The 230,686-nt window shown below is 69.4% G+C and carries 187 protein-coding genes and 1 riboswitch (1 of these 188 cut by a window edge); of the genes, 90 read left to right on the top strand and 97 right to left on the bottom strand.

Translation table 11 applies throughout. The annotated features are described in order from the left end of the window. Positions 1-206: 206 nt before the first annotated feature. The 4 genes from QM708_RS08640 to QM708_RS08625 all read right to left on the bottom strand — a co-directional run bounded on the left by QM708_RS08640 (position 207) and on the right by QM708_RS08625 (position 4,258). The gene (locus QM708_RS08640) at positions 207-917 is read right to left on the bottom strand and encodes a peptidoglycan recognition family protein (RefSeq protein WP_415106826.1); all 711 of its coding nucleotides are present in this window, start codon (positions 915-917) and stop codon (positions 207-209) included. 123 nt (positions 918-1,040) lie between these two features. Beyond that, complete coding sequence (locus tag QM708_RS08635) at positions 1,041-1,655, bottom strand: hypothetical protein (protein WP_415106823.1); 615 nt, start codon at positions 1,653-1,655, stop codon at positions 1,041-1,043. A gap of 150 nt (positions 1,656-1,805) precedes the next feature. Continuing rightward, positions 1,806-3,776, bottom strand: coding sequence for a GAF domain-containing sensor histidine kinase (locus QM708_RS08630; protein WP_415106820.1), 1,971 nt, complete (start codon positions 3,774-3,776; stop codon positions 1,806-1,808). 11 nt (positions 3,777-3,787) lie between these two features. Further along, positions 3,788-4,258, bottom strand: a complete 471-nt coding sequence (locus QM708_RS08625) for a hypothetical protein (RefSeq protein ID WP_415106817.1) — start codon at positions 4,256-4,258, stop codon at positions 3,788-3,790. A 117-nt stretch (positions 4,259-4,375) separates the two neighbouring features. Between QM708_RS08625 and QM708_RS08620 the strand changes: the two genes are divergently transcribed. The 3 genes from QM708_RS08620 to QM708_RS08610 all read left to right on the top strand — a co-directional run bounded on the left by QM708_RS08620 (position 4,376) and on the right by QM708_RS08610 (position 8,537). Continuing rightward, positions 4,376-5,023, top strand: a complete 648-nt coding sequence (locus QM708_RS08620) for a response regulator (RefSeq protein ID WP_415106814.1) — start codon at positions 4,376-4,378, stop codon at positions 5,021-5,023. A gap of 19 nt (positions 5,024-5,042) precedes the next feature. Continuing rightward, on the top strand, positions 5,043-5,852 hold the full coding sequence (locus QM708_RS08615) for an HAD hydrolase family protein (RefSeq protein ID WP_415106811.1): 810 nt from the start codon (positions 5,043-5,045) through the stop codon (positions 5,850-5,852). A 114-nt stretch (positions 5,853-5,966) separates the two neighbouring features. Then, the gene (locus QM708_RS08610; protein ID WP_415106808.1) at positions 5,967-8,537 is read left to right on the top strand and encodes a PEP/pyruvate-binding domain-containing protein; all 2,571 of its coding nucleotides are present in this window, start codon (positions 5,967-5,969) and stop codon (positions 8,535-8,537) included. Positions 8,538-8,888: 351 nt separating this feature from the next. Here QM708_RS08610 and QM708_RS08605 read toward each other — a convergent pair whose 3' ends face one another. After that, on the bottom strand, positions 8,889-12,266 hold the full coding sequence (locus QM708_RS08605; RefSeq protein WP_415106805.1) for a pyruvate carboxylase: 3,378 nt from the start codon (positions 12,264-12,266) through the stop codon (positions 8,889-8,891). Between the two features lie 103 nt (positions 12,267-12,369). Then, a complete protein-coding gene (locus tag QM708_RS08600) occupies positions 12,370-13,602 on the bottom strand; it encodes a TIGR04053 family radical SAM/SPASM domain-containing protein (protein WP_415106802.1) in 1,233 nt (410 codons plus the stop codon). 124 nt (positions 13,603-13,726) lie between these two features. Between QM708_RS08600 and QM708_RS08595 the strand changes: the two genes are divergently transcribed. The 3 genes from QM708_RS08595 (at position 13,727) to QM708_RS08585 (ending at position 16,767) form a co-directional block, all read left to right on the top strand. Next, positions 13,727-14,449 carry a dienelactone hydrolase family protein gene (locus tag QM708_RS08595; protein WP_415106800.1) on the top strand — a complete coding sequence of 241 codons (723 nt, stop codon included), beginning with the start codon at positions 13,727-13,729 and terminating at the stop codon, positions 14,447-14,449. 26 nt (positions 14,450-14,475) lie between these two features. Continuing rightward, the gene (locus QM708_RS08590) at positions 14,476-15,336 is read left to right on the top strand and encodes a M15 family metallopeptidase (RefSeq protein WP_415106797.1); all 861 of its coding nucleotides are present in this window, start codon (positions 14,476-14,478) and stop codon (positions 15,334-15,336) included. A gap of 198 nt (positions 15,337-15,534) precedes the next feature. Beyond that, a complete protein-coding gene (locus tag QM708_RS08585; protein WP_415106794.1) occupies positions 15,535-16,767 on the top strand; it encodes a M20 family metallopeptidase in 1,233 nt (410 codons plus the stop codon). Between the two features lie 325 nt (positions 16,768-17,092). Here the strand turns inward: QM708_RS08585 and QM708_RS08580 are convergent, their stop codons facing one another. The 5 genes from QM708_RS08580 to QM708_RS08560 form a co-directional block, all read right to left on the bottom strand. Then, the gene (locus QM708_RS08580; protein ID WP_415106791.1) at positions 17,093-17,797 is read right to left on the bottom strand and encodes a response regulator; all 705 of its coding nucleotides are present in this window, start codon (positions 17,795-17,797) and stop codon (positions 17,093-17,095) included. Positions 17,798-17,854: 57 nt separating this feature from the next. Further along, positions 17,855-19,027, bottom strand: coding sequence for a sensor histidine kinase (locus QM708_RS08575; protein WP_415106788.1), 1,173 nt, complete (start codon positions 19,025-19,027; stop codon positions 17,855-17,857). Beyond that, complete coding sequence (locus tag QM708_RS08570; RefSeq protein ID WP_415106785.1) at positions 19,027-19,422, bottom strand: hypothetical protein; 396 nt, start codon at positions 19,420-19,422, stop codon at positions 19,027-19,029. Before QM708_RS08570 ends, QM708_RS08575 begins: the two co-directional genes overlap by 1 nt. 145 nt (positions 19,423-19,567) lie before the next feature. Continuing rightward, positions 19,568-20,770, bottom strand: a complete 1,203-nt coding sequence (locus QM708_RS08565; protein ID WP_415106782.1) for an amino acid aminotransferase — start codon at positions 20,768-20,770, stop codon at positions 19,568-19,570. Positions 20,771-20,837: 67 nt separating this feature from the next. Then, positions 20,838-21,287 (bottom strand): cupin domain-containing protein, encoded by a 450-nt coding sequence (locus QM708_RS08560; protein ID WP_415106780.1) that lies wholly within the window; start codon positions 21,285-21,287, stop codon positions 20,838-20,840. 174 nt (positions 21,288-21,461) lie between these two features. On the opposite strand from QM708_RS08560, the gene rocD reads away from it, so the two are divergent. Continuing rightward, complete coding sequence (rocD, locus tag QM708_RS08555; protein ID WP_415106777.1) at positions 21,462-22,703, top strand: ornithine--oxo-acid transaminase; 1,242 nt, start codon at positions 21,462-21,464, stop codon at positions 22,701-22,703. A gap of 89 nt (positions 22,704-22,792) precedes the next feature. On the opposite strand, the gene QM708_RS08550 is transcribed toward rocD, so the two are convergent. Then, positions 22,793-23,338, bottom strand: coding sequence for a YceI family protein (locus QM708_RS08550; protein ID WP_415106774.1), 546 nt, complete (start codon positions 23,336-23,338; stop codon positions 22,793-22,795). 146 nt (positions 23,339-23,484) lie between these two features. On the opposite strand from QM708_RS08550, the gene QM708_RS08545 reads away from it, so the two are divergent. Continuing rightward, positions 23,485-24,768, top strand: a complete 1,284-nt coding sequence (locus tag QM708_RS08545; protein ID WP_415106771.1) for a citrate synthase — start codon at positions 23,485-23,487, stop codon at positions 24,766-24,768. 242 nt (positions 24,769-25,010) lie between these two features. On the opposite strand, the gene QM708_RS08540 is transcribed toward QM708_RS08545, so the two are convergent. Both QM708_RS08540 and QM708_RS08535 read right to left on the bottom strand, forming a co-directional pair. Next, positions 25,011-25,700 (bottom strand): anaerobic ribonucleoside-triphosphate reductase activating protein, encoded by a 690-nt coding sequence (locus tag QM708_RS08540; RefSeq protein WP_415106768.1) that lies wholly within the window; start codon positions 25,698-25,700, stop codon positions 25,011-25,013. Further along, positions 25,697-27,811, bottom strand: coding sequence for a ribonucleoside triphosphate reductase (locus QM708_RS08535; RefSeq protein WP_415106765.1), 2,115 nt, complete (start codon positions 27,809-27,811; stop codon positions 25,697-25,699). Before QM708_RS08535 ends, QM708_RS08540 begins: the two co-directional genes overlap by 4 nt. Positions 27,812-28,010: 199 nt before the next feature. Between QM708_RS08535 and nrdH the strand changes: the two genes are divergently transcribed. Together nrdH and metE are read left to right on the top strand one after the other, a co-directional pair. Continuing rightward, a complete protein-coding gene (gene nrdH / locus QM708_RS08530) occupies positions 28,011-28,250 on the top strand; it encodes a glutaredoxin-like protein NrdH (protein WP_415106762.1) in 240 nt (79 codons plus the stop codon). Positions 28,251-28,338: 88 nt separating this feature from the next. Next, positions 28,339-28,512: riboswitch (cobalamin riboswitch) on the top strand. Positions 28,513-28,597: 85 nt separating this feature from the next. Next, positions 28,598-30,892 (top strand): 5-methyltetrahydropteroyltriglutamate--homocysteine S-methyltransferase, encoded by a 2,295-nt coding sequence (metE, locus tag QM708_RS08525; RefSeq protein WP_415106759.1) that lies wholly within the window; start codon positions 28,598-28,600, stop codon positions 30,890-30,892. 76 nt (positions 30,893-30,968) lie between these two features. Here the strand turns inward: metE and QM708_RS08520 are convergent, their stop codons facing one another. Beyond that, complete coding sequence (locus QM708_RS08520; protein WP_415106756.1) at positions 30,969-31,481, bottom strand: hypothetical protein; 513 nt, start codon at positions 31,479-31,481, stop codon at positions 30,969-30,971. A 46-nt stretch (positions 31,482-31,527) separates the two neighbouring features. Between QM708_RS08520 and QM708_RS08515 the strand changes: the two genes are divergently transcribed. The 7 genes from QM708_RS08515 (at position 31,528) to QM708_RS08485 (ending at position 38,273) form a co-directional block, all read left to right on the top strand. Beyond that, positions 31,528-32,838: a PLP-dependent aminotransferase family protein gene (locus tag QM708_RS08515; RefSeq protein ID WP_415106753.1), complete on the top strand. Its 1,311-nt coding sequence runs from the start codon at positions 31,528-31,530 to the stop codon at positions 32,836-32,838. A 26-nt stretch (positions 32,839-32,864) separates the two neighbouring features. Next, positions 32,865-33,821, top strand: a complete 957-nt coding sequence (locus QM708_RS08510; protein WP_415106750.1) for a D-alanine--D-alanine ligase family protein — start codon at positions 32,865-32,867, stop codon at positions 33,819-33,821. 2 nt (positions 33,822-33,823) lie between these two features. Continuing rightward, positions 33,824-34,609: an SURF1 family protein gene (locus tag QM708_RS08505; RefSeq protein ID WP_415106747.1), complete on the top strand. Its 786-nt coding sequence runs from the start codon at positions 33,824-33,826 to the stop codon at positions 34,607-34,609. Beyond that, on the top strand, positions 34,606-34,983 hold the full coding sequence (locus QM708_RS08500) for a DUF3817 domain-containing protein (RefSeq protein WP_415106744.1): 378 nt from the start codon (positions 34,606-34,608) through the stop codon (positions 34,981-34,983). Before QM708_RS08505 ends, QM708_RS08500 begins: the two co-directional genes overlap by 4 nt. Positions 34,984-35,526: 543 nt before the next feature. Continuing rightward, positions 35,527-35,961, top strand: a complete 435-nt coding sequence (locus tag QM708_RS08495) for a hypothetical protein (protein ID WP_415106741.1) — start codon at positions 35,527-35,529, stop codon at positions 35,959-35,961. Beyond that, positions 35,958-36,257: a transcriptional regulator gene (locus QM708_RS08490; protein ID WP_415106738.1), complete on the top strand. Its 300-nt coding sequence runs from the start codon at positions 35,958-35,960 to the stop codon at positions 36,255-36,257. Before QM708_RS08495 ends, QM708_RS08490 begins: the two co-directional genes overlap by 4 nt. Positions 36,258-36,530: 273 nt before the next feature. Next, complete coding sequence (locus QM708_RS08485) at positions 36,531-38,273, top strand: DUF222 domain-containing protein (RefSeq protein ID WP_415106735.1); 1,743 nt, start codon at positions 36,531-36,533, stop codon at positions 38,271-38,273. A gap of 652 nt (positions 38,274-38,925) precedes the next feature. Here the strand turns inward: QM708_RS08485 and QM708_RS08480 are convergent. The 4 genes from QM708_RS08480 to QM708_RS08465 form a co-directional block, all read right to left on the bottom strand. Continuing rightward, positions 38,926-39,216 carry a hypothetical protein gene (locus QM708_RS08480; protein WP_415106732.1) on the bottom strand — a complete coding sequence of 97 codons (291 nt, stop codon included), beginning with the start codon at positions 39,214-39,216 and terminating at the stop codon, positions 38,926-38,928. 49 nt (positions 39,217-39,265) lie between these two features. Further along, positions 39,266-40,207: a ParB/RepB/Spo0J family partition protein gene (locus QM708_RS08475; RefSeq protein WP_415106729.1), complete on the bottom strand. Its 942-nt coding sequence runs from the start codon at positions 40,205-40,207 to the stop codon at positions 39,266-39,268. 14 nt (positions 40,208-40,221) lie between these two features. Further along, positions 40,222-41,094, bottom strand: coding sequence for a ParA family protein (locus QM708_RS08470; RefSeq protein WP_415106726.1), 873 nt, complete (start codon positions 41,092-41,094; stop codon positions 40,222-40,224). A 1,526-nt stretch (positions 41,095-42,620) separates the two neighbouring features. Then, positions 42,621-43,610 (bottom strand): Lrp/AsnC family transcriptional regulator, encoded by a 990-nt coding sequence (locus QM708_RS08465; protein ID WP_415106723.1) that lies wholly within the window; start codon positions 43,608-43,610, stop codon positions 42,621-42,623. A 253-nt stretch (positions 43,611-43,863) separates the two neighbouring features. On the opposite strand from QM708_RS08465, the gene ord reads away from it, so the two are divergent. The 9 genes from ord to QM708_RS08420 all read left to right on the top strand — a co-directional run bounded on the left by ord (position 43,864) and on the right by QM708_RS08420 (position 54,585). After that, the gene (gene ord, locus QM708_RS08460; protein WP_415106720.1) at positions 43,864-44,910 is read left to right on the top strand and encodes a 2,4-diaminopentanoate dehydrogenase; all 1,047 of its coding nucleotides are present in this window, start codon (positions 43,864-43,866) and stop codon (positions 44,908-44,910) included. A gap of 28 nt (positions 44,911-44,938) precedes the next feature. Beyond that, positions 44,939-45,238 carry a 2-amino-4-oxopentanoate thiolase subunit OrtA gene (gene ortA, locus QM708_RS08455; protein WP_415106718.1) on the top strand — a complete coding sequence of 100 codons (300 nt, stop codon included), beginning with the start codon at positions 44,939-44,941 and terminating at the stop codon, positions 45,236-45,238. Continuing rightward, the gene (gene ortB, locus QM708_RS08450) at positions 45,235-46,656 is read left to right on the top strand and encodes a 2-amino-4-oxopentanoate thiolase subunit OrtB (protein ID WP_415106715.1); all 1,422 of its coding nucleotides are present in this window, start codon (positions 45,235-45,237) and stop codon (positions 46,654-46,656) included. The genes ortA and ortB overlap by 4 nt, the downstream gene beginning before the upstream one ends. A 2-nt stretch (positions 46,657-46,658) precedes the next feature. After that, a complete protein-coding gene (gene oraS / locus QM708_RS08445) occupies positions 46,659-47,015 on the top strand; it encodes a D-ornithine 4,5-aminomutase subunit OraS (RefSeq protein WP_415106712.1) in 357 nt (118 codons plus the stop codon). Positions 47,016-47,020: 5 nt separating this feature from the next. Next, positions 47,021-49,249, top strand: coding sequence for a D-ornithine 4,5-aminomutase subunit OraE (gene oraE / locus QM708_RS08440; RefSeq protein ID WP_415106709.1), 2,229 nt, complete (start codon positions 47,021-47,023; stop codon positions 49,247-49,249). A 7-nt stretch (positions 49,250-49,256) separates the two neighbouring features. Beyond that, positions 49,257-50,597 (top strand): glutamate mutase L, encoded by a 1,341-nt coding sequence (locus QM708_RS08435; RefSeq protein WP_415106706.1) that lies wholly within the window; start codon positions 49,257-49,259, stop codon positions 50,595-50,597. 3 nt (positions 50,598-50,600) lie between these two features. Then, positions 50,601-51,728, top strand: a complete 1,128-nt coding sequence (locus QM708_RS08430) for an alanine/ornithine racemase family PLP-dependent enzyme (protein ID WP_415106703.1) — start codon at positions 50,601-50,603, stop codon at positions 51,726-51,728. Positions 51,729-51,766: 38 nt separating this feature from the next. Continuing rightward, entirely contained in the window at positions 51,767-52,885 is a 1,119-nt protein-coding gene (gene ald, locus QM708_RS08425) for an alanine dehydrogenase (RefSeq protein ID WP_415106700.1), read from the top strand. 167 nt (positions 52,886-53,052) lie between these two features. Then, complete coding sequence (locus QM708_RS08420) at positions 53,053-54,585, top strand: amino acid permease (protein ID WP_415106697.1); 1,533 nt, start codon at positions 53,053-53,055, stop codon at positions 54,583-54,585. Positions 54,586-54,625: 40 nt separating this feature from the next. On the opposite strand, the gene rsmG is transcribed toward QM708_RS08420, so the two are convergent. From rsmG to rpmH, 6 genes are read right to left on the bottom strand one after another with little or no spacing between them, the layout of a single operon-like run. Beyond that, entirely contained in the window at positions 54,626-55,276 is a 651-nt protein-coding gene (rsmG, locus tag QM708_RS08415; RefSeq protein ID WP_415106694.1) for a 16S rRNA (guanine(527)-N(7))-methyltransferase RsmG, read from the bottom strand. Between the two features lie 20 nt (positions 55,277-55,296). After that, positions 55,297-55,890 carry a protein jag gene (locus QM708_RS08410; protein WP_415106691.1) on the bottom strand — a complete coding sequence of 198 codons (594 nt, stop codon included), beginning with the start codon at positions 55,888-55,890 and terminating at the stop codon, positions 55,297-55,299. Between the two features lie 5 nt (positions 55,891-55,895). Further along, a complete protein-coding gene (gene yidC / locus QM708_RS08405; RefSeq protein ID WP_415111356.1) occupies positions 55,896-56,975 on the bottom strand; it encodes a membrane protein insertase YidC in 1,080 nt (359 codons plus the stop codon). A 28-nt stretch (positions 56,976-57,003) separates the two neighbouring features. After that, the gene (gene yidD, locus QM708_RS08400; protein ID WP_415106689.1) at positions 57,004-57,246 is read right to left on the bottom strand and encodes a membrane protein insertion efficiency factor YidD; all 243 of its coding nucleotides are present in this window, start codon (positions 57,244-57,246) and stop codon (positions 57,004-57,006) included. Then, positions 57,243-57,584, bottom strand: coding sequence for a ribonuclease P protein component (rnpA, locus tag QM708_RS08395; RefSeq protein ID WP_415106686.1), 342 nt, complete (start codon positions 57,582-57,584; stop codon positions 57,243-57,245). The genes yidD and rnpA overlap by 4 nt, the downstream gene beginning before the upstream one ends. A gap of 16 nt (positions 57,585-57,600) precedes the next feature. Then, positions 57,601-57,738 (bottom strand): 50S ribosomal protein L34, encoded by a 138-nt coding sequence (gene rpmH / locus QM708_RS08390; protein WP_415106683.1) that lies wholly within the window; start codon positions 57,736-57,738, stop codon positions 57,601-57,603. Positions 57,739-58,068: 330 nt separating this feature from the next. On the opposite strand from rpmH, the gene dnaA reads away from it, so the two are divergent. The 13 genes from dnaA to QM708_RS08325 all read left to right on the top strand — a co-directional run bounded on the left by dnaA (position 58,069) and on the right by QM708_RS08325 (position 75,831). After that, positions 58,069-59,481, top strand: a complete 1,413-nt coding sequence (gene dnaA / locus QM708_RS08385; protein WP_415106680.1) for a chromosomal replication initiator protein DnaA — start codon at positions 58,069-58,071, stop codon at positions 59,479-59,481. Positions 59,482-59,999: 518 nt separating this feature from the next. Beyond that, positions 60,000-61,160 (top strand): DNA polymerase III subunit beta, encoded by a 1,161-nt coding sequence (dnaN, locus tag QM708_RS08380; RefSeq protein WP_415106677.1) that lies wholly within the window; start codon positions 60,000-60,002, stop codon positions 61,158-61,160. A 13-nt stretch (positions 61,161-61,173) separates the two neighbouring features. Then, positions 61,174-62,397 (top strand): DNA replication/repair protein RecF, encoded by a 1,224-nt coding sequence (recF, locus tag QM708_RS08375; RefSeq protein ID WP_415106674.1) that lies wholly within the window; start codon positions 61,174-61,176, stop codon positions 62,395-62,397. Between the two features lie 73 nt (positions 62,398-62,470). Then, positions 62,471-62,950: a DUF721 domain-containing protein gene (locus tag QM708_RS08370; RefSeq protein ID WP_415106671.1), complete on the top strand. Its 480-nt coding sequence runs from the start codon at positions 62,471-62,473 to the stop codon at positions 62,948-62,950. A 230-nt stretch (positions 62,951-63,180) separates the two neighbouring features. Beyond that, a complete protein-coding gene (gene gyrB / locus QM708_RS08365; protein WP_415106668.1) occupies positions 63,181-65,247 on the top strand; it encodes a DNA topoisomerase (ATP-hydrolyzing) subunit B in 2,067 nt (688 codons plus the stop codon). A 10-nt stretch (positions 65,248-65,257) separates the two neighbouring features. Then, positions 65,258-68,029 (top strand): DNA gyrase subunit A, encoded by a 2,772-nt coding sequence (gyrA, locus tag QM708_RS08360; protein WP_415106665.1) that lies wholly within the window; start codon positions 65,258-65,260, stop codon positions 68,027-68,029. Between the two features lie 2 nt (positions 68,030-68,031). Continuing rightward, complete coding sequence (locus QM708_RS08355) at positions 68,032-68,433, top strand: DUF3566 domain-containing protein (RefSeq protein ID WP_415106662.1); 402 nt, start codon at positions 68,032-68,034, stop codon at positions 68,431-68,433. 437 nt (positions 68,434-68,870) lie between these two features. Further along, complete coding sequence (locus QM708_RS08350; protein ID WP_415106660.1) at positions 68,871-70,424, top strand: SpaH/EbpB family LPXTG-anchored major pilin; 1,554 nt, start codon at positions 68,871-68,873, stop codon at positions 70,422-70,424. A 175-nt stretch (positions 70,425-70,599) separates the two neighbouring features. Next, complete coding sequence (locus QM708_RS08345; protein ID WP_415106657.1) at positions 70,600-71,475, top strand: class C sortase; 876 nt, start codon at positions 70,600-70,602, stop codon at positions 71,473-71,475. After that, the gene (locus QM708_RS08340) at positions 71,472-72,632 is read left to right on the top strand and encodes a SpaH/EbpB family LPXTG-anchored major pilin (RefSeq protein ID WP_415106654.1); all 1,161 of its coding nucleotides are present in this window, start codon (positions 71,472-71,474) and stop codon (positions 72,630-72,632) included. The genes QM708_RS08345 and QM708_RS08340 overlap by 4 nt, the downstream gene beginning before the upstream one ends. Then, positions 72,629-73,552: a class C sortase gene (locus tag QM708_RS08335; protein ID WP_415106651.1), complete on the top strand. Its 924-nt coding sequence runs from the start codon at positions 72,629-72,631 to the stop codon at positions 73,550-73,552. Before QM708_RS08340 ends, QM708_RS08335 begins: the two co-directional genes overlap by 4 nt. Before the next feature lie 101 nt (positions 73,553-73,653). After that, positions 73,654-75,177, top strand: coding sequence for an aldehyde dehydrogenase family protein (locus tag QM708_RS08330; protein ID WP_415106649.1), 1,524 nt, complete (start codon positions 73,654-73,656; stop codon positions 75,175-75,177). Positions 75,178-75,297: 120 nt separating this feature from the next. Next, positions 75,298-75,831, top strand: coding sequence for a DUF779 domain-containing protein (locus tag QM708_RS08325; RefSeq protein WP_415106646.1), 534 nt, complete (start codon positions 75,298-75,300; stop codon positions 75,829-75,831). Positions 75,832-75,997: 166 nt separating this feature from the next. Here QM708_RS08325 and pdxA read toward each other — a convergent pair whose 3' ends face one another. From pdxA to QM708_RS08265, 12 genes are all read right to left on the bottom strand, one after another. Further along, the gene (pdxA, locus tag QM708_RS08320; protein ID WP_415106643.1) at positions 75,998-77,029 is read right to left on the bottom strand and encodes a 4-hydroxythreonine-4-phosphate dehydrogenase PdxA; all 1,032 of its coding nucleotides are present in this window, start codon (positions 77,027-77,029) and stop codon (positions 75,998-76,000) included. Between the two features lie 75 nt (positions 77,030-77,104). After that, complete coding sequence (locus QM708_RS08315) at positions 77,105-78,646, bottom strand: tripartite tricarboxylate transporter permease (protein WP_415106640.1); 1,542 nt, start codon at positions 78,644-78,646, stop codon at positions 77,105-77,107. Positions 78,647-78,649: 3 nt separating this feature from the next. Then, positions 78,650-79,261, bottom strand: a complete 612-nt coding sequence (locus QM708_RS08310) for a tripartite tricarboxylate transporter TctB family protein (RefSeq protein ID WP_415106638.1) — start codon at positions 79,259-79,261, stop codon at positions 78,650-78,652. Next, positions 79,258-80,256 carry a Bug family tripartite tricarboxylate transporter substrate binding protein gene (locus QM708_RS08305; RefSeq protein ID WP_415106635.1) on the bottom strand — a complete coding sequence of 333 codons (999 nt, stop codon included), beginning with the start codon at positions 80,254-80,256 and terminating at the stop codon, positions 79,258-79,260. The genes QM708_RS08310 and QM708_RS08305 overlap by 4 nt, the downstream gene beginning before the upstream one ends. A 317-nt stretch (positions 80,257-80,573) precedes the next feature. Further along, positions 80,574-81,527 carry a transketolase family protein gene (locus tag QM708_RS08300; RefSeq protein ID WP_415106632.1) on the bottom strand — a complete coding sequence of 318 codons (954 nt, stop codon included), beginning with the start codon at positions 81,525-81,527 and terminating at the stop codon, positions 80,574-80,576. After that, on the bottom strand, positions 81,524-82,384 hold the full coding sequence (locus QM708_RS08295) for a transketolase (protein WP_415106630.1): 861 nt from the start codon (positions 82,382-82,384) through the stop codon (positions 81,524-81,526). The genes QM708_RS08300 and QM708_RS08295 overlap by 4 nt, the downstream gene beginning before the upstream one ends. Positions 82,385-82,432: 48 nt before the next feature. Further along, the gene (locus QM708_RS08290) at positions 82,433-83,053 is read right to left on the bottom strand and encodes a 4-carboxy-4-hydroxy-2-oxoadipate aldolase/oxaloacetate decarboxylase (protein ID WP_415106627.1); all 621 of its coding nucleotides are present in this window, start codon (positions 83,051-83,053) and stop codon (positions 82,433-82,435) included. A gap of 53 nt (positions 83,054-83,106) precedes the next feature. Further along, on the bottom strand, positions 83,107-84,252 hold the full coding sequence (locus QM708_RS08285; RefSeq protein WP_415106624.1) for a pyridoxal phosphate-dependent aminotransferase: 1,146 nt from the start codon (positions 84,250-84,252) through the stop codon (positions 83,107-83,109). An 82-nt stretch (positions 84,253-84,334) separates the two neighbouring features. After that, entirely contained in the window at positions 84,335-85,642 is a 1,308-nt protein-coding gene (locus QM708_RS08280; RefSeq protein ID WP_415106621.1) for an MFS transporter, read from the bottom strand. A 40-nt stretch (positions 85,643-85,682) separates the two neighbouring features. After that, complete coding sequence (locus QM708_RS08275; RefSeq protein ID WP_415106618.1) at positions 85,683-86,678, bottom strand: biotin-dependent carboxyltransferase family protein; 996 nt, start codon at positions 86,676-86,678, stop codon at positions 85,683-85,685. Then, positions 86,675-87,412 carry a 5-oxoprolinase subunit B family protein gene (locus QM708_RS08270; protein WP_415106616.1) on the bottom strand — a complete coding sequence of 246 codons (738 nt, stop codon included), beginning with the start codon at positions 87,410-87,412 and terminating at the stop codon, positions 86,675-86,677. Before QM708_RS08270 ends, QM708_RS08275 begins: the two co-directional genes overlap by 4 nt. Before the next feature lie 2 nt (positions 87,413-87,414). After that, positions 87,415-88,194, bottom strand: coding sequence for a LamB/YcsF family protein (locus QM708_RS08265; RefSeq protein WP_415106613.1), 780 nt, complete (start codon positions 88,192-88,194; stop codon positions 87,415-87,417). A gap of 349 nt (positions 88,195-88,543) precedes the next feature. Between QM708_RS08265 and QM708_RS08260 the strand changes: the two genes are divergently transcribed. After that, positions 88,544-89,143, top strand: a complete 600-nt coding sequence (locus QM708_RS08260) for a TetR/AcrR family transcriptional regulator (protein WP_415106610.1) — start codon at positions 88,544-88,546, stop codon at positions 89,141-89,143. Positions 89,144-89,318: 175 nt separating this feature from the next. Here the strand turns inward: QM708_RS08260 and QM708_RS08255 are convergent, their stop codons facing one another. The 3 genes from QM708_RS08255 to QM708_RS08245 all read right to left on the bottom strand — a co-directional run bounded on the left by QM708_RS08255 (position 89,319) and on the right by QM708_RS08245 (position 91,153). Further along, the gene (locus QM708_RS08255) at positions 89,319-89,558 is read right to left on the bottom strand and encodes a hypothetical protein (protein WP_415106607.1); all 240 of its coding nucleotides are present in this window, start codon (positions 89,556-89,558) and stop codon (positions 89,319-89,321) included. An 81-nt stretch (positions 89,559-89,639) separates the two neighbouring features. Then, the gene (locus QM708_RS08250; protein ID WP_415106605.1) at positions 89,640-90,452 is read right to left on the bottom strand and encodes a polyphosphate polymerase domain-containing protein; all 813 of its coding nucleotides are present in this window, start codon (positions 90,450-90,452) and stop codon (positions 89,640-89,642) included. After that, complete coding sequence (locus tag QM708_RS08245) at positions 90,449-91,153, bottom strand: DUF4956 domain-containing protein (protein WP_415106603.1); 705 nt, start codon at positions 91,151-91,153, stop codon at positions 90,449-90,451. Before QM708_RS08245 ends, QM708_RS08250 begins: the two co-directional genes overlap by 4 nt. 200 nt (positions 91,154-91,353) lie before the next feature. Between QM708_RS08245 and QM708_RS08240 the strand changes: the two genes are divergently transcribed. The 13 genes from QM708_RS08240 to QM708_RS08180 all read left to right on the top strand — a co-directional run bounded on the left by QM708_RS08240 (position 91,354) and on the right by QM708_RS08180 (position 103,746). Then, positions 91,354-92,118 carry a succinate dehydrogenase gene (locus QM708_RS08240; RefSeq protein WP_415106600.1) on the top strand — a complete coding sequence of 255 codons (765 nt, stop codon included), beginning with the start codon at positions 91,354-91,356 and terminating at the stop codon, positions 92,116-92,118. Beyond that, positions 92,115-94,148: a fumarate reductase/succinate dehydrogenase flavoprotein subunit gene (locus QM708_RS08235; RefSeq protein WP_415106597.1), complete on the top strand. Its 2,034-nt coding sequence runs from the start codon at positions 92,115-92,117 to the stop codon at positions 94,146-94,148. The genes QM708_RS08240 and QM708_RS08235 overlap by 4 nt, the downstream gene beginning before the upstream one ends. Then, complete coding sequence (locus QM708_RS08230; protein ID WP_415106594.1) at positions 94,145-94,891, top strand: succinate dehydrogenase/fumarate reductase iron-sulfur subunit; 747 nt, start codon at positions 94,145-94,147, stop codon at positions 94,889-94,891. The genes QM708_RS08235 and QM708_RS08230 overlap by 4 nt, the downstream gene beginning before the upstream one ends. Positions 94,892-95,264: 373 nt before the next feature. Next, positions 95,265-95,900 (top strand): SAF domain-containing protein, encoded by a 636-nt coding sequence (locus QM708_RS08225; RefSeq protein ID WP_415106591.1) that lies wholly within the window; start codon positions 95,265-95,267, stop codon positions 95,898-95,900. Beyond that, the gene (locus QM708_RS08220) at positions 95,897-96,676 is read left to right on the top strand and encodes a hypothetical protein (protein ID WP_415106588.1); all 780 of its coding nucleotides are present in this window, start codon (positions 95,897-95,899) and stop codon (positions 96,674-96,676) included. The genes QM708_RS08225 and QM708_RS08220 overlap by 4 nt, the downstream gene beginning before the upstream one ends. Continuing rightward, positions 96,673-98,103: a CpaF family protein gene (locus tag QM708_RS08215; protein ID WP_415106586.1), complete on the top strand. Its 1,431-nt coding sequence runs from the start codon at positions 96,673-96,675 to the stop codon at positions 98,101-98,103. Before QM708_RS08220 ends, QM708_RS08215 begins: the two co-directional genes overlap by 4 nt. Next, the gene (locus tag QM708_RS08210) at positions 98,100-98,963 is read left to right on the top strand and encodes a type II secretion system F family protein (RefSeq protein WP_415106583.1); all 864 of its coding nucleotides are present in this window, start codon (positions 98,100-98,102) and stop codon (positions 98,961-98,963) included. The genes QM708_RS08215 and QM708_RS08210 overlap by 4 nt, the downstream gene beginning before the upstream one ends. Before the next feature lie 8 nt (positions 98,964-98,971). After that, complete coding sequence (locus QM708_RS08205) at positions 98,972-99,844, top strand: hypothetical protein (RefSeq protein WP_415106580.1); 873 nt, start codon at positions 98,972-98,974, stop codon at positions 99,842-99,844. A gap of 26 nt (positions 99,845-99,870) precedes the next feature. Next, positions 99,871-100,077 (top strand): hypothetical protein, encoded by a 207-nt coding sequence (locus QM708_RS08200; RefSeq protein ID WP_415106577.1) that lies wholly within the window; start codon positions 99,871-99,873, stop codon positions 100,075-100,077. 3 nt (positions 100,078-100,080) lie between these two features. Further along, a complete protein-coding gene (locus tag QM708_RS08195; protein WP_415106576.1) occupies positions 100,081-100,449 on the top strand; it encodes a TadE/TadG family type IV pilus assembly protein in 369 nt (122 codons plus the stop codon). Further along, entirely contained in the window at positions 100,446-100,874 is a 429-nt protein-coding gene (locus tag QM708_RS08190; RefSeq protein WP_415106573.1) for a TadE/TadG family type IV pilus assembly protein, read from the top strand. The genes QM708_RS08195 and QM708_RS08190 overlap by 4 nt, the downstream gene beginning before the upstream one ends. After that, entirely contained in the window at positions 100,874-103,462 is a 2,589-nt protein-coding gene (locus QM708_RS08185) for a LysM peptidoglycan-binding domain-containing protein (RefSeq protein WP_415106571.1), read from the top strand. Before QM708_RS08190 ends, QM708_RS08185 begins: the two co-directional genes overlap by 1 nt. Positions 103,463-103,476: 14 nt before the next feature. Next, entirely contained in the window at positions 103,477-103,746 is a 270-nt protein-coding gene (locus QM708_RS08180) for a hypothetical protein (RefSeq protein ID WP_415106568.1), read from the top strand. Positions 103,747-103,749: 3 nt separating this feature from the next. Here the strand turns inward: QM708_RS08180 and QM708_RS08175 are convergent, their stop codons facing one another. The 4 genes from QM708_RS08175 to trxA form a co-directional block, all read right to left on the bottom strand. Further along, the gene (locus QM708_RS08175; protein ID WP_415106565.1) at positions 103,750-104,619 is read right to left on the bottom strand and encodes a glycerophosphodiester phosphodiesterase family protein; all 870 of its coding nucleotides are present in this window, start codon (positions 104,617-104,619) and stop codon (positions 103,750-103,752) included. Positions 104,620-104,795: 176 nt separating this feature from the next. Continuing rightward, positions 104,796-105,725, bottom strand: a complete 930-nt coding sequence (locus QM708_RS08170) for a hypothetical protein (protein WP_415106563.1) — start codon at positions 105,723-105,725, stop codon at positions 104,796-104,798. After that, on the bottom strand, positions 105,722-106,381 hold the full coding sequence (locus tag QM708_RS08165; RefSeq protein WP_415106560.1) for a hypothetical protein: 660 nt from the start codon (positions 106,379-106,381) through the stop codon (positions 105,722-105,724). The genes QM708_RS08170 and QM708_RS08165 overlap by 4 nt, the downstream gene beginning before the upstream one ends. An 18-nt stretch (positions 106,382-106,399) precedes the next feature. Next, complete coding sequence (gene trxA / locus QM708_RS08160) at positions 106,400-106,714, bottom strand: thioredoxin (protein ID WP_415106558.1); 315 nt, start codon at positions 106,712-106,714, stop codon at positions 106,400-106,402. Between the two features lie 361 nt (positions 106,715-107,075). Between trxA and QM708_RS08155 the strand changes: the two genes are divergently transcribed. Further along, complete coding sequence (locus QM708_RS08155) at positions 107,076-110,831, top strand: SCO7613 C-terminal domain-containing membrane protein (protein ID WP_415106555.1); 3,756 nt, start codon at positions 107,076-107,078, stop codon at positions 110,829-110,831. A 24-nt stretch (positions 110,832-110,855) separates the two neighbouring features. Here the strand turns inward: QM708_RS08155 and QM708_RS08150 are convergent, their stop codons facing one another. The 5 genes from QM708_RS08150 to QM708_RS08130 form a co-directional block, all read right to left on the bottom strand. Next, positions 110,856-116,522 (bottom strand): SpaA isopeptide-forming pilin-related protein, encoded by a 5,667-nt coding sequence (locus tag QM708_RS08150; RefSeq protein WP_415106552.1) that lies wholly within the window; start codon positions 116,520-116,522, stop codon positions 110,856-110,858. 551 nt (positions 116,523-117,073) lie between these two features. Next, the gene (locus QM708_RS08145; RefSeq protein ID WP_415106549.1) at positions 117,074-117,814 is read right to left on the bottom strand and encodes a HEAT repeat domain-containing protein; all 741 of its coding nucleotides are present in this window, start codon (positions 117,812-117,814) and stop codon (positions 117,074-117,076) included. Positions 117,815-117,880: 66 nt separating this feature from the next. Next, complete coding sequence (gene trxB / locus QM708_RS08140; protein ID WP_415106546.1) at positions 117,881-118,852, bottom strand: thioredoxin-disulfide reductase; 972 nt, start codon at positions 118,850-118,852, stop codon at positions 117,881-117,883. A gap of 132 nt (positions 118,853-118,984) precedes the next feature. Next, complete coding sequence (gene murJ / locus QM708_RS08135) at positions 118,985-122,473, bottom strand: murein biosynthesis integral membrane protein MurJ (protein WP_415106543.1); 3,489 nt, start codon at positions 122,471-122,473, stop codon at positions 118,985-118,987. A gap of 2 nt (positions 122,474-122,475) precedes the next feature. Beyond that, positions 122,476-124,440: a DUF6049 family protein gene (locus QM708_RS08130; protein ID WP_415106540.1), complete on the bottom strand. Its 1,965-nt coding sequence runs from the start codon at positions 124,438-124,440 to the stop codon at positions 122,476-122,478. A 77-nt stretch (positions 124,441-124,517) separates the two neighbouring features. On the opposite strand from QM708_RS08130, the gene QM708_RS08125 reads away from it, so the two are divergent. Next, the gene (locus tag QM708_RS08125; RefSeq protein ID WP_415111353.1) at positions 124,518-125,915 is read left to right on the top strand and encodes a CCA tRNA nucleotidyltransferase; all 1,398 of its coding nucleotides are present in this window, start codon (positions 124,518-124,520) and stop codon (positions 125,913-125,915) included. A 100-nt stretch (positions 125,916-126,015) separates the two neighbouring features. On the opposite strand, the gene QM708_RS08120 is transcribed toward QM708_RS08125, so the two are convergent. Beyond that, a complete protein-coding gene (locus QM708_RS08120) occupies positions 126,016-127,266 on the bottom strand; it encodes an ATP-binding protein (protein ID WP_415106537.1) in 1,251 nt (416 codons plus the stop codon). 216 nt (positions 127,267-127,482) lie between these two features. Here QM708_RS08120 and QM708_RS08115 point away from each other — a divergent pair, with 216 nt between their 5' ends. Then, positions 127,483-128,349, top strand: coding sequence for an EamA family transporter (locus tag QM708_RS08115; protein ID WP_415106535.1), 867 nt, complete (start codon positions 127,483-127,485; stop codon positions 128,347-128,349). Between the two features lie 328 nt (positions 128,350-128,677). Here the strand turns inward: QM708_RS08115 and QM708_RS08110 are convergent, their stop codons facing one another. Genes QM708_RS08110 through QM708_RS08090 form a run of 5 tightly spaced genes read right to left on the bottom strand, consistent with a single transcriptional unit; the run spans position 128,678 to position 136,161 of the window. After that, complete coding sequence (locus tag QM708_RS08110) at positions 128,678-129,856, bottom strand: VWA domain-containing protein (RefSeq protein ID WP_415106532.1); 1,179 nt, start codon at positions 129,854-129,856, stop codon at positions 128,678-128,680. After that, the gene (locus tag QM708_RS08105; RefSeq protein WP_415106529.1) at positions 129,853-132,090 is read right to left on the bottom strand and encodes a DUF5682 family protein; all 2,238 of its coding nucleotides are present in this window, start codon (positions 132,088-132,090) and stop codon (positions 129,853-129,855) included. The genes QM708_RS08110 and QM708_RS08105 overlap by 4 nt, the downstream gene beginning before the upstream one ends. A gap of 5 nt (positions 132,091-132,095) precedes the next feature. Next, the gene (locus tag QM708_RS08100) at positions 132,096-133,193 is read right to left on the bottom strand and encodes an ATP-binding protein (protein ID WP_415106527.1); all 1,098 of its coding nucleotides are present in this window, start codon (positions 133,191-133,193) and stop codon (positions 132,096-132,098) included. After that, entirely contained in the window at positions 133,190-134,851 is a 1,662-nt protein-coding gene (locus QM708_RS08095) for a DUF5691 domain-containing protein (RefSeq protein WP_415106524.1), read from the bottom strand. The genes QM708_RS08100 and QM708_RS08095 overlap by 4 nt, the downstream gene beginning before the upstream one ends. Beyond that, positions 134,848-136,161, bottom strand: coding sequence for an SWIM zinc finger family protein (locus QM708_RS08090; protein ID WP_415106521.1), 1,314 nt, complete (start codon positions 136,159-136,161; stop codon positions 134,848-134,850). Before QM708_RS08090 ends, QM708_RS08095 begins: the two co-directional genes overlap by 4 nt. A gap of 203 nt (positions 136,162-136,364) precedes the next feature. Here QM708_RS08090 and QM708_RS08085 point away from each other — a divergent pair, with 203 nt between their 5' ends. The 6 genes from QM708_RS08085 (at position 136,365) to QM708_RS08060 (ending at position 141,610) form a co-directional block, all read left to right on the top strand. Then, the gene (locus QM708_RS08085) at positions 136,365-137,537 is read left to right on the top strand and encodes an ABC transporter substrate-binding protein (RefSeq protein WP_415106518.1); all 1,173 of its coding nucleotides are present in this window, start codon (positions 136,365-136,367) and stop codon (positions 137,535-137,537) included. An 80-nt stretch (positions 137,538-137,617) separates the two neighbouring features. Next, positions 137,618-138,502, top strand: a complete 885-nt coding sequence (locus tag QM708_RS08080; RefSeq protein WP_415106515.1) for a branched-chain amino acid ABC transporter permease — start codon at positions 137,618-137,620, stop codon at positions 138,500-138,502. After that, on the top strand, positions 138,502-139,485 hold the full coding sequence (locus QM708_RS08075) for a branched-chain amino acid ABC transporter permease (RefSeq protein ID WP_415106512.1): 984 nt from the start codon (positions 138,502-138,504) through the stop codon (positions 139,483-139,485). The genes QM708_RS08080 and QM708_RS08075 overlap by 1 nt, the downstream gene beginning before the upstream one ends. After that, positions 139,478-140,257 (top strand): ABC transporter ATP-binding protein, encoded by a 780-nt coding sequence (locus tag QM708_RS08070; RefSeq protein WP_415106509.1) that lies wholly within the window; start codon positions 139,478-139,480, stop codon positions 140,255-140,257. Before QM708_RS08075 ends, QM708_RS08070 begins: the two co-directional genes overlap by 8 nt. 2 nt (positions 140,258-140,259) lie before the next feature. Then, the gene (locus QM708_RS08065; protein ID WP_415106507.1) at positions 140,260-140,964 is read left to right on the top strand and encodes an ABC transporter ATP-binding protein; all 705 of its coding nucleotides are present in this window, start codon (positions 140,260-140,262) and stop codon (positions 140,962-140,964) included. 4 nt (positions 140,965-140,968) lie between these two features. Beyond that, positions 140,969-141,610 (top strand): CBS and ACT domain-containing protein, encoded by a 642-nt coding sequence (locus QM708_RS08060; RefSeq protein WP_415106504.1) that lies wholly within the window; start codon positions 140,969-140,971, stop codon positions 141,608-141,610. Between the two features lie 328 nt (positions 141,611-141,938). Here the strand turns inward: QM708_RS08060 and QM708_RS08055 are convergent, their stop codons facing one another. Beyond that, a complete protein-coding gene (locus tag QM708_RS08055; protein WP_415106501.1) occupies positions 141,939-142,703 on the bottom strand; it encodes an ETEC_3214 domain-containing protein in 765 nt (254 codons plus the stop codon). Between the two features lie 168 nt (positions 142,704-142,871). On the opposite strand from QM708_RS08055, the gene QM708_RS08050 reads away from it, so the two are divergent. Continuing rightward, positions 142,872-144,899, top strand: a complete 2,028-nt coding sequence (locus QM708_RS08050; RefSeq protein ID WP_415106498.1) for a DEAD/DEAH box helicase — start codon at positions 142,872-142,874, stop codon at positions 144,897-144,899. Positions 144,900-145,580: 681 nt separating this feature from the next. Here the strand turns inward: QM708_RS08050 and QM708_RS08045 are convergent. The 3 genes from QM708_RS08045 to QM708_RS08035 all read right to left on the bottom strand — a co-directional run bounded on the left by QM708_RS08045 (position 145,581) and on the right by QM708_RS08035 (position 150,996). Then, on the bottom strand, positions 145,581-148,142 hold the full coding sequence (locus QM708_RS08045; RefSeq protein ID WP_415106495.1) for a glycogen/starch/alpha-glucan phosphorylase: 2,562 nt from the start codon (positions 148,140-148,142) through the stop codon (positions 145,581-145,583). Between the two features lie 26 nt (positions 148,143-148,168). Next, positions 148,169-150,025 carry a M48 family metallopeptidase gene (locus QM708_RS08040; protein ID WP_415106492.1) on the bottom strand — a complete coding sequence of 619 codons (1,857 nt, stop codon included), beginning with the start codon at positions 150,023-150,025 and terminating at the stop codon, positions 148,169-148,171. A gap of 62 nt (positions 150,026-150,087) precedes the next feature. Then, positions 150,088-150,996: a mechanosensitive ion channel family protein gene (locus QM708_RS08035; protein ID WP_415106489.1), complete on the bottom strand. Its 909-nt coding sequence runs from the start codon at positions 150,994-150,996 to the stop codon at positions 150,088-150,090. 202 nt (positions 150,997-151,198) lie between these two features. Here QM708_RS08035 and QM708_RS08030 point away from each other — a divergent pair, with 202 nt between their 5' ends. The 5 genes from QM708_RS08030 (at position 151,199) to QM708_RS08010 (ending at position 157,080) form a co-directional block, all read left to right on the top strand. Next, the gene (locus QM708_RS08030) at positions 151,199-152,875 is read left to right on the top strand and encodes an ABC transporter substrate-binding protein (RefSeq protein ID WP_415106486.1); all 1,677 of its coding nucleotides are present in this window, start codon (positions 151,199-151,201) and stop codon (positions 152,873-152,875) included. 72 nt (positions 152,876-152,947) lie between these two features. Continuing rightward, positions 152,948-153,970, top strand: a complete 1,023-nt coding sequence (locus tag QM708_RS08025; protein ID WP_415106483.1) for an ABC transporter permease — start codon at positions 152,948-152,950, stop codon at positions 153,968-153,970. After that, positions 153,967-154,935, top strand: a complete 969-nt coding sequence (locus QM708_RS08020) for an ABC transporter permease (RefSeq protein ID WP_415106480.1) — start codon at positions 153,967-153,969, stop codon at positions 154,933-154,935. The genes QM708_RS08025 and QM708_RS08020 overlap by 4 nt, the downstream gene beginning before the upstream one ends. A 1-nt stretch (position 154,936) precedes the next feature. Next, entirely contained in the window at positions 154,937-155,977 is a 1,041-nt protein-coding gene (locus QM708_RS08015) for an ABC transporter ATP-binding protein (protein ID WP_415106477.1), read from the top strand. Next, complete coding sequence (locus QM708_RS08010) at positions 155,974-157,080, top strand: ABC transporter ATP-binding protein (protein ID WP_415106474.1); 1,107 nt, start codon at positions 155,974-155,976, stop codon at positions 157,078-157,080. The genes QM708_RS08015 and QM708_RS08010 overlap by 4 nt, the downstream gene beginning before the upstream one ends. 224 nt (positions 157,081-157,304) lie before the next feature. Here QM708_RS08010 and citX read toward each other — a convergent pair whose 3' ends face one another. The 6 genes from citX to QM708_RS07980 are packed head-to-tail and all read right to left on the bottom strand — an operon-like array spanning position 157,305 to position 164,005. Next, a complete protein-coding gene (gene citX, locus QM708_RS08005; RefSeq protein WP_415106471.1) occupies positions 157,305-158,876 on the bottom strand; it encodes a citrate lyase holo-[acyl-carrier protein] synthase in 1,572 nt (523 codons plus the stop codon). Next, positions 158,858-160,378: a citrate lyase subunit alpha gene (gene citF, locus QM708_RS08000; protein WP_415106468.1), complete on the bottom strand. Its 1,521-nt coding sequence runs from the start codon at positions 160,376-160,378 to the stop codon at positions 158,858-158,860. The genes citX and citF overlap by 19 nt, the downstream gene beginning before the upstream one ends. A gap of 13 nt (positions 160,379-160,391) precedes the next feature. After that, entirely contained in the window at positions 160,392-161,294 is a 903-nt protein-coding gene (locus QM708_RS07995; RefSeq protein ID WP_415106465.1) for an aldolase/citrate lyase family protein, read from the bottom strand. Further along, positions 161,291-161,575 (bottom strand): citrate lyase acyl carrier protein, encoded by a 285-nt coding sequence (gene citD / locus QM708_RS07990; protein ID WP_415106462.1) that lies wholly within the window; start codon positions 161,573-161,575, stop codon positions 161,291-161,293. The genes QM708_RS07995 and citD overlap by 4 nt, the downstream gene beginning before the upstream one ends. Positions 161,576-161,593: 18 nt before the next feature. After that, entirely contained in the window at positions 161,594-162,652 is a 1,059-nt protein-coding gene (citC, locus tag QM708_RS07985) for a [citrate (pro-3S)-lyase] ligase (protein ID WP_415106459.1), read from the bottom strand. A gap of 21 nt (positions 162,653-162,673) precedes the next feature. Then, positions 162,674-164,005 carry a CitMHS family transporter gene (locus tag QM708_RS07980; protein WP_415106456.1) on the bottom strand — a complete coding sequence of 444 codons (1,332 nt, stop codon included), beginning with the start codon at positions 164,003-164,005 and terminating at the stop codon, positions 162,674-162,676. Between the two features lie 163 nt (positions 164,006-164,168). Here QM708_RS07980 and QM708_RS07975 point away from each other — a divergent pair, with 163 nt between their 5' ends. Genes QM708_RS07975 through QM708_RS07965 form a run of 3 tightly spaced genes read left to right on the top strand, consistent with a single transcriptional unit; the run spans position 164,169 to position 166,481 of the window. Next, the gene (locus QM708_RS07975) at positions 164,169-165,599 is read left to right on the top strand and encodes a histidine kinase (RefSeq protein ID WP_415106453.1); all 1,431 of its coding nucleotides are present in this window, start codon (positions 164,169-164,171) and stop codon (positions 165,597-165,599) included. Further along, positions 165,535-165,822: an ATP-binding protein gene (locus tag QM708_RS07970; RefSeq protein ID WP_415106450.1), complete on the top strand. Its 288-nt coding sequence runs from the start codon at positions 165,535-165,537 to the stop codon at positions 165,820-165,822. The genes QM708_RS07975 and QM708_RS07970 overlap by 65 nt, the downstream gene beginning before the upstream one ends. After that, entirely contained in the window at positions 165,819-166,481 is a 663-nt protein-coding gene (locus QM708_RS07965; RefSeq protein WP_415106447.1) for a response regulator, read from the top strand. Before QM708_RS07970 ends, QM708_RS07965 begins: the two co-directional genes overlap by 4 nt. A 13-nt stretch (positions 166,482-166,494) precedes the next feature. Here QM708_RS07965 and QM708_RS07960 read toward each other — a convergent pair whose 3' ends face one another. From QM708_RS07960 to QM708_RS07950, 3 genes are all read right to left on the bottom strand, one after another. Further along, on the bottom strand, positions 166,495-167,811 hold the full coding sequence (locus QM708_RS07960) for a M1 family metallopeptidase (protein ID WP_415106444.1): 1,317 nt from the start codon (positions 167,809-167,811) through the stop codon (positions 166,495-166,497). Further along, positions 167,808-171,719 (bottom strand): Pls/PosA family non-ribosomal peptide synthetase, encoded by a 3,912-nt coding sequence (locus QM708_RS07955; RefSeq protein WP_415106441.1) that lies wholly within the window; start codon positions 171,717-171,719, stop codon positions 167,808-167,810. The genes QM708_RS07960 and QM708_RS07955 overlap by 4 nt, the downstream gene beginning before the upstream one ends. Positions 171,720-172,003: 284 nt before the next feature. Continuing rightward, positions 172,004-172,621, bottom strand: coding sequence for a sugar O-acetyltransferase (locus QM708_RS07950; RefSeq protein ID WP_415106438.1), 618 nt, complete (start codon positions 172,619-172,621; stop codon positions 172,004-172,006). A gap of 299 nt (positions 172,622-172,920) precedes the next feature. Between QM708_RS07950 and QM708_RS07945 the strand changes: the two genes are divergently transcribed. Continuing rightward, on the top strand, positions 172,921-173,433 hold the full coding sequence (locus tag QM708_RS07945) for a hypothetical protein (RefSeq protein WP_415106435.1): 513 nt from the start codon (positions 172,921-172,923) through the stop codon (positions 173,431-173,433). Positions 173,434-173,441: 8 nt separating this feature from the next. On the opposite strand, the gene QM708_RS07940 is transcribed toward QM708_RS07945, so the two are convergent. Next, complete coding sequence (locus QM708_RS07940) at positions 173,442-177,770, bottom strand: acyl-CoA dehydratase activase-related protein (RefSeq protein ID WP_415106432.1); 4,329 nt, start codon at positions 177,768-177,770, stop codon at positions 173,442-173,444. A gap of 202 nt (positions 177,771-177,972) precedes the next feature. Between QM708_RS07940 and QM708_RS07935 the strand changes: the two genes are divergently transcribed. From QM708_RS07935 to QM708_RS07905, 7 genes are all read left to right on the top strand, one after another. After that, complete coding sequence (locus QM708_RS07935) at positions 177,973-178,533, top strand: TetR/AcrR family transcriptional regulator (protein WP_415106429.1); 561 nt, start codon at positions 177,973-177,975, stop codon at positions 178,531-178,533. Between the two features lie 454 nt (positions 178,534-178,987). Beyond that, complete coding sequence (locus QM708_RS07930) at positions 178,988-180,025, top strand: sulfate ABC transporter substrate-binding protein (protein ID WP_415106426.1); 1,038 nt, start codon at positions 178,988-178,990, stop codon at positions 180,023-180,025. Beyond that, positions 180,022-180,900: a sulfate ABC transporter permease subunit CysT gene (cysT, locus tag QM708_RS07925; protein WP_415106423.1), complete on the top strand. Its 879-nt coding sequence runs from the start codon at positions 180,022-180,024 to the stop codon at positions 180,898-180,900. Before QM708_RS07930 ends, cysT begins: the two co-directional genes overlap by 4 nt. Continuing rightward, complete coding sequence (gene cysW, locus QM708_RS07920) at positions 180,897-181,760, top strand: sulfate ABC transporter permease subunit CysW (RefSeq protein ID WP_415106420.1); 864 nt, start codon at positions 180,897-180,899, stop codon at positions 181,758-181,760. Before cysT ends, cysW begins: the two co-directional genes overlap by 4 nt. Continuing rightward, entirely contained in the window at positions 181,757-182,761 is a 1,005-nt protein-coding gene (locus tag QM708_RS07915; RefSeq protein WP_415106417.1) for a sulfate/molybdate ABC transporter ATP-binding protein, read from the top strand. The genes cysW and QM708_RS07915 overlap by 4 nt, the downstream gene beginning before the upstream one ends. A 253-nt stretch (positions 182,762-183,014) precedes the next feature. Next, positions 183,015-184,202: an ATP-binding protein gene (locus QM708_RS07910; RefSeq protein WP_415106415.1), complete on the top strand. Its 1,188-nt coding sequence runs from the start codon at positions 183,015-183,017 to the stop codon at positions 184,200-184,202. Beyond that, positions 184,199-184,753 carry an RrF2 family transcriptional regulator gene (locus tag QM708_RS07905; protein ID WP_415106412.1) on the top strand — a complete coding sequence of 185 codons (555 nt, stop codon included), beginning with the start codon at positions 184,199-184,201 and terminating at the stop codon, positions 184,751-184,753. Before QM708_RS07910 ends, QM708_RS07905 begins: the two co-directional genes overlap by 4 nt. Positions 184,754-185,317: 564 nt before the next feature. Here QM708_RS07905 and QM708_RS07900 read toward each other — a convergent pair. Continuing rightward, the gene (locus QM708_RS07900; protein ID WP_415106409.1) at positions 185,318-185,881 is read right to left on the bottom strand and encodes a hypothetical protein; all 564 of its coding nucleotides are present in this window, start codon (positions 185,879-185,881) and stop codon (positions 185,318-185,320) included. Between the two features lie 782 nt (positions 185,882-186,663). Here QM708_RS07900 and QM708_RS07895 point away from each other — a divergent pair. Further along, positions 186,664-187,209, top strand: a complete 546-nt coding sequence (locus tag QM708_RS07895) for a lysostaphin resistance A-like protein (RefSeq protein WP_415106406.1) — start codon at positions 186,664-186,666, stop codon at positions 187,207-187,209. A gap of 2 nt (positions 187,210-187,211) precedes the next feature. Here QM708_RS07895 and QM708_RS07890 read toward each other — a convergent pair whose 3' ends face one another. Together QM708_RS07890 and QM708_RS07885 are read right to left on the bottom strand one after the other, a co-directional pair. Then, positions 187,212-188,024 (bottom strand): DNA-formamidopyrimidine glycosylase family protein, encoded by an 813-nt coding sequence (locus QM708_RS07890; protein WP_415106403.1) that lies wholly within the window; start codon positions 188,022-188,024, stop codon positions 187,212-187,214. Beyond that, positions 188,025-188,801 (bottom strand): SIR2 family NAD-dependent protein deacylase, encoded by a 777-nt coding sequence (locus tag QM708_RS07885; RefSeq protein WP_415106400.1) that lies wholly within the window; start codon positions 188,799-188,801, stop codon positions 188,025-188,027. It lies immediately after the preceding gene. A gap of 659 nt (positions 188,802-189,460) precedes the next feature. On the opposite strand from QM708_RS07885, the gene QM708_RS07880 reads away from it, so the two are divergent. Next, on the top strand, positions 189,461-191,209 hold the full coding sequence (locus tag QM708_RS07880) for a protein kinase domain-containing protein (protein ID WP_415106397.1): 1,749 nt from the start codon (positions 189,461-189,463) through the stop codon (positions 191,207-191,209). A 115-nt stretch (positions 191,210-191,324) separates the two neighbouring features. Here QM708_RS07880 and QM708_RS07875 read toward each other — a convergent pair whose 3' ends face one another. Continuing rightward, on the bottom strand, positions 191,325-191,720 hold the full coding sequence (locus QM708_RS07875) for a type II toxin-antitoxin system VapC family toxin (protein WP_415106394.1): 396 nt from the start codon (positions 191,718-191,720) through the stop codon (positions 191,325-191,327). Next, positions 191,720-191,977 (bottom strand): type II toxin-antitoxin system Phd/YefM family antitoxin, encoded by a 258-nt coding sequence (locus QM708_RS07870; protein ID WP_415106391.1) that lies wholly within the window; start codon positions 191,975-191,977, stop codon positions 191,720-191,722. The genes QM708_RS07875 and QM708_RS07870 overlap by 1 nt, the downstream gene beginning before the upstream one ends. A gap of 95 nt (positions 191,978-192,072) precedes the next feature. On the opposite strand from QM708_RS07870, the gene QM708_RS07865 reads away from it, so the two are divergent. Then, positions 192,073-194,070 (top strand): M3 family metallopeptidase, encoded by a 1,998-nt coding sequence (locus QM708_RS07865; RefSeq protein WP_415106388.1) that lies wholly within the window; start codon positions 192,073-192,075, stop codon positions 194,068-194,070. 60 nt (positions 194,071-194,130) lie between these two features. Here QM708_RS07865 and QM708_RS07860 read toward each other — a convergent pair whose 3' ends face one another. Together QM708_RS07860 and QM708_RS07855 are read right to left on the bottom strand one after the other, a co-directional pair. Continuing rightward, positions 194,131-195,426: a formimidoylglutamate deiminase gene (locus QM708_RS07860; RefSeq protein WP_415106385.1), complete on the bottom strand. Its 1,296-nt coding sequence runs from the start codon at positions 195,424-195,426 to the stop codon at positions 194,131-194,133. Further along, complete coding sequence (locus QM708_RS07855) at positions 195,423-196,622, bottom strand: allantoate amidohydrolase (protein ID WP_415106382.1); 1,200 nt, start codon at positions 196,620-196,622, stop codon at positions 195,423-195,425. The genes QM708_RS07860 and QM708_RS07855 overlap by 4 nt, the downstream gene beginning before the upstream one ends. A 210-nt stretch (positions 196,623-196,832) precedes the next feature. Here QM708_RS07855 and hutU point away from each other — a divergent pair, with 210 nt between their 5' ends. Continuing rightward, positions 196,833-198,560, top strand: coding sequence for a urocanate hydratase (hutU, locus tag QM708_RS07850; protein ID WP_415106379.1), 1,728 nt, complete (start codon positions 196,833-196,835; stop codon positions 198,558-198,560). A 24-nt stretch (positions 198,561-198,584) separates the two neighbouring features. Then, positions 198,585-199,802, top strand: coding sequence for an imidazolonepropionase (locus QM708_RS07845; protein WP_415106376.1), 1,218 nt, complete (start codon positions 198,585-198,587; stop codon positions 199,800-199,802). Positions 199,803-199,811: 9 nt separating this feature from the next. Here the strand turns inward: QM708_RS07845 and QM708_RS07840 are convergent, their stop codons facing one another. The 6 genes from QM708_RS07840 to QM708_RS07815 form a co-directional block, all read right to left on the bottom strand. Then, entirely contained in the window at positions 199,812-200,588 is a 777-nt protein-coding gene (locus QM708_RS07840) for an IclR family transcriptional regulator (protein WP_415106373.1), read from the bottom strand. 38 nt (positions 200,589-200,626) lie between these two features. Then, positions 200,627-202,189 (bottom strand): histidine ammonia-lyase, encoded by a 1,563-nt coding sequence (hutH, locus tag QM708_RS07835; RefSeq protein ID WP_415106371.1) that lies wholly within the window; start codon positions 202,187-202,189, stop codon positions 200,627-200,629. A 98-nt stretch (positions 202,190-202,287) separates the two neighbouring features. Beyond that, positions 202,288-203,184, bottom strand: coding sequence for a universal stress protein (locus tag QM708_RS07830; RefSeq protein WP_415106368.1), 897 nt, complete (start codon positions 203,182-203,184; stop codon positions 202,288-202,290). Next, positions 203,181-204,659, bottom strand: coding sequence for an APC family permease (locus QM708_RS07825; protein WP_415106366.1), 1,479 nt, complete (start codon positions 204,657-204,659; stop codon positions 203,181-203,183). Before QM708_RS07825 ends, QM708_RS07830 begins: the two co-directional genes overlap by 4 nt. A gap of 144 nt (positions 204,660-204,803) precedes the next feature. Continuing rightward, the gene (locus tag QM708_RS07820; RefSeq protein ID WP_415106363.1) at positions 204,804-205,718 is read right to left on the bottom strand and encodes a hypothetical protein; all 915 of its coding nucleotides are present in this window, start codon (positions 205,716-205,718) and stop codon (positions 204,804-204,806) included. 103 nt (positions 205,719-205,821) lie between these two features. Next, positions 205,822-207,189, bottom strand: coding sequence for an L-serine ammonia-lyase (locus QM708_RS07815; protein ID WP_415106360.1), 1,368 nt, complete (start codon positions 207,187-207,189; stop codon positions 205,822-205,824). A 93-nt stretch (positions 207,190-207,282) separates the two neighbouring features. On the opposite strand from QM708_RS07815, the gene QM708_RS07810 reads away from it, so the two are divergent. The 4 genes from QM708_RS07810 to QM708_RS07795 all read left to right on the top strand — a co-directional run bounded on the left by QM708_RS07810 (position 207,283) and on the right by QM708_RS07795 (position 210,344). Next, the gene (locus tag QM708_RS07810; RefSeq protein WP_415106357.1) at positions 207,283-208,596 is read left to right on the top strand and encodes a CapA family protein; all 1,314 of its coding nucleotides are present in this window, start codon (positions 207,283-207,285) and stop codon (positions 208,594-208,596) included. A gap of 95 nt (positions 208,597-208,691) precedes the next feature. Next, positions 208,692-209,618, top strand: a complete 927-nt coding sequence (gene rarD, locus QM708_RS07805) for an EamA family transporter RarD (protein ID WP_415106354.1) — start codon at positions 208,692-208,694, stop codon at positions 209,616-209,618. 76 nt (positions 209,619-209,694) lie between these two features. Then, complete coding sequence (locus QM708_RS07800; RefSeq protein ID WP_415106351.1) at positions 209,695-209,943, top strand: type II toxin-antitoxin system Phd/YefM family antitoxin; 249 nt, start codon at positions 209,695-209,697, stop codon at positions 209,941-209,943. After that, positions 209,940-210,344 (top strand): type II toxin-antitoxin system VapC family toxin, encoded by a 405-nt coding sequence (locus QM708_RS07795; RefSeq protein ID WP_415106348.1) that lies wholly within the window; start codon positions 209,940-209,942, stop codon positions 210,342-210,344. The genes QM708_RS07800 and QM708_RS07795 overlap by 4 nt, the downstream gene beginning before the upstream one ends. Positions 210,345-210,459: 115 nt before the next feature. Here QM708_RS07795 and QM708_RS07790 read toward each other — a convergent pair whose 3' ends face one another. The 4 genes from QM708_RS07790 to QM708_RS07775 form a co-directional block, all read right to left on the bottom strand. Further along, positions 210,460-215,205 (bottom strand): DEAD/DEAH box helicase, encoded by a 4,746-nt coding sequence (locus tag QM708_RS07790; protein ID WP_415106345.1) that lies wholly within the window; start codon positions 215,203-215,205, stop codon positions 210,460-210,462. Between the two features lie 556 nt (positions 215,206-215,761). Further along, a complete protein-coding gene (locus tag QM708_RS07785; protein WP_415106342.1) occupies positions 215,762-216,556 on the bottom strand; it encodes a hypothetical protein in 795 nt (264 codons plus the stop codon). 185 nt (positions 216,557-216,741) lie between these two features. Next, positions 216,742-217,083: a DUF6204 family protein gene (locus tag QM708_RS07780; protein ID WP_415106339.1), complete on the bottom strand. Its 342-nt coding sequence runs from the start codon at positions 217,081-217,083 to the stop codon at positions 216,742-216,744. Then, positions 217,080-217,808: a TetR/AcrR family transcriptional regulator gene (locus QM708_RS07775; protein WP_415106336.1), complete on the bottom strand. Its 729-nt coding sequence runs from the start codon at positions 217,806-217,808 to the stop codon at positions 217,080-217,082. Before QM708_RS07775 ends, QM708_RS07780 begins: the two co-directional genes overlap by 4 nt. 28 nt (positions 217,809-217,836) lie before the next feature. Here QM708_RS07775 and QM708_RS07770 point away from each other — a divergent pair, with 28 nt between their 5' ends. Then, positions 217,837-219,087 carry an MFS transporter gene (locus tag QM708_RS07770; RefSeq protein WP_415106333.1) on the top strand — a complete coding sequence of 417 codons (1,251 nt, stop codon included), beginning with the start codon at positions 217,837-217,839 and terminating at the stop codon, positions 219,085-219,087. 99 nt (positions 219,088-219,186) lie between these two features. On the opposite strand, the gene QM708_RS07765 is transcribed toward QM708_RS07770, so the two are convergent. The 11 genes from QM708_RS07765 to QM708_RS07715 all read right to left on the bottom strand — a co-directional run bounded on the left by QM708_RS07765 (position 219,187) and on the right by QM708_RS07715 (position 229,808). Then, positions 219,187-219,534, bottom strand: a complete 348-nt coding sequence (locus QM708_RS07765) for a VOC family protein (protein ID WP_415106330.1) — start codon at positions 219,532-219,534, stop codon at positions 219,187-219,189. A gap of 129 nt (positions 219,535-219,663) precedes the next feature. Beyond that, a complete protein-coding gene (locus QM708_RS07760; RefSeq protein ID WP_415106327.1) occupies positions 219,664-220,497 on the bottom strand; it encodes a uracil-DNA glycosylase in 834 nt (277 codons plus the stop codon). A gap of 489 nt (positions 220,498-220,986) precedes the next feature. Beyond that, positions 220,987-222,348, bottom strand: a complete 1,362-nt coding sequence (locus QM708_RS07755; RefSeq protein ID WP_415106324.1) for an MFS transporter — start codon at positions 222,346-222,348, stop codon at positions 220,987-220,989. A gap of 19 nt (positions 222,349-222,367) precedes the next feature. Beyond that, complete coding sequence (locus QM708_RS07750) at positions 222,368-222,733, bottom strand: ArsR/SmtB family transcription factor (RefSeq protein WP_415106322.1); 366 nt, start codon at positions 222,731-222,733, stop codon at positions 222,368-222,370. Positions 222,734-222,982: 249 nt separating this feature from the next. Beyond that, positions 222,983-223,972: an ROK family protein gene (locus QM708_RS07745; protein WP_415106319.1), complete on the bottom strand. Its 990-nt coding sequence runs from the start codon at positions 223,970-223,972 to the stop codon at positions 222,983-222,985. Next, a complete protein-coding gene (locus QM708_RS07740) occupies positions 223,969-225,408 on the bottom strand; it encodes a glycoside hydrolase family 3 protein (protein WP_415106316.1) in 1,440 nt (479 codons plus the stop codon). Before QM708_RS07740 ends, QM708_RS07745 begins: the two co-directional genes overlap by 4 nt. Further along, positions 225,408-226,286, bottom strand: a complete 879-nt coding sequence (locus tag QM708_RS07735; protein WP_415106313.1) for a carbohydrate ABC transporter permease — start codon at positions 226,284-226,286, stop codon at positions 225,408-225,410. The genes QM708_RS07740 and QM708_RS07735 overlap by 1 nt, the downstream gene beginning before the upstream one ends. Then, the gene (locus QM708_RS07730) at positions 226,286-227,215 is read right to left on the bottom strand and encodes a carbohydrate ABC transporter permease (protein WP_415106310.1); all 930 of its coding nucleotides are present in this window, start codon (positions 227,213-227,215) and stop codon (positions 226,286-226,288) included. The genes QM708_RS07735 and QM708_RS07730 overlap by 1 nt, the downstream gene beginning before the upstream one ends. Before the next feature lie 83 nt (positions 227,216-227,298). Then, complete coding sequence (locus QM708_RS07725) at positions 227,299-227,553, bottom strand: hypothetical protein (protein WP_415106307.1); 255 nt, start codon at positions 227,551-227,553, stop codon at positions 227,299-227,301. Then, a complete protein-coding gene (locus QM708_RS07720; protein WP_415106304.1) occupies positions 227,550-228,650 on the bottom strand; it encodes an extracellular solute-binding protein in 1,101 nt (366 codons plus the stop codon). Before QM708_RS07720 ends, QM708_RS07725 begins: the two co-directional genes overlap by 4 nt. Positions 228,651-228,701: 51 nt before the next feature. After that, on the bottom strand, positions 228,702-229,808 hold the full coding sequence (locus QM708_RS07715; RefSeq protein WP_415106301.1) for an ROK family transcriptional regulator: 1,107 nt from the start codon (positions 229,806-229,808) through the stop codon (positions 228,702-228,704). 127 nt (positions 229,809-229,935) lie between these two features. Here QM708_RS07715 and QM708_RS07710 point away from each other — a divergent pair, with 127 nt between their 5' ends. Next, positions 229,936-230,686 carry the 5' portion of a hypothetical protein gene (locus QM708_RS07710; protein ID WP_415106298.1) on the top strand. 623 nt of this gene lie beyond the right edge of the window, so only the first 751 of its 1,374 coding nucleotides appear in the window; the start codon lies at positions 229,936-229,938; the stop codon falls past the right edge of the window.

Raw genomic sequence — 230,686 nt, 5'->3', positions numbered from 1 at the left:
GCGGACGCCCGCCCGGGTTAGTCACGTTCGCCCGGGTTAGTCACACTCGCCCGGCATGTCGCCCGGTGTAGTCACTGTCGCCCGGGTAGGAAACAGGGCGACAGTGCGGAAACCGGGCGACGTGCGGCGCTTCCGGCCAGAGCGTCGGCGTCGCCGCCGGCTCCGTGTGAAGTTGGCGCTCTAGAGTGCCAACTTCACACTCTGGGTCAGGCGACGGACCGTGCCGGGGTGGACTTGGCGCTGCGGACGAAGCCGAGGATCTCGGCCAGGGCGTCATCGGCGCGGAGCTCACTGCCGTCCGGCAACTTGATCACACCGGCCTCGGCGGTGATGCCGAGCGCCTGGCGCATCGTCGTCACCCAGCTACGGTCCGGGTCATCGCCACTGACGTGGATGTCGGGACGGTCGAGAAGCCGGTTGAGGGCCGCGTCGACCTCGTCGCGCACGATCTCGCGCAGGTCTTCCTTGGTTGCCATGATCTCCTCCTGAACAGGGTTGGGTGTCGGTGACGGAGACCCGTCTTGAATCCAGCGGTAGGCGCCATCACCTGGGCATTCGGTCGACTGACGGTCCCGGTGCCCGATCCGCTTGAGTGGACGGCCCGCGCGCTGCTCCGCCTCGGCGAAGAGCGCGCGGATCGTGGTCTTGGCGGCGTCGCTGACCTCGGCGCCGGTGCCGTCGAGGTAGAGCACGCTGTAGACCGTGCCGCCGCGATTCTTGATGCTGCCGTCCTGGCGGTCGAAGCCGCGCAACTCATAGGCATTGCCGCGCGTATCGACGGCATGGTTGTAGGCGATGTCGGTCCAGCGACGCTTGTCCTGGTGTAGGGCCTGGTACTGGCGAAGCCTCGCGCTGACCTCGGCGTCCGTGGTGGGAGCGGTCTTTTCAGCGCCGGGCCAATGCAGCGCGACGTCCACGACTTTTCCCCACGGCATCCGGGTGATCCCGGTGGCAGCTTTCGCGCCCCAGAACGATCGGGGCTTGATGTTCACGGACATGTGCGTCCCCTTTCAGTGTCGCGATGCACAGCGTGCGGTCGCTCATTCGAACAACGAGCCATCGAGGCGGTGCACCACGTTCACCCGGGTGACCAACGCGGCGGTGCGCGGGTCGAGACCGGCGCTGTAGGACACGCTCTGGAACGGACGATCGAGATCCCACAGATCCCCGACGCCGGCGTCCACCCGCCACCGGAGGGTCGGGGTGACCCCGATGATGTCGCCGCAGCTGTCGATCAACTGCATCTGGACGCTGCCGGAGCGGTCGCTCCAGCTGGTGTTCTGGAGACGGACGTCCGCGCTGATCTTTGCCTTGCCGCGGTCAAGGTGACCGGTGGTCTCCACGCTCACGATCCCGCTGACCATCGGCGGACGGCGGCGCGGCAGTTCTCCCTCCAGCTCCACGTCCAGAAGACGAATCGTGTACCTGCTGCTCTTGGTGAACTCAAGGCGATCGGCCTGAGCCTTCGGCACGCACAGGTCGGGCTGCTTCCTCGGCGGGGTTGGTTTGCGGGGCGAGCACTCCTGAAACACCGGGCATCGGTCGGCCCGGACGACCGGTTCCGCCAGGGCGGGCGCGGCGCTCAGGGCGAGGGTGGTCAGACCCAAAGCCGCCGCCGTGATGATCCGGGTGAAGGAACTCTTGAAGGTATTCATGATGGCCTCCTGACATCGTTCGCCCGGGGTTCCGGGTGATGACCTCAGACTCCCGGCCGAAGCGTCCCGCCGAACAGGGACATTGACCCGGACCGCGCGGGACACCATCACCGCGGCCGAGGCCGGCGCGGCACAGCTCAGCGAGGCAATTCAGCGGGGCAGCCGCAACCGGATCGTCGTGCCGGTGGCACCACTGTCGACGGCGAACTGGCCGCCGAGCTCTTCGGCTCGGTGCCGCATCGACTCCATACCGACACCACCATCGCGCGGGTTCGCCCCGCCGTGTCCGTCGTCGCGGATCTCCACCTCGACCCCCGCCCCCGAGCCGTCGAGGGTGACCCAGACCTGCTCGGCGCCCGCATGCCGCGCCGCATTCGACAGTGCCTCGGTGACGATGCGGAACACCGCCACCTCGACGGCCGCGCCCAGCTCGGTGAGGTCGCCGGAGGAGGCCACGGTCACCGACGGCACCGGCCCGATCGCCTCGGCGCGCTGCTCGATCGCCGCGAGCAGCCCCCGATCGAGCGCACCGGGACGCAGCCCGTCGACGATGCGCCGGATCTCCTGGCTGCATTCGGTCAGGGTGTCCTGCACCGAGATGAGCGGGTCGGCGGACGCGTTGAGGGGCTCCGCGTCCGCCGTCCGGGACGCGTTGCGGGCGGCCGCGACCTGCATGCGCGCCCCCGCGATCGCCGGGCCGAGCCCGTCGTGCAGGTCGCGGCGGATGCGGAGGCGTTCGTCCTCGCGGCTGCGCACCAGCGACTCGCGCGCCTGGCGCAGTTCGAGCGTGATCCGGTAGGAGCGGGCCGCGATGGCGGCTTGGCCCGCGACGTCCTGCAGCAGTTCAACCTCGCGCGGGGTGAACGCCTCGCCGATCCGGCGCGGCGCCACCATCAGCCGCCCTACCTCCTCGCCGTGCGCGCGCATCGGGAAGGCACTCAACTCGGCCTGGGGACGTCCGTCCTCGACGGCCGTGAGCGTCTGCCCGTCGCTGCCCCGGACCTCCATCCGCACATACGGCACCCGCAACGATCCACTGACCGCGGCCACCAGGTCGGCCAGCAGTTCACCGGGGTCGGACGCCGCCTGCATCCGGCGTCCGAGATCGCCGAGCACCTTCAGCGGATCGTCGCGCTCGCCGAAGAGCAGCCGGTCGACCGCGCGCTGCACGCGCCGCCGCACCGGGTCGAGGCCGACCGTGATCGCCGCCGTGCCGAGCGCCGCGGCGATCACCGCCTGGTCGGCCACAGCGGTGACGTCGAGCAGTGTGACCGCGGCGTTGATCAGCGCGACCGTACCGCCGAAGACCGCGAACAGGCATGCGGTGAGCACGAACCACACCAGTGATCGGTTCACCAGCAGGTCGAGATCGTCGAGGTGATGAGCGAGGATCGCCACGCCCATGCCCAGGGGCACCGCCAGCAGTCCGGGAACGGTGGCGTACGGCACACCCATCGCATCGAGGATGATGCCGCCCACGATCAACAGGCCCGCGGGCAGCAGCGCACGCAGCTGGCTGCGCTCGAGCGGAGTGGCCCGTTGGGCACGCCGGACGAGATCCACCACGGCACCCGCCGCGGCGAGGACCACGATCGTGATCGCCACCAGCGTGCTCACCCGCAGGACCAGCATCTCGCCCTGAGCCAAGTTCTCGTTGAGCAGGCCTCCTGGATCGAGGTAGGCGGCACACGCCAAAGTGAGGGTGGCGACGGCGCCCGCGATCAGCATGACCAGCAGGAGACCGCGTCGTCTGGTGCCGATCGCACGCCCTTCGGGGTAGAGCACCAGCGTCGCGACGACCAGCACCAACGGAACCCACCACGCCGACTCAGCCACCAACGCCCACACGTCGATGGCCGCCCATGCCATCGCGGCGACCGCGAGCAAAGCCGTGAGCCCGACCAGGCTGAGGAACAGTCCGACGGCGTTCGCAGGCCGGGCCAGCACCAGGAAGATTCCCACCGGAATGCACCCCAGTGCCAGCACCACCAAGGGCGCGGCCGTCGGTCCATTCATGTCACTGTGACCGAGCCAGACCCCCGCCCCTGCCAGTGCAATGAACACCCCGGCGATCACGACGAGGCCCCCGGCCATCATCATGATCGCCGGGGATCGCGGCACACCCGGACGATTCACCCGAAGATGGTGCGCCAGAGTTTGTAGAGCCACCCACCCTCATGTTTGCCTCTCGCAGTCTCGCCCGGCTCCGTCGAAGCGGCGCTGACCTCGCTCAACAATGCGGGCAACCGTCCTTGGTCGAGGAGCTCCGAGAGATGCCGGAGGCGGGCGCGGGCGTCGTCATCGTCGGCTCGGCTGGTAACCCATTCCAGAACACGGCCGATCCGGTCCGCCATCTCGTCGGGGACGGCCGGATCGCTGGCGATGAACCCCCTCAATCTGAGGTCCGAGCGCAGCAGGGGATGGAGACGGTGTCCGGTCTCGTCGTAGAAGTCGAGTTCTGCGTCGCTAGGGAAGCTCCAGCCAGACAGGGTGGGGCGGCCCTGACCACGAGCCACCAGTTCGGACGGGAAACCCGCCTGCATCCAGTGATCATCGGCTGATAGGGCAAGAATGCGGCCGGTGGGTGCTGAATCGTCGGGCATCTGCGCCTCCTCGGCGTGAGCTTCGTAGGATGCCCGCGAGTATGGCAGTGTCCGAGGCGCGGAAACAGCACAATGGCGTATCAGTTAACTCATCCGACGAGCCGCGAAGGGGTGGAGATGACCGACCGGGCAGCGATGCTGGTGATGGTGGTCGACGACCATCCGGTCGTCCGCCGCGGCCTGGTGGCCCTACTCGGCACCGAACCGTGGGTGGAACGGGTGCTCGAGGCGGATTCGGTGGCCGGCGCCGAACGGCTCGCGGCCGAGCACCCGGTGCGGCTGGCCGTCGTGGATGTCGGCCTGACCGACGGCGACGGCATCGAGTTGACCCGGCGGCTTCGGGCGTCTCATCCGCAGCTATCGGTGCTGGTGCTGACCATGACGGCCGACCCGGATCTGGCCCGCGCCGCCCTGGCGGCGGGCGGATCGGGCTTTCTGGTCAAGGAGACCGATCCCGACATCCTGCTGGCCGCCCTCCGCACCGTGCGCGACGGCGGGCTCGTCGTCGGCCCGCACCTGCCGGACGCCCGCCAGGTGATCGCCGAGCCCGTGCGCGAGATTCCGCGTCCGTTCGCACGGCTCACGCCCCGTGAACTGCAACTGGTGCGCCTGGTGGCCTCCGGCGCGGCCAACGCCCAGATCGCCCGTCGGCTGTCGATCACCGACAAGACCGTCCGCAACCAACTGTCCGGCATCCTGGTCAAGGTCGGGGCCTCTGACCGGGTTCATCTCGCCCTTCTGGCCCGCGACCACGGGCTGATCTGACGCACTAGAGTCGACGGCGATGAAAGACATCCGCCTGATCGCGTCCGACATGGACCACACCCTGCTCACCACCGAAGGCGAACTGCCGCCCGGGTTTCGCGACGACCTGCGTCGTCTCGCCGACGCGGGCATCACCTTCGCGGCCGCGAGCGGGCGTCCGCTGGCGAACCTGATCGAGTTGTTCCCGCCGCGCGGCGACGAGATCGCCTACATCGGCGACAACGGGGCGGTGCTGCGCCTGGGCGAGGCGACGCTGTTCCGCAGCCTGCTGCCCCGGGATGACTACCGTGCCGTGATGCGGTTCACGCTCGAGGCGACCCGCGGCGTGCCGGTGGTGTGCGGGGTCGACGCGGGCTATCTGCTCGCCAAACATGCCGAATACGAGGACTACCTGAGCACCTTCTTCCCCGAACTCGTCTTCGTCAATGGCGTCGACGACATCGACGTGGACGCGGTGAAGGTGTCGTCCTACTTCCCCGACGGCGACAGCCGCGCCGTGCACGATCAGGTATTCCAGCCCGAGTACGGCACCCGCTATTCGCTCACCACCGGAAGCCCGGTGTGGGTCGACATCATGAGCCCCGGCGTCCACAAGGGCAACGCGCTGCTCGCACTGGCCGCGCATCTCGGCCTGGGCCCGCACCAGATGATGGCGTTCGGCGATGCCGACAACGACCTTCAGATGCTGGACGCCGTGGCGCACAGTTACGCGGTGAGCAACGCGACCGAGACGGTCCGGAGGCGAGCCCGGTTCCTCGCCGACTCCAATGACGCCCACGGCGTCCAGCGGGTGATCCGCGAAGTGCTGGCGGCCCACGCCGCGGCCTGACCGGCACCGGAAAAGCCCGCCGCAGCGGCGGCACACCCCGCCGCGTCCTCGCGCGGGAGAACCTGACTCACCCCAGCGGGAAAACCGTCGGTCGCGGGTGGAATACTGGTGGCCATGACGGGGGGCACCGTGGACCTTTCCTTGCACGGCGGCAAGGGCCTGAATCTCACCAGGCTGCGCGACGCCGGCCTGCCCGTTCCCCCGTTCGTGATCGTCGACACCGGCGAGTACGACGCGTTCGTTGCCGCCCACGAGCTGTCCGGCGTCATCGCCGGCGCGCTGGCACGCCCCGGCGCCGAGGCGTCCGTCATCATCAGGGACGCGTTCGCCTCCGCCACGCTCAGTGCCGAGCAGCGCGCCCGCCTGCTGAACGCACTCGCACCGCTGTTGACCGACGGCGCCCTGGCCGGCCCCGTCGCGGTGCGGTCCTCAGCCACCGCCGAAGATCTGCCGGGGCTGTCGTTCGCCGGCCAGCAGGACAGCTTCCTCGACGTCGCCACCGTCGAGGACGTGCTCGCCCGCATCGTCGAATGCTGGTCCTCGCTGTGGACCGAACGCGCCCTCGCCTACCGCACCCGCAACGGCATCGACCACGCGCAGGTCTCGATCGCCGTCGTGGTGCAGGCGATGGTGGACGCCGACGCGGCCGGCGTCCTGTTCACGGCGAACCCCCGCACCGGAAAACGCTCCGAGTCGGTCGTGGACGCCGTCCTCGGCCTGGGCGAGGCCCTCGTCTCGGGCCAGGTCACCCCCGACAACTTCGTGTGCGACACCATGTCGGGCGAGGTGCTCAGCCACCGGATCGAGGGGGCGCAGCCCAGCCTGAGACCCAGTCACCTGCAGGCGCTCCTCGCGCTCGGCCGGCGCGTCGTCGAGCTCTACCGCGAACCCATGGACATCGAATGGGCCCGCCTGGGTGACGAACTGTTCGTGCTGCAGGCCCGGCCGATCACCTCGCTGTACCCGCTGCCCGCCCCCAATCCCGGCCCGTACGCGAACCCCGAGGTGTGGTTCAGCTTCGGCGCGTTCCAAGGGCTGCTGGAGCCGATCACCCCGCTGGGCCGCGACGCGATCCGCATCCTGCTGGCGGGCGCCCCGCGCATCGTCGGCCGCAGGATCGACTGGCGCACGAACCGGTCTATCCAGCCGGCCGGCGAACGGTTGTGGATGCGCCTCGACGGGCTGATGCGGATCAGGGCGATCCGCACGATCCTCGACGAGTTCTTTCCGTACGTGGAGCCGGCCTCGGCGGCGATCATGGCCGAGTTGGCGGCCGAGCCCGAGTTGCGCCCCACCCGCGCGATGCCGTCGGCCCGGCTGATGGCAGCGATGGCGACCGTGCTGCCCGGGGTGGTGACCCGGATGCGCTCGGCCGAAGCCAACCCGGTGGCCGCCCGGCGGGCGCTCGACCGTGCCTGCGAGGACCTCGTCCGCCAGATCGGTCGCGAGATCGAGGTGGCCGGCCGCAAGGCCACCCCGCAGGAGCGGCTCACCGCGCGCGTCGACGCCCTGGACTCGATGGGCCGGCGGGCCTTGCCCACCTTGCTGCCCGTGTTCGCGCCGATCATGTTGCCGTCGATCCTCAACCTGCGCCGCATCCGCGAACTGGCCGCACGCACCAAGCTGCCGGACGCCGAATCGCTCGCGCTGGCCGTGATGCGGGCCCTGCCCGGCAATGTCACCACCAGCATGGATCTTGCCCTCGCCGACGTGGCGTTCGCCATCCGCGGCGACGCGACCTCGTGGGGCTGGGTGGCGGAGACCGCGGCGTCCGACCTGGCCCGGCAGTTCCGCACCGGACGCCTGCCGCGCGTCGCCCAGCACGCCATCGCCGGATTCCTCGACGTCTACGGCATGCGCGGCGTCGCCGAGATCGACCTGGGCGCCCCGCGCTGGCGCGAGGACCCGACCCCGGTGATGCACACGATCAAGAGCTACCTGGCGCTGCCCGCCGACGCGCACCCCCGCGAGGTGCACCGGGCCGGCCAGCACGAGGCCGGGCGTTCGATCCGCCGCATGATGGACGCCTCCACGCCCGGCCGCGCGCAAAAGGTGAAGCGGGCCGCGCAGACGATCCGCTCGCTGGCCGGCGCACGCGAGACGCCCAAGTTCACCCTGGTCCGCTGCCTGGGCCTGATCCGCGAGGGCATCGAGGCGTCCGCCGCCGAGCTCGTCGAGCAGGGCCGGCTGGCATCCACAGCCGACATCGCGTTCCTGCGCACCGACGAGTTGCGCCGCGCCTTCACCGCCGAATGGCACGAGGTGGTGGCCCACCGCCGCGCGCTGCGCGAGACGGAATCGCGGCGCGCCCAGGTGCCGCGGGTGCTGGTCTCCGACGGCCGCACCTTCTACGAGGGTCTCGGCGGTGACGGCGACCTCCGTGGTGCCGGCGTCTCGCCAGGGGTCGCCGAGGGCGTCGTCCGCGTCGTGCACGACCCGCGCACCACCCAGCTGCGCCCCGGCGAGATCCTGGTCTGCCGTGGCACCGACCCGGCCTGGACGCCGCTGTTCCTCACCGCGTCCGCGCTGATCACCGAGGTGGGCGGCATGATGACCCACGGCTCGGTGGTCGCCCGCGAGTACGGCATTCCCGCGGTCGTCGGCGTCCACGATGCGACGACAGCCCTGACCGACGGTCAGCGCATCCGGATCGACGGAACCTCAGGCCAGATCGTCATCCTGTGATGCACCGAGCCCTTTGATGCATATTCGAATCAAGTGATGCGGTTCTGCATCACTCTCCGAGGAAAGCCCTCCTTTTTCGCAAGGATCTGCCACTCGGCGGGCGTGGAGCCGCCTCTGGACGCCGTTGAGTGGTTGATTCTTGCGAAGCGGACGCCGATGCCGACGCTCCGGGTCGGACGCGCCGCACGCCGCCCGGTTTCCGAACCGTCGCCCTGTTTCCTACCCGGGCAACGGTGACTACACCGGGCGACAATCCGGGCGAACGTGTCCAACCCGGGCGGCGTGGCCGGGCCACTTCCCCAGGAGTCTCCGATCACCCTCACGGTCGACGTACGGGAGGGCCTGATCGGCCTACCCGACCACCAGCAGCAGGTCGCCGCCTTCCACGGCCTGCGAGTGCTGCAGCGCGAGCCGCTGCACCGTGCCCGCCACCGGTGAGGTGATCGAGGCCTCCATCTTCATCGCCTCGATGGTCGCGACCTGGTCGCCCACGGCGACCTCGGCTCCCACATCGACGGTCAGGGTGACCACTCCCGAGAAGGGCGCGGGCACCTCGCCCGGGTTCGCCGGGTTGGCGCGTTCGGCGGCGACGATGTTGGTGCTGACCGCGTTGTCCCGGACGCTGACCCGGCGCATCTGGCCGTTGATGGTGGCCATCACTGGACGCATGCCGCGCTCGTCCGGATCGCCGATGGCCTGCAGGCTCATCAACAGCGTCTTGCCGCGCTCGATGGGCACCTCGTGCTCCAGTCCCGGCTCCAGGCCGTGCAGGAACTGCCGGGTGGTCAGCACCGACAGGTCGGAGTACCGCTCGGTGGCCTCCTCGAAATCCCTGGTCGGGCCGGGGAACAGCAGCCGGTTGAGCGTGCGCCGCGGGGAGGACGCCAGCGCCGCGGCGTCCTCATCGGACAGTTCGGTCTCGACCGGGCGGGTGCGGCGTCCGGCCAGCGCCTTGGTGCGGAACGGCTCGGGCCAGCCTCCGGGCGGGTCGCCGAGGTCGCCGTTGAGGAACCCGATCACCGAGTCGGGAATGTCGTAGCGCTGCGGGTCGGCCTCGAAGGCGTCCGGATCGATGCCCTGGGCGACGAGGGCGAGGGCGAGGTCGCCGACCACCTTGGACGACGGCGTCACCTTGACCAGGTTGCCGAGCATCTTGTTGGCGGCGGCGTACATGTCCTCGATGGCTTCGAAGCGGTCGGCCAGGCCGAGCGCGATGGCTTGCTGGCGCAGGTTGGAGAGCTGCCCGCCAGGAATCTCGTGGTGGTAGACCCGCCCGGTCGGCCCGGGCAGGCCCGATTCGAACTCGCCGTAGATGAGCCGGACGGCCTCGAAGTACGGCTCCAGCTCTTCGGCGGCCTGCAGCGACAGCCCGGTGGCGCGCTCGGTGTCGTCGGTGGCGGCGATCAGCGCCGACATGGACACCTGCGAGGTGGTGCCCGCCCACGCCGCCGAGGCGACGTCGACGGCGTCCACACCCGCGTCGATGGCCGCGATCAGGGTCGCGAGCTGGCCGCCGGCGGTGTCGTGGGTGTGCAGGTGCACCGGCAGGTCGAAGTTCTGCCGCAGCGCGCGCACCAGCTTCGCCGCCGCGGGGGCGCGGAGCAGGCCGGCCATGTCTTTGATGGCGAGCATGTGCGCGCCGGCCTCGACGAGTTGCTCGGCCAGCTTGAGGTAGTAGTCGAGCGTGTAGAGCGTCTCGCCGGGCGAGGTCATATTGCCCGTGTAGCACAGCGCCGCCTCGGCGACGGCGTGGTCGGTCTCGCGGACGGCCTCGATCGCCGGCCTGATCTGGTCGACGTTGTTGAGGGCGTCGAAGATGCGGAAGATGTCGACACCGGTGGACGCCGCCTCGGCGACGAACGCCTGCGTGACCGCGAGCGGGTAGGGCGTGTAGCCGACCGTGTTGCGGCCGCGCAGCAGCATCTGGATCGGCAGGTTCGGCATCAGTTCATGCAGCGCGGCCAGCCGGGCCCACGGATCCTCCTTCAGGAACCGCAATGCCACGTCGAAGGTCGCCCCGCCCCAGGCTTCGACCGAGAACAGCTCGGGCATCATCCGGGCCAGGTGCGGGGCCACGTTGATCAGGTCACGGGTGCGCACCCGGGTGGCCAGCAGCGACTGGTGGGCGTCCCGGAAGGTGGTGTCGGTGACGGCCACCGCGGTCTGCGCGCGCAGGGCCTGGGCGAATCCCTCGGGCCCGAGTTCGAGCAGTTTCTGCCGTGACCCGGCCGGCGGATCGGTCTTCAGGTCGATCTCGGGCAGCTTGGTGCGGGCGACGATCGGCGTCCGCGGTTCGCCGTGCGGACGGTTGACGGTCTGCTCGGCGAGGTAGCGCAGCAGCCGGGTGGCCCGGTCGGCGGAGACGTGCGGGCGCAGCAACTCGGGGCGCTCGTCGATGAACGAGGTGGTGACCCTTCCGGCCAGGAAGTCCGGGTCGGACAGGACGCCGCGCAGGAAGGCGATGTTGGTGCTCACCCCGCGAATGCGGAACTCGGCGAGCGCCCGCTGCGCGCGCCGGGCCGCGGTGGCGAAGTCACGGCCGCGGCAGGTGAGCTTCACCATCATCGAGTCGAAGTGGGCGCCGATCTGCGCGCCCGCGAACACGGTACCGCCGTCGAGCCGGACGCCCGCGCCGCCCGGCGTCCGGTACACGCTGACCGTGCCGGTGTCGGGACGGAACCCGTTGGCGGGATCCTCGGTGGTGACCCGGCATTGCAGCGCGGCCCCGCGGACGTGGATGCCGTCCTGGGACAGGCCGAGATCGGCGAGCGTCTCCCCGCCCGCGATGCGCAGCTGGGAGGAGACCAGGTCGACGTCGGTGACCTCTTCGGTGACGGTGTGCTCGACCTGGATGCGCGGGTTCATCTCGATGAACACGTAGCGGCCGTCCCCGCCGAGCAGGAACTCGACCGTGCCAGCATTCACGTAGCCGATGTGCCGGGCGAAACGGACGGCGTCCGCGCACATCGCCTCGCGGGTCTCGGCCGGCAGGTTGGGCGCGGGGGCGAGTTCGACGACCTTCTGGTGGCGGCGCTGCACCGAACAGTCCCGCTCGAAGAGGTGGATGACCTCGCCGGTGGCGTCGGCGAGCACCTGCACCTCGATGTGGCGCGGGTCGATGACGGCCTGCTCGAGGTAGACCCGGCCGTCGCCGAACGCGGCGTCCGCCTCGCGCATCGCCTCTTCGAGGGCGGCGGGCAGCTTGTCGGGGTCGTCGACGCGGCGCATGCCGCGCCCGCCGCCCCCGGAGACGGCCTTCACGAACACGGGATAGCCGATCTGCTCGGCGGCGGCAACCAGGGCGTCCACATCCTCGGACGGTTCTGCGCCCTGCAGCACCGGCAGGCCGGCCTCGCGGGCCGCGGCGATCGCGATCGCCTTGTTGCCGGTCAGCCGCAGCACCTCCGCGCTCGGGCCGACGAAGGTGATGCCCTCCTCGACACAGCGGCGCGCCAGGCCGGCATTCTCGCTGAGAAACCCGTAGCCGGGATAGATCGCGTCGGCGTGCGCCGCCTTGGCCGCGCTGATGATGCCCTCGACGTCGAGGTAGGCGCGGACGGGGTGACCCCGCTCGCCGATCTCATAGCTCTCGTCGGCTTTCAGCCGATACTCGGCGAGGCGATCCTCGTAGGGAAAGACGGCGACCGTCTTGACGCCGAGTTCGGTCGCGGCGCGGAACGCGCGAACCGCGATCTCTCCACGATTGGCGATGAGGACCTTCGAGAACATGCGCGAACCCTTCCGATGGGCGGTCGTTCGCACAATCTAGCCCCCGGACGCACTCCAGCGGGATGCCCTGACGTCACGATTTTTCTGCGACGCCGCGCCCGGGTCAGTGGGCGCGCGCGGGCTCGTGGGCGCAGAACGGTTCTTCGGCGAGGTAGTCGCCGGTCATCGCGTACGCCCGGGCGCGACTGCCGCCGCAGGCGTCCCGGAAGCCGCACACCCCGCACTTGCCCTTGAGCAGGGTGCGGTCGCGCAACTGCTTGAACACCGGGGAGTTGCGGTAGATCTCGATGATGTCGTCGTCGCGGATGTTGCCCGCCTTCACCGGCAGGAAGCCTGAGGGGTAGACGTCGCCGACGTGCGAGATGAACACGAAGCCGTCGCCATCGTTGACGTTGCGGGCACGCCCGATGCCGTCGGACTGCGAATAGTGCATGCCCCGGGTCATCACCTCGCGGACGTCCTCGTCGGCGCCCGCGCGCACCTCAGCCCGCTTGCGCTGCATCACCACACGCGAGTACTGCGGCGCGGCGGTAGCCTTGATGTCGAACGGTGCGGTCTTCGACAGGTCGTAGAGCTGGTGGAAGACCTGCTCGAACTCGGCGGCGGACGCCACGTCATCGGCCTTCGCGCGGCCCATCGGGACCAGGAAGAACACCTCCCAGAACACGACGCCGAGCGTGGTCATCAGTTCGGTCATCGCGTCCATGTCGTCGATGTTCGCCTTGCGGATCACCGTGTTGACCTGGGTGGACAGCCCCACCTCCTGCGCCTCACGCAAGATGCGCAGGCCGTGGTCGAAGCTGCCCTGGACCCGGCGGAACTCATCGTGGATGGATGCGTTCGAGCCGTCGAGGGAGATCGCCAGCCGGGTAAGGCCGACGTCCTTGAGCTGCTGCATCAGCTCCTTGGTGGCCAGCGAGGTGGTGGCCGGCGTGATGCCCATCCGCAGGCCGATCTCGGCGCCGTAGCCGACCAGCTCAACGATGTCGGGACGCTTGAAGCAGTCGCCCCCGGAGAACACGAACACGATCGGCCCGAACTCGCGGAACCGCTTCATCATCGCCTTCGCCTCGGCGGTGGTCAGCTCGCCGCAATCGCGCAGCGGCTGGGCCATCGCGCGGCAGTGCTTGCACGCCAGGTCGCAGGCCTGGGTCGTCTCCCAGATCGCGATGAAGGGCGCCGAGTCGAAGTTGAGGTTGCGCCGCGAGGCGCCGTGCCCACCCGGGTGACCCCCGGGATGCCCGCCCGGGTGCCCGCCGCGTCCAGGGTGACCGCCCGGATGTCCGGTGGGGTGACCGACGGGGTGCGCGGGGCGTCCGTGAGCGGGAGTGGTCATGAGGACCACCTTACTACGACACCAGGTAGTAGGGATGGGGTGGCCGGATGCCACCAGGTCCGGAGACCGGCCCCCGGTTGATCGGCGTCCTACGATGGCCGGACACACCCGAGGAAGGTGCCCGATGCTGCACACCACCGATGTCACCGTTCCCGTCGGCACGCCCGGCCCTGGCGGGGACGGCATGCCGGCCGCCGTCTACCACCCCGCCACCGAAGGCGGAGCCGGCATCGTGCTGGTGCAAGAGATCTTCGGCCGCAGCGAGTACCTGCGCGGGCGGGCGTCCGATCTAGCCGACCTCGGCTACACCGTCGTCGTGCCGCAGATCTATTGGCGCCTGGGGCTCGACGTGATCCCCGAGGCGTCCGAGGATTCGCTGATGACCGGCATGGGCGCGGTGACCGCGCTCGACTGGCCGCTCGCCGTCGCGGACGTCCGCGACACCGTGGCCTGGCTGCGCGGCGAACTCGCCGGCGAGGAGGGCGTGGCGCTGGTCGGCTTCTGCTTCGGCGGCGGGCTCGCCTTCGCCGCGGTGCAGGACGCCTCCGGTCCCGGCCGCGCGGACGCCCTGGTCAGCTACTACGGCTCGGCGCTGCCCGGGCTGGTGGACGGGCCCGCGGTCGACGTGCCGAGCCTGCACCACTTCGGCGACGCCGACGCGTTCATTCCCGCCGACGACCGCGCACGCATTCAGGAAGTCGTCGAGGCCGATGGCGCCGAGTTCCATCTGTGGGAGGGCGCCAACCACGCCTTCGACAACCACCTCGCCTCATGGCATCACCCCCAGGCTGCGCGCGAGGCCTGGGAGGTCACCGTGGAGTGGCTGGCCGAGCACCACCCGTACTGACCGGCGCCCGGCCTATCCTGGACGTCGTGACCTCCCGCCCACCCGCCGTATTCGCCTGCGCCCTGATCGGCGCGCTGCTGCTGAGCGCGTGCAGCGGACCCGCCTCCGCCGAGCCTGCCGTCTCCCCCGCCGCGTCTGGTTCGATCGCGGTTCCGGCACCGACCTCCGAGCCGGCCCCCACTGCGTCAGCACAGGCCGAACCGTCCACCGAGCCCGCCCCGCCGTCGGTGCCGGCATCGGCGTCCGCATCGGCTTCGAGGCCGGCCACCCCGGAGGCGATCGCACCCGCCGATCCGCCCACCCGCCGCGGCACGGCGTCCGTCTCCGACGACCGCACCGGCAAGGCCCTCGACACCCCGTTCACGGTCGACGGCGTTGTGGTGGTCAGCAAGAAGCACCGGGTATCGGCGGGCTATGTTCCGCCCTGGGCGTCCCAGCCGCACGGACTGCACCCGGACGCCTACGCCGCGTTCCAGACCATGGCGGCCGCAGCGAAGAAAGACGGCGCGCCGATCTCGATCCGTAGCGGCTATCGCTCCTTCGCCGATCAGAAGGCCAGCTTCGCCAAGGCGATGAAGCAGTACGACGAGGCCACCGCCCGCCGCTACTACGCCGAGGCGGGGGCGTCCGAACACCAGACCGGCCTCGCCCTGGACGCCTGGGACGGCCGCAACCGCGGCACCGCGTTCGCCCGCACCAAGCAGGCGACCTGGCTGGCCGCGCACGCGCACGAGTACGGATTCATCGTCCGTTACCCCCAGGGCAAGACCGACATCACCGGCTACGCCTGGGAGTCCTGGCACCTGCGCTGGGTCGGCAAGGAAATCTCGTCGACGTTCGGCCCGAACTCAAGCCTCACCCTTGAGGAATACCTCGGCCTCGCCTGAGTCCCCCATCCCCGGCCACTCGCGCGTACGACTTGCACGGATACGCACGAAATTTCGTGCGCAACGGTGCAGATCGTGCGCAACGGCGCGCGGCGCCGCAGGGCAGGCCGCGGAAATGGCCCCCGGCGCGCCCAGGCGGGGCTAAGTTCGTTCTCGGGCGCCACTCGGCGCACCCCGCCGTCCCAGTGAGGTTCTCCCATGTTCGACCTGACCCAGATCACCGCGTCCGAGCAAGGACGCCGCGCCGCCATCGCCGGTAGCCTCGCGGCGGACGCCGACGCGCTGCTCGCCCTCAACCGCGCCATCCACGGCTACGCCGAGATCTCCTTCCAGGAGCATCGCTCGGCGCAGGAGATCACCGATTATCTGGCCGCGCGCGGTTTCACCGTCGAGCACGGTGCCGGCGGCCTGGAGACCGCCTTCGTGGCGACGGCCGGGTCGGGCGAATTCACCGTCGGATTCTGCATCGAGTACGACGCGCTGCCTGAGATCGGGCACGGCTGCGGCCACAACGTGATCACGGGCGCGAGCGTGGGCGCGGCGGTCGCGCTGGCCTCGGTCGCCGACGAGCTCGGCATCACCGTGCAGGCCATCGGCACCCCCGCCGAGGAGCATGGCGGCGGCAAGCAGCTGATGCTGGACGCCGGCGTCTTCGACGGCGTCGACATGGCGCTGATGACGCACGCCGGGCCCGAGATCCCGACGATGAATGTGATCGGTGCCGACTCCAATTCGGTGGTGCGGGTGCGGGCCACCTTCACCGGACGCGGCGCGCATGCGGCCGCCGCCCCCGACCGTGGCATCAACGCGCTGGATGCGGTGGTGGTCTCCCAGGTGGCGGTCGGCCTGCTGCGCCAGCAGATCCCCTCGACCAACCGGGTCGCGGTGATCGTGCGCGAGGGCGGCTACGAGACGAACATCATTCCCGAGCGCGCCGTCGCCGACTTCGAGGTGCGCGCCACCACGCTCGCCGAGCATCACGCCCTGTTCGCGCGCGTGAAGGCGTGTTTTGAGGCGGGCGCGCTCGCCACGGGCTGCACGGTCGAGTTCGCCGACATCGAGCCGCTGTACGAGCCGCTCACCCAGAACGAGGTGATCGGCCGGCACTGGAACGAGGCGATGGGTTCGTTCGGTTACGACGTCGCGCTCAACCCCCCGCGACTGGCCGGGTCGACCGACATGGGCAATGTCAGCAACCGCATCCCGTCCATTCACCCGCTGGCCGGGATCACGGGCGTCACCTGCGCGCTGCACACGGCCGACTTCGCTGCCGCCGCCATTACTGACGCGGCGGACCAGGTGATGTTCCAGTCGGCGCTCGCGATGGCCTGGGCGGCCGAAGCGGTCGCCTCGAACGACGAGGAGCGGACGCAGATCCGTGCCGACAAGGAGGCGCTCCGGATGGCGCTGGCGCAGGCGTCCGCCGACTGACCATCGCGACAAACGCCGACCCGTTTACTCGTATGGATCGGCGCATGTCGTCATACCAGGACGGTAGATGACCGCCCGCAGTTGAGGTATGCCTGGGCTGCCGAGTACCCCCACGGGTGGGACGGCACGACAGTTGCCGACCGACGAGAATGGGCCTGGTTTCGTCGGGGAGACGCAGTCTGTAGGGGAAACGGGCACCCAGAAGGGGGCGGCGTTCCGTGGCGCGACCGAAGCTCGACGCTTCGCTCACCGAGCAGGACGCCGCCCTTGCCGCCGCACGGACGCCGCCCGATCCGACGATCGGGCACGCACCAAAACCGCGGACTCAGTTCAGCGGAGGAACCTGGGACAGGCCGCCCACGAATCCCGTCCTCCAGGCCAGGGCGACCGCGGCCGCCCGGTCGCGCGATCCGGTCTTCATCAGGATGCGCGCCACGTGAGTCTTGACGGTCGCCTCCGACAACACGAGTTCATCGCGGATCTCCTGGTTGGACAGGCCTTGGGCGACGAGCCTGAGCACCTCCTGCTCACGGGGCGTCAGCGAGTCGGTGATCATGGTCGGATCCCCGTCGGTCACCATATGCTCGCGTAGCTTCCCGATCACCCGGCCGGCCATGTCCGGGTCGATCCACGACGCACCGGCGTGGACGCGGCGTAGCGCGTCCGCCAACTGCGCCGGAGCGGCCTGCTTCAGCAGATACCCGCTGGCCCCGGCACGAAGCGCCTCATACATCAGCGACTCATCGTCGAGTGTGGTCAGCGCCAGCACCCGCGTGTGCGTGTAGTGGCGGGCGATCTCGGCGGTGGCCCGGACGCCGTCGAGCACCGGCATCCGCAGGTCCATCAGCACCACGTCCGGACGCTCGGCCTCCACCAGCTTGAGCGCCTCCCGCCCGTCGGCGGCCTTCCCCACTACCTGGATCCCCGGCGTCGCCTCCAGCAGCATCTCCAACCCGGCTCGGATGATCGCCTCGTCGTCGACGATGAGCACCCTCACCATCCCCGCGTCCCCGTCGTCGGTCATACTCATTCCCCCTCATGGATATCCCTCGCCCCCCGGCGTGGATGTGGGGACACACCTGCCCCCTCAGGACTTGGCCAGCGGGATTCTGGCGCGTAGCCGGAACCCCTCGACCTCCTGCGTGGCCTCGAAGGTACCGCCCACGGACGCCAGCCGCTCAGTGAGGCCTGCGAGGCCGTGACCTCCGGATACGCGCAGACGCGCGGCCGGTGCCGCACCTGAGTTCCCCCCGGAGCTCAGGACATCGACCGCGAGTTCGGACCCCCAGTCGATGGAGATCCGCACCTGCGCGCCAGGCCCCGCATGCTTCATGACATTGGCCAGGCCTTCCTGGATGCAACGATAGACCGCCAGATCGACACTTCGGTCAAGCGGCCGGGGCTGTCCGGTCTCACGGACCTGCACGTCGATGCCGTTGGCCCGGGTCGGATCGATCAGGTCGTCGAGGTGCGCGAGCCCACCGAGGCGCTCGCCCGCATCATGAAGATCGGTCGCCTCGGCCGCCTGCAGGGCATCGAGGAGCCGGTGCAGTTCTCGGAGCGCCTGGTGGGCGGCCGACTCGATGTGTCCCAGCGCGGTCGATACCCGTTCCTGCGTGCTGCCCGCGGGCGGTCCGGCCGCGACGGTGAGCGCCCGCGCCCCGCTGGCCTGCAGCAGGATGCCGGCCAGCGAGTGCGCGACGATGTCGTGCAGGTCACGGGCGACGATCCGCCGTTCGGCGAGGCGGGCGGCGCGCTCGGCCTCCTCGAGAGAACGCTCCAGCGACACCATCCGGGCCGATGCCCGGTTGATCATCCGCCCCACCGCCCACGGGCCGACCAGGACGCCCAACCACAGCACATAGCCGAGGCCTCCGAAGAACGGATCGAACTCCTTCATCCGCACCAGCGTGCTCCACTGGGTGGTCATGATCGCGACGATGGACACCCCTAGTCCGACAAGGGCCTGGCGGGGCGATCCGAGCCGTCCCATCACGAAACAGGAGATCACCGTGGCCGTGAACGGCTGCCATTCCGGCATCGACACGGCCAGCGCCAACGAAAGGGACACCGCGATCGCCTGACCCAGGCGTGGCCGCCGCCACGCCATCACCGCGGCAGCGATGGCGAGCAGATCGGCACCGACGAACACCGCGACCGGCACGTGAGCACCCCAGCGAGTGGTGGTGCCACCGTCCCAGCTCACCCACTCGACCATGAAGCCGGTCACCGCCGCCACGACGGTGATCGCCCACCTCATCACCGTGCGGTACGGCAAGCCGGTAAGAAGGGGAAGAGCACACACCACGGCGAGATCTCCGGAGGCTGGGATTCAGCCACCCCCAGGCTCGTCTCCGGGACCGGAATCGGCAGCGGGTGGGTCAGCTCGAGAGCCACCCACGGCCCGGCAGACTCCTCACCACCCGGCGAGGACTCCGGCAGATGGACGGCGACGACATCGATCTCCGCGACGGGAGCATGCTGGCTGGTCTGCGCCGAGACCACGAGCGGCAGCCGGAGAACTCCGACGCCCCGCACGACGACGGTGTCGGGGGCGATGACCTGGGCGGAACCGACCGGTTCGCTCAGCGATCCATCGCCGGTGCGGGTACGGACGGTGACGGTGGGGGAACCGGGGGGAGGTTCGAGATTCATGACCACAGTGTCCTCCGTTGCCACGCCCTTCACCAGTCGTTCTCTCGAACAGACGTCCGGCCCGGTGACGGCGTCGAGGCACAACGAATCGCCGCGCCCCTAGGCAGGAGGAATGCACCCCTCCCGCCCGGGGAATCGCCGCGACTCAGCCCTTGAGGACGGCGGCGATCGACTCGCTCACGTAGCCGACATTGTTGTCGTTCAGCGCCGCCACGCAGATCCGGCCGGTGTCGGTGCCGTACACGCCGAACTCACCGCGCAGCCGGACCATCTGATCCTTGGTCAGGCCCGAGAACGAGAACATGCCGACCTGGTCGGTGATGTAGCTCACATCCGCGGTGACGCCGGCGGCCTGGAGACCCTCGACGAGCGCAGACCGCATCGCCTTGATCCGGTCGCGCATCTCGCCCAGCTCGGCCACCCACTGCGCACGCAGCTCGGGATCGCCGAGCACCGTCTCCACCAGCGCCGCGCCGTGCGTGGGCGGATTGGAGTAGTTGGTGCGGATCACGATCTTCACCTGCGACAGGACCCGCGTGGCCTCCTCGGCGTCCGCGCACACCAGCGACAGCGCACCCACCCGCTCGCCGTACAGCGAGAACGACTTCGAGAACGAGGTGGACACCAGGAAGCTCTCCACCTCGCCGGCGAAGCGGCGCACGACCGCGCCGTCTTCCTCGATGCTCTGCGCGAAGCCCTGGTAGGCCATGTCGAGGAACGGAGTGAGGCCGCCGGCCTTCACCGCGGCGATCACCCGGTCCCAGTCGGCCGGGGCCAGGTCATAGCCGGTCGGGTTGTGGCAGCAGGCGTGCAGGACGACGATCGTGCCCGCGGGAGCCGCCTCGAGGTCGGCGATCATGCCGTCGACGTCGACCGCCTTGGCAGCTGCGTCGTAGTAGCGGTACTTCTCGACGGTGAAACCGGCCCGGGTGAACAACGCCTGGTGGTTCTCCCAACTCGGGTTCGAGATGAGCACCGTCGCGTCGGGTTTTACCTGGCGCAGGAAGTCGGCGCCCACCTTGAGCGCGCCGGTACCACCGAGTGCCTGGACGGTGATGACGCGGCCGTCCGCGAGCACGGGCGAGCCCGCCCCGAAGACCAGCTCCTTGACGTCGTCGTTGTAGCTCGGCATGCCGTCGATGGCCTGGTAGCCCTTGGCAGACGGGGCCTCGGCGAGCTTGCGCTCGGCTGCCTCCACGCAGCGCAGCAGCGGCAGCTTGCCCGTCGCATCTTGATAGACGCCCACGCCGAGGTTCACCTTGCGCGGATTCGTATCTGCCTTGAACTGTTCGGTCAGGCCGAGGATGGCGTCCGGCGGAGCCTGCTGGACGCGGGAGAACAGGGACATCAATGACCACCTTTCGTCAACAGCGCCAGCCTAGTGCGGCCGGCACTCTCAAGGCTGGACGCCACGGTCAGGGCTGGACGGTCCAGGCCGGCGGCTCGTCGTTGCCGGACTCCTCGTCGGCCTCAGAGTCGGCGAACGTCGCGTGCACCTTGCCCTGGGCGTGGTGGGACGGCGCATAGACCGCGTACAGCTTCAGCGGCTCGTCGCCGGTGTTCACCACATCGTGCCAGGTGCCGGCCGGAACCTGGATCGACCAGCCGTCGGCGACCTCCTGGGCGAAGTTCAGGTCGTCCTCGGCCGGGCCCATCACGCAGGTGCCGCGGCCTGCGTCCACCCGCAGGAACTGATCGGTGTCAGGATGCACCTCCAGCCCGATCGAGGTGCCCACCGGAATGGACATCAACGTCACCTGCAGGTACTTCCCCGTCCACGCGACCGTGCGGTAGTTTTCGTTGCTCCGCGTCGCGGACTCGATGTCGAAGGACTTCGGGTCGGGCCCGTTGTCGATGATGTCCATAGCAAGCCTCCTGAGTAGGTGTCGTCGACCACCCCCACGCTAACGCGCGGCTCAGACAATGTGCGCGCCCCCAACATTTTGTCGAGGTTGGCGCACATCGGCGGTAAGACACCTGTCGGGCGTCGCCTCAGCACCAGATATCCTTGCGTATTCATCTATCTCCGAAAGGACCCCATGGACATCGTTGCCCCCACCACGCACCAGCAGGCTGCGATCGAGGTCGTCGAGACGTTCGGCGCGCACAACTATTCGCCGCTGCCGGTCGTCATCTCCTCCGCCGTGGGGGTCCACGTCACCGACATCGACGGCCTGCACTACCTCGACTGCCTGTCGGCCTACTCTGCGCTGAACTTCGGCCACCGCCATCCCGCGCTCGTCGCGGCCGCGATCGAGCAGCTCGGCAAGGTCACGCTGACCTCGCGCGCGTTCTACGCCGAACCCTTCGGGCCGTTCGTCGAGGGACTGGCGAAGCTGTGCGGCAAGTCGATGGTGCTGCCGATGAACACCGGCGTCGAGGCGGTCGAGACCGCGATCAAGACCGCGCGCAAGTGGGGTTATGAGGTCAAGGGCGTCGCCGAGGACCGCGCCACCATCATCGTGATGGAGGGCAACTTCCACGGCCGCAGCACCACCGTCATCTCCTTCAGCGACGATCCCGAGGCCCGCACGCACTTCGGCCCGTTCACCCCGGGCTTCGTGCACGTGCCCTACGGCGATGCGGACGCCCTCGAGGCGGCGATCACCGACGACGTGGTCGCGGTGCTGCTGGAGCCGATCCAGGGCGAGGGCGGCGTGATCATCCCGCCGGAGGGCTACCTGCGCCGCGTCCGCGAGATCACCGCCGCGCACGGCGTCCTGATGATCGCCGACGAGATCCAATCCGGGCTGGGCCGCTCCGGCGAGACCTTCGCCTGCGACCGCGAGGGCGTGGTGCCCGATGTGTACATCCTGGGCAAGGCGCTGGGCGGCGGCATCCTGCCGCTGTCGGCGGTGGTGGCGGACGCCGACATCCTGGGCGTATTCCACCCGGGCCAGCACGGCTCGACCTTCGGCGGCAACCCGCTCGCCTGCGCGGTCGGCTCGGCGGTGCTCGATCTGCTGTCCACCGGCGAGCTCCAGGCGCGTTCGCGCGAGGTGGGTGCGCGCTTCCGCGCCGGCCTGCAGCCGCTGCTCGACCGCGGCTGGGCGACCGAGATCCGCCAGGCGGGGCTGTGGCTGGGCATCGACGTCGATCCGGCGCTGGGCACCGCCCGCGAGCTCTGCTACCGGTTGATGGCCAAGCAGGTGCTGGCCAAGGACACCCACGGCCACACCATCCGCTTCGCTCCCCCGCTGGTGATCAGCGACGCCGAGATCGACGAGGTGCTGGAGCACACCCTGGCCGCCTTCACCGAAGCGGACGCCGACCGGCGCTGACCCGGTCCCCGTCCGGCGGGCGCGATCGGCGTCCGGAAATGACGACGCGCGGCGTCCTCTTTTATGGAGGACGCCGCGCGTGCGTGTGCTCAGGCCTGCCGGACGGCGGAGATCTCCAGTTCGAGGGTGATCTTGTCGGAGACGAGGAATCCGCCGGTCTCCAGCGCGGCGTTCCAGGTCAGGCCGAAGTCGGAGCGGTTGATCACCGCCGAGCCCTCGAAGCCGATGCGCTGGTTGCCGAACGGGTCGGTGGCCGCGCCCTGGTACTCGAAGGGAATGGTCAGCGAGCGGGTGACGCCGCGGATGGTGAGATCGCCGGTCACCTCGGCCACGTCGCCGTCGATCGCGAACCCGGTGCCGCGGAAGGTGATGTCGGGGTAGGCCTCGGTCTCGAAGAAGTCGCCCGAGCGCAGGTGCGCGTCGCGGTCGGCGTTGCGGGTGTTGATCGAGGCGGCCTTGATCTCGACGGCCAGCGTGGACGCCGACGGGTCGGCGCCGTCGATGGTGGCGGTGCCGCTGTACTCGTCGAAGGAGCCGCGGACCTTGGTGACCATCGCGTGGCGGGTCACGAAGCCGAGGGTGCTGTGGGTCGGGTCGAGGACGTAGGTCCCCGCGAGTTCGGTGAGCTGAGACATGCTCGGGTCCTCTCGTGGATGGGCGTGCCTCCACAGTACTCCTCATAGTTTAAAACTCAACTACACGGTCTCGGGATTTTGCTTGCCTCTCCCGGCGTGCCTGTAGGGTGGCGCCCGAGCGACGACGAGCCTCGAGGAGGAGTGCAATGACGACACCCGCAACCTTTAGCCACGGTGATACGTCCCTGGATCTGCCGTTCGTCCCGGCAACCCAGGGGAACAACGGTTACGACATCAGCAAGTTGCTGGGTTCCACCGGCGACACCACCTTCGACATCGGCTTCGCGAACACCGCGGTGTGCAAGTCGGCGATCACCTACATCGACGGCGACGCCGGCGTCCTGCAGTACCGGGGCTACCCGATCGAGCAGCTGGCCGAGAAGTCCACCTTCCTGGAGACCTCCTACCTGGTGCTCTACGGCGAACTGCCCACCCAGGCGCAGCTGGAGGACTTCACCGACAAGATCTCCCACCACATGGTGATCGACGAGCGGCTGCGCGACCTGTTCCGCATCTTCCCGCGCAGGTCACACCCGATGCCGGTGCTGTCGGCGGCGATCACCGCCCTGTCGACCTTCTCCACCGAGACCATCGGCTTCGAGCCCGACAAGATCGACGCCGCCACGCACCGCCTGTTGGCGAAGGTGCCCACCCTGGCGGCCTACTCGTTCAAGAACTCCCTCGGCAGCCCGACGCTGTGGCCGGACTACTCGTTGTCCTACATCGAGAACTTCCTGCGCATGTCGTTCGGTTCCGTGACCACCCCCTACCAGTTCGACGACGAGATCACCCGTGCGCTCGACGTGCTGCTCATCCTGCACGCCGACCACGAGCAGAACTGCTCCACCTCGACCGTCCGCCTGGTCGGCTCGTCGCAGGCCAACCTGTACGCCTCGGTGTCGGCGGGCGTGCACGCGCTGTCCGGCCCGCTGCACGGCGGCGCCAACCAGGCGGTGCTGGAGATGCTGCGCGACATCCGCGACCGCGGCGTCTCGGTGCAGGAGTACGTCAACAAGGTCAAGGACCGCAGCGACACCACCCGCCTGATGGGCTTCGGTCACCGCATCTACAAGAACTACGATCCGCGCGCGGCGATCATCAAGAAGCACGCGGACGCCATCCTGAAGTCCCGCGGCGGCTCCGACCAGCTGCTCGACATCGCCCTGGAGCTCGAAGAGGCGGCGCTGTCCGATCCGTACTTCGTGGAGCGCAAGCTGTACCCGAACGTCGACTTCTACACCGGCCTGATCTACCAGGCGATGGGCTTCCCGGTCGACATGTTCACGGTGCTGTTCGCCCTCGGCCGCCTTCCCGGCTGGATCGCGCAGTGGCGCGAGATGGTCAACGACCCGACCAACAAGATCGGCCGCCCGCGCCAGATCTACGTCGGCGAGACCCAGCGCGACTACGTGCCCATGGCGCAGCGCTGATTTCACCACAAACGTCCCCCGTCGGCTCCGGCCGGCGGGGGACGTTGCCGTGTGGTGCGGTGGATCGGGACAAAACGTACTGCTCAATTCCCGCCGAGCGTCGGCAACATCAGTCCGACTGATGTTTTTCCGGTCACGCCCGGATTGAGCAGTACGTTTTGCCCCGCGCGCGGCCGCGACGACCCGCGAGTGAGTTCACGCCTTGCACATGTCGCGACGAGGCGACTTCCCCGCGATCGGCGTCAACGGCGCACCAGGACGCCGTCGGGCACCTTGGGCACCACGTCGGCCAGCACCCGGCCGCCCAGGCGGGCGGCGAACGCGGCGGACGCTCCGTCGGCCCGGGCTTGCTGCAGCACGATCCGCCGGGCGCCTGCGGCGCGGACCCAAGCGACGAGGTCGGTGACGTGAGCGAGGTCGTGGATGTCCGGGTCGACGGTGATGCGCACCTCGTGGTCGACGCCGCTGGCCACGACGAGCGCCAGCGACTCGGCGGCCTTGGCGCCGCTCGCCTCCACACCGGTGATGGCGCCGTAGCGGGCGGGCAGCGCCTTGATGTCGAGTCCGATCCAGTCCAGGAGCGGCAGCAGGCGGGCGAGCTTGCGCGGGTAGGCGCCGGCCGTGTGCAGGCCGACGCCGAAGCCCTGGTCGCGCACCTGCGAGGCCGCGGCGACGAGCGCGTCTTGGCGGGTGGGTTCGCCGCCGGAGAAGACCACGCCGTCCAGCAGGCCGCGCCGGCGGGCGAGCAGGGAGCGCACCTCGCCCCAGGTCACGACACCCGGCGTCGCCGGATCCAGCAGGTCGCGGTTGTGGCAGTAGCCGCACCGCCACGGGCAGCCCTGCAGGAACAGCGTCGCGACGAGCTTGCCCGGCCAGTCGCAACTCGACATCCGGGTGAGCCCCGCGATCGCCAAGGCGTCCGGGGAGGTCACGACGCCGGCACCAGCTCCGCACGCTCCTCCAGGAAGGGCGTCCGCTCCTGGTACTCGCCGACCTTGCCGACGTTGAACGACGTGACCGGGCGGTGGTAGCCCATTACCCGCGTCCACACCTCGCAGGCCTGCTCGACGCCGGCGGCCGCACAGTCCGGGCAAGCGTGGTGCTCGCCGGCCAGGTAGCCGTGAGAGGGGCAGATCGAGAAGGTGGGCGTCACGGTGATGTAGGGCAGCCGGAAGTTCGACAGCGACCGGCGCACCAGTTCACGGCAGGCGGCGGCGTCCGAGATGCGTTCGGCCATGTACAGGTGCAACACGGTGCCGCCGGTGTACTTGCGCTGCAACTCCTCTTGGCGCTCCAGCGCCTCGAACGGGTCGTCGGTGAAGCCGACCGGCAACTGCGAGGAGTTGGTGTAGTACGGGTGGGCGTCGGTGCCCGCCTGCAGGATGGCGGGGAACCGCTTGCGGTCCTCCTTGGCGAACCGGTAGGTGGTGCCTTCGGCCGGGGTCGCCTCGAGGTTGTACAGGTGGCCGGTGGCCTCCTGGAACTCGACCATGCGGGAGCGGACGTGGTCGAGCAGCCGGACGGCGAGCGCGTGGCCGCGTGGGTCGGTGATGTCATAGGCGTCACCGGTGAAGTTGCGGATCAGTTCGTTCATCCCGTTGACGCCGATGGTGGAGAAGTGGTTGCGCAGCGTGCCCAGGTAGCGCTTGGTGTAGGGGAACAGTCCCTCGTCGATGTAGCGCTGGATCACCTTGCGCTTCACCTCCAAGGAGTCCTTGGCCAGGCCGAGCAGCCGGTCGAGCGCGAGCACCAGGCCCGCCTCGTCGCCGGCATGGGTGTGCCCGAGCCGGGCCAGGTTGATGGTGACGACGCCCAGCGATCCGGTCTGCTCGGCCGACCCGAACAGGCCGTTGCCGCGCTTGAGCAGTTCGCGCAGGTCGAGCTGCAACCGGCAGCACATCGAGCGGACCATATTGGGGCTGAGTTCGGAGTTCAGGAAGTTCTGGAAGTAGGGCAGCCCGTACTTGGCGGTCATCTCGAACAACGCCTCGGCGTTGGGCGAATCCCAGTCGAAGTCGGGGGTGATGTTGTAGGTCGGGATCGGGAAGGTGAACACCCGCCCCGAGGCGTCCCCGGCGGTCATCACCTCGATGTAGGCGCGGTTGATCAGGTCCATCTCGGCCTGCAGGTCACCGTAGGTGAAGTCGACCTCCTCACCGCCGACGATGGGCACCTCGTCGCGCAGGTCCTCGGGGCAGACCCAGTCGAAGGTCAGGTTGGTGAACGGCGTCTGGGTGCCCCAGCGCGAGGGCACGTTCAGGTTGTAGATCAGCTCCTGGATGGATTGCCGCACCTGCTCGTAGGTCAGGTTGTCGAGGCGGACGTAGGGCGCCACGTAGGTGTCGAACGAGCTGAACGCCTGCGCGCCGGCCCATTCGTTCTGCAGGCAGCCGAGGAAGTTGACGATCTGACCGACCACCGAGCTGAGGTGCTTGGGCGGCAAAGCATCGATCTTGCCCGGGACGCCGTTGAGGCCCTCGCGCAGCAGCGTCTTCAGCGACCAGCCCGCGCAGTAGCCGCTGAGCATGTCGAGGTCGTGGATGTGCAGGTCACCGTCACGGTGCGCCTGCCCGATCTCGGGGGAGTACACGTGCGAGAGCCAGTAGTTGGCGGTGATCTTGCCCGAGGTGTTCAGGATCAGCCCGCCCAGGGAGTAGCCCTGGTTGGCGTTGGCGTTGATCCGCCAGTCGGAGCGGTCCAGGTACTCGTTGATCGAGTTGGCCACGTCGACGACCGCGCGCCGGTCCGCGCGCAGCTTGCGGTGCTGGTCGCGATAGACGATGTAGGCCCGCGCCGTCGCGGTGTAGCCGGATTCGATCAGCAGGTGCTCCACGGCGTCCTGGATCTCCTCCACATGCGGAACGCCGTCGCGCCGCGAAAGCCGGACGCCGACCTGGCGGGCCAGCAGGTGCGCCTCCGCGCCACCGAACTCACCCGTCGCGGCCCCGGCGCGGGCGATCGCCGAGCGGATCCGCTCGGCATCGAACGGCGCGCGGGCGCCGTCACGCTTGACGATGGTGGCCGGGACGGGTGGCGGGGTCATGGCGATGTTCTCCTTCGATGGGGTGCCTGCCCGCAGAACTCTGGCACGAATGTCAACCGCGTAGGCCGTTTTCGAGAAAGTCGCGACCACAAGATCTGGGGGCACTTGCACGCCGCGGACACAACGGGTAGTTTTTCCTCCGCAACACGCTCAGAACTACACCGGTGTGATTCCGGTCCACCTCCAGGAGGGTCAAGCTATGACGATCAGGGTCTTCTCGAAGCCGTCGTGTGTGCAGTGCACCGCGACCTACCGGGCCCTCGACAAGCACGGACTCGACTACGAGGTCGTCGACCTCTCCGCCGACGAGCAGGCCCTGGCCGAGGTGCTCGCCCTGGGCTACCAGCAGGCCCCGGTCGTCATCGACGGCGACGAGCACTGGGCCGGTTTCCGCCCCGACAAGATCAAGGCGTCCGCCACCCGCGCCCAGGCCGCCTGAGCCGCACGCGCGCCGGTGGGTCGAGCCAGACCCACCCCCGAAACCCCGCACCCGCATCGCCCGCATTTGCTTGCCGGCGGTGCGGGTGTTTGGATTCAACTGCCGCAGTGTTCGGGAATCCGGTGAAAATCCGGAGCTGTCCTCGCAACTGTGAGTGGGAAAGTCGCTCCCCCAGCACGCCACTGAAGCCTCGCTTCGGGAAGGCGGGGGCGCGGCGCTCGACCCACGAGTCAGGAGACCGGCTGCGGCGTGGACACGACGACCTCCACGATGGATGGAGCGAAAGGAATCACCATGCCTTCAGCGCGCTCTCACGCAGCCGCCCGCACGATCACCGGGGGTGCGCGATGACCCTCGCCGCCAACCTCGGCTTCCCCCGGATGGGCCGCGACCGCGAGCTCAAATGGACCCTGGAGAAGTACTGGCGTGGTGAGGTGGACGCCGCCCAGCTCACCACGCTCGCCGCCGGACTGCGCCGCACGCACTGGGACGCCCAGACCTCGCGCGGTCTGGACCGGGTGCCGGCCGGCGACTTCACCTTCTACGATCACGTGCTCGACACCGCGGTCACTCTCGGCGCGGTGCCCGAGCGCTTCGGCGCACCGTTCGACCTGGCCGGCTGGACCGCCGAGGCGCTGAGCACCTATTTCGCGATGGCCCGCGGCGCCCAGGGCGTCCCGGCTTTGGAGCTGACCAAGTGGTTCGACACCAACTACCACTACCTGGTGCCCGAATTGGCCCCTGACCAGGTCTTCGGCTACGCCTCGCGGCACACCTCGGCCATGGTCGCCGAGGCGCTGGAGGCGGGCGTGCCGGCCCGCGCGGTCGTCCTCGGCCCGGTCACCTTCCTGACCCTGGCCAAGCGCACCGACGGCGGCTCGACCCTGGAGTTGCTGGACGCCGTGCTGCCCGCCTACGAGGCCTGGCTGGCCGACCTGGTCCTCACCGGCGCCCGCGCGATCCAGATCGACGAGCCGTGCCTGGTGCTCGACCTGGACGCCACCACCCACGACGCCTACCGCCGCGCCTTCGACCGCCTGCGCGCGGCCGCTGGCCAGGCCGAGCTCACCCTGGCCACCTACTTCGGCGGCCTGGGCGACAACCTCGACCTGGCGGTGAGCCTGCCCGTCGACGTGCTGCACGTCGACCTGGTCCGCGCCCCCGAGCAGCTGGACGCCGTCGTGGCCGCGCTGCCCGCCGGCACGGGCGTGTCGCTCGGCGTGGTCGACGGCCGCAACATCTGGCGGGCCGACCTGTCCGCGCTGGTGGCGCGTCTCGCCCCGGTGGTCGAGGCCCTCGGCAGCGACCGGGTGCAGATCGCGCCGTCCTGCTCGCTGCTGCACGTGCCCTTCGACGCCGCCCGCGAGGCGGACGGGGACGCCGAACTGGCCGGCTGGCTGTCGTTCGCGCTGCAGCGCCTCGACGAGGTGAGCATCATCGCCCGCGCCCTGAACGGCGACCCGAGCGCCCGCGAGGGCTTGGACGCCTCCGACGCAGCCGTGGCGTCCCGTGCGGCGTCCGCCCGGGTGCACCGCGCCGAGGTGCAGGCACGCCTGGCCGAGGTCACCCCGGACTGGGCGCGGCGGGCGTCCGGCTACCCGGAGCGGGCCGGCCAGCAGCACACCCGGCTGGGCCTGCCGCTGCTGCCGACCACCACGATCGGGTCGTTCCCGCAGACCGCCGAGGTGCGCCGGCTGCGCGCCGCCTTCCGCAAGGGCACCCTGGATGCGGACGCCTACCGCGCCGGCCTGGAGGACGCCACCCGCGCCTGCGTCCGGATCCAGGAAGACCTCGGCCTCGACGTGCTGGTGCACGGCGAGTTCGAGCGCACCGACATGGTGGAGTATTTCGGCGAGAAGCTGGACGGCTTCGCCACCACCGGCTACGGCTGGGTGCAGAGCTACGGTTCCCGCTGCGTGAAGCCGCCGGTGCTGTTCGGCGACGTGGCGCGGCCCGAACCGATGACGGTCGACTGGGCGAGGTTCGCGGCCGGGCTCACCGACCGTCCGATGAAGGGCATGCTGACCGGCCCGGTCACCATCCTGCAGTGGTCGTTCGTCCGCGACGACCAGCCCGAATCGGTCACCGCCGCCCAGGTGGCGCTCGCGCTGCGCGACGAGGTGCTCGACCTGGAGGCGGCCGGCCTGCCGGTGATCCAGGTCGACGAGCCGGCGCTCCGGGAGGGCCTGCCGCTGCGCCGCGGCGACTGGGACGCCTACCTGGCCTGGGCGACCGAGGCGTTCCGGCTCGCCGTGGCGGGCGTCCGCGACGACACCCAGGTGCACACGCACATGTGCTACGCCGAGTTCGGTGACGTGATGGACGCCATCATCGCCCTGGACGCCGACGTCATCTCGATGGAGGCGTCCCGTTCGGGGATGACCCTGCTGGACGAGCTGACCGCCGCGTCCTACCCGAACGAGGTCGGCCCGGGCGTGTGGGACATCCATTCCCCGCGGGTGCCGGACGCCGCCGAGGTGGACGCGCTGCTGACCGCGGCCGTGGACGCCCTGGGTGCCGACCGGCTGTGGGTCAACCCAGACTGCGGCCTGAAGACCCGCGGCTGGCCCGAGGTCGAGGCGTCCCTCACCGAACTGGTCGCCGCCGCCGAGCGCGCCCGCGCCCGGACGACCAGCCTGTAGCGCTCATCCGCACCAGATGAGGGGGTTCCGCACCGCGCGGGACCCCCTTGTCCGGTACCGGCTGATCCGCCGGGGCTCACCCGTTGTTCCAGCGCGACCGGTTCGCCGCCGCCGGACGCCCCGGGCGCAGGATCCGCGACACGGCGTCCGCGACCGCCTGGACGGCGTCCGGAACCCGGATCGTCGACCGCAGATCCATTCGCCATTGCGCGCCCGGCACCGTCTCCAGGAAGCCGAGACCGTCGAGGAAGGCCGCGGGCAGGTGCTGGCAGTTGGGGACGCCGTAGGTGCCGGGCGCGATCAGCGCGCGGACGCCGCGGTGCGTCTGGGTGGCCGCCAGCCGGTGCATCAGCTGGGTGCCGATCTGCTCGCCCACCTCGGGCCGGCGCACCCAGGCCTGCACGATCACGGTGCTGCCCTCCAAGTAGGGGCCGTTCAACGCGGACGCCGGAGCCGCCGCGATCATGCCGACCACCTCACCCTCCCGGACGGTCTTGAGACCGAACACCGCCGGCGGCGGCGTCCGCCCGCACCAGGGGCAGGCGAGCGCCGTGAGGTCCTGGCTGTCGAGCGACATGATGGAACGCACCGCTGCCTCCTTTGGGCAACCCGGCCTCAAGTGGGACAATGGCCGGGTGAGCTCCTTGGAACCGTCCCGCCGCGACACGCGGCTGGACTCCCACATCGATCAGTATGCAGACCGGACCGGGTCCATGACGGTTTCCGCCGTCCGAGCTCTCTTTTCCGTCGCCAATCGCCCCGAGGTCGTCTCGCTGGCCGGCGGCATGCCCAACATCGCCGACCTGCCGCTGGCGCGGCTGGGTGATTCGTTCGACCGTCTGGTGCAGACGCACGGCATCCAGGCGATGCAGTACGGCTCTGGTCAGGGCGAACTGTTCATGCGCGAGAAGATCTGCGAAGTGATGGCCGAAGAGGCCGTCGTCGCGAACCCGGACGATGTGGTGATCACCTGCGGTTCGCAGCAGGCGCTCGACCTGGTCACCCGGATCTTCATCAACCCCGGCGATGTGATCCTGTGCGAGGCGCCCTCCTATGTGGGCGCGATGGGCACCTTCAACGCCTACCAGGCGCGCATCCACCACGTCGCGATGGACGAGCACGGTCTCATTCCGCAGGCGCTGGAGCAGGCGATCGTCTCGCTGCGCGCCGCCGGCCAAGCGGTGAAGTTCCTCTACACCATCCCGAACTTCAACAATCCCACCGGCATCACCCAGCCGATCGAACGCCGCCGCGAGATCCTCGACGTCACCCGCAAGCACGGCCTGCTGGTGGTGGAGGACAACCCCTACGGCCTGCTCACCATCGAGGGCGAGCCGGTCGACGCGATGCGCTCGATGGACGACGACATCGTCTACCTGGGCTCATTCTCCAAGACCTTCGCGCCCGGCTTCCGGATCGGCTGGGTGCTGGCGCCGCACGCCGTCCGGGAACGCCTGGTGATCGCGCAGGAGGCGGCCGTGCTCTCGCCGCCGGTGTTCAGCCAGTTCGCGATCGCCGACTACCTGGACAACTTCGACTGGCGCGGCCAGATCGAGTCCTTCCGCTCGATGTACGCCGCGCGCCGCGACGCGATGCTGCACGGGTTGGAGGCGTTCATGCCGCCGGGCACCACCTGGACCGTGCCCAACGGCGGCTTCTTCGTCTGGGTCACCCTGCCCGAGGGTCTCGACTCCCAGGCGCTGCTGCCGCGCGCGGTCACCGAACGGGTCGCGTTCGTGCCGGGCACCGCGTTCTACGCCGACGGGTTCGGCAGCCGCAATATGCGCCTGTCGTTCTGCTTCCCGACACCCGAGCGGATCATCGAGGGCTGCCGCCGGCTCGGCAAGGCCATCGCCGACGAGCTCGAGATGCACAACACCTTCGGCCTGGGCACCGACGAGCACCGGCATCGTCCCGTCTCCGGCCCGGCCCCCAACGTCAGCTAACTCTCAACCGAACGAGGAGCACCAACGTGTCCGACAACGTGATCGTCCTGGCCGGCGGGCTCTCGCACGAGCGCGACGTGTCGCTGCGCTCCGGGCGGCGGGTCAGCCAGGCGTTGCGCGACGCGGGTCATCAGGTGGTCGAGGCGGACGTCACGGCGTCCCTGCTCGACACCTTGGCCGCCGCCGAGGACGCCGTGGTCTTCCCGGTGCTGCACGGCGGCGCGGGTGAGGACGGCGCCCTGCGCGGGGTGCTGGACCTGCTCGGGGTGCCCTATGTCGGCTCGGACGGCCCGTCGTCGCGGATCGCCTTCGACAAGGCGGTCAGCACCCCGCTGATCGCCCACGCCGGCATCGCGACGCCCCGGCAGGCGGCGATGCCGCAGAGCGTGTTCCGCGAGCTGGGCGCTGGCGCGCTGGTGAGCGCGCTCGCCGAGACGATCGGCTTCCCGATGATGGTCAAGCCGGCCCGCAGCGGTTCGGCGCTGGGCTGCACCAAGGTGACCGAGGCCGCCGAACTGCCCGCAGCCGTGGTGACCGCGTTCAGCTACGGCGAGGTCGCCATCGTCGAGGAGTTCATCGAGGGCGACGAGGTCGCGGTGACCGTGATCGACCTCGGCGAAGGCCCGGTGGCGCTGCCCGCGGTGCAGATCCAGCCGCGCTCGGGCGTCTACGACTACACCGCGCGCTACACCGCCGGCGAGACCCGGTTCGTCGCGCCGGCCGAGTTGCCCGACGAGGTGACGGACGCCTGCGCCGCGATGGCGCTGGCCGCCCACCGCGCGCTCGGGCTGCGCGACCTGTCCCGCACCGACCTGATCGTGCGCGACGGCGTCCCGGTGTTCCTCGAAGTCAACGTGGCCCCGGGCATGACCGAGACCTCGCTGACGCCGCTGGCGATCGAGGCGTCCGAGGCCGGCTTCGCCGACGTGTGCACCGCACTGGTCGCCCGGGCCCGCTCACGACGCCGCGAGGACGCCGAGTAGCCATGACCACCCGCCTGAAGCAGATCCTGCTCGTCAGCGTCGGCATCGTCGGCGCGGCCATCATGGTGATGCTCGGGTTGTGGCAGATGCAGGTGTTCGTCGACCAGGGCAACCGTGGGGTGGCCGACCGGGCCGCCCAGCCCCCGGTACCGCTGACCGACCATCTGGGCGACGCCGGCGCGGTCGGCGACATCTACGGCAAACAGGTCACCATCGTGGGCCGCTACCTCGACGGGCAGCAGGAGCTGATCCCCACCGAGGGTGGCTGGCGGGTGCTGGCCGCCTTCGAGATCGCCGACGGGCGCATCCTTCCGGTCGTGCGGGGACTCGCCTCCGCGCCGTCCCCGTTGCCCGCGCTCCCCGCCGGGGAGCGGACCGAGGTGGGACTGTTCCTGCCCGGTGAAGGCGACCCAGAACCAGGCACCGTGGGGGCGTCCGCCGCGCCCGGTGAACTGGGCTCGGTGCGGATGCCGCTGCTCGCCCAGCGCTGGCCCCAGCAGCTGGTGCCCGGCTTCGTCACGCTCAGCGAGCCGGACGCCGCCCAGCACGGCCTGGCGAAGGCGCCGGTCGCGTTGCCCGCCGGCGAGGGAGCGGCCCGAAACAGCGGCTACGCGCTGCAATGGTGGGTGTTCGCCGCCTTCGGTCTCGGCATGGCCATCAAGCTCGCCCACGGCCTCGGCGTCCGCGAACGCCGCGCCCAGGAGGCCGCCGCGCTGGCTTCGCTGCACACCGACACGACCCAGGGTGCCGGACCGGCGTCCGCCGACAGGAAGGAATCCATGTCATGAGCATGTCCCTCGACGACAGCCCGATCGAGGTCGGAGAACTGCCGGGGATCCGCGGAGCGCTGCTGCGCTATCGCATCATGGCGTGGATCGTCGGCATCCTGCTGATGGTGCTGGTCGTGATCGGTATGCCGCTGAAGTACGTGTGGGACAACGACGCGGTCGTCACCGCCGTCGGCGTTCCGCACGGCTGGCTGTACATGGTGCTGCTGATCACCGCCTACGATCTGGGACGCCGGGTGAAGTGGCCCTGGCTACGGCTGATCCTGATCGCGCTGGCCGGCACCGTGCCGTTCCTGTCGTTCGTGGCCGAGCATTACGCCACCAAGGACGTCCGCGCCCGGATGGCCGCGATCGCCCAGCACCCCGAGAACTGACCCTTCGATCGCCCGCGTGGTAGGCGTCCGGATCGCCGATTCGCCGTATCAATGTAGAGACGTGGTGCGTCTATTCACCACGTCTCTACATTGACGCCCAGTTCTGAGCTATTCGATCCTCTCTGCGGGGAAGCTCGCGAAGCAGATCAACGAGTCCGACAACTCGAGAACGTAGACAGCCCGCCCATCCGCCGCCCTCGTATGGATCTCCGGGTCAACAATGTACTGGCTGGAAGCGTCCGGACATCGTGCAACCTCGCTGAATCGATCGGCCTGCATTCCGGCCCGTACTGCCCCTGATAGACGTCGAGGTCGGCCCCCGCCCACCTCGCTCGGCGCACGGCTGGGACCGCGGCAGTGTAGGGATGGCCGCGACCGTCGGCCCTCAGTCAATGTGCCTCGCAATCACGACAACAAGGACGGAACCTCACTAGGTCCAACTTTCCAACCCGGCTTGCCATGGAGGCAAGCCGTGAGTAGTCTTGACTTGCCGACTTGGAAAGCCAAGACATTGGTGATCCTGCTCAACCAAAGGAGTCCGTCATGACCCCTGAAGAAGCCCGCAAGTCACTCGATGACATATCAGAAACGAAGCGCTTTGTGGCGCAGCGAGCGCGCCCTCCGAGGGGCTACTACGCCGTGGTGGGAATTGGCCCGGCAGCTGCGATCTTGTCGTTCGCATTCCACGGCTCATTGCAATACTGGCTTTTGATAGCTGGATTTATCCCCGCCTTCTTCGCAAACCTGTGGCTCAAGTCAGCAACCGGCACCTGGACAGCGACGGTTCTATCGACTGCGCTTCTCAAGGAGTGGCCGGTATGGATCTTGGCAGCAGTTTTCGGCGCGGGGTTGATCTCGGCGGTCATTGAGAAAACCCTTCTAGTTGCCCTGATCGGCGCTGCGGCTACGCTCTTGGCCTTTGCCGTGGTGGGGCTGATCTGTGGCCGAGGGCGTCAAGAGCAGGTGGTGGTCCTATGAAGGTCCGGGGCAAGGCGCAGTTCGATCCCGTCATCCACTCCCCGCATCGTCTTCGTATCTGTGCCGCTCTGGATTCTGTCGACGAGGCAGAATTCGAGCTCCTACGCGAGGTCACCGGAGTGAGCGAATCAGTCCTCAGCAAACAAGTGAAGACCTTGGAAGAAGCCGGTTACGTCACGACGACGAAGGCAACGCGCGCCAGCCGCGTGCGAACCTGGGCGTCGATCACAAACCGGGGCAAGGCTGCCTACCAGGGACACGTCATGGCACTCCAAGAGATCGTTTCAGGCCTCTAGTCGTTCAGCCAGCCCGACGACTCGTCCGCCAGAGTGCTGACAGGAATACCGAAGTCAAGTTCTTGCACAGTCCCCGTTTCTCCACCTCGCACGCCGCGCTGCGGGTCGTCGAGAAGTCCGGTAGGGCGTTGAACCCGCCGCCGCACTCCGCACCACACCGACACAAGCTCGCGGAACCGGAAATACTCCGGAGGAATCAATTGATGCTTTGACTAGGCAATACCTTAGCCCCAACTGCTTGGATTCGAAAGGGTGTTCGGGTAGAATTTGGTCATGGAAACCCCGCCACGCACCGCACGCCAGGTCGCCGATGACCTGGTCGATGCGCTCGCGCGGCAACGGGAGTTAGCGGTTCGTCAGGCCGACCTGGTCGCCGAATTGGTTGACCTGTACGACACGGTGACCGACGTCGGCCCGATGACCCGGGGGTTGCCGGGTGTGGAGCGGTTGCGGCCTTCTGGTCATGATGGGACGCCGTTGGTGGCGGAGTTCCTGCCGGTCGAGTTGGCGCCGCTGTTGCGGACGTCGGTTCCTGCGGCGTCGGCGTTGGTGCGGGACGTGATGGATCTGCGCGAACGCCTCCCTTACACGTGGGCGGCGTTGCATGAGGGCAGGGTCGAGTGGCGGCAGGCGCGCCAGATCGCCCGTGAGACCGGGACCGCGGAGCTTTGTGTGGACGCGGCCCGGTGGGTGGATGAGCGGCTGGCATCGTGTTTGGGCCGGTTGCCGTGGGCGCGGGTGAAGCGGAAGCTGTCCGGTTTGATCGTGTCCGCCGAGCCGGAGTTCGCTGCCCGGCGCGCCGAACGAGCCAGGTCGGAGCGGTTCGTGCGGATCCGGCATGAGCGGGACGGAATGAGTAGCCTGTTCGCCCGGCTCGACACCCCCGGCGCGGTACTCCTGGAATCCGCCATTGATGCGCTGGCGCGTAGTGCTGTTCCGGTGACACGAGTGACGGTGACCGGGCCTTCCACCGAGCCCATGCTGGATGATGGTGCCGGCGGAGCGACCGTGGCAGGCGCCGGGCTGATACCGGCAGTTGCCGATGAAGAGACATCGGCCACCGGGACCGTCGTTGATTCGATCGTGCACGGCACCATGGGAGCGGTTCCGAAGGCAACCGTTGGTGACCCGAGGATCCCCGGTGGGCAGGGGTGGGCGCCCTCGAAATCATGGGGTGCGCCTGGTCCGATCATGAGCCTCGACGATGTGCCCGGTGTTGATCTTGAGACCCGTCGGGTTGATGCTCTGATCGTGCTCGCCACACCCAGCGACACGGGCGGGGTATTGCCGCGCCCGGCCTGCACCATGGTGGTGCACCTGGCGCCGGGCAGTGCGGTAGCGCGTGGCGAGGGTGAGATCGGGCCGCTGCTGATGAGACAGGTCAAGGAACTCCTTCGGCATCACCGGGTCACGGTGCTGCCTGTGATCGACCTCGCCGATGACCCCCAGGTCGACGCCTACGAGATCCCCGCCAGGATCCGCCGGCAGGTGCTGGTGCGGGATCCGTTCGAGGTGTTCCCGTACTCGACCACGCGCTCGGCCGGTTGCGACCTCGACCACACCGATCCCTACGATCAAGGGAAACCAGCAGGCCAGACACGGCCTTCGAATCTGGGACCGTTGAGCCGGCTGGTGCACCGAGCGAAAACTCATGGCGGGTGGAAGGTCACCCAGCCAGCACCCGGAGTGTTCCAATGGACCTCACCGTTGGGATACCGGTACACGGTCGCCCGCAACGGAACCACCAACCACACCGACACCCCACACCCTGACACCTCGCACGATGGCAGGGACAGCACGACGCATGGTGTCCGTCACACTCCGGCACCGCCAACACGTGGGCTGGCGTTCCGCCACAACCCGAACGAGCACCTCCTGTCCCTCACACGCCCACACGGCGAGACCAGCGGCCAGCGTAAAGATGGCGCCGACAAGACCGAACGCGCTGTAGTGAAGACGGGCATTGACATCACTCACCCCACCGATCGACGCTGGGTCATCGACCTTGCCGCTTGACCCACCACCGGGCAGCAAGACCGAGCGCCATGAAAACCAGGCGCGGACATCACTCGTCCCCGCCGATCGACGCTGGACCGTCGACATCGTCCCCTTGACCTACCGGCGGGGGGGACGGTCAACCGTCCCCCAGCACCACCCCAGCCCGGCCCCACCCCAAGCCGGTCACGCTGGCTCAGCAACCCCGGAACACCGGCCTCTGCGAGCGCAGTATCAACTTGCCGCTTGGCAGGGCACAACAGCCCAAAGACGTTTAACTATTTATCGATATAGCTCTTGGCTCCCGCGCGTCACAATCAAGGTGATCGATCCTGAACGATCCTACGGAGCTTCACGGCATATGAACGGGACACACGCTCGGACAACGCTTTCGCCTAGGCCAACTCGGCGAGATCGGGACGGTCTGCCAACCACCAGAGCGCTCCCAGCTCCGCAAACCATGAGGGGGTTCCAGTAGTCGTCCTGGCTCAAGTCGCGGTCGAGAGCTTCCGCCACAGCGGTCAGTGATGTCATTCCCGACAACCAGGGCAGGCCGTGCTCACCGAGGAGTGCCGACAGATCCTCGCGCGCTCGTTCACGTACTTCGGCAGGATCAAGCCGTCGGCGCCACCATCCCGCGCGCTCGTACTTGCGAAGATCGAGAACCGGGTCATCATCGAGTCGTGGTTCGGCCGGCGAGCACCAGGACGTTCTTGCAATAGAAGCCCGGACGGCGGCTGATCGAGAACACGTGCTCGAAGAACGGCTCCAGTTCCACGAGAAACACACCGACCTCCAGATAGGCCTGCTGCGGTTCAAGTGCCCGGTCTGTGATGACCACCGCCCGCCACGACAGCCCCTCGCGCACCGTCTTCTCGAACACACCCGCTCGGCGACGGACGAATCCTTCCGGCACCAGGCCGGCGGGATGCTCGTCCATCAGCGCCACCAGTTCGTTCTTCACCATCGAGCGAACCCTCCCCTCGGGACGCCGACCGCCTCACTCGACGCGGTCAGGCTTGGGTGGAGACCCCTTCGCGGAGCACAACCAGGATGCGGTCCAGGTCCTCCTCACCGGCGAACTCGATGGTGATGCGTCCCTTGGTCTTGCCGATCTGCACGTTGACCCGGGTGTCGAAACTGTCGGTGAGCACCTCGGCGAGGTGACTCGCGCGGGGGGACGGCGTCCGGGGGACCGTCCGGCGACGAGCACGCTGTTCGTGCTGCCCCATCGACACGATCTCCTCGACGGTGCGCACACTGAGGCCTTCAGCGACGATCCGCTGCGCCAGCCGTTCCTGGTCGACAGGATCGGTCAGGCCCAGCAGCGCACGGGCATGACCGGCAGAAAGGACGCCGGCGGCCACCCGTCGCTGCACCGGCCCCGGCAGCCGGAGCAGTCGGATCGTGTTGGAGATCTGCGGGCGCGAACGCTTGATCCGAGTCGCCAACTCATCTTGGGTGCAATCGAAGTCATCGAGCATCTGCTGGTAGGCAGCGGCCTCTTCGAGGGGATTGAGCTGGACGCGGTGCAGGTTCTCCAGCAGGGCATCGCGCAACAGGTCGTGATCTGCGGTGTCCCGGACGATGGCGGGGATCGTCGCCAGGCCCGCGCGCCGGGTCGCCCGCAGACGACGCTCGCCCATGACGAGTTCGTATCCGTCGCCGACCCGTCGCACCACGACGGGCTGCAGCAGGCCCACCTCGCGAATCGACTCGACCAACTCGCCCAGGTCGTCCTCATCGAAGACCTGCCGGGGCTGCTTGGGATTGGCGGCGATCGCATCGACGTCGAGTTCGACGAACGCCGCGCCGGCGGGTGCCGGCACGAGGGCCGCGTCGTCCTGCGGGTCATCCTCGGCGACCCGGGCCGGGGGCGATACGTCGACCGTCGTCGGCCTGATCAGGTCCCCGAGACCGCGACCCAGGCCGGAGCGCTGACGTGGTGCAGACATGACATTCCTCCTAGTCAGAAGCTCTTGGCGCCGCGTTCGGCGATCTCTTGGGCCGCCTCGACGTAAGCCTGCGCGCCCACCGAGTTGTACTGGTAGCTGAGCACCGTCTGCCCGTAGGACGGCGCTTCCGCGACCCGGACCGAGCGTGGGATCACCGTATCCAGCGTCTCCCGCTCAAAGTGCCGGCGCACCTCCGCGGCGACCTGCGAGGAGAGGTTCGTGCGCCCGTCGTACATGGTGAGCAGGACGGTGGAGAGCACCAACTCCTCATTGAGGCGTCCCTTGACCAAGTTGATGGTCCGAAGCAACTGCGTAACCCCCTCGAGGGCGTAGTACTCGCACTGGATCGGAATGAGAATCTCCTGCGCCGCCACCAACGCGTTGAGGGTCAGCAGACCCAGCGACGGCGGGCAGTCGATGATCACATAGTCGACGTAGTACTTCTCGAAGAAAGTCGCCAGCGCGTCCTTCATTCGTGTTTCACGTGAAACCGACGCCACCAGCCCCACCTCGGCACCGGCGAGATCCACGGTCGCGGGAAGCACCCACAGACCTGGGATGTCGGGGCAGCGGCGGAGCGCGTCGATGATCGGGTACTGGTCGACCAGGCATTCGTAGGTGCTGGTCGTACCCTCGTCATGTTCAATACCGAGCGCGGTGGACGCGTTGCCTTGAGGATCAATGTCGATCACCATGACTTTGAGGCCGCCCTGCGCCAGGCCGGCCGCGATGTTCACCGCGGTGGTCGTCTTGCCGACGCCACCCTTCTGGTTGGCAACGACCATGATCCGCGGGCTGAGCGGCTGCGGAAGAGTCGGCGTTTCACGTGAAACATCGATCGCGAGGTCATCCGGAGCCTCCGGCTCTATGATCGCGAACTCGTCCACGTCGTGGGCGATCCGGCGAGGCTGTGCGGGGGAAGTCGACACAAGCAATCCATCCTTCGAGAGGCCAATCGGCGACTACCAAAAAATACCTCACCATCTCGCGCCGATCCGTTCGAACCGCCGTCATCAGCACAGGTTCGCGAGGAACGGCCGTCTCAGAGATGCCATCTTCGGCCCTCACTCCTTCATCTCGACAGCGTGTTCAACATCGAAAACACCCTCGACGATCACCCTCTAAACCCAACACGATGCCTACACATCTGCGCTCGGAGAGTCACACGACGAGCAGAAACCTCGACTAGCCGTGGTGCCCTGGGTCGGGCGACTGTTCGGAGCGGAGGATAATTCATTCTCGGATTTAGCGATCTCGGAGTCCCCGTTTCGTCCGTCACGGTGTTTTGATCGGGACCGGCGTTGCCAGACGTGTGCCGATGAGACAGAACACCTACGCGAGCCACCCGTCATTGGAAACCCTCTCTGGGCGAGATGGTCGGACCACGCCGCCCGGGTTAATCACGTTCGCCCGGCACGTCGCCCGGCATAGTCCCTGTCGCCCGGTTTCCTACCCGGGCGACGGTGAGTACACCGGGCGGCGTGCGAAACATCCAACCAGAGCGTCATCGTCGGGGATGCCGCCTTGCTGCCATCGTGGCCGCGGCCGCCCGATTGACGGGTGACGCACGACGGGTGACGCACGACGAGTGACGGTAGGTAGGCTCGGTCACCGCGCGTGAGATAGGGATATCGGGCGCACGCTCCGTCACCATCGCTGAGGCCGACCTGCGCGAACACCGCCACAGCGGACCACGCCTGGCGCGGATTCGCGTGAACACTGCTCGGGGCAATTGCCGCCGCCGGCCATGCGTCAGTACCGGCGGCTCGGCGAAGACGTGAGAACAATCGGGCTGGTAGTCCAACCCGGTCCTTCTCACATCCCCAGATTGTGGGCGCCATGTGACTTCACGTTCGGCCCGGCGTCCAGCGTTGCCCTGACCCAGAAACCGGACGACCGGGCGTCCGACACCGCTTGATGAAGCAGTGCATCATCACCAGCACACTGTTCCATTGAAATCCGTTGTGGCAGGGTCATTGACCCTCACCGTGTCGATCGTTCGGACCTCCAACCTCGACCATGCAGCCGAACCCATGATCGTCGAGCATGACGACGACACAAAGTTCGAGCGCGTCGACGGCGTCCGCCCGCGAGACCAGGTTCCGACGGCCGGGTTGCCGCACGGCGACTTCGCGAAGACGGGTTGGCGGAATCGGGCGAGCACGCGGTCCCCATCCTCAATCACACGACAACCCCGCTTTATCGATAAAGCATTACAGCTACTCTCGGTTTATCGACAAACCGACACCTCATGGAGCGTACGCTCCACGCTCACGCTGAAGAACTCGCGGTCGCGCCTATGTTGCAGCACAGGCACGACGACAACGAGGTACGCCACGAGACGGAGCGTACGCTCCGTCAACGCCCCCCTCACCGGCGTCCGTGGGATCGAGCCATCACCAGGTGTCCGCGATCAGGGCGCGAACACCGGCACCACCAGGTTGCCGGTGGTCCGTCCGGCGGAGTCGAGCAGCCAGCCCATGGATTTGTGGGCCCTCATCTGGACGACGAGATCACCGGGCGCCAAGCCGGGCAGCGTCTTGGCGAGGGTCTGTTCGAAGCCGCGGAGGGTGGACATGGTGTTCGCCCGGAAGGTGAGCCGCAGATTGTGCGCTCCGGTGGTCCATTCGCCGGCCCGTAGCGAGGGCTGGTCCCGGAGCAGTTCGGCGATCCGCGGCTTGTGGTTGAGTGCGGCGGTGGCCAGCCAGGTGCATTCCAGCGCCCACCCGGCGAACTGGGGTGCCACATCGCACCTCATGGTGATCTTCCCGCCGACCAACAGCCGTTGCAGCCGGCGCTGCACACTGCTCACCGGGGCGTCCAGCAGGTGGGCCAGGGCGGTCGCGCTGACGCGGCCGTCCCGGGCCAGCGCCTCGGCCAGAACCACGTCGACCCGCGACGGCGTGCTCTCCGGCGCCTGCTGGGGGCGGGTGGCGGTGGCCTGCGAGGTCCGGGCCGGGCCGAGCGCGTTGACCCGCCAGGACTCACCGCCGACGATCACCTCGGTGATCAGGGAACTGCGGGTGCCGTGCACCCCGTCCAGGCGGCCGATCCATTCGATGATCAGGGTGGTCAGTGAATTCATGTCGGGCGCGATGATCCACACCAGCAGGTCGCCGTCGCCGGTGCACTCCTCCACGCTCACCACCAGCGGGTGCTGGCACAACTGCTGGATGACGACCGGCAGCGTATCGGTGCGGCAGTCGACCTCGACGATCGCGGTGAACTGGGTCTCCAGGTTGGGGTAGGTGGTGATCCAGGCCAGCCCTTCGCCGTTCAGCCGGTGCCAGCGGTTGGCGGCGGTGGTGGCGGAGATCCCGAGGATCCGGCCGGCGTTCGCCCACGACATCCGGGGATAGATCTGCAGCAGGTTGACCAGTTGCAGATCGGTCTCATCGATCATGGCGACAGTCTCGTCCTTCCGAGCCGGATTGGGAAAATCTCGTGCCGATCCCGGTCGGCGCTGACCAATCCTCCAGCCAACTACCCAGTGGGCGCATAAATCGAGCGGGGACGCGCACCGGCCGGGTCCGGCTGTTGAACTGTGCCCACGGCGTCAGCGATGACGCCGCGGCAAGGCCCGGCGGGCCCGGCAGGCAGCAACGACGTCGCCTGGCGGACGGCCGGATCAGCAGTCAATGACGACGAGGGAAGACGTGAACACACAGCAGCAGCGTATTCGAGTGGTGCAGTGGGGATTGGGCGCGATGGGTCGCGGCATCGCCCAGCTCATCCTGGCCAAGGACGGTCTCGAGCTGGTCGGGGCGGTCGACGCCAACCCCGCCTACGACGGCCAGGACATCGGCGAGGTGTTGGGCCAAGACCCGGTCGGCGTGAACGTCACCAACGATCCGTCGATGCTGCTGGCCACCACCAGGATCGATGTGGTGACGATCGCGACCACCTCGTGGGTCGGCCGTCAGCTGCCGGATCTCAAGCGCATCCTCAGCAGCGGGATCAACGTGGTGAGCATCGCCGAGGAGATGGCAGCTCCCGAAGCGCAGCACCCCGAGATCGCCGCCGAACTGGACGCGGTCGCCCGCGAGCACGGCGTCTCGATCGTGGGCGTCGGCGTCAACCCCGGCTTCGTGCTCGATCTGCTGGTGGTCACGCTGACCGCCGGTAGCCAGGAAGTCACCCGGATCGAGGCCAGCCGGGTCAACGATCTCAGCCCCTACGGCCCGACCGTCTTCCGCACCCAGGGCGTCGGCACCTCGCTGGCCGAGTTCGAGGCCGGGGTGGCGGACGGCTCCATCGTCGGGCATGTCGGCTTCCCGGAGTCGATCGCGCTGATCAACGACGCGCTCGGGCTGGGCATCGACCGGGTGGAGCAGCAGATCACTCCGATCGTCAGTTCGGTGCGCCGTGAGGCCGGCGACCTGGTGATCGAGCCCGGCCAGGTGGCCGGCTGCAACCACATCGCCAGCGGCTACCGCGGCGATGCCGAGGTGATCCGGCTCACCCATCCGCAGCAAGTCTGTCCCGAGGCCGATGGCCGGTCCACCGGCGACTACATCACGATCTACGGCACCCCGGAGATCCACCTCTCGACCGGCCCGGAGATCGCCGGCGGCATCGCCACCGCGGGCATCGCGGTGAACACCATCCCGCGGATCCTGGCCGCCTCGCCCGGGCTCAAGCGGGTCATCGACCTGCCGGCGCCGACCGCCCTGATGGGCGCCTCGGCCTATCTGCGCCGCTGACCCCGTCCACCACCAAGGAGCCCGACCGATGACGAACCCAGAGCACGATCTCGCCGCCGAAGGAGATTGGGTCGAGATCGAACAGACCGTTCTCACTCCGCCCGAGCGGGCCCACGGTATCCCGGCCGACACCGCGGCCACCCCGCTGATGCTGTGGCTGAACGGCTTCGCCACCCACCCGGCCAGGGTGGGCGAGCAGGTCACCGTCCGTTCCCTGATCGGCCGGACGCACACCGGCACGCTGCGGACGGTCAATCCCGGCTACACCCACAGCTTCGGCGACACCGTCGCTGAACTGCTGACCATCGGAACGGAGTACGAGTCGTGACCGACCTGTCCTACCAGGGCGTGCTGGCCCGCAAGAACGAGATCATGAAGGCCTCGCTCGGGCTGGACTACGACACCTTCGCCACCAGCCCGATCGCCTTCGACTACGAGGGGATGATGGCGGCCACCGGCTTCTCGCTGGACGACATCACCGAGATCCAGCGCGAGACCAAGGTGGGCAACACCCCGCTGTACGAGTTGCGCCGGCTCACCGAGGCGGTCCGGGCGACCGCCGAGCCGGGCAAGGGTGCCACCATCCTGCTGAAGGACGAGGCAGCGAACGCGTCCGGCAGCTTCAAGGCCCGCCGGGCCTCGGTCAGCGCCTACGTCGCCCAGACCAAGGGCTATGCCGGCATGGTCACCGCCACCAGCGGTAACTACGGTGCTGCGGTAGCCTCCCAGGCCGCGCAACGCGGCCTGAAGTGCATCGTCGTCCAGGAGGTCTACGACAGCCACCGGGTCGGCCAGCCGGAGATCGTGGAGAAGAGCCGCGCCTGCGAGGCCTACGGTGCCGAGGTGCTGCGGCTGAGCGTCGGCCCCGAGCTGTTCTACGTGCTGCTGCGCACCCTGGAGGAGACCGGCTACTTCAACGCCAGCCTCTACACCCCGTTCGGCATCCGCGGGGTGGAGACCCTCGGCGCCGAGGTGGGACGCGAGGTGCGGCAGCGGTACGGCAAGGACCCGTCCGCGGTGATCGTCACCCACGCCGGCGGTGGCAACCTGACCGGCACCGCCCGCGGGCTGCGCGAGGTCGGCTGCTCCGGCACCCAGCTGATCGCCTGCTCGGTCGACCTCTCCGGCCTGCACATGGCCTCCGATACCGACTTCAACAACAAGTCCTTCACCACCGGCCACACCGGTTTCGGCGTCCCCTTCGCCACCTGGCCCGACCGGGTCGACGTGCCGCGCAACGCGGCCCGTCCGCTGCGCTATCTGGACGCCTACCAGTTGGTCACCCAGGGCGAGGTGTTCTACATCACCGAGCTGCTCACCAAGCTGGAGGGCATCGAGCGGGGCCCGGCCGGCAACACCAGCCTGACCGCCGCGGTGGCGGTTGCCCGGGACCTGGGCCGCGACGAGATCGTCGTCGTCCAGGAGACCGAGTACACCGGGGCGGGCAAGCACCACAACAGCCAGCTCTCCTTCGCCCGGCAGCGTGGCATCGAGGTCCGCCGCGGCGACCCGGCCGGCAACGTGCCCGGCCAGGCGATCGTGATCCCCGACCGGCTCGACCAGGTGAAGGGCAAGCCGCTGGACGTCGACCGGCTACGGACCAGCTACGTCAAACACGCCGCCCAGACCCACCCGGCGGCGCAGTGGACCGACACCGACCTGTCCTTCGTGGCCGCCGACGTCAACGGCTCACACGACCAGGTACGCAGCCTGCTCGCCGCGCTGGCGGGCACCGAAAAGGAGTGACCATGACCGACCGGATCGCGCGTTTCGAGGAGCGTCGCGCCCGCCTCGCCACCCTCTCCGACGAGCAGTTGAAGGAGAGGTTCTGGGAGCTCAACGAGGCGCTGATGACGCCCGTCGTCGAGCTGGCCCGCACCCACACCAGCCCCTCGATCGAGCGCTCGGTGCTGATGCGGATGGGGATCGACTCGGTCACCTGCCACCCGGTGGTGGACGCCCTGGTCGCCCGCCACCTGCTGGGCAAGGGTGCCGGGCACGCGGTGCTGAAGCTGGCCACCCGCCGCGGCTGCTCGCTGACCGAGGCCGCCGCCGCGATCGCCGAGGATCCGTCGGTGCTCGACGGCCTGTTCGAAGGGAAGTGACCACGATGACCTGGGGACCGCTGCAGCCCAACACCAAGCTCGACGTCGACGCCCTGATGCAGGACCTCGAGCACTACCGGCCACGCCGCAAGGGCTGGACCTGGCGCGAGGTGCCGCCCGAGGGCGTGGACGCCGGCCCGTTCCATTACGTCGACGCCAGCGTTCCGCTGAAGAACTCGATGCCGCTGCCCGCGGCGAAGTACTTCGACGGCATCGACCCGCAGCCCAGCTGCGTGGTCACCACCGAGATCGCCTCGGGCCAGTTCGAGGACGACGTCCGCCGGATGCGGATGGCGGCCTGGCATGGTGCCGACCACCTGATGGTGATCCGCACCGCGGGCCAGAGCCACATCGAGGGCCTGCTGGAGGGCACCACCAAGGGGGTGGGCGGCACCCCGATCACCCGCAAGATGATCCGCGCCACCCGCAAGGCGATCGACGTCATCGAGGACGAGGTCGGCCGGCCGATCAACTTCCACTCCTACGTGTCCGGCGTGGCCGGCCCCGAGGTGGCGGTGCTGTTCGCCGAGGAGGGCATCAACGGCGCCCACCAGGATCCGCAGTACAACGTGCTGTACCGCAATATCAACATGTACCGCTCGTTCGTCGATGCCGCCGAGGCCAAGCACGTGATGGCGGACGCCCGGATCATGCAGATCGACGGCGCGCACAACGCCAACGCCACCGCCAAGGCCGGCTGGCTGGTGCTGCCGGAGCTGATGGTGCAGCACGGGATCAACTCTATCTACTCCCGGATGGCCGGCATGGTGCCCGACTTGATCGGCCTGTCCACCGTGCCGCCGAACTCGCCGCCGGCCCGCAAGCTGTGGTTCGACCTGCCCTACGCGGTCGCGCTGCGCGACTTCTTCGCCGAGTACCGGATGCGCGCCCAGCAGAACACCCGCTACATCGAGGCGGACATCGAAGAGGCGGTCCGCACCCACTCGATCGACACGCTGATCTCCATGCTGACCAGGGCTGACATCCAGTCCACCATCACCCCGGACGAGGGTCGCAACGTTCCCTGGCACTACAACAACATCCGTGGCCTGCAGACCGTGAAGCAGATCTGGTCGGGCCTGGACGGGATCAACGAACTGGTCCAGCTGCGGCACGACGGACCCCTGGGTGAGATGTCCCGCGACATCCGGGAACGCGCGGTCGCCTTCATCGAGGAGATCATCGAGGCCGGCGGCTACTTCGCCGCCGTCGAGCAGGGCTTCTTCGTCGACTCCGCCCGCTACCCCGAACGCAACGGCGACGGCATCGCCCGCGACTCGGCCGGCGGCGTGGGCGCCGACACCATCGTCGAGCGCGACCCCGACTACTACGCCCCGGTCTGCTCGCACTTCGGCAACAGCACCGTGCCGGCCTGGGTGACCGCGGGGGAGAAGGCCTGCGACCCGATCGGCGGCTGCACGCTGTGCGACCCGTCCCGGATCGTGTTCATCGACGAGCTCGACCCCTCCGACACCGCCGAGCGGCGGCTGGCCAGCACCCGGGCCTACCGCATCGGCGGCACGATCAAGCCGGAGGTCGAGTTCGCCGGCGACGGCACCATCCTGATCCAGCTGTTCGTCCCGGAATCGGCCGACATCGCCGCCGCCTACGCCGTGGAGATGGCCACCAAGCTCGGCCTGGAGGATCCGCAGGTGATCAACGTCCAGGTGATGCAACCGGCCGAGGGCTGCTTCCTCGAGGTCAAGGGCGTCGTCACGTTCGACATCGAACGCTCCAGCCTGAAGATCCCGGAGAAGATCACCCTGCTGCCCGAGGACGAGGTGCGCGACTTCATCAAGGAGCGCGGGCTCACCGTGGTGGCCGGCACGGTCGGCGAGGACGAGCACTCGGTCGGGCTGCGCGAGATCCTCGACATCAAGCACGGCGGGATCGAGAAGTACGGCGTCAAGTACACCTACCTCGGCACCTCGGTACCGATCGACAAGATCGTGGACGCCGCGGTGGAGACCGGCAGCGACGCCATCCTGATCTCGACGATCATCAGCCACAACGACATCCACCGCACCATGATGCGCAAACTGCACGACCTGTGCGTGGAGCGGGGAATCCGGGACCAGCTGGTGCTGATCGCCGGCGGCACCCAGGTCAGCCGCGAGATGGCCGCCGAGACCGGGATGGACGCCACCTTCGGTCGCGGCACCAAGGGCATCGACGTGGTGGATGCGATGGTCAAGGCAATGCGGGCCCGCGGGCTCGACAGCAGGGACGAGTGATCTCGCCATGACCACCGTCGTCACCCTCGAGATCGGCTCGACCATCACCAAGGCCAACGCCTTCGAGCTGGCCGGCGGCCGCTTCCACCACGCCGGGCAGGGTTTCGCCGCCACCTCCGTCGCCCAGGGCGACGTGGGCGTCGGGGTGGACGCCGCCTTGGCCGAACTGCGGGCGAGTTCGGCGGCCGAGGTGGACGGCGGCGAGGTGTTCGTCAACAGCTCGGCGGCCGGCGGGCTGCGGATGAGCGTCCACGGCCTCACCCAGGGGATGACCGCCCGCGCCGCCCGCGAGGCCGCGCTGGGCGCCGGGGCGATCGTGGCGCTGACCACCGTCGGGCCGATCGACTCCTACGACATCGAAGAACTGCGCGAGGTGCGGCCGAACATCATCCTGCTGGCCGGCGGTGTTGACCACGGTGAGAAGCGGACCGTGCTGCGCAATGCCCGCGCGCTGGCCCAAGCCCGGCTACGGGCGCCGGTGGTGTACGCCGGCAACACCGCCGTCCGCCGGCAGGTGCAGGAGATCTTCGCCGCGGTGGACGAGAAGGTCATGCTGACCGACAACGTCTTCCCCGACGTGGACGTGCTCCGGATCGAGCCGGTGCGCGAACTGATCCACGAGGTGTTCAACGAGCACATCGTGCAGGCGCCGGGGATGTCCCGGCTGGCCGCGCTCTCCCGCCACGGCATCCTGCCGACACCGGGTGCGGTGCTGCTGGCCACCGAGATCTTCGCCAATACCGTCGGCGACGCGCTGGTGATGGACGTCGGCGGCGCCACCACCGACGTGCACAGCGTCACCGACGGCAGCCCGGAGTGGGTATCCCACAGCATCGACCCCGAGCCGCGCGCCAAACGCACCGTCGAGGGCGACCTCGGCGTCTACGTGAACGCCCACAATGTGGCGGACATGTCGGCCGACCCACAGGCCGGGGTGAGCATGGAGTTCCTCGCCGCCATGCCCAGCAACGAGCGGGAGGCCAGCGTCACCCGCTGGCTGACCGCACGAGCGGTCGAGGCCGGGATCCGGCGGCACGCCGGCGGCGTGGTCGACCTGTTCACCCCCACCGGCAAGACCCAGATCGTCCGCGGCAAGGACCTCACCGCCGTCCGCTGGATCGTGGGCACCGGCGGCGCCCTGACCAAGATCGACGGCGGCGCCGGCATCCTGGCCCGGATCCGGCTGGGCGCCGGCACCCGGCTGCTGCCGCCACCGGAGGCCCGGATCCTGATCGACCGGCACTACCGCTTCTCCGCACTCGGCACGATCGCGCAGTCCTACCCCGATGAGGTGGCGGCCACCTTCGCCGAGTGGGTGGAATCCTACGACGACGCCGAGGGGGCGTGACCCATGCATCCCACCACGCCCAGACTGGAGATTCACCCCGAGCGGATGGCGCACAACCTTCGTGTGGTGACCGGGCAATGCGCCGAACACGGCGTCAGCGTTGCTGCGGTGACCAAGGTGATGGGTGCCCATCCTGCCGTGCTGTCGGCGATCGCCGGGTCGGCGGCGGCCATGGTCGCCGACTCCAGGATCAGCAATCTGCAGCGAATCGCGTCCGCCGGCCTCGGCCTGCCCACCATGCTGCTGCGTCCGGTCGGCCCGGGCAGCGCCGCCGATGTGGTGCGGTGGGCCGACTACTCGCTGAACTCCTCGGTGACCACCATCCGCGCGCTGTCCGAAGCGGCCGTGGCGGGTGAGACGACCCATCGGATCGTCCTGATGGTCGACGTCGGCGATCTGCGGGAGGGGATCTGGCCCGACCGGGTGGCCGGCGTGATCAAACAGGTCGCCCGGCTTCCGCACATCGAGGTGGCCGGACTGGGAACGAACCTGGCCTGCTACGGCGGCGTCGCGCCCACCCCGGAGAACCTGGCGGTGCTGGTCGAGGTGCGGAACCAATGCCGGACGGCGACCGGCCTGCCGCTGGATCTGCTCTCGGGCGGCAACAGCTCCAACCTGCCGCTGATGGCCGCCGGCCAGATGCCGCCACAGATCAACCAGTTGCGGATCGGCGAGGCGATCTGGCTGGGCCGCAATGTGCTCGACCGGACGCCGTGGCCCGGGGCCCGGCAGGACACCGTCCGGGTGGTGGCCGAGGTGGTCGAGTTGGAGCGCAAGCCGTCGGTGCCGTTGGGCCCGATCGGCCAGGACGCCTTCGGCGGGCATCCGGTGTGCGTCGACCGCGGCGTCCGGAGGCGGGCGATCTGCAATATCGGCCGCCAAGACATCGCCGCGGACGCGCTCACCCCGCAGGATCCCGGGATCATCGTGCTGGGCGCGAGCAGCGACCACCTGATCCTCGACGTCGAGGACGCCGTCGGCCCGGTGCAGGTCGGCTGCGAACTGGGCTTTTGGCCCAGCTACGGCGGACTGCTGTCCGCTAGCACTTCCCCCTACGTGTGGAAGGTCGCGGTCGCCGACCACGGCGCCACCGCACCCGCCACCCGGCAGTGGCACCGCGCCACCGCCTAAGAACCACCGATAGCCCCATCAACCAAGGAGATACGGCGATGAAGATTGGAATCCCGACCGAGATCAAGAACCAGGAGCACCGGGTCGCGATCACCCCTGCCGGGGTGCATCACCTGACCGCGCGGGGCCACCAGGTGCTGGTTCAGCAAGGGGCCGGGGTCGGTTCGGCGATCAGCGACGAACAGTACCGCCAGGCCGGCGCCACCCTGGTGCCGGACGCCGCCGGAGTGTGGGGTGACGCCGAACTGCTGGTGAAGGTGAAGGAGCCGATCGCCGCCGAGTACGGCTACCTGCGCGACGACCTGGTGCTGTTCACCTACCTGCACCTGGCCGCAGACCGGCCGCAGACCGAGGCGCTGCTCTCCGGTGGCACCACCTCGATCGCCTACGAGACCGTGCAGACCGACCGAGGCGCGCTGCCCCTGCTGCTGCCGATGAGCGAGGTCGCCGGCCGGCTGGCCACCATCGCCGGCACCAACGCGCTGCTCAAGCACACCGGCGGCAGCGGCACCCTGCTGTCGGGCGTCCCCGGGGTCAACCCGGCCAAGGTGGTCGTGATCGGTGGCGGCACCGCCGGCCGGAACGCCGCCCAGATGGCCTACGGAATGCGGGCCGACGTGACCATCCTGGACGTCGTCGCCGACACCTTGATCCAGCTCGACGCCGAGTTCAACGGCCACGTCAAGACCGTGGTGTCCACCGCCTACGCGATCGAGGAGGCCGTCCGCGAGGCCGACCTGGTGATCGGCACCGTGCTGGTGCCCGGCGCCCGCGCCCCCAAGCTGGTCAGCAACGAGCTGGTCGCCGCCGCCAAGCCGGGCTCGGTCTTCGTCGACGTGGCGGTCGACCAGGGCGGCTGCTTCGCCGACACGCATCCGACCACCCACGCCGATCCGACCTACCCGGTGCACAACAGCGTGTTCTACGCCGTGGCGAATATGCCGGGCTCGGTGCCGGTGACCTCCACCCGCGCCCTGACCAACGCGACCCTGCCCTACATCAGCCAGCTCGCCGACAAGGGCTGGCGCCGCGCGCTCGGTGAGAACCAGGCGTTGGCGAAGGGACTGTCCACCGTGGGCGGCGTGCTCACCAACGAGCCTGTCGCCGCCGCCTGGCAGCTCGACTACACCGCTGTGGAGCAGGTTCTGATCAGCTGATCCGCGGCACCCGTGCCGCCGGCGGGCTGGTCTTTGACCAGCCCGCCAACAAGACCCACACGCCTCAATGCCGAGGCAAGGAAACAGCAGGAGGAGATTCATGTATACCTACGTGATACGCAGCAACCTGATCGAACCGTCTCCCAGTGCAGGTGAGGGGAACTGAGATGACGTCGATTCACAAGAGCCTCGCGCCGGGTCATCCGGACGCACAGCCGCCCCAGGGCCTGCAGCGCTCGATCAAGCCCCGCCACATGGTGATGATCGCCGTCGGCGGCACCATCGGCACCGGCATCTTCTTCGTCAGCGGCAACGCCATCTCAGGCATCGGCCCGCTGGGCGCGGTGATGGCCTTCGGGCTGATGAGCGTGATCGTCTACTTCATGATGCAGGGCCTGGGCGAGATGACCACCGAGCTGCCGATCTCGGGCTCCTTCCAGGAATACTCCACCCGGTTCATCGATCCGGCGCTGGGTTTCACCTTCGGCTGGAACTACTGGTTCTGCTGGGCGATCACCGTGGCCACGGAATTCGTGGCCGGCGCGATGATCGTCAAATACTGGCTACCGGACACTCCGGCATCACTGTGGGCAGTGCTGTTCTACTTCCTGCTGCTCGGGCTCAACCTGATCTCCGCCCGCGGTTTCGCCGAGAGCGAGTACTGGTTCGCCGGCGTCAAGATCGTGGTCATCGTGCTGTTCCTGATCACCGGCGTGGCGATGATCTTCGGCATGATCGGCAGCGGTTCCCCGGGTTTGGCCAACTGGACCCTGCACGATCCCACCAGCGGCAACACCGCTCCACTGTTCGGCGGCCTCGGCGGCTTCATGGCGATCTTCCTGATGGTGGCCTACACCTTCTCCGGCACCGAGCTGACCGGCGTCGCCGCGGCCGAGACCGAGGATCCGCGACGGACCGTCCCGAAGGCGATCCGGTCGGTGTTCTGGCGGCTGCTGTTCTTCTACATCGGCACCGTCGTGGTGCTGGGCTTCCTGGTGCCGTTCAACGATCCGCACCTGCTCTCCAGCGACGTCACCGAAGTGGCCACCTCACCGTTCACCATCGTGTTCCAGAACGCCGGCTTCATCGTGGCGGCCTCGTTCATGAACGCCGTGGTGCTGACCTCGGTGCTGTCCTGCGGCAACTCCGGCCTGTTCTGCGCCTCCCGCATCCTGTACGCGATGTCGGTCAGCGGGCAGGCGCCGAAGTCGCTGAGCAAGCTGAACAAGCGCGGCGTCCCGGTGCGGGCCGTCTTCGTCACCAGCCTGGTGGCGGCGGTCAGCTTCGCCACCTCACTGGTCGGCGACGCCAAGTTCTACATCGCGATCGTCAACCTGTGCGCCACCTCCGGCGTGGTGGTCTGGTTCGGTATCGCCTGGTGCCAGCTGCGGTTCCGCAAAGCCTGGCTGGCTCAGGGCCACACCGTCGAGGAGCTGAAGTTCCGGTCGAAGTTCTACCCCTGGGGCCCGTGGATCGCGATGGCGGTCTTCGTCTTCATCATCTTCGGCTCGGGCTACTGGATCTTCACCACCGAGCAGACGCCGTTCGACTTCTGGTTCAACCTGATCACCAACTACGTGCTGACCCCGGTTCTGGTGGCGATGTACCTGATCTACAAGAAGCGGCACAACACCAAGATGGTCAAGCCGGAAGACGCCGATCTCACCATCCCCGCGCACGAGGCGAACTTCGCCGAGTGACCCCGACCCACCCGGTGCCCCCACCCAGGCCAGGCAGGAATCAGCGGGTGCAGACCACCAACCAGGTCGGATCGGCACCTGGGTAGGGGGACACCGATTCCGCGGACGCCCGCAGCCGGTAGCGCTTCAGCTCGGCGCGGGCGTCCGTCACCTCGTCGGCGGCACTGGCACCTTTCAGCGCCACGATCACGCCGGAGGACGCCAACAGCGGGGCGCACCAGTCCAGCAGGCGGGGGAGCGGGGCGACCGCCCGCGAGGTCACCGCGTCGTAGCTGTCGTGGTGGGCCATCGCGTCGCGGGCGTCCGGACCCATGGCGCGGCCGCGCACCACCCGGACGCGATCACCGAGCCCGAGTTCGTCGACCGCCTCGGTCAGGAAGGTGGCTCGGCGCAGCAGCGGCTCGAGCAGGGTCACCGACAGATCCGGGCGGGCCAGCGCCAGCGGGATGCCGGGCAGGCCGGCCCCGGACCCCACATCCACCACGCGCACCCCGGCCGGAATCGCCGAGGCGACCGCGACCGAGTTGAGCAGATGCCGGTCCCAGAGACGTCCGACCTCACGCGGACCGATCAGACCCCACTCGACGCCGCGCGTCGCCAGAATCCCGGCATACCGTTCAGCCAGGCCGAGTCGATCGCCGAAGACGGACGCCGCCACCGCGGGGGTCGCGGGTGCCACCGGGGCGGTCACGGCGTCCGGGTCGTTCCCGCTCAGGACTTCGCCTTGGGCAGCACGACGACGCGGCGCTGCGGCTCCTCGCCCTCGGACTCGCTGACGTGACCGCCGGCGGCGACCGCGTCGTGCACGATCTTGCGCTGGTAGGGGTTCATCGGCGACAGCCGCACCGGCTCGCCGGTGCTCTGCACCTCGGCCAGCGCATCGGCGGCCAGGTCCTGCAGCATGGCGCGCTGCTTGTCGCGGAAGCCCGCGACATCCAGCATCAGCCGACTGCGGTGACCGGTCTCGGTCATCACGGCCAGGCGAGCCAGCTCCTGCAGCGCCTCGAGCACCTCGCCGTCCTTGCCGACGAGCACGTCGGAGTCGGTGAGGATCGACACGTGCGCGCGCCCGCCCTCGTTGAAGGTGTCAATGTCGCCGTCCAGGTCGGCGATGTCGAGCAGCTCTTCGAGGTAGTCGGCGGCCACTTCACCTTCGTTGGTGAGCGCCTCCTCGCGCTTGCTCATCCGCGGCGCCGCGTCGGCGTCCGTTTCGGTACCGGCGTCGGCGTCGTCAGCCGGCGTTTCGACGACGTCGGATTCGACCGCGTCGGCGTCGGCGACGATCACGTCCTGCTCCTGGCTCATCTGCTTCATCCCTTCGAATCGCCACCGGACTTGGGGCGTGCTTGCTTACGTTGTGCGCGCGTGCCCTTGGTCGGCTGCTGCCGCGTCACGCGCTGCTTGCCCTCGGACGCCGCATCGGCCGGGCCGGCGACAGGCGAGGAAGAACCCTGCTGGGGCGCCGGGGCGGAGGTGGAGCCCGCCCGGCCCTGGCGCGCGACCGTGGTCGACGAGCCGCCGGCGACGCGTCCGGTGCGCTTCTTGCGCAGCTTCTCCGAACGCTCCCGGATGATCGCGTCCGGGTCCTTGCCCTTGGCCTTCATCCGCTCCTGCCAGTCGATGAAGGCCGGCGTGTTCGGGCTGGGGTTGTTGCGGATCAGGATGTACTGCTGCGCGAGCGTCCACAGGTTGGAGCTCAGCCAGTAGATCATCACGCCGATCGGGAAGCTGACGCCGGTGAACAGGTAGATCGCCGGGAACAGGTACAGCATCATCTTCTGCTGCTGCGCGAACGGGCCCTCCAGCGCCTCGGGCGGCATGTTCTTGCGCATCAGCTGCAGCTGGGTGACGAACAGCGAGGCGGTCATCGTGATGATCAAGAACACCGCGACGAACAGCGTCGGGCCCATCACGAACCCGTTCTGGGACAGGGTGGCCGAGATCTCGGCGCCGAAGATCGTCGAATGCTGCAGCGAGGAGACCAGTCCGGGGTTGCTCTCGAACCAGTAGCCCACCGGGGTGCCGCGCGCCGCGCCGTTGAGCACGTAGAACAAGCCCAGGAAGATCGGCATCTGTAGCAGCAGCGGCAGGCAGGAGGCCGCCGGGTTGACGCCTTCCTCCCGGTAGAGCTTCATCACCTCTTGGCCGTAACGCTCACGGTCGTGGCCGTACTTCTCCTGCAGGGCGCGCGTCTTCGGCTGGATCAGCTGCATCGCGCGCGAGCTGTTGATCTGCCGCACGAACAGCGGGATCATCAGCGTCCGGACCACCACGGTCAGCGACACGATCGCCAGCACCCAGGTCCAGCCCGAATTCGGGTCGAGCAGATGGCTCCACAGCCAGTGCGCGCCGGCGAGAATGCCGGACATGGCCCAGTAGATGGGCTGCATGATCAGGTTGAAGAAGCCAGCAATACCGTCAAACACGATGCACCTTCTGTGCTCGGCCGGCCGGCGGCACGGGGTCGTACCCGCCCAGCGACCAGGGGTGGCAGCGCACGAGGCGCTTCACAAAGAGATACGTGCCCCGGATCGACCCGTGGATGCGCACCGCATCCAACGCGTACGCCGAGCACGTGGGGTGGAATTTGCAGACGTCGCCGTACAGCGGACTGATGACGGCGCGGTAGGCCTTGAGCAGGCCGATCAGGATGTACTTCACGCGGCGGCCCCCAAGCGGGTCAGCGCCGTCTGCCAGGCCGAGGCGAAGTCGTCGGCGAGCGGACCGTGCGCGGCGTCCGGGAGTGCGCGGACGACCACATCGACCGGAATGGGCGACGTGGTCAGCACGCCGGCGACCATATGCCGCAACCGGCGCTTGACCCGGTTGCGGGTCACCGCGTTGCCGACCGCCTTGGACACGACAAAGCCCGCCCGAGACGGCGGGCTTTGCTTACCGATCGCGTGCACGACCAGCGTGCGCCTGCCCACCCGGACGCCGCCGCGCACCACGGAACGGAACTCGTCCGAGGCGCGCAATCGGTGAGGGGCGGGCAGCACCGCGTTCGTGACCGGGTCAGCCGGCGAGGCGGGCGCGGCCCTTGCGGCGGCGATCCGCCAGGATGGCGCGTCCGGCGCGGGTGCGCATACGAAGGCGGAAGCCATGGGTGCGGCTGCGACGCCGGTTGCTCGGCTGGAAAGTGCGCTTGCTCACGCCAATCTCCCTAACTCAAATGACCACTGGTTCGCGGATCGACTGTGCCCACGCGGACACAGGCATCGCCTGGGCGGCGACTGTCCAACGATACGCGGCCGACACGGTTGCGGGCAAACCGAGGGTGAACCGGGTCCAGGTCGAGCCGACACGCCGGTCATCATCACAATCGCGTACCGGAATCATTTGCCCGGCCCGGATCGAGCCACTAGCGTGAACTCCCACGAACGTCGGCATGAATGCTCCACCGCAGCGAACCGAACGCTCGTTCGCCGGTCCACACCCTGTGGATGAGGGTGTGGAAGAAGAATCGAATCGAGGGGGAGGACGATGGCCACCGACGCCGACGCTGCCCTCTCCAGCGGCTGGAACCACATCTGCGAACAGGCCCCCGCGCCGGTCAAGCCATGGTTCACCTCGGCGAAACCCCTGGCCCTGCACGGTTCGACGCTGGTAGTCGCCGTCCCCAACGACTTCTCCCGCGAGCGGGTCGCCGTCCGGCACCGCGAGTGGATAGAAACCACGCTGGCCGCACACTACGGACGCCCGATCCAGCTCGCGGTCAGCGTCGATCCGTCGCTGGAAGACGAGCTCGACACCGAGGACGCCTCCGCACCCGCGCTGCCGCTCGAGGTGGCCTCGCACGGGCTCGGCGTGAGCGCGGCCGCCGGCTTCGGCCCTGGCTCGGCCCCGGCGCCGGGCAACGGCGTCCGGCTCAACCCCAAGTACACCTTCGAGAACTTCGTGATCGGCTCCTCGAACCGGTTCGCGCACGCCGCGGCGGTCGCGGTCGCCGAAGCGCCCGGCAAGTCGTACAACCCGCTGATGATCTACGGGCCGTCGGGGCTGGGCAAGACGCACCTGCTGCACGGCATCGGGCACTACGTCCGCCAGTATCTGCCCCAGGTGCGGGTGAAGTACGTCTCCACCGAAGAGCTCACCAACGACTTCATCAACGCGATCTCGGAGAACCGCACGGCCGAGTTCCGCCGCGCCTACCGCGATATCGACGTGCTGCTGATCGACGACATCCAGTTCCTGGAGAGCAAGATCCAGACCCAGGAAGAGTTCTTCCACACCTTCAACACGCTGCACAACGCGCAGAAGCAGATCGTGATGACCTCCGACCGGCCGCCGCGGCTGCTGGAGGCGCTCGAACCGCGGCTGCGCAGCCGCTTCGAGTGGGGTCTGCTCACCGACATCCAGCCGCCCGACCTGGAGACGCGCATCGCGATCCTGCGCAAGAAGGCGACCGCTGAGCATCTGTCGGCGCCGCCGGAGGTGTTGGAGTTCATCGCCGACAAGATCGCGACCAATATCCGCGAATTGGAGGGCGCGCTGATCCGCGTCACCGCCTTCGCGAGCCTCAACCAGCAGCCGGTCGAGTTGCGGCTGGCCGAGGACGTGCTGCGCGACCTGATTCCCGAGGGCGTCGAGGCGCAGATCACGCCGCAGCTGATCATGAGCCAGACCGCGACCTACTTCAACATCAGCGTCGACGACCTGTGCGGGCCGGCGCGCACGCACGTGCTGGTCACCGCGCGCCAGATCGCGATGTACCTGTGCCGTGAGCTGACCGACTCGTCGTTGCCCGCGATCGGACGCCTCTTCGGCGGCCGCGACCACACCACGGTGATGCACGCCAACAAGAAGATCCGCACCCTGATGGCGGAGCGGCGCACCATCTACAACCAGGTCACCGAATTGACCAACCGGATCAAGCAGGCGGCGTCCGCGCACTGATCCTCAGTGGACCTCAGCTCCGCAGTGGACCTCACCACCGTCGTGGGCATCGTCACGGCGGCTTCTCACCGTCCTTCCTCGCGTGTCGCGAGCGCCGCACGGGGGGGCTCGCGCGTACTTCCGGTGTTCTCAGCGGTGTGGACGCGCCGTTACCTGGACGTCACCGTTGGGGACGTTCTCCCCAACAACCCTGTGGATAACTGGGGCTACCTGGGGAGAACTCACCGGCGCCCAGACGATCTCCACAGCCGCCCACCGTCCGGACCGGAATTTTCCACAGGTTGCGCAGGGGCGAAACACCGGCACGACAGCGCCGAACGCCCTTCATCCACGACATCCACAACCGTGACGATGACCAGGAAAGGAGAAACATCTCCTGAAGTTGAACTCACCTCAGCGCACACCTGTGGGGAACTCGGCCTCGCCACTGCAAGGCTCGTTCGCACGGTAGGATCGGGCAGACGCCTGCGCCCCCGCGCGGGCACGCCGAAGCTCAAACTCGTGACTTGGGAGCATCAGTGAAGATTCATGTCGAGCGTGACGTCCTGGCCGATGCCGTCCAGTGGGTCGCCCGCAGCCTGCCGAACCGTCCCAGCGTGCCGATTCTCGCGGGACTGAAGCTGGAGGCGTCCGGCAACCAGGTGGTGCTGTCGAGCTTCGACTACGAAACCTCCGCGAAGGTGGTCGTCGCCGCCGACGTGACCGAAGAGGGCACCGCACTCGTCTCGGGCAAGCTGCTGGCCGAGATCGCGCGCAGCCTGCCGGCCAAGCCGGTCAGCCTGAGCAGCGACGACTCGCGCCTGGAGATCACCTGCGGTTCGGCGCGCTTCACGCTGCAACTGCTGCCGGTGGGCGAATACCCCGACCTGCCCGAGATGCCGTCCGCCACCGGAACCCTGGAGCCGGAACTGTTCGCCCAGGCCGTCGCGCAGGTGGTCGTGGCCGCCGGACGCGATGAGCTGCTGCCCGTCTTCACCGGCGTCCGCCTCGAGATCGAGGGCGACACCGTGTCGCTGCTGGCCACCGACCGGTACCGGATGGCGCTCAAAGAACTGCCCTGGACGCCGACCGGTTCGGTCACCGACGGGGCGGCCCTGGTGCCGGCCCGGGTGCTGTCGGAGTCGTCGAAGTCGATGACGGCCGGCGAGCGCATCTCGCTGTCGCTGGCGGCCGGCGACGGCGGCGAGGGCCTGATCGGCTTCGCCGGCGAGGGCAGCAACGGCGTCCGCGAGATCACCACCCGCCTGCTCGACGGCGAGTTCCCGAAGGTGCGCCACCTGATGAGCATCCAGCCGAACCTGACCGTGCGCGCCAACACCTCCGAGATCGTGTCCGCGGTCAAGCGTGTCGCCCTGGTCGCCGAACGCAACACCTCGCTGCGGATGGTGATCGGCGAGGACCACATCACCCTGGAGGCCGCCACCGGCGACCAGGCCCAGGCCGTCGAGGCGCTCGAAGCGACCGTGGTCGACGAGACCGGCCAGGGGCTCAGCATGAACGCCGCCGGCTTCAACCCGCACTACCTGCTCGATGCGCTCAACGCGCTTGACACCCCGTATGTGAACTTCGCGTTCACCGCGCCCGGCAAGCCGTGCCTGCTGACGCCGCTGGTCGAACTCGACGGCGAGCCGTCGGCCGACTACAAGCACGTCATCATGCTGATGCGCCTGCCCCAGTGAGCGCGGGGGTGCCGTGTTCGTCACGCACCTGAGCCTGGCCGACTTCCGGTCCTGGCCGTTCGCCGAACTCGAATTCGAGCCCGGGGTCACCACGCTGACCGGGCGCAACGGCCAGGGCAAGACGAATCTCATCGAGGCGGTCGAATACCTGGGCACGCTCGGCTCGCACCGGGTCGGCTCGGAGGCTCCGCTGATCCGGCACGGCTCGCCGCGCGCGATCGTGCGGGCGCGGGTGCAGGCCGGGCTGGACGATCCGCGTTGCCTGACGTTGGAGGTGGAGCTTCGCTCGGGGCAGGCCAACCGGGCGTTGTTGAACCGTGGCCCGCTCAAGCGCCCGCGCGATCTGCTCGGCGCGTTGCGGGTGGTGCTGTTCTCGCCGGAAGATCTGCGGTTGGTGAAAGGCGATCCCGCCGACCGGCGTCGTTTTGTCGATGAATTGATCACGCAGCGGTGGCCGCGGCTGGCCGGGGTCCGCGCCGACTACGACCGGGTGCTGCGGCAACGCTCGATGCTGCTGAAGTCGTGGTCCGGACGCCGGAGCCTCGACGAGGCGTCCGAGGCCACCTTGGCGGTATGGGACGACTCGCTCGCCCAGTTGGGGGCCGAACTGGTCCAAGCGCGGCTGCTGACGTTGGAGGCGATGGCCCCGTTCGTGGCGGACGCCTACCGCGCCATCGCGCCCACCAACAACGAGGCGTCGGTCGCCTACAAATCGAGTTCGCTGGGGATGAACCCGGACGCCGCGGCGTCCGGTGAGGCGGAGGCGTCCGGAACCGCCCCTCTGCTCGCTGACGATTCGCGCGTGAGCGTGGATGAACTCGCCGGACGGCTGCGCGCGCGGATGGCGGAGCGGCGGCGCGAGGAGTTGGCGCGCGGCGTGACCCTGGTCGGCCCGCATCGTGACGACCTGGTGCTCACGCTGGGGGAGTTGCCGGCCAAGGGCTACGCCTCGCACGGCGAATCCTGGTCGTTCGCGCTGGCGCTCAAGCTGGGCGCCTACGAACTGCTGCGTTCCGACGGTGTCGAGCCGGTGCTGATCCTCGACGACGTCTTCGCCGAACTGGACGAGGTGCGTCGCGCCCGGCTGGCCGGCCGGATCGCGGACGCCGAACAGGTGCTGATCACCGCCGCGGTCGCCTCCGACGTGCCGGCCTCGCTGGCTGGACGCCGCTATGTCATCGCCGACGGCACGGTGACGCGGGATGATCCGGTCGAGGGGGATCTCGGTCGTGACTGAGCTCCCGGGTGTTCCTGAACCTCGTCCCGTGTCGGAAGCGTCCGGGGCTGCCGAACCAGAACCAGAGGAGACCGTGCCCTTCGAGCCGACCGGGCTCGATCTGGCCCGCCAGATCGCCGCGGCCGCGGGTCGGGCGGTTCCGTCGCCGGCGCCGAAGAAGGCCAAGAAACGGACGCGGCGGGCGTCCGGCCGGGAGCGGGCCGAACCGGTGGCGCTCGGTGAGGCCCTCGAGGGCGTCATCCAGGAGCGCGGCTGGACCACCGAGGTCAACGTGCACCTGCTGCTCGGCCGCTGGCCGGAGCTGGTCGGCCCGGCGGTGGCGGAGCATGCGACGCCGGAGGCCTACCGTGATCGGGTGCTGGTGGTGCGCACCACCTCGACCAACTGGGCCTCCCAGTTGCGCCTGATGGCGCCGCAGCTGGTGGCCCGGATGAACGCCTCGCTCGGCCAGGGCACTGTCACGCGGGTGCAGATCCTCGGTCCTGAGGCGCCGAGTTGGCGCCACGGCCCGCGCACGGTGAAAGGACGCGGCCCGCGCGACACCTATGGGTGACTCCTTCCGCCGCCGTTCGCGACATGGACCCGGGCATGTACCCCCGCACGGAATCGGGGGTCCAAGCGTCCAGAAGGCCGCACAAGGCCGTACAGCGGCAAGAAGGTCGTCCACTGCGCTCACAGAATGACCGGATCTGAGGCTTTCCCTAGTAAGATGGGGGAGTTCCGAAGGCGCCGCCCCGCAACGAAAGCTGTGGGCGGCGTCGGTGTGCAAGGAGAAGAGAGCCTGTGACGGCAACCAACAACGGCGCCCGCACTGCCGGTGCCGCCGCGACCGCGGTCGAAGAGGGCAAGTACGACGCCAGCGCGATCACGGTCCTGGAAGGTCTGGAGGCCGTCCGCAAGCGGCCCGGCATGTACATCGGCTCGACCGGTGAGCGCGGCCTGCACCACCTGGTCTACGAGATCGTCGACAACTCCGTCGACGAGGCGCTGGCCGGCTACTGCGACACGATCACGGTCGAGTTGCTGCCGGGCGACGGCGTCCGGGTCACCGACAACGGGCGCGGCTTCCCGGTCGATCTGCACCCCAAGGAGAAGATCCCGGCGGTCACTCTCGCGCTGACCGTGCTGCACGCCGGCGGCAAGTTCGGCACCGGCGGCTACAAGGTGTCCGGTGGTCTGCACGGTGTTGGCGCCTCGGTGGTGAATGCACTGTCGGACAAGTTGCAGGTGGACGTCCGCCGCGACGGCTACCACTGGCGCCAGGAGTTCTGCCTCGGCGTACCCGAGTATGACCTCAAACAGCTCGAGCCGCTGGCCGAGGGCGACGAGATCGGCACCACGATCACCTTCTTCGCCTCGCCGACGATCTTCGAAACCACGCACTACAACTGGAACACGCTGTCGACGCGCTTCCGCGAGATGTGCTTCCTGAACAAGGGCCTGACCATCAGGCTGATCGACCGGCGCCCGGTCAACGGCGACGCCGAGGCTGACCCGGACGCCGACCACGACGACTTCCTCGATGAGAACGGCGACGCGGCTGCGGGCGAGCGTGAGGTCACCTACCGCTATGACGACGGCCTGATCGATTTCGTGAAGTACCTCACCGGCAAGAAGGAGACGATCCACCCCAGCGTGATCGCCATCGATGCCGAGTCGCCCGATGACCGGCTGTCGCTCGAGGTCGCCATGCAGTGGAACAGCTCGTTCAACGAGTCGGTGCACACCTTCGCCAATGCGATCAACACCCACGAGGGCGGCACCCACGAAGAGGGTTTCCGCGCGGCGCTCACCAACACCGTCAACCGGTGGGGTGAAAGCTGGGGAATGATCAAGAAGAAGGAAGACCGGCCCTCCGGCGACGACATCCGAGAAGGCCTGACCGCGATCATCTCGGTCAAGCTCGCCGAGCCGCAGTTCGAGGGCCAGACCAAGACCAAGCTGGGCAATACCGAGGCCAAGAGCTTCGTGCAGAAGGTCGTCAACGACCTGCTCGGCGACTGGTTCGAGAAGAACCCGGCCGAGGGCAAGGACATCATCCGCAAGTCCCAGGCCGCGGCGTCCGCACGCATCGCGGCCCGCAAGGCGCGCGACATGGCCCGCAGCCGCAAGGGCCTGCTCGGCTCCACCAGCCTGCCCGGCAAGCTGGCCGACTGCTCCAGCCGCAACCCGGTCGAGTGCGAGGTGTTCATCGTCGAGGGCGATTCGGCCGGCGGTTCGGCCAAGGGCGGACGCGATCCGCGCACCCAGGCGATCCTGCCGATCCGCGGCAAGATCCTGAACGTCGAGAAGGCGCGGCTGGACAAGATCCTCGCCAACAAGGAGGTCGAGGCGATCTTCAACGCGCTCGGCACCGGCTTCTCCGACGACTTCAACATGGACCGGCTGCGCTATCACAAGATCGTGCTGATGGCGGACGCCGACGTCGACGGCGCGCATATCCGCACCCTGCTGCTGACGCTGCTGTTCCGGTTCCTGCGCCCGCTGATCTCGGCCGGGCACGTATATCTGGCCCAGCCGCCGCTGTTCCGGTTGCGCTGGACGAACGCGCCGCATGAGCTCGCCTATTCCGACGACGAGCGCGACCGGCTGCGCGATCAAGGCCTGGCCGAGGGCAAGAAGCTGCCGAACGTGAACCCGATCCAGCGCTACAAGGGCCTGGGCGAGATGGACGCCGAAGACCTGTGGAACACCACCATGGATCCCGATCAGCGCACCCTGGCCCAAGTGACCCTCGACGACGCCGCGTCGGCGTCCGATCTGTTCAGCATCCTGATGGGCGAAGACGTCGAGCAGCGCCGGAGCTTCATCCAGCGCAATGCCAAGGACGTCCGGTTCCTCGATATCTGAGAAAGAAGCCATGAGCGACGAGATCAACGGCCCCGGTAACGACGAGGCAGCCGAGAACCAGGCCCCCACGCCCGAGACTCCACAGGCCGAGGACGCCCCGGCGGTCGAGGCGTCCGGCACCGATACGAGCGAGGATGCTGCGCCCGGCGAGAGCGCCGAGGAGGCCGGCGATTCCGGCGGCCCGAAGGGGACGATCGCCGAGATCGACCTGAACGAGGAGATCCAGAACAGCTACCTCGACTACGCGATGAGCGTGATCGTGGGCCGGGCGCTGCCGGATGTGCGCGACGGGCTCAAGCCGGTGCACCGGCGGGTGTTGTACACCATGTACGACGGCGGCTACCGTCCCGATCGTGGCTGGAACAAGTGCTCGCGCATCGTCGGCGACGTGATGGGCAAGTACCACCCGCATGGTGACTCGGCGATCTACGACACCCTGGTCCGGCTGGCGCAGCCGTGGGTGATGCGGCACAAGCTGGTGGATGGCCAGGGCAACTTCGGCTCGCCCGGCAACGACGGCGCCGCCGCAATGCGGTATACCGAGTCGAAGATGAACCCGCTGGCCATGGAGATGGTCCGCGATATCGACGAGAACACCGTCGACTTCCAGCCCAACTACGACAACAAGGACACCGAACCGGTCGTCCTGCCCGCCCGCTTCCCGAACCTGCTGGTCAACGGGTCCACCGGCATCGCGGTCGGCATGGCCACCAACATCCCGCCGCACAATCTGCGCGAGATCAACGACGCCGTGCAATGGATGCTCGCCCGCCCCGAGGCCACCCGCGAGGAGAAGCTGGAGGCCTGCATCGAGCGAATCAAGGGCCCCGACTTCCCCAACGGCGCGCTGATCGTGGGCCGCAAGGGCATCGAGGACGCCTACCGCACCGGCCGCGGCCTGGTCACCATGCGCGCGGTGATCGATGTCGAAGAGGACGCCCGCGGGCGCACCCAGCTCGTCGTCACCCAACTGCCCCACATGTGCAACCCGGACAACCTGGCGTTGAAGATCGCCGAACTGGTCAATTCGGGGCGCCTCACCGGCATCTCCGACATCCGCGACGATTCCTCGGCGCGCACCGGCCAGCGCCTGGTCATCGTGCTCAAGCGCGACGCTCAGCCGCGCGTGGTGATGAACAACCTGTACAAGCACACCCCGCTGCAGGACACGTTCGGCTGCAACATGCTCGCCCTGGTGGACGCGGTGCCGCGCACGCTGCGCATCGACCAGTTCCTGGGCAACTGGGTGCGGCACCAGATTCAGGTCATCCAGCGCCGGACGGCCTACCGGCTCGCCCAGGCCGAGCGGGACGCCCACATCTACCGCGGCCTGGTCAAGGCGCTGGACGCCCTGGATGAGGTGATCGCGCTGATCCGCGCCTCGTCCACCACCGAGGAGGCCCGCACCGGCCTGATGGGGCTGCTGGAGATCGACGAGGTGCAGGCCAACGCGATCTTGGAGATGCAGCTGCGCCGGATCGCGGCCCTGGAGCGGCAGCGGATCATCGACCGGCTGGCCGAGTTCGAGCGCAAGATCGCCGACCTGAAGGACATCCTCGCCAAGCCGGAGCGGCAGCGCGAGATCATCTCCACCGAACTGCAGGAGATCACCGACAAGTACGGCGACGAGCGCCGCACCCGGATCATCGCCGCTGACGGTGACCTCTCCGATGAGGACTTCATCCCCGATGAGGACATGGTGGTCACCATCACCTACGGCGGCTACGTGAAGCGGACCCGCTCGGACCAGTACCGCGTCCAAAAGCGCGGTGGCAAGGGGGTTCGCGGCGCGAGCCTGCGCACCGACGACGAGGTGCAGCACCTGTTCACCACCTCCAGCCACCACTGGCTGCTGTTCTTCACCAACTTCGGCCGGGTCTACCGCGCCAAGGTGTGGCAGTTGCCCGAGGCGTCCCGGGACGCCAAGGGTGGCCATGTGGCGGGCCTGATGAGCTTCCTGCCCGAGGAGCAGATCGCCGGCGTGCTGACCATCCGCGCCTACGACGAGAAGCCGTACCTGCTGCTGGCCACCAAGAAGGGCCTGGTCAAGAAGACCGAGCTGTCGGCCTACGATTCGGCACGCCAGGCCGGCCTGATCGCGATCAACTTCCGCGAGGAGGGCGACGAACTGATCGGCGCGGCCGCCTGTTCGGCGTCCGACGATGTGCTGCTGATCTCCACCAAGGGCCAGGCGATCCGGTTCCGGGCCGACGACGAGCAGCTGCGGCCGATGGGCCGGGCCACCTCGGGCGTGACGGGGATGAAGTTCCGTGCCGGCGACGAACTGCTCAGCATGGCGGTCATCGACGCCGACACCCCCGAGGACGACCGGTTCGTCTTCACCGTCACCGACGGCGGCTTCGCGAAGCGGACCGCGGTGAGCGAGTACCGGGTGCAGGGCCGCGGAGGCCTGGGCATCAAGGCGATGAAGCTCAACTCTGATCGCGGTTCGCTGGTCGGCGGCCTGGTGGTGAGCGAGACCGACGAGGTGATCGCGATCAAGCAGTCGGGCCAGGTGATCCGCTCCGCGGTCGAGGGCGTGCCGGCCAAGGGCCGCGACACGATGGGGGTGAAGTTCGTCGGATTGACCGGTGACGACACCGTGACGGTGATCGCGCTCTACCCCGAGACGAACGATTCCGAGGGTGACGCCCCCGAAGCGGACGCCGCCGCGTCCGGTGACGATTCGGCGGCCGAGAGCGGCGCCGATCTGACGCCGGAGGGCGCAGCGGATACCGTGGTGCCACCCGTGGCCGACGGCGGCAGCGGTGAGGAGGAATGACGGTGACTGAGACCCAGCCAAGGACCGGCTCGCGGACGCGTCGCGCGAGGTTGAGGATCTCGCGCGTCGATCCGTGGTCGGTGATGAAGACCTCGTTCCTGTTCTCGATCGCGCTCGGCATCATGATGTGGGTCGCCATGTACGTGGTGTGGACGCTGGTGAACGCGTCCGGAATGATCGAGGCGCTCAACAGCGTCCTGACGATGCTGCTGGCCAGCGACCAGGATCAGACGGCCGTGCGGGTCGAGGATTTCGTGAACACCAATAAGCTGATGGCCGCCACCACGCTGTTCGCGGTGATCAATGTGGTGATTCTCACCGCTCTCGGAACGATCTTCGCCTTCCTGTACAACCTCTCCGCCAATATTCTCGGCGGTCTGGAGTTGACGCTCGCGGAGGACTGATCTGGTCCGTTGGAGTGCCCGGCGCACTATTTGCCACCGCGTGCGCCGGGGCATTCGAGGCGTCTCACGATGATGTCTCGTAGGGTGTTCACTATTGATCACCGTCAAACCGGCATGCTTGAATATGCGCGAGGTATGTGTGTCCGCACCCCCAATCGGACCTGCCTCAAGCGCTGATTGACGTAATCGTCGGCGCCTATCAGGACATGAGGTCGATCCCTGGTGCGCGAGCCTGCCCGCAGACATGTGGTGACGACACTGCTGTGCGTTGCCGGTCTCAGCGCCGCCCGGCTACGGAGGCGGCGCCGCTTCGGCGTCCCCTCGGGGGAGGTGGCGCCTCGTCGGTGACTGACCCACCCCTGGCTCCTCCTGTGCAGCCTGCCTTCCCTTCGACGGAAACAACACCCACCCAACCCCCCACCCGAAAGGGATCAAGAGTGAAGAACAACACCCAGCGAGGACTTCTCGCGGGCATGGGCGCGCTGATCGCAGCGTTCACCCTCGCCCTGAGCGGCGTCGGCGTCGCGAACGCCGCGCCCCCGCAGCCCGTGCCCGCCCAGGGCAGCGTCACCGTGCACAAGCTCGAGCAGCCGCCGGCCTTGGGCGACCCTGCCACCGGCGAGCAGTTGCCCCCGCAGACCGGGGGGATCGACGGCGTCACCTACGCGGCCTATCTCGTGCCCGGGATCGACCTGAACACCAATGCCGGCCAGCAGGCGGCCTCGGCGCTGACCCCGGCGTCCGCGTGGACCGCGGTCGCCGATGCGGCAGCACCCAACGAGCCTGCCGCGGCGATGACCCGGACCACCGCCAGCGGCGGTGTGGCGTCCTTCACGCCGCTGGCGCGCGGGGTGTACCTGTTCCGCGAAACCGCCGCGCCCGCGGGCGTGACCGCCGGCGCCGACTTCCTGGTCGCCGTGCCGCTCACCGACCCGACCAACCTGGACGCCTGGCTGACCGACATCTACGTCTACCCGAAGAATGCGCGGATCACCGGCGACAAGACGGTCGTCAACGCCGTCGACTACGTGGTCGGCGACACCGCCACCTGGAGCATCAGCGCCGCGATTCCGCGCCTGGAGAACCCGGTGGCCGGCGCCCCGTTCGTCGCACCGGACGCCTTCCGGATCACCGACACCCTGATCGACGCGCAGCTCAGCAGCACCGCCGCCGGCATCCGGGTGACCGTGCCGACCGGCCTCAGCGCGCCGGACGACTACTCCGTCGAGCCTGTCTCGACCGTCGTGAACACGGGCACGGTGGCGGCCCCGAACAATGTGCCCGCCACCCGTTGGCAGGTCACCTTCACCCCGGCCGGGCGCGCGAAGCTCGCCACCGCCGTCAACGCGGATGCCAACGCCCGCGTCACCGTGACGGTCGACACGCAGGTGCTGGCGTCCGGCGCGATCACCAACGCGGCCAAGGTGTACCCGAACGCGGCGTCCATCACCAACGAGCAGCCGCTGGCGATCGATGCCGCCGAGATCCGCTACGGCGACTTCCGGGTGCAGAAGGACAGCACCGACGCCGCCGTGACCGGGGCACAGCTCGCGGGGGCTCAGTTCCGCGTCTACCTGAGCGAGGCCGCCGCCAAGGCCGGAGGCAACGACTACCTCACGCCCACCGGCAACCCCCAGGGTCTGTGGACCACCGACAACACCGGGCAGTTCCTCATCGAGGGCCTGCGCGACAGCGGCTTCGCCGACGGCGCCGTCGTCAACCCCGGTGACTCCGCCTACCAGACGTACTGGCTGGTCGAGGTCAAGGCGCTTGAGGGCCACCAGCTGCTCGCCGAGCCGCTGTCGTTCACGGTGACCCAGGGCAGCACCGGATCCGCCACCGCGGACCTCACCGTGACCAACCAGATCACCTCCGGTGGTTTCGAGCTGCCGCTCACCGGTGGCACCGGCACGGCGCTGCTGACCATCGGCGGCCTGGCCCTGCTCGGCCTGGTGTTCTTCGTGGCGCGCCGTCGCCGCGCGGACGCCTGATCGTCGGCCGCTGATCCGCTCCCGCCCGCAGACTGCGGGCGGGAGCGACACCACCACAGGAGAGGAGGCACCCATGGATGACGCGCGCGCGCGAACGGCCTCGGGTGCCTCCCGCCCTGCTCCCACGCCGGTGCCCTCGCGAGGCCGGCGATCGAACCGCCCCCGGGCGTTGCTGGTGCCGATCGTGCTCCAGATCACGGCGATGACGGGCCTCGGCGCGCTGCTGTACCCCGAGGCGTCCGACTGGTTCGCCAGTCTCCACCACGACTCCGAGATCTCCGGCTATGTGCGCCGCAGCGAGGCTCTGCCGCCCCAAGTGCGGGCCGACAAGCGTGACCTCGCGCGCTCCTACAACGAACACCTGCCCGCGGGCGTGCTGCGCGATCCGTTCCGCGGGACGCGCACCGACGTGGTGCCAATGGCGGACGCCGCCTTCCGCGCCTACCGGGACGTGCTGAGTGTCAGCAGCCAGGGCGTGATCGGCCGGCTGAGCTACCCCCGGTTGGGGATCAGCCTGCCGATCTATCCCGGCACCGACGACGAGGTGCTGGGTCAAGGGGTCGGGCACCTCTATGGTTCCTCGCTGCCCGTCGGCGGGCCGTCCACCCATGCCGTGCTCACCTCCCATTCAGGGCTGGTGCACGCCTCGTTGTTCACCGCGCTGCCGCGGGCCCGCGTCGGCGACCTGTTCGAGGTGGCCGTGCTCGGGGACGTGCAGCACTACCAGGTGCGTGAGCTGCGCACCGTCCTGCCCGACGAGACCGAGACGTTGCAGATCGTTCCGGGAGAGGACTGGGTGACCCTGTTCACCTGCACCCCGATCGGCATCAACAGCCACCGTCTGCTGGTGCACGCCGCGCGTGTGGACGCCCCCGCGGGCGACCTGACCGCGCACGCCGTCGCCGGTGACGGACAACGGCCCGGCTTCCCATGGTGGGCGGCCGGTTTCGCGGGCGGGTCCCTGGCCATCGGCGCCTGGCTGTTCATTCCGCCACGCCGGCCAGACGCTCCGTCTGCTGCGCGCGAGGGCGCCGGGGAGGCGTCCGGATGAGTTGTCTCCGCATCGTACGCGCCGCCGGCGTGCTGCTGTTCGGCCTGGTGTTGGCGCTGGTGGTCGTCGTGCCCCCGCGCGCCGCCGCGGCCGGCGCGATCGACCCCGCCGCCCGCGCCACCTTGGTGATCCACAAATACGAGCAGCCGGATGCCCTGGGCGAATCGTCCGACGGGCTGCCGCTCGACCAGCCGTCGGTCGACGGCCTGACCCCGGTGGCCGGCGTCCGGTTCCGGGTCAGCCGCGTCCCCGGAGTCGACCTGACCACCGGCGAAGGCCAGCGTGCCGCCGCCGAGTTGACCGCCGCTGAGGCGTCCGCGCGGGTGGCCGGGGCATCCGGCCGAACCGGCGTGACCGGCGCCGATGGACGCCTCGACGTCGCCTCGCTCGAGGTGGGCCTTTACTACGTCGAAGAGATCTCGGCCCCGGTCGGTGTCGTGCCGGCCGCGCCCTTCCTGGTCGCGTTGCCGCTGTCCGATCCGCACACCGGTGCGGGCTGGCTCTACACCGTGCACGTCTACCCCAAGAACCCGCGCGCGGGCGTCGGGCTGAACGTCAGCGAGGCCATCACCTGCGTCGACGAGGTCTCCTGGACGTCGCGAACGGCGATCCCGCGCCAGCAGACCCTCGACCAGTACCTGGTCCGGCACCTGCTGCCGCCCGGCGTCCGCGTCGCCGGAGGTGAGGCCGGGGTGCGGATCGCGCTCGGCGGCGCCGAGCTGGGGCCGGCGGACGCCCTCGCCGGGCTGACCACCGTGGCGGGGCGCGAGACCGTCGAGGTTTCATTCACGACCTCCGGCCGTGCGGCGCTCGTCGCGGCGCGCGCGGCGGATCCCGGCGCGCAGGTCATCATCACCTTCGGCACGCTGCTGCCGGGGTGGGGAATTCACGCCGTCGACGTCGAACTGCTCATCGACGATGCCGCGCCCATTCCGGGCTCGGCGGCCACCAGTTTCGTCGGCTGCACGCCGACGCCGTCCCCCACTCCGGGGGCGACGCCTGGTCCGGCACCGGACCCGGGGACCTCGGGACGCCCCGGCGACCGGCTGGCGGTGACCGGAAGCCAGGTCAGTGGCCTGGCGCTGCTCGGCCTGGCCCTGATCGGCTGCGGCATCGTGCTGGTCCGGCGGAGCCGCCGAGAACGCGGGCAGGAATGAGCCGCGCGGCGATGGTGCGGCGCGGACGGCGTCCGGCACGCGGCCAAGGACGCCTCGGCACGGCGGTGCTGCAGGTGATCGCGATGATCGGCCTGGGGCTGTTGCTCTACCCCGAGGCCGCCAACTGGGTGTCGCGGATCGGGCATGACGCAGAGATCTCCGGCTACGTGGAGCAGGTCCGCGGTGCGCCCTCCGAAGAGCGGCAACGGCTGCTGGCCGCCGCCTACGGCTACAACGACGAGCTCGATCCGGGCCCGTTGACGGACCCCTACGTCTCGCTCAGCGAGGACACGATCCGGCGCAGTGAGCTGTACCAGCGCTACGAGGAGATGCTGCGGCTCAGCGGCACCCACGCGATCGGCACGCTCAGCTATCCGGGCGTGGACATCGGGTTGCCCATGTACCACGGCACCTCCGACGAGGTCATCTCGCGGGGCATCGGCCACCTGTACGGCACCTCGTTGCCCGTCGGCGGACCGTCGACCCGCGCGGTGCTCACCTCGCATTCGGGCCTGCCGCATGCCGCTCTGTTCACGGCACTGCACCGGGCGCAGCTCGGGGACACGTTCTGGATCAGCGTCCTCGGCGAGGACCATCACTACCGCGTCGAATCGATCGAGACGGTGGCGCCCGGCGACACCTCTTCGCTGCGCATCATCGAAGGCGAGGACTGGGTCACCTTGTTCACCTGCACCCCGGTGGGGGTGAACAGCCACCGGCTGATGGTGCACGCGATCCGCATCCCGGCGCCGGAGGGCGGCGGCGTCCAGGCCGTCGGCGGCGACGGCGTCGAACTCGGATTCCCCTGGTGGACGGTGTGGTTCACCCTCGGCTCGGCCCTGGTCGCCTGGTTCCTGTTCGCGCCGGTGCGGCCGGCGAAGCGGACCGGGGCGGCCGGCGCGCGCCCAACCGTCCAGTAAATCCCTCGCGAGGCCGCCGGCACAAGACTGTTGCGCGGCGCTTGCGCCGCCTAGAGTCAGGGCACCGCCCCCATCGAACGACGGACAAGGATGTGTCGCTCATGGCCATGTACGCAGCACCGGGCACCGAGGGTGCCCTCGTCGAACTCCAAAGCCGCTACGACCACTGGATCAACAACGAGTGGCGTCCGCCGGTGAAGGGTCAGTACTTCGAGAACGTCTCGCCGGTCACCGGCAAGGTGTACACCGAGGTGGCCCGCGGCACCGCCGAAGACATCGAGGCCGCCCTGGACGCCGCCCACGCGGCCGCGCCCGCCTGGGGGCGCACCTCGGCATCCGATCGGGCCAACATCCTCAACAAGATCGCCGACCGGATCGAGGCCAATCTGGAGAAGCTGGCCGTCATCGAGACCTGGGACAACGGCAAGGCGATCCGGGAGCCGCTGAATGCCGACCTGCCGCTGGCCGCCGACCATTTCCGCTACTACGCCGGGGCGATCCGCTCCCAAGAGGGCACCCTGTCCGAAATCGACGAGACCACCGTCGCCTACCACTTCCACGAGCCGCTGGGCGTGGTCGGGCAGATCATCCCGTGGAACTTCCCGCTGCTGATGGCCACCTGGAAGATCGCCCCCGCGCTCGCCGCCGGCAACGCGGTGGTGCTCAAGCCGGCCGAGCAGACGCCGGTGTCGATCCTGGAGTTCATGAAGATCATCGGCGACCTGCTGCCACCGGGCGTCCTCAACGTCGTCAACGGATTCGGTGTCGAGGCCGGCAAGCCGCTCGCGTCCAGCCCGCGCATCGCCAAGATCGCCTTCACCGGTGAGACCACCACTGGACGCCTGATCATGCAGTACGCCTCGCAGAACCTGATTCCGGTCACCCTGGAGTTGGGCGGCAAATCGCCCAACATCTTCTTCCGCGACGTGATGGACGCCGACGACGCCTACCTCGACAAGGCCCTGGAAGGGTTCGCGCTGTTCGCGTTCAACCAGGGCGAGGTGTGCACCTGCCCCTCGCGAGCCCTGATCGAGGAGCCGATCTACGACGATTTCCTCGGCCGCGCCGTCGAACGCGTCTCCCGGATGGTGCAGGGCAACCCGCTCGACACCGCCACCCAGGTCGGCGCACAGGCGTCCAACGATCAGCTGGAGAAGATCCTGTCCTACCTGGCCATCGGCAAGGACGAGGGCGCCACACTGCTGATCGGCGGCGAGCGGAACGTCCTCGACGGCGACCTGGCCGAGGGCTACTACGTGAAGCCGACCGTGTTCGAAGGCCACAACAAGATGCGGATCTTCCAGGAGGAGATCTTCGGTCCCGTCGTGTCGGTGGCCAAGTTCAACGGCTTCGACGAGGCCATCGAGGTCGCCAACGACTCCCTGTACGGCCTCGGCTCGGGCGTGTGGTCGCGCAGCCGCAACATCACCTACAAGGCCGGACGCGCCATCCAAGCGGGCCGGGTCTGGGTCAACCAGTACCACGCCTACCCCGCGCATGCCGCCTTCGGCGGCTACAAGCAGTCCGGCATCGGCCGCGAAACCCACCTGATGATGCTCGAGCACTACCAGCAGACCAAGAACCTGCTGGTCTCCTACTCCGACCAGGCGCTCGGGTTCTTCTGATCGGGGCGGATGAGTGAGGCCCCGTTGCCGGGTTGGCCGGGCAGGCTGCCACGGTGAACCCGGGTGGGTCGCATCGGATCGGTCAGGTGAGGTCGAAGCAGGTCAGGAAGAGGGGTGGCGATGTCCGGTGAATGGTCCAGCCGCGCTCTGGTCACGGCTCGGGCGGCGGAATTGCTCCGTCGCCTGCGCGACGACCATGGCGCGCTGATGATGCACCAGTCCGGTGGCTGCTGCGATGGGTCGGCGCCGATGTGCTACCCCGACGGCGAGTTCATCATCGGTGACCGCGACGTCCTGCTCGGCCGATTGTGGATCGATGACGGCGTCGCGGCGTCCGAGGCGGCGGGGGCGTCCGTCGTGCCGGTATGGATCTCGGGCAGCCAGTTCGAGGCATGGAAGCACACCCAGTTGGTGATCGACGCGGTGCCCGGACGCGGCGCCGGCTTCTCGCTGGAGTCCCCGACCGGGATGCGTTTCCTCACCCGGTCGAGGGTGTTCCCGCCCGAGGTGCTGGCCGGATTGCCCGCGCCCCGCACCGGCGCCGAGGTCGAACAAGGAGCCTCGCTCCCGGATCCACTCGGCCCGATGGCCCTGACCGGCGAGTTGGCGGACGTCTGCCCCCTCCCCTCGTCGCGAGCTGCTGGCGACCACTGAGCGGACGACGCAGTTGTTGACGGGGCGGGCACGCCGGAACTGTCACACTCATCGACGCTCAAGCGCGGTTGGGGCTCGATGTGTGTGACGTTTCCGGCAGTTGCGTCCCCACGGCTAAGGCCCGAGCAGGGCCAATGGGATGACAGCGACTCCGTCAGGCCGTCCGTTACGCGTGGGCCTCGAAGTCGGCTCGGATGCGGTCGGCGTAGGGGGCGAACTCGGCTCCGGCGAGGTAGGCCGACACCATCGTGCCCGGGTCGGCGATCGCCTGGCCGGCGATATCGAACGCGGTGCCGTGGTCGACCGAGGTGCGCAGGATCGGCAGGCCGACGGTCACCGAGATGGTGCCGTTGAAGTCGATCGTCTTGGCCGGAATGTGGCCCTGGTCGTGGTACTGCGACAGGACGCCGTCGTAGCGGCCGGTGAACAGCTGGTGGAAGATCGAATCCGCGGGCACCGGGCCGACCACGTTGTGGCCGCGTTCGCGCATGATCGCGACCGCGGGGGCGAGCGAGTCGATCTCTTCGGTGCCGAATTTGCCGTTCTCACCGCCGTGCGGGTTGATCGCGGCCACGCCCAGGCAGGGCTCGTCGGTGCCGTACATGCGCAGCGCGCGCAGCGCCTCGTCGATGGCGGTGACCTGCATCTCGGTGTTGATCTTGGTGAGCGCCTGCTGCAGTGACAGGTGCCGGGTGGCGAAGAAGATCTTCTTGCCGCGGGCCACGAACATGGTGTTGGAGCGCTTCGATCCGGTGAGTTCGGCGAGCATCTCGGTGTGGCCCAGATGGGTGCTGCCGGCCGCCCAGATCGCCTCCTTGTTGATGGGGGCGGTGACGATGCCGTCCACCGTGCCCGCCAGCGCGGCGGCGGTGGCGACCTCGATCGAGCGCACCGCGGCCTGGCCGGCCCGCGCGTCCACCACACCCCAGCCGACCGGTTCGTCGCCCAGGACGCCGGTGTCGAACACGTCGATCACGCCCTCCTGTTCGGCGGGCAGGTCGTCCCAGGAGTCGACCGCGCGCACGGTGGCGTCCAGGCCGAGGACGCCGAGCGCCGCCTTAACCGAGACCGGATCGCCGACGGCCACCGCGCGGGCCGGACCGTTCGGCCCGGCGACCTGCAAGATGGTCTGCACGGTGATCTCGGGACCGATGCCGGCCGGATCGCCGAGGGTGAGGGCGAGGACGTTTCTCGTCATGGGTGCGGTTCCTAACGTAAAAGGATCGGTGGAGAAGCCGGGCACCATCATGCCGCAGCTTCCCCACCGATCCGGTCAGTGCGCGGCGTCCTCGGCAGCGGCGGCGGCCTCGAGTTCGGCGGCCAGCCTCTTCTCCTGCACCCGGCGGTAGGCGTTCCAGACCACGCCGATCACCAGGATCACGTACAGGCCGATCGTGATCGGCGAGCTGACCAGCACCGCCGGGTTGTTCGACGAGTTCGCCATCGCATCGCGCAGGTTGTATTCGGCCAGCGGGCCCAGGATCAGCGCGATCAGCACCGGCGCCAGCGGCACATCGTATTGGCGCATCAGGTAGCCGAGCAGGCCGATCCCGATCATCACCGCCAGGTCGATGGTGGACGCCCCCGCCGCGTACACACCGAACGCGGCGAAGACGGTGATGCCCGCGTACAGGTACTCCTTGGGCACCCGCAGCAGCATGGCCCACATCGGCGCGAACGGCAGGTTCAGGATCAACAGGATGATCATCGCGATGAACAGCGCCGCCAGCAGCGCCCAGACGATGTCGGCGCTGCGCTCGAACAGCAGCGGCCCGGGCTGCAGGCCGTACTGCCGGAACGCGATCAGCAGCAGCGCGGCGGTCGCCGAGGTGGGCAGGCCCAGCGCCAGCAGGGCGCCCATCGCGGACCCGGCGGTCGCGTTGCCGGCGGCCTCCGGTCCGGCGACGCCTTGGATGGATCCCTTGCCGAACATCGGCTGGGCCCGGCGGGCGTCCAGTTTGCGCTCGGTGCCGTAGGCGAGGAAGGTCGGCACCTCGGCGCCGCCGGCCGGGATGATGCCGAAGGGGACGCCGAACGCGGTGCCGCGCAGCCATGCGGGCAGGGCGGCCTTGAACTCCGCCTTGCTCAGCCAGGGGCGTCCCTTGGTCTTGATCAGTTCCTTGTCGTCGGGGCGCCCGACCTTCGAGGCCACGTGCAGCACCTCGCCGATCGCGAGCAGGGCCACGGTGATCACCACCACCGAGATGCCGTCGAACAGGGCCGGGATGCCGAAGGTGAACCGGGAGGTGCCGGTCGACTGGTCGATACCGACCACGGCCAGGGCCAGGCCGATGCTCAGCGCGGCGAGGCCGCGGACCACCGAGTCGGCGACCACGGTGGAGATGGCGACGAACGCGAACACGGCCAGCCCGAAGTACTCCGCCGGGCCGAACTTCTTGGCCAGTTCGGCCATCGAGGGCGCGAAGAACACCACCAGCGTGGTGGCGATGATGCCGCCGGTGAAGGCGCCGATCGCGGCGGTGGCCAGGGCTTGGGCCGCTTTGCCCTTGCGCGCCATCATGTGGCCTTCGAAGGCGCTGGCGATCGCGGTGCTGTTGCCCGGTGTGTTCATCAGGATGCCTGCGATCGAGTCGCCGAACAGGCCGCCGAAGTAGATGCCGGCGAACATGGTGAGCGCCGACAGCGGCTCCAGGGTGAAGGTGAGCGGCAGCAGTAGGCCGACCGCCATCGCCGAGCCGAGGCCGGGCAGGACGCCGATGGCGGTGCCGAGGAAGGCGCCGACGGTCACCCAGAGCAGATTCTCCAGGGTGAGGATCTGGCTGAAGCCGTTGAGCAGGTTGAGCAGTTGGTCCATGGTTCAGCTCCCCAGCAGCAAGAGTCCGGCGGGCAATGTCATACCGAGCAGTCCGCTGAACACGACCTGGATCGTGGAGGCCAGCCCCAGCCCGATGATCAACGACGGCAGCAGCTTCTTGCTGCCGAGCGCGAAGGCCATCCCTGCGAACAACAGGGTGGCGCTGATCAGCCACCCGACCGGCTCCACGATCAGCGTGAACGCGATCAGGACGCCGAGGGCGGTGGCGAGCTTGACCCAGTTGACCCCGGCGGGCGCCTCGGCGGCGTCCGCCTTCAGCTGGGGTGCGATCGTCTCGTCGAACGGATCATGCACCACGGACACGCCTGAGAAGGAGTCTTGCTGCGGGGCGCTCGGCACCGGACGCGGATGGCGGATCTGCTGGATCACGATCGAGACGGCGGCTACCAGGCAGACGGCGATCACGATCCAGGGGAAGGCCTGCGGGCCGAACAGGTTGTTGCCGCTCACCTTCATGGTCAGGTTGCCGTAGATCATCAGTCCGGCGATGGCCACCAGGATGCCGGCGATGATCAGGATGCCGTGCTGCGGGGCCGGATGTGTCGGTGCGGCGTCGGGCCGCTGCTCGGCGGTGTCGGTCTTGTCTGCACTCATGCCAGCCCCAACTCCTTCAGCAGCGCCGAGATGGACTCCTGCTCCTCGTTGATGAACGTGGTGAATTCCTCACCGGCGAGGAAGTTCTCCTTCCACCGGTTGCGTTCGACCGCCGCCTTCCACTCCGGTGTTTCCACCATCTCGGTGACGATCGCGATCAGGTCGGCGCGATCGGCTTCGCTGATTCCCGGCGCGCCCACCAGCCCGCGCCAGTTGACCAGGTCGACCTCGGGGTAGCCCAGCTCGATCATGGTGGGGATGTCGACGCCGGGCAGCCGTTCGGGGGCGACCACGGCGAGCGGACGGATATTGCCGGCCTCGATCATGTCGCGGAAGTCGTTGAAGCCGCTGATGCCGACGTTGACCGTGCCCGCGGCGCTGGACAGCAGCGAGATGGTCAGCTGGCCGCCACCCGAATGCGGGGTGTACTTCAGTTGCGACCCGTCCATGCCGATCGCCTGGGCCATCTCGCCGGCGACCAGGTGGTCGATGCCGCCGGCCGAGCCGCCGCCGATCGGTATTCCGCCGGGGTCGGCCTTCCACGCGGTGAGGAAGTCGTCCAGGGTCTGGTAGGGCGAATCGGCGCTGACCGCGATCACCTCGAAGTCCTCGGCGAGCCGGGCGATCGGGGTGGAGTCTTCCAGGCTGAACTCCGAGCCGCGGGCGATGCCGCCCAGCATGACCGTGCCGGTCACCATCATGATGTCGGGCTTGCCGTTCATCCGGGCCAGCTGGCTGAGCCCGATGGTGCCGCCCGCGCCGGGCGCGTTGGACACCTGGATGGTGCTCACGATCTTGTTCTTGCGGAGCGCCTGCTGGGTTTCGCGGGCGACCAGGTCCCAGCCACCGCCGGCCGCGGCCGGCGCCATCACCGTGAGGGCCGCGCGGGCGCGTCCGCTCGTGTCGGTGTCGCGCGCGTCCGCGACGGCGAATCCTGCCAGCAGCAGGACCACCGCCGTTCCCGCGATCGCCTTGATATTCAGCTTCGTTGCCATGTTGGGGGTCTCTTCCTCCACACCGGTGAGGCCCTGGTTTCCACTCTGAACGTGGGGCCTTCGGGACATCGTGGAGGCGCGCCGGGCCGCGCGTCAACGGGTGGGATGCCCCGATCCGCCGATCGTGTGTGAGTTGTGACCTTCGCCGTGCCGCCGAAGGGTGGACGTTCTGCTCTCACCCGATGAGACCGTCGGGCACGAAAAAATACCGTCGCGCACGAAAAACACCGTTGCGCACGAGATGTCATGCGCAACGGTGCAGGTCGTGGGCGTGGGCCGGAGCCCGGCCGGGCAGGGATGCCGGCCGGGCCCGGCGGTCAGCGGGAGCGGTGGGCGTCCAGGATCGGCTCGACCAGCTGCGGGCCGGTCAGGCCGAAGTGGGCGAGCACCTCGGCCGGGCTGCCGGACTCGCCGTAGCGGTCCCGGACGCCCAGGCGGACGATCCGGGTGGGCCGCTTCTCGCCGAGCACCTCGGCGACCACGCCGCCCAGGCCTCCGGCGATCTGGCCCTCTTCGGCGGTCACCACGAGCCCGGTCTTGGCCGCGCTGGCGACCAGGGCGTCCTCGTCGAACGGCTTGATGGTCGCGTAGTGCAGCACCTCGGCGTCCACCCCCTGCTCGGCGAGCCGGTTCGCGGCATCCAGCAGATGCCAGGTCATCGTGCCGGTGCCGACCAGCGTGATGTCGCTCCCGGGCCGCAGCACCCGGGCGACGCCGAGCTCGAACGGGTCCTCGGGGGCGGTGAACACCGGCGTCGCGTCGCGGGCCAGCCGCAGGTAGGCCGGACGCGGATCGGCGGCGATCGCGCGGGTCGCCTTCTCGGCCTCGACGCTGTCGGCGGGGGCGACCACCACCATGTACGGCATCACCCGCATCAGCGGGATGTCCTCCAGCATCTGGTGGGTGGCGCCGTCGGGGCCCACGTTGAGCCCGGCGTGCGAGCCGACCACCTTGACCGGCTGGTCGTTGAGGCAGGCGGTGGTCTTGATCTGCTCCCAGTTGCGGCCCGGGCTGAACGCGGCATAGCTGCTGATGAACGGCACCTTGCCGACCGCGGCCATGCCGGCCGCCACCGTGGCCAGGTTCTGCTCGGCGACGCCGACCTCGAAGTAGCGCTCGGGGAAGGCGGTGGCGAACAGGTGCATCTGGGTGCTCTCGACCAGGTCGGCGCACAGCGCGACGATCCGCTCGTCGGCCTGGCCGGCGGCGAGCAGGCCGCGGCCGAAGCCCATCCGGATCGGCTCGTTGCGCACCTCGGGTGCGGTGGTCATCGCTGTCCTCCCTCGTTGTTCAGGGCCGTCAGGGCCTCTTCGGCCTGGGCGGGGTTGGGCACCCGGCCGTGCCACAGGTAGTCGCCCTCCATGTACGGGACGCCCTTGCCGGGCACCGTGTGCGCCACGATCACCGACGGCTTGCCCTTGGTGTTCTTGCACTCCTCGATCGCGGCCAGGATGGCGGGGATGTCGTGGCCGTCGACGTCGATCGCGTGCCAGTCGAAGGCGCGGAACTTCGCGGCCAGGTCGCCCAGCGGCATGACGTCCTCGGTGTTGCCGTCGATCTGGATGAAGTTGCGGTCGACGATGCCGATCAACTGCTCCAGCTTGTACTTGCCGGCATACATGACGGCTTCCCAGATGTTGCCCTCGTCGAGCTCGCCGTCGCCCATCATCACGTAGACGAAACGCTCAGGGGTCTTGTCGAGGTACTGGAACACCTGCGCCATGCCGGAGCCCTGCGACAGGCCCTCGCCGAGCGGCCCGCTGGTCACCTCGATGCCGGGCAGCGAGAGCCGTTCGGGGTGACCCTGCAGCCGGGTGCCCCACTGGCGCAGCGTGTTCAGCTCGTCGAGGGGGAAGTAGCCGGTGTGCGCCATCGCCGCGTACAGCACTGGGGCGGTGTGCCCGTTGCTGAGCAGGAACAGGTCGCGCTCGTCCCAGGCGGGATCCTCGGGGCGGTGGCGCAGCGCCTCGCCGTAGAGGACGGCCAGCAGGTCGGCCATGCCGAGCGGGCCGGCGCTGTGCCCGCTGCGGGCGTGGGCGAGCATCGAGACGATCGATACCCGGATGTCGCGGGCCAGGTCTTCCAGCCTGGTCACCACCTCGGTCGGGGCGGCGGTGGTTGTTGTCATGTCACTTCCTCATTCGGATGGAAACGGGGTTGGTGGGGTCAGGGCCGGTCACGGACGGGGCAGGCCGAGCAGGTCGAGGGTGGAGACGCCGGCGCGGATCTGCTCGCGCTGCCATTCCTCCTTGGCCTCGCGGGCCTCGGCCTCCTCCAGCGCGGCCGGGCCCTCGTCGCCGGGCACGACGACCAGGCCGTCGGCGTCCCCGATCAGGATGTCGCCGGGGTTGACCACCACGCCGCCGATCACGACCGGCACGTTGATCTCGCCGCGCTGGACCTTGGTGGTGCGCCGGATGCAGGTGCCGCGGACGAACACCGGCCAGCCCTCGGCGATGATGGTGGCCGAGTCACGGACGGCGCCGTCCACGACCAGACCGGCCAGGCCGCGGGTCTGCGCCGCCAGGGTGAGCACGTCACCCCACGGGCCGGCCTGGGTGAAGCCGCCGATGTCGACTACCAGCACGTCGCCGGGGCCGGCCTCCAGCAGCGCGGCGTGAATGAACCAGTTGTCGGCCGGTGCCAGCTTCACCGTCACCGCGCGCCCGGCCATCGTCATCCGGGGATCGAGCGGCTTGATCGCGGGGTCGATCGCGCCCTTCTGGCCGTGGGCTTCGTACACGGTGGCCGCGCCGAGCTCGGCCAGGCGTGCCATCTGTTCAGTGCCGAATTCCATCTCTGTCGTCCTCTTTCGTGTCTTCGTGTCTGTGTTGTCGTCGTCGCGGGGGATCACAAGGTGGCCACCACGGTGGCGAACCGGCGCATGCCTTCGGCCAGCGACTCCTCGTCGGTGGCGAACGAGATCCGGACGTGTCCCTCGCCGGAGGGGCCGAACTCGGCGCCGGAGCGCACCAGGACGCCGCCGGCGGCAAGCGCGTCCACCAGCTCTTGGGAGGTGAGCGGGCTGTCGATCTTCGGGAAGGCGTAGAACGCGCCGGTGGGGGTGTGCACGCTCACCTTCGGCATCGCGGCCAGCGCGGCGACGACGATGTCGCGGCGGCGCTGGTACTGCTCGCGCATGGCGGCCAGGTCGGACGCCGGCGTCTTGAGCGCCTCGATCGCGGCGTCCTGGACGAACGTGTTGATCGAGCCGTTGATGGTGCGGTGCACCAGGTTGACCGGATCGGCCAGCGGGGCGGGTGCGATGACGTAGCCGAGCCGCCAGCCGGTCATCGCGTACGCCTTCGAGAAGGTGCCGAGCATGACCACCTGGTCGCGGATCCCGGCCAGGGCCAGGCCCGAGGCGTACGGCAGCCCGTCGTAGACGATCTCGCTGTAGGCCTCATCGGAGACCAGCAGCAGGCCGGGATGCCGGGCGACGATGCCCGCCATCACGTCCATCTGGTCGGTGGTGAGGATCTGCCCGGTCGGGTTCGACGGGTTGCACAGGATGACCATCCGGGCGCCGCCGGCCAGTTCCTCGATGCGGGCGAAGTCGACCGAGCCGTCGGCCAGGTTCGGCACCCAGACCACCTCGGCGCCCACCATCGCCAGATGGTCGGCGTACAGGGAATAAGTCGGTTCGGGGATCAGCACCCGGTCGCCGGGCCGGACCAGCGCCAGCATGGTGGCCGCGATGCCCGCCGAGGCGCCATGGGTGATCACCACCTCCTCCGGGCTGGTCACCCGCCCGGTGCCGTCGCTGACGAAGGCCGCGATCGCGGCCCGCAACTCGTTGCTGCCGGTGAGCGGGGCGTAATGGGTGCGCCCCGCGCGCAGCGACGCGATCGCCGCCTCGACCACCGCGGGCGCGGTGTCGCCGTCCGGTTCACCCATCGCGAGCGAGACGGCCCCCCGCGGCGCCTGCCCGAGGTTCTTCGGACGCCGCGAGGTGCGCTTGATCCGCTCGACGAGGGGGGATTCGACTGATGACATGACTGCTTGGTCCTCCTGGAATGGGTGAAAGGCCGTGCGAGCGGTGTCAGGAACCGCTCGCACGGCGAGGGATGGTGGTGGGTCAGTCGATGGGCTTGCCAGCGCCCTCGGCCATGAACGCCGCGGCGAGGAAGGTGCCGACAGCGGTGAGCACGACGTAGTAGGCGGGGATCGCGGTGATGGTGGTGGCCGCGATGAGACTGGTCATGACCAGCGGGCCGGCGCCACCGAAGATGGCGGTCGACACGTTGTAGCCCACCGAGTAGGCGGTGCCGCGAACCTTGGTCGGGAACAATTCGACCAGCGCGACGTTGACGACGCCCGCGTGACCGGCGAAAGCGGCGGCCATCATCATGGCGCCGAGCACGGCCAGCCCGAAGCTGCCCTGGGCCATCAGCCAGTAGGCGGGGATCGCCAGCACGGCACACGCGATCGCCGAACCCATCAGCACCTTGCGGCGTCCGACCTTGTCAGACAGCCAACCCATGGTCGGGATCATCACCAGCATCACCAAGACGGCGAGCGCGGTGACGGCCAGACCCTGGCCGACGCTGAACTTCAGTTCACGGTTCAGGTAGGACGGCATGTAGTTGAACAGGACGTAGTAGCCGGAGCTGTTCAGCAGCACGAGCACGATCGAATGGAAGACCTTGCGCATCGTCTTGGCGTTGTTGAAGGTGCTCGCGATCGGGCTGTCGGCGATTTCGCCGGCCTCTTGGGCCTTCAGGAAGGCCATCGTGTCTTGCAGCGTGCGGCGAATCCAGTAGCCGATGAAGCCGAGCGGGATGGCGACGAAGAACGGGACGCGCCACGCCCATTCGACCAGCGAGCCCTCGGGCAGCAGGTTCGCCAAGGCGACACCGATGCTGGTGCCGAGCAGCATCGCGGTGTAAGAGCCGAACTGCGGCAGCGAGGTCATGAAGCCGCGGCGGTCCATCGGGGCGTTTTCGGCCACGAACGAGTAGGCGCTGGCGACCTCGCCACCCGCCGAGAAGCCCTGCACCAGGCGGAACAGCAGCAGCAGGATCGGGGCCGCGTATCCGATCACGGCAAACCCGGGCAGGAAGCCGATACCGGCGGTCGCGAACGTCATCAACGTCAGCGACAGCACCAGGGCTGCCCGGCGTCCGGCCTTGTCAGCGAACGCGCCGATGATCATGCCGCCCAGGGGGCGCACCAGGAAGGTGAGAGCGAAGATGCCCCAGGTCATGATCAGGGCGGCCGTGGGCGCCTCGGGCGGGAAGAAGACCTGGGCCAGCGTGGTGGCCAGGAAGCCGTAGATGCCGTAGTCGAAGAACTCGACGAAGACGCCCGCGCTGCCACCGAAGATGACCTTGCGCATTTGTTCGGGTGGGATCTCGTGGTGGGTCGTCGCGGTGGACTCGGTCATGGGTGTCCTCTCTCAAGGGTGAACAGCGGCGGGATGGACGTCAGCGGGGGATGGGGACAACAGGGGTATCGGTGAAGAGGTGGCTGGCCTCGTACATGGTTCGGCAGCGGTGCCGCAGCGCGGCGAGGTCGGCCTCCTGCTGGCGGACGGCCCGGATCGACTGCTCGGCGGTGCTCATCCGCAGCCGGAGCGTGTCGCCGGGGCGCATCTGCCCCAGGTAGTGGTGGCAGCTGCGCGCGACCACGGCCGGAATCGGATAGCCGGCGGTCAGCGGACGCCCGCGCATCAGGATGATCGGGCCGCCCGTCGGCGGGATCTCCACCGCGCCGAGCGGGACGCCGCGGGACAGGATCTCCGAGCTGGTCACCCGCTCGAACCCCGGGCCGGCCAGCCGGATGCCGACGTGATCGCTGCGCGTGTCGACGGTGTAGGCCGTGGATGTGATGCCGCCGGTGAAGCCGGGGAACTCGGCCAGTTCGGGGCCGGGCAGCACGTCGAGCACCCACTCGTGCGGATAGGCCTCGCGGGGAGCCGCGACGAGGAACAGCGGCGGATGCGGGACCAGGCCCAGGCGGGCGCCGTGCGCGATCACCACGTCACCGGTGGACAGGCGCCGGCCGCGTCCGATCAACGGGTCGCGCGCGACGCTGCCGAGGAATTCGTCGCCCTGGATGCGCCCGTGCACGGCCACGTAGGCGCGCAGCCCGGACGGCGCGGGGCTGATCTTCACCTCGGCGTTCGGCCAAGTCAGCAGCGGGGCGTGGGTGGCGACGGGATCGCCGTCGAGGGTGACGCTGCCGGCCGCGCCGGTGACCGCCAGCAGCACGGCCTCGCTGGTGCGGAACGCGAACGGCACGATCGTGGTCACCTCGATCACCGGGGCGCTGTCGGGATTGCCGACCAGGATGTTCGCCGCGCGTGCGGCCGGTTGGTCGAGGGCGCCGTTGGTTTGGATGCCGAGGTGGGCGACGCCGTAGCGGCCCAGATCGGTGACCGAGGCCACGCCCGCCTGGGTCAGGGTGAGCAGCGGGTTCACAGGAGTTCTCCGATGAAGACCTGCGGCGTCCGGGCGAACTCGTCGGGCGTGATCGGCTTGAACCGGAGTTGGTCGCCGGGGTCGATGGCGACGAACGGATTCCCCTGGGGGTTGATGATCTTCAGCGGCGTCCGGCCGATCAGCCGCCAGCCGCCGGGCGCGGGAATCGTGTAGATCGTGCCCTGATGGCCGGCCAGCGCGATGGTGCCCTCGGCGATCTTCACCCGCGGCTCCGACATGCGGGGCACCGGGCGGGGCCACGGGGAGCCCTCGTGCAGCGGCGTCCCGGCGGGGGCGCCGTTGAAGGCGACCCGCCACAGGAACGAGGAATGCTTCTCGATCACCTGGTCACGGGTGAGTTCCAGGTGGCGGGCGACGTCGTCGAGATCGGGGCCGAACTCGCCGCCGTAGGTCATCGGGATCTCCACGATGCGGCCGGTGGTGGCCAGGATCTCCTCGGTGGGCACGTGCGCGCGCAACCAGGTTTCGAGCGTGCCGGCGTCGGTGACCAGCGGGTCGAAGCTGACCAGCAGGGTCGCGAAGGTGGCGAAGTTGCCCTCGATGCCGGGGACGTCCGCCTCGCGCAGCGCGCTGCTCAGCGACTGCATCACCGCCCAGCGCTGGACCGGGTCGGCGCAGTCGCGTTCGACCAGGACAGCGGAATCCCCGTAGGACACGAACCGCAGTTCGGCCTGGATCGTGTCGGCATAACAGCTGCCGGGCGCCTCGGCCATCGTCAGCCCTTCCGGGTGCTGAGCACCGTCGGGATCGGGGCCAGCGTGACACCGTGGGCGACGAGCTCGGTGCGGATCCGGTCGGCCACCTCGAGCGCTTCGGGGCTGTCGCCGTGGATGAGGACGGTGTGGCAGTCCAGATCGATCACGGTGCCGTCGATCGCCTCGACGGTGCCCTCGAGCACCATCCGCAGTACCCGCTCGACCATCAGGCCGGGGTCGTGGATCACCGCGCCGGGCAGCTTGCGCGACACCAGCGAACCGTCGGTGTTGTAGGCGCGGTCGGCCATCGCGGTGATCGCCACCGGGATGCCGCGCTCGTGGGCGAGGTCGGCCAGCACACCGGCCTGGGTGACCACGGGGAGGGTGGGATCGAACGCCTCCACGGCGTCCAGGACGCCGCGGGCGTAGGCGGGGTCGGCGACGCAGAGATTGCCGAGGCTGCCGTGCGGGGTGATGTGCTGCAGCGTGCGTCCGTGCTTGCGGGCGAAGGCCGCCAGCGCCCCGATCTGATACAGGGTGTCGGTCGCGACCTCCTCGGTGCTCATCGAGATCGGACGCCGCCCGAACCCGACCAGATCGTGGAAACCGGGGTGGGCGCCGATCTCGACGCCGCGCTCGGCGCAGGCGCGCACCGTGCGGTCCAGCACCCGCGGGTCGCCCGCGTGAAAACCGCAGGCGACGTTGGCCGAGGTGAGGAGGGGGAGGAGGGCCTCGTCGTTGCCGATCGTGTAGTCGCCGAAGCTCTCCCCGAGGTCGGCCGATAGGTCGATGCACCGCATGAACTGCTCCGTTCCGTTTTGCGCTCGTCGCCGACGGTACAACTCGACGTTTACTAACTGCAACAGATTTACCAGTTATTTACACGGAGGGGGTGGGTGGAGTGGTGGCTTGTGTGGGGATCTGGGGTGTCTCTGAGGCAGGGCGGGGTGTCGTGGTCCGTGCCGTGGCGTCTTTAAGTGAGATAGAACTACTGGTTTGAGCGGAACTTAACTGGGGGTTCAGTCCCAGACAGCCGGATCGGTGTCGATGGATGGGACGTGACCGGCGGCGCGCGGCGTCCGCGTGAGTAAGCTCGGCTGGGAAGGGCCCCAGTGTGGCCGTCGGACGCAGAGTCGCGGGAGGTGTGAGGTGCCACGGAAACCTCGCAGCGACGCGATCCGCAACCGCCGTGCGATCCTGCGCGCGGCCGGCGACATCATCCGCGTCGACCCGCAGAGCCTGACCATCCCCGCCGTCGCGGAACGGGCTGGCGTGTCGGTGACCACCGTCTACCGGCACTACTCGTCCGCCGACGTTCTGCTGGGCAGCTACATGATCGAGGTCGACACCCAGATCCGCGACTACTCGCACGACTGCAACACCGCCGGGCCGGAGCTCTTCGACGACGTGCTGGCCGAATGGGGCCGCATCATCGAGGTCTACGGCCCCGGGCTGGTGCAGCTGCGGTCACGCCGCGGCTTCCTGGAGCGACTGCACAGCGGTGATGTGGCCATGCAGATGGTGCGCGAGGCCTGGGAGCGCCCGATCCGCCGCCTGCTGCGCGCTCAGGAGATCGAGGACGACTACTTCGAGGGCGCGCTGTTCCTGTTCAACATGATGTTCGACCCCCGCGAACTGCTCGACCTACGCGCCCGCGACCTGTCGATGACCAAGGTGCTCGCGATCTTGAAAGACGCCTACCTGGGAGCCCTGCGCGGCTGGCACCAGGCGGGCACCGCCCGCATCTGATATTAGTCCCCACTACTAAATTAGTGGCGTCAGGCGGCTGCGTGCTTGCAGTGCGGCCGGTCGAGTCGACCGGCTGAGCGCGAGCATCACCGTTCGGGCGAACCGGCGTCGATCGTCAGCGGAGACGCAAGACGGGCCGGGTCGTTGCGACCCTGCGCGGAGCAAAACGTACTGCTCAATCTCGGCCGAGCGTCAGGAACATCAGTCCGACTGATGTTCTTCTGGTCGCGCCCGGATTGAGCAGCGCGTTTTCCTCGACCCGTCCGGCGACGAATTCGTCCGCACCGAGGTCCGTCGGGTCGAGTTCTGACCCTGCCCGGGAGGCCTGGTCGATTTCTATGTCCAGATCGAAGGGGGTGTCCTGTGACAAGGGCAAACGCCACGGGGGGTGAATCTGGACATAGAAATCGACCACGGGGTGCTGCCGAGGGTGATCACGGTGTGGTGGGTAGCCCCGCGAGGCTGACCGCGGTGATCAGGGTGGCCAGGGCGACTTTCAGGCGGCGCATGGCATCTCCTGGGTGGTGGCTGGGAGGTGGCGGATCACGCGTGACCACTTGTTGGCGGGAAGACCGTCGTGCAGGATCGCCATCCCGGTGGCGTACTTGCTGAACGAGGTGGGCCGGTGGCCGGACCGCCACAGCAGCCGGTCGACGCCCGAGGCGCGCCGGCCCGCCTTGGTCTCCACGATCACCAGTCCCGGCAGGAACAGTTCGCGGGCGCCGTCATGCCAGGTCAGGTCCGTATCGAGGGTGACCCGCACGTCCAGTTCGGTGGGCAGCAGCGTGGTGCGCGTGTACCGGGTGACCAGGGTGGGGCGCAGCCCGTCGGTGAGGTGAGCGTCCAGGCCGCCCGAGCTGAGCGTGGCGTGAATGAACGCGTGCTCCTCGGCCGAGAGCCAGGTGCCGTCGGCCGGGTCGTGTTCGATGCGCTCCTTGACCGTGGTGTCCCGGGGGCCGCGCACCTTTACCTCGACGAACGCGGCGTCGGCGTCCAGGTAGTGACGGGTGCGCACTTTGAACCGGCGGCGGCGTCCGTGTGCGGACTGGCGGTAGCTGAGCAGGTCGGCGGTGTCGAAGTAGGACGACTCGTAGCCGAAGCTGGTCCGGTCGCTGATGGTGAGGATCCTCGTTCCCGCATCGAGCGCGTTCAGCAGCGCGGAGGCCGCCTCTTCGGTGACCAAGTACTTGCGGTCGACCCGGGTGAGCAGTTCGGCTTCTGCGAGCAGTTCGGCAAGCTCGACCGGCGCGAACCGGCTGGTCGGCAGCGCCGCCGGGATGACGATCGGAGAGGTGGTCGTCGTGCTCATCGCAGGCCCGTGTTCTCGAAGGTGCCGTTGCGCACGTCCTGAACCGTTGCGTACGAAATGTCGTGCGCATCCGTGCTGATCGTGCGCGTGAGTCCGGCGGCCGGTTCGGTGCGCAACTCCGGACGCCGCGCGCCGGTCGAGGTGGCCGTGGCTGTGCGGGCGTCGGCACGCCGGTAGCGGACGTCGACCACGGTGAGGTCGCGAACCAGGTCGAGCTGCTGAACCGTCACCCGGTCGACCGGGCCGCCGAGCAGGGAGGCCAGTTCGCTGCGCAACTCGGCCTCATCGGCGATCGCCCGGTCGAGGGTGATGGTCTGCTCCTGGGCGCCGCGCAGCAGCCAGGGGTGGTCACCGGCCCACATCGCGGCGACGATCATCGCGGTCAGCGCGCCCGAGATGACCAGGTCGGTGCCGATGCCGGCGATCAGGCCCAGCGCGAGCGAGGCGAAGTAGTAGGCCACCTCGCGCTGGCTGATCTCGGTCGAGCGCAACCGGATGATCGACAGCACGCCGAACAGTCCCAGCCCGAGGCCGAGCCCGGCGGTCGAGGTGCTCAGCACCAGCGCCACGGCCAGCACGCCGACATTGACGCCGAGGAAGGCGGCCACCAGGTCGCGGCGGCGGTGGCGGCGGAAGTACAGCGCGAACGTCAGCGTGCAGATGGCGATCAGGTCGATGGCGATCAGGGCGAGCGTGGTCATCGGATTCTCCTTCGTGGCCCGGTTGAGGGGTTCTGGTGACCATTCAGCCGGTCGCGTCTTTGAGCCGGCTGTGAGGATGCTGGGCCGCGGCCACGGATCGACGGCGACGCGTTCCCCGCAAAGCACCTAGCGGCGGGCATTTCCGCGAATCGCGAGCGGCGGCGTCCGGGGCCGGTTAACGTGGATCGAGGGAGGTTCGCATGACTACCACCAACCCCCACGAAGCAACGCAGGCCCGCATTCAGGTGGGCCCGCCGGGCAGGCCTCAGCGGCAGCGACGCCGCCGCGGGGTGCCGTCCTGGGCGCTGAAGTCGGCGATGGCGATCACCGGTGCGATCTGGGCGGCGTTCGTCGCGATTCACCTGTTCGGCAACCTGAAGGTGTTTCAGGGCGCCGCGGCGTTCAACGGCTACGCGGCCTGGTTGCGCGAGGTGTTCTATCCCTTCTTCCCCAAGGAGATGGTGCTCTGGGCGCTGCGGGTCGTCTTGGTGATCGCGCTGGTGATCCATGTCGCCGCGGCGGCGATCGTCTGGTCGCGCGGACGCCGTGCGCGCGGCGGTCACCGGGTGAAGCTGAAGGGTATGAAGTCGTGGAGCGCCTGGCTGATGCCCCTCACCGGGGTCGCGCTGCTGGTGTTCGTGGTGGTGCACGTCCTCGACCTGACGTTGGGTGTCGCGCCGGTGGCGCCCGAGGGGTTCGCCCACCCTGAGCACGGCGCGACGCACGCCTACGGCAACCTGATCGCGAGCTTCCAGCGCCCGTGGAGCGCCTGGTTCTACGTCCTGGTGATGGTGCTGCTCAGCCTGCACATCGCTAAGGGGTTCGCCACCATGGCCGCTGATCTGGGCGCGATGGGACGCCGCTGGCGCGCCACGTTGTCGGCGATCGGCGGACTGCTCGCGGTGGCGGTCCTGCTCGGCAACGCTGCGATCCCGCTCGCGGTCCAGATGGGGTGGTTGTCATGAGGTTCTTCGGTCGACGTTCCTCTATCGGCGGCGAACCCCGCACGGAGAACCCGCAGGCGTGGCGTGCTCCGGCGAGCGCGGCGCCCGGCGTCCGGCTCGGCCAGGTGCTCAACGGACGGGTGCCGGAGGGTGACCCGGCCACCGCCTGGGACCGGCGCCGCGCGGCCTACAAGCTGGTCAGCCCGCTGAACACCAAGAAGTTCACCGTCGTGGTGGTGGGCACCGGACTGGCCGGTTCGGGCGTCGCCGCCGCGCTCGGCGAACTCGGCTATCAGGTGCACGCGTTCACCTACCACGACTCCGCGCGGCGGGCGCATTCGGTCGCTGCGCAGGGTGGCATCAACGCCGCGCGGGCCCGCAAGGTGGACGGCGACTCGCTGCGCCGGTTCGTGGTCGACACGGTCAAGGGTGGCGATTTCCGTGGCCGCGAGGCGGAGGCGTTCCGGCTCGGGCAGGAATCGGTGCGCGTCATCGATCACCTGAACGCGATCGGCGCGCCGTTCGCGCGCGAGTACGGCGGCACCCTCGCGACGAGGTCGTTCGGCGGCGTCCAGGTGTCGCGCACCTATTACACCCGCGGCCAGACCGGCCAGCAGTTGCAGATCGCCGGCGCGCAGGCGCTGCAGCGGCAGGTGCATCGCGGCACGGTCGCGCTGCACACCCGCACCGAGATGCTCGACCTGGTGATCGACGAGGGCGTCTGCCGCGGGGTGGTGGTGCGCGATCTGGAGTCCGGGCAGGTGTGGGTGCAGCCCGCGCATGCGGTGGTGCTGGCCACCGGCGGCTACGGGTCGGTGTACTTCCATTCGACGCTGGCGATGAACTCGAACGCGACCGCGGTGTGGCGGGCGGTGCGACGCGGGGCATCGTTGGCGCACGCGTCCTTCGTGCAGTTCCACCCGACCGCGTTGCCGATCTCGGCGCATTGGCAGTCGAAGACGATCTTGATGTCGGAGTCGCTGCGCAACGACGGCCGGATCTGGGTGCCGAAGCAGCCGGGCGATGCGCGTCCGCCCGCCGAGATTCCCGAGGACGAACGCGACTACTACCTGGAACGCAAGTACCCCTCGTTCGGCAACCTGTCGCCGCGCGACATCTCGTCGCGGGCCGCCAAGGAGCAGATCGACGCCGGCCACGGGGTGGGACCGTTGTGCAACTCGGTCTACCTCGACTTCTCCGACGCGATCGGACGCCTCGGCCGCGACGTGCTGGCCGCCCGCTACGGCAACCTGTTCCACATGTACGCCCACGCCACCGGCGAGGACCCGTACGCGGTGCCGATGCGGATCGCGCCCGGCGCACACTTCACCATGGGCGGGCTGTGGTCGGACTACGACCAGATGACCGCGATTCCCGGGCTGTTCGTCGGCGGCGAGGCCGGCTGGGCCTATCACGGCGCCAACCGGCTCGGCGCGAACTCGTTGCTGTCGGCGTGCGTCGACGGCTGGTTCACGCTGCCGTTCTCGATCCCGAACTATCTGTCCGGTCAGCTCGGCACCCGCCTGCCGGACGCCGGGGATGCCTGCGTCCGCGAGGCATATACCCGGGTGACCGCCCGGACCGATGCCTTGATGGGGGTGGGCGGGCATCTGGCCGCATCGCATTTCCACCGCGAACTGGGCGAGATCATGTACGCCGATGTCGGCGTGGCCCGCACCGCGGAGGGCCTGCTGCGGGCCATCGGGCTGATTCGCGACCTGCGCGGACGGTTCTGGCGCGAGGTGGCGATCCCCGGTTCGGGGGCGCAGGTCAACCAAGCTTTGGAGCGAGCCGGACGCGTCGCCGACTTCCTGGAGTTGGCCGAGCTGATGGCGGTCGATGCGCTCGACCGTCAGGAGAGTTGCGGTGCGCATTTCCGCACCGAGCACGCGGACGCCGGCGAGGCCTGCCGCGACGACGAACGGTGGGCGTTCGCGTCCGCCTGGGCTGTGGACGGCGCCGACGACCCGGGCGGCGCGATGACGTTCACCCGGCATGCGGAGCCGTTGACGTACCAGGCGGTGCCGCTGGCGACGAGGAGTTACCGATGAAACTCACGGTGGAGGTGTGGCGCCAAGCGGGTGCCGCCGCGCCCGGGCGTTTCGAGCGCCACGAGGTCGACGATGTCGAGCCGCACCTGTCGGTGCTGGAATTGCTCGATGCGCTGAACGAGCAACTGATCGACTCCGGGCAGGAGCCGGTCGCGTTCGAGTCGGACTGCCGCGAGGGCATCTGCGGCGCCTGCGGCATCACCGTGGACGGCGAGGTGCACGGTCCCGAAGACAATGTGCCGAGCTGCCACCAGCGCCTGGCCGGCTATGCGGACGGCTCGACGGTGCGGATCGAGCCGTTGCGCGCGGGAGCCTTCCCGGTGGTGCGGGATCTGATCGTCGACCGCGGCGCCTTGGACTGCCTGATTCGCGCCGGTGGCCATGTCGCGGTGAACGCGGGCACCGCGCCGGACGCCGACGCCCTGCCGGTGGGTGCCGAGCGGGCCGAACTGGCCCTCGACTTCGCCGCCTGCATCGGCTGCGGCGCCTGCGTCGCCGCCTGCCCCAACGGTGCCGCGCACCTGTTCGCCGGGTCGAAGCTCACCCATCTGTCGTTGCTACCCCTGCCGTCGCTGGAGCGTCACCGCCGCGTGGTCGCGGTGGTCGACGAACTGGAGGAACTCTTCGGCCCCTGCTCCAACTACGGCGAATGCGCCCGGGCCTGCCCCGCCGGGATCCCGTTGACCGCGATCGCGGCGGTCAACCACGAGCGCCTGCTGGCGGGCCTGACCCGGCGACTCTGACGGGCCCGCTGAGGTGACGTCGAGAGATCCCGCGCACGCTCTGCTTCGGCGTCCGACAGCCTCTCGGGGCCTTCGGCGCGTCACGCACCGCCCCACCCACACTCACGCGCACGAGTTGCACGGATGCGCACGAAATTTCGTCGGCAACGGTGCAGGTCGTGCGCAACAGCGAACACGAGCCGCTCCAACCGCCGAGCGGACGCGCTGATCAGTGCGTCGGGGTCGGGCCAAACGGCCCGGGACAGGCGTTTACTGTGGATAACTCAGCTCGAATGAGGAAAGTTATCCACATTTCGACGGGAGGGGGCTCCCGGGGGCGGCGGGGGACCCTACAGTCGGGCTCACTGCGTCACCCATCCTGAGGACCGACTCAATGACCACCGTCACCGATGCGGCACGTCCGCGTCTCCGCGTTCGCCGTAGCCCGCTCTGGCTTGCGGCGGGCCTCATCGCGATCGCTCTCGGCGGGCTCGGCTCGGCCGCGGTGTTCAGTTCGCTCAGTGCTTCGCAGCCGGTCCTGCAGGCGACGCGCACGCTGCATCGCGGCGAGATCATCCAGTCCTCCGATCTCACCACGGTGCCGGTGAGCGCCGGTCTGGGGGTCGCCACCGTCCCCGAGTCGAGGCTGAGCGATGTCGTCGGACGGGCGGCCGTGACCGATGTTCCCGGTGGCAGCCTTCTCGTCGACGGCTCGTGGGGTGATGCCGGTCTGCCGTCGGGGCAGTCCCGTGTCGGGGTGCGGCTCGCGTCCGGCCGGTTCCCGGTCAGCGATCTGCGGCCGGGAACTCCGCTGCTCGTGGTCGCGCTGCCCTCCGGATCGTCCGAGAGTGGCACGGACGCCGATGTCCTGCCCGGTAGCGTGCGGGCCACCCTCGTCGCGGCACCGGTCCAGCAGGCCGACGCTTCGGCGACCTTCGATCTCAATCTGGCCTCCGAGGATGCGGAGGCGGTGGCACGTCTCGCCGCCGCCGACCGGGTCGCGCTCGTCCAGATCGAGGGCCGGCGATGAGTGTCCTGGTGCTCGCCAGCGCGAGCGGCGCCCCCGGCGTCACCACCACCGCCCTCGGTCTGGCGCTCAGCTGGCCGCGCGAGGTGGTCCTGGTGGACGCCGACCGTTCGGCCTCACATGCCGTCCTCGCTGGGTATCTCGCTGGCCAGTCGGCCGCCGAAGGCGGCGTTCATTCCTTGTTGCAGGCGCATCGTGAGCGGCGTCCGCTCGTCCCCGCGCTGCTCGCAGCCGGGCGACCACTGCCCGTTCCCGCGGCGTCCGGTGCGGAGGCCACGGCGCCGAGGTTCGTTTCTGGGTTCACCCACCTGGGGTCGATCGACCTGTACGAGGGGGTGTGGCCCGGACTGGTGGAGGCGGTGCGCGGTGAGCCGTTCGATCTGATCGTGGACGCCGGACGCACTGGGCATCACGGCCTTCCCGCTGGGTTGGTCGCCGAGGCGGACGCCGTGGCGCTCGTGTGCCGGAGCAACCTCGTCTCGTTGGCCGGCTTGCGCCTGCACCTCGGTCCGCTGCTGGAAGCGGGTCCGCCGGGGCGCGTGGGGCTGATCCTGGTCGGCCCGGGCCGTCCCTACGCCGCCAAAGAGGTGGCCGACCAGTTCGGCGTCCCGGTCATGGCCGCCGTCGGGTGGGATCCGGCGTCGGCGGCCGAGTTGAGCGAAGGCGCCCCCCTCGGGCGGGGCTGGATGCGGTCGGGCTTCCGCCGGTCGCTTGGGCAGGCGGCCCAGAGCCTCGCGGACGCCATGGGCGTGGCGCGGCCGGCGGAGGTGGCGTCATGACCCAGACGCCGATGCGCCGGCTGGCCGATATCCCGTTGCTGTCAGGCGTCGCCGCGCCCTACGTGGCGGACGCCGAGACCGTCCGGCGCGCCGCCGCCCGGCTGCCCGCCGTCGATGCCGTGGAATGGGACACGGTGGTGATCCTGCGCCGGCGGGTGTCGGACGCCGTGACGCGCGCCGCTGAGGCGCACCTGAACAACACGGGCATCCCGATGCCCGACACCGACCGGCGCCTGCTGGCCCGCTCCCTGATTCGGCGCGTGGTGCGCGAGCACGCCGAAGAGCGGGGCAACCTGGGTGAGTTGTGGCCGATCGAGCGCGAACACCAGTACGCCGACGCCGTCGAAGACGCCATCTACGGTTTCGGACGCCTGCAGCTGCTCTTCGAACTGCCGGATGTGGAGAACATCGAGATCCACGGCTTCGACAGCGTCGTCGCGCAGTACGGCGACGGTCGGCGTGAGGACCTGCCCCGCGTCGCGGACAGCGATGAGGAGCTGGTCGAGGCCATCCGGTTCCTGGGTGAATCGGTGCGCCCGCCGCGTCCGTTCGATGATGCGCACCCCACGATGACGCTGGCCCTGGGCGACCGGCACCGGCTGCACGCGATCGGTTTCGGGCTGTCGTTCCGGCCATCCATCGCGATCCGCCAGCACATCCTCACCGAGGTCGATCTTCCCGAACTGGTCGATCGCGGGATGATGCCCGATGATGTCGGACGCCTGCTGCATGCCGCCGTGCTGCATCGCACCTCGATCGTGATCGCCGGAGATCAGGGCGCCGGCAAGACGACGTTGTTGCGCGCGCTGATCGCTTCGATCCCGCTCAACGAACGCTTCGGCACGCTGGAGACCGACTACGAACTGCTCACCCATCTGCAGCCGGGCCGTCGCAATATGGTCGCGCTCCAGGCGCGCGTCGGCCTCGGCGAGATCGCCGACGGGCACCGGATGGGTGAGTTCACCGTCGCCGACCTGATTCCCGAGGCGTTGCGCCAGAATCTCTCGCGGATCATCGTCGGCGAGGTGCGTGGTGTCGAAGCCGGCGCGATGTTCGAGGCGATGCAGGCCGGCGCGGGAACGATGAGCACGACGCACTCGCACTCGGCGGCGTCCACGATCGACCGGCTCGCGGCGCGCGTCGCCCAAGGCGGCGTGTTGACCGTTGAGGAGGCCTACCGGCAGATCGCGCTGCACATCGGGCTGATCGTGCACGTGAACCTGACCGATGAGACCTGGCGGGGCGGCGTCCGGACGCGGCAGGTATCGCAGGTGATCGCGTTGACCGGTGGCGTCGAGGGCAACCGTCCGGTGGCCCATGTCGTCTATCAGGCGGCGACGCCGTCCGGTCCGGCGCGATTCCAGCCCGAGGCCGCGATGCTGGAGCAGTTGGCGCCGTTCCTCGGCGATTGGCGGGGTGCGCGATGACGATGCTGATCGCGGTGGTCTCCGGAATGACGCTGGTCGCCGGCGTGCTGGGGTTGGTCGCCTGGTGGCGGGGAGCGGCATCGGCCGCCGAGACTCCACAGTCATCCCCAGCCCTGTGGACAAAGATTGTGGAAAACCTGCGCCGCGTGCGAGGCCGCACCGCCGTGATGATGACGGGAGCAGCCGTCGTCGGCGTCGTCCTCGCCCTGTGGACGAGGTGGCCTGTCATGGTGGTCGTCGCGCCGGCCGCCGTGCTCGGGATCCCGCGGTTGTTGGCCGCACCCCGGCAGACCGACATCGAACTGCTGGGAGCCCTTGACCGCTGGGTGCGCGGGATGGCGTCGACGCTGTCGACCGGAAAATCGATCGCGGATGCACTTCGGCTGAGCGCACGGACGCCCCCTCCGCTGCTCGCCGAGCCGCTGGTGCTCCTCATCCGGCGTCTCGATGACCGCTGGACGCCCGAACAGGCGCTGACGGCGATGGCGGACGAACTCGGCTCACCGGACGCCGATGCCGTCCTCGCCAGCCTGATCCTGGCCATCAATCGCGGCGGTACGGGGGCCGCCGCCACCTTGTCGGCCCTCGCGGACACCATTCAGGGTCGGCTCAGCGCCCTGCGCGAGATCGAGGCCGAGCGTGCGAAGCCGCGTGTGGTCGTGCAACAAGTCACCATCATCACGTTGGTCGTGCTCGGGGCGGCTTTGCTGTTCGCGCGCGACTTCTTCGCGCCCTTGGCGACCCCGATCGGCCAGATCATCTTGGTGGTACTGATTGTCGCTTACGTCGGATCACTCGTGATGCTGCGCCGGATGACGCTACCCCGTCGCCGCGCGCGGATTCTCCGGGGGACATCATGAGTGCCGCGATGCTGGTGCTGCCTGGACTGCTGGTGGCATTCGGGGTCTGCCTCGTCGTGGCGGCCTTCCGTGCGCAACACGCACGCCTGGCTGATGCGATGAGCGCGCTCGACAGCGTGCCGGACGCCGACATCACCGCGTCCCACGATCCGCATGGGGGTCCGCGACTAGGTACCTGGTGGGTGCGTTCTCGGCGTGTGGTCGCCTCGGCCGCGGTGGAACGGCAGTTGCGGCTCAAGGGCCGCACGCTGGCAGAGCACTACCAGCGCAAGGTGATCGGCTTGGTTTTCGGTTTCATGCTTCCCTTGATCGTGGGCATCGTCTGGTGGTTCGTCACTGGGCAGACCCCGCTGATTCCGCTGGCCTTGGCCCTTTCCTTGGGCGTGATCGGCTTCCTGATCCCCGACCTCGGGCTGCGAGCTGCCAGTAGAGAGGCTTCCGAGGACGCGACCGAGGCGCTGCTGACCTACTTCGATTTGGTGACGCTGGAGCGGTTGGCCAACCAGTCCGGAACACAGGCGCTGCACGCGGCGGCCCGGCTCTCCGACGTGCCGGTGTTCGTCGCGATCCGCGGCAGCCTGGAGCGCGCCCACCTTGAACAGCGGGCGCCGTACGGAGACCTGAAGGCGCTGGGTGCCGAACTTGAGCTGCCGGCCCTGGCCGACCTTGCCGACGTGATGCGGCTGGACGAATCCGGGGCTTCGCTCTCAGGCGCGTTGCGCGCCCGTGTGAAAGAGCTTCGTGACGCACACCTCACGGCGATGAAGATCGCTGCGGCGGATGTCTCCGAGCGCATGACGATCTGGATGGTCATCCCCACCATCGTCTTCGGCCTGTTCTTCCTCGTTCCCCCTCTGCTGACGATCATCGCCAGCAGCTAGAAAAACCACTCACCAAGGAGATCATCATGTCCTTCGTTCACCGCACCGTCGGCCTCCTGGCCGAGGTGTCCTGCCGCCTCCAGTCCGTGCCTGCCGAACGCGACGAGCGAGGTCTGTCCCAGTCCACTGAGCAGGCCATCTTGGTCGTCGCGACCCTTGGCATCGCGACGGTGATCGTGGGGGCGGTGGTGGGGTACATCAACGGCCAGATCGCCCAGATCCCGAGGCCTTAACCCATGACCCATCGCGAACGTGGACTGTCCGGCAGCGTCGAGTGGGTGATTCTCATCCCGCTGGTGCTGCTGACCGTGCTTGGTCTCATCCAGGTCGGTCTCGCCGCACACGGACGCACCGTGGCCAGCCACGCCGCGATCGCGTCCGCGGAACATGCCGCGCTGGCGGGGTCGACGGTCGAGCAGGCCCGCTCGCTGGGGACCGCGATCGCGGAAGGGGCCGGGATGGCCGGCGTGACCGTCGAGGTGACCCGAGGCGCCGACGAGGCGCGCGCGGTGGTGACCGGCACGATGCCGACGTTCTTCGATGTGGGATTGACCCGGGCGCGCGAGCAGGCCACTCGCCCGCTGGAGCGGGTGACCGCGCCATGACCAGAGACCAGCGTGGCCTGTCGCTGTCGATCGAGTTCGTCGTCCTGCTGCCGGCGCTCATGTTGATCATGGCCACGCTGATCGGCGGCGGACGCCTCGCGCTCGCCCGGATCACGGTGCAGCAGTGGGCGGATTCGGCCGTCCGGGCAGCCTCGCTCGCCCGCGATCCGGCCACCGCTCGCACCCAGGCTCAAGCGGTCGTGACGGCGGATGCGGACACCTCGAGTGTGCATTGCGTGGGCGGTCCCGCACTGAACGCCGACACGTCGGCGTTCTCCCGGCCGCTCGGCGAGGCCGGGCAGGTGACGGCGTCGGTTGCCTGCCGGGTGCCGATGGCCGATCTGCTGCTGCCGGGGGTTCCCGGCGAGTTCGTTGTCGAGGCGCAGGCGTCCTCGACTCTGGATCGTTATCGAGGGAGGCGCTGATGAGACGCGTCCTGGCCCTGCTCGCACTGGTCGCCATGGTGGTGGTGCCACCGGTCCTGCTCGTGGCGTGGGGTTTCACCGACTGGGGATCGATCCGGCTGTGGAGCATCACCGACGTCCGGGTTCTGATGGCGATGCTGACCGTGCTCGGCTGGGTCGCCTGGGCGGTCTGGGTGGCGTCGGTCACCGTCGAGGCGGTCTCGGCCCTCTCGGGGCGGACGATCCGCTGGATGCTTCCCGGTCTCGCCTGGCCGCGTGCGCTCGCGGCCGGCCTCATCGCCACCGCGATGGCGACCGGCACCGCGCCGGCTCCCGCACAGGCACAGGCACCGATCTCCTCGACTGTGGTGGTATCCAAGGAAGCGCGGGTGGCCGTGCCATCGGACGAACGCGGTACCACGGCGTCCGAGATCGGCGGCCGCCAGGACGACGCGCCTACACCGCTCGCGGCGTCCGCGACCCCGGAGGGTCAGGTGCATACCGTCCAGCCGGGGGACGACCTGTGGAGCCTCGCCGAGCACTATCTCGGTGACGGCGGGCGCTGGCGCGCGCTGGTGGCCGCCAACGCGCCGCTGCAAGCCGATCCGTTGACTCGCCTCGTTCCGGGCACCCAGCTGGTGATTCCCGTGCCCGCGACGGCGGTGACGGTCGAGGCCGGCGACACCTTGAGCGGCCTCGCGCGGGAACATCTGGGAGACGGGCATCGTTGGCCCGAACTCCATGCGGTGAACGCCGACCTGGTCAGCGACCCCGATCTCATCCATCCCGGCTGGGTGCTGCAACTGCCGTCGGCGACCTCCGAGGAGGAGGCGCCGGCGGAGGCCGGCGGTCAGGACGCGACCGATGACGTGGTCACCGGCACAGCCCCGGAGATCGAGGCGGTCGAGGCCGGCCTTGAACCGATGACCGCGTCCACCAGCCATGACGGCCAGGAACCCGCCGGGGAGAGCGGGACTGGTACGGCAACCGCACCCGAACGTCTGGCCCCGGCGAGTGACGCCGCACCGTTCGCGGCTCTGCTCGGCGGGATCGGAGCGCTCACCGCGGCGGCGGTGATGGGCGGGATCGGCGCTCACCGCCGGCTTCAGGCGCGCGCGCGTCCGCTGGGGCGCCGGTATGCGCAACCGGCCGGGGAACTGGCGCGTTACGAGACCGCCCTGGTGCGTCAGGCCGCGGCGGTGAGCGAGGTGCCGTCGTCCGGCGGCGACGGCACCGACCGGATGATGCTGCTCGATCGGGCGATGCGGCTCCTCACCGCCCACGCGGTCGAGCGTGGCGAGCCGGTACCGCCGCTGCACCGGGTGCTCGTCGGTGCTGACGACGTGGAGTTCCAGTTCATCGAGGCCCCCGAGGGGTCTCCTGACGGGTTCCTCGCGGTCGGCGACAGCCTGGTCGCCGGCTGGCCCGCATTGCGGGAGCAGCCGACCCCTGACCTGCCGGTCGCCTACCCGGCGCTGGTCACCCTCGGCGAGAGGTCTGACGGCCTGATGGTGATGATCGACGTCCTCGCCTCGGGCGTGCTGGGCATCCGCGGCGACGAGAACGCCTCGCCCGGCGAGGTGATCTCGGCGATGCTGGTCGAGTTGGCGTGCGCACCGTGGGCGTCCGACCTCGACCTGCTCGTGGTCACCGGAGATCCCGCCTTCGCCCGGGTCACCGGCGAGGATCGCGTGGTGTGCGGTGACGACGCCGAGGCCGGCGTCGCGAGCGTCGAGCGCCTGACCGACGCCCGGTCGGCGCGCCTGGACTCGGGACGGTGGGAGGACTTCCGGCTGAACCCCGAACTCGCCGACGCCTGGACGCCGCACGTGGCGCTGTTCGAACTGGTGCCGGACGCTGCCCAACTCGCCCGCCTGGAAGCCGCCATCGCGGACCGGCCCTGCGGGGTGGCCGCCATCGTGCCGGTCGGGGCGCAGGCGGCGTCCGCGGATTGGGTGCTCACCGTCGATCCCGACGGAACCCGCCGCGTCGCCCACGACGACGCGCACGCCATCCCCCAGACGGTCCCCGCAGCCACCCGCACCGCCCTGAGCGAACTCCATTCGCTCGCAGTCAGCACCGACACCGAGCCGGCACCCTGGTGGCCGGCACCCTCGGAGGACGACGTGAACATCATCGCTCTGCGTCCCGCGATCCCACCCGTGCGCGGACCCCGGCTCAGCCTGCTCGGTCCGGTCGAGTTGGCCGGCTGCGCGGGAACGCCGCCCGCGCGGGCCGTCCGTCAATGCCTGGAGTACTGCGCCTGGCTGCTGCTGAATCCCGGCAGCACCGCGGTGCAGATGACGCACGCGCTGCTGGTCGCCGACGGCACCCGCCGGTCCAATATGAGCCGGTTGCGCACCTGGCTGGGCTCGGACGCCGAGGGTTCCCTCTACCTGCCGGACGCCTACTCAGGCCGGATCGCGCTGCACCCCGACGTCACCTCGGACTGGGAGGAACTGCGCCTGCTCACCGAAGGCGGCATCAACCACCTGCCGCTCGACCGGCTGGTCGCCGCGCTCGAACTGGTGCGCGGTGCCCCGCTGGCGGACGCCGCCCCGGCCAGTGGGGGTGGGCCGAGGAGTTCCGCTCCGACGCGTCCGCGCTGATCCGCGACCTCGGCGTGCTGGCCTCCCGGAACGCCCGCCAGCGCGGCGATCTCGACACCGCGCGCTGGGCCGCCAATCATGCCCTGCTCGCCGCGCCCGAGGACGAACTGCTGCTCGCCGAACGAATCCGGACCGAGCATGCCGCCGGGCGGCTCGATGAGGTGCAACGACTGGTCCGGCATGTCACCCGGACCGCGCGCGTGCTCGGCGTCGACCTGCTCCCGGACACGGTCGACCTGTGTCAGGAGGTGATCGAAGGACGCCTGCGTGCCCGCGCGCTGTGATGCTCAGAGGGTGCCGTTGCGGCCTTCCCGCACGTACCACAGCAGCCAGGGCAGTTCGGTCTGGACGGCGTACACGCCCAGGTCGAGGATCCGCGACCAGGCTGCGGCGGGGCTCTCGTTGACCGCGCGCTCGTCGTCGTAGCCGGCGAACAACGGGATGCCCGTGGTCAGCGTCTCGCTATTCACCCAGGTGAGCAGGCGGTCGCGATGCAACCGCACGATCACCTCGCGGTCGAACCAGGGATGGTCCTCGTCGTGGGTGATCAACTCCACACCGACCAGGTTGATCGCGTCTTCGTGCAACGGAAGGCGACCCACCTCGTCCAGCGTCGAACAGATCGCCAACACCGGGTACTTGGTCTTGTGCTGGCGCAACCGCTCCAGCGCCGCCGTTTCCCACGCCGGCACCTTCAGCAGCAACTGGTCGGTCATGTGCAGACCGTCGAGCATGCGCAGCAGCGCGGGCCAACGCCACCACGACCGGTCGAGCGCGAACACGACCGGTCGTCCCTTGAACTGGCTCAACAGCCCGCCGAGCCGCTCCACCGGCTGACGGCGTCCGGGCCGGTCCTTCCACACGTACGACAATTCGCCGATCTCGGCGGCCGACAACGACTGGATATTGCGATCCACGCCCAGGTACTCGGCCTCGAATCCGTCGTGGAACGCGAAGAAAACCCCGTCCGCGCTCGAGGAAACGTCGATCTTCACGGCGTCCGCGCCCGACTGCAGCGCGGCGCGCACCGCCATCGCCGTGTTGCTGGGAATCGGCCCGACGCTCACCCCCGCGTGCGACACGATCAAGGGTCGATGCGTGTGGCCCAGGCTGTTCAGCAGGGCGTTGGTCTCACCGTGGACCGTGTCTCCAAACACAACATCACTCCTTGTCGCCGCCGAACTCACGGGGGCGAAATCGCCGTCCACTCTACCCAAGCCGCCCGCATTGCGCCCGAAAGATTGACCCTCCGCACCAGATTCGGTACTTACGGAGTAGTCCCCGCCGCCGGGCGATGACCGGTCGCGGCACGGGTACGCTGACGGCCTGCCATTCAGCCCAGGATGCCGGTGACCAAGGCCAGCAGACGGTCGGCCGGAAGGACGCCGTCCGGCCCGGGCTCACGGCCCTCGAAGTAGGAGCCTCGGCCGTCGTGGACGACCGGTCCGCCGTCCAGCACCGTGACGCGGCCGTCCTCGACCGCGTGATGCCAGGTGGAGCCGCGCGCGAACGGCCAGCGTCCGGGGAACGCGATCGGGCCGACCTTGCGCAGCCTGTCCCGGGAGCCGCGGATGTCCCACAGGTGGGTGACATGGTCCAGGCCCGGGTCGTCGCCGAACACGCCGCCGATCGAGATCACCGACACCTCGACGCCGAGCAGGGTCAGCATGCTGGCCGAGCCGATCGCCATCTGCGCGCCGCCCGAGAAGCCGATCAGCGTGACCGGAACCCCGCAGCCCGGCGTGTATCCGTGCCGCAGCAGCGCCCGCCAGATCTCTTGGGCCAGGCCCGCGCTGAGCGTCGGCCCATAACGCGGGTCGGCCGACACCATCACCTGGAGCGTGTTCCGCAGATGAATCAGTTTCGGGGTGAGGCTTTCGCGGCGGGCTTTGCGCAGCCGGGCCAGGCGTCCCCACAACCAGGCGGTCGCCCGCTGCAACAGTCCGCGGTTGTCGACGGCGTAGGGGAACACCTCCGCGATCACCGGTACTCCCGGCAGCGCCGCCGCCAGGTCGTCGCAGAAGGAACGCTCGCGTGCCGACAGCGTGCAGCCGTCCACCATGCCGACGCCGGACAGGTAAAGCACGTAGCGGGCGGGCTGTTCGCCGGACGGTCCGGGTGCCGGATGCCGCTCCAGAAGCGCATAGGTGCGCCGCATCTCGGCGACGCCACGGGTCGACCACCAGCGCAGCGACTCCAACGGCGCCAGCAGCGCGAACAGCAGCAGCAGTCCGCCGGCACTCGCCAGGATCCAGCCGATCACCGGGCGTCCTCGCCGAGCACCGCGTTCACCGGAATGAACGGCGTCCCGGCCAGGATGTCGCGCGAGGTGACGATGACCGGCTGGCCGGACGCGATGCTCCACAGCCGCGAGGCCACCCAGCCGATCGGGGCGGCGAGCGCCCGCGACAGCAGATGCATCGCCAGCCAGCCGGACGCCGTCACCGCGAGCGCATACCCGACGCCGATGTCGTACAGGCCCGCCAGCAGCAGGAAGATCACGATGAACGACCAGGCCTCCAAGGCGCGTCCGAGGAACAGGCCCAGATGCGGCAGGAACGTGAACGCCGCGAACGCGTGCGGCGCCATCGCGAGCAGGAACAGCACGACCATCTCTTCGGCTGGGATCACCCGACCCGTCGCGAGGGTGGCGACCACCCAGGTCACCAGCGCCTCGACCACGCGGAGCACGACGACCGACACCAGCCCGAGCAGGCCGGCGACGATCATCCGGACGCCGCGCACCCGGTTGATCAGCAGGACGCCGCCGTGGCCGAGCGAGATCGAGGCCCAGCCGATGGTGGCGACCCCGAGTGCGGTGACCAGCGCGCCCTCACCGGTGATCAGCGCGCCCAGAGCCGGATCGCCCGGGTGCAGGATCAGCCCCAGGACGACCCGCAAGGTGTCGAGGACGCCCATGGCTCAGCCCTCGAAGGATCAGAGGTAGTCGGCGAGCGCCTTGACGATCGCGCCCTTGCTCTTGCTGCCCGTCATCGAGGCGACCAGTTCGCCGTTCACGAACAGTTGCAGGGTGGGGATGCTCATGATCCCGTAGTTGATCGGCGTCGCCGCGTTCGCGTTGGTGTCGAGCTTCGCGAACCGGATCTTGTCGCCGTACTCGCGGTCGAGTTCGTCGATGATCGGCGACAACTGCCGGCAGGGTGCGCACCAGTCGGCCCAATAGTCGACCAGGACGGGAAGCGGTGAGGCCAGCACCTCGTCGGCGAAGGTCGCGTCGGTGACGGCGATCATGCGAACTCCTTGAGATCAGTAGGTCGGGGCCCACCACTGTACGCCGCGGAGTCACCGCTCGGGTGCGTTGGCCCGCAGCAGCGGAGAACGTTGCATCGCCAGTAGTCACAAGGCCTAGCCGGATGATTGCAGGACTCCTAGGCCGGAAAATGCAGGACGCCTAGGCCGATGGTTGCAGGACCCGCGACCAGGGGCAGGGCCTGACGCCCGGAGGCGAACCGACAGCCGGGGTCGTCCTCGGCTACCTCTGACGGCGTGACTTCGGGGCTGTGAATCACGACCGCGGGCCGATGCCGGGGGATACCGCGCTGACTACCCTGCTGGGAGAGCCAGCACCCACCCCACCGACGAAAGAGGCGACATGAGCGTCCTCGACGAGGCCATCGCGGAGCTCCGGCGCTGGCACCACTGCCCCGCGTGCGGACGGCCGTTGCGGCGCGACGCCTGTGACGGGTGCGGGCTGCCGCTCCACGGTGAGGACGCCGTGCTGTTGCGGCGGCAGTCCGAGGCGGCGGCGCAAGCCCTGGAACTACGCCAACGGACGCTCAGCCGGATGGCCGCCCGCACGGACGCACCCGCCCGGCCAGAGGAGCCCGGCCTCGCGGCGAAACTCGTCTCGCAGCCCGCGGGAGGTCCCACCCCGGCGGGCAGTCCCACCCCGGCGGACACCGTGCTGCCGCCTGCGGCGATGGCGACGACTCCGGCCCCAGGGCCGGCGGCGGTGGTGCGGGCCGAGACCCGGGCCGGGGTCAATCCGGTGGCCATCTTCTCGGCGGTCGGGGTCGGTGCGCTGGTGGCGGCCGCGCTGGTGCTGGCCTTCCTGGTGCCCGCCGATCCGGGGCTGGTGCGGATCATCCTGCTCGCCGTGACGGTGACGTCGGCCGCAGCGACCCTGGTCATGCGCCGACGGCGTCCGGTGTCGGCGGCGTCCATCGCGACCGGAACGGCGCTGCTGGCGCTGCTGGTGACGTCGCTGTTCGTCGGTTGGCTCGCGCCCGAGACGGAGATGCTCGCCGCCGCGCTTGCCACCGGGGGTCTGGCTGCCGGCCTGGGAACCGCGGGATTCGCGCTGCGGCTACGCCCGTGGGTGTCGGCCGGCATTCTGCTCGCGCCGATCGCGGCGGCACCGGCCGCGCTGCACTTCCTGCGCCTGGGCGAGCTGTGGCCGACGGCCTTGTCGTTCGTGGCCGGCGTCGCGTTGGCCGCGGCCGGGCGCCGGATCGCCCGTCGCTGGCAGGACGACCGGCCCGGACCGCTTCCCTTCCGCGTCGAGCGGGCCGTGGTGGGGACCGGGGCGGCGTTCGCGCTGCTCCTCGCCGTGGCGGTGACGCTGGCGCTCGCCCTGGACGCCGCCCCGGGGGCTCCGTTCAGCGCGGGGCTCGCGCTGGCCGCGGCCGGGGCCGCGTGGTTGCACGGCGCCACCTCCGGATCGGGCTGGCGCCGCATCGCCGGCATGATCGCGGTGCTCGCGCCCGTGTTCGGGGTGCTCGGTGTGGACGGCCACCCGCTGATCGCGGCGGCGTCCGGGAGCCTGGGCTGGCTCGCGATGGCCGGGCTGAGCGCGCTGCCGTCGGGCGAGGACGGCCGCTGGTCGGGCCTGCTGAAGGGCGGGTGGGCGTCCGCGATGCTGCTCGGGCTGCCCGCCGCCGGTGAACTGCTGGCCGGGCTGGGGGACCGCGAAGGACTGCGCGACCCCGGTGCGATCCGGGTGCTGATGCCCGCATGGAATGTGCCGGACGCCGGTTACGCGGCGACCGGGCTGCTGCTGCTGGCCGCGGTGTGCGCGGTGGCCGCATCCTTGCCGCCGAGCCGGCTGAACCGCCCGTCGGCTGCGATGAGGGCGCCCGACGACCTGGGCACGGGCGAGGTGAGCGGCTGGATGGCGCCCTGGCTCGCCCTGGCCGGGTTGGCGGCGTTCGCCGTGCTGCCGGTGATGCCGCTGGCCACCTCGGTGTGGCTGCTGCTGGCGCTCGCCCTGGTGTGCGGGCTCGTGGCGCTGTGGGTGGGCGAGCGGGCGGTCTCGGTGCGGACGGCTGCCCGGATCGGCGGTGGTCTGATGATCCTCGCGGCCGCCGCGGCCAGCTGGGACTCCCGTCCGCTCACCCTGGCCGCCGGCGCTGCCGTGGTCGCCCTCGTGCTCGGCTGGACGCAGCTCGTGCCCGGCCCCGGGCGTCCGGCGCTGGTCGGCGTGGGCTACGGCTACGCGCTGACCCTGCTCGGCTTCGCGCTGCACTGGTACCCGCTCGGGTGGGCCGCCGGTGAGTGGACGCCGGTCGCCGGCCTACTCGCCGTCGCCGCCAGCCTGGTCTCGGTGGGAGTGCTGGTGGCGACGCCGGTGGTACCAGGAGGATTCGCGGCGGCAACGGTGTACACGGTGTGGGGGATCGGCCTGATCCCCTGGGTGCTGGCCATCGTGACGGTGCTGGACGAGCGGTCCTGGTGGGCCGCCGCGGCCACGGTAAGCATGCTGGCGGTGGAGTTCGCGGTGACGGTGCGGGGCCGTCCGCAACCGCTGTGGCTACGGGTGATCACCGCGGCGAGCCTGCTGCCGACGGCGGGAATCGTGCTGATCAACGCGGGCGCGATGCTGATTCGCGGATCGGGTTCGCCGATCCTGTTGCCGGTCATCGCGGCGCTGGCCGTGGGCACCGCGATCGCGGCCTCGCCGGCGGCGTCCCGGATCGAGAGGATCGACGGCCGGGCCGCGCGGCCGGTCCGGATCGCCTTCGAGGCCGGGGCGCTGCTGACCGCGCTCGCCTCGGTGGTGCTGGCGGTGATCCTGCCCGCCGCCGGGCCGGACACTTCGCTGGTGGTCTGCGCCATCCTCGCCGCCGGTGGGGCCGTGGTCGCCACCCAGCCCGATCGTCACCCGGTGTGGTGGCTGGTCGCGCTGGCGGCGTCCGGGGTGCTGTGGAGTGCCCTGGTGCTGCTTGAGGTGGGCCTGGTCGAGGCCTACACGCTGCCGCTCGGCGTGGCCGCGGTGATCGTCGGAGGGGCGCTGGCGCGCCGCCGGACCCGCTGGTGGGTGCTGGTCGCGGCCGGGTTGCAGCTCGCGCTGGTGCCGACCTGGCTGCTGGCGGTGACCGGACGGGATCTGCTGGTGCGGGCGGCGGCCCTCACCGTGGTGGCCGCGCTGCTGGCCGGCAGCACCTGGTTCGCCCGCCGCCGCGGCGAGCGCCGCGCGCTGTGGGCGCTGGCCGGCGCCGTGGTCGTGGCCGGGACGGCGCCCCTGGTGCTGGCGGTCCGCTCCAGCGGGCGGGTCCGTCCGGTCGATCCGGGCCTGGAAGACCTGCTGCTGACGATGGACGCCGACCCGCTGGCCGGCTTCTCCTGGGTGGTGGCGACCGCCGCGGTCTCGGCGGCGCTGCTCGGCGTGGCCGGGCAGCAGGTCCGCTGGGCCTGGGGGGACAGTGAGCGGTGGAATCCGGTGGCGGCATCGTGGAGGTTCGCGCCGGCGCTGACCGTCGCCGCGTCCGGCCTGGTGCTCGCCGTGCGTCCCGGCGCCGCGGTGGTGTGGATCATGTGGCTGGCCTGCCTGGCGTTCCTCGCCGTCGCGGTGGCGAGCACGCTGCTGCGGTTGCGCGGACGGGTGATCCTGCCGCCGGTCTGGTACTGCTGGCTGCTCGCCCTCGGCGTCGGGATCGCGGGCTGGTCGGTGCGCGCGCTGCGGGTGGAGTTCCATGCGCTGCCGCTGGGGTTGACCCTGCTCGGCTGCGGCGTCCTCGCCTGGCGGGCGGCCCGGCGCGGCGTGGCGGTGGACGACCGGTCCTGGCCGATCGGCCGGTCCGATCCGGCCTGGGTGATCCTGCCCGGCGTCCTGGCCACACTCGGCCCCTCCACTCTGGCGATCGGCACCGATCCGCAGACCTGGCGGGCGATCCTGGTGCTGGTGATGGCGCTGGCCGCGCTCCTGGTCGGCGCCCGGATGTTGTGGCGGCCCTGCCTGGTCGCCGGCATCGTCGACCTCGCCGTCGCGGTGGGCCTGGTCTTCATCGCCCGCCGCGGCGCGATCGACGCGGTGCCCTGGCTGATCGCCCTGGTCAGCGCCGGCGGCGTCCTGCTCGGGCTGGCGATCTACAGCGAGCGCCGCCAGCACGCCGCCCAGGAACGCGGCTGAGCAGGCCGGAGAGAAAGCCGGGGCCTATCGCGGCGAGCCCGAGGCCCGAGTGCGCGCCGAGGCGCGCCGGAGGATGCCGATCAGACCGGTTCCGAGCAGCAGGATCAGCGCGCCGACGGCCCAGGTGAGACGACCGGCGCCCCCGGAGAGCGGCAACCGGAGGGCTTCTGCGTCGGTCACGGTGATCCGCCAGATGCCGTTCTCGTCGCTCACCGTCACCTGGGGATGGTTGCCGTGCACCAGCACCGCCCCGCTGCTGGTGATCTCGAAGGGCACGTCCTCGGCGAGCAGCGAATGCCCCTGGGGCGCGCGCACCTCGCGCAGCCAGTAGCTGCCCACCGGGATTCCGGTCAGCCGGAATAGGCCCGCGGTGTCCCCGGGGGTGAGCGCGGGGCTGGTCAGCGGAGAGTCGGCCGCCTGACCGCCGTCGTCGGGGAACACTGCGAACTCGGCCCCCGCCACCGGTTGGGGCCCGTCCGGGCTCTGCCCCCGCTTCTGCACCTCCAGGTGCGCGGCGACCGTCGTCGACGTGCAGTTTGGTAGGCGTGGACTCGGCTGGCAGCCGTCGATCGGAGGAACCTCGCCGTTGTTGAGAAGGAAGTTCACCGCGACGCCGTCGCCACGCTGCCCATCGGGTTTCAGCTCCACCCGGTACTCGACCGTATAGAGGACGCCGTCGGCCGGCAGGCTGCCCGTCACCGAGATCCGGTTGCCGGCCTGCGTCACAGTCAACACGGCGGGGGCAAGCGGATCGCCCAGCATGTCGGCGTCGTCGAGGACGCCGCTGAGATGGTCGACCATGTTCACGGTGGCCGGCACGTCACCCATATTGCGGAAGTGCAGCTGGTAGGTCACGGTGGTGCCCGCGAGCACGGGATCGGCGCTCGGGGAGACGGTCTTCCAATGCTCGAGGTCGGCGGCCGGCACGCTCACCGGCGCGCAGCTCGGCCGTCCGGGCAGCATGCCGCGCCCGTCGGCGCAGACCTGGTTGAACAGCGTGCGTTCGCCCGCGGCGTTGGCACCGGTGTAGGTGACGGTGTAACGCAGCACCGCGGACTCGTCGAGGCCCAGGGCGCCACGCCAGCTCAGCCGCTGCTGGCCAGGGTCGAATTCGGTGGCGCCGGAGGTGACGGTGATCGTCGCCGGGGCGAAGGTGGCCTTGTCCAGCACGGCGCTCATGTCGTCGGTCAGGCTGGCGGGGGCGGTGCCGGTGTAGACGCCAGGCCCGCGGTTGGTGACCGTGATGGTGTAGGTGACCTGCTGGCCGGTGGCCGGCACCCCGGTGACGTCGGCGGTCTTGGTGACCTCCAAGCGGGGCAGCAGGGTCTCCGTCTCGGCGCAGGAATCGTCGCCGGCGGCGCACGCGGTCGGCTTGTCGGGGGTGGCGGGATCCTCCGGGATCCAGGCGAAGTTGCGCAGGGCGCCGTCCGCCAGCTGTCCGATGGTCACGTCGTAGCTGATCCGCACCCGTTCGCGCCGCATCAGCGCGCCGGTCCAATGGATGCGTTTCGTGGCCGGATCGAAGGTCACCGTTCCTCGCGTGACCGGGTGGCCGTTCTCGAGGACCGGAGCGCCGTTGGCGTCGACCACCACCGCCCGCAGCTCACCGCTGAACGAGGCGTCGTCCAGGACGCCGGTGAGGTCGTCCATCACGTGTCCGGGGTTGGTGAGGGTGAAGTCACCGGCGCTGGTATTGCCGGCGATGACCGAGTAGGTGACGGTGTCCCCCGGGCGGCTGTCGGCGGTGGCAGTCGATGTCTTCGCCAGGTTCAACTGTGGGTTGCAGAGGGTGCCGAAGTTGTCCAGGAAGCTGTCTTCGGAGCCGTAGACGCCCTCGGCGCCGAAATAGATCTGCTTGAGGTTGCCCAGCACGCGGGCGAACTCCTCGGCCGTCGCCGGGGCACCGGACGGACCAGAACGGCTGCTCATGCTCGTCAGCCGGCGCCACTTCGTGTGATCCAGCTCGACATTGACGCGCGTCCACTGCCGGGCACCCCGCACCTGATCGGTGACGGGGGTCCACAGCCACTCCCCGGTGGTGCTTTCGAGGGTCACGTACATCGGGTACAGCTGTCCGTTGCTCTGCGGAACGTACCGGTAGTCGTAACCGAAGCTCGTCCCGATCAGATGGCCGTAATCGGTGGCGTAGCCGGAGGTGGCGAGATTGGGGGAGACGAACTCGGTCCATTGACCGTCGAGGTCACCGGTGTAGATGGCTCCGCCGGGGAATCCGTCATTCGCTCGCCAGGTCGCCGGCCGGCGTGCGGTGTAGTCGGCTTTCCCGTTGGTGGTGGAGCGCACCATCCAGCCCTCGGTGTTGGTGTCGAACGTGGTGGCCCGGCAGCTGTCGAGGAAACTCGGCGGGGGCGGCGGCAGCTGGGTGATGGTGAGGGCGCACGGCTCGCCCGCGCCGGTGCTGGCAGGCTGGCCCGGGACGGGGGCCTCGCAGGTGGCCGGCAGGCTGGGGTTTCCGGGGTCCTTCGGTGCCCAGGCGACGTTCTTGAGCGTGCGGATCGCCGTGTCGCTGACGCGGTTCACTCGCACCTGGTAGGTGATGACCACGCTCTTCCCGATCGCCAGCGGTCCGCTCCAGGCCAGGCGCTTCGATGCGGCGTCCCAGGTCGGAGCGGCCACCGGGACGCCGTCGATGGTGGCATGGGCGGCACCGTCGAAGGTGGCGTCGTCCACGACGTCGGAGAGATCGTCGAGCAGGCGGGCGGGATGGCCGGCGGTGTACGCCGCGGAACCGTTGTTGGTGGCGGTGATCGTGTAGCTGGCGGTGTCCCGGGGGCGGATCACGGACGCCGCCGTGGTCTGCTTGTCGATGCGCACCGACGGCGTGACCGGCGGGCAGCCGGTCACGGTCTGGGGCAGACCGAAACGACTGTCCGCGCCCGACGGGAGCGCGAACCCGCCGGCGACGTGCTGGGGATCGGCCGCGTCGGGAGACCGGACGATGCTGAGCGCCGATCCGCCGTTGTCGGCGACGTACATGCGGCCGTCGGGTGCCCGGCGCACCTGACCGCCGTACCCGCCGATCGGGCCGACGAGCTGCTCGGTGGCCTTCACCTCGGCCTCGGTGGTGGCCCCGGCGACGCGGTAGCGGTAGAGCCGTCCGGTGTCGAAGATCTTGGTGGCGTACACATAGTCGCCGGCCGGTGAGAACTCGGCGTTGTAGCCATGCCGGCCCGTGTTCGCGCCCGTCGGCAACTGCCAGGCGTAGCGCTGCCGGATCTTGCCGGTGGCGGCGTTGAAGTGCAGCATGCGAACCGTGGTGGACCCGGGGGTGGCGAGGGTTCCGGAGGAGGTCAACTGCACCAGCTGGGAGTAGCCGGCGTTGAATGCGAGCGTGCCGTAGCGGTTGCCGTTGCTGGTCGGCATGACGCTGACCACCGGCTGGCCGGTGACCGGGCCGTCCGCGTTGAACTCGTAGGCGAGGACGTTCGGGGAGCCGTTGGTGTAGGTCAGCACCCAGTAGCCGTCACCGGTCGCGTTGGGCGCCGCGGTGATCGCCTCGGAGGCGGAGTTCACCGGGCCGAGCGGGACGTTCTTCTGGCTGGTCACGGCGCCGAGCCCGTTGTTCAGGGTCATATCGACCACCGAATAGCGCAGCTGGCTGTTCTTGGCCGTCTGGTTCACGTCGGTGCTCGTGGTGACGAGGCCGAATCGTCCTGGGTGGCCCGGCATCGGGAAGGACGCCACGGTCTGGGTGGCCGAGGCATTGCCGGTCAGCCCGTCCCCGTTCTGCATCAGGTCGCCGTTGCGATCGAACACCTGTTGGCCGTTGGACCAGAACTGCAGATTGCCCTCCACGTCGGTGACCACCGTGGAGCCTTCGTTCGCGATGCGGTTCCCGGTGAAGGCCTGGGCGCTGGTTCCGGCGGCCCCGAAGTCGATTCCGGCCTGGCCGCCGAAGTACCAGAACCGTTCGGTCGCACGCCGGGGGTCGACGGCGCAGACCAGGGCCTGCGTGGGCATCCTCGTCACCGTTTCGGCGCAGGAGTCGTCGCCGGCCGCGCAGGAGTCGGGCTTCAACGGATGGGCGGGGTCTTCGGGAACCCAGGCGATGTTGCGCAGCACGCCGTCCAGGTCGTCGCCGATGGTGATGGTGTAGGTGATGTCGACGGTGGCGTCGACCGCCAGCGTCCCTGACCAGCGCAGCCGTTTCGTCGTGGGGTCGAAGGTGAGGGTGCCGACGTCCGGCCCGGTGGGATCGGAGGCGAGCTTGGCCGACGCGCCCACCCAGGTCGACTCGTCGAGCACCTCGCTCAGATCGTCGACGACGTGTGCCGGAACGGCGCTGTTGTAGGCGCCGGCGCCGGTATTGCGGACGGAGACGGTGTAGCTCACCGTGTCGCCGAGGCGGCTGGCGGACGTGGCCGTGGTCTGCTTCGTCACGCGCAGCGACCGGGTCACCGGCGGGCAGCCGGTCACCATCTGCGGCAAGCCGCCTTGGCTCGCCGCGCCGGCGGGCAGCGGAAAGCCGTTCTGGGCGTAGGTCGGGGTTGCGGCGTCCGGATCGGTCACCAGGCTGAGCGCGGTTCCGCCGGTGTTCGCGACGTACATGCGCCCGTCCGGTGCCCGGCGCACCTGGCCGCCCTGGCTTCCCATCGTGCCGAGGTACAGCTCGGACGCCTTCACCTCGGCCGCGGTGGTGGCTCCCGCGATGCGGTACCGGTAGAGCCGTGAGGTGTCGAAGATCTTCGTGGCGTACACGTACTCCCCCGACGGAGAGAAGTCGGCGGCATACCCATGCCGGCCGGTGCCTGCCCCCATCGGCATCTGCCACTCGAGGCGCTGCTCGATCGCACCGGTTTCCGCGTCGAAGCTCAGCAGGCGCAGTTTGGAGGAGCTGCCGGCGGTGCCGCTCCCCGCGGCGGTCAGGTGCAGCAGCTGGGTGTAGTCGGCGTTGAAGGCGAGCGTGCCGTACCGGTTGCCGTTATTGGTGGGCATGACGCTGACGACGGGTTGCCCGGTCACCGGGCCGTTGGCATTGAACTCGTAGGCCAGGATATTGGGCGAATTGTTGGTGTTGGTGAGCACCCAGTAGCCGTCACCGGTGGCATTGGGCACCGCGGTGATCGCCTCGGACGCCGTGCCTGCGAGGCCTAGTTCGACGTTCTTGAGGGTGACCGCGCCCAACCCGTTGTTCTGGGTCATGTCGACCATCGAGTAGTGCAGGCGTCCGTTGGCGCTCCTGTTGATATCGGTGCTCGTGGTGGCGAGGAAGAACTTGCCCGGTTGGCCCGCCACCGGGAACGAGGCGACGGTCTGGGTGGCGGACGCATTGCCGAGGAGTCCGGTGCCGTTGGGCATCACGTCCCCGTGGCGATCGAAAACGCTTTGGCCGTTCGACCAGAACTGCAGGTTGCCCTGCTCGTCGGTGATGACGGTGGAGCCTTCGGAGGTGTTCCGGTTGCCGAGGAACGCCACCCCCGGGTTGCTGCCGGTGGCGCCGAAGTCGATCCCCGCCTGGTTACCGAAGAACCAGTAGCGCTCGGTGCCGCGTCGCTCCGTCGGGGAGCAGACGAGCGGGAGCGCCATGGGCGAAATGCCTTGGAGGGCGCCGACATCGGCGGCGGGCGCCGGGTGCTCGGCGGCGTCCTCCTTGGCGATGCCGGGAGCTGCGGCGTCCTGGTTAATCGTGATCGGCGCGCGGGGGCCGGCATCGGCCGGCGCGGGCTCGGCCACCGCCTGGGGCGGATTCGGGTCGGGGCGCCGGCTTTCGCCGCTGTCGGGCTCGGACGCCGGGGACGCGGTGGGCGGAACCTCGGTGGCCGTCGGGCTGGGATCGCTAGCCGCGGATTCCGGTGCGGCGGATGACGGACGGGGCGTGGCCGTTTCGTCGCTGCCGTGAGCGGCGGCGGTATACGGCGAACCGGGAAAAGTCGTGGGGACAGTCAGAGCAGGACCGGTGACGAGGATGAGGGTGCTGAGGGCAAGCGAAACACACCGGCGGAGAAATGGGGGTGACGCCCCGCCGATTCGTGCGAACACACCGTCTCGCAACTGCGCCCTTTCGATCGACGCTCGCCGAGCTATGGCCGGGGAAAGATTAGCGAACGGATGCGCGAAATGGAGGGGGCGTCTCAGCCCAGGCGAGATCGCTATATCGCCGCACGCGGCGTCCGTTGTCGCTCGCGCACACGAAATGAACCGTTGCGCACGAAATTTCGTAGGCAACGGTTCAATTCGTCGGCGTGAGCGTCGTGGACGCGAGGAGTGAGTGTCGCGGGGGGCGGTCAGCGGGTGAAGCGGGACGCGATCGCGGCGATGGTGGCGTCCGCGGACGCCGACAGGCGGCTCAGATGAGCGGCGGACGCCTCGCCCAGTTGGCCGAGGGCGGACGTCGCGGCCACGCGCACGGTGACGTCCGGGTCGCCGGCCCGTGCCGCGAGCGCGTCCGCGGCGGACGCCGCCGTCTCGCCCAGGTCGCCGAGCGTTTCGGCGGCATGAGCCCGCACGCCGGCGTCCGGATCGGACAGCGCGTCGATCAGCACCGGCACCGAGGCCTCCCCGCAGCGGACGAAGGCCGCGGTGAGCGCATCGCGCTGCAGCGCATCCCCGTCGCCGAGGCGCGTGGCGAGGGCCGCGACCGCCTCGGGACGCCCGGTGTTGGCGACCGCCCGGTAGGCCTTGATCGCAACATCGGCGTGCGCGTCGGCGACCAGCGGCGCGAGCATCTCGAAGTGGTCGGGGTTGCCGACCTTGCTGAGCACGTGGGCGCCGGTGCGGCGGGCGTCCGGCTCGTCACTGCCGAGCATCGCGACCACGTCGGGCAGGGCTGCGTCGATCAGCTGCACGGTGGCCCAGGTGAGGTCTTCGCGCACGCAGGAATCCGCCTCGGCATCCAGCCGGGCGACGATCGCGGCGGCGGCCTCCGGGTCGCCGGATGCGCCGAGGCGCAACGCCGCCTGGCGGCGCTCGGTGCCATCGGGGTGGGTCAGCAGTGAGACGAGATGGGACGTGGTGTCGTGGGTCATGAGTTGTCCTCCTGACAGCGAGTGTGAACCCTCACGTAGCGTGAGGGTCAAGCGGCGGGCCGCAGGTCACTCGGCGCGGGCGAACGCCTTGTCGGTGTGCACCGCGTCGGCGAGACCGGCGAGGTAGCGCTCGGCGTCCAATGCGGCCGAGCAGCCCGAACCGGCGGCGGTGATCGCCTGGCGGTAGGTGTGGTCGACCAGGTCGCCCGCGGCGAAGACGCCGGCGAGGCTGGTCTGGGTCGAGCCCGGCTTGGTCAGCACGTAGCCGGCGGCGTCGAGCTCCACCTGGCCGGCGACCAGCGAGGAACGCGGGTCGTGGCCGATCGCGATGAAGACGCCCTGCACGGGCAGTTCGTGGGTCTCGCCGGTGATCGTGTCGCGCAGGGTCAGCGACTCCACCGACCGCTCGCCGTTGATCGACTCGACCACCGCGTTCCACGCGAAGCCGACCTTCGGGTCGTTCTCGGCGCGGTCCACCATGATCTTGGACGCCCGCAGTTCGTCGCGGCGGTGCACCATCGTCACCGACGAGCCGAAGCGGGACAGGAAGGTCGCCTCTTCGACCGCCGAGTCACCGCCGCCGATGACGGCGATCGCCTTGTCACGGAAGAAGAAGCCGTCGCAGGTCGCGCACCACGACACGCCCTTGCCGGACAGTTCGTCCTCACCCGGCACGCCCAGGCGCCGGTAGCCGGACCCCATCGCCAAGATGACCGCCTTGGCGCGGTATTCGTTGCCGTCGGAGTCCTTGACCACCTTGACCGGGCCGGTCAGGTCGACCTCGGTGGCGTCGTCGTCGATGATCTCGGCGCCGAACCGCTCGGCCTGCGCGCGCATATTCATCATCAGCTCGGGGCCCTGGATGCCCTCGGGGAAGCCGGGGAAGTTCTCCACCTCGGTGGTGGTCATCAGCGCGCCGCCGCCGTCCACCGCGCCGGCGAGCACCAGCGGGTGAAGGCTCGCCCGCGCGGCGTAGATCGCCGCGGTGTAGCCCGAAGGGCCGGAGCCGATGATGATGACCTCGCGCACGTCGCTCATGAAAGAAATCCTTGGGTCGCTGGACGGCCTCGCCGCCGGAGTTGGGGTGCGCCGGAGCAACCCCCGGCGTCCGCCCATTATTCCGCAGCGGGATTCCTCAGCGCGGTCGCGGACGATGCGCGTCGCCGGCGATCAGCCGTTCACCTTGATCTCGTGGACCGATCCCACATAGTTGGCGCCCTCGCGCGGCAGGGTGGTCAGGTAGACCAGGACGAACCGGGCCGTGACCGGCTCCTCCATCCGCACCTGGATGTCGCCGGTGGACGCCTGGAAGCCGCCCACCCGCCGCCAGGACCCTTGGGTGTCCATCGGTGCGGACGCCGCCGCGGGATCGCGGGGGATCCGGACCTCGGCGGACGTCGGCCCGCTACCCACATTCACCGACACCGAGCCGATCGAGCGCGGCTCGCCCAGATCGACCACCACGCCGGCCCCCGGCTTGCGCCCGTTGAAGGTGGCCGACCGGCCGTAGCGTTCGGTCTGCCAGGCGGTGCCCGGGTCGCCGTCGGTGGCGTAGCGCGCCCGATCGGGGTTCTCGCGGCCGTCGCCGCCGTCGCGGGTCGGGTCGAAGTCGCGTGCGGACACCAGCGCGTACGGCGCTGCCGGTGCGGGCGGCGCGGTGTTCGCGCGGTTGAACTGCTGGACGAACACAGCGATCAGGCTGACGACGAGGACGCCCGCGAACAGGAGCAGCAGGACGGCCTGCCAGCGTCGCGGCGGATCCTGGGTGGGCGCCTGCTGGGTGACGCGCATGTCCGGCACGTCGGGTGTGGACGGGGAGGACGAGGCCGGCGGCGGGATCGGCGTGAACGGTCCGCTCGGGTGTGGGTCGTCGTCGCGCAGCGGCCAGAAGGCCTCGGTGGCGTCGTCGGCGTTGTCGGCCGAACCCCAGGGGGCGGCCGGCACGGCGTCCGGGCGCGCCGCGAGCGCGCTGGCGGCATCGCCCCGCACGTCGATGACGTCGGTGATCTCGTCGTCGACCGCGACCCCGTCGGCGTCCCAGACCTGCTCCTCGTGGACGAGGTCGCGATCTGCGCCCGGCGGCTGGGTGCGGGCCTGCACGAGCTCTTCCAGGCGCGAGGAGGCGTCCGCACCTGCGAGCACCGCGGTGAGCGCGGCGGCGATGTCGGCGACCGACTCCAGCCGGGTCGCGTTGCCGCGCGGCACGAGGGAGAGGATGCGGTCGGCGATGTCTGACAGCTCGACCGGGATCTGTTGGTTGACCGCGCGGGCCGGCACCACGCGTCCCTGGGCGTCGGCGGGCGCGGCGGGCAATCCGTAGCGGGTCGGTCCAGGCCAGCGGCCGGTCAGCCCGGCGTACAGGAGCTCGCCGAGGGCGCGCGCGTCGGCGGCCGCGGGATCACCCATGCCGGGGCGCGGATGCAGCGCCTGCTCGATGAGCAGGCCGACGATCTTGACCGCCCCGCTGGTGGTGATCAGCACCGTGGACGGGTTGAGCTGCTGGTGATGGACGCCTTGGGCGTGCGTCGTCGTGAGCGCGGCCGCCGCCTCGCGTACCACCCAGGCGGCCTCGACATCGTCCAGAGGACCGTTGCGGAGCAGCGACTCCAGCGTGCGGCCCGGCGCGTACTCGCACACGATGTAGCTGCCGTGGCCGCCGCCCTCGTCCAGCACGGCGTCCCACACCCGCAGGAAGCGGCTGTCCACCGCGGGCGCGGCGCGGCGGGCCTGGTCGAGGATCTCCAGCACGCGCGGGGCGTCCGGATCCATCACGTGCAGCAGCACGGGCCGGGACAGTTTGAGATCCCAGCCGCGCCAGGTGACGGTTCCCCCGCGCCGGGCCAGCGGTTCGCCGAGGCTGAACCGGCCGTCCAGCATCTGGCCGGGTGCCGTGGCCGGTCCGGGTTCGACGGCGGGCGCCGCCTCGGGTCGTGCCCCGACCTCGGGATAGTCCAGCGGGGCGTCGTCCTCTCGGGTGTCTCCGGACGCCTCGGAGGCCACCTCGGGCTCGGCGCCGGAGCCGCCACGACGGCGCAGCACCCGCATCATGCCGGAGATCTCCTCGATGCCGAGGCGCCGGCCGAGCAGGACGAAGACCAGCCCGGCGACGACGGCCGACAACGCGAACGCGGCCAGCGTCACGCCGAAGCCGGCATCGCGGGTCACCCAGGTCAGCACCCCGGCGAGCACCGCACCGGGCAGCACGGCCAGGCTGAGCAGGCCGGCATGGCGCATCAGCTCGCCTCCGGACAGTCCCGGCAGCTTCCGGCGCAGTGCGCGCAGGGTCAGCCAGGCGCCCACCGTGTAGGCGAGCGCGTAGGCCAGGCCGAGCCGGGGCGCGACGGTCATCGGATCGTCGAACAGCGCGACCAGGCCGACGCCGGCGGCGATGTTCACCAGCGAGATCGCCAGCTGCAGGAAGAAGGCGCTGCGGGTGTCCTCGAGTGCGTAGAAGCCGCGCAGATAGACGTATTGGATCGTGTAGGGGATCAGACCGACGGCCAGCGCCATCAACGTCAAGCCGATGGCGCTGGAGCCGCCGCCCGCACTGGCGCCATGCCCGAAGGCGAGCCGGCTGAACGGCAGGCCGAGCGCGACGAACGCGAACGAGGCGGGCACCAGGAAGGTGAGCGCCAGACGCAGCGTCCGTGTCGTCTCGGCGGCGACGCCCGCCATGTCGTGCGCGGTCGCCAGCCGGGCCGCCGACGGCAGCATCGCGGTGGCGAGCGAGACCGTCAGCAGGCTGCTGGGCAGCATCCAGACCAGGTAGGCGGTGTTGTAGACGGTGATCCCCGCGCCGCCCTGCGCGGCGCCGGTCGCGCTGGTGGCCAGGTTGGTCACCACGATCTGCACCCCGGTGGTCAACAAGACGTAGCCGAGCATCCACTTGGCCAGATGGAAGGTCGCCCCCAGCCCTTGGCCCTTCAGGTCCCAGCGCGGCCGGTAGCGGACGCCCGCCGCGCGCATCGACGGGATCAGGGCCAGCGTCTGCACCAGGATGCCCAGCGTCGAACCGAGGCCGAGCAGCACCACCTGGGCGTCGGTGAACGGCTCGGCCGGGTTGGCGTTGCTGCCCCAGATCGCGAAGTAGAGGCCCAGCACAGCCACCCCGACCACGTTGTTGAGGATCGGCGCCCACATCATCGGCCCGAACTTGTCGCGGGCGTTCAGCACCTGCCCGATCAGGAAGAAGGCGCCGAAGAAGAACAGCTGCGGCATGGTCAGGAACGCCATGAACAGCAACTGGTGCCAGTGGGCGGCGTTCGCGGGTTCGCGCCAGGTCGCGTTGCTCCACAGCGAGATCACCGCGGGCGTGAGCACGGTGGCGAGCACCGTCACCGCCGCCAGCAACACCAGGAATGCGGTCATGATCCGGTTGACGAAGGCCTCGCCGCCGTCGTCGTCGTTCTTGGCGTGCCGGACGATCTGGGGCACCAGCACCGTGTTGAGCGCGCCGCCGGCCACCAGCATGTAGAGCGAATTGGGCACCACCGTCGCCAGCGAGAACGACTCGGCCTGCGGAGTGGTCGCGCCGAGCACGATGACGAGCAGGCCCGCGCGCACGAAGCCGAGCACCCGGCTGATCAGCGTGCCGGACGCCATGATGGCCGTCGCGTTGAGCAGCCTGCGGGACGTCGGCGCCGTCGTGCCGTCAGCCATCTTCACCCTTCCGTCGCGTGCGTCCGTCGTGCGCGCACCTGCCTGATCCGCATCGCCGTCGTCACCACCAGCGTCATCCCCGAGACGATGACGATGACCCAGCCGATCGTGCCGAAATTGGTGGTCTCGACCATCACGCGGACGTCAGGGGTCAGCGTACGGCCGTCCCGCGTGGTCGCACGCAGCGACGCCTCCACGACGCCGCCGCCGGACGCCTCCGCCTGCAGGATCGCCGTGCTGGATGCCCCGGGTGCCACCGTGAGGGGTTCGGGAGCGAGTAGCCGGATCCGCTGCGGATTGTCGGAGACCGCCTCGATGCGCACCTCCACCGGGTCGGGGAGGTGGTTGGTGAGAGTGACCGGGAACTCGCTGGTCGCCCCCGTCATCGAGAAGCGTGAGGTGGTAGTGAGGCTGACCAGGTCGCCTCCGGGGAAGCCGAGGCGCCGGTCGATCGCGTCCAGCCAGGCGTCCTGCTGGTCGCGGTGGCCGATCCACCACCCGGACGCCGCCCGCGCCTGCTGGGCGTCGGCCACCTCGCCCACGCCCGCCTGCGGGGAGGCCTGGCCGTACAGGGTGAGCGTGTCGGCGAGCTGCCGGACGCGGATGAGCCGTTCGGCGTCGAGCGGACCGTCCTGGTCGGCGCGCTCCGGCGGCGTCCACGCCTGCGCCGGGCGTGCGAACACCTCGGCCAGACTGGCGCGGACGAATCCGGTCGGCAGCGGGGCGGCGTCGGCGGTCACGTCCTCGGCCGAGGTCAGCCAGGTGATCTGGCCGCCGCTGGCGCGGGCGAGTGCCGTGCGCGCGTTGCGGCGGTTGAGATCGGTGTCGCGCAGCACCGGTGAGGTCAGCGCGGGCGGCTGGGCGGCGGTGGTGAACCCGATCCGGACGCCGTCGGCCTCGGCGACGACATGCTCGGCCCCGGCGCCGGCGTCGGCTCCGGGTGCGGGAGTCAGCACCGGACGGCCGCGCGCGGCGCGCAGGCTCGCGGCGTCCGTCTGCGGCAGCACGGCCACCGGCGCGAGGGGAGGGAGGGCGACGGCCTTGGTCGCGCGGTCGGTGGCCTCAGCGAGGTCGGTATCGCCCAGCGCGGCGGCTGCGCCGAGATCGGGTGTGCCGAACAGCCCGGCCATGCCGGTCGGTTCGGGCAGGGCGGCCAGCCGGTCGAGCCAGGCCCGGGCGGCGTCCGCGCCGGTGCCGGCGGTATTGCCGTCGGCGGTCTGCACCCGGTAGCCGTCGGCCATGTCGGTCAGCTCCGCGACCAGGGAAGGGTCGATCAGCCAGCCGGCGCCGGCTTCGGCGGCGGTGAGCAGGGCGTCGAGGCGTCCGCCCGCGACCTCGCCGGCCAAGCTGTCGTCGGCGAAGAGGTTCTGTTTGAGTTGCCGCGGCGGCGCCGACAGGGCCGCGATCGATGCGACCGGAATGGTGGCGTCCGGCCGGCTGACCAGGGTGCGGTCGCCGGCCAGGTGTGTGGCGGCGTCCGGGCCTTGGCGGCCGCTCACGTCGACGCCCACCCAGAAACTGGCATCGGTGCTGCTCAGGCCGAGCGCGGACAGGCTGCCGGAGACGGTGAACGGCCGCGAATCCCCGGGGGTGAGTGCGACACCGCGGACGGTGACCGTGTCGCGATTGGCGCCGTCGACGACCGCGGCGGTGCCGGGCGTGGTGGTCTGTTCGGTCAGGGCGCCGGTGACCGCCGCCGCCGAGCGCAGCGGGCTGGACGAGCGCCACAGCGTCGCGGTCACGTCGGTGAGCGGCCGGGTCCCGCTGTTCGTCACGGTGCCGCTGAGGATGAGGCGTCCGCCGCTGATGTCGGCGCGGGTGAGCGTGACGGTGGCGCCCGTGGTCGCGGCCGACGCGGGGAGCGGGGTGGTCGCGACGAGGCCGAGCACGGTCGCCGCCGCGGCGAGCACGCCCGCGAGGCGGGGCACGAGCCGGGCGCGGCGATGGCCGGTCCGGGTCGAAGTCACCCGCCCATCGTAGGCCGGTAAACTGGTTGATCGTGCTCAGCCTCACCGTCGACCAGCGTCAGTCCCTCGAGGATGCGGTGCTGGCGACCCCTGTGATCCGCCGCGTCGCGGACGCCTTCGCCGCCGCCGGCCACGACGTACATCTGGTCGGCGGGCCGGTCCGCGACGCCCTGATGGGCCGCGGCGTCCACGACCTCGACTTCACCACCGATGCACGGCCCGACGCGATCGAGGCCATCCTGCGCACGCTGACCTCCTCGACCTGGGACATCGGCCGCGAGTTCGGCACCATCGGCGCCTCGCTGCGCGACGCGTCCGGCGAATGGGTGGTCGAAGTGACCACCTACCGGGCCGACTCCTACGATCCCGCCTCGCGCAAGCCGACCGTCGAGTTCGGCGACACGCTGACCGGAGACCTGGCCCGCCGCGACTTCACCGTGAACGCGATGGCGCTCTCGGTGGTCACCGGCGCTTTCGCCGACCCGCACGGCGGCCTGGCCGACCTGGCCGCGGGCGTGCTGCGGACGCCGTCGCCGCCCCAGGTGTCGTTCTCCGACGATCCGCTGCGGATGATGCGCGCCGCCCGGTTCACCGCCCAGCTGGGTTTCACCGCCGCACCCGAGGTGGTCGAGGCGATGACGGCGATGGCCGAACGGCTGGACATCATCTCCGCCGAGCGGGTGCGCGACGAGTTGTCGAAGCTGCTGCTGGCCGACGTGCCGCGTCCGGGTTTGGATCTGCTGGTGCGCACCGGGCTGGCCGACCGGGTGATCCCCGAGGTGTCCGCGCTCGTCCGCGAGGTCGACGAACACGGCCGCCACAAGGACATCTACGAGCACACCCTGACCGTGCTGGAGCAGGCCATCGACCTGGAGCGCTCGCGTGGGCACGCACCCGATCTGGTGAACCGGCTGGCGGCGGTCTTCCACGACATCGGCAAGCCGCGCACCAAGCGGTTCGAGGCCGGCAACAAGGTGACCTTCCACCACCACGACGTGGTGGGTGCCAAGATGACCCGCAAGCGGCTGACCGCGCTGCGCTACTCCAACGATGTGATCGCCGCGGTGACCAAGCTGGTCGAATTGCATCTGCGCTTCCACGGCTACGCGGACGCCGACTGGACCGATGCGGCCGTCCGCCGCTACGTCCGCGACGCCGGCGACCAGCTCGAACACCTGCACATCCTCACCCGAGCCGACTGCACTACCCGCAACGCCCGCAAGGCCAACCGGCTGCGCACCGCCTACGAGCAACTCGAATGGCGGATCGACGCGCTCGCCGAGCAGGAGGAACTGGCCTCGATCCGGCCCGACCTGGACGGTGAGCAGATCATGGCGATCCTGGGCATCGCGCCCGGGCCGCTGGTCGGCCAGGCGTACCGGTTCCTGCTGGAGAAGCGCCTCGACGACGGCCCGATGAGTTCGGACGCCGCCCGCGAGGCGCTGCTGGCTTGGTGGGCCGAGCGCGACGCCTGAGCGATAGGGCGCCGTACGAGAACCCCACTTCAGTGACATGATCGTCCAGCCATGTCACTCATCTGCCAGTCGAGTGACATGGTGAGGGGCTGCCGGGTGCTTACTCGCCAAGGAGCGCGAGGGGTACCACGGCGACACCGTCGGGGCGTCGATAGGCGTGCTGACCCGTCGTCACCACGACCAGGTCGGCGATGTGGCCGGGGATCTGCTGCTTGAGCCAGAGCAGATGCCGGACGTCGGCGTCGGTTGGGGAAGCGGTGAGCTTCACCTCGATGGCGAGCACCTGGCCGGCGCGACCTTCGATGATCAGGTCGATCTCACGGTCGCCGTTCCTGGTCCGAAGGTGACCGACCCGTCCTCGGGCGGCCTGCGCGGCAACCTGGACGCTCAACGTGGTCAGTGATTCGAACAGTGGGCCGGCCAGGTGTGCGCCGCGCGGTGAGCCCAAAGTCTCGGCATTCTGGTTGAGCAGGCGCGCGGCGAGTGCCGGGTCGGCGAGGTGGTGTTTGGGTGCTTGCTGAAGCCGGGCGAACGGGCTGAGGCTTGGGCTCCACCCCGGAATCGGATCGAGCAGCCAGAGCTGGGTCAGATGATCGCGATAGCTGATCGTGGTCATCTTGGTCGGTTGATGGCCGTCGCCGGACGTGGTCGCGTCGAGGATTTCGGAGTACTTGGCGGTGGTCGACGAGGCCGCCGCGTAGGCGGCGAGCCACCGCCGGAGCGTCTCCGGACGGCGCGTGGTGAACCCGAGATCGGGTAGATCGCGGTCGACCACGCGTTGAAGGTAGGCCTCCAGCATGTCCTCGCGATAGAGAGGAGGCAGGGGCCTGATACCGGGGAAGCCGCTGGCGGTGATCTCCTCGAAGTAGTCCCTCGATGTCAAGGGGGTGGTGCCTTCGATCTTCTCGGCGGAGCCCTCCAGAAGCCGGGCCAGGCTCACCGTGGGCTTCCAGAGGCCGCGCTCGTGGAGCGCCATCGGCCGCATGCGCAGGGAGAAGATGCGGCCCGCCCCGCTGTGAGTGCCTTCGGCCGAGGCGGGGCTCGCGCTGCCGGTCAGCAGGTAGCTCCCGGGGTGGGCGCCGTCGTCGACACGCCGCCGCACGGCGTCCCACACGTGCGGGAGCCGTTGCCATTCATCGACCAGGACCGTTCCGCGGTGGGCGTCCAGCAGGGTGTGGTCGGAGTCGAGGGCCTGCCGCTGGTCGCGGTCATCGAGCATCCAGGCGGTGGCGGCGCGGCGGAGTGCTGTTGCTGTCTTCCCTACCCCCTTGGGCCCTTCGATCGCGATGGCGGGCGCGACGGTGATCAGCTCGTCGAGCTGTCGATCCAGCACGCGCGACTGATAGACCATGGGCTCTACTGTACCTTGAGCAGGGTCTGAACTATACCTTGAGCAGAGTTCAAACTATACCTTGAGCAGGATTTCGCCGTGCTTGGCGCCGAGGTGCCCCTGTCGTTCACTGCGCGATGGTGGTGAGCAGGCGCACCCGGATCTTGCGGTGACCTTCCGGTGGGATCCGGCCGGCGGCGGTGTCGTAGGCTCGGCTGTCGTGAATGGTGGGACGCGGTGAACGAGCGAATGCGGGGCGGGGCCGGGCGGATCGTCGCGTCGCCGGTGCTGCTGGTCCTCATCGCGATCGCGTCGGTGCAGGTCGGGTCGTCGCTGGCCAAGGATCTCTACTCCAGCGCCGGACCACTGTCGGTGGCCTGGGTGCGCCTGGTCGCGGCGGCGCTGATTCTCGCCGCGATCACCCGGCCGAAACTGCGCGGGCGGGCGCTGTCCGATTGGGGCTGGGTGTTGGCCTATGGGCTGTGCCTGGTCGGCATGAACGTGACGTTCTACCTGGCCATCGAGCGGATCGGGATCGGGCTCGCCGTCACGCTGGAGTTCCTGGGCCCGCTCGCGGTTTCGGTCGCGCACTCGCGCCGTGCCCGCGACCTGCTGTGGGTCGGGCTGGCCGCGATCGGCGTGGTCGTGCTGGGTTTCGGCCCCTCATCGCACGACATCGTCGGCGTCGTCTGGGCGCTGGCAGCGGCGTCATTGTGGGCGGGCTACATCCTGCTCGCCGGGCCCACCGGGCGCCGCTGGTCCGGCGTGACCGGCCTGACCGTCGGGCTGTGGATCGGCGCGGCCCTGTTCACGCCGGTGGTCATCGCGTTGGGCGAACTGCCGCCGCTGGATGCCCGCGTGCTGGGTATCGGCGTCGCGATCGGGTTCGCCTCGTCGGTGGTGCCCTACGGCCTGGAGATGGTGGCGCTGCGCCGCATTCAGCCGCGCGTCTTCGGCATCCTGATGAGCCTGGAACCCGCCGCCGCCGCGCTGTTCGCGTTCCTGCTGCTCGGCGAGACCCTCGGCGTGGCCGAGATCATCGCGATGGCGTGCGTCGTCGCCGCCTCGGTGGGTGTGGTGCGCACCGAGGAACCGGTGAAGTAGCGCCAGCGGCCTCACGAGGCACCGCCTCACCCGCGCCTGGCAGTCGGACCAAGAAATAGTCGTTTTCAGACGGGTGATCGGCGTGTTTCAAGGGAAGGGCCGACGCGTGGTCGTTATACGGCTCCAGATCGCGGTCGATAATGACCATTTCTTGGCCCGACCGCCGATGCCGCCCGGAGACCGCTCCGATAACGACCATTGCCGAGTCCGATTGGCCGAAAGGGTGGGTGGCCGACAGGAACGGGCCCGGGAGCACGGTCAACGCCCGGCGGCGACTCAACGACATTGGCCGAAAGGGAGCCGGCCGACGAGAACGTCGGCGTTGCCGTCACGATGACGGCGCGTCGGCGTGGGAGGTGACGATGTCGTGCGAGGCCGCCCAGGCGCCGATGTCCTGGCGCTGGATCGCGGCCGCCATCAGGTCGGGGAACAAGTCCGGCGTGCAGGCGAACGCCGGGACACCGATGCCGGCCAGCGCCTCCGCGTGCTCGGCGTCGTAGGAGGGGCGTCCGTCGTCGGCGAGCGCGAGCAGGGCGATCATGGTTGCTCCCGAGCCGACGATCTGTTGCGCGCGGCGCAGCATCTCCTCGGCGATGCCGCCCTCGTACAGGTCGCTGATCAGCACCAGGATCGTCTCGGCGGGCTGGGTGATCTGGCCTTGGCAATAGGCGAGCGCGCCATTGATATCGGTGCCGCCACCCAACTGGACGCCGAACAGCACATCCACCGGATCATCGAGGTCGTCGGTCAGGTCGACCACGGCGGTGTCGAACACCACCAGGCGGGTTCGCACCGCGCGGAGCGAGGCCAGCACGGCGCCGAACACGCTGGAGTAGACGACCGACTCGCCCATCGATCCCGACTGGTCGATGCACAAGATGATCTCGCGCTGCACCTGCGACTGCCGTCGCGCATGGCCGACGAGGCGCTCGGGGACCACCGTGTGATGCTCCGGCAGATAGTGCTTGAGGTTGGCCGCGATGGTGCGGTTCCAATCGACGTCGTGCAGTCGCGGACGGCTGGTGCGGGCCGACCGGTCGAGTGCGCCGGTGACCGCTTGCACGGTCCGGGCGCGCAGGCGTTGTTCCAGTTCGTCGGTCACTTGCCGGACCACCTGGCGTGCCGTCTGGCGCGAATGCTCCGGGATCACGCCGGTCAGTCCGATCAGGGTCGCGACCAGCGCCACGTCGGGCTGCACCGCCCGCATCATCTCCGGTTCCAGCAGTAGTTGCCGCAGGCCGAGGCGCTCCATGGCATCGCCCTGCATCACCTGCACCACCGACGACGGGAAATAGGTGCGGATGTCGCCCAGCCAGCGTGCGACCTTCGGCCGCGATCCGCCCAGCCCGCCCCGCCGGCTGCCGTCGTAGAGGTCGGTGAGCACCCGATCCCGGTCCGCATCATCGGCACTGAGCGACAACTGGCCGCCGTGGTGCGTCACCCCGTCCGCCTCCCCCGCGCCGAGAATGAGCCGCCACCGTGTCAGACGATCGGGAACCTCACTCATCGCGCCTCCTCCTTCCACAAGATCCGGGCCGCCGCGGCGAGCGCGGGCAGGGCCGCCTCCAGGTTCCAGATCGTCTCGGGGGCGCCCGACGCGCGGGCATCCCGCGAGACCTGTTCGCCGAGCATGCGCCGCTCGGGCGGAGAGAACTCCGCGAACGTGCGGCGCAACAGGGGCAGCAGATCATCGAACGCCTCGGCATCGACGCCGGCAACCCAGGCGTCCACCAGTGCGAGCAACTGCGGATCGTGCACCAACACGACCGCCGACGAGGCCAGGAACCCGGCCAGCCAGCCGGCGGCGTCCCGGGGCTCCACCGCGGGGGAGAGCCGCAGCCCCATCAGGACGCCCACGCGGCCGGCGTCCAGGTGGCCCGCGTCGAGCAGCAGACGGGTGGCGCGCCCGGCGAGGATGCCCGGGGTCTGGTCGCGTTCGCTGAGCAGCGCGAGGCAGGCCAGCCACGGGTCGAGCAGGCCGTCGTCCTGCAGCAGGGTGAGGCCGGCGTGCGCGTCGTCGATCTTGCCGACCAACTCGGCCGCCGCGTCGGCGTCCAGCGAGGTCGCGAACGCCGGCAGGCCCACCGTGCCGCGCGCGACCAGGGTGCGCAGCACGGCGTCCACCTCGGTGACGTCGATGTCGCGCACCGACCCGTACCGGCTCACCTCGGCGAGTGGGCGGACGGCCGCCAGCAGCCCGGGCACGTCGGTGTGCCGGGCGCTGTGCTCGGCGAGGCGGGCGACGACGTCGTGGACGCCGATCTCGGCGAGCAGGCAGACGTTGACCAGTTCGGCGAGTTCGGCCAGCGACGAGGCCGACCGCGCCTTGCGGGCGAGGAACGCCATCGCCGCCGACTCGATCGTGGTGCCGAACAGGCTGGCCTCGACCAGGTCGATCGCCAACTCGGGGCGCCATGCGAGCTCCCATTGCTCCTTGAAGGTGCCGGTGCTGCGGCCCGTGCTGGCCGGACGCCCCCACGCGACGCCGAGCGCGGCGAGCCGGTGCAGCAGACGCGAGCGGGCCCGTCCGGCGACGGTGCGCAGATCGAGCGTGATCACCTGGCTGGTCGCCGACGGCTTCAGCCGGGTCGCCTTCTGCCATGTGGCCAGGTCGGCGGCCAGCGGCACCAGCGGCGCGGACGCCGGAACGGTGCCGAGGTCGCGCCCGACCACGAGCGACTCGCGCACGAGGGCGAGCGGGTACGGGTTGCCGTCGGTGAGGATGCTCAGCGCGGCGTCCTGCAATTCGCTGAGCCCGGCTGCCGGACGCCCGCGCAACGAGGCCAGCGCGGACGCGAGACGGCTGGCGTCGACCACCGAGGCGGTGGAGGCGTCGATGCCCTGGGTGCGCAACGCGTGCGCCACCCGCACCAGCCAGCTCATCGCCGGATCATGATCGGCCCCGGACGCCCAGTGTTCGAACAGGTGCCGGTACCAGCCGGGGGAGTCGACACCGGCTCCGTACCCGGACGCATAGCTCAGCCGGTCGGCCGTCCACGGCACCCAGGCCGCGGAGGTCTTCACCTTCGGCAGCCCGCGCAGCAGTTGCTGGTCGCGGCTGATGGGCGGGAAGGCGTCCGGCACCAGGGCGGGCGCATGCCAGGCGCCGCACACCACCACGATTCGCTCGCGCCCGGCCTTGATCTCCTCACGCAGCACGCGGCGCATCGCCGCCTCGCGCACCGGGTTGTCCGGACGCCCCGGGTCGCGTTCGGGCTCGTCATGCCGCAGTTCGGCGATCGCCTCGCGCAGCGCCGCGAACCGTTCCAGGGCCGAACCGGCCCGCGATTCGACGGCGTCCTCCCACCACTGCTCGGGGTCGTCGTAGCCGGCCGCGTGCGCCAGCGCCCCGATCGGGTCGGCGGACGCCACCGGCGCTTCGGAGCCGGCGTCCTCGTCTTTCTCTGCGTGCTGCTTGTCGAGCGCGAGCGCGTGCGCGGCGGGCAGGTCGAGGAAACGCTGGGCGACGCCGTGACCCGACGCCCATCGCATCGCCACCCACTCCGGTGAGAAGGAGGCCAGCGGATAGAACGTCGCCCACCGCGGGTCGTCGGTCGCGTAGACCAGCGCGGCGATGGGCGGTTGCAGGCCGGGATCGGCGACCAGCGGAATCAGGGCGTCCAGTTCGGGCGGGCCTTCGATGAGCACGACATCGGGGCGCAGCGCGTCCAGGGCCTCGGCGACCGCGCGGGCGGAGCCGGGCCCGTGGTGGCGCACCCCGAGCACGTGGACGTCGGCCATCGGACTCACGCGGTCGCGTCGAGGTCGCGGCAGGCCCGGTAGAGGTCGGACCATTCGGGACGGTTGCGCACCACCGTCTCCAGGTATTCCTGCCAGATCACCGTGTCCTGCACCGGGTCCTTCACCACCGCGCCCACCAGGCCCGCGGCCACGTCGGCGGCACCGACCGTGCCGTCGCCGAAGTGGGTGGCGAGGCTCAACCCGCTGGTCATCACCGAGATCGCCTCGGCGGTCGACAGCGTCGAACTGGGCGACTTCACCGTGGTGCGGCCGTCCGCGGTGACGCCGCCGCGCAGTTCGCGCATCACCGTCACGACCCGGCGGATCTCCGACAAGGCGGCCAGGTCGGCGGGCAGATCGAGGGACGCGCCCAGGCTCGCGACCCGCGTCCGCACGATCTCGACCTCCTGGTCGAGCGAATCGGGCAGCGGCAGCACCACGGTGGTGAACCGGCGCCGCAGCGCCGAGGACAGATCGTTGACGCCCTTGTCGCGGTTGTTGGCGGTGGCGATCAGGTTGAAGCCGCGCCGGGCCTGCACCTCGGTGTCGAGCTCGGGGATCGGCAGGGTTTTCTCCGACAGGATCGTGATCAGTGAGTCCTGGATGTCGGATGGGATCCGGGTCAGCTCCTCGACGCGCACCAGCGACCCCTCGCCCATGGCGCGCATCACCGGACTGGCCACCAGCGCCCCCGTCGACGGTCCTTCGGCGAGCAGCCGGGCGTAATTCCAGCCGTAGCGGATCGCCTCTTCGGGCGTCCCGGCGGTTCCCTGCACGACGAGGGTCGAGTTGCCGCTGATCGCCGCGGCCAGATGTTCGCTCACCCACGACTTGGCGGTGCCGGGCACGCCGATCAGCAGCAACGCCCGGTCGGTGGCCAGCGAGGCGATCGCGATCTCCATCAACCGGCGGCTGCCCAGATATTTGGGGGTGATCTCGGTGCCGTCGGGCAGGCGTCCGCCCAGCAGGTAGGTGGCCACCGCCCACGGCGACAGCCTCCACTGCGGCGGGCGTGGCCGGTCGTCGGCGGACGCCAGCGCCGCGAGTTCGCCGGCGTACTGCTGTTCGGCGTGGGCGCGCAGGACCTGGTCGTCGGTGCTCATCTGGGGTTCCTCCTCGGTGGAAACGCCTCGTCGATCGAACGGGCGAAGCTGGCGTTCTGGCGGACGGCCAACAGGATCGTGCGGGCGCGCCGCTGGTTCTCCGACGGCTCCAAACGGTCGATCACGGCCGCGACCTCGGGGCCGAAGCCCGGGTAGAGGGTCTCGTCGAAGGCACGGACGAACCGGTCGGCGTCCTCGGCGGCGGCGATGCGCTCGGCGATCGCGCGCGCCAGCGGCGCCGGCCACGGATGCGGCGTGTTCCGGGCGGCCCGCAGGAACTGATCGGGCTCGACCGGGCCCGTGTGCAGCGCTTCGGACAACCAGCGGATCTGCTGCTCGGGCGGCAGCAGTCCGACCAGGCTGCCGTGGCGTCCGGACGCCGTGAGTGCGGCCGCCCATGCGGCGTCCTCTTGCATGCCCACCGCCCGCGCCACGGTGCCGAGCACCAGTTCGTCGCTCGCGAGCAGCTTCACGATCTTCTCGGGGGTGAGGCCGGTGACCTCGCACCAGGTCGCCAGCGGCGCGCCGGTGATGATGGTCTGCAGCCAGGACAGGTGCGGCCGCTGGCCCGAGGCCGACGGCGCTTCGAGACCGTCCCGAATGCCGGCCTCGTCGATGGCGGCGGGCGGGGTGACCGTGAGCAGGGGATCGCGCAGGAAGCGTTTGGTCACCGTGATCAGCGGCGCCATCCGCTGCGCCATCCGGTGGTTCAGTCCGCTGCCCGGCAGTTGGCGCAGCAGTTGGACGGCGGCGGCCCGCACCCCCTTGGACCGGTCGTCGAGCGCCGCCTCCAGGAACGGCTCGTCGGCTGGTCCCAGCCCGGTGCGCAGCGCGTCGAGAATGACGGCGCGCTCCTTGGCCGAGAACCCGCGCCAGTGCTGGGCGAGCAGCGCGCGGCCGGCCTCGGCGTCCAGGTAGCGCACCCGGCGCAGGTGGGCCCGGGCCAGGTCGGCGGACCTCGTGGCCCACCCCTGCGACAGTTCCGCCACTTCGGATGCCGCGTCGGCCGGGCCCGCCGGTGTGGCGGCCGGGTCTGGGGTGCCGGCGTCGGATCGCACCATCCTGGGGGCGAACAGGCCGGCGTACCAGCGACCCCGCTCGTCCCACACCCGGGCGAGCGGCACGCGCATCGCGACCCGGGAATGCGCCAGGGCGACCAGTTCGGGCAGCAGGCCGGCCTGCACGCTGAACCCGGCCTCGGCGCAGCGGTCGAGCCAGTGGTCGATCTGCTGATCGCGTGCGGACGCCGGCAGCGGCGACTGCCGCACCAGCAGGGTGAGCAACTGCACCGCCTCGGGCGGGGCATCCGGACGCCGATTCGGCGGCGCCGGATCGACCGGTGTTCCGCTCACCGGCACCGTGCCCGCCCGGGTGAGCACGTCGAGCAGCGCGATCTGGTCGAGCAGGGACGGATGCGCGGGAGCGTTGTTGGCCGAGCCGGGTGCCCGACCGGACGCCTCCACCACCTGCGCCTGGCCACCCGCGCCGGTGATCGCGGCCGCCGTGGTGTTCGCTGTCGAAGGTGGGGCGTCCGGAAGGGATCGCAGGGCGTCCGGAAGGGCAGGTGCGGGGCGCTTCGACGTTCCGACCAGGGCGCTCGCGCGCACGGCGGCTGCCCAGGTGGCCAGCGGCGAAGTGCCCTGTGGCGAGGTGGTCATAGTGGCACCACCGTTCGTTCCCCGGAGGGCTCGGCCAGTTCGAGGGTGAGGATGCGCAGGAACCCCGCCTCCCACTCGCCGAACACGGCCGCCGCGCGGCCACCGGTGAGGGCGAACAGGCGGGCAAGATCGGTGGCCGGATCGAGCGGCACCGCGTCGCCCGCGGCGTCCACCACCAGCGCCGGATCCCGCTGCCAGGCGACATCGGCGAGCAGCACCGGGTGGCGCTCGCGCCACGGCGTCCGGCCCACCTCGCCGGCGATCTGGGCGAGCGCCCGCGCGATGCCCCCGGACGCCCCCAGCCCGGCCGCGCCCACCGGAACCGGCGGCTCGGCGAACAGGGCCCGCTGCGGTGCGGCGCCCGGATAGAACGCCAGCGTCGCTGAGACCAGACTGCCGGCGAGTTGCGGCACGGCCAGCGCCTGCCCGGGGCCTGCCGTGTCGAGCACCAACGCCCATTCGCCGTCGTCGGCGCGCAGCCAGGTGCGTTGCTGATGCAGCGGGCCGGCCTCGGAGCGGTGCGCGCCCATCACCAGCCAGCTGGCCGCCCGCGTCCGGCCGGAGCGCACCTGCTCGCTCGGTGTCGCCCATCCGACGGCGGCGCGCAGATCGGCCTGCTGGTCGTCGGTGAGCGCGTCGCGACCGCGCCAGGCCTGGGCCAGCAGCCACAGACGACCCAGCGAACCGATCAACTGGTCCTCCCAGTCGGTGCGTGCCAGCGCGTCGGAGCCGACGGCGCGCACCCGCTCGGCCAGCCCCGGCAGTTGCGCATCGACGAGCCGCGCCGCTGCGCGATCCCAGAACGCGTACGGCTGGCTGCGGGCGGCCGCCGCGCCACCCCGGGCCACGTCCTCCAGCCAGGTGCACAGGTCGTCGACGCCGGCGTCCATCTTCGCCACCCTGCTCGCCGCACGCTTCTCCTGCGCCTGTGGGTCGGCCGGGGTGTCCTCACGCGTGGCAGCCCGCCGGGCGGACGCCTCCGCGCGCGACGCCCGTTGATCCACCCAGCCTTGCGCGAACGCGGCCAGGGTTTCGGCGGAGTCGACGTGCCCATCGGCCCACAACAACAGCAGCGCGAGCGCATGCTTGCACGGGAACTTCCGGCTCGGGCACGTGCACCGATAGGCCGGCGTGGCCAGGTCGATGCTCACCTGGTAAGGGTTCTTGCCGCTGCCCTGGCATTGCCCCCAGACGAGAGCGTCGTTGGCGCCGGTCTCGCTCCACGGCCCCGGGCGCGCGAGCTTCTGCGCGGCGTTCACCGACGAGGGGTCGGGCGCCACGGCCATCACCTGGTCGCGACTCCACCTCATCGGACGCCGTCCGTCGCTGAGCCGGGAGTGAGATTCACCTTCGTCATCCTGCCAGTCGGCTCCGACAGTTTTCGCGGGAGGCGTCCGGACCTCCCTGCCGGTATCGGGGACTAGCGGATACAATCCGCGCGTACCTCCGGGTGATTCGCTCGATCGAGCGCGTCCCCGGGAACGGATCACAGCGGATCTACCAGAGGAAGAACATGAAGCGAACGGCAATCCTGCTCGCCGCCGGGGCCCTGAGCCTGTCGGTGCTCGCGGGCTGCTCGGCGAAGCCGGTGGCCAACACTCCTGGGAGTGGGGCTTCTGGGGACACGATCAAGGTCGGCCTGAACTACGAACTCTCCGGCGATGTGGCCAGCTACGGCCAGTCGTCCGTGGCGGGCATCGAGCTCGCCGCCAAGGAGATCAACGATGCCGGCGGGATCAACGGCAAGAAGATCGAGCTGATCAAGTACGACACCAAGTCCGATACCGCCGAGGCGACCACGTTGGCCACCAAGCTGATGGCCCAGGACAAGGTGGTGACCGTGATCGGTCCGGCCACCTCGGGCGGCATGAAGGCGCAGATCCAGGTCGCGGCGCAGAACCAGGTGCCGATCGTGTCCGGTTCGGCGACGGCGGATGACCTCACGGTGACCAACGGCAAGCTGAACGAGTACGTGTTCCGCACCTGCTTCAACGACTCTTTCCAGGGCACGTCGGCGGCGAACTACTCCACCGAGAAGCTGGGCGCCAAGACCGCGGTGATCATCAAGGACAACTCCAACGATTACAGCAAGGGTCTGGCGGCGAGCTTCGACGCCCAGTTCAAGGCCAAGGGCGGCACCATCGTCGCCGAGGAGGCGTACGCCAAGGGCGAGCGCAACTTCAACTCGATCCTCACCAAGATCAAGGGCCAGAGCTTCGACGTGATCTACCTGCCCGGCTACTACGAAGAGGCCGGACCGGCGATCAAGCAGGCGCGCGAGCTGGGCATCACCGCCCCGATCCTGGGCGCCGACGGTTACGACAGCCCGAAGCTGGCCGAGGCGGCCGGCGCCGGCCTGACCGACGTCTACTTCTCCAACCACTACAGCTCGGCGGATTCCGACCCGCGGGTCGTGACGTTCATCGCGGCCTTCAAGAAGGCCAACAATGCCGAACCGAACGCCTTCAACGCTGTCGGCTACGACACGATGAAGTTCGTGGCGGACGCCGTGGGCCGCGCCAGCGCGGTGAACGGTCCCGCGGTGAAGGAAGCGATGGAGTCCACCAAGGACTTCGCCGGTGTGACCGGGACCTTCTCCGTCGATCCGGCCACGCACAACCCGGTCAAGTCCATCGTGTTCATCGGCTACAAGGACGGCAAGATCGCCGTCGCCGAGAAGGCCTGACCCTTTTCCATCTAGTTCGTCAGTGACGTGGGAGGCGCGCCTCGTTCGCCTCCCACGTCACGTTGCTGAACGGGAGCCCTGTGGAGCAACTCGCACAACAGCTGATCAACGGCCTGAGCCTGGGCAGTATCTATGCCCTCATCGCGCTCGGCTACACGATGGTCTACGGCATCATCCAGCTGATCAACTTCGCCCACGGCGAGGTCTATATGGTCGGCGCGTATGTCGGCTACTCGTGTATGACCTTCCTGCGCCTGGGATTCTTCGAATCGCTGCTGATCGCCATGGTGGCCTGCGGCATGCTCGGCGTGGTGATCGAGCGGGTCGCCTACAAGCCGCTGCGTAATTCGACCCGCATCGCGGCGCTGATCACCGCGATCGGCGTCTCGTTGCTGCTGCAGTACGTGATGATGGCGTTCGTCGGCGCGGACGTGCGCACCTACCCGGCGCTGCCGGGCTACCTGACGGCGTCCTTCAATGTGGGTGGTGTGGTGATCTCGGCGCAGTCGTTGTTGATCATCGGCACTTCGGTGGTGCTGATGATCGCGCTGCAGTTCATCGTGCACCGCACCAAACTGGGCAAGGCGATGCGCGCGGTCTCGATGGATCCTGACGCCGCCCGCCTGATGGGCGTCAACGTCGACAACACGATCTCGTTCACCTTCATGCTCGGCTCCGCGCTCGCCGGCGCGGCGGGCGTCCTGGTGGGCGTCTACTACAACTCGATCAATCCGCTGATGGGGGTGCTGCCCGGCCTGAAGGCCTTCGTGGCGGCGGTCTTCGGCGGTATCGGGATCATTCCGGGCGCCCTGATCGGCGGCTACTTCATCGGCGCCTCCGAGACGCTGGTCAGCGGCTACTTCAGCTCGCTGTACAAGGACGCGGTGGTCTTCGGCATCCTGATCCTGGTGCTGATCTTCCGGCCCGCCGGATTGCTCGGCAAGAACGTCCGGGAGAAGGTGTGATGAGCAATCCGATGGTGAAAACGGTCCTCACGCGCGGGGTGCCGCTGCTCGCCCTTTACCTGGTCGTGCTCGGTGGCCTCAATGCCGGGGTGATTGACGACTACTGGATGACGACGATCGGCCTGTTGTGCATCAACATCGTGCTGGCGGTGAGCCTCAACCTGATCACCGGCTTCACCGGTCAGTTCTCGCTCGGCCATGCCGGCTTCATGGCGATCGGCGCCTACGCCACCGGCCTGATCATGCTCGCCCTCCCGACCGTGCCCGGCTTCCTGCTCGGCCTGCTGGTGGGTGGGCTGATCGCGGCCCTGGTCGGTTTCCTGCTCGGCCTGCCCACGCTGCGGCTGCGCGGTGACTATCTGGCGATCGCCACCCTCGGCATGGCCGAGATCATCCGGATCCTGCTGAACAACCTGGAGTTCACCAACGGTGCTGCCGGCCTGTCCGGAATGCCGCGGATGATGGACTGGAACTGGTTCTTCATTCTCACCGTCGGCTCGGTGCTGCTGATCCGCAACTTCCTGCGTTCCCACCATGGCCGCAACGCGATCGCCGTCCGCGAGGACGAGATCGCCGCCGAATCGGTCGGTGTGGACGCCACCCGCGCCAAGGTGCTGTCGTTCACGGTCGGCGCCTTCTTCGGCGGGCTGGCCGGCGGCATGTACGCCTCCTACTTCTACTTCATCAAGCCCGACACCTTCGGCTTCCTGAAGTCGATCGACATCCTGGTGATCGTGGTGCTGGGCGGCCTGGGCAGCCTGTCGGGCTCGGTGATCGCCGCCATCGTGCTGGCCGTCATCTCGACGGCGTTGCAGCAGTTCACCGCCGTCCGGATGATCCTGTACGCGCTGCTGCTGGTGGTCATCATGGTGTTCCGCCCGCAAGGCCTGATGGGTTCGCGGGAAGTGTCGCTGCAGGTCTTCAGGAAGCTGTTCAAACCCAAACCTGCGGACGCGCCGACGAAGGGGGCCACCGGTGAGTGACATCCTGCGCGTGGAGAAACTGACCCGGAACTTCGGCGGCCTGGCCGCGGTCTCGAACGTTGACCTGCGGCTGGCCGAAGGTGAACTGGTCGGCCTGATCGGCCCCAACGGTGCGGGCAAGACCACCGCCTTCAACCTGCTCACCGGCGTCTACCCGCCGTCCTCGGGCACGATCACCTTCACCCGCGACGGCCGCGAGCTGTCGCTGGGCGGCAAGAAGCCGGACGCCGTGTGCCGGGCCGGGATCGGGCGCACCTTCCAGAACATCCGGTTGTTCAAAGACCTGACCGTCCTGGAGAACGTCGAGATCGCCTGCCAGCAGAACCACCGGTATTCGCTGGCGGCCTCCTTCTTCAGGCTGCCGCCGTTCGCGCGCACCGAGAAACTGGTGCGCGAGAAAAGCATGGAACTGCTGGCTCTGATGGGCTTGGCGGACGTCGCCGGCGAACAGGCCCGCAACCTGCCCTACGGCGGCCAGCGGCATCTGGAGATTGCCCGCGCGCTGGCGACCCAGCCCACCCTGCTGCTGCTGGACGAGCCTGCCGCTGGCATGAATCCGGCCGAGACGGCCGAACTGACCGGGCTGATCGCCCGGCTGCGCACCGAGTTCGGGTTGACGATCCTGTTGATCGAACACGATATGAGCCTGGTGATGACCATCTGTGAGCGGATTTACGTGCTGGATCATGGTGTGGTGATCGCCTCGGGCAGCCCCGACGAGGTCCGCTCCAATCCGCGGGTGATCGAGGCCTACCTGGGCGAGGAGGTGTAGCGATGTTCGAGATCAAGGACCTCAACGTCCACTTCGGCGGGATTCACGCCATCAAAGGCATCTCGCTGCGGGTCGAGGCCGGCGAGGTCGTCACCCTGATCGGCGCCAACGGGGCCGGCAAGACCACCACGCTGCGCACGGCGTCCGGGCTGAAGGCACCGACCAGCGGCTCGGTGTGGCTCGACGGCAAGGACATCACCAAGGTGTCGGCGCAGCAGCGGGTCAACCTGGGCATGTCGCATGTGCCCGAGGGACGCCGGGTGTTCGCCCAGATGAGCGTGCTGGAGAACCTCGAAATGGGCTCCTACCTGCGCAAGGACCGTGGCAACCTGGCCGCCGACTTCGACACCGTGTATGCGCGGTTCCCGGTGCTCGCCGATCGCCGCAAGCAGATGGCGGGCACCCTGTCGGGCGGCGAGCAGCAGATGCTGGCGATGGGACGGGCGCTGATGGCGCGTCCGAAGCTGCTGCTGCTCGACGAACCGTCGATGGGCTTGGCGCCGCTGCTGGTGCAGGAGATCTTCGACATCATCAAGAGCATCAACGCGACCGGTACGACGATCCTGCTGGTGGAACAGAACGCCAACATGGCGTTGCAGGTGGCCGATCGCGCCTATGTGATGGAGACCGGCGTGATCGTCACCTCCGGTCCGGCCGACGAACTCGCGCAGACCGACGACATCAAGCGGGCGTACCTGGGAGGCTAGTCCCATGTTCGTAAAGACGCGGATGACGGCGCACCCGTTCACGGTGACGCCGGAGACAACCCTGCCCGAGGCGATCGCGCTCATGGAGACCAAGCGCGTCCGCCATCTGCCCGTGGTGAGTGAGGGGCGCGTCGTCGGCGTCCTGGCCCCCAGCGACATCGCCGCCGCTGGACCGTCGCGGGCGACCACCTTCGCCGCCGGTGAGATCAACTATCTGCTCGGCAAACTCAAGGTCGCCAAGGTGATGACCCGCGATCCCTTGACCATCGCGCCCGACGCGCTGCTGGAAGAAGCGGCCGTGATGATGCGCGACCACAAGATCGAGATGCTTCCGGTGGTGGACGGCGACGAACTGGTCGGCGTGATCACCGAAAGCTCGATCCTGGACGCGTTCATCGAGATCCTGGGATTCCGTGACCGCGGAACCCGGCTGACGGTCGAGATGCCGGACACCCCCGGCGTCCTCTCCCGGCTGAGTTCGGTCACCGCCAACCACCGCGCGAACATCCAGCACCTGGCCGTCTATCGCGGCGGGGGCGATCGCAGCACGGTGGTGATCCGGCTGAACACCCTCGACACCGACGAGATCGAAGCCGAGTTCGCCGCCGAGGGCGTCGTCGTCCTGCACAAACTGCAGAACATCTGAGCGTCCTGAGGTTTCGGCCCTCGTGGTCGAGCTGCTGGCGCCGGCACGCGCTTTCCCATGCCCCGGACGCCTCCGCGCCGCCCGGTTTACGCACGCCCGCCCGGGTTAGGCACGGACGCCCGCCACGTCGCCCGGCTCCCATACCGTCGCCCGGTTTCCTCCCCGGGCGACGGTGCTTAACCCGGGCGACACGAGTCGCCAGGCCACCACGTCACTTCTGCCCTTGCGCAGGAGTTGCACCGATGCGCACGAAATTTCGTGGGCAACGGTGCAACTCGTGCGCGTGAGTGAACGGGGCTCAGGCGTCGAGCTACTCGAGGCGGATCGGTCAGGGTTTGCCGGCGGCCAGCAGGGTCTGGACGTTGTCGGCCTCGCCGAACAGGGTGGCGATGTCACCGTCGTCCATGTAGACGCCGAAGGTGTCGGGGGAGGTGCCGGAGCGGAAACCCGACAGCGCTTCGAGGTTGAGTTCGCCGCCGTCGGCGGGAAGGACGCCCCACCAGTAGTCGGCGAACTGGTCGCCGGTGACCACACCGGGCGCCAGGGCCAGGATGAGTCCCTGATAGTCGCCCGGTGCGCCGGTGGAGACGATGTCGACGTAGATCGAATCGCGCGGGCCCTTGAAGACGGCCGTGTCGGTGGGCTCCAACGGCGGACTGGTCACCTGGTAGACGTCGGCGAAGGTCATCTGGCCGAGCTTGCCCAGGTTGTGGTCGAGCCAGGTGACGGACGGCCGGACGTCCTTGCGCAACGCGGTGACCGTGAACGCCACCACCCGCAGCCGACGCGTCACGACACGGATCTGGAGACCCTGGCTCTGGTACACCGACAACTCCAGAGGTTCGGTCTTCGCGGTGCAGTCCAGGTGTTCGCAGGCATCCGTCGTCCATGCCGGGGCGCCGAGTTGGGCGGTGACGTCCTCGACGTCGGAATCGATGTGCAACACCGCGGGAACCGCGGCGGCCGTGCCGCCCGGCGTGGCCGTTCCACTCGACGACGGGGACGCCGCAGCCGAGGGCGCCGGCGTGGCTGAGGGGGATCCGGCACCGGCGGACGGACCCGCCGCAGGAACCACCGGGGCGCAGGCTGTCATCACCGCCAGGGTGCTCAGGCTTGCCCAACACAGGGCCCATCGTGTCCGTCGCATCGCGACCTCCTCGCCGCTTGGGGGTTGAAATCAGCCTATTCCTGAGGCGCGACGCGGGGGCGGGAATCGGCGTCCGTCTTGGGGGAAAGCACTACCAGGCACTACCGTCTATACGTGAGTGACGATTTTCCCGAGCCGACGGCTCCCGCCGCGGTCGACGAGCACGACGCCCAAACGGTCCCGGTAGAGGCCGCCAAGGGCACCAACAACACCCCGGGCGAGACGCCCGAACAGCCGGCCGTGAGCGCCGAGAACAACGCCGAGGACGCCGCGACCGATCCCGCGGACGCCGCAACCGACGACGGCCCCGAGCAGGTGACCTTCGACGACCTGGGCCTGAACAAGCGCATCCTGCAGGCACTGCGCGACCTGGGCTATGAGCGCCCGTCGCCGATCCAGGCCGAGACGATCCCGGCGCTGCTGGACGGCCATGACCTGATCGGCCTGGCTCAGACGGGTACCGGCAAGACGGCGGCGTTCGCGCTGCCCATCCTGAACCGGCTCGATCTGCGCCAGCGTTCGCCGCAGGCGCTCATCCTGGCGCCGACCCGTGAGCTCGCCCTGCAGGTCTGTGAGGCGTTCGAGAGCTACGCGACCGGCATGAAGGACGTCCGCCTGCTGCCCGTCTACGGCGGCCAGGGCTACGGCGTCCAGCTGAGTGCGCTCGCCCGCGGTGTCCATGTCGTGGTCGGCACGCCCGGCCGGATCATCGACCACCTGGAGCGCGGCACGCTCGACTTGTCGCAGTTGCGCTTCCTGGTGCTGGACGAGGCCGACGAGATGCTCAATATGGGCTTCGCCGAGGACGTCGAGACGATCCTGGCCGACACTCCTGGCGACAAGCAGGTGGCGTTGTTCTCCGCGACGATGCCGGCCTCGATCAAGCGGCTGTCGCAGCAGTACCTGAACCGGCCGGTCGAGGTGGCCGTCAAGGGCCAGACCGCGACCGCGGAGAACGTCACGCATCGCTACCTGATCGTGTCCTACCCGCAGAAGGTGGAGGCGCTCACCCGCCTGCTCGAGGTGGAGAACTTCGACGGCATGATCGTGTTCGTCCGCACCAAGCACGAGACCGAGACGCTGGCCGAGAAGCTGCGCGCCCGCGGGTTCTCGGCGACGGCGCTCAACGGTGACATCGCCCAGGCCCAGCGCGAGCGGGTGGTGGGCCAGCTGAAGTCAGGCAAGCTCGACATTCTGGTCGCCACCGACGTCGCCGCCCGCGGCCTGGACGTGGACCGGATCAGCCATGTGGTGAACTTCGACATCCCCACCGATGTCGAGTCCTACGTGCACCGGGTGGGCCGCACCGGTCGTGCCGGCCGCAGCGGTGACGCGATCTCGTTCATCACCCCGCGCGAGCGACGCCTGCTGGGCGCCATCGAGCGTGCCACCAAGCAGACGCTGACCCGGATGGAGATGCCGACCGCCGACGACATCAACGCCACCCGCCTGGGCCGCTTCGACGACGCGATCACCGCGGCGCTGTCGTCGCCGTCGCTGGAGTTGTTCCGCCAGGTCGTCACGCACTACGTCAACGAGTACGACGTGCCCGAGCTGGACGTCGCCGCCTCGCTGGCGATCGTGATGCAGGGCGACGAGCCGATGCTGCTCGACCCGACCGAGGATCCCTCCCCGGAGCGGTTCCGCGGCGAGAAGCCCGCCAAGGGTGCGGACGCCGGCCCGCGTGGCGACCGTCCGCGCCGTCAGGGCAGCAAGCAGCTGGCCACCTACCGGATCTCGGTCGGACGCCGCCAGCACGTCGCGCCGCGGCAGATCGTCGGTGCGCTCGCGAACGAGGGCGGGCTGACCCGCGACGACTTCGGGCATATCGACATCCGCGCCGATCATTCGCTGGTCGAGTTGCCCGCCGACCTGCCGTCCGCGGTGCTGGACGCCTTGGCTTCGACCCGGATTTCGGGCCAGTTGATCGAGTTGCGGCCCGATTCCGGGCGTCCGCGTGGCAACCGGACGCAGGGCGATCGCGGGCAGGGCGGCAAGAAGCGCTACGACCGGGACGACCATCATGCGTTTGACCGCCATGGCGGCGGGCGCGGCGGTTCCGGCGGGCGTGGCCCCAAGGAGCGGCACGGCAAGTCCGGGAAGCCGTTCAAGGACAAGCCACGCAAGGACAAGCGCGGCTGAGTTGCGCTCGTCCGCTTCGACGCCCGCCGGCCACCAAGGCCGGCGGGCGTTTTGCTTTCGTCGCGCCACGCCACTAGGGGAGTGAACTGGAGAGATCCGAGTGAACTGAATGTTCACGGAATGGGTGTGATCTCGCCCAGGATGAGGTGTTATGAGAGTGAACTGAACTCTTCGAAGTGAACTTAATCGGGAATTGTTAAGTGTGTGTTACCACCGAAGTGGCGTCCGATTCTGAAACTGAATATTCCCGTGCGGGCGGCGTCTACACATTTCACTCGGGTGTGACGGATTGGTGTTTCGCTCAGACCCGGTTGGTTCACCCGGAGGGCGGTCCGGCGGCGGTGCCGGGTGGTATCGAGGCTTGTCGTGAGAAAAAGCCTGAGAGACGCTTCACCGGACTCCCTGCCATTGGGGGGGGGAGGCAGGGAGCCCGGTGTCGTCGCGGTCGAGTCATTCATTCGCTCGACGGGGGCTAGGAGGGGGGACACCTGACCCGGTAATGAATCTACCTTATTTCGACATTCATGCAACCCGTTCCCGAACTTAGAAAGCCTTCACTTCGCCCTGAGTGGGGAATTGATTGGCTGTTGGCTAGGTGGTTTACCGGGTGAAGAGTGGCAGGTCGGTCGAAAGGATGATTTATTCCGGGTATGAGTGCCCCCTCTCATTCTTTTGTATGATTCAGAGCACCGGGCGCGTGTGCCAGATCCGCTTGATGTAATCACGCATCGAGCGGTCGGAGCTGAAGAACCCCGTCCGGGCCACGTTGAGGATCGCCGAACGAGTCCACTGCGCGGTGTCGGCGTACTTGGCCTCCACCCGCTGCTGCGCGTCGATGTAGGACTCGAAATCGGCCAGCGCCATGAAGCGGTCCTGCTGCAGCAGGTTGTAGACCACCGAGTCGAACAGGTGCGGATCGCCCTCGCTGAAGTGACCCGACAGGATCAGGTCCAGCGCGGCCTTCAGCTGCGGGTTGCTCTCGTAGTACGCCGCCGGGTGGTAGCCCTTCGCGTTCAGCTCGGCGACCTCGGGCTCGGCCATGCCGAACAGGAAGAAGTGCTTGTCCCCGACCAGCTGGCGGATCTCCACGTTCGCGCCATCGTCGGTGCCGATGGTCAGCGCGCCGTTGAGGGCGAACTTCATATTGCCGGTGCCGGACGCCTCCATGCCGGCGAGCGAGATCTGCTCGGACAGGTCGGCGGCGGGGACCAGCTTCTCGGCCAGGGTGACGTTGTAGTTGGCCGGGAAGGCGACCTTCAGGCGTCCCTCGACGATCGGGTCGGCGTTGATGGTCGCCGCCACCGCGTTGATCAGGTGGATGGTGTCCTTGGCCATCTTGTAGCCCGGGGCGGCCTTGGCGCCGAACACGACGGTGCGCGGGGTCAGCTCCTCGGCCTTGATCTTGCCCGAGAGCACCTGCTCGTACAGCGACACGATGTGCAGCAGCTTGAGCGACTGGCGCTTGTACTCGTGCAGGCGCTTCACCATCACGTCGAGCAGGTGGCCGTCGGGCAACTCGATGCCGTCGCGCGTGACGAGCAGCTGGGTGAGGCGCTGCTTGTTCCAGGCCTTCGCCTCACGGAACTGCTGGCGGAAGTCCTCGTCCTCGGCGTAGGGCTCCAGCTCCTTGAGCCGCTCCAGGTCGGTGACCCAGCCCGAGCCGATGGCGTCCGAGATCAGCTCGGACAGCTTCGGGTTGGCCATCTTCACGAAGCGGCGCGGCGTGACGCCGTTGGTGACGTTGATGAACTTGTCCGGCCACAGCTCGGAGAAGTCCGGCAGCACCTTGTCGGCCAGCAGCTGGCTGTGCAGGGCGGCCACACCGTTGACCTTCGTGCCGGCGACGGTGGCCAGGAAGGCCATCCGGACGCCGCGCTCGGGGTATTCGGTGATGATCGACATGCCGCGCGCGCGCAGCTCGTCGCCCGGGTAGGCCTCGCGCACCTCGGCGAGGAACTCCTCGTTGATGCGGTAGATGATCTCCAGGTGGCGCGGCAGCAGGCGTCCGAGCAGGTCGGTCGACCACACCTCGAGCGCCTCGGGCAGCAGGGTGTGGCAGGTGTAGGCGAAGCACTGCTTGGTGACGTCCCACGCCTCGTCCCAGTCGAAGCCGCGCTCATCGACCAGGATGCGCATCAGCTCGGGCACCGCGATCACCGGGTGGGTGTCGTTGAGCTGGAAGTGGATCCGCTCCGGCAGCTGGTGCAGGTCGAAGTCGGCCTCCAGCTCGTTGTCGATGAAGTCGCGCAGCGAACACGCGACGAAGAAGTACTGCTGCTGCAGGCGCAGTTCCTTGCCCTGCGGGGTCGAATCCTCGGGGTAGAGCACCTTCGAGATGTTCTCGGCGAAGGTCTGGGCGCGGACGGCCTGGGCGTAGTCGCCGGAGTTGAAGATCTGCAGGTCGAACGCCTTGGTGGCGGTGGCCGACCACAGCCGCAGCGTGTTCACCCGGCCGTTCAGGTAACCGGGGACCATGTAGTTGTAAGGGACGCCGAGCACGTTCCAGCCCGGCACCCAGCGCGTCTTCTCGACGCCGTCGGCGTCGGTGTAGCGCTCGGTGTGGCCACCGAAGTTGACCTCGACGGACGCCTCCGGGTGCGGGAACTCCCACGGCGAGCCGAGCGCCAGCCAGGTGTCGGGCTGCTCGACCTGGCGGCCGTCGATGAAGGTCTGGCGGAAGATGCCGTACTCGTAGCGGATGCCGTAGCCGATGCAGGGCACGTCCATGGTGGCCAGCGAGTCGATGAAGCAGGCCGCGAGGCGTCCGAGACCACCGTTGCCGAGGCCGGGCTCGACCTCCTGGGCGCGCAGGGTGGCGATGTCGATGCCACACAGCTCCAGGCCGCGGCGGGCGATCTCGGCCAGATCGCTGGCCATCAGTGCGTTGCCGAGCTGGCGCCCGAGCAGGTATTCGGCCGACAGGTAGCCGACGGTCTTGGCCTTGGCCTCACGCGTCTTGCGGCCCGTCTCGAGCCAGCGGGCCATCAGGTAGTTCTTGACCGTGCTGGCCAGGGCCAGGTACTGGTCGTTGATGCTGGAGCGGGACAGTGCCACGCCCTGGTTGGTGTTCAACTCGTGGAGGAACTCTTTGACGAAACCGTCCACGGAGTGAGGGGGGGAACCCACCGGTGCGGTGGCGAGCGGGTGCGTGGGGATCGCGGAGGGACCGTACACGCGATGGTCAGTGCTGGGCGACTCGTCCGCGGGAAGCGGCTGTCCGTTCTGCTGCGCAAGATCAGGCATGGCCGTCAGCCTAGCGTCGGGCCGGATCAGCCCTTCGGGGTCGCCAGGTAGCGGATGGCGACCCCGACGTCCTCGACGGTGTCGACGCACGCGGTGTCCAAGGTGCCCTTCATGGCGAGCGTGTCACCCTCGGCCAGGGTGAGCGTCAGGCGCAGCTTCATCGCGCCGCCGATATCGGCTCCGACGATCTGCGCGGCATCCCACCACAGTGAGCCCGGCGCCCGGCGACCGGCCTGGAGACCCTCGGCCCGCGCGTAGTACAGGCGGGGATGCTGGTGTTCGTCGGCCACCTCGTCTTTGTCCTCTTTGACGGTCGCCTTGTCCAGCGGCGGGAGTGCGAGGATTCCGGTGGACCAGAAATGAACATCGCGGCGCCCCTGCCACGGTCCGGTCATATGGCTGGCGGCGGCCATCCAGTGCGGGAGGTCGGCGGTCGCGTGCGCGCTGGTCACGTCGACGCCCGCATCAGTCAGCCAGTCCCGGATCGCGGAGCTGTCGCCGTGCCTGATGCAGTTCGCGAGCCGTGCGGCGAGGTCGAGGTCGGTGCCGTCGGCGGTCACGAAGCGGACGGGGCCCGTCCAGGACGGCTGCACGCGCGCCGTGCCACAGGCGAGCATCGCCGCCAGTACCGGCGAGAACAACAGGTCGACGACGGCGTCGACGCCCTCGTCCGAGCCGGGCTTCTCATCGGTGAGCCGCGCGACGATCCCGCCGTCGTTGGTGTCGTCGATGAGCGCGAGCAGGGTGTTCAGGCCGCGCTCGCCGAGGCCTTCGCTGCGGGCCCAGGCTTCGATCTGCTCCGCCTGGGCATTGACCTCTTGGCGTGTGCCGCGAACGATCACGTCGTCCCAGGTGGCGAGCGGCAAGGGGTGGACCAGCAGCTCGTTCTCGGCGGCGTCCAGCCAGGCGGCACCGCCGCCGAGCAGGTCGTAGGCCGGGGCATCGGCGTCCGTGCCGGGAGCAGGATCGGGTGCGCCGGCGCGTGCGGCGTCCTCACAACGGGCCATGCGTTCGCGCAACGGCGGATGGGTGGTGAACAGGCTCGGCTTCTCGTCGGCGATGATCTGCCGGGTCGCCTTCTCGATCTCGTCGGCGTTGGCGCTCAGCAATTGCCGAAGGCCGTCCCGGGTGGAGGCTCGGACGCCCGCGGCTTCGCACAACGGAAAGTAGTCCGCGTTGAGGTGATCGTCGGCGAGCCCCGTCCGCACCACCGCGCGCATGGCTTCCGCGGCGGTGCGTGGACCGGCGGCCTGGATCGAGAGCTGGTCGGCGCGCAGTTCAGCTGTGCGCGAGGCGGGGCCGGCCACCGCCGCATAGGCCAGTGCGTAGGCGGTGAAGAACCAGCGCCACAGGATGCCGACTTCGGCGCGCACCCGTTCCAGCAGCAGGGCGCGGCGCAGGATCTTCGCGTTCGCGGCCGTGTCGCCGCCCGCGAAATGCCCCAGTTCGTGCGCGAGGACCGCGCGCAGCTGCCCGCGGGTGAGCGTGGCGATCAGCGGCAGGCCCAGGATCAGTTCGCGCTGCCCGGCGACCTCGCGGACGGACGCGTTCACCTCGAAGTCGATCACGATGCGGTGCGGCGGCTCGGTCTGGGCCAGCGAGGCGAGCGACGCGACGTCGGCCCACAGGTGGGGGTGCTCTGCCGCAGTCACCTCGATGCCCTCGGCAGGCTGCGGCTTGTAGGTGACCGCGGCCCAGACGCCCAGGACGACGGCGATGACGAGCGGGGCGACGAGAATGCGCAGCAGCACGCCGATCCAGTCACCATCGAAGTAGGTCTCGCTGACGACGATGACGGCCACCGCCACGCCCGCGACGAGGGCGATGGCGACAAGGGGGAACAGCCACAGCACCAGGCCCGGCAGGAAACGACGCACGGTCACGGCCGAACTGTAGGGCCGTCCGACGGGCTGGTGCTGACGCGTCCGCGGTTGTTGGCCGGTGCTCAGCTGGTCGCCGGAGGGGCCGCGGCCGGGGGAAGCGGGTCCTTGACGCCCGCGGCGTGCAGGGCCTCCAGCGAGCGCGCGAGCAGGTCGCGCTGCACCCCCCACTGCTGGTTCGGCGCGGTCTTGGCGAGGATTCTCAGGATGATCGACCCGACCGAGATCTCGTTGACGCCGGCGACGGCCGGCTCCTCCAGCAGGACGTCCGCGTACTGCTCGTCGGCGAACACCTCGGCGGTCACCTCACGCAGGATGTCGAGCGCGCGGGCCGGATCCTCCGACGCCGCGATGGGCACGTCCACGATCGCGGTGGACCAGCCCTGGCTCTGGTTGCCGACGCGCTGAATCTCGCCGTTGCGCACGTACCAGACCTGCCCGCCGCCGTCGCGCAGCCGGGTCACCCGCAGCCCGACCGCCTCGACGGTGCCGATGACCTCGCCGGTGTCGATCAGGTCGCCGACGCCGAACTGATCCTCGAAGATCATCAGGATGCCCGAGATGTAGTCCTTGACCAGGGATTGCGCACCGAACGCCAGGGCCACGCCCCCGATGCCGGACGCCGCGAGCACCGGTTCCAGCGGCACGCCGAGGACGCGCAGGATGGTGAGGGTCATCAGTACCACCAGCACCACATCGACGGCGTTGGTGAGGACCGAGCCGGTGGTGCGTACCCGTGCCTGATGGCGGGCGTCCACCGCGCCGGTCAGCTTGCCCAGCACCCGTTCGTTGCGCGAAGTGGTGCCCTCGGCGTCCGACATGGACGCCCGGTGCCGGTCGGCGACCGCCAGCGAGGTACGGACCCCGGTCCGGATCGCCCGGCGCAGCACGAACCGCAGCACCAGCGTGACGGCCAGCACGGCGGCGATCTCGGCGGCCGAGTCCGGCCAGGTCCAGGTAAGAAGAGGAATCACCGCTCCGCTCGGCCTTTCATCCGGTGCGTCGTCATGCCTGCAGGGTAGTCGTTCGGTCGCGCTGCCCGGGGCTGCCGAGCAGTCTGAGGCCGAAAAGCGCACGTTCTTTGTCGGCAAATCGTAACCTCGAAACGCGCGTGCCGACAGCGTCCCCACAGTAGGGTGCGAGACGTCCGATACCTATGTCTACGAGGGGAAATCGATGACTCGCATCCGCAAACTCGTCGCGGGGGCGGCCGCAATGATGCTGGCCGTCGGCCTCGCCGCATGCGCGCCGAGCAACCGCACCCAGACGACACCCAGCGCCGGCGCCGGAGCCACGGCCGACACCTTCATCTTCGCCGGATCCTCCGACCCTGTGATGCTCGATCCGTCGATGGCCAGCGACGGCGAATCGTTCCGTGTGTCCCGCCAGATCTTCGAGGGGCTGGTCTCGGTGGAGCCCGGCGGCACCAAGCCGGTGCCCCTGCTCGCCACCACCTGGACCAGCACGCCGGACGGCCTGTCGCACACCTTCCAGCTCAAGAGCGGCGTCAAGTTCCATGACGGCACCGACTTCAACGCCGCGGCGGTCTGCGCCAACTTCGAGCGCTGGACGAACTGGACCGGCCTGAACCAGAACGAGAACATCACCTACTACTACAACAAGCTGTTCCGCGGCTTCCGCAACCCCGGTGAAGGCAAGACCACCGGCATCTACGAGGGCTGCGACGCACCGTCGGCCACCGAGGCGACGATCCGGCTCAACCAGCCCTTTGCCTCCTTCATCGACGCGATGACGCTGCCGGCCTTCTCGATGCAGTCGCCGACGGCCATGCAGCAGTACAACGCCGACGACACCCAGGGCACCGAGGACGATCCGCGCTTCTCCGAGTACGCCACCGCGCACCCGACCGGCACCGGCCCGTTCAAGTTCGAGAAGTGGGATCGCGGCCAGCAGGTCGTCCTGGCCCGCTTCGACGACTACCACGGTGACAAGGCCAAGGTCGCCAAGGCGATCATCCGCATCATCAGCGACGCGAAGGCCCGCACCCAGGAGCTGCAGGCCGGCACCATCGACGGCTACGACCTGGTCGCGCCCGCCGACGTGCAGCCGCTGAAGGACAAGGGCTTCCAGATCAAGAACCGCCCGGCCTTCAACATCCTCTACCTGGGCTTCAACCAGAACATCGAGGCGCTGAAGGATCTCAAGGTGCGCCAGGCGATCAGCTACGCCATCGACAAGGACGCCATCATCCGGCAGTCCCTGCCCGAGGGCAGCAAGGCCGCCACCCAGTTCATGCCCGACATGGTCAACGGCTACAACCCCGACGTGACCGTCTACAACTACGACCCGGAGAAGGCCAAGCAGCTGCTGAAGGAGGCCGGCCAGGAGAACCTGACCCTGCGCTTCGCCTACCCGACCGGCGTCTCGCGTCCGTACATGCCGACCCCGGAGGACACCTTCGTGGCGGTCAAGGCGCAGCTCGAGGCGGTCGGCATCAAGGTCGAACCCATCACCGCGAAGTGGAGCCCCGACTACCTCGACATGGTGCAGGGCAACGAGGGCGTCAACTCCCGTGACATCCACTTCCTCGGCTGGACCGGTGACTACAACGATCCCGACAACTTCATCGGCGTCTTCTTCGGTGTGAAGGGCAACGAGTGGGGCTTCGACAACCCCGAGCTGTTCTCCGCGCTGACGGCTGCCCGCCAGCTGCCGACGAAGGAGGCCCAGGAGGCCGAGTACAAGAAGATCAGCAAGCTGATCTCCGACTTCGTGCCCGGCGTGCCGCTGGCCCACCCGGCCCCGTCGCTGGCCTTCGGCAAGGGCGTCCAGGGCTACGAGCCCAGCCCGGTCCAGGACGAGGTCTGGAACACCGTCACCGTCACCCGCTAAAGGCGTGCGCGGCCCGGGCGTATTGACCGCCCGGGCCGCCCGTCCCCGACCCGCCGACCTCGGAGGAAACGCATGCTGCGATTCATCATCCGACGCCTCCTGCTCCTCATCCCGGTGCTGTTCGGGCTGAGCGTCCTGCTGTTCGTGTGGTTGCGTGCGCTGCCCGGCGACCCTGCCCGCGCGCTGCTGGGCGAGAAGGCGACACCCGAGTCGATCGCCCGCATCAACGCTCAGTACGGCTTCGACCAGCCGCTGATCATCCAGTACGGCAAGTACATCGGTCAGCTCCTCCAGGGCAACTTCGGCGCCTCCCCGCGCACCGGTGAGCCGGTGCTGGAGACTTTCCTCTACCGCTTTCCTGCCACCATCGAACTAGCCCTGGCCGCGTTGCTGTTCGCGGTCGTGGTCGGCATCCCGCTGGGCTACTTCGCGGCCAAGCGCGCCGGCGGCGTCCTCGACCTGTTCGCGGTCGGCGCCTCGCTGATGGGCGTGGTCATCCCGGTCTTCGTGCTGGCCTACCTGCTCAAGCTCGTGTTCGCGATCGGGCTGCCCGGGCTCGATTTCCTGGCGTTCCTGCCGCCGTCGGGACGACAAGATGTCCGCATGGACGCGACCCACATCACCAACCTGTACATCCTCGACGGCTTGATGACCCGAGAATGGGACGCCGCCTGGGACGCCTTCGCGCACCTGGTGCTGCCCGCGCTGGCGCTGGGCTCGATCCCGCTTGCGGCGATCACCCGGATGACCCGGGCGTCCGTGCTCGAAGTGCTCGGCGAGGACTACGTCCGCACCGCGACCGCCAAGGGCCTCGCCCAGGCGATCATCACCCGCCGGCACGTGCTGAAGAACGCGATGCTGCCGGTGATCACCACCATCGGCCTGCTCACCGGGCAACTGCTGTCGGGGGCGGTGCTCACCGAGAGCGTGTTCGCCTTCAACGGGATCGGCTCTTATCTGTTCGAGGCGATCGCGAGCCTCGACTATGCCGTCCTGCAAGGCTTCATCATCTTCATCGCGGTCCTGTACGCGGTGGTCAACCTGGCGGTGGACGTCCTCTATGGCGTCTTCGACCCGAGGATGCGTGTGCGATGACCGTTCAGCAACCCCTGCCCGGCGCGCTCGGCGACGAGCAGTTCCCCCGCCCCCAGTCGCTCATCGACGCGATGGGCCCCGATGTGGACGCCAAGGAGACCGGCACCAGCCTGTGGGTGGGCGCGTTCAAGCGCCTGATCCGCAACCCGTCGGCCATCGTCGGCGCCATCATCGTGGCGCTGTTCGTGCTGGTCGCGCTCGCGGCGCCACTGCTCGCGCCCTACGGCGCTGATTCGGCCGCACGCTGGGCCAGCCAGATCAGCCCGTCCTCGCTGCCCGCGTTTTCCGACGAGCATCGCCTCGGCCTAGACCCGTTCGGCTCCGACCTGCTCACCCAGCTCGTCTTCGGTGCCCGGCAGTCGCTGATCATCGGCATCGTGTCGACCCTGCTCGGCCTGATCGGCGGGGCCGCGCTCGGCCTGCTCGCCGGCGCCTTCGGCGGCTGGGTCGACGTCCTGGTGATGCGCCTGGTCGACATCCTGCTGTCGATCCCGTCGCTGCTGCTGGCCGTCAGCGTGGCCGCCGTCATCGGGCGGCGTCCGGAAGCGCTGATGCTCGCCATCGCGGCCGCGCAGGTTCCGATCTTCGCCCGGCTGCTGCGCGGCTCGATGCTGAAGCAGCGCGAACAGGACTATGTGCTGGCCGCCACCTCGCTCGGGCTGCGCCGGCGCACCATCGTGATGAGCCACATCCTGCCCAACTCGCTCGGCCCGGTCATCGTGCAGGCCACCCTGATCCTGGCCACGGCGATCATCGAAGTGGCCGCGTTGTCCTACCTCGGGATGGGATCACCCGACCCGACCGTGGCTGAATGGGGCCGGATGCTGGTGAAGGCGCAGGAGCGGCTGGAGTCCTACCCGCACCTCACCCTGCTGCCCGGCGCCTGCATCGCCGTGACCGCGCTCGGCTTCACCCTGCTGGGAGAGGCCTTGCGCGAAGCCCTCGACCCGAAGACGAGGAAGTGACATGACCCTCACCCAGACACCGCCGGCGTCCGGGCCGGCCGCCGCCGCCCCACCGCTGCTGAGCGTCCGCGAGTTGTCGGTGGTGTTCGGACGCCGCGGCCAGACCGGTTTCCCGGCTGTGGACGGGGTGTCCTTCGACGTCGCCTCGGGCGAGATCGTCGGGCTGGTCGGCGAGTCCGGTTCGGGCAAGTCGGTCACCTCGATGGCCGTGATGGGGCTGCTGCCGCCGCGCGGCAACCGGGTCTCCGGCGAGGTGCTGTTCCAGGGCACCAACCTGCTCGGGTTGTCGTCGCGGGCGATGGCGCGGCACCGCGGCAACGACCTGGCCATGGTGTTCCAAGACCCGATGACCTCGCTCAACCCGGTGGTCACCGTCGGCATGCAGGTCACCGAGGTGCTGCATGCGCACCGCAAGATCACGCCTAAGCAGGCCAAGGAGGAGGCGATCGACCTGCTGCGCCGCTGCGGCATCCCCGATCCGGCCCGCCGCTTCGGTGAATACCCGCACCAGCTGTCGGGCGGCATGCGGCAGCGGGCGCTGATCGCGACCGCGCTGGCTTGCCGGCCCAAGCTGCTGATCTGCGACGAGCCGACCACGGCGCTGGACGTCACCATTCAGGCGCAGGTGCTGGAGTTGCTCGCCGAACTGGTCCGCGACCTGGGCACCGCGATGATCATGATCACCCATGACCTCGGTGTCGTCGCCGGTCTCTGCGACCGGGTCAACGTGATGTACGCCGGGCGGATCGTCGAACGTGCGCCGCGGCGTCCGCTGTTCCTGACCCCGCGGCACCGCTACACCGAAGGCCTGCTCAACTCGATCCCGCGCCTGGACGCCGACCGCGGCGCCAAGCTGACCCCGATCCCGGGCACACCGCGCGACACGATCAGCTGGTCGAAGGCGTGCGCGTTCGCGCCGCGCTGCCGCCACGTCACCGACGACTGCGTGAGATCCGGGATCGCGTTGGCCGAGCATGCACCCGGCCACGAGGTGCGATGCGTGAACCCGGCGCGGCCGGCGTCCGGAGAGGAGCGCGCATGAGCGAGAACCTGCTCGAGGTCACCGGCCTCAAAGTGCACTACCCGATCCGCAAGGGCATCCTGTTCGACCGGACCGTCGGCCACGTCAAAGCGGTCGACGGGGTCGACCTGACCGTCCGCCGCGGCGAGACCTACGGACTGGTCGGCGAGTCGGGCTGCGGCAAGTCGACCCTGGGGCGCGCGCTGCTGCGCCTGGAGGACGTCGCCGGCGGCACCATCGTCTTCAACGGCCACGACATCACCACGCTGAAGGGTGAGCGGCTGCGCACCCTGCGCCCGCAGATGCAGATGGTGTTCCAGGATCCGATGGCCAGCCTCGACCCGCGCCAGTCGATCCAATCGCTGCTCACCGAACCGTTGGCCGTGCACGGGCTTTCGGAGCAGGACAAGGAGGAGTTCGGGGCCGATTCGGCGGCGTCCCACCTGGCCAAGGCGGTCAGCATGCTGGAGATGGTCGGCCTGCCGCGTTCGGCGCTGAGCCGCTACCCGCACGAGTTCTCCGGCGGTCAGCGCCAGCGCATCGGCATCGCGCGGGCGATGATCCTCAACCCGTCGCTGGTGGTCGCCGACGAACCCGTCTCGGCGCTGGACGTGTCGGTGCAGGCGCAGGTGATCAACCTGCTGGAACGGTTGCAGGAGATGTTCGGGCTCACCTACGTCGTGGTCGCGCACGACCTTGCCGTGGTGCGGCACATCTCCGACACCATCGGCGTGATGTACCTGGGCACCCTGGTCGAAGAGGCCTCCGCCGACGACCTGTACGTCGAGCCGATGCACCCCTACACGGTGTCTTTGCTGTCGGCGATCCCGGTTCCCGACCCGGACGCCGAGGACGCCCGCACCCGCATCCTGCTCGAAGGCGACCTGCCCAGCCCGGCCAACCCGCCCTCAGGCTGCCGGTTCCACACCCGCTGCCCCTGGGTGCGCGAGCAGAAGTGCTCAACCGAGATTCCCGCGTTGCGCGAGATCAAACCCGGTCACAAAGTCGCCTGCCACTGGGCCGAGGAGATCCGCTCCGGCGAGGTGAAACCCGATCACGACCTGATCATCCCCCCGCGCGACGAGGACGCCGTCGAAGACCTGTTCGCCCCACCAGGCGCCTGACTCATCGGAGCAGGTCCTTCGCGCCGGTCTTGGGCGAGGGCAGAGTAAATCACTGCACTCAAATCCGCGCCTGCGCCGGAAACATCAGTCGGACTGATGTTCTGGGCGGCATCCGCGAATCGAGTGAAGTGATTTACCGCGCTCACGGCGCTGAGCCCGTGGGGCCGGGATCGTCAATGCAAAATCGTGGTGCGTCTAGTCGCCACAACTTTGCACTGACGAGGTCACTGACCGTCGGGGTGCGCCGTTGGTCGAAGACGGGGCATCTCGTCGAGGAACCAGGTCAGCGCGAGCAGGTCGGCGGAGCCTCCGGGGCTCCAGCGGCGGGCGGTGAAGTGCTCATCCGCCTCGGCGAGGGCCGCGATCAGGGCGGTCTCGGACGGGTCGGAGGCGAGCAACCCGGTTGCCCACGGCCGGACTTCAGTGAGCGCTTCGATGCCGCCGCGGGCGATCAGGTTGGTGTCCTCGACGGTCGACATCAGCGACACCAGCGCCCAGCGCAGGGCGTCCTTGGTCGGGCCGGACGCCAGCCCGGTGCTGTCGCCACCCCCGGACGCCTGCCGTCGCGCCCGGTAGGCCGGCAGCGCCACGTCGCGCACGGCGGGGAATCCCGCCGCGGCTTCGGCGCGGATCCCGCCGGCGCCGGTGGTGAGCAGTGCGCGCTCGCCGTGGGTGTGCGCATCGCGGAACCCGGCCCGCCATGCCGCGTTGATCCCGGACGCCAACCGCGCCGCCTCGTCGAGAACAACCTCGATCGAGGGCGCTTCACCTGGCGAGGTGGTGCGCCCGATCGCGGCCAGCAGCAGCCCCATCGAGAACAACGCGCCCTTGTGGGTGTTCACCCCGCCCGTCACCGCGAGCATCGACCGTTCGGCGGCGATCCCGAGTTCGGTCAATGCGCGGACGAAGTCGGAGCCGGGTTCATCGGTGGGAACCGAGGACGCCCGAGGGCCGGGCACTTCGGGCGAGACCAGACGGCCGCGCGGAACCGGCGGGCGAGCGGTGAGGGCCGCGCTCGACGGGACACCGTCCGCCGTGGCCGAGACTGATGCCGGGGTGCACTCGGCGGAAGCGGACGCGCGCCCGAGTAACACGCATCCGGCGAACCAGGGTTCCAGGGCGTCTGCGCTGGCCAGGAGCAGGGCGAGGTCCATGTCGTCGTGGGAGCCCGAGTTCGCCGCATCCACCAGGCCGGGTTTGGGGGTGAGCCGGGCTTCGACACGGAGTGCCTCGGCGGCCAATCCCGCCCACCACAGGGCGTCGCCGGGGCTCGGCCAGCCCGAGGCGACGGCGTCCGCGGCTGCGACGACCACCGGCAAGGGGTGACGCCGGGCGCGCGCGCAGGCATGCGCGGTCTCCGCGCACAGCAGACAGCGCCGGGGCGGCAGGCCGAGCGCGCCGCGTCCGATCGGCGCCGGCCCCAACTCGGAGGCGACGATCACATCCAGATCCCAGACACGACCAGTGCCGGGGGCGTCCTCCAAGGCGACCAGCGCGGACTTGAGCGCGCGAGGGTCAGCATCGACGGCATGCCACGACTCGGGACCAGTCACTCCCGAGCAGGCACCCGAGGCGAGAACCGCCCAGCCGCGCGCGGCCAGCAGCCCCAACACAGCCTGAACAGCCAGAGAGTGCGCACGGCGCAGCGCCGGGGAGTCCTTGCGGGCCCCCGGCGCCACCAGGGTGATGCTCACCAGCGGACGATCCCACCGCGCGAGCGCGTGAGCGTGCTCGTCCCGCCGTTGCTCACGACGGGCGAGCACGTCCGCGGCGGTGCTCAGGATGATGCCACGCACCGCACCAGGTCGATCACGGAGGTGTCGCGGTAGCGCACCACACCGACGATCTCGTCGCCGAGTTCGATCGGCCGCGGCACACCGGTGATCGCGATCGCCCGCTGGTACAACTCCTCGATCGAGGTGGTCGCCACGCCCGCGTCGGCGAGCCGGGCGGCGACGTCCGGACGCCGCGGGTTCACCGCGACGCCGTAGTCGGTGACCAGCACGTCCACGTTGTCGCCCGGGGTGACCAGGGTGGAGACCCGCGGCACCACGGTCGGGATCCGGGAGCGGATCAGCGGGGCCACCACGATGGTCAGCTTCGCGCCGGCGGCGGTGTCGCAGTGGCCGCCGGAGGCGCCCATCATCAGGCCGTCGGAGCCGGTGAGCACGTTCACGTTGAAGCCGAGGTCGATCTCCAACGCCGACAGGATCACCATGTCGAGCTGGTCCACGCAGGCCGCCTTCGCCAGCGGCGAGGCGTATTCGGCCGCCGAGATCTCGGTGTGGCCCGGGTTGCGGGCCAGCGAGTCGGCCGCCACCGAGTCGAAGGACTGCACGTCGAGCAGGCGTCCGATCAGGCCGCGCTCGTGCAACTCCACCAGGCTGCCGGTGATGCCACCGAGTGCCCAGCGGGCGGTGATGCCGCGGCGTTCCATCCGTTCGCGCAGGTAGGTGGTGGTCGCCGTGGACGCCCCACCCGAGCCGGTCTGCATCGAGAAGCCGTCGACGAAGTAGCCGGCGTGTTCCATCACGGACGCCGCCTTGCGGGCGATCAGCAGGTCGCGCGGGTTCTTGGTGGCGCGGGCCGCGCCGACGTTGATCCGCGACGGGTCGCCGATCTCGTCGACCTTGACCACCCAGTCGACCTGGTCCTGCCGCAATGAGGCCGGCGTGTGCGGGAACGGCACCAGCGACTCGGCGAGCAGCACGACCGTCTCGGCGTACTGGGCGTCCACCCGGGCGTAGCCGAGCGAGCCGCAGCGGGACTGGCCGGTGAAGCCGTTCGCGTTGCCGAACTCGTCACAGGCCGGGACGCCGAGGAAGGCGACCTTCGGGCGCAACTCGCCGGACGCCAGCAGCGCGGGGCGTCCGCCGTGCGAATGCACCTGGACCGGGTGCGGCAGCAGGCCGCCCAGCGAGATCTGCCGGGCCAGTTCGCCGCGCATGCCCGAGGTGTAGATGCGGGTGATCACGCCGCGGCGGATGTAGTCGACCAGCCCGGCGTGGCAGTTGTTCAGCGACGAGGACGCCAGGGTCAGATCGCGCAGGCCCATGTCGGCCAGCGTGTTCACCACCTGCAGGATGACCTTGTCACCCTCGCGGAAGGCGTGGTGGAAGCTGATCGTGTCGCCGTCGGTGAGGCCGGAGCGGATCACGGCCTCCTTGATGGACGCGACCACCTTGCGGCCGTGCTTGGCCTCGGGGTCGCGCAGATAGGGGGTGCGGGCCGCCCATCCTGCGTACGCTTGCAGGCCGGCCAGTTGGGGAGCATCGGCGGGGATGCGGGATACGGTCACGATGATTCTCCTGTCAGCGCCGCACGCCGGACATACGCGCGAGCTGGATGGTTCGGTAGGCGTTGGCGACGATCGGGGCGTCGATCATCTTCCCGTCGAGGGAGACCACGCCCAGCCCTTCGGCCTCAGCGCGGTCGGCGGCCTCGATGACCAGGGCGGCGTAGTCGACGTCCTCTTGCGTGGGCGCGTAAGCGTTGTGCAGCGGCTCGATCTGGCGCGGGTTGACCAGCGACTTGCCGTCGAAGCCCAGCCGCTTGATGATCGCGACCTCCTTCAGGAAGCCCTCTTCGTCGTTGACGTCGCTGAACACCACGTCGTAGCAGTGCAGGCCGGCGACCCGGGCCGCGTGCAGCACCGCGCAGCGCGCGTAGAACAGCTCGGATTCGTCGGCGGCGCCGCTGCGCTCGGTGTGCATGGCCATCACATAGTCGTAGGCGGCCAGCGCGATCGCGACCATGCGCGGGGTCGAGCGGGCGATCTCGACGGCGTTCACCACGCCGGAGGCCGATTCGACGGCCGCCATGCACTTGGTGGAACCCACCTCGATGCCGCAGCGCTCCTCGATCTCGGCGATCCGGCGATCCAGCTCGCGCATCATCTCGGCGTCGCGCACCATCGGCAGGCGGACGATGCCGACCCCGGCGGGCACGATCGCCTCCAGGTCGTCTTGGAAGAACGGGGTGTCGATCGCGTTGATGCGCACGCAGACCGTCTTGTCCTTCCAGATCGGCGACTTGAGCGCCTCGCGCACCAGCAGGCGCGCGGAGTCCTTCTCGCGCACGGCGACGCTGTCCTCAAGGTCGAACATGACCGTGTCGGCGCCGTAGACGTGCACGGTGGACAGCCAGCTCGCGTTCGAGCCGGGCACGAACAGCATCGACCGTGCCGGCTGGGGGACATCCTGGGCGGTGATCACAGCGTGCTCCAATCGGGCTTGGTTCCGGACGCCCGCAGGCACGCCGCCTGGATCCGGGCGCGGATGACGAAGTCGAGGGCACCCTTGTCGTCGACGCTGACGATGCCTTGGGTGACGCCCAGTTTGGCGAGGGTCTCCTCGACGACGGCGCGGATCTGGTCGCCGAATTGGCCCATCACCGTGCTCTTGATCTCGATCTGCAATTCCTCGTCGGGCGACACCCGGACGAGGGCGTCGCTGGATTCCAGACTGCCAGCGATCGCGTCGGTGGCGATGTTCATTGCTTGTCTTCTCCTTGGTCAGGAAACCGGTGAGACGGCCGTCGCCTCGGCGAACCGTTCCCTGAGGTAGGCATAGGTGGTGGGCGGGACGAGCGGCTCGACCTCGTCGAGGCGTCCGTCGGCGATGAGTGCCCGCACACGGCTGGCGGACACGGGCTCGGGGCCCTCGCAGCGGCGGGGCACGATGCGCAGGTTGATCGGCGGGGCGGCGCTGGGCGCCTCCTGCAGCCAGTAGCGCATCTCGTTGTTGTACAGCCGGGTGACCGGCGACAGCGGCTCGGTGCCGACGTAGCGGTCGGTGATGCCGAGCACGCGCGCGATGTGGTTGCGGAACAGTTGCAGGTCGAGCCCGGCGATGCCGCGGACCAGATCGGTGGTGCTGTTCAGGAAGTAGGCGGGGAAGGTGGCCTTGCTCACCACGTAGGGCGTGCCCGGGTGCACGACGATGCGGTCGGCGTCCGGCAGGGCGGCGCAGCCGGCGCGGACGAGCGCGAGCCGGTCGGCGGCGGAGAACATCGAGGCGTCCTCGGAGACCACCCACACGTGCACGGCGTCGCATTCGGCCGCCGCGGTCTCGACGAGGTACTGGTGGCCGAGGGTGAACGGGTTCGCGTTGAGCACCACGCCGGCGATCCGCTCACCCGGGACGCGCTGGTCGGCCAGCGCCCGGCAGGTGCGTTTCAGGGCGAACGGCTGGTTCTCCATCAGGATCACCGTGCCGGGCACCTCGGCCAGCAGGGTGAAGCCGAGGCTTTCGAAGATGCCGCGGTTGGTGGGCTTGGTGTAGACGAACAGGTGGCTGCGCCCACGGCTGAGCGCCTGATAGTTCATCTCCTCCATCAGGCGCGCGCTCAGCCCGGTGCCGCGTTCGGCGTCCGCGACCGCCGAGCACTTGATCACATTGCCGGCCAGCCCCAGGCAGCCGACGAGCCGGCCCTCCCGCCTGGCCGTCACGAACAGTTCCACATCAGGGTCGACGGACAGGCCCTTGGTGGCGAGCAGGTCGCGGACGTCGGCGAGCGCCGACGGCTGGGACCCGGGATCGATGACGGACAGGACGGGAGGATGCAGGCTCATGGTTTTCGTGAGGGAGTGGGTTTACAGCGGGACGCCACCGAAGACGGCGATGCTGATCAGGAAGATGACGAAGGTGCCGATGGCCCACTTCGCCGAGGTGCGCTGCCAGGCGCCCATGTCGACACCGGTCAGGTGCAGCAGCAGGTAGATGAAGCCGACCAGCGGTGACAGCAGGTGGAAGGCCTGGCCGGTGGTGGAGGCGATGCCGATCTCCATGGCGCTGAAGCCGTACTGGGCACCCGTCTGGGCGAGGATCGGCAGCACGCCGAGGTAGAAGGCATCGTTGCTCAGCAGGAAGGTGCCGGGTGCGGAGGCCAGTGCGGTGACCAGCGCCCAGTGCCCACCCAGCGACGACGGGACGACGTCGGCCAGCCACTGGCCCATGGCCTCGGACATTCCGGAGCCGTTCAGGATGCCCATGAAGATGCCGGCGGCGAGCACCATCGTGATGACGTGCATGGCGTTCGCGCCGTGCTCCTCGATGATCTCCCGCTGATCCTTCAGCTTGGTGTAGTTGATGATCAGCGCGATCGCGAAGGCGACCTCGAAGATGATCGCGGCGGGGATCTTCGGGATGATCCACATGCCGCCGAAGATCAGGTAGACCATCACGGCCAGGGTGAGGATCAGGTTGAGCCACAGCCGGTTGGGCCGCTTGAGCCGGTCGGCGTCCTCGACGTGAGACTTGAGCGCATCGGCGGCGGTCATGCCGTCGATGTCTTCCTGGGTCAGCGTGACGATGCCGAGGCGCTTGCGCTCGGACAGGCCCCGGATGACGGCGACCGCGATGACCCACACGATGGCGATCAGCATGCCGGGCAGGATCTTGCGCAGCAGCTCGCCCTCGTCCACGCCGAGCGCGGCGATGATGCGCGCGGTCGGGCCGCCCCAGGGCAGCAGGTTCATGATCGAGTTGGCGAGGATGACGAGGACGGCGAGGTCCATCATCTTCATGTTGAGCTTCTTGTAGACCGGGATCATCGCCGAACAGACGATCATCGTCGTGGTCGAACCGTCGCCGTCGACCGACACCACCGAGGCGAGGATCGCCGTGCCGACGAGCACCTTCAGCGGGTCGCCCTTGACGATCTTCAAGATGAAGTGCACCAGGGGATCGAACAGGCCCGCGGTGATCATCAAGCCGAAGTACAAGATCGCGAACAGCAGCATGACCACCGTCGATGCGACACCCTTGACGCCGTCGAGCGAGAACTTGCCGATGTCGTTGGCGAAGCCCGCCAACAGGCCGATCACGATCGGCGACAGCACCAGCGCGGTGAACGGTGTCGCCTTCTTGGTCATGATGAGCACCATGAAGATGACCACGACCGCCAGACCCCACATGGCCAGCATGTTGATTCTCCTTCGAACCTGTGAGAAAGCGGAATCCCGCTCAGATTCACGCTAGGACGCCGTCCAGCGGCCCGAGGGTTGTGCGTACTTTCAATCACTTCGCCGCATAAGTCCCCATTGTGCGCATTGTGCTCACAGCCCGCCCCGGCCTAGACTCCGCCTCATGCCCGTCGCCTTGACCCGGCACCGCCGCCGGTCCTGGAACTGGCGCGCCTGGGTGATGGCGTCGGTGAGCCTGCTGGTCGTCACCGTGGTCGCGGCCTCACTCGTCGCCGCGCTCACCGCCGCCCGCGACACGATCGCCGAACAGAGCGAGCAGCGCGCACTCGCCACCGCGCGGCTGGTCGCCTCCGATGCCCGCTATGCCGTCTGGGTGCTGGCCGGCCCGCCCGATCCGGCCGGTCCGGTGCAACAGGCCGCCGAGCAGGCCCGGATCGAGGGCGAGGTGCTCTACGTGGTGGTCACCGACGCCGACGGCGTCCGCTACAGCCACCCCTCGGCGGACCTGATCGGTGAGAAGGTGAGCACCGACCCGTCCGCCGCGCTCGCCGGGCAGGAGGTGACCGCGATCGAGCAGGGCACGCTCGGGCGTTCGGCGCGCGGCAAGGTGCCGTTGCGTGATGCGGACGGCCAGGTCGTCGGCACCGTCTCCGTCGGCATCCACCTGTCCACGATCGACGAACACCAGCGCCGGCTGGCCGCGATGCTGATGCTGGTCGGCGCCGGCGCGTTGGGGGTCAGCTTCGTGCTGCTCAGCTTACTGTCGCGCAGCCTGCGACGACTCACCCACGGGCTCGAACTCGGCGAGATGGCCGACCTGTTGCGCGAGCACGCCGCCGTCCTCGCCGGAGCCCTCGACGGCGTGATCGCCGCGGACGCCTCGGGCCGGGTCCGGCTCGTCAACGACGCTGCCCGCCGCTATCTGGGTGCCGAGGTGACCGTGGGTGAGCCCGCGGACGCCTCCGGCCTGCCGCGCGAGGTGGCCGCTCTGCTCACCCCTGGCGCGGAGGCGCCCGAACCCGGCTGGCTGGTCGTCGTCGGCGGACGCGTGCTGCTGGTCCGCCGGGTGCGCGCCGAGCGGCGCGGCCGCGACCTCGGCACGGTGCTGGTGCTCGCCGACCGCACCGACCTGGACGACCTCGGCCGCGAACTCGAGGCGACCCGCGGTTTGACCGACGCCCTGCGCGCACAGGCGCACGAGTTCACCAACCGGCTGCACGCCCTGGCCGGCATGCTGCACCTGGGCCTGTTCGAGGACGCCGAGGCCTACCTCGACGAACTCACCGGCGCCGCGTCGTGGAGCCACGGCGTCCAGGATCCGTACCTGAACGGGATCCTGTCGGCGAAGACCGCCGTCGCCTCCGAGAGCGGCGTCGAGCTGCGGGTGAGCGACGGCACCTGGGTCGAAGGACGCCTCAACGCGCCGCTGGACGCCGTGACGGTGATCGGCAACCTGATCGACAACGCGATTCGCGCGGCCGCGGCCGGCACCCGGACGCCCCCGTGGGTCGAGGTGTCGCTGTTGTCGGATGGAACGCGACCTGGTCGCGCACGTGATCGACAGCGGCGACGGCATCCGCGAGGCGGAGCGTGAGGCGGTGTTCGCCGAAGGTTGGACGACCAAGGCCCACGACCGCCGCTCGCATGGCATCGGGCTGGCGCTGGCCCGGGTGACCGCCCAGCGCCACGGCGGCGAGGTGAGCCTGGCGGCCCTGCGCGGCGACGACCACGGAGCGGCGTTCGCGGTGCGGCTGCCGGGGATTCTGAACGCGGCGCGCCCGGCCTGGGTGCTCGCGGGATTGGAGGACGACTCATGACGCTGCGCGTGCTGGTGGTCGACGACGACTTCCGGGTGGCCGAGATGCATGCCGCGGGGTTGGCCTCGCTGCCCTGGTGCGAAGTGGCCGGGCGGGCGACGACGCTCGCCGAGGCGGTGCGCATCCTCGCCCACGGCGGAGTGGACCTGGTGCTCGCCGACGAATACCTGCCCGACGGCTCGGGAAGCGACCTGATCGGTGCGGGGGACGCCTCGGTGATCCTCGTCACCGCCGCCGACGCGCCCGAGACCGTGGAGCGGGCGCTGGTGCGCGGCGCGATCGGCTACATCCGCAAGCCGTTCGCGATGCCGGTCCTGCTGGCCCGGGTAGCCGCGTACGCGCGATTCCGGGAGGCGCTGGCGGATGCGCAGGCGTCCGATCAGGCGAGCATCGACCAGGTGATGGCGCTGCTCCGCCCGGCACCGCCACGGCGTCCGGCGCCCAAGGGGCGCTCGTCGGTCACCGAGTCAGCGGTGGCGGCGCTGTTGCGCGACGCCCCGGCCCCGATGACGGCCGCCGAGGTGGCCGGCGAGATCGGCGTCTCGCGGGCCACGGCCCAGCGCTACCTGTCCGATCTGACCGCCGAGGGCCGGGTCAGGCTGACGCTGCGCTACGGCACCACCGGGCGTCCCGAGCACAACTACGAGTGGGCGGGATAGCCGCGCTCGTCGCTCAGTGGCCGGTGCGTGGGAACGGCGGCAGCGGCGTCTCGTCGAGCCAGAGCGAGAACAGGCCGCCGAGGGGGCGTCCGGATTGTTCCTCGGCGAGCGCTTCGAAGGCCGCGGTGGTGCCGAAGCCGTGCCGGCGTGCGGCTGTCCAGGCGTGCAGGATCGTGAAGAAGACCTCGTCGCCGACCGCGTGGCGCAGCGCGTGCACGGTGAGGGCGCCGCGCTTGTAGACGCGGTCGTCGAACATCAGGTCGGGGCCGGGATCGCCGACGGTGATGTCCTGGGGCAGCCCGCTCAGCAGCGTCCAGTGCTTGAGGGCCTGCTCCTGACAAGACAGGCCGCCGGAGGCCTGCGACCACAGCCACTCCGAATAGCAGGCCAGCCCCTCGTTGAGCCAGATGTCGTGCCAGCGCGCCAGGCCCACCGAGTTGCCGAACCACTGGTGGGCGAGCTCGTGCGCGATCAGCCGCTGGGTGGCCCACGCGCCGTCGAGGAAGTTCGACCCGAACACCGCCATGGCTTGGGCTTCGAGCGGAATCTCCAGGGCGTCCTCGGTGATCACCACGTCGTAGCGCGCCATCGGGTAAGGACCGAAGCAGCGCTCGAACAGCCGCATCATCGCGGGCATGCCGGCCAGCGCCGCGTGCACCTGGGGGCGCAGCGCGCCGGGGTAGTGGACGCCGCCGGGCACGCCGGCCAGGTCCCAGTCCTCGCTGCGGTAGCGCCCGATGTGCACCGCGACCAGGTAGGTGCAGGTCGGGATCTGCTCGACATAGGTCCACCGCCCGCGCCCCGACGAGCGGGTGTGCTCGGTGAGCAGGCCGGGCGCGACCACCGTGTAGCCCTCCTCGACCTCGACGGTGATCCGGTAGCGGGCCTTGTCGGAGGGCCGGTCGTCGCACGGGAACCAGGTCGGCGCGCCGACCGGCTGCGATGCGACCAGGACGCCGTCGTCCAGTTCCTCCCAGCCGACCTTGCCCCAGCGCGAGTTCCGCGGCGCGGGCGAGCCGGAGTAGCGGATCTGCACCGTGAACTCGGCGCCCGCCTCGATCGGCGCGGCCGGCTTGATGGTGAGCGTGCGCGCGCCCTGGCGGTAGGACGTCCGCTTCTCACCGTTCAGCCGCACCTTCTGCGCCTTCAGCCCGATCAGGTCGAGCGTGAACGAGCGCAGCTTCTCGTGCGCGCGGCCGGTGATGGTCGCGACCCCGTCGAGCCGGTTGGTGGCCATCCGGTAGGTGAGGTCGAGGTCGTAGTGCAGGACGCCGTAGCGCAGGTCGCCGCTGGTGGGCGCGTACGGGTCGGGGCGAGGAGTCTGGGTCATGAGGCGTCCGCCTGATAGGTGCGCACCTTGACGGCGCGCCACGGTCCGATGGGATTGCCGCTCCAGCGGCTGCCGGTGGGCACGGTCTCGCCGCGCATCACCAGCGAGGCGGGCCCGATGGTGGCGTGCGCGCCGATGGTGGCGCCCGGCAGCACGATCGAGTGCGGGCCGAGTGTGCCGCCGTTCTCGATGGTGACGGCGTCCATGCTCATGATCCGGTCGTGGAACAGATGGGTCTGCACCACGCAGCCCCGGTTGACGGTGGCGCCATCGCCGAGGGTGACCAGGTCGGGTTCGGGCAGCCAGTACGTCTCGCACCAGACGCCGCGTCCGATCTTGGCGCCCAGGCTGCGCAGCCACAGCGCGAGCGCCGGGGTGCCGGTGTGGTGGTTGGCGAACCACGGGCCGGCGACCATCTCGGTGAACGTGTCGGCGACCTCGGTGCGCCACACGAAACTCGACCACAGCGGGCTCTCCCCGGCCCGGATCGGGCCGACGACGATCCATTTCACCGCGGTGGTGAGCACGGCGGCGACGATACCGGCCGCCAGCATCACCGGCCCGGACGCCAGCAGCGCCCAGCCCAGGCCGACCTGCTCGACGAGCCAGGCCAGCGCGATCAGCACCCCGCCGCCGATGGCGCAGGTGGCGAGCACGGCGAAGAACCGGCACGCCTCCCACAGGGCGCGGGCCCGGACCAGACCCGGGGTGGGGCGGTAGGTGCGCTCCAGGTCGCCGTCGACGACGACGCGGCGCAACCGGACGGCCGGCGACCCCAGCCATGAGGAGCCCTTCTTCGCCTTCACCGGCGCCACCGACAACACCGCGACCAGTCCGTCGCGCGGCACCGTGTGCCCACCGCCGGCCATGCCCGAGTTGCCCAGGAACGCCCGCTTGCCGATGGTCACCGCGCCCAGCCGCATCCAGCCGCCGTGCAGATCGTAGGAGGCGACCATGGTGTCGTCGGCGAGGAAGGCGCCGTCCTCGATGGTGGTCAGGTTCGGGATCAGCACCACCGTGGACGCCTCGACGTGCTCACCCACCCGGGCGCCCAGCATCCGCAGCCAGACCGGGGTGGCCAGGCTCGCGTACAGCGGGAACAGGAGCGTACGCGCTGAGTCGAGGATGCGTTCGGTGCACCACGCCTGCCAGCCGACCCGGCTGCGGACGGGATAGGTGCCCGGGTCCAGCCCGAGGCCGAGCAGCCGGACGATCACCACGATCGAACCCGCCAGGACGACGCCGGCCAGCAGCGTTCCCGGGATCAGCCACGGCAGCCCCCACAGCGCGGCCGTGATCACGTTCGGTGCCCCGCGCATGCCGAGCGCGACGACCAGCCCGCCGGCGGCCATCGCGACGATGGGCAGCAGGCCCATCAGCGCCGACGACAACCCGAACACGGCCAGCCAGGCGCGTCCTCGCGGCGGGGCCTCTTCGGGCCAGTCCGACTTGGGTTCGCCCACCCGGACCGCCGGTGACCCGGCCCACAGCTGGCCGGACTTGACGCGTCCGAACACCGCCGAACCGGGCGCGACCTCGGCGCCGGGATCGATCCGGGTGCCTGGCGCGAGCGTGCTGCGTGCGCCCACGGTGGCGCCCGCGCCGATCCGGACGCCGCCGATGCGGACCGTCTCGCCGTCGATCCAATAACCGGACAGGTCGACCTCGGGCTCGACGCTGGCGCCCTCGTCGATGCGCAGCATGCCGGTGACCGGCGGCAGCGTGTGCAGGTGCACGTCGCGCCCGATCTCGGCGCCGAGGACGCGCGCGTACCAGGTGACCCAGGGTGCGCCCGCGAAGCCGACCGGGTCGATCTGGGTGGCGATCTGCTCGGCCAGCCACAGCCGCATGTGCGTCCGTCCGCCGCGGCGGTAGTCGCCGGGTTGGAGGCCGCGCAGCAGCGCTCGGGCGGCGCCGGCGGCGATCAGCATTCGCCCGAAGGGGACCGCGAACAGCAGCAGGCCGACCACTAGCGGCCACGGGCTGACTTCGGGCAGGAAGGCGAAGCCGTCGAAGTGCCGCAGCACCCAGCTGGCCGACAGCAGATAGACCAGCCAGCGGGCGCCGCTGAAGATGAACAGCACCAAGGTCGCGAAGGTCTGCGCCCACCGGGTGCGGCGCGGGGTGGCGCGCGCCTTGCTGAAGGAGTCCCGCCAGGGGGTGTCCTCTTCGGTCTCGGCGATGGCCGAGGCCATCGCGGCCAGACGCGGGTGATCGTAGACGTCGGCCACCGAGAACTCCGGTGCCCGGGTGCGGATGCGCGAGACCAGTTGCGCGGCCGACAGCGAGCCGCCGCCCAGTTCGAAGAAGTCGGCCTGGCGGTCGGTGACCGGGGTGCCGAGCACCGCCATCCACTCGCGAGCCAGCCAGGCCTCATCGCCGTCGAACAGGGTGAGCGCCTCGGTGACCTCGTCGATCGGCCAGGGCAGCGCGTCCCGGTCGACCTTGCCCGAGGTGCGCACCGGCAGATGGTCGACCTGGGCCAGCAGTGGGATGAGCGGAGTGGGCAGGTGCTGGCCGAGTTGGGCGCGGGCCGTCTGCCGGTCGAAGTCGGCGTCGGCGACGATGTAGCCGACCAGGATCGACACGCCCGCCTCGGTCTTGCGGACCGCGACCGTGGCCGCCTCGACGCCGGGCAGCGCCGCGACGGCGGCCTCGACCTCGCCGAGCTCGATGCGGCGTCCGCCGACCTTCACCTGGTCGTCGGCGCGGCCGTGGAAGGCGAGACCGTCGGGCTCCAGGGCGACCAGATCGCCGGAACGGTAGGCGCGCTCCCAGTTCAGCGCGGGGAGCGGTGCGTACTTCTCGGCGTCCTTGGCCGGGTCGAGGTAGCGGGCCAGGCCGACCCCGCCGATCACCAGTTCGCCGACGGTGCCGGGCGGCACCGGGTTGCCGTCGGCGTCCACCACGGCGATCGACCAGCCGGCCAGCGGCAACCCGATCAGCACGGGGGAGACCCCGTCGAGGCGGTGGCCGGTGGCGACGACGGTGGCCTCGGTGGGGCCGTAGGTGTTCCATACTTCGCGGCCGTCGGCGACCAGGCGGGCGGCCAGCTCGGGCGGGCAGGCCTCGCCGCCGAAGATCAACAGCCTGACCTGTTCGAGAGCTTCGCCGGGCCACAGTGTCGCCAGCGTCGGCACCGTGGACACCACCGTGATCCGGTGCCGGATCAGCCAGCCGCCCAGGTCGGCGCCGCTGCGCACCGTCGAACGCGAGGCCGCGACCAGGCACGCGCCGTGCCGCCAGGCGAGCCACATCTCCTCGCAGGAAGCGTCGAAGGCCACCGACAGCCCGGCCAGCACCCGGTCGCCCGGGCCCAGCGGGGCCTCGGTGAGAAACAACGTCGCCTCGGCATCGACGAAGGCGGCCGCCGAGCGATGGCTGACCGCGACCCCCTTGGGCACACCGGTCGACCCAGAGGTGAAGATGATCCACGCGTCGTCATCGGGCGTGGGGCGCTGGTCCGGGTCGCCGAGGTTCGAGGCGTGTGCGCGGGGTGCGTAGCCAGCGTCGGTGAGCACGCCTACCACGGCCGCTTCGCCGAAGACGAGGTCGGCGCGCTCGACCGGATCGTCGGCGTCGACCGGCACGTAGGCCGCGCCGGCGGCGATGATGCCGAGAATGCCCAGGTACAGCTCGCGCGAGCCCGACGAGCGCCGGATTCCGACCCGGTCGCCGCGCCGCACGCCCGCGGCGGCCAGGTCGGCGGCGATCTCGGCGACGGCGCGGCCGAGCTCGCGATAGCTGATCGTGCCCGAGGAGTCTTCCAGCGCCGCCGACTCGGGGTGGGCGGCGATGGTGGCGTCGAGGATGTCGAGCAGCGTGCGCTCGGGTGCGGCCTCGTCACGGCGGTCGACGACCGCGATCGGGCCGGCCGTGCGGAGCTCAGGGGTGGTGTCGCCGTTCACGCACCCACGGTAGGCCACGCCGGGTTCGGTTCAGGTGAACGTCTCGGGTGGGTGACGTCCGATTTCTATGTCCAGTTTCGAGGGGGGAGTCCACGACTAGGGGTGATGCCCAAGCGCCTTGAACTGGACATAGAAATCGACCATCGGGTGCCGCCCACCACCGCGACATGGGCGCGCAGATCGGGACCGCCACGATCTCGGCGGGTCATGTGGACGCTGTGCGCGCGATGGGCCGGTCTACGGTGTGCCCGCCGAAGATCTCGTCCGCCCCGGTGACTGACTGATCAGAGCTCGTCGGCGGTAATGTCGATCCGGCGGTCGCGCCAGTAGAACTCGCGGTCGTGGTCACCGATCGTGCGCAGCACCCGGCAGGGGTTGCCCACGGCGACCACGTCAGCGGGGATGTCGCGCGTGACGACGCTGCCTGCGCCGATGACGGTGTTGTCGCCGATGGTGATGCCCGGCATGATCAGCGCGCCCGCGCCGATCCACACGTTGTTGCCGATGAGCACGGGCAGATTGAACTGGGCTGCTCGCGTGCGCAACTCGGGAAGGACCGGATGACCCGCAGTGCTGATCGTCACGTTCGGGCCGAACATCACCCGGTCGCCGACGTAGATCTCACCATCATCAACGACGGTGAGATTGAAGTTGGCGTAGACATGATCGCCGAAGTGCACGTGGCGTCCGCCCCAGTTCGCGTGGAACGGCGGCTCGATGTAGCACCCCTCGCCGATGGAAGCGAGCATGCGCTTCAGCAGTTCGGTACGGCGTTCTCCCTCGGACGGGCGGGTGACGTTGAAGTCGTAGAGATCTTCGAGCGCCTCCGTCTGGAGGGCGCTCAGTGCCGGATCGCTGGGGTTGTAGAGCAGTCCCGCCTGCATGCGCTGTTCGTTGTTCACGTTACCAATCCTCGCAGGACGGGGATCGGCTGCGTCTGCGGCCGTCGTGAGTGGGGCCGGCTATCGCCGGCGCTAGGGGTGCGATCAAAGACACAGGAGCCTCCCGGGATCACGAAGCCGGGACGAGCATGCCTCGTCGCCAGGGCCTTTGCACCGACGGTCAAGGTGTCGTTTCGGCCTCTTGATCGGGGGGCGATTCGCTGAAAACAATGCGTCATCCCCTTCGGGACCAGTTCGGCTTTACACGAGGAAGCCAGAGGTGATCGACGATGAGTGCTCTCAGGATCGCAACCAGGATCATGGCAAGTGTCACGCTGGCCGGGGCATTGTGCGCCGTCGCACCCGGTGCCGCGGTGGCGGCGCCCCAGCGCACAACCCCGATCGCGGGCTCGGCAGGATTCGCCGCCACGCGGGCGCAGGGAACCATCGCGGTCGAACTCGACGGTTCGACGCTCACGGCCACTCCGGTCGGCAGCCGGGCGTGCCGGCTCCGGGTGGACGCCACGCTGAGGCTGACCGGCACCTTGGCCGGATCGGCGCCGGGCATCACGACGGCGATCATCGACGCACCGTGTGACCAGGCGCTCGCGACTCCGCCCGGAACATTCGCCGACGTGTTCCAGTTCACGGGCACTTTCACCGGAACCGTGCACGGCCGAACGGCCATCGCGCACACCAGCTACGCGGGCGTGACCCGGGCCGGCGGTCAGGTCACGGCCGGCCTGGCCCTGCACGGAGGCGCCAGTGCCGCGGCCTTGGTCAAGGCGAAGGCGGCCGGCGTTGGCACCTACCAGGGCCACGCATTGCCCTGATGCTCGAGCTACGTGTGGGCGGGCGTCCGCAAGGGGGTGATCGACAACTTGCGGGGGCCGGCGGGTTCGGGCTTGATCCGGCCGGCGTTCTTGTGGGCGGTGGCGACCATGAGTTTGATGCGGTTCAGCTGATTCACCTCGGATGCGCCGGGGTCGTAGTCGATGCTGACCACGTTCGCTTGCGGGTACAGGCGACGCAGTTCACGGAAGACGCCCTTGCCGACCACGTGATTGGGCAGGCATGCGAAGGGCTGGGCGACGATGATGTTGGGGCAGTTGTCCTCGATGAGTTCCATCATCTCGGCGACCAGCAGCCAGCCTTCGCCGGCGGTGGTGCCGAGCGAGATGATCGACTCGGCTCGCTGGGCGAGCTGCGCGATCGGGTGCGGCACGGCGAACTTGCTGGTGCGCGCCAGCGCTTGGCGGGCGGGCTTTTGGTATTGCTCGATCACCCACACGATCGACTGTTGCAGCCGCACCGAGTTCTTGGTGCCCAGCCCGAGGTTCTCTTTTCGCCAGCCGGCCGAGGTCATGTTCATCATGAAGAACTCCAGCAGGCCGGGCAGGGCGGCCTCGCATCCCTCGCGTTCGATGACGCGCACGGCGTCGTTGTTGGCGTCGGGCTGGAACTTCACCAGGATCTCACCCACCAACCCGACGCGCGGACGCCGGGGCACGTCCAGCAGTGGCAGTTCGTCGAACTCGGTGACGATCTGGTCGATCAGCCAGCGGTACCGGACGACCCGGCCCAGCGTCGCCGACCATCCGCCCTGTTCGAAGAACTCGGCGGCGATGGCGTCCCACTTCTCGTACAGCTTTTGTGCCGAGCCGGGAATCACCTCGTAGGGACGGGTCCGCAGCAGCGTGGTCTGCAGCACATCGCCGACGACGATCGCCTGCACGGCCCGGTGCACCAAGGCGGGGGTCAGCTTGAACCCGGGGCTCTCCTCCAACCCTTGCGCGCTGACGGCGAGCACGGGCACCTGGGCGAACCCGGCGTCCTTCAACCCCTTGCGCAGCATGCCGGCGTAGTTGGTGGCGCGGCACATGCCGCCGGTCTGGGTGATCATCACCGAGCTAGCGTCCGGGTCGGCGCCGCCGTCGATGAACGCGTTGATCAGCTGCCCGATCACCATGATCGCCGGATAGCAGACGTCGTTGTTGACGTAGCGCAACCCCACCTCGACATCAGCCGCCGACGCATGCTCGAGTAGCCGGACGTCGTAGCCCGCGCGCCGCAACGCCGGCACGATCAGCCGGAAGTGGATCGGCGCCATCTGCGGCGCGTACAAGGTGTGCGTCTTGCGCGCGGCCTTGTCGAACACCGGGAACCGGTCGCCGATCGCCGCCGGATCGTAGGTGACGATCTCGGCCGACCGGCGCCGCTCCTCGGTGGCCGCGGCGAGCGAACGCAGCCGGATCCGGGCCGCGCCCAGGTTCGACACCTCGTCGATCTTCAACACCGTGTAGACGTCGTCGGCGGCCTCCAGGATCTCCTGCACCTGGTCGGTGGTCACCGCGTCCAGCCCGCAGCCGAACGAATTGAGCTGCACCAGCTGGATCGCCGGCTCGCCGCGCACGAACCCGGCCGCCTCGTACAGCCGGGCGTGATATGACCATTGATCCAGGACGCGCAACGGCCGCTCCAAACGGGGCACGGACGCCACGGCGTCCTCACTGAGCACGACCATGCCGAGTTGGGTGATCATCTCGGGAATGCCGTGGTTGATCTCCGGATCGACGTGATACGGACGCCCCGCCAGCACGATGCCGCGGCGTCCGTTCTCGACCATGTAGTCCAGTGCGCGCCGGCCTTCGGCGGCGATATCGGCCTTGACGGCGGCGTCCTCGGCAAATCCGAGCCGGACGGCCTCGCGCGCCTCCTCCAAGGTCACGCCCCAGTTCTCGAACACCTCCACCAGCCGCTCGGCCAGCTTGTCAGGGTTGGCCAGGTTGATGAACGGCGCCAGGTAGCGGACGCCGGGGGTGCGCAGCCGGTCGAGATTCTTCTCGATCACCTGGGGATAGAACGCGACCACCGGGCAGTTGAAGTGGTTGTCGGACGCCTCGAACGTCTTCTGCTCATAGCTCACGCACGGGTAGAAGATGGTGGTGATGCCCTTGTTGAGCAGCCATTCGATGTGCCCGTGGGCGAGCTTGGCGGGGTAGCAGACGTTCTCGGACGGAATCGACTCCATCCCCTTCTCGAACAGCTCGTGGTTGGAGCGCCCCGAGATGATCACCTTGAACTTCAGCGCCGACAGGATCGTGAACCACAGCGGATAGTTCTCATACATATTCAGCACCCGCGGAATGCCGATCGTGCCACGAGTCGCCTTGGCGTCGGTGAGCCGGCGATAGCCGAAAACGCGCTGGTACTTGTAGTCGTACAGGTTCGGGATCTCCGACTTGCTCGGCCGGGCTTGCGTGGACGCCCCCCGCTCGCACCGGTTGCCGGACACGTGCCGGCTGCCATCGGGGAAATGACTCACGGTCAACCCGCAATGGTTTTGGCACAGCTTGCAGGTGCGCCGCTCGGTGGTCACCGCGAAGTCGTCGAGCTCATCAAGTTCGAGCAATGAGGTGGATTCGCCCGGCGTCCACGCCCGCCGCGCGGTGAGGGCCGCGCCGAAGGCGCCCATCAGGCCGGCGATATCGGGCCGGACCACCTCGCGTCCGGTGAGCAACTCGAACGCGCGCAGCACTGCGTCGTTGAGGAAGGTGCCGCCCTGGACGACCACCCGCTCGCCCAGCTGGTCGGCGCTGCGCAGCTTGATCACCTTGTACAACGCGTTGCGGACGACCGAATACGACAATCCCGCCGAGATGTCGCCGACCGCTGCGCCCTCCTTCTGCGCCTGCTTGACCGAGCTGTTCATGAACACGGTGCAGCGCGAGCCGAGGTCGACGGGGCGATCGGCGTCCAACGCCGCGCGGGCGAACGAGCGCACGTCGGTGCCCATCGTCTCGGCGAAGGTCTGCAGGAACGAGCCGCAGCCCGACGAGCACGCCTCGTTGACCGCGATCGAGTCGACGACGCCGTCCTTGATGGTCAGGTACTTCATGTCCTGGCCGCCGATGTCGATGACGCTGGTCACACCGGGGGACAGGTGGTCGGCGGCCCGGTAGTGCGCCATCGTCTCGATGACGCCCTCGTCGATGCGCAGCGCGGCCTGCAACAGTCCTTCGCCGTAGCCGGTGACGCAGCAGCGGGCCAGGAAAGCACCGGCTGGCAAGGTCTCACGGACGCGGCGGACGATCGCGACCGCCCCCGGAATCGGGTCGCCCTCGTTGCCCGCGTAGTGGCTGAAGACGATCTGGCCGTCGGCGTCCAGCACCACGCATTTGATGGTGGTCGAGCCGGCGTCCAGGCCGAGGAACAGCGGCCCGGACGCGTCATCGAGGCGACCCTGCGGGATGGACGCCTGCGCGTGCCGGGCCTCGAAGGCGGCGCGCTCGGCGGCGTCCGCGAACAGCGGCCGCATCGCGGGGGTGACCATGGTCGCGTCGCCGGTGCTGTGGTCGAGCGCGTCCACCAGGGCGGCCGGGCTGGTCGGGGTGCCGTCGGCGAGCAACGCGGCGCCCATCGCGACGTACAGCTGCGCGTTGGCGGGCGTGGTGAAGGTGTCGACCTGTCCGGACAACGCGCGCTCGTAGGCGGCGCGCAGTTCGGGCAGGAAGTGCAACGGTCCGCCCAGGAAGATCAGATGGCCGCGAATCGGACGCCCGCACGCCAGCCCGGCGATGGTCTGGGTGGCCACCGCCTGGAACACCGAGGCCGCGATGTCGGCGTGCGCGGCGCCCTGGTTGAGCAGGGGCTGCACGTCCGACTTGGCGAACACGCCGCAGCGCGAGGCGATCGGGTACAGCTCGTGGTAGTTCGCGGCGAGCTCGTTCAGGCCGGAGGCGTCCGTGCGCAACAGGGTGGCCATCTGGTCGATGAACGCGCCGGTTCCGCCCGCGCAGGTGCCGTTCATCCGCTGCTCGGGGGTGGGCTTGAGGTAGGTGATCTTGGCGTCCTCGCCGCCGAGTTCGATCACCACGTCGGCCTCGGGGTGGCGCTGCTCGATCACCTCGGTGGCCGCCACCACCTCCTGGACGAAGCCGGCGCCGAGCATGCCGGCCACCTGCAGTCCGCCCGATCCGGTGACCGCGGCGACGACCTCGCGGTCGGGCAGGTCGGTGGCGATGTCGGCGAGCAGGTTGCGCACCTCGCGGCGAACGTCCGCGTGGTGGCGCCGGTAGTCGGCGAAGAGGGTCGTCTCACCGTCCAGGACCACGGCTTTCACCGTCGTCGAACCGATGTCGAGGCCGAGAGACAGCGGGGTGCTCTGCATGGACCAACTCCAAACCGAACGATCGTTCTACTACGACACACTGTAGTCCTCATGGGTGTCGTATGCACAGGGAGGGTCGCAGAGCGGCCCGCGTGGTTCGCAATCTGAGACGCGTGAGGCTGGGGTGGGGCGAAGCGTCCGGCGTTGTCACGGAATTGCGGGCAAGTGTGTGCCGGTCGCGCCGATGGTGTGAAATGGGGCGGTGAGCAAGCGAGACGAGATTGTCGCAGCGGCAACGCGGCTGATCCGCGACGAGGGTGTGCACGCGGCGTCCATTTCGGAGATCATCGCCGAATCGCACACCTCCGCCGGCACGATCTACCACCACTTCGCCAACAAGGGCGACATCGTGCTCGCCGTCGCGCGCGCGGGGCTGGTGGATCCGCTGCAGAGTGCGTTGCTCGCGCAGGGGCGGAGCGTGCTCGGCCCCCCTGACATCTTCCGTGCCATCGTGACCACCGTCCGCTCGGGCGCGGTCGAGTCGGCGCTCATCGTGCAGCTGTGGGCGGGATCCTCCACCGAACCGGCGCTGCGGACGATCCTGCACTCGCAGTTCCAGGCCGCGCGGCAGGCCATGTATGCGCACATCGAGGCTTGGCTGGTCGACCGTGGGGCGGTGGACGCCGCCGCGCGCGTCGACTCGGTGGCCCGGGTGACGCTGGGTCAGGCGATGGGGTTCCTGGCCCAGTCCACCCTTGACCCCGATTTCGATTCGGACGCCTACGTGGCCGAGGCGACGGCGTTGCTCGACGGCATCGCCTGATTCCGGCCGGGCGGCGTCCGCAGAATGACACGTTTGCCGGTAGGGATTATCGGATGCTAGGTTTCCCGTCATGAACACGATGCACACCTCAGCGGACGCCCGGCGTCGCGAGCTGTGTTGGTCGTGTCCGGCGTGTTGTTGATCTCGTTGTGAGATCGCGTCACCGGTCGTAGCCTGGTGGGTCGTCGAGACCTCCGGGCTCCTGGGTGGGCCGGACTCGTCTGAATCCTTCCCGGGGAGCGTTGCGACCCCTTGCCCCAGGCCTCGAACTGCCCCACCGGCTCATGCCGGAACGGTGTGCCGGGCCGCCGAACCCCTTCGGGTGTCCCGCTCACGCCGATGAGGCGTCCATCACTCCAAATATCTGTTAATCCGGTCGGATATACCGGCAAAATCTCATCCGGTCCCGACCGGCCCACGCCGGACCGTCCGGCCCCTACGAAGGAGCTTCCCGATGACCTATACCCGCAGAGCTTTCCTGGCGGCCACCGCGGCCACCGTCGCCCTGGCGATGACCGCCTGCACCGGAGGCGGCTCCGACGATGTGGTGGGCGGTGCGCCGAGCGCGGCGTCCGCCGGAGGGTCATCGGTGATCAACCTGTACGCCTATGCCGTTCCGAAAGTGGGCTTCGACAAGGTGATTCCCGCGTTCAACGCCACGAGCGACGGGGCTGGCGTCGAGTTCCGGCAGTCGTACGGTGCCTCGGGCGACCAGTCGCGCAAGGTCGCGTCCGGTGCCGAGGCTGATTTCGTGAACTTCTCGGTCACCCCCGACATCACCCGGCTGGTGGACGCCGGACTGGTGGCGTCGGACTGGGATGCCGGACCGCACCAGGGCATTCCGTTCGGCTCGGTGGTGAGCATCGTGGTCCGCGAGGGCAACCCGAAGAACATCCAGGATTGGGACGATCTGCTCGCGCCCGGCATCGAGGTGGTCACACCCAACCCGTTCTCGTCCGGCTCGGCGAAGTGGAATCTGCTCGCGCCGTACGCCACCAAGAGCGAGGGCGGCAAGAACCCCGAGGCGGGCCTGGCCTACATCGAGGCGCTGGTCGGCGAGCACATCAAGGTGCAGCCGAAGTCGGGACGGGAGGCGACCGAGACCTTCCTGCAGGGCACCGGCGACGTGCTGCTCAGCTATGAGAACGAGGCGCTGTTCATTAAGGAGCAGGGGGAGCCGGTCGACTTCGTCACCCCGCCGTCCACGTTCAAGATTGAGAACCCGGTCGCGGTGTTGTCGAAGAGCGCCAACCTCGCCAAGGCGACCGCGTTCCGCGACTACCTCTACACCGCGCCCGCGCAGCGGCTGTGGGCCGAGGCGGGCTTCCGCCCGGTGGACGCCGGCGTGGCGGCCGAGTTCGCCGCCAAGTTCCCCGAGCCCGCCCAACTGTGGACGATCGACGACCTCGGCGGCTGGAAGACGGTCGACTCGACCCTGTTCGCCAAGGACACCGGCTCGATCGCGGTCATCTACGACAAGGCCACCTCATGAGCGCCCCGGTTCTCGACCGTCCCGCCCGTCCGGCGTCCCCACCGCCCCGGAACCGGCTGGCCGCCTGGGTGGTGCGTGCGGCGTCCGTGCGCGGGGGAGGCGTCACCCTCGGCGTGGTGGTGCTCTGGCTGAGCCTGATCGTGCTGCTGCCGCTGGCCGCGCTCACCGTGGCCTCGTTCGAGGACGGCTGGGCCGGGTTCTGGGACGCCGTCACCGCGCCGGCCGCCCTGTCGGCACTCGGTACGACCGTGCTCATTTCGGCGGGCGTCGCCGTGCTGAACGTTGTCACCGGCACGTTGATCGCCTGGGTGCTGGTGCGGGACGACTTCCGCGGCAAGCGGTTCGTGGACGCGCTGATCGATCTGCCGTTCGCGTTGCCGACGATCGTGGCGAGCATTGTGCTGCTGTCGCTGTACGGGCCGTCCAGCCCGATCGGCGTCGAGCTGAATGCCACCCGCTGGGGTGTCGCGCTCGCGCTCGCCTTCGTGACGCTGCCGTTCGTGGTGCGCTCGGTGCAGCCGGTGCTGATCGAACTCGACACCGATGTGGAGCAGGCCGCCGCCTCGCTGGGGGCCGGCAACTGGACGACGTTCCGCCGGGTGATCCTGCCCGCGCTCGCCCCGGCGATCCTGTCCGGGGGAGGGCTGGCCTTCGCCCGCGCGATCGGCGAGTACGGATCGGTGGTGCTGATCGGCGGCAACATCCCTCGCCAGACGCAGGTGGCGTCCCAGTACATCCAGCAGCAGATCGAGATCGACCGCCCGGTCAACGCGGCCGCGGTGTCGGTGGCGCTGCTGGTGATCTCGTTCCTCACTTTGCTCGTCCTGCGCGCCATCGCGGCCCGCGGGCATGAACGGCAGGAGGCCGTCCGATGACCCTCTCGACCCCGACCAGGATCGCGCTGCGCACCCTCGCTCTGGTCTATCTCGCGGTGCTGGTCGCCTTCCCGATCCTGACGATCCTGTGGCGCACCTTCGAGCCCGGCCTGGACGCCTTCTGGGCCTCGATCCGGACGCCGGCGGCCATCTCGGCGCTCAACCTGTCGCTGCTGATCGTCGCGATCGTGGTGCCGCTGAACGTGATCTTCGGCGTGGTCACGGCGCTGGCGTTGGTGCGGGGGCGTTTCCCCGGACGCCGGCTGCTGTCGGGCATCGTCGACCTGCCGTTCGCGGTGTCGCCGATCGTCGTCGGCGTCGCGCTGATCATGTTGTGGGGCACCCACGGCTGGTTCGGCGGGCTGGAATCGCTGGGTATCAAGGTGATCTTCAGCGTGCCCGGCATGGTGATCGCCACCGTGTTCGTGACCTTGCCGTTCGTCGTTCGCGAGGTCGAACCCGTGCTGCGGGAGATCGGCACCGAGCAGGAGCAGGCGGCGGCCACGCTGGGGGCGTCCGGTTGGCAGACCTTCTCGCGGATCACCCTGCCGGCGATTCGCTGGGGACTCACCTACGGTGTCGTGCTGACCATCGCCCGGTCGCTGGGCGAGTTCGGTGCGGTGATCATGGTCAGTTCGGGATTCCCGGGGGTCTCGCAGACGCTCACCCTGCTCGTCCATTCCCGCTACATCGACGACCACAACACCTACGGCGCTTACGCCGCCGCGACCCTGCTGATGCTGATCGCCCTGGTCAGCCTGCTGTTGATGACCGTCCTCGACCGCAAACGGCCGTCCGCCGAGCCGGTCACCACCCCCGCCGCCCCCGCCACCCTCGAACCCACCAGGAGCCCGTCATGATCCGCGTCACCCACGCCTTCAAGAACTACGGAACGTTCGCCGCCCTCGACGACGTCTCCCTCGACATCCCCTCCGGCAGCCTGACCGCGCTGCTCGGCCCGAGCGGGTCGGGCAAGTCGACCCTGCTGCGCGCCATCGCCGGACTGGAAACCCTGGACGCCGGATCGGTGGTGATCGCCGGCAATGACGTGAGCCAGCTGCCGCCGCAAAAGCGCGGGATCGGGTTCGTCTTCCAGCACTACGCGGCGTTCAAGCACATGACCGTGCGCGACAACGTCGCCTTCGGGCTGACGATCCGGCGGCGTCCCAAGGCCGAGATCGCGCGCAAGGTCGACGAACTGCTCGAGGTGGTCGGGCTGGCCGGATTCCAGCACCGCTACCCCGCGCAGCTCTCGGGTGGCCAGCGGCAGCGGATGGCGTTGGCGCGCGCCCTGGCCGTCGACCCGCAGGTGCTCCTGCTGGACGAGCCGTTCGGTGCCCTGGACGCCAAGGTGCGCGACGATCTGCGCCGCTGGCTACGGCGTTTGCACGATGAGGTTCATGTGACGACCGTGCTGGTCACCCACGATCAGGAGGAAGCCCTCGACGTCGCCGACCGGATCGCCGTGCTCAACCACGGCCGCATCGAGCAGGTCGGCAGCCCCGATGATCTGTACGATCGCCCGGCCAACCCGTTCGTGATGTCGTTCCTCGGATCGGTGTCGCGGCTGGGCGAAGAACTGGCCCGCCCGCACGACCTGCGCCTGGAACGCGACGCGTCCCGCGCCCATGCCGAAGCGGACGCCGTCGGCACCTCGGTGACCGAGGCCGAGGTGGACCGCCTGGTCCGGCTCGGATTCGAGGTGCGCGTCGAACTGCGCCGTGCCGGCGAGGCCGATTCGTTCTTCGCCCAACTGACCCGCGACGAGGCCGCCGAACTCGACCTGAACGTGGGCGACACGGTCTGGGTGCACCCGACACGCACCCTGTCCGCACAGGATGTCCCCGCGCTGGCCGGGTGAGGCCCTCGTCGAGGCCAGGGTCAACCGTGCCGGCTCCGAGCGATCGGACGCCGAGCGGTTGACCCTGGCTTGGCAGGGGTCTCCGGTGCGGCTGATTCCGCATCGAGCCTGCGGCTAGATCCGAGAAAAGGCTTCGGCTGATTCCGAATTTTCGTGGCGGCTGATTGCGGCTTTTGGGTAGGGTTGGCGTGTGAATGACCTTATCCCGCGCCGATTGTCACCTGTGCTCAGGCAGCGCGTCGAGGAGACTCCAGTGCTGCTGTTGGAGGGGCCGAGGAGCGTCGGCAAGTCCACGCTCCTCCGCGAACTCGCTACCTCGGGCGAGCAGGTGATCTACGATCTCGACCAGGCGCAGTTCCGGCTTCTCGCTCGGCAGAATGAAACCGCGCTCGTCAGTAGCCCTTCTCCCGTACTCATCGATGAGTACCAGCGTGTGCCCTCGCTCCTTGACGCGATCAAGGCTCGGCTCAACCATGACACCCGCCCCGGCATGTTCGTTCTTGCCGGTTCGGCGAGCTACGACTCCCTGCCGAGAGGCACACAGGCACTCACCGGACGCCTTCAGCGACTCTCGGTCATGCCGCTCACACAGACAGAGATCGACGGCAGCGGCAATCGCTTGATCGAGCGAGCATTCGAGTCGGACATCACCCATGTGGCTGCGCCGGCGAGAACGACGCGCGCAGACTACGTCGACCGAGTGATGCGCGGGGGCATGCCACTCGCGATTTCCGCCAACGATGCCGATGCGCGCAGCCGCTGGCTGCAGGGCCACGTACGGCAGTCGTTGGAACGGGATGCCGGAGAGATCCGCCGGATCCATCGCAAGGCTGATCTACGCCACGTCCTCACGCGGATCGTCGGGCAAACGGCTGGGCTGCTCAACGTGAGCAAGGTCGCTCAGGGGCTGGAGTCGTCACGAGACACTGCGACCGGCTATGTCGAACTGCTGGAGTCTCTGTTCCTGATCGGTACGTTGCCTGCCTGGGGCACGACGGTGTCATCGCGGAGCGTGTCGGCGCCGAAGGTGCATGTGATCGATTCCGGCATCGGCGCGTATCTGCTGCGGTTGAGCAGTGCGAAGCTGCAACGCCTTGACCCGTCGTCGATGACGGACTTCGGACACCTGCTGGAGTCGTTCGTCGTACAGGAGGTGATTCGGCAGACCTCCTGGATGAGTTCGCTGGTCTCTGTTGGTCACTGGCGCACCCGCGACGATGATGAGGTCGACCTCGTTCTGGAGCGCCACGATGGTGCCGTGATCGGCATCGAGGTCAAGGCAGGCGAACGGGTGGACGGCAGGCAGCTCGCAGGCTTGAGGAAGCTGCGGGACCGACTTGGGACGGCATTCGTGGCAGGCATCGCGTTTCATCTCGGCCAGATCGGCTATCAGGCAGAAGATCGCATCCACACTCTCCCTGTCGAGCGGCTCTGGACTTGATCGCGACCGCCTCGCAGGAGGTGGCCGCGTCGGCCGGATGGGGCAAGAATGGGCAGGTGGAGATCTCGGCGAAAACGGAATACGCAGTCCGGGCGATGTTGCAGCTGGCGGACGCCGCGGAGGCGGCCATCGCCGTCGGTGCGGCGGGCACCGGTGAGGTGGGGCCGACCTCGGTGGACGCCCTCGCCGAAGCCCAAGGACTGCCGCGCCGGTTCTTGGAAGCGATCCTGGCCGACCTGCGCCGCGCAGGCCTGGTGGTGAGCACCAAGGGAGCGCGGGGCGGCTACCACCTGGGCCGTCCCGCCACCGACATCCCGATCGGCGCGATCTTCCGCGCCGTGGACGGCCCGCTCGCCGAAGTGCGCGGACGGCGTCCGCAAGACGTCACCTACGACGGCGTCGCCCGGCACCTGCCAGTGTTGTGGGTGGCGGTGCGCTCAAGCCTGCGGCAGGTCCTGGACGGAACATCGCTGGAGCAGTTGCGCACAGGCGAGATTCCGGACGCCGTCCGTGCGCTGGCCGACGTTCCGGACGCCTGGCAGAACCGCTGATCATGGACACGAGTGGACGCCGTAGGGATGACGCTTCGGCTCTGAAGAGCATCCTTGATCGAGGGCGTCAGAACACCGCAGCAAGTGATGATGAGGCGATGGAGATCGCCATTTCGGAGGTGAAGGCGGCTCGTGCCGAGCATCGTTCGGCGCGAACGATTCCCGCATCGAGTGGTCCTCGATCGGACCTCCTGATCACCAGAGTGCCGTCTCCGGGAGGACAATCGCTCCCATTGATGCTCTCGTGGACCGTTGTCCTTCTCGGATGTGCATTGAGATGGGTGAGCCGCTTCAATGGGCGCCCGCTGCACTGCCGGGGGAAGCGCTTTGAACACCAAATCACGGGAGGGCGGGGCCATTCAGGCCTCGCCCTCCCGCGGAGAGTTCCCTTGTCGCGTTAGCGACGTTCAGGGTACGCTCGATCCAACAGAACAGATCTTGCGTAGTCGTCCCCTCTCAGGACGATCACCCGCAACCGGGCTGCGACTAGCCGGGAGTTGCCGCTCCCGTACTAGCCGGGGTCATGGCGAAGGTACGCGCGGCAACCACTAGAGGCCCTTCGCGTCACTTTTCGTCACTCGAATCACCTCCGCCACGGTTTTCCGGAGACGGAGTGATCTCTAGTTCGGTCTGCTCATTCGCCGTAGATTCAACAGCCACGTACCGACCGTTCTTTTGTTCGATTATTCCGCGCCTAGCTGCACGCCAGACCGCGGTATTCGCGGCGTTTTGCTTGTCATTCCAGCCGACCGCCATCGGATGTTCGAGCAGGAATCCCTCAAGTTCCTCGCGGGTTAGGCCATCTGGATGCATCCTCAAGAGTGCAGCGATCTCGTGGCTCTGCTGCCAGCGACGGCTGGAGGAGGACAACGATCCAGAGCCATGGACACTCTCTGTCCGGTTGGTCGAGGAATTTTCTATAGCTGTGCTGCGCTGAGCGGGGGCGAAATCCGAACGAGCTCCGGGCACCAACGGACGGAGCGCTTGCACCGCAATCTGGAACTTTTCAATCTCCTCGGTCGCGGAAGCAATCTGATGCTGTAGAAGAGCTAGACGTTCGCGAGCGCGTGCGAGACGTAGCTCGGCCGCGCGGAGCGCAGCGGCAAACTCGGTAAGCGAATCGGTCATGCATCAAGTATGTATGAGTCCCGTACGGGAAGTCAATACAGCGTAGCTGAACGGGTTGTCCACAGGTGTGTCCACAGCCATGGCGCTCCGCACCATACGCAGCGATTGCGAAACTGAAGGGTCTATGCTATAGGACATGCTGAAGTATGGTCATTTGACCAAGTCAAGAAGGACTTTCGCTCTCGCATCGTTCAGGAGTCTGGTCTTGCCCGAGGTGGCCTGCGCCGGGTGTGGGTAGTGTATGTGTCAAGAGGTATTCCTAGTGTTGGTGGGACATGAGGGTGCGACTTCGCCCGTCGCCTACTACCTGTGGTGCCGTCTTGCGGACTTGTCTACTACATGTGGGATCCAGTGGCCCATGGTGGGGGTTGAGGGCTTCGCGGGTGTGTGAGGCGCCCGTGCCGCCCCAGCGCTGGGATCGCTAGTAGCTCGTCGAGGTGTGGGAAGCGTTCGTGTATATAGGTGTTGCGTGCCGCGTACGGCGAAGCGTGCTTGGATCGACCGGCATTGGCCGGCTTCGGCGCCACGCAGAACGCGGCGATCTAGTTACATGTCTGAGGTTGTGGTGAAGGTGGCGATTCTGTGTGAGCTTGATCGGATCGTGTTGCGTAGATCCGGTGGCTGGAGTGAGCCGCGGATAGAGTCGTCACCGAGGTGATCCGGGCGGCTGGTACACAGCTCCCATCTGGGATAGTCGGCCTCCAGGTTGGAATCGATCGCAGGCGGGATCGGTGTGTGGTGCGAGCCGCACGTTGTCGCCATAGGCATGGATAGGCTGAAGGATGGTCGAGTTCGTCCTGCTCTGTGTGCCGACCTTCATCTATGTGATCGTGCAGTCCCGCGGACCGCACCGGACGCCGCGTGCGGTGATGGAACGCGCGGGGGTGTCGTGGGGTGCGCCGTCCGCCTATGGATGGGCGCTGTTGTTGCTGCTCCCCTTGTTGCTGGCGGGGTGGCTCGCCATCGTCCTGGTGCCGTCCGACGTGCTGGAGATGCCCGGTGTCGCGATCGCCCGGATGACGTCTGTCGGAGCCGCGGTCGGAGTCGTGTTGCGGGCGGCCGGTGAGGAAGTGTTCTTCCGCGGGTTGCTCGGCGGCGTCCTGGTGCGGCGCCTTGGCTTCGGCTGGGGAAACCCTCTTCAAGCCCTGCTGTTCCTCATCCCGCATCTGCCGCTGTTGCTGGTGGACGCCCGGATGTGGCCGATCCTTCCCGTGCAGTTCGCGGCCGGCTGGCTGCTCGGTTGGTTGCGCCACAAGACCGACACCTTCGTGCCCGGCGCCGCCGTCCACGCGCTCGCCAACATCGCCGCTGGACTCCTCGCGGCCTGAACTCAGTGAGCCTGGCAGGTGGGGCAGTAGAACAGGTTGCGGTCTTGGGGCGGGGTACCGACCATGCCCGCCGACACCGGGGTGCCGCAGCGGCGGCACGGCTGGCGGAGTCGGCGGTAGACGTAGGTCTCGCGTCCGCGGCGGGTGTCGCCGGTGCTGGTCGAGAGCGGGTAGCGCAGGCTGCCCGCGATCAGTTTCTGGGCGCGGACGGCGAGTGCCACGAGTTCGTCCGCGGTGAGGTCGGACGCTGGACGCCATGGGCTGATCCGCTGCGCGAACAGGGATTCTGCGGTCCAGATCGTGCCTAGTCCGGCCAGGTTGCGCTGGTCGAGCAGGGCTGCGCCGATGGTGCCGGACGCCGTGGCGAGATGGGCGGCGGCACGGGCGGCATCCCAATCGCGCCCGAGGACGTCCGGGCCGAGATGACCCACCAGCAGATGTTCGTCAGCGGTGCGCACCACGTCGAGCATGCCGAGCGTGTCGCCGACCGCGGTGCGCTCGGCGGTGGCCAGGACGGCGCGGACGGTCGGCGTCCGGAATGCGCCCGGCGGGTGGGTGGTCGCCGAATGCCGCCAGGTACCGTCCATCCGGAAATGACTATGAATCGTCCAGGCGCCGTCGAGCGTGCCGCGTCCGCTCACCTCGACGCGGTGCAGCATGTGCTTGCCGCGCGGGATCACCTCCAGCGTCCGCGCGCCGACCAGGGTCGTGGTGGCCAGGCTCGGCCAGCGGAAATCGGTGCGGATGAGCACCTGCCCGGTGAACGCCTGATGCAGCCGGCGGGCGGCGCGCCAGACGGCATCCCCCTCGGGCACTCAGCGCTCCCCGGCGTCCGTGTTCAATGCCGAACCCACCAGGCGGGGCAGGACGTCCTCGATCGGGTCGCGTAGGGTCGCGTCCGCCAGGTAGTCATAAGGGGTTTCCTGGGCGTTGACGATCACCACGTGCGCCGAATGCCCGAACGCGTACGGCACCAGGCCGGCGACCGGATGGACGGTCAAGGTGGTGCCGATCGCGATCACCAGATCGGCCGTCTCGGCCAGGTGGACGCTCGCGTTCAGGACATCCTGGTCGAGCATCTCCTCGAACAGGATCACCGTCGCCCGGGTGATCCCGTCGCAATGCGGGCAGCGCGGATCGTCATCGCCGGCATGCACCCGCGCGACCATGTCGGTCATCGGGCCGGTCTGGCCGCAGTCCTCGCAACGCCAGGTGCGGGCGCTGCCGTGGATCTCGTGCAGCAGTTCCGGCGCGGTGCCGGCGAGCAGATGCAGACCATCGGTGTTCTGGGTGACGATGCCCGCGAGCTTGCCCGCTCGCTCGAGATCGACCAGCGCTTGGTGGCCCGGATTGGGCTCGGCCGTCCAGTGCGCCGAATGGGCGCGGGCCTGCCACGCCTTGCGGCGAATGTCCTCGTCGTAGAGGTAGTACGACAGCGTGCTGATCTTCTCGGCGTCCGGATCCTTCGTCCAACGCCCCTGCGGGCCCCGGAAATCGGGGATCCCCGACGCCGTCGACAACCCCGCCCCGGTCAGCGCGAGGATGCGTGACGAGCCGGCGATGAGATCCCGGGCACGATCGAAATCGCTCATGACCTTGATGGTGCCAGACCCCGCCGACACTTCGGAGTCCTGCGTCGACGAGACGGCGACACCGCGGTGCTGGATCGTGGCGAGGTCATCGGTCGTTCCCGCTCATGAGTCCATCAGTCCTCGTTGCCGGCTCTCGCGGACGTTGTGGGCTTAGTCGCCAACGAGCGCGTGAGCGCCTTGGAGAACGATCCGGCTCGTTGCCGGCTCTCGCGGACGCCGTGGGCTTCGTCTGCGATCCGCTCTCGGCGGCGCCGATGGCAGGTGAGAACTTTCGGGTTGGAGTATCGACCCGAAAGTTCTCATATCCGCGGCCGGAGGACTGCTGGGTGTCGCGTCAGAGCGACATGAGAAGTTTCGGGCTGGTCCTCCGTCTACATCGGGGTGGGGCGTCCGCCCGCGCGCACGATCTGCACCGTTGCGCACGAAATTTCGTAGGCAACGGTGCATTTCGTGCGCGTGAGGGTGGGTGAGGGAATGCCGGGGCGAACACCCCGTGAGCTGACCGCGGGATGGGGTTCTGGCATGAGGGCGGCCTGGTTGGGTCATTGGTGGGCGAGTTGCCAGCGTGGAATGAGGTGTGGCGTGATGGCCGGGCCGTCGAGCGAACCGGCACGAGGCGTCCCTACAAGGGGACGACCTCGTCGTGAGGCCCACGTACCATGGAGGCGTCCGGCGGCAGTGTGCTCGCGGACGTGACCGAGGAGTGGGCGATGCGCGAGGGGCACCTGATCGGCGGACGTTACCGCCTGGGCGTCCAGCTCGGCCGTGGCGGGATGGCCCGCGTGTTCAGGGCGACCGACGAGCGCTTGCGCCGCGATGTGGCGATCAAGATCGTCGACCTCTCCCAAACAACCGACAAGACGCTCGGCGAGCGCTTCAACCGCGAGGCGGTATCGACCGCGGGACTCAACCATCCCGGCATCGTCACCATCTACGACTCCGGCACCGACGGACGCCTGGCCTACCTCGTCATGGAGTTGCTCGGCGGCTGCACGGTCGCCGATCTGCTGCGCGACCGGGGCAAGATGCGCCAGGGCGAGGCGGTGCGGATCGGACGCCGGGTCGCCGAGGCGCTGGTCGCGACGCACGCCATCGGCATCGTGCACCGGGACCTCAAGCCGGCCAACATCATGGTCGACGGCGATTCGGTGAAGCTGCTCGACTTCGGTATCGCCATGGTCGCCTTGGACGCCGAATCGAACCTGACCGCTCCCGCCACCGCGCTCGGCACGGCCGCGTACATGTCGCCGGAGCAGGCGCAGGGATTCCGGGCGAGCCCGGCGTCCGATGTGTACGGGCTCGGTGGCGTGATGGTGTCCATGCTCACCGGAGAGCCTCCTTATGGCGGTGACAACGCCTTCCAGGTGGCAAACCGGCACCTGTCGGAGCCAGCCCCTTCGGTGCGCTCCCGGGTTCCCGGTATCTCGGTCGCCCTGGACGATCTGGTCACCCGGATGATGGCCAAGGACGCCCCCGCTCGGCCCACCGCGTCCCTGGTCGCCGCCGCGCTCGCTCATCTCGAAGAGAATCCGTCCGCCGCGACGACGACGGTTTTCCCCGCCGTCGCGGTCAACCCGGCCGCGCCCTTGGCGTCGGCCTCGGTGCAACCCGGTGTGCTGCCCGCCGCAGCCGCGATGGGGGTGGCCGCCGCGGCGTCCGTCGCGGCGCAGGCGCCGCCGCGCTCGGCTTCGTGGGTTCCGCCGGGGGTGCCTGCGCCGACCGCGATGGAGCAGGCGGTGGGCGCGTCGTCGCCGACCGTCGTGCAGCCTGCGGCTGCGGCGCAGTCGGGGGCGCCCGGTCAGCCGGCTCCGACGCTCATTCAGCCTGCTGCGACCCTGATCCAGCCTGCGGTGACGGGGCAGGGCGCCGGTGGCCCCGTTCTTCCGAGTGCGCGACGTGCGGATGCGCCCGCCGATCCTGGCCGCGAGGTTCCCGCGCCCGATGCCCACTTGTTCCGGGCGCTGTTCGGACGCCTCGGCGTCCTGATCGGCGCGATGCTGCTGTTCAGCCTGTCGTGGGCGGTGGGCAGCAATGTGATCCGCGCGGTTCCGCTACCGAGGCTGCCCTTCGGGGTCGGCGGCAGCCTTCTCACCGACGGCAGCGAGCGCACACTCGGGCTGCCCGGACTGCCGAGCGTGGACGATCTCGCCCTGCTGGCCGCTATCGCCGGGGTGGACGCCGCCCTGTCGAGCCTGCCCACCGACACGCCGGAAGCGCGCACCATGACGAAGGCACTCAAGGATCGCTGGGCCACCACCTCCGACGATCTGCGCGCGGGCAAGAGCCCCAAGACGGCGCTGAAGAACTTCCGCACCAAGGTGGACAAGCACGCCGACAAGGGCGAACTCTCCGACATCGAGGCGCGCGTCCTCTCGGTGGCGCTGAGCGCGGTCGAGCAGACGATCTAGCCGCTCCGATTGTCGACCGCGCCCGAATCGAGGCGGACGCCCGGGTGGGCGCGTTGAGCAGACGACGTGCCTCCTGATGGTGGCCGCGGGACAGGGGCGTTATCGGCGCCGGATGTCAGCCGACTGCAAGCCGGACGCCTTCGGCGGCGGCCGCTTTCTGGAGGCGCTGGTCGAGCGTCGCCAATGTGGCGTCGCGATGGAGAGCCAGTTCGAGGTAGAGGGCGTCGTAGGCAGACAAGTCATGTCGTCGGGCCAGTCGCATCACCGAGGCGGACCGGGGCGTCTGGTCGAGTGCGATCCCGAGTTCGTCGATGACTTCGAGGATCTCTTCGGCCGACCCGGCCGGGAGGCGTCCGCGTCGTTCGGCGACGAGCAGGATGTTGCGCAACTCGACCCACAACAGCCAGGGTGCGGTCACTTCGTCGTAGGAGTCGAACAACTCCTCCAGGTCGGGCCCGGCCTCGTCGGGGAGCAGCGACGACAACAGCAGCGATGAGTCGACCACCAGCATCAGCGCCGTCCCTGCGCCCGCCACTGGTTCAACTCGTCGACGGTGATGCCGCCGGCGTCGCGCCGAAGCCGCGCACCGAGAGCCGAGAGGCGCCGGGCGGCCCTCGCCCGGCCGGGAGCCTTCACCACCGGCACCAGCCGCGCCGCCGGGACGCCCCGGCGCGTGATGGTCACGCTCGCGCCGGCTTCCACCTGCTGGACCAGCTCGGACAGATGCGTCTTGGCGTCGAACAAGCCGACTTCACGCTGCACTGACATGGCGACTCCCTTCAACCAACAGACTAGTTGGTTAGTTGAAATGGATGCCAGGTTTGGGTGATCCTCAGGCATGAGGCAGGGGATAAGTTGACGTCATGAGCTTGTCCGCATCGAATCCGCTCGCCGAGCGCTCGGTTTTGCCGTTCCAGTTGCCCGACTTCGTGAACCTGACGCCTGCGCACTATCGCGAGGCGATCGAGGCGGGGATGACCGAGCAACTCCAGGCGCTGGACGCGCTGGCGTCCGACCCCGAACCGCCCACGGTCGAGAATGTGCTGCATGCCTGGGAACGGTCCGGCGAGTTGCTGAATCGCGCATGGGACACCTTCTTCACCGTGCGCTGGGCTGACAGCAATGATGAGTTGGACGCCATCGCGTCCGAGTTCGCGCCCAGGATGTCCCAGCACGGGGACGCCATCTGGATGGACGAACGCCTGTACGCCCGCGTCCGCGCCCTGGATGCGCGGGTGAAGACGGGCGAAGTCAGCCTCGATGCCGAGGACTCCTGGATGCTGGAGGAGACGCTGCGCTCGTTCACCCGCGCCGGCGTCGCCCTCGACCCCGAAGACCGGGACGGGTTGCGCGCACTGAACACTCGCCTGGCCGAACTCGGTGCGGCGTTCTCGAAAGCCAACCGTGACGGACGGGTCTCCGGCGCGATCATCGTCACCGACCGCACCGAACTCGACGGGCTCACCGACGCCGAGATCGACGCGCTGGCTACGGATGATGGCAGCTGGCGCATCGAGCTGATCAACACGACGCAGCAGTTCCTGATGGCCAAACTGAACCACCGGCCGTTGCGGCGCAGGCTGTACGAGGCGTCCGTCTCGCGGGGGCTGGCCGGCGAGCACGACACTCGTGCGCTGATCGTCGAGATCGCCCGGGCGCGCGCCGAGCGGGCCCAGCTGCTCGGCTATCCGCATCATGCCGCGTTCGTCGTCGAGGCGGGCTGCGCCAAGACGACGGACGCCGTGAACGCCCTGATGGGGCCGCTCGGCAAGGCGGCGCACGCGAAGGCGTCCGCTGAGGCCGAAACCTTGGCTGCCCGTTTCGCCGAACTCGCTCCCGGTGAAACGTTCGAGCCGTGGGATTGGGCGTATGTGTCCGAGATCGTCCGCGCCGAGACGTTCGCGTTCAGCGACGCCGACGTCGAACCGCACCTGAGGATCGCCGACGTCCTCGAGGCGACCTATGCCGCCGCGCACGACCTGTACGGCATCACCTTCACCCGCCGCCACGACCTGGCCGGGCACACCGCGGACGCCGAGGTGTACGAGATCCGCGACGAGGACGGCGTCCCGCTGGGCCTGTTCCTGATGGATTTCTGGGCGCGCCCCACCAAGGAGGGCGGTGCCTGGATGACCTCGGTGGTGTCGCAGAACCACCTCACCCGGCAGCTGCCGGTGGTCACCAACAACTGCAACTACACCCGCGGCCAAGAAACGATGACCTGGGACGGCGTCATCACCATGTTCCACGAGTTCGGCCATGCCCTGCACGGGCTGTTCGCCGACAGCCGCTACGGCTCGCGGTCGGGGCCGGCGTCGGCGCCGCGCGACTTCGTCGAGTTCCCCAGCCAGGTCAACGAGTACTGGGCCTGGCAGCCAGGACGGGTGCTGCCGGCCGATCTGCTGGCCAAGCTGACGGACGCCTCCGCCTTCGGCCGCGGCTTCGACACCCTGGAGATGATCGCCGCGACCCTGCTCGACCAGGCCTGGCACCAGGCGTCCCTCGATGAACTGCCCACTTCACCCGACGAGGTCGAGGAGTTCGAGCGCCGCGCCCTGGAACGGTGGGGTGTGGTGTCTGATCTGGTGCCGCCGCGCTACCGGTCGGCCTACTTCGCGCACATCTGGGCGAACGCGTACGCGGCCGGCTACTACGGCTACACCTGGTCGCAGGTGATGGACGCCGACGCGGTGGCCTGGTTCGAGGCGAACGGCGGCGGCACCCGCGTGAACGGCGACTGGTTCCGCCGGACGCTGCTCGCCCCGGGCAGTTCGGTCGACCCGAGCGAGACCTACCGGTCGTTCCGCGGACGCGATCCCGAGGTCGGCCCATTGCTGGAGCGGCTCGGCCTCACCATCTGAGCGCCGCGACACCCAGAGCTGGATCCTGCGCCGGGGCGCGACGAACGGGCTCGGCGCAGATCAGCGTGAGTGTGCCGCGGTGGCGCGTGAGGGCGGAGCTACCTCACGGCCACCCACGAACACTGCGGTGATGTCGGGGGATGTCGCGGACAGGATGAGTTGATCGGGGGCGCTGCCGCGGGTCCGGATCGTGCTGGGGTCGAGGGTGAAGAAGTCGGCGAACGCGCCGACGTGGAGGTCGCCGACGTCGCGTCCGGTGCTGGATGCGCCGCCGTGGCTCATCGCGGCGACGAGTTGGGCGGGGGAGAAGCGTCCTCGTTCGCCGGAGGCCAAGCGCTCGCCGTGTTCGAGGGCGCGGGCCTCTAGCAGGGGGTCGATGACGGCGTGCTGGTCGGTGCCGAGCGCGATCCTCGCGCCGGCGTCGTGCAGGGCGCGGGCGGGGCCGATGCCGTCGCCGAGGTCCGCCTCGGTGGTGGGACACATCACGATCGTGCAGCCGGCCGCGCCGAGTTGGGCGATGTCGTCGCCGGTCAGGTGGGTGGCGTGGACGGCCGCCAGCCGCGGGCTCAGCAGGTCGAGGTCGGCCAACAGGCCGGTGGGCGTCCGGCCGGTCTCGGCGAGGCAGGCGGCGTTTTCGGCGGGCTGCTCGGAGAGATGCACGTGCAGCGGGATGGTGGGATCGATCCGGGCGGCGATCACCTCCAGGTCGCGGACGGGGACCGCGCGCACCGAGTGGATCGCCGCACCGACCGCCACCTCGTCGGCTGAGAACTGCTCGGCCACCGCGGTGCGCAGCGATTCCAGACGGTCCAGCCAGCGCTCAGCTGAACCGTCACTGAACCGGGTCTGCTCGGGCTGCGGCGGGGCGCCGAATCCGCTCGACAAGTAGCAGGTGTCCAGCAGGGTGAGGCGGATGCCGGCCGTCCGTGCGGCCCGCGCCAACGCGAGTTCCATCGCGTGCGGCTCCGGGTACGGCGACCCGTCCAGGGTGTGATGCACGTAGTGGAATTCGGCCACCGACGTCCACCCGGTCGCCACCATCTCCGCAAAAACCGTCGTGGCGACGCGTTCGTACGACTCCGGGGTCAGCCGGGTCGCCTCCTGGTACATCAGCTCGCGCCAGGTCCAGAAACTGCCGCCGTCGCCGTGGGTGCGCCCGCGCAGCAAACGGTGAAAGGCATGCGAATGGGCGTTCACCGCGCCCGGAAAGAGCACCCCCGGCACCGCGACGTCGTCCGCCGCGGCCACGACGCCGGATTCGATCGCGGTGATCCGGCCGGAATCATCCACGCCGATCCGCACCCGCTCGGTGATCCGGCCGTCCACCCACGCGCTCGGCGCCCAGAACACGGTCACGACAGCAGTCCCCGCAAGGCCTGGGCCAGCGCGAACGCCGAATGGTCGGCGTCGGCGTCCTCGGCGTACTCCTCGGGCGAATGCGAGATACCGGTCGGGTTCCGGGTGAACAGCATGCCGCTCGGCACGAACTCGGCGAGAATCCCGGCGTCGTGCCCGGCGCCCGTGTAGAGCAGCGGCGCGTCATCCAACGCCGCCGACAAGCGCGCGGCCAGCCCGGGATCGAAGTCGACGCCCGCGCTCCACGACTCCTCGCGCACCTCGACGGTGCAGCCGTGCGCGGACGCGATCGCCTCGAACGCGCTCCGGAATCGTTCCACGAGCGCGAGCGTGACGGCGTCGTCCGGGTGTCGTGCGTCGATCCAGAAACGAACCTCGGACGCGATCACGTTCGTGCCGCCGGGGACCGGCTCGAAGCGCCCGACCGTGGCGCGGGCGTCGTCGGTCTCGCGGGCGAGCGAGGAGACGGCGCCGACCATCTGTGCGGCGGCGACCAGCGGGTCGCGCCGGTCGGCCATCAGCGTCGTCCCGGCGTGATTGCCCTGGCCGCGGACGGTCGCGCGCCAGCGTCCGTGCCCGAGGATGGTGCTGCCGACGGCGATCGGCCGGCCCAGATCGATCAGCCCGCGGCCCTGCTCGATGTGCAACTCGACGTAGTGGCCCACCCGGGCGAGGGCGTCCTCATCCCGCCCGAGATGGCGCGGGTCGACGCCGCCGGCCGCGAACACCTCGGCCAGCGTGGTGCCGGAGGCGTCCGTCAACGATCGTGCCTTGTCGGCCGATAGTTTGCCGGTCATCAGCCGTGACCCGAGGCAGGCGATGCCGAAGCGCGAGCCCTCCTCTTCGGGAAAGACCGCCACTGCGAGCGAGCGTTGCGGGGTGAAGCCGTCGGCGCGCAGCACGTCGACCGCCGCCAGCGCGGCCGCCACGCCCAGCGGGCCGTCGAAGGCGCCCCCGCCAGGCACCGAATCGAGGTGGCTGCCGGTGACCACCGAACCGGGCCCAGGTGCACCCCACCAGGCCCAGATGATGCCGTTGCGGTCGATCTCGACGTCGAGACCGCGCCGGTCCGCCTCACCCAGGAACCACGCGCGCAGATCCATCTCCGCCGTCGAGAACACCGGCCGGCAATAGCCGCCCGAGGTGGCATCGCGCCCGATCTGCTGAATATCCGCGAGTAGTCCCGTCACGCTCATGATTCGCTCTTTCCCGTCGCCTGCCGACGGCGTGGTGCACACCCGTCGGGCCTCGCGATCAGGCTAGAAGCGGACGCCGCACCCGGCCAGCGCACCGACGGCGTCCGTGTCTGGCATCCCAGACGATGCCCGGTTCTACCCCGTTGAACGCCCACCCGGGCCCGCGATGAAATGGAGACCACGACACCCCGTTGGCGGAAAGGATCCATCATGGCTTTGCCCGGCGCTCGCACCGTTCGCGCTCCCCGCGGATCGGAGATCTCCGCCAGGAGCTGGCAGACCGAAGCTCCGTTGAGGATGCTGATGAACAACCTCGACCCCGAGGTCGCCGAGCGTCCCGACGATCTGGTCGTCTACGGCGGCACCGGACGCGCCGCGCGCAGCTGGCAGGCCTTCGACGCGATCGTGGCGAGCCTGCGCGACCTGGCCGACGACGAGACGCTACTGGTGCAGTCCGGCAAGCCGGTCGGCATCATCCGCACCCACGAGTGGGCGCCGCGCGTCCTGATCGCCAACTCCAACCTCGTCGGCGACTGGGCCACCTGGCCCGAGTTCCGCCGCCTCGAGGCCGAGGGCTTGATCATGTACGGCCAGATGACCGCCGGATCGTGGATCTACATCGGCACCCAGGGCATCCTGCAGGGCACCTTCGAGACCTTCGCGGCCGTCGCCCGCAAGCTCGCCGCGCGGCCGGGCGCGGCCCATGCGCACTGCACGGGGACGCTCGCGGGCACCCTCACCCTCACCGGCGGCTGCGGCGGCATGGGCGGCGCCCAGCCGCTCGCGGTCACGCTGAACGACGGCGCCTGCCTCGTCGTCGACGTGGACGAGTCCCGGCTGCGCCGCCGCCTCGGCAAGCGCTACCTCGACGAGGTGGCCACCGATCTCGACGCGGCGCTCGCCTCGGTGCAGCGCGCCAAGGATGAGCGGCGCGGCTGGTCGGTGGGCCTGGTCGGCAATGCGGCCTCGGTGTTCCCCGAGGTGCTGCGCCGCCACCGCGCCGGCGAGCTCACCGTCGACATCGTCACCGACCAGACCAGCGCGCACGACCCGTTGAGCTACCTGCCGATCGGCTACACCGTCGAGGAATGGCAGCGTCGCGCCGCCGAGGATCCCGAGGGCTTCACCCGCGACGCCCAGGCGTCGATGGCCGCCCAAGTGCAGGCGATGGTCGAATTCCAGGACGCCGGTGCCGAGGTGTTCGACTACGGCAACTCGATCCGCGACGAGGCCCGCCATGCCGGTTATGAGCGCGCCTTCGAGTTCCCGGGCTTCGTGCCCGCCTACATCCGTCCGCTGTTCTGCGAGGGCCTGGGGCCGTTCCGCTGGGCCGCGCTGTCGGGTGATCCGGCCGACATCCGGGCCACCGACGAGGCGATCTTGGAGCTGTTCCCCGAGAACGAGCACCTGCACCGCTGGATTCGTGCCGCGCAGGAGCGCGTCGAGTTCGAGGGTCTTCCGGCGCGCATTTGCTGGCTTGGCTACGGCGAACGCGCGAAGGCGGCGGTGCGCTTCAACGAACTCGTCGCCGAGGGCAAGGTGAGCGCGCCGATCGTGATCGGGCGCGATCATCTCGATTCCGGTTCGGTGGCCTCGCCCTACCGTGAGACCGAGGCGATGGCCGACGGTTCGGACGCGATCGCGGACTGGCCGCTGCTGAACGCGCTCACCGCCGCCTCGTCCGGTGCGACCTGGGTGTCGATCCACCACGGTGGCGGGGTGGGCATCGGGCGCTCGATCCACGCCGGGCAGGTCAGTGTCGCCGACGGCACCCCGCTCGCCGCCCAGAAGCTGGAGCGGCTGCTCACCAACGACCCCGCCATGGGCGTGTTCCGCCATGTCGACGCCGGCTACCAGCGGGCCGTGGACGTCGCCGAGGAGCGCGGCGTCCGGGTGCCGATGCCGGCCACGGTGCGCAATGCCGACCAGGCCTGGTGAGCGCGCGAAAGCAGGGGTGAAACCATGAGCGTGCTGATCGGCAATATCGGCGAGCTGACCACGAACGACGGCGAGCGCGGACGCCTGCACGAGGCCGCGCTCGTCCTGGACGGCCCACGGATCGCCTGGGTGGGCCCGTCCGCCCAGGCGCCCGCCGCGGATGAGTTCGTGGACGCCGAGGGCCGCGCCGTCCTGCCCGGCTGGGTCGACGCGCACACCCACCTGGTGTTCGCCGGCGACCGGACCAGCGAGTTCGAGGCCCGGATGGCCGGCCAGGCCTATGCCGCCGGCGGGATCAATGCCACCGTGCAGGCCACCCGCGCGGCGTCCGATGAGGTGTTGGGGGCGAACCTGGCCCGGCTCGTCGCCGAGGCACGCCGCGGCGGCACCACCACCATCGAAACCAAGACCGGCTACGGCCTCACCACCGAACACGAGGTGCGGTCGGCGCGCATCGCCGCCGAGCACGCCGACATCGTCACCTTCCTCGGCGCCCACGTGGTCCCGGCCGGCGAAGACCCGGCGCGCTATCTCGACCTGGTCACCGGCCCGATGCTGGACGCCGTCGCGCCGCTGGTCGGCGGGGTGGACGTTTTCTGCGAAACCGGCGCCTTCGGCGAGGCGGACGCCGCCCGCATCCTGCGCGCCGCCGCCGCCCACGGGCTGCCCACCCGCGTGCACGGTAACCAGCTCGGCCACGGGCCGGGCGTCCGGCTCGCGGTGGAGTATGGCGCGCTGAGTGTGGACCATCTCGGCTTCCTCACCGACGGCGACATCGAGGCGCTCGCCGGATCGTGGGCGGGCTGGGACGCCGGCGCCGGGCCGCGCGGCACGGTCGCCACCGTGCTGCCCGCCTGCGACCTGTCCACCCGGATGCCGCTGGCGCCTGCGCGGCGCCTGGCCGATGCCGGGGTGGTGCTCGCCATCGCCTCCAACTGCAACCCGGGCACCTCCTTCACCACCTCGATGGGTTTCTGCGTGGCCACCGCCGTGCTGCAGATGGGCCTCACCGTTCAGGAAGCGGTGCGTGCCGCCACCCTCGGCGGGGCCATCACGCTCGGGGCACACACCGACGGCTGGATGGACGCGCGCGGTGCGCGCCAGCCACGCGTCGGCGTGGTGTCGGTGGGGGCGCGCGCCGACCTCCAGATCCTGCGCGCACCCTCGGTGACCCATCTGGCCTACCGCCCCGGCGTCCCGCTCACCGACGCCGTCTGGCGGGCCGGCATCCGCATCGTCTAGGCCGCCTGACTAGGCCGAAGGGTACGACCCGCCGCGTCCGTGGATGCTGCGCGACAGCCGTGCCGCGGCGTCCCGGACGGCCTCGGCGAGCGCGGGAATCCGATCCTCGGTGACGTCGTCCTCAGCGAAGGTGACCGCGACGGCGGCCACCGGCCAGGCGCGATGGTCGAGCACCGGGGCGGCCACCGAGGCCAGCCCGGGCGTCACCGATCCCTGCTCCAGCGAATAGCCCCGGGCGCGGGTCTGCTGGAGCACCTCGCGCAGCGCCGAATAGCTGCTGATCTCGTCGGGGTGCCGGTGCACGAACGCCTGCGCGTTCGGGAAGAGCGCCCGCACCTGGGCACGGGGGAGCGCGGCGAGGATGGCGCGTCCGCTCGCGGTGATCTGCATCGGCAGCCGGACATCCACGTCGCTGACCAGGTCCATCCAGCGCGAGGCCCGCGTCTCGACGACGTAGAGCACGTCGCGGCCGTGCGGCACCGCCAGGTGCCCGCTCGTGCCCGTCCGTTCGACGAGCTTCGCCACCACGAGGCGTCCCACCCGCGCGAGCGGTTCGTGCCGGGCGTAGGCCGAGCTGAGTTCGACGGCGGCGATGCCCAGGCCGTAGCGCTTCTCCTCGGCCAGGTGCATCACGTAGCCGTGCTCCTGCATGGTGGCCAGCAGGTGGTAGACGGTGGAGCGGGGCAGCCCGAGTTCGGCGGCGATCATGCTGGCCGGCATCGGCATCCGGGACTGCGCGAGCAGGCTGAGGATGCGAAGCGTGTGATCCGCCGCGGGTACGCCCATGCCAGTCTTCCTGCTCCCTCTGCTGCGCCGTGAACTCCTTACTCCAGCGATTCTCCCAGCGCCGCCTCGGCCTCGCGCCGGACTGCCCCGCTGACCACGAGGTCGTGCGCGGCGGCGATTTCGGGGTAGAGCAGGTCGTCGGTGTCCGGCGCGGCGATCCGGGTGCGGAACAACCGGTGGACGGCCGCCGTCGCGCTCGCCGGCTCCCCCTCCTGCGCGCCGATCCGGAAGTCGAGGGCGCGGGTGGAGGTCAGCAACTCGATCGCGAGCACCCGCGCCAACCCGTCGATCGCGCGCCGCAGCTTGCGGCCGGCATGCCAGCCCATCGAGACGTGATCCTCCTGCATCGCCGAGGAGGGAATCGAGTCGACCGACGCCGGTGCGGCCAGGCGCTTCAGTTCCGAGACGATGCCGGCCGCCGAGTATTGGGCGATCATCAGCCCGGAGTCGAGCCCGGGATCGGCCGCCAGGAACGGGGGCAGGCCATGGTTGCGCGCCACATCCAGGAAACGATCGGTGCGCCGCTCGGAGATGCTGGCCAGGTCGGCGACGGCGATCGCGAGGAAGTCCAGCACGTAGCCCACGGGGGCGCCGTGGAAGTTGCCGTTCGACTCGACCCGCCCGTCCGGGGTCACCACCGGGTTGTCGATGGTCGAGCGCAGCTCGATCTCGGCGACCTGGCGGGCATGGGCGGCGGTGTCGCGCATCGCGCCGTGCACCTGCGGCGAGCAGCGCAGTGAGTAGGCGTCCTGCACGCGGGCGAACCCGCCCGCGTCGGGGCGCTGGATCAGCCCCGAACCGTCCAGGATGCGCCGGATATTGGCCGCGGATGCGAGCTGGCCCGGGTGCGGGCGCATCGCCTGCAGGTCGGCGGCGTACACCCGGTCCGAGCCGCGCAACGCCTCGACGGACGCCGCCGCGGCGATGTCGGCGACGCATTGCAGGGCGGCCAGGTCGTGCAGGGCCAGGCAGAGCATGCCGAGCATCCCGTCGGTGCCGTTGATCAGCGCGAGCCCCTCCTTCTCGGCGAGCACGACGGGCTCGATCCCCGCCGCGGCGAGCGCCTCGTGCGCGGGAACCAGCCGGTCGCCGGCGACCCGCACCTCGCCTTCGCCGGCCAGGGTGAGCGCGCAGTGCGCGAGCGGGCTGAGGTCGCCGGAGCAGCCGAGCGAGCCGTACTCGCGGACCACCGGGGTGATGCCGGCGTTGAGGACCGCCGCGTAGGTTTCCACCACCACGGGCCGGACGCCGGTGCGCCCGCTGGCCAGGGTGTTCAGTCGCAACAGCATCAGGGCGCGCACCACGTCGCGTTCCACCTCGGGGCCCGTTCCGGCCGCATGGGACCGGATCAGGCTGCGCTGGAGCTGCTGCCGCTTCTCCAGTGGGATCTGGACGCGCGCCAGCGCGCCGAAACCGGTGGACACGCCGTAGTGCGGCCGGGTGTCGTTGGCCAGCGCGTCGATGGTGGCGCGCGTGTGCGCGACGCGCGCGAGCGCGTCCTCACTCAGCGCGACGGTGGCATCATGGTGGGCCACGGCGACGACATCGGCGATCGAGAGCGGAGACTCTCCCAGAAGCACGGTGGTGGGTGACAGGCTCATGAGTCCCATCCCACTACGTGCGGGATGGGCTCACAAGCATCCACCGTCCGGCTTCGTCTGGGATCACAGACATCGCGCCGTGGCTGCCCTGCGGCCATCTAGACGGTCGCGCTGCCGGGGACGACCAGCACCGGAACCGGCGAGTTCCGGACGATCTTGGAGGCGCTCGAGCCGAGGAACACCTGCGCGAGACGGTGGGTCGACGACGAGCCGACGACCAGGATGTCTCCGTCGGCCCAGTCCAGCGACGAGATGGCCGCGTTCCAGTAGGCCCCTTCGACGAGGCGGAGCTCCAGCCGATCGGCGGGGATGCCCCGGGTCGCCAGTTGGGCCGCGGCCTCCTCCTGGGCCGCCCGGGCCTGCGCCGTCCACCGGTCGACCACCTGCGTCTCGGTCGTGCTGAGCGCACTGGTCACCGGGCCGCGGGGTGGCGCCACCAGGAAGGTGACCAGGCGCAGCCGGACGGAGGCACGGTTGGCCAGGTCGGCGACGCGGGTGAGCAGCGACCAACTCGCGTCGTCGTCGCGGAACGCGACGGTGACCCGGGTGACCGGGCTCGTGGTGCGGTAGCCGCGCGGTGCGAGGGCCACCGGCACCGTTGAGGAGTGGACGAGCCGGTCGGTCTTGGAGGTCAGCCTGATCCGGCCGGGATCGGCGTCGCTCCCCGAGCCGACCACCAGCACGGACGCCTGCCGTTTCTCGGCCTGCTCCAGCAGGGTCTGGGGCACCGAGCGGCCGCTCACCCAGACGGCGCTGCCATCGGCGTGAGGATGACGGGCCAGGTCGGCCATCGCGGACGCGGTGCTGGCCTCGCCCTCCTCGGCCGCCCATTGCTCGAACTCGCGGTCGGTATCGCCGACGACGGGAGTTCCCCATCCGCGCGGCACGACCGACATCGCGACGATCGGCTCCGGCAGCGACGCGGCCAGCTGGCAGGCCAGCTCGATCGCGCTGCGGTCGTTGGTGTGCGGCCCGTAGCAGACGAGGTAGGTCACTTCGTCTCCCTACTGGCCAGCGCCGACGCGGCGAGTTCCTGCTCCGAGGGGCTGTGGTTCAACGTCGCGCGCCGGCGTCCGTAGAACCAGTAGTACGCCACGACGAGAAGGATCCAGCTGCCGAAGATCGCCCAGGTGATCGCCGCCAGGCCGCTGACGATGTACACGCACGCGGCGATCGACAGGATCGGGACCACCGGGTAGAGCGGCACCTTGAACGAGCGCTCCAGGTCCGGATGACGGCGCCGCAGCACGATGACCGAGACGGCGACGAAGCTGAACGCCATCAGGGTGCCGATCGAGACGGTGTCCCACAGGTAGTCCGACGGAACGAAGCCGGCGATCACCGCGACGATGAGCCCCACGACGACCGTGTTGTAGACCGGAGTCATCGTCCGCGGGTTGACGTCTAGGAAGCGCTTCGGGACGAAGCCGTCGCGTGCGATCGAGAACAGGATGCGGGTCTGGCCGTAGAGGCAGACCAGGGTGACCGAGAAGATCGAGATGACGGCACCGGCGGCGAGGATCGTTGACCAGACCGGCGTCCCGGTGACGTCCTGCAGGATCTTCGCCAGGCCCGCCTCGCCCGCGGCCTCGGTGCCGAAGAACTCCGCCGGCTTCGCGGCGAGCCCGGCGAGCGCCACCAGGATGTAGAACGAGGAGACGATGATCAGTGCCGCGATGATGGCACGAGGCAGCGCCTTTTGCGGGTCCTTGACCTCTTCGCCGGCGGTCGCCACGGCGTCCAGGCCGATGAAGGAGAAGAAGATGGTGCCGGCCGCTGCCGAGATGCCGCCCGCCTGCCCGAAGAAGTTGGAGAAGTGATCCGCGTTGAAGGCCGAGAAGCCGATGACGATGAACAGCGTGAGCACGCCCAGCTTGATCAGCACCATGGCCGCGTTGACCTTGGCCGACTCGGACGCGCCGCGAATCAGCAGCACCATGCACAGCAGCACCAGCACGATGGCCGGCAGGTTCACGATGCCGCCGGTGGGCTCGCCGTCGATTCCGGGAACGAACGAGGTCGAGAGTGCGGTCGGCAAGCTGAAGCCGAACAGATTGTGCAGCAGCTCGTTGAAGTATCCGCTCCAGCCGACGGCCACTGCCGAGGTCGACACCCCGTATTCGAGCAGCACGCACCCGGCGATGACGATCGCGGCCAGTTCGCCGAGCGCGTGATAGGTGTACGAATAGGTCGAGCCGCTCGCCGGGATCGCCGAGGAGAGTTCGGCGTAACACAGGGCGGACAATCCCGCGCAGATGGCGGCGAGGATGAACGAGATGATCACAGCCGGGCCCGCCTTGGGAATGGCGTGGCTCAGCACGAAAAAGATGCCCGTGCCGACGGTCGCGCCGACGCCGAACATGGTGAGTTGGAAGGTGGTGAGGGTGCGCGAAAGCTCCTCGCCGTGAGGATGCTCTGGTTCGAGGCTGATCGGTTTACGCCGCAGCAGTTGGGTTTTGAGTGAGCTCATGCACAGACTCCTTCGTGGTCGGCTCGTCGAGGCTGACGGGCGCGGTCAGTCTGGCATCGCCCTCTGGCTTGGGGAAAGGGTGTTTAAGCGCTGTTACATCGCTGTCATCCAGGTCCCCAGACAGGTGGATGAGGTATCGCTTCGTCAGGCGATCGCGTCCATCACGAACGGGCGTACCGGCATGCGTTCGGCCAGCTCGAACGGGCCGAGGGTTCGGCCGTCCTCGTCGGTGCAAATGCCCGCCATCACCTGGACCACGCTCCAACTGGCCAGCGGCCATTCCTGGCCGTCGGGCGCGCGGAAGGTGGTGGTGATGCCCGCGAAGCTGTCGAGGGATTCGCGCTGCTGCAGCGAGGTGAACATCCACGCGACACTGGCCAGGTCGATCCCCGGGCGAGGGTGGAGCCCGTAGGAGTGCAACGCGGCGGCGTACAGCGGGGCATAGAGCTCGCGGAGCGAGCGCATGCGCTCCTCGATCGCCGCCCGCACCGGCGGGTATTCCGGCCACAGGCATTGAATCGCCTCGGCGAGCTGCACCAGTTTGGGGCTGTTGGTGTAGGTGTAGCGGCGGTAGGCGAACGCGCGCACGAACTCGCCGAGGTTGCTCGTGGACGCCGTCATGAAGGTGGTGCGCAGGTCTTCCGGACGCGGAGCCGAGCGTCCGGGGCGCATCAGATAGGCGATCACGTCGGCGTACCAGTCGGTGGCGGTCGGCCAGCGGCGCAGCATCTGGTGCTGACTCATCCGCAGCACCGACTCGACGAAGGGCTGGTGGCCGAGTGCGCTGGACAGGATGCGCGGGGCGCCGTTCGGCCCGGACCCCTCGGTGAGCAGGTCGTCGGTGAGGCGTTCGGCGAGGTGGTGAACCGCCTCCGACAGCATGTACTGGGTCACCGGGTTGAGCGGGCCGTTGGCGCCGGTCCGCGAGGAGATCGAGGTGATCACCCCGCCGAGATCTTCGATGAGGATGTGCCCGCGCAGGCGCATCTCGCTACCGCCCCGATCCTGCACCCACACCGGCGATTTCTCGCCGGGGATCCCCTCGATGATGCGCTTCACGCGCACATCTTTGCACCTTGGAAGTGCTAGTACGAAGGATTGATACCTCACCGGTACACGAGGGGCCCGTTCGGCGTCCGGCTCGTCGGTGCGGGTTGCCGACTCAGCATTCGATGACGTTGACGGCCAGGCCGCCGAGGGCGGTTTCCTTGTATTTGGCCTTCATGTCCTGCCCGGTATCGCGCATGGTGCGGATCACGTTGTCGAGGCTGACGATGTGCGAACCGTCGCCGCGCAGCGCCGTCCGTGCCGCCGCCACCGCCTTCACCGAGGCGATCGCGTTGCGTTCGATGCAGGGAATCTGCACCAGACCGCCGATCGGATCGCAGGTGAGTCCCAGGTTGTGCTCCATGCCGATCTCGGCGGCGTTCTCGACCTGGGTAGGGGTGCCGCCGAGCACCGCGGCCATGCCGGCGGCCGCCATCGAACACGCCGAACCGACCTCGCCCTGGCAGCCGACCTCGGCGCCCGATATGGACGCCATATTCTTCACGATCATCCCGATCGCGGCCGCGGTGAGCAGGAACTTCACCACCCCGTCGGGGTTCGCGCCCGGCACGAAATGCCAGTAGTAATGCAGCACCGCCGGCACGATCCCGGCCGCACCGTTGGTCGGAGCGGTCACCACGCGCCCGCCCGCCGCGTTCTCCTCGTTCACGGCCAGGGCGTAGAAGGTGATCCAGTCCATGCCGCGCAACGGGTCGGTGGTGTCGCCCTCGGTGGTCAGCTTCGTGTACAGCGTGGGTGCGCGGCGCAGCACGCCCAGGCCGCCGGGCAGGCGTCCCTCGGTCGCGGCGCCGTTGCGGACGCATTCCTGCATCACCTCCCAGATCGTCAGCAGCCGCTCGTGCACCTCCTCGCGCGAGTAGCGGACCAGTTCGTTCTCCAGGGCGACACCGGCGATCGACAGCCCGGTGCGCGCGCAGATCTCCATCAGGTCGGACGCCGTGCGGAACGGGTAGGGCACCTCGACGCCGCTCTTCACCACCGGGTCGGACGCCTCGGCGTCCCCCGACACCACGAAGCCGCCGCCGACCGAGTAATAGACGGACTCCTCGATCAGGGCGCCGCCGGCATCCCAGGCGGTGAGCGTCATGCCGTTGGGGTGCACGGGCAACTCGATCGAGCCGTCGAGGACGAGGTCGGCGTCCGGATCGAACGCGATGGTGTGGCGGCCGGCGAGGGCGAGCGCATGGTCGCGGTGGGCGGCACGGACGACCCCGGCGACCGCGCGCGGGTCGACCGTCTCGGGCTGCTCACCGAGCAATCCCAAGATGACGGCGGTGTCGGTGCCGTGGCCGCGTCCGGTCGAACCGAGCGAGCCGTACAGGCCGGCGCGGACGCGTGCGACCTCCGGCAGCCGGTCGCCGAGTTCGTCCAGGAACATGCCGGCCGCCCGCATCGGGCCGACGGTGTGCGAGGACGACGGCCCGATGCCGATCGAGAACAGGTCGAACACGCTCAATGCCACCTGGCAAGGGTACGTGGGCGCGTCCCGGGTGTGGGGTGGACGGTGAAGCGGCGGCGTCCGGACGGTCGCTGCTAGCGTTCTGCTATGCGCGTGGTGGCAACGGGAGATGCACTGTTCGGCCGGGACGATCTGTGGTCGAGGATCGATCACGAGATGAGCGAGGTGCTCAACGAGTCGGAGTACGTGTTCACCAACGCGGAGTTCGTCGTGGCGTCGCGTGAGACGCCGGTGATGCCGGCCGGCTACACGCTGGGCGCGAACGACGCCGCGGTGCATGCGCTCGCGGCCGTCGGGGTCACCATCGCCTCGCTCGCCCACAACCACATCGGCGACTACGGTCCGGCCGGGGTCGTGCAGACCTTGGACGCCTTCGAGGCGAGCCCGATCGTCGCCGCCGGGATCGGGCGCAGTCTGGCGGCCGCGCGTGAAGCGGTCTTCTACGAAGGCCAAGACGGACGCCTCGGCGTCGTCGCCTGCTGCACCACCTGGGCCGAGGAGTATGCGGCCTCCGACGGTGGACGCCACAACGCGCCGCGTCCGGGGCTGAACCCGCTGCGCTGGAAGCTGTCCTATGAGGTGACGCCTGAGCAGTTCGACGCCCTGCGCGCGTTGGATGAGGCGCTCGGCACGGCGCCCGCGCACCGCGAGACGCTGCGGATCGAACGCAAGTTCGCCGGCGACGACTCCACCTTCACCTTCGGCCCGCTCGCGGGCGGGCTCACCGTGCACAAGGGCGATCGTGCGCGGCTGCGCTGGCAGGCCGACGAACAGGATCTCGCCGAGATCTGCCGCTCGATCCGGGACGCCGCCCGGCGCGCCGAGGCCGTCGTGGCGTCCATCCACACCCACGAGGGCGAGGACGACGGCTGGTACACCGACCTGCCCGCACGGTTCATCATCGATTCCGCGCACGCGATGATCGAGGCCGGCGCCCACGCGGTGCTGTGCCACGGGGGACACCTGATGCGCGGCGTCGAGTTCCACCAGGGGCGTCCGATCTTCTACGGGCTGCACAGCCTGTTCTTCGACCTGGAGTCCGGCGCCCGGATTCCCGAGGAGATGTTCACCCGCTACGGGCTGCCCGCGAACGCCTACCCCTCCGACCTGCACGGTATGCGCCGGCGCGATGAGGACGGTACCCCGGTCGGCTTCTATTCCGATGCGCGGTTCGAGCAGAGCATGGTGGTGCTGCTCGACATCGACCCGGTCACCGGTGCGGTGGCCGTCGAGGCCACGCCGATCCTGCTGAACATGAACGCCGCATTGCCCAGCCACCGCGGCATGCCGACGATCGCCAAGGGCGACGACGCGGTCGCGGTGCGCGACGCGCTGGCGCGGTTGAGCGCCCCGTTCGGCACGACGGTCGGCTGGGACGCCGAGCGCGGACGCCTCACATTCACAGGCTGAGGTCTCAGTGCGGGATTTTTGGTCGGTACTCGAACCACCATCCCGCACTGGGACGCGGGGGATCGAGGCGGGGCGAGCGAGCGTAGGGTGAATCGGTGCCCGCCGATCCCACGCCTGACAGCCCTGCGGTCGATGATGGGGCGAGTCAGCGCCGGACCGGGCTGATCACCGGTGCGGCGTCCTATCTGATCTGGGGATTCTTCCCGCTCTTCTTCACCGCATTGGCGCCGGCGACCCCGCTGGAGATCCTCGCCCACCGGATCGTCTGGTCGCTGGTGGCGGTCACGTTCGTGCTGGTGGCGTTGCGGCGTCCGTGGTCGTGGCTGCGCACGCTGCTCACCGGCGGACGCCTGCCACGGATCACGGCGGCGGCGCTGTTCATCGCCACCAACTGGCTGACCTACATCTGGGCGGTCAACAACGGCCACGTCGTGGAGGGCAGTCTCGGCTACTTCATCAACCCGCTGGTCAACATCGTGCTCGGGGTGGTGCTGTTCGGCGAGAAGATGACCCCCCGCGCGCGGGTCGGCGTCCTGTTTGCCCTGGCCGGAGTGGGTGTCATCGCCTGGGAACACTGGCAGGGACTATGGATCTCGCTGGTGCTCGCCCTGTCGTTCGGGCTGTACGGCGCGGTCAAGAAGGGCGGGCTCCTGCCCGGACTGGAGGGGCTGTTCGTCGAGTCGGCGGTGCTGATGCCGCTCGCGCTGCCGTTCCTGCTGTGGCTCGGCTGGCAGGGCACCGGCTTGTTCGGCGTGGACGCCCGCCTGACCGGCATGCTCGTGCTCGCGGGCGTGCTGACCGCGCTGCCGTTGTTCCTGTTCGCGGTCGCCGCCTCGCGACTGCCGTTCGGCGTGATCGGCGTCCTGCAATACCTCAACCCGACCCTGCAGTTCCTGCTCGGCATCACCGTCCTCGGTCAGCACGTCAACGCGTCCTATTGGGCGGGCCTCGTCCTGGTCTGGATCGGTTCGGTGATCTACCTCACCGGCGCGCTGCATCCCGGCCGGCGACGCCCGGCCTGACGAATCTGCGCGCCTCCTCTCGTCAACGCCGCTGATGCCCCTGGGCAGCGAGTAGCACAGGTGCTACTTTGGGTTGATGAAGAGCGTGGGATTGCGTGAACTGCGTCAGGAAGCCTCCGAACTCGTGCGCCAGGTTCAGCAGGGTGAGGAGATCACGATCACGGTCTCCGGGCGGCCGAGTGCGCGACTGGTCCCGATGCGTCCGGTTCAGTGGCGCCGGTGGTCCGATATCGCGGACCTGTTCGACGGTGCTCCTGACCCTGAGTGGGAAACGACGCGGGACCTGCTCGACGATGAGATCGACGATCCGTGGGAGCGAAAGTGAGTGAGGCTGTGCTCGCTCCCGAGCGCGCGATTCTCGATACCAGCGTGGTGATCGCCACGGATATCGAGCCGATTCCGGGCGTTCTCGCGATCAGCGCTGCCACGCTGGCTGAGTTGCAGTTCGGAGTGTTGGTTGCGCGGACGCCCGAGGTGCGCGCGGAGCGACTCCGCCGCCTCAGCATCCTGCAGCAGCGGTTTGATGCGCTGCCTATCGATGAGACCGTGGCGATCAGCTATGGGCAACTTGCCGCCGCGGTGGTGGCGACGGGTCGTCAGCCGCGACGCCGCGTCATGGATCTGCTGATCGCCGCCACCGCGCATGCGCATGGTGCCCGTCTCTACACCCGCAACCCCGCCGATTTCGAGGGTCTTGAGCACCTACTCGATGTCGCGGCACTGTAGGCGATGAAATGGGCTGCCACTTCGGGTGTTGAGGCGTCATCCCGATCGGGATTGACACTGAGCCGCAGGGTGGATTGACATCTAGCCGCGGTCGAGATTGACGATCAGCCGCACATCAGCGGCGCAGGCGGACGCCTCGTGGGACCTCGCGGAAGCCTGCGGCGAGCAACGCCGAGACGAACGGGTCCGGCGAGCCCAGGGATGCCGCACCGTTGACCTTCTCGACGCTCAGGCCGTCGAGGCGTCCGGTGCGGACCAGGCCGGCGAGTGCGGATGCGGCGCGGGCCAGGGCGTCGGGGTCGTTCGACCAGGTGAGGGCGGTGCGGCCGCCGCGTTCCAGCCAGACCACCGGCACCCCGGCATCCAGCACGATCAACGCGCCGGCTTTGCGTCCGGGCTTGTGATCCCCGGATTCGGGCCAGGCCAAGGCGGCGCCGTACGGGTTGGCCGGGTCGGACGCCGCCAGCACCACCGTTTCATTCCGGGCGGCGTCCGCTCCGGCACGCAGGCGGTCGATCGCGCCGACGGTGGCGAACTGGGCGGCGCCGAGGCCTTCGACGAAGTAGCCGCGGCGGAGGCGTCCGGCGTTCTCGGCGGCGCTGAAGACCGAATACACCCCGGCGAATCCGCCCGGAATGCCCTCGGACTGCACGCTGCCCCGGGTGACGACGCCGTAGCGGTCGAGCAGTACTTCGGCGGTCGCCAGCAGGGCTTCGGTGGGTTCGACGCTCAGCGACGGCAGCAGCGACCAGCGTCCGCCGGCCTCGCGCGGGGTGTCCATCCGGGGCATCCGCGGCAGCCGGGGGCGTCCGTGCCGGGTGCGTGGGCCGAGCGCGGGACGCGACCGGTGCGCGGTCGATCCGCCGGCCAGTTTGGCGCGTAAAGGGCCGAAAGTGTCGTTGGTGAGGTGCCCCTTCCAGGTCAGTGACCACAGCGCAACGGACGCCGCCAGCCCGGCCGGATCCCCCAGTTGAGCCGCGAGCGGACCGAAGAAGGACGCCCCACTGGCATGCAACGCGGCGAGGAGGGCGATCTCGGTCTCGCCCTCGGGATCGGCCAGCGGCGGCGACGCGAGCGCGATCAGGTCGGCCGGCCACAGCGAGATCCAGCCGTCGTTGCCGGCCAGCGAGCCGTGCCCGCGCCAGATCACCTCGCCGGCGGCGCACAACTCGTCGAGCATCGCCGGCGCGTAGTCGCGCACCCGCGCGGGCAGGATCATCGACTCCAGCGCCGAGGCCGGCACGACCGCCCCGGCCAACTGCTCGACCGCACGCAGCACCCCGTCGATGCCACGATGGACGCCTCCCACCCCTTGCCAGGCGGGCAGGAACGACGCGAAGCTCTCCGCCGGAACCGGTTCGACCTCGGCGCGCAGCGCCGCCACCGACCGGCGCCGGATGATCCGCAGCACCCCGGGATCGCAGAACTCGCGCCCGCTCCGGTCGGGGGTGAACTCGCCCTCGATCAGGCGCCCGTCGGCCACCAGCCGCTTCAGCCCGTCGCGCACCAGCGCCCGTCCGACGCCGAGCCATCCGGCGATCTCATCGATCGTGAATGGCACATGGGTGCGCGCATAGCGGGCGAGCAGATCCCCGAACGGGTCGGCGACCGGATCGGCGAACACCTGCGGCACTCCGGGCGGCAGTGCCACGCCGAGCGCGTCGCGGAGGCGTCCGGCGTCCTCAATCGCCGCCCAGCGTTCCCCGGCCGGGAAGATGCGCCGTGCCTCGGCGAGCGCCTGCACCTGTGCCGGGACGGCGTCCGGATCGGTGGCCCGCGCGGCCAATCCGGACACTGACAAGGGACCGAGGGTGCGCAGCAGGTCGGTGAGGTCGTCGGCGTCCCGGGCCCGGTAGGAGTCGGCGAGGTGCTGCAACTCGGCGTGCGTGCGCGCCAGTGCCGCCGGATCGAGCAGATCGCGCAGCGACAACCCGTCCGAGGTGCCGAGCAGTTCGGCGAGCAGATCCGGGTCGAGCGACAGCGCCGCGGCCCGCTTCTCGGCGAGCGGCTGGTCGCCCTCGTACAGGTATTGCGCGACGTAGCCGAACAGCAGACTGGACGCGAACGGGCTCGGCTTGCGGGTGGTCACCTCGACGACCTGCACCGACCGGGACCGGATCGCCCGCATCAACTCGATCAGCGCGGGCAGGTCGAAGACGTCTTGCAGGCACTCGCGCACCGCTTCCAGCACGATCGGGAACGCCGGATACCGGCTGGCCACCTCCAGCAGCGCCGCCGACCGCTGACGCTGCTGCCACAAGGCCTGACGCTTGCCCGGACGCCGGTTCGGCAAGAGCAGCGCCCGCGAGGCGCACTCGCGGAACCGCGACGCGAACAGCGCCGATCCGCCGATCTGCTCGGTGACCAGCGCAGCGACCTCCTCGGGATCGAGCAGCAGATGTTCCAGCAGCCCCTCCAGCGGATCGGACGAGCGCGCGCCCGGAACGCTGTCGCCCGCGGCGTCCGGGAAGAAACCGTCGCCCCACCCCATGTCGGGCAGGCGCAGCACGATGCCGTCGTCGGCGTGCATCGCCGACACCTCGACGCCGTAGCGCTCGCGCAGCTTCGCGGCGATCGCCAGCGCCCACGGCGCGTGCACCCGGCCGCCGTAGGGCGAATGGATCACCACCCGCCAATCGCCGAGCTCATCGGTGAATCGTTCGACGACCAGCTGCCGGTCGGTCGGCACCAGTCCGGTCGCCTCGCGCTGCTCGGTCAGGTAGGTGAGCAGGTTGGACGCCGCCAGGGCGTCCAGGCCGCCGTCGGCCAGGCGGGCGCGGGCGGCGTCCGGGGCCAGCGAGGACACCTCACGCACGAAGGAACCCAGGGCGGCGCCGAGCTCGGCCGGCCGCCCGATGGTGTCGCCCTTCCAGAACGGCAGCCGGCCGGGATGCCCGGGCGCGGGGGAGACCAGCACCTGGTCGTGGGTGATCTCCTCGATCCGCCAGGTGGAGGTGCCCAGCGTGATCACGTCGCCGGCGCGGGACTCGTACACCATCTCCTCGTCCAGTTCGCCGACCCGCCGCCCGGGACCGTCGCCGACGATGAACACCCCGAACAGCCCGCGATCGGGGATGGTGCCGCCCGAGGTGACCGCGACGCGCTGCGCGCCGCGGCGTCCGGTGAGCGTATTGGTGACCCGGTCCCAGGTCAGCCGGGGCCGGAGTTCGGCGAACTCCTCGGCCGGATAGCGGCCCGACAGCATGTCGAGCACCGCCTCCAGGACGCCGCGGGTGAGCGTCGCGAACGGGGCGGCGCGGCGGACGAGGGTTTCGAGTTCGTCGACGGTCCAGTCGTCGAGGGCCACCATGGCGACGATCTGCTGGGCGAGCACGTCGAGCGGATTCGCGGGCACGGCGAGCGCCTCGATCGCGCCGGTGCGCATCCGTTCCACGATCACGCTGGTGGCGACCAGGTCGCCGCGATACTTCGGGAAGAACACCCCGCGCGAGACCGCGCCCACCTGGTGCCCGGCGCGGCCCACCCGCTGCAAGCCGGACGCCACCGACGGCGGCGCCTCCACCTGCACGACCAGGTCGACCGCACCCATGTCGATGCCGAGTTCGAGCGAACTGGTCGCCACCACGGCCGGCAGCAGGCCGGCCTTGAGCGCCTCTTCGGTTTCGGCGCGCTGCTCGCGCGACACCGACCCGTGATGGGCGCGCGCCACCATGCTGGGGCCGTCCACTCCCGCCGTGTACCAACTCGACCCGTACCCGGTCGAATGCGCCGGCGGCGCCATCCCCCGGGCCTTGCCACGCGGATCAGTACCGGTGCGGCGCTCTTCGGCGATCTCGTTCAACCGCGACGTCAGTGTCTCGGCCAGCCGCCGCGAGTTCGCGAACACCAGTGTCGAGGAGTGCTCCGTCACCAGATCGACGATCCGCTCCTCGACGTGCGGCCAGATAGACGGCTTCGATGCCGGGGCGGACGCGGTGCCATCCGTGGCGGAAGCGCCGGCCTTCGCGGTACTCGCGGCGCGCGTGGACGCTCCCGTACCGTTCGCGTCCGGCGCGGCGGCGTCGGCATCGAGCGTGGTCAGCACGTGATCGCCCGCCCACGGAACAGCCGATCCGGACGCCGTGGGTGCGGACACCGGACCGCCGAGGGAAGCCATGTCCTCCACCGGCACGACCACCTCGAGCTGCCAGCGCTTCTGTGCCGGCGGTGCGACCGTGGTGACCGGACGCCCACCGGCCAGGAACCGGGCCACCTCGTCGAGCGGGCGCACCGTCGCCGACAAGCCGATCCGTTGTGCGGGAGCGGGCAGCAAGGCGTCCAGTCGTTCGAGGGTGAGGGCCAGGTGCGCGCCGCGCTTGGTGCCGGCCACGGCATGCACCTCATCGAGGATGACCGTGCGCACCGAGGTCAGCGCCTCGCGCGCCTGCGAGGTGAGCAGCAGATACAGCGACTCGGGCGTGGTGATCAAGATGTCGTCGGGGGTGCGCGCGAACCGGCGTCGCTCATCGGCGGGCGTGTCGCCCGAGCGGACGCCCACGCTCACCTCGGGCCGTGGCAATCCCAGCCGCGCCGCCGCGTGCCCGATGCCGACCAGGGGTGAACGCAGGTTGCGTTCGACGTCGACCGCGAGCGCTTTGAGTGGGGACACGTACAGCACCCGGCAGCGCTCCAGGGCCTCGGTGGGAGCCGGTTCGGCGGCCAGCCGGTCGATCGCCCACAGGAAGGCCGCGAGGGTCTTACCCGACCCGGTCGGCGCGACGACCAGCGTGTGCTGCCCCGCGCTGATGGACGCCCAGGCGCCCTCCTGCGCCGCGGTGGGCGCGCGGAAGCTGCTGGAGAACCACGCCCGTGTGGCGGGCGAGAATCGCTCCAGCGCGGAGGCGTCCGGCTGTTCGTTCATCACCGCCCACTCTGCCACTGAGCTCTGACAATGTGGGCATGGGTGGGGAGGGGATGCTTCCACGGGGGAAACGTGAACGCCAACGATTGTGGAGAGTTAGGGACGTCCACGTCTGAGAACCGGCTGGGCAATGGGCCGAAGGTATGACTACTATCCTCCTTAGGAGCGGCTGATTGATTCATGACGCCGGTCTCATCGATTGTCCTGTATCGGCACGATGTGGGCGCGTTGATTCGAAACCTGTCGGGGGGCTGGTGACGACCGCGAACTGCGTACCGTACGGCAGGCCTATTGATGAGAATGACCGCTGGGGGATGTGCTCAGGTGACGTCTGGAAGCCAGGCGTCACCTGAGCATGTTAACGGCCTTGTCGCTCCTCAATCCCTGAGAAGTCCGCGGGCATCCGGCGTCGGACCGCTGCGCACCAGGCCCCACGCGGGCGTGAACGCCTGCGCGACCGCGCGCCGTCCGGCGATCGCTTGAGGGTAGTGATCGGGGTACTCGTGCCGGTGCGGACGGCCCTCGGGCGTCCTCGCGCCGCAGTGGGGGCATGCGTTCACCAGCGGCGTCCGTTCATGCGCACGCAGGCGGCCAACAGAATCTCAGCGTTTTTCGTGAGATTAATGTGAGGATATTCGCCGCAGCGCGACACTTCCCGGACCGCCGCCATGAATACCGCGCAGCGCGCGGGATGGTCGAGGGAGTCGAACGGGTCGTTGATGACCGGGACCGCTCCGCCCGCCTCGGCATAACCCGCAGTGAATGCCGACCAACTCGGGTCGTCCAGCAGGCCGGCGGCCCACAATCCTGCTGGGCGGCCCAGATCCCAGGATGCGTCCCCGACGCCGAGCGTGCGCGCGTCGCGGAACAACCAGGCCGGGGTGCCGGGCAGGCGCCCGATCGTGCTGAGCATCAGGCGGCCGTGCACGAGCGTCTTGCGTCCGATCGGCGGCCAGGTGCGCAACAGCGTGCGGCCGAGTTCGCGCAGGATGTCGGTCGATCCGCCGGGGTGGAACGTGTCGGCGCGGGCCAGTGCAGCCTCGACCGCTGCGCGTCCGCCGTGCTCGGGCAGCGGGACCACCTCGGCGCGCGGGATCGCCTGCAGGCGTGCGACCAGTCCGCCGATCTCGCGCCATGGAATCGGGTTGGCGTCCTGGGCCAGCTCGGTGCGGGGCTCGAGCGAGAACAGCCGCCCGTCCGGGGCGCGCATCGGCGTCGCCGACAGCGGTGCGGCGAACAGCGCCCGGACCGGGTCGGTGGACGCGGCCCGTAGTCGTGCGGCGACATCGTCGGTGCGGACGCCCACAGCATGCTTGAGCAGCACGACATCGTCGACCACATGGCTGTCCATGGCTGAACTTTAGGGGTGCGCGGCGTACCGCGTAACCCGGGCTGCCCGGTTATCACCAGGAACGCGCCCTCGATCTACAGGCTGAGGCCGCTGATCTACAGCCCGGTGCCGGTTGCCCTCACGTTATCCACAGGTGCATCCACAGCTGGGGAGAACTACAGGTGTGTAACTCCCGCCGGTCGCCGTCATCGCCGTTTGCCACCGCGGATCTTCATGTCCTCCAGGCAGGTGAGGCTGATATCGATGATCCGCCCCTGCAGGCCACGGTCGCGCATCCCGGCCTCGGCAAGCTCGTGGGCTTCCATCTCGGCGGCGACATCGGCGTCGGCGGGACTGTCCTCATCGATGTGCAGCAGGTAGCGGAACTGGTAGCCGACCAGCACCGGCGTGTAGAGGAAGGTGCCCTGAGGGGTGTAGCTCGCGGCGAACATGTCGTGCTCGTCCTGCTCGGCAAGCAGCTGCTTCCGCTGATCATCGCTGAGGTTCTCGAACCGTCCTTTGACCAGGATGCGGTAGGTGCGCGTCATGCTGGCCCCTCTTCGCGTGTGGCGGCGGTGAACAGCGCCGCGATCTCCGCGGCCAGCGCGCCCGCGTCGGCCCCCGGGTCGCGCAGCAAGGCGGCTGTGTTGTCCAGCACGGTGCGTAGCGCGAACGCCATCGTCGTGGTGTCGAAGGCGCGCATCTCGCCGTGACACTGGCCCTCCTCGAACAGGGCGATCAAGTCGCCGAGGGCGGCCATCGCGCGCTCGCGGTAGTGCTGCGGGTCGACGCGTCCTCGATGCCCGAACACGGCGATCAGGGCGCCCGCGGCGTCCGGGTTCTGAGCGCAGTAGTCAAGAAAAGTGTGGATATATGCCGTCAGTCGTTCCCCGCTGGGAAGGGGTGATGTGAGTGTCTGCTGAAGTTGGGGAGTGAGTTCATCCGCCACGGTCGCGGCCACCGCCGCGGCCAGTTCGTCCTTGCTGGTGTAGTTGCCATGCACGGCGCCCCTGCTGAATCCGGCGTGCTCGGCGACGGCATTGAGCGACGTCGCGCCGACTCCCTGTCGTGCGAACAGCGTGATCGCGGATGCCACCAGGCGTGCGCGGGTTGTCTGCTGGCTTTCCTTGCGCGTCAGTCTGGTCGCGGGTTCGGCTGGCGTTCTCACCTGGTCAATATACATCGAAGTATCTGAATACTGTTCTGTATCTGAAATCTGGAGTGGGTGCTGCTGAGCGGTGGGTGGGTAGTGTGGACCGGTGGCGACGAGCATGGGCGGAATCCTGAGGCGGTACGGGCCCATGGTGTACCTCCCCTCGCTGGTGTTCTCGGTCGGCGAGGGCGCGATGATTCCGCTGATCCCCGTGATCGCGACCCAGCGCGGCGCCGACATTCCGACCGCGGCGCTGATTGCATCCATCCTCATCGTCGGCTCGCTGGTCGGCAATGTGCCCGCCGGGTGGCTGGTCGGACGCCTCGGCGAACGCGCCACCATGGTGATCGCGGGATCGGTCGCCCTGATCGGGGCCGTCGCCTGCGCCCTCTTGCCCGGACTCGCCTGGCTCACCGCGTCCGTGTTCGTGATCGGCCTGGCCGCGGCGGCGTTCGCCCTGGCCAGACATGCATTCATGGCCACCTGGGTGCCGATCGCGTTCCGCGCCCGTGCGCTGTCGCTGCTGGGCGGATCGACCCGGTTCGGCATGTTCACCGGACCGTTCGTCGCCGCAGGACTGCTCGCGCTGTTCGGCAGCGCGGACGCGTCCGTGTGGTTCTTCGCCGCGCTGATGGTGGTGCTCATCCCGTTGGTGTTGTTCGGAAGCGATCCCGAAGAGCGCGCTCGTGCCGAGTCGGACCCCTCATCCGGCGTCCGGCAGGCGGCGTCGCCGGAGGCGTCCGGCACCTCGTCAACGACCTCACCGGGCGGACGATCCGACGGCGTCCTCGCCTCGGCCTGGCGGGCGCGGGAAGTGCTGATGCGGCTCGGCCTGGCCTGCATGATGCTGGCGTCGGTGCGCGCCGCGCGGCAGGTGGTGCTGCCGTTGTGGGGAGTCTCGATCGCGATGGGCACCTCCGACATCGCGCTCGTCGTCGGGTTGTCGGGCGCGGTCGACTTCGCGCTGTTCTACGCTAGCGGCCAGGTGATGGATCGTTTCGGACGTCTGTGGGCGGCCCTGCCTGCGATGGTGCTGATGGGGTCGGGGTTCCTCGCGCTGTCGTTCACCCACGACGTGCCCGGAGGGCACGCCTGGTTCACCGCGTTCGCCGCCCTGCTCGGGCTGGGCAACGGGCTGTCGAGCGGCATCCTGATGACCGTCGGCGCCGACCTCTCCCCGGCCGGATCGACCGCCTCGTTCCTCGGTGCCTGGCGGCTGCTCACCGACACCGGCTCCGCGATCGCGCCGGTGATGGTGAGCGTCGTCGCGGCAGCCGTCTCGCTACCCCTGGCCACCGGCCTGGTCGGCGTCCTCGGTCTGGCCGGCGCTGCAGGACTGCTGCGCTGGGGTCCTCGCTACCTGCCGTCACGCCGCAAGCTCGCCGAGATGCGCGCGTGAGCGCCGAGGCGTCCGGCAGGGCATGAATGCAACATCGTGGTGAATAGACGCACCACGTTTTTACAATGACCGGCGCGCCGGACTGGAAGCAGCCAGCGGCTACACCGCGCCGTGCTTGGCGATGCAGAACTGGTTGCCCTGAGGGTCGGCGAGGGTGATCCAGCGGAAGTTCTCATCGCCACGGTCGCCGACCACGGTCGCGCCGGAGGCCACCAACTCGTCGCGGGCGGCGTCCAGGTCGTCGACGATCAAGTCGAGGTGGATGCGGTTCTTGCCCGGGGTCGGATCCTCGACCTGCTGGATGGCCAGCATCGGTGTGGAGCCGATCATCAGGAACCAGCCCTCGTTTTCCTCCACGATCGGCGCGCCGAGGCGTTCGGCCCACCATGCTGCCAGTGGCCGCGCGTCGGAGGAATCGATCGTGATCATGCCGATAGCGAGTGTCATGTCCTGAGCATAGGGACGCCCTTGGCGCCTGCCTACCCTTGCGGCGGACGCATGTGAAGCGGGCCGCCGAGAGCGTCCGTTGTGATGCCGACACGTTCTCCGCGTTCATCTCCTGCGCCCGCCGGCAGGTCAGCCGGCGTCGCGGGCTTGGGCGAGCGCGGCATCCAGCATCGGTTCGGTCAGGCGTCCGGTGAAGGTGTTGTGCTGACTGGGGTGGTAGCTGCCCACCAGCGTGACCGTCCTTCCGTCGGGCAGTGTGAGAAGCGCCTCGGCGCCATGCCCGAAACGCGGCTTCGGCCGCGGAACACCCCAGCCGAGGCGGCGTACCGCCGCCAACGCGACGTCCCAGCCAAAACCACCCAGCGCGAGGATCGCCCGTAGCCGGGGCGCACTCAAGGCGAGGTCGCGGTCGAGCCAGGCGCTGCAGGTGTGCTTCTCCTCGACGGTCGGCTTGTTCTCGGGAGGCGCGCAGCGCACCGGTGCGACGAGCCGGACGCCGGACAGTGCCAGCCCATCGCCGGCATGCGTCGCCGTCGGCTGATTGGCCATGCCCGTGCGGTGCATCGACGCGAACAACCAGTCGCCCGACTTGTCACCGGTGAACATGCGCCCGGTGCGGTTGGCGCCGTTGGCGGCGGGCGCGAGCCCGATCACCAGCACGGTCGCCTCGGGATCACCGAACGACGGCACCGGACGCCCCCAATACGGCTGATCGGCGAACGATGCCCGGCGCCCCGTGGTGGCGACCTCCTCACGCCAAGCCACCAGGCGCGGACAGGCGCGGCACACCGAGACCCGGGCATCCAGTTCGGCGGGAGTGGTCGCGCCAGACGCGAGGGCGAGCACCTCGCTCGCCGAATGAGCGACGGGCGTCGATGCCGTCGCGGGATCGCCGGGCCAGCCGGTCCCCGGCGGAACCGGGGAGGAGAACAGGTCCCCGGTCAGCGGATGCTGATCCTTCATCGATCGAGCATACGACGATCCGCGGGACGTCGCCGGGGCCGGTCCTGGGAGCCGTCGTGGGCCGACCTGCCATGATCGGGCCCAGAGTCGGAGCCGTTGCGAGCTGGCCTGCCGTGATCGGTCCAGGAATGGAGCGGTTCAAGCGATCCGCGGTGATCGGGCTAAGAAATTGTCGGTTTCAGAGCCGTGGCTGGCTCGTTTCGCCGCTTGGGCCAAGGTGTGGTCGGTATGCGGTCCGAACGGGGGCTTTATGACGACAACAACGTAGCCCTAGCGTGAAATCACGCCGGAGACCCGCGTTATTCCGACCATATCTTGGTCCGATGCGCCGAGCGCGTGCGGCCACGGACACCCGCGCAGCCCCGATCGCAAGAAGGTGTGTCTGTCACCTGGATCTCGCGTCCGTCATGCGAGGTTCTGCACAACTCGAAGCTCGACGCCTTGGGCGTGATCTGGATCTTGCGTCCGTTGTACGCATGGAGCCCGTAGTCACCTGCGTGAGGTCTTGTGCCGGGGGTGTGTCGTCGCGAGCGCATGCCAGGTGCTGGCCGTGACCACCACGCCGAGAGTCCCGACGGCCGCGAGAGTGAGCGCCGTCGCGGACAGGCCTGCCGCGGCACCGAGTGAGCCGGCGATGGGGTAGGTGAATAGGTAGCAGGCGTGGGACAGCGAGAACTGGGCGGCGAACACGGCGGGCCGGTTGGTCTCGTCCGAGTTGCGCCGCAGCAGGCGCGCCGACGGGGTGAGAACGCCCGAGGTTGCCGCGCCGAGCAAAGTCCACAGGGCCAGGAGCATCCACCACTGTGCGGTGCCGTCCGCCCACCATGACACGGTGCTGCCCGCTGACCCCTGCGTGGTGCCGCCTGCCCAGCGGATCACGGCGCCATCGCCCCACCCGATGACCCCGGCCGCGACTCCCAGCAGGACGGGCAGCGCTGCACCGCACAGCAGCATGACGCCCCGGTCGGACCGTGACTCGAGCAACCGTGGAAGACCGAGCGCCACCACCATCGAACCGGTGCCGTAGCCGGCCAGCAGCACCGCGACATCCGGTTGGGGCCGCCCGAGTTCGCCTTGAACGAGGACGACCGTGTTGATGATCACCATCGCCGTCGCGCTCGCCACCACCAGGTTCAGGCCGATCAGCCCACGCAGTTCGGGCCGCGCCGCAAAGATCCGGACGCCGCAGGTGAGCCGTTCGAAGAACCGTGCCCGTGCCGACTGCGCGTCCTTCAGCAACCGGGCGTCCGGGGATGAGGAGCCGTGTCCGTGCCGGCGGGGTGTTCCCGGCAGTCGTGACCACCCCACCAGCAGTGCTGAACCCAGGAAGCCGACCACCGTGCCGGCGAACAGGTCGTGGTAGCTGAGCACCGTCAGCAGTACAGCCGCGATCATCGGGCTGACCAGGGATTCCAGGTCGTAGGCAAGCCGTGACAGCGACAGGGCGCGCGTGTAGTCGTCCTCGTCGGGCAGCACCGACGGGATCACGGCCTGGAAGGTGGGCGTGAACGTCGCCGACGCCGACTGGAGCAGGAAGATCAGCACGTAGATCTGCCACGCCTGGGTCACGAACGGCAGGCTGACCGCGACCGCCGCGCGCAGTAGGTCGGACGCGATGAGCACCGGTGTGCGGGGTAGCCGTGCGGTGAGGGCGGTCGTCACGGGCGCGACGGCCACGTAGGCGACCATCTTGATCGTCATCGCCAGCCCGAGCACGACGCCGGCATCGCCGCTGGCGATGTCGAAGGCGAGCAGACCGAGCGCAATGGTGAGCAGACCCGTGCCGAGCAGAGCGACGATCTGCGCCCCGAACAGCCGAGCGTAGACCGGGTTGCGCAGAACGGTGATCATGACCGGATCTCCGCGGGGACTACGGCTGGGGTGCGCGGTGATGCGGCGGGATCTGCCCGTTCGCGACCGCATGCTCGGCCTGTTTGACGGCTTCGATCACCAGCGCGAGCGCGTGCTCGTCGCTGAGACGGTAGAGCACGCTGGTGCCCTCCTGCCGGGTGGTGACCATGCGTGCCATCCGCAGCCGGGCCAGGTGCTGGGAGACTCCCGATGGCTTCTTGCCGACGATCTCCGCGAGCGCGTTGACCGGCAACTCGCCTGCGCGCTTGAGGGCGAGCACGATCCTGATCCGAGTCCGGTCCGACAGTAGCGCCAGAACCTCGGCCGCCAGGTCGATGTATTCCGGCGACGGATCGAACTCACCAACGTTAGTATCCGCGTGCATACGCGGATACTAACAGAGTGGACGCCTACTGAGCTGGCGTCTGGTGGGATGGCGTGCGCTGAGGTGGTGTCGGCGTTCCTCGCGCGCACGAGTTGCACCCTTGCCGACGAGATTTCGTGCGCAAGGGTGCAACTCGTGCGCAAGAGCGGGGTGAACATCAAAGTGGCGTCTGACTCGTGCGCGACGGTGCAACTCGTGCGCGCGGCCGGGGCGCCGCGGTAGCCGTGATGGAGTGGCGAACACGCCGGATCAGGCGAGCAAGGCAGCGCCCAAGGCTCCGACGGCCTGTCCGGACGGCAGGGTGATGATGCGGTGGTCGAGTGCCAGCGAGGCCACGAATGCGGACGCCGCGGCTTGAGCCCGCAACAACGCGCGGGTCTCGTCGACCAATCCCGGTGCGACGTGGATCACGCCGCCGGTGAGCACCACGACGGGGGAGCCGAGCGCGAGCACCGAGACCTGCACGGCCGCAGCGATCCCGGTGCAGATCCGGTGTACCTCCTCGCGGGCCGCCGGATGGCCGGCCCGGGCGGCGTCCACCAAGGTGGGCAGCGCCACGCCGGGCACTCCCGCCAGTCGTGCCGAGATCCCGCCGCCGCCCGCGAACGCCTCGATGCAGCCGCGCTGGCCGCATCCGCACCAGGGCCCGGCCGGGTCGATCGGCAGATGCCCGACCTCGCCGGCCTCGTTGCCGGGGCCGCGGACGAGGCGTCCGTCGACGATGGCAGCGGCGGCGACGCCGGTGCCGATGTTGACCAGGGCGAGGTCGTCCTCGCCGAGCAGCTGGCGGGCGCCCAGTGCGGCGGCTTTCACGTCGTTCTCCACGCGTACGGGGACGCCCCAGGCCCGGCTGAGCCGCGCGCCCAGCGGCAGGTGATCGATCTCCAGGTTGACCGCGGAGCGCACCTCGCCGGTGGCGGCATCCACCAGCCCGGGAATCCCGACTCCCGCCGACCCGATCTCGACCCCGGCGGCGTCGAGGCAGGCGAGCGCGACCCGCATGCAGGTGGCGAAGACGCCGGCGGGGCCTGTCTCGGTGGGGGCCACCTGGTCGGCCAGCACCGATCCGTCCGGCGCCAGGATGACGCCGTGGGTTTTGCTGCCGCCCACGTCGAGTCCGAGCCGGAAGCCAGGACCGCCGGGCGAATCGTCCCCCGCGTGGGCGGGGTGAGCCGGCGTCCGGTGCCGGTCGTGTCGTCCCGCGTGCAGGCAACCCGAGCCGGGACCGATCGCCGTCATGACATCCCCCGCGCGAGCAGGCCGAGCACCGTGAGCGCGGTCGCGCGCCCGGCGCCGAAGGTGGCGACATCGGCGAGCGCCCCATCGCCGATGTCGGGCCAGCCCAGGTCGACGATCACCGCATCCGGACGCCGTGCGCGCACGAACGCACAGGCCGCGGCAAGGAACTCCACCCGATGCAGATCCCGCCCTTGCACGACCAGGGGCCGCTCGGGGTGGGATGCCAGCAGCTGGCCGAGCGCGTCGAGGTCGGACGCCGTCGCGCACGTCGCACCCGGCAGCGTCGCCGCCACTTCTCCGGCGAGATGCTCGCCGATCCCCCACGGCACCGCACCGGCGGCCATGTTGTCGGCCGAGGCCAGCCGCACGATCACGGGTGCCACCAGGGGCGGGAGCGGGCGCCGCGTCCAGAACGCTGCGGCGTCCACCGGCACCGGACGCCGCAGCGCGGCCACTCCTGCCGAGAGTGAGGCGACGCGTCCGGCCGCCTGGTAGATGCGCGCCTCGCTGAGCCGGCCGTCGCGGAGGGCGTCCAGCACATGGCGGCGAATGGAGGCCAGCAGTACCGCGCTGGACCGGGTGCCCAGGCAGAGCAGGTCGACTCCGGCGGCGAGCGCGAGGACGGCCGCCTCAGGGATGCCGCGCTCAGCGCTGACCCCCTTCATGTCGAGGGCGTCGGAGATGATCGCCCCTTCGAAGCCCAGTTCGTCGCGCAGCACTGTCAGGCCCGGCCGGGACAGGGTCATCGGCATGATCGGGTCGAGGACGGGCACCAGCAGATGCGAAGTCATCACGGTCAGGCTGCCGGCCGCCACCGCGGCCCGGAACGGCGCGAGTTCGCGCGCGTGCAGTTCCTCGAGTGAGGCCCCCACCACAGGCAGTTCGTGGTGGGAGTCGGCGGTGGTGTCGCCGTGCCCGGGAAAGTGCTTGGCGGACGCCGCCACGCCGGCCCCTTGCAGGCCCCGGATGTAGGCGCCCACATGCCGGGCGACCAGCGCCGGATCGGCCCCGAAGCTGCGCACCCCGATCACCGCATTGTGCGGATTGGAGTTCACATCGGCGACGGGCGCCAGGTTGAGATCGACCCCGGCCAGGCGCAATTCGATGCCGATGGCGCGCCCGACGCGTTCGGTGGCGCCGGTCTCATCGAGGCGTCCCAGATAGGCCGCCGACGGGTGCGGGGAGCCGTCGCGGTGGTGCAACCGGGTGACGTCGCCGCCCTCCTCGTCGATCGCGATCACGGTCGCGGGGCGGGCGGCGTGGATCGCGCCGGTGAGCGCGGCCAGTTGGGCACGGTCGGTGACGTTGCTGCCGAACAGGCACACCGAGCCGAGCCCGGCGCCCAGCTGGTCGGCGAGCCATCCGGGCAATTCGGGCCCGGTGAATCCGGGCATCAGGGTGGCGTTGATGGCGGTGGCCAGATCGGGGGTGTTCATCAGCCCTTCACCGCCCCCGCGACCAGGCCCGAGGTGAGGCGTCCCTGCACGATGAGGAAGAACACGATCACCGGCACGGCGACCAGGGTGGAGGCCGCCATCACCTGGCCCCAGTCGGTTTCGCGGGCGGCGCTGGATTGCAGGAAGCCGCGCAACCACAGCGGCAGCGTCCGGTATTGCTCCGATTGCAGGATCACCAGCGCGACGGTGAACTCGTTCCAGGCTTGCAGGAACGCATACACCCCGGACGCCACCAGGCCGGGCGCCAGCAGCGGCAGGGTGATCCGGAAGAAGGCCTGGGTGCGGCTGAGGCCGTCCACCATGGCGGCCTCTTCGAGGTCGGCGGGGACGCCGGCGACGAAGCCGCGCAGCATCCACACCGTGAACGGCACCACGGCGGCCACGTACAGGATCGAGACGCCGATCACCGAGTTGAGCAGGTTCAGCGAGCTCAGCATCTTGTATTGCGCGATGAACAGTCCCTCGGCCGGCAGCATCTGGATGAACAGCACCGCCAGCACGAACGAGGTGCGCCCGCGGAACTTGAAGCGGCTGATCGCGAGTGCGGCCATGAAGGCGAACAGCAGGCAGAACGCCACCGAGGTGAGCGTGACGGCCAGGCTCATCCCGAGCGCGGGCCAGAAGTTGCCGTGGGCGAGGACGCCGGCGAAGTTCTCCAGCGAGCCGCCCGCCGGCCAGAATCGCGGTGTGGTCGAGGTGAGGGTCACGTTCGGCAGCAGGGACGAGTTCAGCATCCAGTAGACCGGGAACGCCCAGACCAGCGCGACGGCGATGGCGACGAAGGACGCCAGCACCCGGGCGGGCCGGACGCGGCGGCGAGTGCGGGCGGTGCGGGGACGGGCGGTGGCGACGGTCATCAGGAATCCTCCTTGATCAGTTGCCTCACGTAGAACGAGCTGAGCACGATGGTGAGCGCGAGCACGAACACCGACAGCGCCGAGGCCATCCCGAAGTCGGAGGAGCCCACGCCGACCCGGTAGATGTAGGTGCCGAGCAGGTCGGTGGAGGAGATGGGGGCGTCGGCGTCCTGCAGCATCTTGATCTGGGCGAAGACGCGCAGGTCCCAGATGATCTGCAGCAGCATGACGATCATCAGCACCGGCCGGATCATCGGCACGGTGATCCAGATGAACCGCCCCACGCCGCCCGCGCCGTCCAGTTGGGCGGCCTCGATGACCTCCTCGGAGATCTGGGTGAGGCCCGCGTAGACCGAGAACGCGACGAACGGCACCGACATCCACACCACGATGATGGTGGCGACCAGGTAGAAGCTGAGCGGTTCGGCGAGCCAGTTGTGGTGGGTGAAACCGAAGCCTGCGCTGGTCAGCAGCCAGTTGATCACGCCGCGGCGCCAGTCGAACAGCCAGATCCACACCGTCATGGCGGCGATCACCGGCATCGCCCAGGCGAGCAGCAGCGCGATCTGCAGGATCAGGCGCGGCGCGGCCGGCACCACCTTCATCAGCAGCGCGAGCAGGACGCCCACCACCACGGTGATCGCCGCGTTGACCAGGCAGAACACCAGCGAGCGCAGCACCACCGACCACACGGCCGGATCGGTGAACAGGCGGGCGTAGTTGGCCGGGCCGACGAACACGGGCGGCTGCCCGAACTGCTGGGCCAGCCCGTAGGTGTGCACCGACGTCACGAACTGCCAGCCCACCGGGTAGGCCAGCGCGACCAGCAGGATGCCGATCGCGGGGGCGATGAGCAGGTAGGGCGCGATCGGCTGGCGCCGCTTTGCGGGCGGGGCGGACGCCGCGCGCGGTGGGGCGGATGCGGTCATGCGTGGACGCCTTCCGGAAAGTGAAGGCGGGCTTGCCGGGTGCGGAGCCGGCAAGCCCGCCAGATCGGGTGGGGGACCAGTGACTAACGCTGGCCGTTGAGCAGCGGCGTGAAGATCGCGTCGTACTCGGCGGTGAGGGCGGTCAGGTCGGCTCCGTCGGCCACCTTGGCGAAGAACTCCTCCAGCTTGCCGGAGGCTTCGACGCCGGCCCATCCGACGGCGGCCGGGGTCAGCTTCGAGTTGGACGCCGACTCGATCAGCGTCTTCGCGAACTGGTCATCGCCCAGGCTCGAGGTGTAATCGGAGTTGGCCGGGCCGAGGCCGTTCTCACCGATCATCTTCTGGTACTCGGGGCTGAAGATGATCCGCAGCAGTGCGCGGGCACCTTCCTGGTTCTTCGATGCCTTCGAGATGCCGATGTTGGATCCGCCGGCGAAGACCGGGCCGGCTTGCCGTCCTCACCGGGCAGCGCGTAGACGCCGAACACGTCGTCGTTCCAGACCCGGGCCGGCTTGCCGTCCTTGGTGGTCAGGTCGCCGATCGAGGAGTGCGCCCATCCCGGCGCCATGATCGAGGCGGCGGCCAGGCTGGTGGAACCGGTGACGTTCTTGTTGTCGTCCACGATGGAGTCGGAGTCGTTGATGTACAGCCACGGCGTCTGATCCTTGGCGGTGCTCGGGGCGTTCGAGGCCGACTTCTGGATCTCCTGCAGCTGCTGCAGGCCCTTGATCGTGTTCGGGTCCGACAGGGTCGACTTCCAGCTGCCGCCCTCCTTCTTGGCAAGCTCGCCGCCGTTGGCGAAGATCCACGAGATGCCGTTGCGCCAATCCTGGCCACCGATGAAGAAACCGGAGAAGTCGGCGATGTTGCGCGGGTTCTTCTCGGCGATCGTCGTGACGGTCTGGTTGAACTCAGTGAGCGTCTTCGGGACGCTGACACCGGCCTCGGTGTAGATGTCCTTGCGGTAGAACACGTAGCGGGAGCCGAAGTAGTACGGCAACGTGTAGTTCTTGCCGTCCACCTTGCCGACGTCGACGAAGGACTGCAGCAGCTTGTCGCCGCCCAGTTCGGTGTACAGATCGCTGATGTCGCTGAACGCGCCCACGTTGGTGAAGGTGGGCGACTGCGTATTGCCCAGCTCGACCACGTCGGGGGTGTTGTTGGCGTCCGGCAGGGCGGTGGTCAGCGAGTCCACCAGCGATCCCCAGGCCTGCTGCTCGATGGTGAGCGTGCCGCCGGTCTTCTCGGTGTAGGTCTTCTTCAGGTAGTCGCGCAGGGCGTCCGGGGTGTCGCCCCCGGCCAGCCACAGTTTGATGTTCTGGCCCTTGGGCTCGCCGGGAGCCGAAGGTGAGGCCGCGCCGCCGCCGGTGGTGCAGGCGGTGAGCGCGAGGGCGGTGGCGCTGGTGAACGCGATCGCCGACAGCAGCTTCTTCATCGGGACTTTCCTTTCAATGTGGGACAACGGTGGCCTACGGTCTGGGGTGGTTCAGGTGACGCCGAGTTGGCCGCGCAGGACGAGGGCGGCGGCTCCGAGGAGGGCGGCGTCCTCGCCGAGCGTGCTCGCGGCGACGTTGAGGTGCGGGCGGAAGTCGGAGCGGGTGAGGCGGACGATCTCGTCGCGGGTCTGGCCGATCAGGGTCTCGGCGACCAGGTCGGACGGCCCGCCGATGACCAGGTGCTCCAAGCCGAGCATCCCGACCACTGGGGCGAGGGTGGCGCCGAGGCGGCGTCCGGCGTCGGCGAGGACGGCCTCGCGGTCCTCCGGTGCCTGGGCCAGCCGGGCGCGCAGGGCGGGCACGGACGTCCAGGTCTCCAGGCAGCCGGTCTTGCCGCACCCGCACGGCCCCCCGTCCGGGTCGACCACGACGTGGCCGATCTCGCCGGCATCGGCCGCGGTTCCCCGCACCAGTGCGCCGCCGATGAGCAGGCCTGCGCCGACGCCGCGCGAGATGCGGACGCGGACGAGGGTGCCCGGGAAGCCGCCGAAGCGGTGCTCGGCCTGCGCGGAGGCGTTGGCGTCGTTCTCGACATGAACCGGGAAACCGAGGGCACCGGACAGCGTGGCGCCGAGCGGAGTATCCCGCCAGCCCAGGTTGGGGGCGAGCTGCACGGTGCCGTCGGGGGCGACCGTGCCGGGCGTCGCCACCCCGAGGCCGAGGATCGGCTGCTCGGCGGCGTCCGCCAGTGCGCGGGCGAGGTCGAGGGCGGCGCACACGGCGTCCTCTCCGCGCTCGCCGGCCAGGACCCGCTCGCGGGTGGCGAGCACCTCGCCGAGCGGGGACACCACGACGCCGCGGAACCGCTGCGGCCCGGAGACATCGAGGGCGAGGATGGCGCGCGAGGCGGGGTTGATGGTGAGCATCGTGGACGGTTTGCCGGGCCGGCTGGCCCCGCTGGTGCCCGATTCGACCACCAGATCATCGCCGATCAGCTCGGCGACCAGGTCGGACACGGTGACCTTGGTGAGTCCGGTGGCGCGCGCGAGGTCGGCGCGGGACTGGTGGGGCGCGTCGTACAGCGACTGCAGGACGAGGGCGCGGTTGCTCCGGCGCGCGTCCTCGGGACGCAGTGTGCGGCGTGTCCCTCGTTCCATGTGGTTAGTAAACCTAACTAACAAACCTGTCGCAAGGGTTTGCCGGCCCGTTATCGAAGTGTTAACCGGCGCCGCCGCGGCTGGCCCGGTTTTCTCGGGACGACCGGCCTCAGGGAAGATGGACGGCGTGTCTGCCGTCAACGCCCGCGCTCCGCACCCCGTGTGGGGGCCGGACGCCACCAGCACCGCCGTGCTGGCCGGGGCGGTCGCCATCGTGTGGGTGGTGGCCAAGCTGGTCTCCGTGTGGGGCTGGGTGATCGCGCCCGGCGAATACGGCGACACCTTCTACTACTTCACCGCCGCCCAGCAGGCCGCCACCGGCGGTGGTGTCGCCGAGGCGATGCGCGAGTACCCGACCCCCGCCGCGCTGCTGCTCATGCTGCCCTACGAACTGGGTGCCACCCACCATGACAGCTACCGGGGTGCCATCGTGTGGATGACCTCGATCGCCGATGCCGCCTTCGCGCTGGTGCTCGGACGCCGGCTGGGCCCGGTCCCGGTGCTCGCCTGGGTCGCGATCACCTCATCCCTCGGCCAACTCGCGCTGCTCCGCTTCGACATGCTGCCCGCCGCGGTGGCAGGCCTGGCCGTCCTGTTCGCCATGGCCGGACGCGGCGGTGCGGCGTCCGCCCTCGTCGCCCTCGGCACGGGGCTCAAGATCTGGCCGATCGTGCTGATGCCGCTCACGCTGCGCCACGGACGCCTCGCGCGCCCGGCGGTCGTCCTCGCGGGCGTCGGTACCGCCCTCGTCGCGCTGAGCATCGCCGTCGGCGGGGTCGGCCGGCTGCTCTCGCCGCTGGGCTACCAAAGCGACCGCGGACTGCAGATCGAGGCGGTCGCGGCCACCGTGCCGATGTTCACCTGGGCGCACGACGAGG

Source organism: Propioniciclava sp., assembly GCF_047602245.1.
Lineage (GTDB): Bacteria > Actinomycetota > Actinomycetes > Propionibacteriales > Propionibacteriaceae > Propioniciclava.
Note: the sequence above shows the minus strand (reverse complement) of the source record. Positions and strands in the feature narration are given on the sequence as shown.

Bases quoted from the DNA above. Each gene is read 5' to 3' on its own strand.
- QM708_RS08635 (WP_415106823.1), bottom strand. From the start codon at position 1,655: ATGAATACCTTCAAGAGTTCCTTCACCCGGATCATCACGGCGGCGGCT.
- QM708_RS08625 (WP_415106817.1), bottom strand. From the start codon at position 4,258: ATGCCCGACGATTCAGCACCCACCGGCCGCATTCTTGCCCTATCAGCC.
- QM708_RS08620 (WP_415106814.1), top strand. From the start codon at position 4,376: ATGACCGACCGGGCAGCGATGCTGGTGATGGTGGTCGACGACCATCCG.
- QM708_RS08615 (WP_415106811.1), top strand. From the start codon at position 5,043: ATGAAAGACATCCGCCTGATCGCGTCCGACATGGACCACACCCTGCTC.
- QM708_RS08610 (WP_415106808.1), top strand. From the start codon at position 5,967: ATGACGGGGGGCACCGTGGACCTTTCCTTGCACGGCGGCAAGGGCCTG.
- QM708_RS08605 (WP_415106805.1), bottom strand. From the start codon at position 12,266: ATGTTCTCGAAGGTCCTCATCGCCAATCGTGGAGAGATCGCGGTTCGC.
- QM708_RS08600 (WP_415106802.1), bottom strand. From the start codon at position 13,602: ATGACCACTCCCGCTCACGGACGCCCCGCGCACCCCGTCGGTCACCCC.
- QM708_RS08595 (WP_415106800.1), top strand. From the start codon at position 13,727: ATGCTGCACACCACCGATGTCACCGTTCCCGTCGGCACGCCCGGCCCT.
- QM708_RS08585 (WP_415106794.1), top strand. From the start codon at position 15,535: ATGTTCGACCTGACCCAGATCACCGCGTCCGAGCAAGGACGCCGCGCC.
- QM708_RS08580 (WP_415106791.1), bottom strand. From the start codon at position 17,797: ATGAGTATGACCGACGACGGGGACGCGGGGATGGTGAGGGTGCTCATC.
- QM708_RS08575 (WP_415106788.1), bottom strand. From the start codon at position 19,027: ATGAGGTGGGCGATCACCGTCGTGGCGGCGGTGACCGGCTTCATGGTC.
- QM708_RS08570 (WP_415106785.1), bottom strand. From the start codon at position 19,422: ATGAATCTCGAACCTCCCCCCGGTTCCCCCACCGTCACCGTCCGTACC.
- QM708_RS08565 (WP_415106782.1), bottom strand. From the start codon at position 20,770: ATGTCCCTGTTCTCCCGCGTCCAGCAGGCTCCGCCGGACGCCATCCTC.
- QM708_RS08560 (WP_415106780.1), bottom strand. From the start codon at position 21,287: ATGGACATCATCGACAACGGGCCCGACCCGAAGTCCTTCGACATCGAG.
- rocD (WP_415106777.1), top strand. From the start codon at position 21,462: ATGGACATCGTTGCCCCCACCACGCACCAGCAGGCTGCGATCGAGGTC.
- QM708_RS08550 (WP_415106774.1), bottom strand. From the start codon at position 23,338: ATGTCTCAGCTCACCGAACTCGCGGGGACCTACGTCCTCGACCCGACC.
- QM708_RS08545 (WP_415106771.1), top strand. From the start codon at position 23,485: ATGACGACACCCGCAACCTTTAGCCACGGTGATACGTCCCTGGATCTG.
- QM708_RS08535 (WP_415106765.1), bottom strand. From the start codon at position 27,811: ATGACCCCGCCACCCGTCCCGGCCACCATCGTCAAGCGTGACGGCGCC.
- nrdH (WP_415106762.1), top strand. From the start codon at position 28,011: ATGACGATCAGGGTCTTCTCGAAGCCGTCGTGTGTGCAGTGCACCGCG.
- metE (WP_415106759.1), top strand. From the start codon at position 28,598: ATGACCCTCGCCGCCAACCTCGGCTTCCCCCGGATGGGCCGCGACCGC.
- QM708_RS08505 (WP_415106747.1), top strand. From the start codon at position 33,824: ATGACCACCCGCCTGAAGCAGATCCTGCTCGTCAGCGTCGGCATCGTC.
- QM708_RS08500 (WP_415106744.1), top strand. From the start codon at position 34,606: ATGAGCATGTCCCTCGACGACAGCCCGATCGAGGTCGGAGAACTGCCG.
- QM708_RS08495 (WP_415106741.1), top strand. From the start codon at position 35,527: ATGACCCCTGAAGAAGCCCGCAAGTCACTCGATGACATATCAGAAACG.
- QM708_RS08490 (WP_415106738.1), top strand. From the start codon at position 35,958: ATGAAGGTCCGGGGCAAGGCGCAGTTCGATCCCGTCATCCACTCCCCG.
- QM708_RS08485 (WP_415106735.1), top strand. From the start codon at position 36,531: ATGGAAACCCCGCCACGCACCGCACGCCAGGTCGCCGATGACCTGGTC.
- QM708_RS08475 (WP_415106729.1), bottom strand. From the start codon at position 40,207: ATGTCTGCACCACGTCAGCGCTCCGGCCTGGGTCGCGGTCTCGGGGAC.
- QM708_RS08465 (WP_415106723.1), bottom strand. From the start codon at position 43,610: ATGATCGATGAGACCGATCTGCAACTGGTCAACCTGCTGCAGATCTAT.
- ortA (WP_415106718.1), top strand. From the start codon at position 44,939: ATGACGAACCCAGAGCACGATCTCGCCGCCGAAGGAGATTGGGTCGAG.
- oraS (WP_415106712.1), top strand. From the start codon at position 46,659: ATGACCGACCGGATCGCGCGTTTCGAGGAGCGTCGCGCCCGCCTCGCC.
- oraE (WP_415106709.1), top strand. From the start codon at position 47,021: ATGACCTGGGGACCGCTGCAGCCCAACACCAAGCTCGACGTCGACGCC.
- QM708_RS08435 (WP_415106706.1), top strand. From the start codon at position 49,257: ATGACCACCGTCGTCACCCTCGAGATCGGCTCGACCATCACCAAGGCC.
- QM708_RS08430 (WP_415106703.1), top strand. From the start codon at position 50,601: ATGCATCCCACCACGCCCAGACTGGAGATTCACCCCGAGCGGATGGCG.
- ald (WP_415106700.1), top strand. From the start codon at position 51,767: ATGAAGATTGGAATCCCGACCGAGATCAAGAACCAGGAGCACCGGGTC.
- QM708_RS08420 (WP_415106697.1), top strand. From the start codon at position 53,053: ATGACGTCGATTCACAAGAGCCTCGCGCCGGGTCATCCGGACGCACAG.
- QM708_RS08410 (WP_415106691.1), bottom strand. From the start codon at position 55,890: ATGAGCCAGGAGCAGGACGTGATCGTCGCCGACGCCGACGCGGTCGAA.
- yidC (WP_415111356.1), bottom strand. From the start codon at position 56,975: ATGCAGCCCATCTACTGGGCCATGTCCGGCATTCTCGCCGGCGCGCAC.
- dnaA (WP_415106680.1), top strand. From the start codon at position 58,069: ATGGCCACCGACGCCGACGCTGCCCTCTCCAGCGGCTGGAACCACATC.
- gyrA (WP_415106665.1), top strand. From the start codon at position 65,258: ATGAGCGACGAGATCAACGGCCCCGGTAACGACGAGGCAGCCGAGAAC.
- QM708_RS08340 (WP_415106654.1), top strand. From the start codon at position 71,472: ATGAGTTGTCTCCGCATCGTACGCGCCGCCGGCGTGCTGCTGTTCGGC.
- QM708_RS08335 (WP_415106651.1), top strand. From the start codon at position 72,629: ATGAGCCGCGCGGCGATGGTGCGGCGCGGACGGCGTCCGGCACGCGGC.
- QM708_RS08330 (WP_415106649.1), top strand. From the start codon at position 73,654: ATGGCCATGTACGCAGCACCGGGCACCGAGGGTGCCCTCGTCGAACTC.
- QM708_RS08325 (WP_415106646.1), top strand. From the start codon at position 75,298: ATGTCCGGTGAATGGTCCAGCCGCGCTCTGGTCACGGCTCGGGCGGCG.
- pdxA (WP_415106643.1), bottom strand. From the start codon at position 77,029: ATGACGAGAAACGTCCTCGCCCTCACCCTCGGCGATCCGGCCGGCATC.
- QM708_RS08315 (WP_415106640.1), bottom strand. From the start codon at position 78,646: ATGGACCAACTGCTCAACCTGCTCAACGGCTTCAGCCAGATCCTCACC.
- QM708_RS08310 (WP_415106638.1), bottom strand. From the start codon at position 79,261: ATGAGTGCAGACAAGACCGACACCGCCGAGCAGCGGCCCGACGCCGCA.
- QM708_RS08305 (WP_415106635.1), bottom strand. From the start codon at position 80,256: ATGGCAACGAAGCTGAATATCAAGGCGATCGCGGGAACGGCGGTGGTC.
- QM708_RS08300 (WP_415106632.1), bottom strand. From the start codon at position 81,527: ATGACCACCGCACCCGAGGTGCGCAACGAGCCGATCCGGATGGGCTTC.
- QM708_RS08295 (WP_415106630.1), bottom strand. From the start codon at position 82,384: ATGACAACAACCACCGCCGCCCCGACCGAGGTGGTGACCAGGCTGGAA.
- QM708_RS08290 (WP_415106627.1), bottom strand. From the start codon at position 83,053: ATGGAATTCGGCACTGAACAGATGGCACGCCTGGCCGAGCTCGGCGCG.
- QM708_RS08285 (WP_415106624.1), bottom strand. From the start codon at position 84,252: ATGTCATCAGTCGAATCCCCCCTCGTCGAGCGGATCAAGCGCACCTCG.
- QM708_RS08280 (WP_415106621.1), bottom strand. From the start codon at position 85,642: ATGACCGAGTCCACCGCGACGACCCACCACGAGATCCCACCCGAACAA.
- QM708_RS08270 (WP_415106616.1), bottom strand. From the start codon at position 87,412: ATGGCCGAGGCGCCCGGCAGCTGTTATGCCGACACGATCCAGGCCGAA.
- QM708_RS08265 (WP_415106613.1), bottom strand. From the start codon at position 88,194: ATGCGGTGCATCGACCTATCGGCCGACCTCGGGGAGAGCTTCGGCGAC.
- QM708_RS08250 (WP_415106605.1), bottom strand. From the start codon at position 90,452: ATGAGCACGACGACCACCTCTCCGATCGTCATCCCGGCGGCGCTGCCG.
- QM708_RS08245 (WP_415106603.1), bottom strand. From the start codon at position 91,153: ATGACCACGCTCGCCCTGATCGCCATCGACCTGATCGCCATCTGCACG.
- QM708_RS08240 (WP_415106600.1), top strand. From the start codon at position 91,354: ATGACTACCACCAACCCCCACGAAGCAACGCAGGCCCGCATTCAGGTG.
- QM708_RS08235 (WP_415106597.1), top strand. From the start codon at position 92,115: ATGAGGTTCTTCGGTCGACGTTCCTCTATCGGCGGCGAACCCCGCACG.
- QM708_RS08230 (WP_415106594.1), top strand. From the start codon at position 94,145: ATGAAACTCACGGTGGAGGTGTGGCGCCAAGCGGGTGCCGCCGCGCCC.
- QM708_RS08225 (WP_415106591.1), top strand. From the start codon at position 95,265: ATGACCACCGTCACCGATGCGGCACGTCCGCGTCTCCGCGTTCGCCGT.
- QM708_RS08220 (WP_415106588.1), top strand. From the start codon at position 95,897: ATGAGTGTCCTGGTGCTCGCCAGCGCGAGCGGCGCCCCCGGCGTCACC.
- QM708_RS08215 (WP_415106586.1), top strand. From the start codon at position 96,673: ATGACCCAGACGCCGATGCGCCGGCTGGCCGATATCCCGTTGCTGTCA.
- QM708_RS08210 (WP_415106583.1), top strand. From the start codon at position 98,100: ATGACGATGCTGATCGCGGTGGTCTCCGGAATGACGCTGGTCGCCGGC.
- QM708_RS08205 (WP_415106580.1), top strand. From the start codon at position 98,972: ATGCTGGTGCTGCCTGGACTGCTGGTGGCATTCGGGGTCTGCCTCGTC.
- QM708_RS08200 (WP_415106577.1), top strand. From the start codon at position 99,871: ATGTCCTTCGTTCACCGCACCGTCGGCCTCCTGGCCGAGGTGTCCTGC.
- QM708_RS08195 (WP_415106576.1), top strand. From the start codon at position 100,081: ATGACCCATCGCGAACGTGGACTGTCCGGCAGCGTCGAGTGGGTGATT.
- QM708_RS08190 (WP_415106573.1), top strand. From the start codon at position 100,446: ATGACCAGAGACCAGCGTGGCCTGTCGCTGTCGATCGAGTTCGTCGTC.
- QM708_RS08185 (WP_415106571.1), top strand. From the start codon at position 100,874: ATGAGACGCGTCCTGGCCCTGCTCGCACTGGTCGCCATGGTGGTGGTG.
- QM708_RS08165 (WP_415106560.1), bottom strand. From the start codon at position 106,381: ATGGGCGTCCTCGACACCTTGCGGGTCGTCCTGGGGCTGATCCTGCAC.
- trxA (WP_415106558.1), bottom strand. From the start codon at position 106,714: ATGATCGCCGTCACCGACGCGACCTTCGCCGACGAGGTGCTGGCCTCA.
- QM708_RS08155 (WP_415106555.1), top strand. From the start codon at position 107,076: ATGAGCGTCCTCGACGAGGCCATCGCGGAGCTCCGGCGCTGGCACCAC.
- QM708_RS08145 (WP_415106549.1), bottom strand. From the start codon at position 117,814: ATGACCCACGACACCACGTCCCATCTCGTCTCACTGCTGACCCACCCC.
- trxB (WP_415106546.1), bottom strand. From the start codon at position 118,852: ATGAGCGACGTGCGCGAGGTCATCATCATCGGCTCCGGCCCTTCGGGC.
- murJ (WP_415106543.1), bottom strand. From the start codon at position 122,473: ATGGCTGACGGCACGACGGCGCCGACGTCCCGCAGGCTGCTCAACGCG.
- QM708_RS08120 (WP_415106537.1), bottom strand. From the start codon at position 127,266: ATGGTCTATCAGTCGCGCGTGCTGGATCGACAGCTCGACGAGCTGATC.
- QM708_RS08110 (WP_415106532.1), bottom strand. From the start codon at position 129,856: ATGAGTGAGGTTCCCGATCGTCTGACACGGTGGCGGCTCATTCTCGGC.
- QM708_RS08105 (WP_415106529.1), bottom strand. From the start codon at position 132,090: ATGGCCGACGTCCACGTGCTCGGGGTGCGCCACCACGGGCCCGGCTCC.
- QM708_RS08100 (WP_415106527.1), bottom strand. From the start codon at position 133,193: ATGAGCACCGACGACCAGGTCCTGCGCGCCCACGCCGAACAGCAGTAC.
- QM708_RS08095 (WP_415106524.1), bottom strand. From the start codon at position 134,851: ATGACCACCTCGCCACAGGGCACTTCGCCGCTGGCCACCTGGGCAGCC.
- QM708_RS08090 (WP_415106521.1), bottom strand. From the start codon at position 136,161: ATGAGGTGGAGTCGCGACCAGGTGATGGCCGTGGCGCCCGACCCCTCG.
- QM708_RS08085 (WP_415106518.1), top strand. From the start codon at position 136,365: ATGAAGCGAACGGCAATCCTGCTCGCCGCCGGGGCCCTGAGCCTGTCG.
- QM708_RS08075 (WP_415106512.1), top strand. From the start codon at position 138,502: ATGAGCAATCCGATGGTGAAAACGGTCCTCACGCGCGGGGTGCCGCTG.
- QM708_RS08065 (WP_415106507.1), top strand. From the start codon at position 140,260: ATGTTCGAGATCAAGGACCTCAACGTCCACTTCGGCGGGATTCACGCC.
- QM708_RS08060 (WP_415106504.1), top strand. From the start codon at position 140,969: ATGTTCGTAAAGACGCGGATGACGGCGCACCCGTTCACGGTGACGCCG.
- QM708_RS08055 (WP_415106501.1), bottom strand. From the start codon at position 142,703: ATGACAGCCTGCGCCCCGGTGGTTCCTGCGGCGGGTCCGTCCGCCGGT.
- QM708_RS08045 (WP_415106495.1), bottom strand. From the start codon at position 148,142: ATGCCTGATCTTGCGCAGCAGAACGGACAGCCGCTTCCCGCGGACGAG.
- QM708_RS08030 (WP_415106486.1), top strand. From the start codon at position 151,199: ATGACTCGCATCCGCAAACTCGTCGCGGGGGCGGCCGCAATGATGCTG.
- QM708_RS08025 (WP_415106483.1), top strand. From the start codon at position 152,948: ATGCTGCGATTCATCATCCGACGCCTCCTGCTCCTCATCCCGGTGCTG.
- QM708_RS08020 (WP_415106480.1), top strand. From the start codon at position 153,967: ATGACCGTTCAGCAACCCCTGCCCGGCGCGCTCGGCGACGAGCAGTTC.
- QM708_RS08015 (WP_415106477.1), top strand. From the start codon at position 154,937: ATGACCCTCACCCAGACACCGCCGGCGTCCGGGCCGGCCGCCGCCGCC.
- QM708_RS08010 (WP_415106474.1), top strand. From the start codon at position 155,974: ATGAGCGAGAACCTGCTCGAGGTCACCGGCCTCAAAGTGCACTACCCG.
- citD (WP_415106462.1), bottom strand. From the start codon at position 161,575: ATGAACATCGCCACCGACGCGATCGCTGGCAGTCTGGAATCCAGCGAC.
- citC (WP_415106459.1), bottom strand. From the start codon at position 162,652: ATGAGCCTGCATCCTCCCGTCCTGTCCGTCATCGATCCCGGGTCCCAG.
- QM708_RS07980 (WP_415106456.1), bottom strand. From the start codon at position 164,005: ATGCTGGCCATGTGGGGTCTGGCGGTCGTGGTCATCTTCATGGTGCTC.
- QM708_RS07975 (WP_415106453.1), top strand. From the start codon at position 164,169: ATGCCCGTCGCCTTGACCCGGCACCGCCGCCGGTCCTGGAACTGGCGC.
- QM708_RS07970 (WP_415106450.1), top strand. From the start codon at position 165,535: ATGGAACGCGACCTGGTCGCGCACGTGATCGACAGCGGCGACGGCATC.
- QM708_RS07965 (WP_415106447.1), top strand. From the start codon at position 165,819: ATGACGCTGCGCGTGCTGGTGGTCGACGACGACTTCCGGGTGGCCGAG.
- QM708_RS07960 (WP_415106444.1), bottom strand. From the start codon at position 167,811: ATGACCCAGACTCCTCGCCCCGACCCGTACGCGCCCACCAGCGGCGAC.
- QM708_RS07945 (WP_415106435.1), top strand. From the start codon at position 172,921: ATGGCAAGTGTCACGCTGGCCGGGGCATTGTGCGCCGTCGCACCCGGT.
- QM708_RS07940 (WP_415106432.1), bottom strand. From the start codon at position 177,770: ATGCAGAGCACCCCGCTGTCTCTCGGCCTCGACATCGGTTCGACGACG.
- QM708_RS07930 (WP_415106426.1), top strand. From the start codon at position 178,988: ATGACCTATACCCGCAGAGCTTTCCTGGCGGCCACCGCGGCCACCGTC.
- cysT (WP_415106423.1), top strand. From the start codon at position 180,022: ATGAGCGCCCCGGTTCTCGACCGTCCCGCCCGTCCGGCGTCCCCACCG.
- cysW (WP_415106420.1), top strand. From the start codon at position 180,897: ATGACCCTCTCGACCCCGACCAGGATCGCGCTGCGCACCCTCGCTCTG.
- QM708_RS07915 (WP_415106417.1), top strand. From the start codon at position 181,757: ATGATCCGCGTCACCCACGCCTTCAAGAACTACGGAACGTTCGCCGCC.
- QM708_RS07900 (WP_415106409.1), bottom strand. From the start codon at position 185,881: ATGACCGATTCGCTTACCGAGTTTGCCGCTGCGCTCCGCGCGGCCGAG.
- QM708_RS07895 (WP_415106406.1), top strand. From the start codon at position 186,664: ATGGTCGAGTTCGTCCTGCTCTGTGTGCCGACCTTCATCTATGTGATC.
- QM708_RS07885 (WP_415106400.1), bottom strand. From the start codon at position 188,801: ATGAGCGATTTCGATCGTGCCCGGGATCTCATCGCCGGCTCGTCACGC.
- QM708_RS07880 (WP_415106397.1), top strand. From the start codon at position 189,461: ATGGAGGCGTCCGGCGGCAGTGTGCTCGCGGACGTGACCGAGGAGTGG.
- QM708_RS07875 (WP_415106394.1), bottom strand. From the start codon at position 191,720: ATGCTGGTGGTCGACTCATCGCTGCTGTTGTCGTCGCTGCTCCCCGAC.
- QM708_RS07870 (WP_415106391.1), bottom strand. From the start codon at position 191,977: ATGTCAGTGCAGCGTGAAGTCGGCTTGTTCGACGCCAAGACGCATCTG.
- QM708_RS07865 (WP_415106388.1), top strand. From the start codon at position 192,073: ATGAGCTTGTCCGCATCGAATCCGCTCGCCGAGCGCTCGGTTTTGCCG.
- QM708_RS07855 (WP_415106382.1), bottom strand. From the start codon at position 196,622: ATGAGCGTGACGGGACTACTCGCGGATATTCAGCAGATCGGGCGCGAT.
- hutU (WP_415106379.1), top strand. From the start codon at position 196,833: ATGGCTTTGCCCGGCGCTCGCACCGTTCGCGCTCCCCGCGGATCGGAG.
- QM708_RS07845 (WP_415106376.1), top strand. From the start codon at position 198,585: ATGAGCGTGCTGATCGGCAATATCGGCGAGCTGACCACGAACGACGGC.
- QM708_RS07840 (WP_415106373.1), bottom strand. From the start codon at position 200,588: ATGGGCGTACCCGCGGCGGATCACACGCTTCGCATCCTCAGCCTGCTC.
- hutH (WP_415106371.1), bottom strand. From the start codon at position 202,189: ATGAGCCTGTCACCCACCACCGTGCTTCTGGGAGAGTCTCCGCTCTCG.
- QM708_RS07825 (WP_415106366.1), bottom strand. From the start codon at position 204,659: ATGAGCTCACTCAAAACCCAACTGCTGCGGCGTAAACCGATCAGCCTC.
- QM708_RS07800 (WP_415106351.1), top strand. From the start codon at position 209,695: ATGAAGAGCGTGGGATTGCGTGAACTGCGTCAGGAAGCCTCCGAACTC.
- QM708_RS07790 (WP_415106345.1), bottom strand. From the start codon at position 215,205: ATGAACGAACAGCCGGACGCCTCCGCGCTGGAGCGATTCTCGCCCGCC.
- QM708_RS07785 (WP_415106342.1), bottom strand. From the start codon at position 216,556: ATGGACAGCCATGTGGTCGACGATGTCGTGCTGCTCAAGCATGCTGTG.
- QM708_RS07780 (WP_415106339.1), bottom strand. From the start codon at position 217,083: ATGACGCGCACCTACCGCATCCTGGTCAAAGGACGGTTCGAGAACCTC.
- QM708_RS07775 (WP_415106336.1), bottom strand. From the start codon at position 217,808: ATGCTCGTCGCCACCGGTCCACACTACCCACCCACCGCTCAGCAGCAC.
- QM708_RS07770 (WP_415106333.1), top strand. From the start codon at position 217,837: ATGGTGTACCTCCCCTCGCTGGTGTTCTCGGTCGGCGAGGGCGCGATG.
- QM708_RS07765 (WP_415106330.1), bottom strand. From the start codon at position 219,534: ATGACACTCGCTATCGGCATGATCACGATCGATTCCTCCGACGCGCGG.
- QM708_RS07760 (WP_415106327.1), bottom strand. From the start codon at position 220,497: ATGAAGGATCAGCATCCGCTGACCGGGGACCTGTTCTCCTCCCCGGTT.
- QM708_RS07755 (WP_415106324.1), bottom strand. From the start codon at position 222,348: ATGATCACCGTTCTGCGCAACCCGGTCTACGCTCGGCTGTTCGGGGCG.
- QM708_RS07750 (WP_415106322.1), bottom strand. From the start codon at position 222,733: ATGCACGCGGATACTAACGTTGGTGAGTTCGATCCGTCGCCGGAATAC.
- QM708_RS07745 (WP_415106319.1), bottom strand. From the start codon at position 223,972: ATGACGGCGATCGGTCCCGGCTCGGGTTGCCTGCACGCGGGACGACAC.
- QM708_RS07740 (WP_415106316.1), bottom strand. From the start codon at position 225,408: ATGAACACCCCCGATCTGGCCACCGCCATCAACGCCACCCTGATGCCC.
- QM708_RS07735 (WP_415106313.1), bottom strand. From the start codon at position 226,286: ATGACCGTCGCCACCGCCCGTCCCCGCACCGCCCGCACTCGCCGCCGC.
- QM708_RS07730 (WP_415106310.1), bottom strand. From the start codon at position 227,215: ATGACCGCATCCGCCCCACCGCGCGCGGCGTCCGCCCCGCCCGCAAAG.
- QM708_RS07725 (WP_415106307.1), bottom strand. From the start codon at position 227,553: ATGATCGGTGAGAACGGCCTCGGCCCGGCCAACTCCGATTACACCTCG.
- QM708_RS07720 (WP_415106304.1), bottom strand. From the start codon at position 228,650: ATGAAGAAGCTGCTGTCGGCGATCGCGTTCACCAGCGCCACCGCCCTC.
- QM708_RS07715 (WP_415106301.1), bottom strand. From the start codon at position 229,808: ATGGAACGAGGGACACGCCGCACACTGCGTCCCGAGGACGCGCGCCGG.